The organism is Pseudomonas sp. 1L-C-7-B-C1, assembly GCF_057291635.1.
Window position 1 is genome coordinate 1 of sequence record NZ_JBXAWH010000012.1, and the last position, 229091, is coordinate 229091.

General features: G+C 61.3%; 199 protein-coding genes, 3 tRNA genes, 13 pseudogenes and 1 riboswitch (1 of these 216 running past the window's edge). Of the genes and pseudogenes, 90 read left to right on the forward strand and 125 right to left on the reverse strand.

Annotated elements, in window-relative coordinates; all coding sequences use genetic code 11:
* From AC0Z8Z_RS18315 to AC0Z8Z_RS18390, 16 genes and pseudogenes are all read left to right on the forward strand, one after another.
* Nucleotides 1–540: DcrB-related protein (locus AC0Z8Z_RS18315; protein WP_485620048.1), on the forward strand; the 540-nt coding region annotated here is incomplete at its 5' end.
* Complete coding sequence (locus AC0Z8Z_RS18320) at nt 537–1688, forward strand: PAAR domain-containing protein (RefSeq protein WP_485620049.1); 1152 nt, start codon at nt 537–539, stop codon at nt 1686–1688. The genes AC0Z8Z_RS18315 and AC0Z8Z_RS18320, both read left to right, overlap by 4 nt.
* Nucleotides 1689–2108 (forward strand): hypothetical protein, encoded by a 420-nt coding sequence (locus AC0Z8Z_RS18325; protein WP_485620050.1) that lies wholly within the window; start codon nt 1689–1691, stop codon nt 2106–2108.
* A gap of 263 nt (nt 2109–2371) precedes the next feature.
* A pseudogene (locus tag AC0Z8Z_RS18330) lies at nt 2372–2685 on the forward strand (DcrB-related protein); the annotation flags it as partial.
* A complete protein-coding gene (locus tag AC0Z8Z_RS18335; RefSeq protein ID WP_485620051.1) occupies nt 2682–3917 on the forward strand; it encodes a PAAR domain-containing protein in 1236 nt (411 codons plus the stop codon). The pseudogene AC0Z8Z_RS18330 and the gene AC0Z8Z_RS18335, both read left to right, overlap by 4 nt.
* Nucleotides 3917–4270, forward strand: coding sequence for a hypothetical protein (locus tag AC0Z8Z_RS18340; RefSeq protein WP_485620052.1), 354 nt, complete (start codon nt 3917–3919; stop codon nt 4268–4270). Before AC0Z8Z_RS18335 ends, AC0Z8Z_RS18340 begins: the two co-directional genes overlap by 1 nt.
* Nucleotides 4271–4697: 427 nt before the next feature.
* A pseudogene (locus AC0Z8Z_RS18345) lies at nt 4698–4985 on the forward strand (hypothetical protein); the annotation flags it as partial.
* A gap of 159 nt (nt 4986–5144) precedes the next feature.
* Entirely contained in the window at nt 5145–5864 is a 720-nt protein-coding gene (locus AC0Z8Z_RS18350) for a hypothetical protein (RefSeq protein WP_485620053.1), read from the forward strand.
* 259 nt (nt 5865–6123) lie between these two features.
* A pseudogene (gene tssI / locus AC0Z8Z_RS18355) lies at nt 6124–7532 on the forward strand (type VI secretion system tip protein TssI/VgrG); the annotation flags it as partial.
* A gap of 32 nt (nt 7533–7564) precedes the next feature.
* A complete protein-coding gene (locus AC0Z8Z_RS18360; protein ID WP_485620054.1) occupies nt 7565–8134 on the forward strand; it encodes a hypothetical protein in 570 nt (189 codons plus the stop codon).
* Nucleotides 8135–8169: 35 nt separating this feature from the next.
* The gene (locus tag AC0Z8Z_RS18365) at nt 8170–8637 is read left to right on the forward strand and encodes a DcrB-related protein (RefSeq protein WP_074887915.1); all 468 of its coding nucleotides are present in this window, start codon (nt 8170–8172) and stop codon (nt 8635–8637) included.
* A gap of 2 nt (nt 8638–8639) precedes the next feature.
* Nucleotides 8640–10543, forward strand: a pseudogene (locus AC0Z8Z_RS18370) (PAAR domain-containing protein); the annotation flags it as partial.
* 108 nt (nt 10544–10651) lie between these two features.
* Nucleotides 10652–11005: a hypothetical protein gene (locus AC0Z8Z_RS18375; protein WP_485620055.1), complete on the forward strand. Its 354-nt coding sequence runs from the start codon at nt 10652–10654 to the stop codon at nt 11003–11005.
* A 70-nt stretch (nt 11006–11075) separates the two neighbouring features.
* Nucleotides 11076–11378, forward strand: a complete 303-nt coding sequence (locus tag AC0Z8Z_RS18380) for a hypothetical protein (RefSeq protein ID WP_455914888.1) — start codon at nt 11076–11078, stop codon at nt 11376–11378.
* A gap of 89 nt (nt 11379–11467) precedes the next feature.
* Entirely contained in the window at nt 11468–12154 is a 687-nt protein-coding gene (locus AC0Z8Z_RS18385) for a hypothetical protein (protein ID WP_485620056.1), read from the forward strand.
* A gap of 121 nt (nt 12155–12275) precedes the next feature.
* A complete protein-coding gene (locus tag AC0Z8Z_RS18390; protein ID WP_485620057.1) occupies nt 12276–12995 on the forward strand; it encodes a hypothetical protein in 720 nt (239 codons plus the stop codon).
* Nucleotides 12996–13112: 117 nt separating this feature from the next.
* Here AC0Z8Z_RS18390 and AC0Z8Z_RS18395 read toward each other — a convergent pair whose 3' ends face one another.
* The 7 genes from AC0Z8Z_RS18395 to AC0Z8Z_RS18425 all read right to left on the reverse strand — a co-directional run bounded on the left by AC0Z8Z_RS18395 (nt 13113) and on the right by AC0Z8Z_RS18425 (nt 18246).
* A complete protein-coding gene (locus AC0Z8Z_RS18395; RefSeq protein ID WP_485620058.1) occupies nt 13113–13553 on the reverse strand; it encodes an SRPBCC family protein in 441 nt (146 codons plus the stop codon).
* Nucleotides 13554–13695: 142 nt separating this feature from the next.
* Nucleotides 13696–14082 carry a nuclear transport factor 2 family protein gene (locus tag AC0Z8Z_RS18400; RefSeq protein WP_485620059.1) on the reverse strand — a complete coding sequence of 129 codons (387 nt, stop codon included), beginning with the start codon at nt 14080–14082 and terminating at the stop codon, nt 13696–13698.
* Nucleotides 14083–14143: 61 nt separating this feature from the next.
* Nucleotides 14144–14887 carry an SDR family oxidoreductase gene (locus AC0Z8Z_RS18405; protein ID WP_485620060.1) on the reverse strand — a complete coding sequence of 248 codons (744 nt, stop codon included), beginning with the start codon at nt 14885–14887 and terminating at the stop codon, nt 14144–14146.
* A 116-nt stretch (nt 14888–15003) separates the two neighbouring features.
* Complete coding sequence (locus AC0Z8Z_RS18410) at nt 15004–16107, reverse strand: alkene reductase (RefSeq protein ID WP_485620062.1); 1104 nt, start codon at nt 16105–16107, stop codon at nt 15004–15006.
* A 58-nt stretch (nt 16108–16165) separates the two neighbouring features.
* Entirely contained in the window at nt 16166–16747 is a 582-nt protein-coding gene (locus AC0Z8Z_RS18415; protein ID WP_485620063.1) for a TetR/AcrR family transcriptional regulator, read from the reverse strand.
* Between the two features lie 70 nt (nt 16748–16817).
* On the reverse strand, nt 16818–17303 hold the full coding sequence (locus tag AC0Z8Z_RS18420) for a GNAT family N-acetyltransferase (RefSeq protein ID WP_485620064.1): 486 nt from the start codon (nt 17301–17303) through the stop codon (nt 16818–16820).
* Between the two features lie 7 nt (nt 17304–17310).
* Complete coding sequence (locus tag AC0Z8Z_RS18425) at nt 17311–18246, reverse strand: LysR family transcriptional regulator (protein ID WP_485620065.1); 936 nt, start codon at nt 18244–18246, stop codon at nt 17311–17313.
* Between the two features lie 129 nt (nt 18247–18375).
* Here AC0Z8Z_RS18425 and AC0Z8Z_RS18430 point away from each other — a divergent pair, with 129 nt between their 5' ends.
* Together AC0Z8Z_RS18430 and AC0Z8Z_RS18435 are read left to right on the forward strand one after the other, a co-directional pair.
* A complete protein-coding gene (locus AC0Z8Z_RS18430; protein ID WP_485620066.1) occupies nt 18376–18765 on the forward strand; it encodes a RidA family protein in 390 nt (129 codons plus the stop codon).
* A gap of 123 nt (nt 18766–18888) precedes the next feature.
* On the forward strand, nt 18889–19584 hold the full coding sequence (locus AC0Z8Z_RS18435) for a tRNA (adenine(22)-N(1))-methyltransferase (RefSeq protein ID WP_485620067.1): 696 nt from the start codon (nt 18889–18891) through the stop codon (nt 19582–19584).
* 12 nt (nt 19585–19596) lie between these two features.
* Here AC0Z8Z_RS18435 and AC0Z8Z_RS18440 read toward each other — a convergent pair whose 3' ends face one another.
* The 5 genes from AC0Z8Z_RS18440 to nosR all read right to left on the reverse strand — a co-directional run bounded on the left by AC0Z8Z_RS18440 (nt 19597) and on the right by nosR (nt 27726).
* Entirely contained in the window at nt 19597–21018 is a 1422-nt protein-coding gene (locus AC0Z8Z_RS18440; RefSeq protein ID WP_122534716.1) for a sugar porter family MFS transporter, read from the reverse strand.
* A gap of 196 nt (nt 21019–21214) precedes the next feature.
* Complete coding sequence (locus AC0Z8Z_RS18445; protein WP_485620068.1) at nt 21215–23911, reverse strand: ATP-binding protein; 2697 nt, start codon at nt 23909–23911, stop codon at nt 21215–21217.
* A 260-nt stretch (nt 23912–24171) separates the two neighbouring features.
* Complete coding sequence (locus AC0Z8Z_RS18450) at nt 24172–24480, reverse strand: winged helix-turn-helix domain-containing protein (RefSeq protein ID WP_485620070.1); 309 nt, start codon at nt 24478–24480, stop codon at nt 24172–24174.
* 324 nt (nt 24481–24804) lie between these two features.
* Complete coding sequence (locus tag AC0Z8Z_RS18455) at nt 24805–26199, reverse strand: UDP-glucose dehydrogenase family protein (RefSeq protein ID WP_485620071.1); 1395 nt, start codon at nt 26197–26199, stop codon at nt 24805–24807.
* Nucleotides 26200–26346: 147 nt separating this feature from the next.
* A complete protein-coding gene (nosR, locus tag AC0Z8Z_RS18460; RefSeq protein ID WP_205483728.1) occupies nt 26347–27726 on the reverse strand; it encodes a response regulator c-di-GMP phosphodiesterase, NosR family in 1380 nt (459 codons plus the stop codon).
* Between the two features lie 337 nt (nt 27727–28063).
* Here nosR and AC0Z8Z_RS18465 point away from each other — a divergent pair.
* A pseudogene (locus AC0Z8Z_RS18465) lies at nt 28064–28969 on the forward strand (ATP-binding protein); the annotation flags it as partial.
* 3 nt (nt 28970–28972) lie between these two features.
* On the opposite strand, the gene AC0Z8Z_RS18470 reads toward AC0Z8Z_RS18465, so the two are convergent.
* The 14 genes and pseudogenes from AC0Z8Z_RS18470 to AC0Z8Z_RS18535 all read right to left on the reverse strand — a co-directional run bounded on the left by AC0Z8Z_RS18470 (nt 28973) and on the right by AC0Z8Z_RS18535 (nt 42199).
* Nucleotides 28973–29788, reverse strand: a complete 816-nt coding sequence (locus AC0Z8Z_RS18470) for a DUF1206 domain-containing protein (protein WP_485620072.1) — start codon at nt 29786–29788, stop codon at nt 28973–28975.
* A gap of 707 nt (nt 29789–30495) precedes the next feature.
* Nucleotides 30496–31470 (reverse strand): alpha/beta hydrolase, encoded by a 975-nt coding sequence (locus AC0Z8Z_RS18475; protein ID WP_485620073.1) that lies wholly within the window; start codon nt 31468–31470, stop codon nt 30496–30498.
* 297 nt (nt 31471–31767) lie between these two features.
* Complete coding sequence (gene gspD, locus AC0Z8Z_RS18480; RefSeq protein WP_485620075.1) at nt 31768–34116, reverse strand: type II secretion system secretin GspD; 2349 nt, start codon at nt 34114–34116, stop codon at nt 31768–31770.
* Nucleotides 34113–34628, reverse strand: a complete 516-nt coding sequence (locus AC0Z8Z_RS18485; protein ID WP_485620076.1) for a hypothetical protein — start codon at nt 34626–34628, stop codon at nt 34113–34115. Before AC0Z8Z_RS18485 ends, gspD begins: the two co-directional genes overlap by 4 nt.
* Before the next feature lie 131 nt (nt 34629–34759).
* Nucleotides 34760–35350, reverse strand: a pseudogene (gspM, locus tag AC0Z8Z_RS18490) (type II secretion system protein GspM); the annotation flags it as partial.
* Nucleotides 35340–36371 carry a PilN domain-containing protein gene (locus AC0Z8Z_RS18495; RefSeq protein WP_485620077.1) on the reverse strand — a complete coding sequence of 344 codons (1032 nt, stop codon included), beginning with the start codon at nt 36369–36371 and terminating at the stop codon, nt 35340–35342. The gene AC0Z8Z_RS18495 and the pseudogene gspM, both read right to left, overlap by 11 nt.
* Nucleotides 36368–37096, reverse strand: a complete 729-nt coding sequence (locus AC0Z8Z_RS18500; protein ID WP_485620078.1) for a type II secretion system minor pseudopilin GspK — start codon at nt 37094–37096, stop codon at nt 36368–36370. The genes AC0Z8Z_RS18495 and AC0Z8Z_RS18500 overlap by 4 nt, the downstream gene beginning before the upstream one ends.
* A complete protein-coding gene (locus tag AC0Z8Z_RS18505) occupies nt 37093–37704 on the reverse strand; it encodes a prepilin-type N-terminal cleavage/methylation domain-containing protein (RefSeq protein ID WP_172611892.1) in 612 nt (203 codons plus the stop codon). Before AC0Z8Z_RS18505 ends, AC0Z8Z_RS18500 begins: the two co-directional genes overlap by 4 nt.
* Entirely contained in the window at nt 37701–38069 is a 369-nt protein-coding gene (locus AC0Z8Z_RS18510; protein ID WP_122534737.1) for a type II secretion system protein, read from the reverse strand. The genes AC0Z8Z_RS18505 and AC0Z8Z_RS18510 overlap by 4 nt, the downstream gene beginning before the upstream one ends.
* Nucleotides 38066–38503 (reverse strand): GspH/FimT family pseudopilin, encoded by a 438-nt coding sequence (locus AC0Z8Z_RS18515; protein ID WP_122534738.1) that lies wholly within the window; start codon nt 38501–38503, stop codon nt 38066–38068. Before AC0Z8Z_RS18515 ends, AC0Z8Z_RS18510 begins: the two co-directional genes overlap by 4 nt.
* 1 nt (nt 38504) lies before the next feature.
* The gene (gspG, locus tag AC0Z8Z_RS18520) at nt 38505–38930 is read right to left on the reverse strand and encodes a type II secretion system major pseudopilin GspG (RefSeq protein WP_065989019.1); all 426 of its coding nucleotides are present in this window, start codon (nt 38928–38930) and stop codon (nt 38505–38507) included.
* A 10-nt stretch (nt 38931–38940) separates the two neighbouring features.
* The gene (gene gspF / locus AC0Z8Z_RS18525) at nt 38941–40143 is read right to left on the reverse strand and encodes a type II secretion system inner membrane protein GspF (protein WP_485620080.1); all 1203 of its coding nucleotides are present in this window, start codon (nt 40141–40143) and stop codon (nt 38941–38943) included.
* Between the two features lie 2 nt (nt 40144–40145).
* Complete coding sequence (gene gspE / locus AC0Z8Z_RS18530) at nt 40146–41864, reverse strand: type II secretion system ATPase GspE (RefSeq protein WP_485620182.1); 1719 nt, start codon at nt 41862–41864, stop codon at nt 40146–40148.
* Nucleotides 41865–41971: 107 nt separating this feature from the next.
* Nucleotides 41972–42199, reverse strand: coding sequence for a hypothetical protein (locus tag AC0Z8Z_RS18535; RefSeq protein ID WP_122534740.1), 228 nt, complete (start codon nt 42197–42199; stop codon nt 41972–41974).
* A 469-nt stretch (nt 42200–42668) separates the two neighbouring features.
* Here AC0Z8Z_RS18535 and AC0Z8Z_RS18540 point away from each other — a divergent pair, with 469 nt between their 5' ends.
* Nucleotides 42669–45410, forward strand: a complete 2742-nt coding sequence (locus tag AC0Z8Z_RS18540; RefSeq protein ID WP_172611897.1) for a beta-glucosidase — start codon at nt 42669–42671, stop codon at nt 45408–45410.
* Between the two features lie 141 nt (nt 45411–45551).
* On the opposite strand, the gene AC0Z8Z_RS18545 is transcribed toward AC0Z8Z_RS18540, so the two are convergent.
* Entirely contained in the window at nt 45552–46178 is a 627-nt protein-coding gene (locus tag AC0Z8Z_RS18545) for a TetR/AcrR family transcriptional regulator (RefSeq protein ID WP_122534742.1), read from the reverse strand.
* 290 nt (nt 46179–46468) lie between these two features.
* On the opposite strand from AC0Z8Z_RS18545, the gene AC0Z8Z_RS18550 reads away from it, so the two are divergent.
* The gene (locus AC0Z8Z_RS18550; protein ID WP_172611899.1) at nt 46469–46690 is read left to right on the forward strand and encodes a hypothetical protein; all 222 of its coding nucleotides are present in this window, start codon (nt 46469–46471) and stop codon (nt 46688–46690) included.
* Nucleotides 46691–46737: 47 nt separating this feature from the next.
* Here AC0Z8Z_RS18550 and AC0Z8Z_RS18555 read toward each other — a convergent pair whose 3' ends face one another.
* From AC0Z8Z_RS18555 to AC0Z8Z_RS18580, 6 genes are all read right to left on the reverse strand, one after another.
* Nucleotides 46738–46878 carry a DUF2256 domain-containing protein gene (locus tag AC0Z8Z_RS18555; protein WP_122534744.1) on the reverse strand — a complete coding sequence of 47 codons (141 nt, stop codon included), beginning with the start codon at nt 46876–46878 and terminating at the stop codon, nt 46738–46740.
* A complete protein-coding gene (locus AC0Z8Z_RS18560) occupies nt 46875–48413 on the reverse strand; it encodes a cryptochrome/photolyase family protein (RefSeq protein WP_485620081.1) in 1539 nt (512 codons plus the stop codon). The genes AC0Z8Z_RS18555 and AC0Z8Z_RS18560 overlap by 4 nt, the downstream gene beginning before the upstream one ends.
* Nucleotides 48414–48559: 146 nt before the next feature.
* Nucleotides 48560–48865, reverse strand: coding sequence for a protealysin inhibitor emfourin (locus AC0Z8Z_RS18565; protein WP_485620082.1), 306 nt, complete (start codon nt 48863–48865; stop codon nt 48560–48562).
* A gap of 38 nt (nt 48866–48903) precedes the next feature.
* Nucleotides 48904–49968: a M4 family metallopeptidase gene (locus AC0Z8Z_RS18570; protein WP_485620083.1), complete on the reverse strand. Its 1065-nt coding sequence runs from the start codon at nt 49966–49968 to the stop codon at nt 48904–48906.
* 954 nt (nt 49969–50922) lie between these two features.
* Nucleotides 50923–51669 carry a response regulator transcription factor gene (locus AC0Z8Z_RS18575; RefSeq protein WP_172611903.1) on the reverse strand — a complete coding sequence of 249 codons (747 nt, stop codon included), beginning with the start codon at nt 51667–51669 and terminating at the stop codon, nt 50923–50925.
* Nucleotides 51654–52961: a GAF domain-containing sensor histidine kinase gene (locus tag AC0Z8Z_RS18580; RefSeq protein ID WP_485620084.1), complete on the reverse strand. Its 1308-nt coding sequence runs from the start codon at nt 52959–52961 to the stop codon at nt 51654–51656. The genes AC0Z8Z_RS18575 and AC0Z8Z_RS18580 overlap by 16 nt, the downstream gene beginning before the upstream one ends.
* Nucleotides 52962–53236: 275 nt before the next feature.
* Here AC0Z8Z_RS18580 and AC0Z8Z_RS18585 point away from each other — a divergent pair, with 275 nt between their 5' ends.
* The 5 genes from AC0Z8Z_RS18585 to AC0Z8Z_RS18605 are packed head-to-tail and all read left to right on the forward strand — an operon-like array spanning nt 53237 to nt 58661.
* Nucleotides 53237–54277: an ABC transporter substrate-binding protein gene (locus tag AC0Z8Z_RS18585; protein WP_122534750.1), complete on the forward strand. Its 1041-nt coding sequence runs from the start codon at nt 53237–53239 to the stop codon at nt 54275–54277.
* A 59-nt stretch (nt 54278–54336) separates the two neighbouring features.
* Nucleotides 54337–55794, forward strand: coding sequence for a sugar ABC transporter ATP-binding protein (locus AC0Z8Z_RS18590; RefSeq protein WP_485620085.1), 1458 nt, complete (start codon nt 54337–54339; stop codon nt 55792–55794).
* Nucleotides 55791–56780 carry an ABC transporter permease gene (locus AC0Z8Z_RS18595; protein ID WP_485620086.1) on the forward strand — a complete coding sequence of 330 codons (990 nt, stop codon included), beginning with the start codon at nt 55791–55793 and terminating at the stop codon, nt 56778–56780. Before AC0Z8Z_RS18590 ends, AC0Z8Z_RS18595 begins: the two co-directional genes overlap by 4 nt.
* The gene (locus AC0Z8Z_RS18600; RefSeq protein WP_122534753.1) at nt 56777–57733 is read left to right on the forward strand and encodes an ABC transporter permease; all 957 of its coding nucleotides are present in this window, start codon (nt 56777–56779) and stop codon (nt 57731–57733) included. The genes AC0Z8Z_RS18595 and AC0Z8Z_RS18600 overlap by 4 nt, the downstream gene beginning before the upstream one ends.
* Nucleotides 57734–57749: 16 nt before the next feature.
* The gene (locus tag AC0Z8Z_RS18605; RefSeq protein ID WP_485620087.1) at nt 57750–58661 is read left to right on the forward strand and encodes an SMP-30/gluconolactonase/LRE family protein; all 912 of its coding nucleotides are present in this window, start codon (nt 57750–57752) and stop codon (nt 58659–58661) included.
* Nucleotides 58662–58709: 48 nt separating this feature from the next.
* Here the strand turns inward: AC0Z8Z_RS18605 and AC0Z8Z_RS18610 are convergent, their stop codons facing one another.
* Entirely contained in the window at nt 58710–60734 is a 2025-nt protein-coding gene (locus AC0Z8Z_RS18610; protein WP_485620088.1) for a methyl-accepting chemotaxis protein, read from the reverse strand.
* 367 nt (nt 60735–61101) lie between these two features.
* On the opposite strand from AC0Z8Z_RS18610, the gene AC0Z8Z_RS18615 reads away from it, so the two are divergent.
* Nucleotides 61102–62910: a sensor domain-containing diguanylate cyclase gene (locus AC0Z8Z_RS18615; RefSeq protein WP_485620089.1), complete on the forward strand. Its 1809-nt coding sequence runs from the start codon at nt 61102–61104 to the stop codon at nt 62908–62910.
* Nucleotides 62911–63103: 193 nt separating this feature from the next.
* Here the strand turns inward: AC0Z8Z_RS18615 and gloA are convergent, their stop codons facing one another.
* Entirely contained in the window at nt 63104–63634 is a 531-nt protein-coding gene (gene gloA / locus AC0Z8Z_RS18620; RefSeq protein ID WP_485620090.1) for a lactoylglutathione lyase, read from the reverse strand.
* A 200-nt stretch (nt 63635–63834) separates the two neighbouring features.
* Here gloA and AC0Z8Z_RS18625 point away from each other — a divergent pair, with 200 nt between their 5' ends.
* Nucleotides 63835–64338 carry a DUF4946 domain-containing protein gene (locus AC0Z8Z_RS18625; RefSeq protein WP_485620183.1) on the forward strand — a complete coding sequence of 168 codons (504 nt, stop codon included), beginning with the start codon at nt 63835–63837 and terminating at the stop codon, nt 64336–64338.
* 494 nt (nt 64339–64832) lie between these two features.
* Here the strand turns inward: AC0Z8Z_RS18625 and AC0Z8Z_RS18630 are convergent, their stop codons facing one another.
* The 7 genes from AC0Z8Z_RS18630 to mexE form a co-directional block, all read right to left on the reverse strand.
* Nucleotides 64833–65198 (reverse strand): histone-like nucleoid-structuring protein, MvaT/MvaU family, encoded by a 366-nt coding sequence (locus AC0Z8Z_RS18630; RefSeq protein ID WP_122534759.1) that lies wholly within the window; start codon nt 65196–65198, stop codon nt 64833–64835.
* Nucleotides 65199–65696: 498 nt separating this feature from the next.
* Nucleotides 65697–66914 carry a chromate efflux transporter gene (gene chrA / locus AC0Z8Z_RS18635; RefSeq protein WP_485620091.1) on the reverse strand — a complete coding sequence of 406 codons (1218 nt, stop codon included), beginning with the start codon at nt 66912–66914 and terminating at the stop codon, nt 65697–65699.
* A 54-nt stretch (nt 66915–66968) separates the two neighbouring features.
* Nucleotides 66969–67670 carry a haloacid dehalogenase type II gene (locus AC0Z8Z_RS18640; protein ID WP_485620092.1) on the reverse strand — a complete coding sequence of 234 codons (702 nt, stop codon included), beginning with the start codon at nt 67668–67670 and terminating at the stop codon, nt 66969–66971.
* A 185-nt stretch (nt 67671–67855) separates the two neighbouring features.
* Nucleotides 67856–68953, reverse strand: coding sequence for a tetratricopeptide repeat protein (locus AC0Z8Z_RS18645; RefSeq protein ID WP_485620093.1), 1098 nt, complete (start codon nt 68951–68953; stop codon nt 67856–67858).
* A gap of 228 nt (nt 68954–69181) precedes the next feature.
* Entirely contained in the window at nt 69182–70579 is a 1398-nt protein-coding gene (locus tag AC0Z8Z_RS18650) for an efflux transporter outer membrane subunit (RefSeq protein ID WP_172611917.1), read from the reverse strand.
* On the reverse strand, nt 70579–73770 hold the full coding sequence (locus AC0Z8Z_RS18655) for an efflux RND transporter permease subunit (RefSeq protein WP_205483677.1): 3192 nt from the start codon (nt 73768–73770) through the stop codon (nt 70579–70581). Before AC0Z8Z_RS18655 ends, AC0Z8Z_RS18650 begins: the two co-directional genes overlap by 1 nt.
* A 12-nt stretch (nt 73771–73782) precedes the next feature.
* Nucleotides 73783–75024, reverse strand: coding sequence for a multidrug efflux RND transporter periplasmic adaptor subunit MexE (gene mexE / locus AC0Z8Z_RS18660; RefSeq protein WP_122534763.1), 1242 nt, complete (start codon nt 75022–75024; stop codon nt 73783–73785).
* Between the two features lie 436 nt (nt 75025–75460).
* Here mexE and AC0Z8Z_RS18665 point away from each other — a divergent pair, with 436 nt between their 5' ends.
* Nucleotides 75461–76501, forward strand: coding sequence for an alpha/beta fold hydrolase (locus tag AC0Z8Z_RS18665; RefSeq protein ID WP_485620094.1), 1041 nt, complete (start codon nt 75461–75463; stop codon nt 76499–76501).
* Between the two features lie 85 nt (nt 76502–76586).
* On the opposite strand, the gene dctA is transcribed toward AC0Z8Z_RS18665, so the two are convergent.
* Entirely contained in the window at nt 76587–77894 is a 1308-nt protein-coding gene (gene dctA / locus AC0Z8Z_RS18670; protein WP_485620095.1) for a C4-dicarboxylate transporter DctA, read from the reverse strand.
* 102 nt (nt 77895–77996) lie between these two features.
* The gene (locus AC0Z8Z_RS18675) at nt 77997–79166 is read right to left on the reverse strand and encodes a mandelate racemase/muconate lactonizing enzyme family protein (protein WP_485620097.1); all 1170 of its coding nucleotides are present in this window, start codon (nt 79164–79166) and stop codon (nt 77997–77999) included.
* A 100-nt stretch (nt 79167–79266) separates the two neighbouring features.
* Between AC0Z8Z_RS18675 and AC0Z8Z_RS18680 the strand changes: the two genes are divergently transcribed.
* A complete protein-coding gene (locus AC0Z8Z_RS18680) occupies nt 79267–80175 on the forward strand; it encodes a LysR family transcriptional regulator (RefSeq protein WP_485620098.1) in 909 nt (302 codons plus the stop codon).
* 5 nt (nt 80176–80180) lie between these two features.
* Here AC0Z8Z_RS18680 and AC0Z8Z_RS18685 read toward each other — a convergent pair.
* The 13 genes and pseudogenes from AC0Z8Z_RS18685 to AC0Z8Z_RS18745 all read right to left on the reverse strand — a co-directional run.
* A pseudogene (locus AC0Z8Z_RS18685) lies at nt 80181–80428 on the reverse strand (Fic family protein); the annotation flags it as partial.
* A gap of 34 nt (nt 80429–80462) precedes the next feature.
* Nucleotides 80463–81611, reverse strand: a complete 1149-nt coding sequence (argE, locus tag AC0Z8Z_RS18690) for an acetylornithine deacetylase (RefSeq protein ID WP_485620100.1) — start codon at nt 81609–81611, stop codon at nt 80463–80465.
* Entirely contained in the window at nt 81612–82286 is a 675-nt protein-coding gene (locus AC0Z8Z_RS18695; protein ID WP_485620102.1) for a DUF1028 domain-containing protein, read from the reverse strand.
* Between the two features lie 71 nt (nt 82287–82357).
* Entirely contained in the window at nt 82358–83176 is an 819-nt protein-coding gene (locus AC0Z8Z_RS18700) for an ABC transporter permease (RefSeq protein ID WP_485620103.1), read from the reverse strand.
* Between the two features lies 1 nt (nt 83177).
* Nucleotides 83178–84032 (reverse strand): ABC transporter permease, encoded by an 855-nt coding sequence (locus AC0Z8Z_RS18705; RefSeq protein ID WP_485620104.1) that lies wholly within the window; start codon nt 84030–84032, stop codon nt 83178–83180.
* Between the two features lie 71 nt (nt 84033–84103).
* A complete protein-coding gene (locus tag AC0Z8Z_RS18710; protein ID WP_485620105.1) occupies nt 84104–85132 on the reverse strand; it encodes an ABC transporter substrate-binding protein in 1029 nt (342 codons plus the stop codon).
* A 179-nt stretch (nt 85133–85311) separates the two neighbouring features.
* Nucleotides 85312–86244 carry a 2-hydroxyacid dehydrogenase gene (locus tag AC0Z8Z_RS18715; RefSeq protein ID WP_485620107.1) on the reverse strand — a complete coding sequence of 311 codons (933 nt, stop codon included), beginning with the start codon at nt 86242–86244 and terminating at the stop codon, nt 85312–85314.
* Nucleotides 86241–86717 carry a type II 3-dehydroquinate dehydratase gene (locus tag AC0Z8Z_RS18720; protein WP_485620108.1) on the reverse strand — a complete coding sequence of 159 codons (477 nt, stop codon included), beginning with the start codon at nt 86715–86717 and terminating at the stop codon, nt 86241–86243. The genes AC0Z8Z_RS18715 and AC0Z8Z_RS18720 overlap by 4 nt, the downstream gene beginning before the upstream one ends.
* A 16-nt stretch (nt 86718–86733) precedes the next feature.
* Nucleotides 86734–87348, reverse strand: coding sequence for a glutathione S-transferase (locus AC0Z8Z_RS18725; protein WP_485620109.1), 615 nt, complete (start codon nt 87346–87348; stop codon nt 86734–86736).
* A 52-nt stretch (nt 87349–87400) separates the two neighbouring features.
* Nucleotides 87401–88405, reverse strand: coding sequence for an NAD(P)H-quinone oxidoreductase (locus AC0Z8Z_RS18730; RefSeq protein WP_485620110.1), 1005 nt, complete (start codon nt 88403–88405; stop codon nt 87401–87403).
* Between the two features lie 78 nt (nt 88406–88483).
* A complete protein-coding gene (locus tag AC0Z8Z_RS18735) occupies nt 88484–89638 on the reverse strand; it encodes an ABC transporter ATP-binding protein (RefSeq protein WP_485620111.1) in 1155 nt (384 codons plus the stop codon).
* A 29-nt stretch (nt 89639–89667) separates the two neighbouring features.
* Nucleotides 89668–90093, reverse strand: a complete 426-nt coding sequence (locus AC0Z8Z_RS18740) for a RidA family protein (protein ID WP_172611932.1) — start codon at nt 90091–90093, stop codon at nt 89668–89670.
* Between the two features lie 245 nt (nt 90094–90338).
* Complete coding sequence (locus AC0Z8Z_RS18745) at nt 90339–91589, reverse strand: flavin-containing monooxygenase (protein WP_485620112.1); 1251 nt, start codon at nt 91587–91589, stop codon at nt 90339–90341.
* Nucleotides 91590–91920: 331 nt separating this feature from the next.
* On the opposite strand from AC0Z8Z_RS18745, the gene AC0Z8Z_RS18750 reads away from it, so the two are divergent.
* The 5 genes from AC0Z8Z_RS18750 (at nt 91921) to AC0Z8Z_RS18770 (ending at nt 97399) form a co-directional block, all read left to right on the forward strand.
* Nucleotides 91921–92895 carry a LysR family transcriptional regulator gene (locus AC0Z8Z_RS18750; protein ID WP_483838319.1) on the forward strand — a complete coding sequence of 325 codons (975 nt, stop codon included), beginning with the start codon at nt 91921–91923 and terminating at the stop codon, nt 92893–92895.
* 404 nt (nt 92896–93299) lie between these two features.
* Nucleotides 93300–94823: an amino acid ABC transporter permease/ATP-binding protein gene (locus tag AC0Z8Z_RS18755; protein ID WP_485620113.1), complete on the forward strand. Its 1524-nt coding sequence runs from the start codon at nt 93300–93302 to the stop codon at nt 94821–94823.
* A gap of 36 nt (nt 94824–94859) precedes the next feature.
* Entirely contained in the window at nt 94860–95732 is an 873-nt protein-coding gene (locus tag AC0Z8Z_RS18760) for a phytanoyl-CoA dioxygenase family protein (protein ID WP_485620114.1), read from the forward strand.
* A gap of 27 nt (nt 95733–95759) precedes the next feature.
* The gene (locus AC0Z8Z_RS18765; RefSeq protein ID WP_172611937.1) at nt 95760–96593 is read left to right on the forward strand and encodes an ABC transporter substrate-binding protein; all 834 of its coding nucleotides are present in this window, start codon (nt 95760–95762) and stop codon (nt 96591–96593) included.
* Nucleotides 96594–96652: 59 nt separating this feature from the next.
* Nucleotides 96653–97399 carry a class II aldolase and adducin N-terminal domain-containing protein gene (locus AC0Z8Z_RS18770; protein WP_485620115.1) on the forward strand — a complete coding sequence of 249 codons (747 nt, stop codon included), beginning with the start codon at nt 96653–96655 and terminating at the stop codon, nt 97397–97399.
* Nucleotides 97400–97481: 82 nt separating this feature from the next.
* Here the strand turns inward: AC0Z8Z_RS18770 and AC0Z8Z_RS18775 are convergent, their stop codons facing one another.
* Nucleotides 97482–98624, reverse strand: a complete 1143-nt coding sequence (locus AC0Z8Z_RS18775) for an alpha-hydroxy acid oxidase (RefSeq protein ID WP_485620116.1) — start codon at nt 98622–98624, stop codon at nt 97482–97484.
* A 321-nt stretch (nt 98625–98945) separates the two neighbouring features.
* Nucleotides 98946–99860, reverse strand: a complete 915-nt coding sequence (locus tag AC0Z8Z_RS18780; protein WP_065990323.1) for a LysR family transcriptional regulator — start codon at nt 99858–99860, stop codon at nt 98946–98948.
* 475 nt (nt 99861–100335) lie between these two features.
* Here AC0Z8Z_RS18780 and AC0Z8Z_RS18785 point away from each other — a divergent pair, with 475 nt between their 5' ends.
* The 5 genes from AC0Z8Z_RS18785 to pgm all read left to right on the forward strand — a co-directional run bounded on the left by AC0Z8Z_RS18785 (nt 100336) and on the right by pgm (nt 109674).
* Nucleotides 100336–101358, forward strand: a complete 1023-nt coding sequence (locus AC0Z8Z_RS18785) for a zinc-dependent alcohol dehydrogenase family protein (protein WP_485620117.1) — start codon at nt 100336–100338, stop codon at nt 101356–101358.
* Between the two features lie 529 nt (nt 101359–101887).
* Nucleotides 101888–103390: a hypothetical protein gene (locus tag AC0Z8Z_RS18790; RefSeq protein ID WP_485620118.1), complete on the forward strand. Its 1503-nt coding sequence runs from the start codon at nt 101888–101890 to the stop codon at nt 103388–103390.
* Nucleotides 103391–103492: 102 nt separating this feature from the next.
* The gene (locus tag AC0Z8Z_RS18795) at nt 103493–104890 is read left to right on the forward strand and encodes an aminotransferase-like domain-containing protein (protein WP_172611942.1); all 1398 of its coding nucleotides are present in this window, start codon (nt 103493–103495) and stop codon (nt 104888–104890) included.
* Between the two features lie 674 nt (nt 104891–105564).
* The gene (locus AC0Z8Z_RS18800) at nt 105565–107856 is read left to right on the forward strand and encodes an ATP-dependent DNA helicase (protein WP_485620184.1); all 2292 of its coding nucleotides are present in this window, start codon (nt 105565–105567) and stop codon (nt 107854–107856) included.
* Nucleotides 107857–108030: 174 nt separating this feature from the next.
* Nucleotides 108031–109674 carry a phosphoglucomutase (alpha-D-glucose-1,6-bisphosphate-dependent) gene (gene pgm / locus AC0Z8Z_RS18805; RefSeq protein WP_485620119.1) on the forward strand — a complete coding sequence of 548 codons (1644 nt, stop codon included), beginning with the start codon at nt 108031–108033 and terminating at the stop codon, nt 109672–109674.
* A 127-nt stretch (nt 109675–109801) separates the two neighbouring features.
* Here the strand turns inward: pgm and AC0Z8Z_RS18810 are convergent, their stop codons facing one another.
* Nucleotides 109802–110020, reverse strand: a complete 219-nt coding sequence (locus AC0Z8Z_RS18810; protein WP_485620120.1) for a hypothetical protein — start codon at nt 110018–110020, stop codon at nt 109802–109804.
* A gap of 522 nt (nt 110021–110542) precedes the next feature.
* The gene (locus AC0Z8Z_RS18815; protein WP_122534774.1) at nt 110543–111238 is read right to left on the reverse strand and encodes a pirin family protein; all 696 of its coding nucleotides are present in this window, start codon (nt 111236–111238) and stop codon (nt 110543–110545) included.
* A 337-nt stretch (nt 111239–111575) separates the two neighbouring features.
* Between AC0Z8Z_RS18815 and AC0Z8Z_RS18820 the strand changes: the two genes are divergently transcribed.
* Nucleotides 111576–114068, forward strand: coding sequence for a UvrD-helicase domain-containing protein (locus AC0Z8Z_RS18820; RefSeq protein ID WP_485620185.1), 2493 nt, complete (start codon nt 111576–111578; stop codon nt 114066–114068).
* Nucleotides 114069–114086: 18 nt separating this feature from the next.
* Here the strand turns inward: AC0Z8Z_RS18820 and AC0Z8Z_RS18825 are convergent, their stop codons facing one another.
* Nucleotides 114087–114350, reverse strand: coding sequence for a DUF1652 domain-containing protein (locus AC0Z8Z_RS18825; RefSeq protein WP_197983975.1), 264 nt, complete (start codon nt 114348–114350; stop codon nt 114087–114089).
* A 422-nt stretch (nt 114351–114772) separates the two neighbouring features.
* Here AC0Z8Z_RS18825 and AC0Z8Z_RS18830 point away from each other — a divergent pair.
* A pseudogene (locus tag AC0Z8Z_RS18830) lies at nt 114773–115246 on the forward strand (MCP four helix bundle domain-containing protein); the annotation flags it as partial.
* 15 nt (nt 115247–115261) lie between these two features.
* Nucleotides 115262–116383: a methyl-accepting chemotaxis protein gene (locus tag AC0Z8Z_RS18835; RefSeq protein ID WP_485620186.1), complete on the forward strand. Its 1122-nt coding sequence runs from the start codon at nt 115262–115264 to the stop codon at nt 116381–116383.
* A 243-nt stretch (nt 116384–116626) separates the two neighbouring features.
* Here the strand turns inward: AC0Z8Z_RS18835 and AC0Z8Z_RS18840 are convergent, their stop codons facing one another.
* From AC0Z8Z_RS18840 to AC0Z8Z_RS18870, 7 genes are all read right to left on the reverse strand, one after another.
* Entirely contained in the window at nt 116627–117607 is a 981-nt protein-coding gene (locus AC0Z8Z_RS18840; protein WP_485620121.1) for a 2-hydroxyacid dehydrogenase, read from the reverse strand.
* A gap of 15 nt (nt 117608–117622) precedes the next feature.
* Entirely contained in the window at nt 117623–118939 is a 1317-nt protein-coding gene (locus tag AC0Z8Z_RS18845) for an MFS transporter (protein WP_172611947.1), read from the reverse strand.
* A 71-nt stretch (nt 118940–119010) separates the two neighbouring features.
* Nucleotides 119011–119976 (reverse strand): sugar kinase, encoded by a 966-nt coding sequence (locus AC0Z8Z_RS18850; protein WP_205483659.1) that lies wholly within the window; start codon nt 119974–119976, stop codon nt 119011–119013.
* The gene (locus AC0Z8Z_RS18855; RefSeq protein WP_485620122.1) at nt 119969–120790 is read right to left on the reverse strand and encodes a sugar phosphate isomerase/epimerase family protein; all 822 of its coding nucleotides are present in this window, start codon (nt 120788–120790) and stop codon (nt 119969–119971) included. The genes AC0Z8Z_RS18850 and AC0Z8Z_RS18855 overlap by 8 nt, the downstream gene beginning before the upstream one ends.
* Before the next feature lie 104 nt (nt 120791–120894).
* Complete coding sequence (locus AC0Z8Z_RS18860) at nt 120895–121878, reverse strand: LacI family DNA-binding transcriptional regulator (RefSeq protein WP_485620187.1); 984 nt, start codon at nt 121876–121878, stop codon at nt 120895–120897.
* Nucleotides 121879–122807: 929 nt separating this feature from the next.
* Nucleotides 122808–123581, reverse strand: coding sequence for an ABC transporter permease (locus AC0Z8Z_RS18865; protein WP_485620188.1), 774 nt, complete (start codon nt 123579–123581; stop codon nt 122808–122810).
* Between the two features lie 101 nt (nt 123582–123682).
* Nucleotides 123683–124669 carry an aliphatic sulfonate ABC transporter substrate-binding protein gene (locus tag AC0Z8Z_RS18870; RefSeq protein ID WP_485620123.1) on the reverse strand — a complete coding sequence of 329 codons (987 nt, stop codon included), beginning with the start codon at nt 124667–124669 and terminating at the stop codon, nt 123683–123685.
* A 479-nt stretch (nt 124670–125148) separates the two neighbouring features.
* Here AC0Z8Z_RS18870 and AC0Z8Z_RS18875 point away from each other — a divergent pair, with 479 nt between their 5' ends.
* The 8 genes from AC0Z8Z_RS18875 to AC0Z8Z_RS18910 all read left to right on the forward strand — a co-directional run bounded on the left by AC0Z8Z_RS18875 (nt 125149) and on the right by AC0Z8Z_RS18910 (nt 134428).
* The gene (locus tag AC0Z8Z_RS18875) at nt 125149–125793 is read left to right on the forward strand and encodes a hypothetical protein (RefSeq protein WP_420793094.1); all 645 of its coding nucleotides are present in this window, start codon (nt 125149–125151) and stop codon (nt 125791–125793) included.
* A 286-nt stretch (nt 125794–126079) separates the two neighbouring features.
* Nucleotides 126080–127000, forward strand: coding sequence for a DNA-3-methyladenine glycosylase family protein (locus AC0Z8Z_RS18880; protein ID WP_485620124.1), 921 nt, complete (start codon nt 126080–126082; stop codon nt 126998–127000).
* A 140-nt stretch (nt 127001–127140) separates the two neighbouring features.
* The gene (locus tag AC0Z8Z_RS18885) at nt 127141–127680 is read left to right on the forward strand and encodes a methylated-DNA--[protein]-cysteine S-methyltransferase (RefSeq protein WP_485620125.1); all 540 of its coding nucleotides are present in this window, start codon (nt 127141–127143) and stop codon (nt 127678–127680) included.
* A 68-nt stretch (nt 127681–127748) separates the two neighbouring features.
* The gene (locus AC0Z8Z_RS18890; RefSeq protein ID WP_485620126.1) at nt 127749–128552 is read left to right on the forward strand and encodes an isocitrate lyase/PEP mutase family protein; all 804 of its coding nucleotides are present in this window, start codon (nt 127749–127751) and stop codon (nt 128550–128552) included.
* 108 nt (nt 128553–128660) lie between these two features.
* A complete protein-coding gene (lexA, locus tag AC0Z8Z_RS18895) occupies nt 128661–129278 on the forward strand; it encodes a transcriptional repressor LexA (RefSeq protein WP_122537244.1) in 618 nt (205 codons plus the stop codon).
* Nucleotides 129278–129895: a translesion DNA synthesis-associated protein ImuA gene (imuA, locus tag AC0Z8Z_RS18900; protein WP_485620189.1), complete on the forward strand. Its 618-nt coding sequence runs from the start codon at nt 129278–129280 to the stop codon at nt 129893–129895. The genes lexA and imuA overlap by 1 nt, the downstream gene beginning before the upstream one ends.
* 7 nt (nt 129896–129902) lie before the next feature.
* The gene (locus tag AC0Z8Z_RS18905; protein ID WP_485620127.1) at nt 129903–131330 is read left to right on the forward strand and encodes a Y-family DNA polymerase; all 1428 of its coding nucleotides are present in this window, start codon (nt 129903–129905) and stop codon (nt 131328–131330) included.
* On the forward strand, nt 131327–134428 hold the full coding sequence (locus AC0Z8Z_RS18910; RefSeq protein ID WP_485620128.1) for an error-prone DNA polymerase: 3102 nt from the start codon (nt 131327–131329) through the stop codon (nt 134426–134428). Before AC0Z8Z_RS18905 ends, AC0Z8Z_RS18910 begins: the two co-directional genes overlap by 4 nt.
* 251 nt (nt 134429–134679) lie before the next feature.
* On the opposite strand, the gene iolG is transcribed toward AC0Z8Z_RS18910, so the two are convergent.
* Nucleotides 134680–135678 carry an inositol 2-dehydrogenase gene (gene iolG, locus AC0Z8Z_RS18915; protein ID WP_485620129.1) on the reverse strand — a complete coding sequence of 333 codons (999 nt, stop codon included), beginning with the start codon at nt 135676–135678 and terminating at the stop codon, nt 134680–134682.
* Between the two features lie 57 nt (nt 135679–135735).
* Complete coding sequence (locus AC0Z8Z_RS18920; protein WP_485620130.1) at nt 135736–136761, reverse strand: LacI family DNA-binding transcriptional regulator; 1026 nt, start codon at nt 136759–136761, stop codon at nt 135736–135738.
* A gap of 217 nt (nt 136762–136978) precedes the next feature.
* On the opposite strand from AC0Z8Z_RS18920, the gene AC0Z8Z_RS18925 reads away from it, so the two are divergent.
* The gene (locus AC0Z8Z_RS18925; protein WP_485620131.1) at nt 136979–137830 is read left to right on the forward strand and encodes an urea carboxylase-associated family protein; all 852 of its coding nucleotides are present in this window, start codon (nt 136979–136981) and stop codon (nt 137828–137830) included.
* Between the two features lie 52 nt (nt 137831–137882).
* On the opposite strand, the gene AC0Z8Z_RS18930 is transcribed toward AC0Z8Z_RS18925, so the two are convergent.
* A complete protein-coding gene (locus AC0Z8Z_RS18930; RefSeq protein ID WP_485620132.1) occupies nt 137883–138284 on the reverse strand; it encodes a hypothetical protein in 402 nt (133 codons plus the stop codon).
* Nucleotides 138285–138572: 288 nt separating this feature from the next.
* Between AC0Z8Z_RS18930 and AC0Z8Z_RS18935 the strand changes: the two genes are divergently transcribed.
* The 3 genes from AC0Z8Z_RS18935 to AC0Z8Z_RS18945 all read left to right on the forward strand — a co-directional run bounded on the left by AC0Z8Z_RS18935 (nt 138573) and on the right by AC0Z8Z_RS18945 (nt 141651).
* Nucleotides 138573–139583 (forward strand): zinc-binding alcohol dehydrogenase family protein, encoded by a 1011-nt coding sequence (locus AC0Z8Z_RS18935; RefSeq protein ID WP_172611963.1) that lies wholly within the window; start codon nt 138573–138575, stop codon nt 139581–139583.
* Nucleotides 139584–139594: 11 nt separating this feature from the next.
* Nucleotides 139595–140725 carry a mannitol dehydrogenase family protein gene (locus AC0Z8Z_RS18940; RefSeq protein ID WP_485620133.1) on the forward strand — a complete coding sequence of 377 codons (1131 nt, stop codon included), beginning with the start codon at nt 139595–139597 and terminating at the stop codon, nt 140723–140725.
* 218 nt (nt 140726–140943) lie between these two features.
* Complete coding sequence (locus tag AC0Z8Z_RS18945; RefSeq protein ID WP_172611965.1) at nt 140944–141651, forward strand: FadR/GntR family transcriptional regulator; 708 nt, start codon at nt 140944–140946, stop codon at nt 141649–141651.
* A 43-nt stretch (nt 141652–141694) separates the two neighbouring features.
* Here AC0Z8Z_RS18945 and uxuA read toward each other — a convergent pair whose 3' ends face one another.
* Nucleotides 141695–142738: a mannonate dehydratase gene (gene uxuA / locus AC0Z8Z_RS18950; RefSeq protein WP_485620134.1), complete on the reverse strand. Its 1044-nt coding sequence runs from the start codon at nt 142736–142738 to the stop codon at nt 141695–141697.
* A gap of 338 nt (nt 142739–143076) precedes the next feature.
* Here uxuA and AC0Z8Z_RS18955 point away from each other — a divergent pair, with 338 nt between their 5' ends.
* Complete coding sequence (locus AC0Z8Z_RS18955; protein ID WP_485620135.1) at nt 143077–144366, forward strand: MFS transporter; 1290 nt, start codon at nt 143077–143079, stop codon at nt 144364–144366.
* A gap of 264 nt (nt 144367–144630) precedes the next feature.
* Here the strand turns inward: AC0Z8Z_RS18955 and AC0Z8Z_RS18960 are convergent, their stop codons facing one another.
* Nucleotides 144631–145530, reverse strand: coding sequence for a LysR family transcriptional regulator (locus AC0Z8Z_RS18960; RefSeq protein ID WP_272635313.1), 900 nt, complete (start codon nt 145528–145530; stop codon nt 144631–144633).
* 233 nt (nt 145531–145763) lie between these two features.
* Between AC0Z8Z_RS18960 and AC0Z8Z_RS18965 the strand changes: the two genes are divergently transcribed.
* Together AC0Z8Z_RS18965 and AC0Z8Z_RS18970 are read left to right on the forward strand one after the other, a co-directional pair.
* Nucleotides 145764–147050 (forward strand): MFS transporter, encoded by a 1287-nt coding sequence (locus AC0Z8Z_RS18965; RefSeq protein WP_485620190.1) that lies wholly within the window; start codon nt 145764–145766, stop codon nt 147048–147050.
* Between the two features lie 31 nt (nt 147051–147081).
* Nucleotides 147082–148356, forward strand: coding sequence for a glucarate dehydratase family protein (locus AC0Z8Z_RS18970; RefSeq protein ID WP_485620136.1), 1275 nt, complete (start codon nt 147082–147084; stop codon nt 148354–148356).
* A 450-nt stretch (nt 148357–148806) separates the two neighbouring features.
* On the opposite strand, the gene AC0Z8Z_RS18975 is transcribed toward AC0Z8Z_RS18970, so the two are convergent.
* The 5 genes from AC0Z8Z_RS18975 to AC0Z8Z_RS18995 form a co-directional block, all read right to left on the reverse strand.
* The gene (locus tag AC0Z8Z_RS18975; RefSeq protein ID WP_485620137.1) at nt 148807–149613 is read right to left on the reverse strand and encodes an ABC transporter ATP-binding protein; all 807 of its coding nucleotides are present in this window, start codon (nt 149611–149613) and stop codon (nt 148807–148809) included.
* The gene (locus AC0Z8Z_RS18980; protein WP_485620191.1) at nt 149610–150584 is read right to left on the reverse strand and encodes a FecCD family ABC transporter permease; all 975 of its coding nucleotides are present in this window, start codon (nt 150582–150584) and stop codon (nt 149610–149612) included. The genes AC0Z8Z_RS18975 and AC0Z8Z_RS18980 overlap by 4 nt, the downstream gene beginning before the upstream one ends.
* A 68-nt stretch (nt 150585–150652) precedes the next feature.
* A complete protein-coding gene (locus tag AC0Z8Z_RS18985; protein WP_485620138.1) occupies nt 150653–151654 on the reverse strand; it encodes an ABC transporter substrate-binding protein in 1002 nt (333 codons plus the stop codon).
* A 142-nt stretch (nt 151655–151796) separates the two neighbouring features.
* A riboswitch (cobalamin riboswitch) is annotated at nt 151797–151990 on the reverse strand.
* A 183-nt stretch (nt 151991–152173) separates the two neighbouring features.
* Entirely contained in the window at nt 152174–152896 is a 723-nt protein-coding gene (locus tag AC0Z8Z_RS18990) for an aspartate/glutamate racemase family protein (RefSeq protein ID WP_485620139.1), read from the reverse strand.
* A gap of 60 nt (nt 152897–152956) precedes the next feature.
* Nucleotides 152957–153952: an aldo/keto reductase gene (locus AC0Z8Z_RS18995; RefSeq protein WP_205483631.1), complete on the reverse strand. Its 996-nt coding sequence runs from the start codon at nt 153950–153952 to the stop codon at nt 152957–152959.
* Between the two features lie 413 nt (nt 153953–154365).
* On the opposite strand from AC0Z8Z_RS18995, the gene AC0Z8Z_RS19000 reads away from it, so the two are divergent.
* The gene (locus AC0Z8Z_RS19000; protein WP_122537224.1) at nt 154366–154923 is read left to right on the forward strand and encodes an ATP-dependent Clp protease proteolytic subunit; all 558 of its coding nucleotides are present in this window, start codon (nt 154366–154368) and stop codon (nt 154921–154923) included.
* 77 nt (nt 154924–155000) lie between these two features.
* Nucleotides 155001–155165 carry a hypothetical protein gene (locus tag AC0Z8Z_RS19005; protein WP_485620140.1) on the forward strand — a complete coding sequence of 55 codons (165 nt, stop codon included), beginning with the start codon at nt 155001–155003 and terminating at the stop codon, nt 155163–155165.
* A 119-nt stretch (nt 155166–155284) separates the two neighbouring features.
* Here AC0Z8Z_RS19005 and AC0Z8Z_RS19010 read toward each other — a convergent pair whose 3' ends face one another.
* The 8 genes and pseudogenes from AC0Z8Z_RS19010 to AC0Z8Z_RS19045 all read right to left on the reverse strand — a co-directional run bounded on the left by AC0Z8Z_RS19010 (nt 155285) and on the right by AC0Z8Z_RS19045 (nt 162669).
* A complete protein-coding gene (locus AC0Z8Z_RS19010) occupies nt 155285–155467 on the reverse strand; it encodes a con-10 family general stress protein (RefSeq protein WP_122537223.1) in 183 nt (60 codons plus the stop codon).
* A gap of 129 nt (nt 155468–155596) precedes the next feature.
* Nucleotides 155597–156346 carry an endonuclease/exonuclease/phosphatase family protein gene (locus AC0Z8Z_RS19015; protein WP_420793101.1) on the reverse strand — a complete coding sequence of 250 codons (750 nt, stop codon included), beginning with the start codon at nt 156344–156346 and terminating at the stop codon, nt 155597–155599.
* A gap of 264 nt (nt 156347–156610) precedes the next feature.
* Entirely contained in the window at nt 156611–157837 is a 1227-nt protein-coding gene (locus AC0Z8Z_RS19020) for an MFS transporter (protein ID WP_485620141.1), read from the reverse strand.
* A gap of 320 nt (nt 157838–158157) precedes the next feature.
* Nucleotides 158158–159744 (reverse strand): ABC-F family ATPase, encoded by a 1587-nt coding sequence (locus tag AC0Z8Z_RS19025; RefSeq protein WP_122537220.1) that lies wholly within the window; start codon nt 159742–159744, stop codon nt 158158–158160.
* A gap of 332 nt (nt 159745–160076) precedes the next feature.
* Complete coding sequence (locus tag AC0Z8Z_RS19030; RefSeq protein WP_122537219.1) at nt 160077–160607, reverse strand: GAF domain-containing protein; 531 nt, start codon at nt 160605–160607, stop codon at nt 160077–160079.
* Between the two features lie 150 nt (nt 160608–160757).
* Nucleotides 160758–161360, reverse strand: coding sequence for a methyl-accepting chemotaxis protein (locus tag AC0Z8Z_RS19035; protein WP_420793102.1), 603 nt, complete (start codon nt 161358–161360; stop codon nt 160758–160760).
* A pseudogene (locus AC0Z8Z_RS19040) lies at nt 161340–162092 on the reverse strand (PAS domain-containing protein); the annotation flags it as partial. The pseudogene AC0Z8Z_RS19040 and the gene AC0Z8Z_RS19035, both read right to left, overlap by 21 nt.
* Nucleotides 162093–162300: 208 nt before the next feature.
* A complete protein-coding gene (locus tag AC0Z8Z_RS19045; protein WP_122537217.1) occupies nt 162301–162669 on the reverse strand; it encodes an NUDIX hydrolase in 369 nt (122 codons plus the stop codon).
* Nucleotides 162670–163252: 583 nt separating this feature from the next.
* On the opposite strand from AC0Z8Z_RS19045, the gene AC0Z8Z_RS19050 reads away from it, so the two are divergent.
* The 8 genes from AC0Z8Z_RS19050 to kdgK all read left to right on the forward strand — a co-directional run bounded on the left by AC0Z8Z_RS19050 (nt 163253) and on the right by kdgK (nt 169800).
* Complete coding sequence (locus tag AC0Z8Z_RS19050; protein ID WP_122537216.1) at nt 163253–164101, forward strand: transporter substrate-binding protein; 849 nt, start codon at nt 163253–163255, stop codon at nt 164099–164101.
* Nucleotides 164102–164176: 75 nt separating this feature from the next.
* Nucleotides 164177–164839, forward strand: coding sequence for an amino acid ABC transporter permease (locus AC0Z8Z_RS19055; RefSeq protein ID WP_122537215.1), 663 nt, complete (start codon nt 164177–164179; stop codon nt 164837–164839).
* A 12-nt stretch (nt 164840–164851) separates the two neighbouring features.
* Nucleotides 164852–165514: an amino acid ABC transporter permease gene (locus AC0Z8Z_RS19060; RefSeq protein WP_369307480.1), complete on the forward strand. Its 663-nt coding sequence runs from the start codon at nt 164852–164854 to the stop codon at nt 165512–165514.
* The gene (locus AC0Z8Z_RS19065; protein ID WP_485620142.1) at nt 165511–166302 is read left to right on the forward strand and encodes an amino acid ABC transporter ATP-binding protein; all 792 of its coding nucleotides are present in this window, start codon (nt 165511–165513) and stop codon (nt 166300–166302) included. The genes AC0Z8Z_RS19060 and AC0Z8Z_RS19065 overlap by 4 nt, the downstream gene beginning before the upstream one ends.
* 24 nt (nt 166303–166326) lie before the next feature.
* The gene (locus AC0Z8Z_RS19070; RefSeq protein WP_485620143.1) at nt 166327–166713 is read left to right on the forward strand and encodes a RidA family protein; all 387 of its coding nucleotides are present in this window, start codon (nt 166327–166329) and stop codon (nt 166711–166713) included.
* Between the two features lie 110 nt (nt 166714–166823).
* Nucleotides 166824–167585 carry an IclR family transcriptional regulator gene (locus AC0Z8Z_RS19075; protein WP_485620144.1) on the forward strand — a complete coding sequence of 254 codons (762 nt, stop codon included), beginning with the start codon at nt 166824–166826 and terminating at the stop codon, nt 167583–167585.
* Between the two features lie 55 nt (nt 167586–167640).
* On the forward strand, nt 167641–168846 hold the full coding sequence (locus AC0Z8Z_RS19080; RefSeq protein WP_485620145.1) for an amino acid deaminase: 1206 nt from the start codon (nt 167641–167643) through the stop codon (nt 168844–168846).
* 12 nt (nt 168847–168858) lie between these two features.
* Nucleotides 168859–169800: a 2-dehydro-3-deoxygluconokinase gene (gene kdgK / locus AC0Z8Z_RS19085; protein ID WP_485620146.1), complete on the forward strand. Its 942-nt coding sequence runs from the start codon at nt 168859–168861 to the stop codon at nt 169798–169800.
* A 167-nt stretch (nt 169801–169967) separates the two neighbouring features.
* Here the strand turns inward: kdgK and AC0Z8Z_RS19090 are convergent, their stop codons facing one another.
* Entirely contained in the window at nt 169968–170243 is a 276-nt protein-coding gene (locus AC0Z8Z_RS19090) for a peptidylprolyl isomerase (RefSeq protein WP_037009819.1), read from the reverse strand.
* A 211-nt stretch (nt 170244–170454) separates the two neighbouring features.
* Between AC0Z8Z_RS19090 and AC0Z8Z_RS19095 the strand changes: the two genes are divergently transcribed.
* Nucleotides 170455–171621: a PilT/PilU family type 4a pilus ATPase gene (locus AC0Z8Z_RS19095; protein WP_485620147.1), complete on the forward strand. Its 1167-nt coding sequence runs from the start codon at nt 170455–170457 to the stop codon at nt 171619–171621.
* Between the two features lie 154 nt (nt 171622–171775).
* On the opposite strand, the gene AC0Z8Z_RS19100 is transcribed toward AC0Z8Z_RS19095, so the two are convergent.
* From AC0Z8Z_RS19100 to AC0Z8Z_RS19150, 11 genes are all read right to left on the reverse strand, one after another.
* Nucleotides 171776–172546 carry a 3-hydroxybutyrate dehydrogenase gene (locus tag AC0Z8Z_RS19100; protein ID WP_172611988.1) on the reverse strand — a complete coding sequence of 257 codons (771 nt, stop codon included), beginning with the start codon at nt 172544–172546 and terminating at the stop codon, nt 171776–171778.
* A 10-nt stretch (nt 172547–172556) separates the two neighbouring features.
* Complete coding sequence (locus tag AC0Z8Z_RS19105; RefSeq protein WP_205483614.1) at nt 172557–173948, reverse strand: GntP family permease; 1392 nt, start codon at nt 173946–173948, stop codon at nt 172557–172559.
* 255 nt (nt 173949–174203) lie between these two features.
* The gene (locus AC0Z8Z_RS19110) at nt 174204–175619 is read right to left on the reverse strand and encodes a sigma-54 interaction domain-containing protein (RefSeq protein WP_485620148.1); all 1416 of its coding nucleotides are present in this window, start codon (nt 175617–175619) and stop codon (nt 174204–174206) included.
* Between the two features lie 63 nt (nt 175620–175682).
* Nucleotides 175683–177266: an ABC transporter ATP-binding protein gene (locus AC0Z8Z_RS19115; protein WP_122624573.1), complete on the reverse strand. Its 1584-nt coding sequence runs from the start codon at nt 177264–177266 to the stop codon at nt 175683–175685.
* A gap of 1 nt (nt 177267) precedes the next feature.
* The gene (locus AC0Z8Z_RS19120; protein ID WP_485620149.1) at nt 177268–178290 is read right to left on the reverse strand and encodes an ABC transporter permease; all 1023 of its coding nucleotides are present in this window, start codon (nt 178288–178290) and stop codon (nt 177268–177270) included.
* Nucleotides 178290–179354, reverse strand: a complete 1065-nt coding sequence (locus AC0Z8Z_RS19125) for a microcin C ABC transporter permease YejB (RefSeq protein ID WP_122537204.1) — start codon at nt 179352–179354, stop codon at nt 178290–178292. The genes AC0Z8Z_RS19120 and AC0Z8Z_RS19125 overlap by 1 nt, the downstream gene beginning before the upstream one ends.
* Nucleotides 179354–181222 (reverse strand): extracellular solute-binding protein, encoded by a 1869-nt coding sequence (locus tag AC0Z8Z_RS19130; RefSeq protein WP_485620150.1) that lies wholly within the window; start codon nt 181220–181222, stop codon nt 179354–179356. Before AC0Z8Z_RS19130 ends, AC0Z8Z_RS19125 begins: the two co-directional genes overlap by 1 nt.
* Before the next feature lie 211 nt (nt 181223–181433).
* Complete coding sequence (locus AC0Z8Z_RS19135; protein ID WP_122624576.1) at nt 181434–181715, reverse strand: peptidylprolyl isomerase; 282 nt, start codon at nt 181713–181715, stop codon at nt 181434–181436.
* A gap of 107 nt (nt 181716–181822) precedes the next feature.
* A complete protein-coding gene (locus tag AC0Z8Z_RS19140; protein ID WP_485620151.1) occupies nt 181823–182704 on the reverse strand; it encodes an esterase/lipase family protein in 882 nt (293 codons plus the stop codon).
* Between the two features lie 337 nt (nt 182705–183041).
* Nucleotides 183042–184127: a 3-deoxy-7-phosphoheptulonate synthase gene (locus tag AC0Z8Z_RS19145; protein ID WP_485620152.1), complete on the reverse strand. Its 1086-nt coding sequence runs from the start codon at nt 184125–184127 to the stop codon at nt 183042–183044.
* Nucleotides 184128–184711: 584 nt separating this feature from the next.
* Complete coding sequence (locus AC0Z8Z_RS19150) at nt 184712–184942, reverse strand: DNA-binding protein (RefSeq protein ID WP_485620153.1); 231 nt, start codon at nt 184940–184942, stop codon at nt 184712–184714.
* Nucleotides 184943–185023: 81 nt separating this feature from the next.
* On the opposite strand from AC0Z8Z_RS19150, the gene AC0Z8Z_RS19155 reads away from it, so the two are divergent.
* From AC0Z8Z_RS19155 to AC0Z8Z_RS19180, 6 genes are all read left to right on the forward strand, one after another.
* The gene (locus AC0Z8Z_RS19155; RefSeq protein WP_122624578.1) at nt 185024–185374 is read left to right on the forward strand and encodes a helix-turn-helix domain-containing protein; all 351 of its coding nucleotides are present in this window, start codon (nt 185024–185026) and stop codon (nt 185372–185374) included.
* A gap of 192 nt (nt 185375–185566) precedes the next feature.
* On the forward strand, nt 185567–186211 hold the full coding sequence (gene gacA, locus AC0Z8Z_RS19160; RefSeq protein WP_065990451.1) for a response regulator transcription factor GacA: 645 nt from the start codon (nt 185567–185569) through the stop codon (nt 186209–186211).
* Nucleotides 186212–188035, forward strand: a complete 1824-nt coding sequence (gene uvrC, locus AC0Z8Z_RS19165; protein ID WP_122537198.1) for an excinuclease ABC subunit UvrC — start codon at nt 186212–186214, stop codon at nt 188033–188035.
* A 32-nt stretch (nt 188036–188067) separates the two neighbouring features.
* Entirely contained in the window at nt 188068–188628 is a 561-nt protein-coding gene (pgsA, locus tag AC0Z8Z_RS19170; protein WP_065990459.1) for a CDP-diacylglycerol--glycerol-3-phosphate 3-phosphatidyltransferase, read from the forward strand.
* Nucleotides 188629–188689: 61 nt separating this feature from the next.
* Nucleotides 188690–188765, forward strand: a tRNA-Gly gene (locus AC0Z8Z_RS19175).
* Between the two features lie 45 nt (nt 188766–188810).
* A tRNA-Cys gene (locus AC0Z8Z_RS19180) sits at nt 188811–188884 on the forward strand.
* Between the two features lie 174 nt (nt 188885–189058).
* On the opposite strand, the gene sodC is transcribed toward AC0Z8Z_RS19180, so the two are convergent.
* Nucleotides 189059–189577, reverse strand: a complete 519-nt coding sequence (sodC, locus tag AC0Z8Z_RS19185) for a superoxide dismutase [Cu-Zn] SodC (RefSeq protein ID WP_485620154.1) — start codon at nt 189575–189577, stop codon at nt 189059–189061.
* Between the two features lie 231 nt (nt 189578–189808).
* Between sodC and AC0Z8Z_RS19190 the strand changes: the two genes are divergently transcribed.
* Nucleotides 189809–189895, forward strand: a tRNA-Leu gene (locus AC0Z8Z_RS19190).
* Nucleotides 189896–190029: 134 nt separating this feature from the next.
* On the opposite strand, the pseudogene AC0Z8Z_RS19195 reads toward AC0Z8Z_RS19190, so the two are convergent.
* Nucleotides 190030–190242 (reverse strand): annotated as a pseudogene (locus tag AC0Z8Z_RS19195) (Heme peroxidase); the annotation flags it as partial.
* A 70-nt stretch (nt 190243–190312) separates the two neighbouring features.
* On the opposite strand from AC0Z8Z_RS19195, the gene AC0Z8Z_RS19200 reads away from it, so the two are divergent.
* On the forward strand, nt 190313–190861 hold the full coding sequence (locus AC0Z8Z_RS19200; RefSeq protein ID WP_485620155.1) for an ATP-binding protein: 549 nt from the start codon (nt 190313–190315) through the stop codon (nt 190859–190861).
* 44 nt (nt 190862–190905) lie between these two features.
* Nucleotides 190906–191325 (forward strand): hypothetical protein, encoded by a 420-nt coding sequence (locus tag AC0Z8Z_RS19205; RefSeq protein WP_485620156.1) that lies wholly within the window; start codon nt 190906–190908, stop codon nt 191323–191325.
* Between the two features lie 95 nt (nt 191326–191420).
* Here AC0Z8Z_RS19205 and AC0Z8Z_RS19210 read toward each other — a convergent pair whose 3' ends face one another.
* Nucleotides 191421–191807 carry a hypothetical protein gene (locus tag AC0Z8Z_RS19210; RefSeq protein WP_485620157.1) on the reverse strand — a complete coding sequence of 129 codons (387 nt, stop codon included), beginning with the start codon at nt 191805–191807 and terminating at the stop codon, nt 191421–191423.
* Nucleotides 191808–191931: 124 nt separating this feature from the next.
* On the opposite strand from AC0Z8Z_RS19210, the pseudogene AC0Z8Z_RS19215 reads away from it, so the two are divergent.
* The 4 genes and pseudogenes from AC0Z8Z_RS19215 (at nt 191932) to yidD (ending at nt 193284) form a co-directional block, all read left to right on the forward strand.
* A pseudogene (locus AC0Z8Z_RS19215) lies at nt 191932–192262 on the forward strand (MFS transporter).
* Nucleotides 192259–192618 (forward strand): hypothetical protein, encoded by a 360-nt coding sequence (locus AC0Z8Z_RS19220; RefSeq protein ID WP_485620158.1) that lies wholly within the window; start codon nt 192259–192261, stop codon nt 192616–192618. The pseudogene AC0Z8Z_RS19215 and the gene AC0Z8Z_RS19220 overlap by 4 nt, the downstream one beginning before the upstream one ends.
* A gap of 220 nt (nt 192619–192838) precedes the next feature.
* Nucleotides 192839–193081, forward strand: coding sequence for a DUF4177 domain-containing protein (locus AC0Z8Z_RS19225; protein ID WP_485620159.1), 243 nt, complete (start codon nt 192839–192841; stop codon nt 193079–193081).
* A complete protein-coding gene (gene yidD, locus AC0Z8Z_RS19230) occupies nt 193081–193284 on the forward strand; it encodes a membrane protein insertion efficiency factor YidD (RefSeq protein ID WP_485620160.1) in 204 nt (67 codons plus the stop codon). The genes AC0Z8Z_RS19225 and yidD overlap by 1 nt, the downstream gene beginning before the upstream one ends.
* 121 nt (nt 193285–193405) lie before the next feature.
* Here the strand turns inward: yidD and AC0Z8Z_RS19235 are convergent, their stop codons facing one another.
* The 7 genes from AC0Z8Z_RS19235 to AC0Z8Z_RS19265 all read right to left on the reverse strand — a co-directional run bounded on the left by AC0Z8Z_RS19235 (nt 193406) and on the right by AC0Z8Z_RS19265 (nt 201208).
* Nucleotides 193406–196072: an excinuclease ABC subunit UvrA gene (locus tag AC0Z8Z_RS19235; protein ID WP_485620161.1), complete on the reverse strand. Its 2667-nt coding sequence runs from the start codon at nt 196070–196072 to the stop codon at nt 193406–193408.
* A 37-nt stretch (nt 196073–196109) separates the two neighbouring features.
* Nucleotides 196110–196283 (reverse strand): hypothetical protein, encoded by a 174-nt coding sequence (locus AC0Z8Z_RS19240; protein WP_192173956.1) that lies wholly within the window; start codon nt 196281–196283, stop codon nt 196110–196112.
* Nucleotides 196280–197350, reverse strand: a complete 1071-nt coding sequence (locus AC0Z8Z_RS19245; RefSeq protein WP_122537195.1) for a DNA topoisomerase IB — start codon at nt 197348–197350, stop codon at nt 196280–196282. Before AC0Z8Z_RS19245 ends, AC0Z8Z_RS19240 begins: the two co-directional genes overlap by 4 nt.
* A gap of 103 nt (nt 197351–197453) precedes the next feature.
* Complete coding sequence (modC, locus tag AC0Z8Z_RS19250) at nt 197454–198533, reverse strand: molybdenum ABC transporter ATP-binding protein (protein WP_485620192.1); 1080 nt, start codon at nt 198531–198533, stop codon at nt 197454–197456.
* Between the two features lie 5 nt (nt 198534–198538).
* Nucleotides 198539–199225, reverse strand: a complete 687-nt coding sequence (gene modB, locus AC0Z8Z_RS19255) for a molybdate ABC transporter permease subunit (RefSeq protein WP_172612074.1) — start codon at nt 199223–199225, stop codon at nt 198539–198541.
* Nucleotides 199226–199993, reverse strand: coding sequence for a molybdate ABC transporter substrate-binding protein (modA, locus tag AC0Z8Z_RS19260; RefSeq protein WP_485620162.1), 768 nt, complete (start codon nt 199991–199993; stop codon nt 199226–199228).
* A gap of 138 nt (nt 199994–200131) precedes the next feature.
* Nucleotides 200132–201208: an NAD(P)H-dependent flavin oxidoreductase gene (locus AC0Z8Z_RS19265; protein ID WP_485620163.1), complete on the reverse strand. Its 1077-nt coding sequence runs from the start codon at nt 201206–201208 to the stop codon at nt 200132–200134.
* Nucleotides 201209–201300: 92 nt separating this feature from the next.
* Here AC0Z8Z_RS19265 and acuR point away from each other — a divergent pair, with 92 nt between their 5' ends.
* Nucleotides 201301–201939, forward strand: a complete 639-nt coding sequence (gene acuR / locus AC0Z8Z_RS19270) for an acrylate utilization transcriptional regulator AcuR (protein ID WP_485620164.1) — start codon at nt 201301–201303, stop codon at nt 201937–201939.
* 49 nt (nt 201940–201988) lie between these two features.
* Nucleotides 201989–202972, forward strand: a complete 984-nt coding sequence (gene acuI / locus AC0Z8Z_RS19275) for an acrylyl-CoA reductase (NADPH) (protein WP_485620165.1) — start codon at nt 201989–201991, stop codon at nt 202970–202972.
* Here the strand turns inward: acuI and AC0Z8Z_RS19280 are convergent, their stop codons facing one another.
* Entirely contained in the window at nt 202973–203416 is a 444-nt protein-coding gene (locus AC0Z8Z_RS19280) for an RES family NAD+ phosphorylase (protein WP_485620166.1), read from the reverse strand.
* Nucleotides 203416–203865: a type II RES/Xre toxin-antitoxin system antitoxin gene (gene parS / locus AC0Z8Z_RS19285; RefSeq protein ID WP_254074823.1), complete on the reverse strand. Its 450-nt coding sequence runs from the start codon at nt 203863–203865 to the stop codon at nt 203416–203418. Before parS ends, AC0Z8Z_RS19280 begins: the two co-directional genes overlap by 1 nt.
* A gap of 233 nt (nt 203866–204098) precedes the next feature.
* On the opposite strand from parS, the gene AC0Z8Z_RS19290 reads away from it, so the two are divergent.
* The gene (locus AC0Z8Z_RS19290; protein ID WP_272634622.1) at nt 204099–204371 is read left to right on the forward strand and encodes a CopG family ribbon-helix-helix protein; all 273 of its coding nucleotides are present in this window, start codon (nt 204099–204101) and stop codon (nt 204369–204371) included.
* Nucleotides 204371–204646: a type II toxin-antitoxin system RelE/ParE family toxin gene (locus AC0Z8Z_RS19295; protein ID WP_122537187.1), complete on the forward strand. Its 276-nt coding sequence runs from the start codon at nt 204371–204373 to the stop codon at nt 204644–204646. The genes AC0Z8Z_RS19290 and AC0Z8Z_RS19295 overlap by 1 nt, the downstream gene beginning before the upstream one ends.
* Nucleotides 204647–204702: 56 nt before the next feature.
* Here AC0Z8Z_RS19295 and ada read toward each other — a convergent pair whose 3' ends face one another.
* The 5 genes and pseudogenes from ada to AC0Z8Z_RS19320 form a co-directional block, all read right to left on the reverse strand.
* The gene (ada, locus tag AC0Z8Z_RS19300; protein WP_485620167.1) at nt 204703–205800 is read right to left on the reverse strand and encodes a bifunctional DNA-binding transcriptional regulator/O6-methylguanine-DNA methyltransferase Ada; all 1098 of its coding nucleotides are present in this window, start codon (nt 205798–205800) and stop codon (nt 204703–204705) included.
* Between the two features lie 96 nt (nt 205801–205896).
* A complete protein-coding gene (gene copD / locus AC0Z8Z_RS19305; RefSeq protein WP_485620168.1) occupies nt 205897–206760 on the reverse strand; it encodes a copper homeostasis membrane protein CopD in 864 nt (287 codons plus the stop codon).
* Between the two features lie 4 nt (nt 206761–206764).
* The gene (gene copC, locus AC0Z8Z_RS19310) at nt 206765–207151 is read right to left on the reverse strand and encodes a copper homeostasis periplasmic binding protein CopC (protein WP_485620169.1); all 387 of its coding nucleotides are present in this window, start codon (nt 207149–207151) and stop codon (nt 206765–206767) included.
* Between the two features lie 222 nt (nt 207152–207373).
* Entirely contained in the window at nt 207374–208429 is a 1056-nt protein-coding gene (locus AC0Z8Z_RS19315) for a methyl-accepting chemotaxis protein (protein WP_485620193.1), read from the reverse strand.
* A gap of 72 nt (nt 208430–208501) precedes the next feature.
* Nucleotides 208502–209011, reverse strand: a pseudogene (locus tag AC0Z8Z_RS19320) (MCP four helix bundle domain-containing protein); the annotation flags it as partial.
* Nucleotides 209012–209648: 637 nt separating this feature from the next.
* Here AC0Z8Z_RS19320 and AC0Z8Z_RS19325 point away from each other — a divergent pair.
* Nucleotides 209649–210971 (forward strand): OprD family porin, encoded by a 1323-nt coding sequence (locus tag AC0Z8Z_RS19325; protein WP_122625146.1) that lies wholly within the window; start codon nt 209649–209651, stop codon nt 210969–210971.
* Between the two features lie 113 nt (nt 210972–211084).
* On the opposite strand, the gene AC0Z8Z_RS19330 is transcribed toward AC0Z8Z_RS19325, so the two are convergent.
* The 3 genes from AC0Z8Z_RS19330 to gcl form a co-directional block, all read right to left on the reverse strand.
* A complete protein-coding gene (locus tag AC0Z8Z_RS19330) occupies nt 211085–211987 on the reverse strand; it encodes a 2-hydroxy-3-oxopropionate reductase (RefSeq protein WP_485620170.1) in 903 nt (300 codons plus the stop codon).
* Between the two features lie 123 nt (nt 211988–212110).
* A complete protein-coding gene (hyi, locus tag AC0Z8Z_RS19335) occupies nt 212111–212893 on the reverse strand; it encodes a hydroxypyruvate isomerase (RefSeq protein WP_485620171.1) in 783 nt (260 codons plus the stop codon).
* Nucleotides 212894–212943: 50 nt separating this feature from the next.
* Nucleotides 212944–214719 carry a glyoxylate carboligase gene (gene gcl / locus AC0Z8Z_RS19340; protein ID WP_485620172.1) on the reverse strand — a complete coding sequence of 592 codons (1776 nt, stop codon included), beginning with the start codon at nt 214717–214719 and terminating at the stop codon, nt 212944–212946.
* A gap of 108 nt (nt 214720–214827) precedes the next feature.
* Between gcl and AC0Z8Z_RS19345 the strand changes: the two genes are divergently transcribed.
* Nucleotides 214828–215736, forward strand: a complete 909-nt coding sequence (locus tag AC0Z8Z_RS19345) for a LysR family transcriptional regulator (protein ID WP_172612088.1) — start codon at nt 214828–214830, stop codon at nt 215734–215736.
* A 275-nt stretch (nt 215737–216011) separates the two neighbouring features.
* On the opposite strand, the gene AC0Z8Z_RS19350 is transcribed toward AC0Z8Z_RS19345, so the two are convergent.
* Together AC0Z8Z_RS19350 and AC0Z8Z_RS19355 are read right to left on the reverse strand one after the other, a co-directional pair.
* Nucleotides 216012–216776 carry a 2-keto-4-pentenoate hydratase gene (locus AC0Z8Z_RS19350; RefSeq protein WP_485620173.1) on the reverse strand — a complete coding sequence of 255 codons (765 nt, stop codon included), beginning with the start codon at nt 216774–216776 and terminating at the stop codon, nt 216012–216014.
* Nucleotides 216777–217053: 277 nt separating this feature from the next.
* Nucleotides 217054–217965 carry a LysR family transcriptional regulator gene (locus AC0Z8Z_RS19355; protein ID WP_485620174.1) on the reverse strand — a complete coding sequence of 304 codons (912 nt, stop codon included), beginning with the start codon at nt 217963–217965 and terminating at the stop codon, nt 217054–217056.
* Between the two features lie 223 nt (nt 217966–218188).
* Between AC0Z8Z_RS19355 and AC0Z8Z_RS19360 the strand changes: the two genes are divergently transcribed.
* Complete coding sequence (locus AC0Z8Z_RS19360) at nt 218189–219076, forward strand: DMT family transporter (protein WP_122537176.1); 888 nt, start codon at nt 218189–218191, stop codon at nt 219074–219076.
* A gap of 318 nt (nt 219077–219394) precedes the next feature.
* Here AC0Z8Z_RS19360 and AC0Z8Z_RS19365 read toward each other — a convergent pair whose 3' ends face one another.
* The 4 genes and pseudogenes from AC0Z8Z_RS19365 to AC0Z8Z_RS19380 all read right to left on the reverse strand — a co-directional run.
* Nucleotides 219395–225010, reverse strand: coding sequence for a putative Ig domain-containing protein (locus AC0Z8Z_RS19365; RefSeq protein ID WP_485620175.1), 5616 nt, complete (start codon nt 225008–225010; stop codon nt 219395–219397).
* A gap of 417 nt (nt 225011–225427) precedes the next feature.
* Complete coding sequence (locus AC0Z8Z_RS19370; RefSeq protein WP_485620176.1) at nt 225428–226639, reverse strand: GGDEF domain-containing protein; 1212 nt, start codon at nt 226637–226639, stop codon at nt 225428–225430.
* A 138-nt stretch (nt 226640–226777) separates the two neighbouring features.
* A complete protein-coding gene (locus AC0Z8Z_RS19375) occupies nt 226778–227617 on the reverse strand; it encodes a methyl-accepting chemotaxis protein (protein ID WP_485620194.1) in 840 nt (279 codons plus the stop codon).
* 15 nt (nt 227618–227632) lie between these two features.
* Nucleotides 227633–228667, reverse strand: a pseudogene (locus AC0Z8Z_RS19380) (HAMP domain-containing protein); the annotation flags it as partial.
* Between the two features lie 345 nt (nt 228668–229012).
* Between AC0Z8Z_RS19380 and AC0Z8Z_RS19385 the strand changes: the two are divergent.
* A protein-coding gene (locus AC0Z8Z_RS19385) for a VOC family protein (protein WP_122537172.1) crosses the window boundary here: on the forward strand, nt 229013–229091 show its 5' end (the start). 347 nt of this gene lie beyond the right edge of the window; the window shows 79 of its 426 coding nt (coding positions 1–79); the start codon lies at nt 229013–229015; the stop codon falls past the right edge of the window.

Genomic DNA, 229091 nt, shown 5'->3' on the forward strand with positions numbered 1-229091 from the left:
GCCGAACGCCTGGAACAGGAGCGTTTAGCCAACCTGATTCCCAAGCCCCATGAGCGTTTTCAGACCAACGAGCTGAGCTTCGTGCGGCCGGAGAGTTTCAAGGACAAGACCTTTCACGTGTTCACCTTGACGGATCTCGGGCCGAGCCCATTCTCGCTGGTGATTGGCCGCTCGGTCGTTGCAGCTGATACCGATTTAGAAACGGTGGCGCAGCAATTGCTGGCCGAGCTGGATAAAACCCTGGCCCATTTAGACTGGGTCGAGCCACTGTTCCCCACAACGGCCGCAGGCGCTGATGCCCGACAGGTTGAATTCAGATGGCGGCAGCAGGGACAACCTGTTCACCAATTGCAGCTGATCTTCCTGCACCGTGATGAGCATGAACAACCATTACTGATCCAGATCACCGGGACAAGTAACAACCCTGGGGGAATGATGCCGGCCGAGCGCGAGGCTTTCGCTTCCGTCGTCGAAACCCTCGAATTACGAATGCCGCCAAACCCTGATGACGAGCGCAGTGGAGAGGCCGCTGCGGTATGAGTGCGGCCGCCCGGGTCGGTGATCCGATTGAACATACGTCGGCGTTGGAAGGTTTGCTCCTGGGGATAGCCGTTGGCGCTGCGGCAGTGGTGGTCGGGTTGGCAGCGGGCGTCACCATCCTTGCCACGGGTGGGTTAGCAGCGGTGGCCGTCGTTGGCGCAGTTGTGGCGTTGTCGGCGGGAGTTGGAGAACTCATTGGCAGTCTGTCCTACTGCACCAATAAGGCGGGGCAGATCTTCAAAGGATCAGGAAACGTTTTCACCAACGGCAAGCCCGCAGCCCGAGCACACCTCGACACCGCAACGTGCGACAAACATGGCTCGGTGCCGCAAGTCATTGCGCAAGGAAGTCACACGGTTTACATCAATGGTCAACCTGCCGCTCGTGTGGGCGATCGCACCGTCTGTGACGGGAAAATCAGTGCTGGGTCAGGAAACGTTAACATTGGTGGCCCGACTGAAGAGACAGACGACATTAACCCTGAGGTGGAGCCATGGCTTCACTGGTTGGTCGGCGGGATTGGGTTTGCGAGTGCTGTGATCCTGACAACGCCCGCCATAGCGTTCGCGGGACTGGTAGGAAGCTTTGCAGGCGGGATTGGCGGCGGTATCTTGGGTGGCCGGTGGTTCGGGGAAGGCTCGAATAAACAGAAATATATGGCGTTTGGCGGTGCGTTACTGGGCGGTGGGTTGGCCGGTAAAGGGCGACAGTGGTTTGACGCGCGGTATGAGTTAAAGCAAGTAGGCTTAGGATCTAACCTTGCTAATATCTCCATGGTTAAACGTAGCAACCTTGCCAAGCCTGGCGAGGACCTCTATGTTGGTACATATAATCAGGTCCGCGGTGGGAATATCAAAGGAGGTCTCAACGCAACGCATACGCCTCACCACGCCATACAGGATGCTGTAAGTCCAACGACCCATGGTAGAGGCATAACTATAAATTTGCGAAAAGACCTTCACGAGGAAACCTGGACTTATAGGAAGCCATTGGTCAAGGGGCTTACAGATCGTCAGTATCTTGGAAGGGATGCGAAAGATATTCGGGGTATTTTACGGCGAGCAGGGTATAACCGTGAGACGATCAATAGGCAAGTGGGTGAGTTGATTCGTCAAAATAAAGAACTATGGAAAGGGTTGGGTCAGTAAATGATAAAAGATGAAGCCTTAGCGTTTTTGATGAGCCATCAGCCGATGCCTGCAGATGCTGGGCTTACCCAAGATTTGATTGATTCCTACGATGAAGTTAGAAAGTATTTTGAGAGTTATCCTGACTCAAGTGCGATCGAATTATTTTTAAGATCTTTTGGTGACGGTGATGGGTGGGGGGTCTACCAGTTGGTCGAGGGTGTTTTCTACAAATGCCCGCATTCTGATGTGGTGGTTGCTTTAAAAAAAGTACTTGAAGATGAATGTATTCCTGAAAGTATTCGCTATTGGTCTACACAGATTGCTGCAGCTTTTGCTGACGAAGATCTTCGTAAAGGCCTAAATATATCATTAAACTCGGAAAGCATTGATACAAGGGACGCGGCTGAGCTCGCCATCGACATGTTAGATACAAAGTGAGTTGAGCGTAGTTCGTTCCTATGTGTTTACCACGCGCGGGGCAGATTAGTCATATCGTTGACATGATGCCGGTAACCTGACCGGCCTGACGTATTCCGATGGCAATCAGCTAGCCTTCAAGTACGAAGAGTTCCTCCACATTATCGAGGGGTTTGAGCCGCTGGGGCGCAAGACCCTCTACAAGTAACACCGAGCGGTAAAACGGTGGTGACCGCAAGCAGCTTCCCAGACCGCAGCGTCTGGAAAGCTCGCTACGACGACACGATCTGGATAAAACACTCGCCCAGTTGGGCTGGGTCGAGCCGCTGTTCCCGACTTAGCTAGCAAGCGTTGATGCCGACAGGTTGAGCTCAGATGGCGGCAGCAGGGACAACCTGTTCACCAATTGCAGCTGATCTTCTTGCACCGTGATGAGCATGAGCAACCGTTGCTGATGCAGATCACCGGGACAAGCAACAACCCTGGGGGAATGATGCCGGCCGAGCGCGAGGCTTTCGCTTCCGTCGTCGAAACCCTCGAATTACGAATGCCGCCAAACCCTGATGACGAGCGCAGTGGAGAGGCCGCTGCGGTATGAGTGCGGCCGCCCGGGTCGGTGATCCGATTGAACATACGTCGGCGTTGGAAGGTTTGCTCCTGGGGATAGCCGTTGGCGCTGCGGCAGTGGTGGTCGGGTTGGCAGCGGGCGTCACCATCCTTGCCACGGGTGGGTTAGCAGCGGTGGCCGTCGTTGGCGCAGTTGTGGCGTTGTCGGCGGGAGTTGGAGAACTCATTGGCAGTCTGTCCTACTGCACCAATAAGGCGGGGCAGATCTTCAAAGGATCAGGAAACGTTTTCACCAACGGCAAGCCCGCAGCCCGAGCACACCTCGACACCGCAACGTGCGACAAACATGGCTCGGTGCCGCAAGTCATTGCGCAAGGAAGTCACACGGTTTACATCAATGGTCAACCTGCCGCTCGTGTGGGCGATCGCACCGTCTGTGACGGGAAAATCAGTGCTGGGTCAGGAAACGTTAACATCGGTGGCCCGACTGAAGAGACAGACGACATTAACCCTGAGGTCGAGCCATGGCTTCATTGGCTTGTGGGCGGCATCGGGTTCGGTAGCGCTGTAGTCCTGACGTCACCCCTCATAGCGATCACTGCATTTATAGACGGTGCAATAGGCGGGGTTATTGGCAGCGTCTTAGGTGGCCGATTGTTCGGGGAGGACTCGGATGAGCAGAAGGTCATGGCGTTCAGTGGCGCGCTTATAGGCGGCTGGTTTGGCGCGCGGTATGAGGTCAAAACTCAGGGTTTTGGGTCGAACTTAGCTAACGTAAAAATCCAACGTCGAGGAGCATCTGTTGGAGAACCAGAAAAAGTTCCGACCTATAAAGTTCCGCACTCTCCCGTTACCAAGGCACAAAGAGCAGATCTCAAGGCTAAGCTGGAAAATAGGACTTTGACCAGAGAGGAGTATAAGCGTCTTGATTGGGATCGAAGGTTCGCCAATAAACGGGCAAAAGGAGTGTCGAGGTTTTGGGCAGATGAGCGCGCTAAGCTTAAACTAGATGAGCCAGGCACTCGAAATTGGTCTGCAGACCAGCAAGCTGACATTCTAGCGAATAAAACGCCAAAATTTAATGGTGAGTCAATTCAAGGGCATCATAAATATAATGCACTCGATCACCCTCAACTTGCCAGTGACCCCAAAAATATCTATCCTGCTACTCGCACTGAGCACTTTGAGCGGTGGCATGGTGGAAGCTGGAGGAACGATTCTTTTGGCGAGCCGCTTAACTATTCATACCCTGAGGAGTTCTAATGTCAGTTATTGCAATCGTACTTAATGAAGCATCTGCCAGTGCTAAAGGGCTGCTAGAGCTTCATCGGATCTTGGGCGTGTCTTTGCAAGACATAAAAGAAAAGGCATCTAGTCGCGAGCCGATCGTAGAGGTTGAGATATTTGAAGGTGAATATCAGGCCCATGCTGAGTTAATACGAGCAGTAATTATCGCGCTTAAGAAACACAATATCAGTGCCAACTATTATGAAATTCCTTACGGTGAGCATTATTCGGGCAATCCCCGCCTCACTACTTGGCGTATTGATTCGGACAATGTTGAGGGCATTTTGACTGCCGCTGACGCTGAGATTGAGCGCCAGTTGAACGGCTAACATATTTTTCTGAATTCGCTTGAGTGATTTGGGTATAGTGCCAAGGTTAGTCGCGCCTGCGCCTAAGTAATTTACGCAAGGTTTCCGGTGAATACAATAATTCCACTATCATTCAGTCATGCAGCAAGCTCAGGTGTTAGCTAAGAAAGCATGCTGCAAGTAGGACGCATCAGCTAGATGGTTGGTGCCAGATCGTTCTTTACACAGAATGAGAAGTGTTTAGGGTTTCGCTCCATTACAATACGGGACAGTGCAGCAGTCCCCATGGAGTAGCTGCGTGTGTTCAAATTAATGATTGTTAAAGAAAGGTGGCTGGGCCGCTGAATTCATCATCGAAAAGTTGGATTAAAATCAAACAGCTCTCAGTTTCCTCTGGGCTGTTTACCAAGCGTAGGCAAGTTAGTCACGACCAAGAAGTGGAGCCGATAACCTGATCGGCATCACGCTACCCGATGGCAATAAGCTGGCGTTCAAGTACGACGACTTCTCCCGCCTGATCGAAGAGACCGATCCGCTGGGGCGCAAGATCCGCTACAAGCACCATCTGGGTACGACGCTGGTGACCGAAACCACGTTCCCCGATGGTAGTGTCTGGAAAGCCCGATACGACGATAAAGGTAACCTGATCGCTGAAATCGATGCACTCGGCCACAAGACGGAGTGCCTCAACAGCGACGACGGCCTGCCGCACACCATCATCGACGCCACACACGAATACGAAGCCAACGGGCAGCTGCACAGCCGCGACACTGGCCGTCTCGTAGGCAGCGAAGCGTTCAGATACGACGCTATAGCGCTGATGGAGCAAGAATGGCTGCCGAAGGTATTAGGTATCGCCAGGATGTAGGTCCTGACTTTAATAGGGGTTCTTGATATGTTTTCTAAGCAGGATTTGCTAGAGTCTTTTCCAGTAGTTGAGGAAAAAGACTCAGGATATTACTTCTTTCAACATAATCTGCCTAAGCTCGTGTATGAATATTGCCTAAAAAGCGCTGTGGACAAAGATCTCTTAACTGTTACGGAGGACACAGCCGATCGTGATTTCGCAATTAAGGTAGTGGATCAAGCGCCGCTTGATTTGTCACGTGAGAAGCCAACTTTATATAAGTTGAGTGGAAACGACTACGGATTTACCCATGCTTTGGCTGTTCCAAGTTCTTATCATTCGAGTCTGAAAGGAAGACTTGAGCCCAAACGTGGTAATCTATTTCTCTGTATTCCTATCTTTAGATGTGAGTTTGCTAGGGATGAGTCTGAAGCGGAATTCAGGGATATGATATCTCGAATGATTCCGGTTTTTAGATGGCAAAGACACGTGTTCCCTAAGCTTAGAGTATATTTTGCTAACCCGGCGACGGCGAGTGGCACTGCCGAGGATGGAGTGCTGATGAAAGTGCCAACATTGGTGTCGGAAATCGAAAATCTAAATGGCGTTGTTAACGGTTTCATTGAGATAACCAACTACGAAGCTAAGGTGGTCGAAATTCTGTCTCTGGAAGTTGATGTGTATACGTTAATTCGTGACCGGTCTACTGAGGTGACGCTCTCCGTTGATGAATTGAAGAAGGAGATCTTGGAATTTGCACAAGTGTGAAGGCAGCAGGCGAAAATCCTTGGAGTCAGTGGAAGTCCGCCTGAGAATGGTTTGAAAATATGTATCAATTGAACTCATGGTCGAGGCAAGCAGGGGTGGATGTATTCCGCTTCTGCGTGGCTGTTCATAAACTAACCTGATTTCCATCCCTGATTAACAGTTAGAGGGTTAAATGCTTTGCAGATTAGCGATACTTGAGTAGAACTTCCTATTCTTATCTTTGCGTGAGACGGTCGGTCCGGTTTTATTACGGATTGATCTCATACGGTCTCGCAAGCGCTACACCTACATCGCCCAGTACCGTGAAACTGACTTCAGCGTCTGCTTGAAGAAGAAGGGATGTTTTACTACTTCGAGCACACCGCCGAAGGCCACACCATGATCATCTGCGACGACTCCAGCATGCTGGAGCCGTTGCCCGAACAACCGCAGATCCGCTTCCACACCGCGTCCGTCACCGAGACCGCAGACTCCATCACCAAATGGAGCAGCAACCGCCAGTTGCAGGCGGGCAAGATGGCCGTGCAGACGTTCGACTACCGTCAGCCCAACAACCGTCTGCCCGTCGGGATGAACAGCCTGAACAAACAGGGCGACGTCGAGACGTTCGAGATCTACGACTTCCCCGGCCAGTACACCCACGGCACCTACGACGAGGGCGAAACCCTGTTGCGTCTGCGCATGGAAGCCCTGGAAATCCGCGGCAAGAAGTTCGAAGGCGCGAGCAACTGCCGCGCAATGAAGCCCGGTTACACCTTTGAGCTGGTGCAGCATTACGACCACGATCAAGGTTCCGCCGACGATCGCCAGTTCCTGCTGATGGGCGTCGAAAGCGAAGGCCACAACAACTACCTCAACGGCCATCAGGCGAGCTACTACAACACCTTCTCCTGCGTGCGCAAAAAGATTCCGTTTCGCCCGCAACTGTCCACGCCACGCCCGACCATCGCCGGGCCACAGACCGCCATCATCGTCGGCCCGCGGGGCGAAGAAATCTTCACCGACGAACTCGGTCGCGTGAAAGTCCAGTTCCACTGGGACCGCAACGGCAAGTACAACGACCACAGCTCCTGCTGGGTCCGCGTCGCCCAATCCGGCGCCAGCGGCGGCTTCGGCAGCATCCAGATTCCTCGTGTGGGCGATGAAGTTGTCGTAGTTTTCCTGGACGGCAATCCGGACCGCCCGTTGATCATGGGCAGCGTCTACAACAGCAAAAACACCCCGCCATGGTCATTGCCGGCGAACAAGACGCAGAGTGGTTTTCTGACGCGCTCGACCAAGGGCCATGGCGGTACGGCGAACTTCTTCCGTTTCGAGGACAAGTCCGGCGCGGAACAGATCATCATGCACGCCGAACGCAACATGGACACTGAGATCGAGCTGGATGAGACCCATAAAGTAGGTGGCAATCGCGAGATCGCCGTCAACGGCACTCACACAGAAGTGATCAAGAAAGACACGGTGATGAATGTTCAGGAAGGCTCGTTGACGATTCAGGTCGACAAGCAATTCGTTCAGATCAGTGCGCAGACGCACATCATCCTTCAGGTGGGATCCAGCAGCATCAAGATCACAGATGGCCGCATCGAGATCACCAGTGATTCGGTCGATATTTTCGGAAAGAACGACACCTTCGTTCACGGCAAACGGGTCGATATCAACAAATGAGAAATTCGTCGATTTCCGGAACTCGAACCAGTATGTACGACCGCATCTCGGAGAAGCGCCTGGCGGCCGAGGCGCTTGCTCGCGAGGAAGCCGAGCAGGCTGCAGCTGTGGCGGCGATTGCGATCACAAATGAGCCCGCGCCCGTGTTGCCGCTGCAACCCTCGCGCAATGAGCTGAAGATTGCCGGGCTTGCCTTGGTGATGCCCCACCTCCTGACATTTCGGGATTTCGACATGACGCTAGAGCGAGAAGGCCACCCGGTCACGTTCAGCGCCAAACGTCGACCTGCGCCGGAAGGGTTGACGTTGCAGCGATCCACCGAGCTCTACGTCGACAATCTTCGTAAGCACCACGCCGACGTAACTGTAGTCCGCCAGAATGATTGCCTGTTGGCGGGTAGCCCCGCAGTGTCACTGGACTACGCGTTCAAGGTAGGCCAGGAACGTCGGCACGGTCGGGCAACCAGCGCAATTGTTGCGCCTGCCGATGGGAACGAGCGTCAGTGGTTCAGCGTGTCGACGGTGATCAACCCCGACCAACCCGCATTTGCCAACTGGCTGATCGAGTTCGACGAAATGCTGGGCAGCATCGCCGCCTGCTGAAATCTTTTTCTTATTACTTATGGAACACGCCTCCAATGGACTATCAGCTTCAGGAAGGATCGATCGTATTGCCGGAAGGCTTTCAGGACCGCACGGTAAACATGTTCGTGCTTGGCACTACGATTCCCGCGCCGCTGAACGTCACCGTCTCCCGTGACAACATGCTCCCTGCGGAAGACCTGAATACCTACATCGATCGTCAGATCAAACTGATTGCTTCAAAACTGCGCGGCTACACCTCTCTGGGAAAGAAGCCCGCCACGTTGTCTGCACAACAGCCGTTGGCCGGTATCCAGATCGATGGCTACTACATGGATGCCGGTCGACCTTATTACCAGCGTCAGGCCGGATTTGAAATTCAGCCAGGTCGCATTCTGGTGTTTTCCACCACGAGCCAGACAGACTTCAGCGCCGCACAAACTGAAAGCTGGCTGCAACTGCTCGCCAGTTTCCAACCCCGCCAGACCCAGGATTCCCCTGCTGAAAACGCCGAGCAGGAATAACCATGTTCGAAGCCGCTCGATGGAACGACGAAATTGAACACACCGGCGCACTGGCCGGGTTTCTAGCAGGCGCGGTCGTCGGTTTGGCGATTGCCGCTTATGCCGCCACCATGGTGTGCTCGGGAGGCACCGCTGCTTTCCTGATGCCCATCGCTCTGGGGCTTCTTGCTAGTGCGCTGCCGGCTTTGGGGAATATTTCGGCAAGATGTTCAGCTCGCCGGCCGGGGAGATTCAGCTCCCCGGCTGCTCTACCGATGTGTACATCAACAACCGCAATGCCGCGCATGTCGAGCTCAGCCTCGGCCGGTGCGAAAAGCATCCTGCGCCTGTACAGGTCGCCGAGGGTTCATCCAACGTCTTCATCAACAGCGTGGCTGCAGCGCGCAAGGATGACAGGCTGACCTGTGGTGCACGGATTTCAGGCGGCTCGGACGATGTGTCCATCGGCGGCGGCACGGTTCAATACCTGCACATCGACGATGAAATTCCGGGTTGGCTTCGCGTCGTTGTCGACGTGCTGATGATCGTCGCATCGATGGGTAAAGCGCTGGTATCAGTCGCCAAGCTAGGGCTGACGCAAGGGTTGAAGGCCGCAGGACCGTGCGCGCTGCGCTTCGGCGCTACCGTTGCCGCCAGCTACCTCACGGGCACTTACATCATTGGCCCGGCAGTCGGGAAAGTCTTGGGCGGGATTATCGGCAATCCGGTCGACCTCACGACCGGCCGCAAGCTGTTGATGGACTCAGGCGAAACCGACTTCGTACTGCCCGGCCTGATGCCGATTGAATGGTCCCGCTTCTACGCCAGCGACCTGACCGTCGACAGCGTGCTGGGTCAAGGCTGGGTCTTGCCCTGGGAACAAAGCATGCGCCGCAGCGGCAGCTTTGTGTACCTCACCGACAACCAGGGCCGCAGCGTGCCCTTTGTCGACATCGAGCCCGGCGAACGCATCTACAACCCCTACGAGCAGATTCATCTGGTCCGTACCCTGGGCGGCCACTACCTGCTGCAAACCCTGGACAACGTGTTTTTCTACTTCGGCGAAGTGCCGGACGACAACACCTCGGTGCCGCTGCAGCGTCTGGAAAATGCCCTCGGCCATTACCTGCATTTCACCCGCACCGTCGAAGGCACGCTCACCGACATCAGCGCGCCGGGCGGCGTGCGGATCCACCTGCATTACGACAACCCGCTGGGCCGCCTGAGCGACGTCAAACGCATCGTCGACAATCAGGCCGTGGAAACCCTCGTCCAGTACCGCTACGACGACAACGGCCAGCTCATCGAAGTCATTAATCGCAACGGCGATTGCATGCGCCGGTTCAGCTACGCCGAAGGCGTGATGGTCAGCCACAGCAACGCATTGGGTTTGAGCTGCAACTACCGCTGGGAAACCATCGACGGCCAGCCGCGGGTCGTCGAGCACTGGACCAGCGATGGCGAACACTTTCATTTCCGCTACGACTTCAAGAACAGAATTTCGTGGGCGGTTGACGTCCTCGGTCGTGAGCTGGAAGTGGAGTACAACGAGGACAAACGGGTTATCGCCAGTCGGGACTTTGGCGGCGAGCGCTATGGCATCGATCTGGACGAAGCGGGCAACACGACCGGCATCAGTCTGCCGGACGGGAATCGTCTGACGTTCAAGTACGACGATTTTTCGCGGCTGATCGAAGAGACTGACCCGCTCGGTCGAAGCATTACCTACAGCTACCACCTCAGTACCACCTTGATCACGGAAACGGCCTTCCCGGACGGCAGCGTCTGGAAGGCGCGTTACGACGATAAGGGCAATCTGATCGCTGAAATTGATCCGCTGGGCCAGAAGACCGAGTACCTCAATAGCGAAGAGGGTCTGCCGCACACCATCATCGACGCGACCTACAAATCGAGATATCTCTGGTGGAAAAGAACTGGAGGAAGCGGATAAGTATTTTGATGTTTTTCGAGCGAAAAATATAGAAAATCGTTTTTTTGATATCTAATTGCTAACTCCCGAATGAGGGCTTTGAATATGGGCGAAAGTCAGGTGCTGAAAAAACTCAAAGAAATTGAAGTTGGTCTTGGGGGTAAGCTTGCCGAAAATTATAAAAAGTTCTCTGCTAAAATGATACAGGGGGATGATGTTTATGAGCTGAAGCTTGTGTCAGGAGGTCAGGTATATCTTTATGGTTGTGCAGAGTTGCTTGAAAGAAATGCAGCGTATGAAGTGCAGTTCTATGAGTCTGGCTATTTTCTAATCGGCCAGGATGGAGATTTAGGATATTTTTTAAGTTTAAAAGGAAAGGATGAAGTCTATAGCTTGGATTTGGGAGCTTTAGGGTCGTTAACTATGAATAAGGAAGCTGATAGTATTTATGGGTTGTAAATATTAGCGCCAGCAATTTGATCGGCACTAAACCGACCAATTACTGGTCAACGATGCGGTATAAAATTGATTGAGCTACAACGTCAACATTCTGATGTTGACCGATGGCGCCAAGGGTCTGGTAGGTATCTACAAGATTGGCATTATAGGTTTGAAGGTCGCCATTCTCTGCACTCCCTTCGTGGTTGGTGACGCCATCATGCGTTTCGCAATTTTGTCGATAGCCCCCAAAGTCACTGGCGGCCTGCTCGGCAATCCTGTCCGAATGACTACCGGACGTAAGCTTCTGCTGGAACAGCTTCCGCAGATCCTCAACCGCGTCGACAACAGTCTGCTGGTCGAACACGCCCAAAACTCGCACCCTCAGCAGTAGACTGCAGGCTTGAGGTGCCGGGCTCGGTTCTTCATCAGTGAGTGAATGGGTCGCCCAGTGACGCTCAAATAAACAGTAGGGAATAGCCGATGTTTGACACAGATCCACACCGTTTCATGTCCATCATCTTCAGCACCTGGCTGTTGTTCACGATGCAAGCGGTGTTTTCTGCAGGTATTTTGCCCAGCCTTTTATTGTTCCCCATGTGTGCGGCGGTTGTGTGGCTGAGTTGGTGGTGTTTCGATTGCGCTTACCGCACCGAAAAATTCACCCGATATGCCAATCTCAGGCTTTTTCTGAATCTCGGCTTCGCCCCAGGTTTTACATTTCTTCTGGTATTGATCGCAGCGTATAAACAGTTGAACTTAGGACCCGTCACATCACTTTCGTTGGCATGCATTCCACTGCTCATCGCATTCGTCATTTACCTAGCGCTGTATAGGTGGAGAAGCCGAACGACGGTAATGGTTGCCCGGGGAAATCGGGTCGAGGTGACCGCACCTCCTTTCCGAAACCAGTCGCTGCAGGGCGGAATAGGGGCGGCACTGTCGAGCATGATCTACCCTATGGTCCATTCCTACGACTCTCCCGCTTTATTGCTTGCCTTTATCTTTTTCGCAATCTCACTGTTTATGCTCTTTTACCATCGGGTCAGTATTTCGTCTCTTCGCCGTTTGAAAGAGCAGGAAATCAAGGAGCGGGTGAGCTACACATTCATGGAGGTGGAGAGGATACGCGCACGGCGTGCTGCCTCATTCATAGGCCGCTGGTCATGATGGCTCTGTGTATCCGCATCGAAGAAAAAAATCATTGGAGTGGGTGTGGGAAGGTTAGCCCGCCGCGCGATGTGCGATAGGTACACGCACACCGGTACCACATGCAAGGACTAGCGTCTAAATGTCCACTATCTACGATCCTGACGCACGAACCGTTAACGCCCTGACACGGACGCTTTTCATAGTTGCCATTGGCTTGGGTGTCGTTGGTCTCTGGCGCTCAGCCACAGACGGATGGGTGTACGGGCTGCTGTTTTTCTTGCTCTCAGGTTATACGCTGTACATGAGATATTGGTGTGAGCGTTATACGACATTCGCCCTGAGTTACTTCACTCTGATGATTTTTCTCTTGGCCCTTGCCCCCGCGTGGGTCAGTTACACCGTGGTCACGGATGACTTGGGAGGATCTCCGACTGAGGGACGTATAACCGCCGGGTTGATATTGGGTTTCATCGCGGCGCTGTACGCTGGCCTTTATCTAACGCCTCCTCGAGGGTTCGCGTTCGACGTATCCGATAACAGGGTTTCATTTTCCGTATCTTCCACATCCGCGGGAGCGGAAGGGTTGATTGCCGGTGTTGGGACCTTGGCCGCCTGTGCAGTGATTAAATCAGTCACTCCGTTCACCACGGGCATTTTGATCATTCTGATTTTCCTGTTTGCCACCGTTTGCATGCTGATCCACGCTCGCGACCGTATCAGGGGGTTACGCACACTGCGCAAGAGAGAAAAGAACAGGCTCACGCCTTACACGTTCATGCAGATTGATGAAATACGCGAAGCACGCAGCCGCTGGTGGCTGGGCAGGCTGTTCAATTGGCTTGCTTCCCTGCGCCATTAGTCGGGCGTCTGCCTGGCCAGTCTCACTTGATCTCCAATGGGCGTCGGAACCCGGCGCGTCTTGCCTCGATGGGGCGCTGGCGTGCCCATCGCCCAATTCACTCCCAGACGAGAACCATCACCCCCGAACTACCCCCTCCAAACCCTCATGCCCCTGCACAATCAATTCCCTGACCAATCCCTCAAATTCCGCCTCAGTCCCGGCTTCCCGCACTTCGAACCCAGCACTCCAGCGCACCACGCAACGATCGACCAACCCTGCAACCTCATCCACCCGAACCTGCGCCCGATACCCATCCACCGGCAACGGCGACTCCTCGAACACGTAGGCCAACGCCCTGCGCCCATCGTCAAACTCAGTCAAACGCTCACGCAACACGGCACCGTCCGCAAGCTCTAGCCGCCTGATCGCACCCACCCGCAAACCCCCAGCCTCACCCTCAAGACGACTCTTCACAATCGCCGGATGCCAGTCCGCAATCCCGCCAAACCCCCGCAGCACCTTCCACGCCTCATCCGCACTGCACGGCAAACCTGCGCTGTATTCAACTGAAATCATCTCTGCTGTCTCCCAAATAACTAACGCTGCGACTCAAAGAATCGATCAAAAAAAATCGCTCACTACCGAGCCGCTAGAACCCGGCCCGCAAGCCCCGAGATCGAAACCCCGAGGCCTACGTCCAAAACAATCGCTGTAAAACCTACCCCTCAAACTGGTGATAAACCTTGGCAATCACCTTCCAGTCGCCATTGATCTTGATCAACGTTAGGTAGTCGTTGTAATCCGCCCCAATGGCGTCCTTCTCCATGTCCACCCGCACCACAGCCGTAGTCGGCGTAATCGCCAGCACATCCAGCCGCGTCGTGATGTCCGCTGCTTTACCGTTGCTCTCGACAAAGTCATACAAGTTGCTGATGGGCCCGCCCAGCAATTGGCCGTTGGTGAAACCGTACATCACCGCCTCTTCATGAAAGGCCTGTTTAATCGTCGTAATACTGCCTTCGCGCAGGCCATCAACGTAGCGGCTGGCGGTAGTGATGACGGCGTTGTAGTCGTGTGTAGCAACGGCTTTGATGTTCTTGCTCATGTTGATGACTCCAGGGTTTGAGTTAGATAGGCGATGGCTTCAATGACCAACAGCCGCGCAATCACCAGTCCTGTCGGGTAGGTGAAATGATCAGGTCGTTGACGGTGACGTTGGCCGGCTGATTCAGCGCGTAGATGACGGCGCGGCTGATGTCTTCCGGTGCGATGGCAATTTCGTTGAGCGCTTGTGCCGCCTTGCGGCCAGCCGGGTCGGTGACTTTGTCCGCCCAGCCGGTGTTGATCACGCCCGGGCTGACGGTGTTGACGCGGATGCCGTGGTGAACGCCAAGTTCTTTGCGCATGGATTCGGTCATGGCCTGCACGAAGAATTTGGTCGCGCTGTAGACGCCGGCGCCGGGGCCGACTTGATGCCCGGCCACCGAATCCATGTTGAGGATCTGCCCGGATTTCTGCTCGAGCATGAAGGGCAGGGCGGCGGCGATGGTGTTCAGGTAGCCCTTGATGTTGACGTCGATCATGGCGTTCCAGTCCTGGGTCACGAGGTCAACCCAGTGGGATAACAGCATCAGGCCGGCGTTGTTGACCAGGATGTCGACCGAGCCATAGGTGTCTTTGGCGAACTGCGCCAAAGCGCGCGTCTGTTCAGCGTCGGTCACGTCGGTGACAAAGCTGGACGCCTCAAAGCCCGCTCCGCGGAGTTCGCTGACCAGCGCGGCAAGGCCTTTCTCATCCAGCGCCGCAGCCACGACATTGACCCCTTGGGCGGCCAATGCTCGGGCAGTTGCAGCACCGATCCCTGATGACGCGCCGGTGACGATGGCGGTTTTCTTGTCCAGATAATTCATGATGATGTTTCCTCAAATTCAAGGCGTGCGGGCAGCGTCGGCTTCCTTGGGGAGGCCTTGCCGTTCAGCCGTTAGTGAATGCGGTGTCTGAAAGCGGTGCGGTTTACCAGTGCTGCTTAGTAAGTGCCCAGCGGCCAGTCGGTGTAGCCCTTGGCGCCGCCGCCGTAATAGCTTTCGCGCGGGGCGATGGTCAGTTCGGCGCGGTGGCGCAGACGCGCGACCAGGTCCGGGTTGGAGATGAACAGGCGACCGAACGCGACGGCGTCGATCTTGCCCTCGGCGCGGCGTTCGACGGCCATGTCCAGGTCGTAGTTGTTGTTGCCAATGAACGGACCGTTGAACTGGGCACTCAGCGCATCCATGTCGACGCCTGCCGGCACTTCACGGGAGGTGGCGGTCGCGCCTTCGACAAAGTGCAGGTACGCCAGATTGAAACGGTTCAACTGCTGAATCAGGTAACCGTGCAACGCCATGACGCTGCTGTCCGGCGGCGTGTTACCCGCATCCGGCGTGACGGGCGACAGGCGAATCCCGACGCGGTCGTTGCCCCAGATGTCGACGATGGCCTGGGTGACTTCCAGCGTCAGTCGCGCGCGGTTTTCAATCGACCCGCCGTATTGATCGGTGCGCTGATTGGTGGAGTCGCGCAGGAACTGGTCGAGCAGGTAGCTGTTCGCCGAGTGGACCTCGACGCCGTCGAACCCTGCGCGCTTGGCGTTCTCGGCAGCGAGTTTGTACTGCTCGATGATGCCGGGGATCTCGTCGGTTTCCAGCGCGCGGGGCATCGACACCGGGACGAAGCCGTTGGCCGTGTAGGTGCTGCCCTCAGCCTGAATGGCGGACGGCGCGACCGGGGCTTCGCCGTTGGGCTGCAGGTCGACGCTGGAGAACCGGCCCACATGCCAGAGCTGGCTGACGATCTTGCCGCCGGCCGCGTGCACGGCGTCGGTGACTTTGCGCCAGCCGGCGACCTGCGCGTCGCTCCAGATCCCGGGCGTCGCTGCATAGCCGCGTCCCTGGGCCGAGATGTTGGTGGCTTCGGCCACGATCATCCCGGCGGTGGCGCGCTGGCCGTAGTAGGTGGCGTGCAGTTCACCGGGCACGCCGTCTTCTTCATAGCGGCTGCGGGTGACGGGGGCCATGACGATGCGGTTGGCCATTTCGATAGCGCCCATTTGCACGGGGGAAAACAAGTCGGTGCTGTTACTGATATCAATCATTGAGAACTCCTCGCATATTTGACCGGTCGTCTACCAATCTTTGAAAAAAAAGCGCCTGCTACCGGAGCAGGCGCTGGGTCAGGCTCATGGCCGTGTCGAAGGACGTGGTGGACTTGTTGACCTTCACCAGAAGGGAAGCGCCCAGCCACAGTTGGTACAGGGTTTCGGCGAAGGCTTCGCTGCCTTCTTCGATGTGCAGGCTGCCGTCTGCCAGGCCCATGTCCACGCAGGCGGTGATGCGCTGGATGATCTTCGCCGTGCCAGCCTCCAGCACCCTGCGCATGTCTTCGGACAGGTCGCAGACTTCCGGGCCCAGCTTGACCACCAGGCATTTGCCTTCCGGATGATCGGTGCCCTGGGTTTCGATCCAGTAGTCGAAGTAGGCCAGCAGCTTTTCAGCGCCGCTGCCTGATCGCGTCATGACGGTGTCGACGCGGCCCAGGTACTCGGAGAAGTACTCATCAAGCAACGCGGCGCCAAACTCTTCCTTCGATTTGAAGTAGTAGTAGAACGAGCCCTTGGGCACGCCCGCCGCGCTCACCACTTCAGCCAGGCCCACGGCGGTGTAGCCCTTATGGGTCATCAACGACTTGGCGACGTCGATGATGTGTTGGCGCATTTCCAGGTTGGGTTTCTTCATAATGCGCAGCACCTTAATAAAGAACTGACCGGTCGTCTACAAAGTGTCAGGTGCCCGCGATGAACGGTGCTCATGTCAGGCGCATCCCCATCTCAAACGCCCGCGTCTCAAACCCAAGCTCTTCATACAACCGCCGCGCGTGTGTATTGAAGCCCCACACCGACAGTCGAATATCCTGGGCGCCGCGTTCCAGCGCCCATGCTTGTACCTGCTCAATCAGCCCACGCCCCAAGCCTTTCCCCCAGTAAACCTGGGCCACGCACACCGAGCCGATCCGCGCGAACGCCATGGGCTGCATCAATGGCCCGCCGGCTGAAAACATTCCCGCGCTGACAAACCCTGCCGCCCGGTCCCCGACAAACGCCAGGAAAATAACCTGCTCCGGGTTATTCAAAAAGCTCAACCAGTGAGGGGCGTCGCGCGTGTAATCCAGTGTCTCAGCCGCATAAATATCGGGCCGCTCGGCGTGGTGAATGGCGTTGAGTAGCTGCCCCAATTCGCAGATCGTCGCCACATCCTCGACCGTGGCTTCTCGGTAGCTGATCACTTGGTCCATCGTGTCTTTATCCTTGTTTGATCGTCACGGGAGATGGGCTCTTGTACCCGTCACTCATCAACTCCACAACCCAGTCAATGAACACCCGCAGCTTGATGCTGATGTGCCGGTTGGGCGGGAAGGCCACGTACATCGGCATCGATTCCAGCTGCCAGTCTTTGAACAGCGACACTAATCCACCACTGCGCACGGACGGCTCGGCCATGTACTGCGGCAGCCAGAGGGCGCCCATGCCGGCGAGCCCTGCCGCGAGGTAAGCGTTGCCGTCGTCCACCGTGAGCAAATAGCGGCTTTGCACCTGAACCGTTTCGCCGTCCCGCTGCAGCACCATCGGGAACAGCTGCCCGGTGCGCGCCCAGCGGTAACCGACGATGCAGTGCTGCGGTTCTTCGAGGTCACGGGGGTGGTTTGGTGTGCCCGCGCGCTGCAGATACGTCGGCGCCGCGTAAACGCCCAGCTTCAGGTCGGTGATGTGCCGCGCCATCAGCGATTGATCGGTCAGCTCGCCGCCGCGGACCACGCAGTCGACGTTCTCGCCGATGAGGTCGATCATCCGGTCGCTCACGCCAAGGTCGATCTGGATGTCGGGGTAGCGTGCGTGGAAGTCTGGCAGCGCCGGGATCAGCACCATGCGTGCGAACGGGCTCGGCACGTCGACGCGCAACCGCCCTCGTGGCGCGGCGGAGGCGGCGGACAGACCGGTTTCGGCATCGTCCAGATCCGCCAGTACGCGCAATGCACGTTCATAGAACACCGCGCCGTCGGCCGTGACATTGACCTTGCGCGTTGTGCGGTTGAGCAGCTTGACCCGCAGCCGCGCTTCAAGCTGCTGCACCAGTTGCGTCACCGTGGTTTTGCTCATGTGTAACGTACCGGCGGCCTTGGTGAAACTGCCGGTTTCCACGACTCGGACGAACGCCTGCATCGCGTCGAAACGGTCCATCGCGTCACCTGATTGTTTGGGGAATTCAAACAGTCTTGATCAGTGCTGCTGGTTTATCCAGCGAATCCGTCGCCCTACAGTCTGCCCATCGAAACCTCGGAGCATCCCGCTCCGCTGAAGGAGAAGCACATGACTGTTCGTGACGTTGTATTCCCGCCCGGCCGCCACGCTTTGTATGAGCGCAATCGCTACTCGCCGGCGATCAAATCCGATGGCCTGCTGTTTGTCTCGGGCCAGGTCGGGAGCCGCGAAGACGGCTCGCCCGAGCCTGATCTGCGCGCCCAGGTCCGGCTGGCATTTACAAATCTGAATGCCATTCTCAACGCCGCCGGCTGCACCTTCGATGACGTGATTGACGTCACCGTGTTCATGGTCGATCCGCAGTCGACCTTCGAAACGGCCTGGGAAGTGGTGCCGGAGTTCTGGGGCGAAGCGCCGCACCCGACCATCACGGCCGTCGGCGTGACCTGGCTGTATGGCTTCGATTTCGAGATCAAGGTCATCGCCAAGCTGCCTTAGCACCCGACGCTCAATCCGCCGGCCACGCGTCAACGCAGTTGAAATCCTCGCCACAGCCCGACAGACTCACGCCCCGTTTCGGCAGGCCGTGCCGGGCGGTGGCGAGAGAAGGGGCTGCAAACGTTGAACGAACACACATTGTCCAGGCGTCTGGAGCGGGTGGCGGCGCGGGTGCCGGCCGACGCGCGACTGGCCGACATCGGCTCCGATCACGCCTACCTGCCGGTGGCATTGATGCGCCGTGGGCTCATTGCGATGGCAGTGGCGGGGGAGGTGGCGGCGACGCCGTTCAGGGCGGCGGAGCGTACCGTTCGCGAGAACGGGTTCGAGGCGCGCATCCGTGTGCGTCTGGCCGATGGCCTGGCGGCGATTGAGGCGGAAGACGGCATTAGCGCAATCAGTATCTGCGGCATGGGCGGCGAGACGATTCGCGACATCTTCGAGAAGGGCAAATCGCGTCTCAATGGAAGCGAGCGCCTGATCCTGCAGCCCAACGGCGGCGAGCCTGAGCTGCGCCAGTGGTTGATGGACAACGGTTACCGCATCGTCCATGAAGAAATCCTGCGGGAGAACCGCTTCGACTACGAAATCATCGTTGCCGAACACACTGGGCCGGTGGCATACAGCCTCGAAGCGCTGTACTTCGGGCCGTTGCTGATGCCGGCGCGCAGTCCGGCGTTTCTGGAAAAGTGGCGGCGCGTGCTGCCCTATAAACTGCGCACCCTGGCTGACTTGCAGCGGGCGCGGCAGGCGGTGCCGGAAGACAAGCTTCGCGACACCGCGCAGCAGGTGCGCTGGATCACCGAATTGCTCGGCTGAACGCTCGGGGCGTCAAAGCTCCTTCTTCATGTGCTTCTCGATCTGCTCAAGGGACTTGCCCTTGGTTTCCGGCAGGCACAGGAAGACGAAGATCAGCGAGCCGATGTTGATCGCCGCAAACACGAAGAAGGTCGGGTTGCCGAGGGTGTCCACCGCGATCGGAAAGAGGAACGCGACGGTCGCGTTGAACAGCCACTGCATCGACACCGCGGTGCCGGTCAGCAGCCCGCGCACCTGCATCGGGAACAGCTCGGACATCAGCAGCCAGTACACCGGCGAGATGCACATCTGCATGAACAGCAGGAACACCAGAATGCAGGCCAGTGCGGCATAGCTCTGGGTCAGGTTCTGCGGCATGAACATCAGCACGCTACCCAGCGCCGCCTGCATCATGATCACGATGACCAGACCGGTCATCAGCAGATGACGACGCCCGTAACGGCCGATGGCCCAGATCCCCAGCAAGGTCGCGATGACCGAGACGATGCCGTTGCCGATGGTCGCAGTCAGCGCAGCGTTGGTGCCCATGCCGGTGTGTTTGAGGATGATCGGCGTGTAGTACATGAACGCGTTGACGCCGGTGAACTGCGCGGTAAAGCCCAGCCCGACACCGATCAGCAACAGCTTCAACACCCATGGCTGGCGCAGCAACTCGCGAGCGGCGACGTGCTTGTGGGCCTGTTTTTCCTGGGTTTTCATTTCCTCGACTTCGCGCTTGGCGGCGTCTTTGGTGTCACGCAGTTGCTCGAGCACGTGCTGCGCTTCATCGAAGCGGCCTTTGGAGGCCAGCCATCGCGGCGACGGCGGCACGAAGAACGTACCGATCAGCAGCAACACGCCCGGCACCATGGCGATGGCCAGCATGTAGCGCCAGATGCCGGGGGTGTGCAGCAACGCAGCCAGCACGGCGCTCAGCACGTAAGCCAGCAACTGGCCGCTGACGATCATCAGCTCGTTGCGGCTGACCAGCCGCGCCCGGCGTGAAGGGCCTGCGATTTCGGCGATGAACACCGGCACCGTCGCCGAGCCACCGCCAACGGCGATACCCAGCAGAAAACGCGCGGCGACCATGAACGGCACCGAAGGCGCGGTTGCCGTACCGAGGGCGCCGACGATGAACAACAGCGACAGCATGCGTAGGGTCACGCGTCGGCCAAAACGGTCGGAGAGGTAACCGCTGGCCAGTGAGCCGAAGGCGGCGCCGACGATCAGCGATGCAGTGATCAGCCCTTCGCTGACCGGGTTCAGGCCTAGACCGCCCTGGTCTAGGGGCAAGGTCATGAAGGGCAGGGCGCCCGCGATGATCCCCGTGTCGTAACCGAAAGCGAGTGCGCCCATGGTGGCGACAAGGACCGAGATGAAAATCAGACGACGCGGCGACGTGCGCTGCTCGTCTGGTTGGCCTATGGCGGCGGATGGGGTGCTGGAAGACATGGAAACCTAAACCTCTCGTGGAACCGGCGTTTTGCCGGTTCGCTGACGTCGTGGTTAGGGGCATGCCGGCCCTGTGAGTTCCGTGACAGGGTGAAAAAAACTGACTGATTGGTCGAGGGCGGATACGCCGGACCAAAGCCCCCCATTCTCCGGGCGACGGACGCTATCGTATGACCTTGCCCGGGGCCGACCGGATTCAGCAGCCGTCCACGACATCGCAGGTGGCTTGGGTGGTGTCCCGGGGCGCCGCCGCTGCGAGGATTTCGCCGACCTTTTGCGCGAAGCTGTCCATCCCGAACGGCTTGAGCAACACGGCCATGCCGGACTCCAGTTGATCGCCGCCCACCGCCGAATTTTCCGCGTAACCGGTGACAAACAGCACATCGAGGGAAGGCAGCAGGGTGCGGGCCGCGTCGGCGACCTGTCGGCCATTCATGCCGCCGGGCAGGCCGACATCGGTCACCAGCAGATCAATCGATGCCATCGAACGGAGCATGTGCAAGCCCGATGGCCCGTCCATGGCTTCGCTGACCTGGTACCCGCGTTCGCGCAGGGCGTCGCACATCAACATGCGCACGTGTGGCTCGTCGTCAATGACCAGCACCGTTTCGCCGCGGCTGTGGGTCTGCGACGGGCAGCGCGCCGGCGTCTGCTGGCGGTCACCCAGGTAGCGCGGCAAGTAAAGCGAGATCGTCGTGCCGGCGCCTTGGGTCGAGCACACCTGAATGGTGCCACCGGACTGGTGAACGAAACCGTGGATCATCGACAGCCCCAGGCCTGTGCCCTGGCCGATGGATTTGGTGGTGAAGAACGGGTCGAAGATCCGGTCGAGGATGTTCGGGGCAATGCCGGTGCCAGTGTCGCTGACGCTGATTTCGACGAAGTCCCCTGCGGGCAGCTGCGCCGCCACCCCCGGAACGCTGTCAGCCGAAACGTTGCGGGTCTGCACGGTGAGTTCGCCGCCGCTGGGCATGGCGTCGCGGGCGTTGAGCGTCAGATTGACCAGCGCGCTTTCGAGCTGCGGTGCGTCGATCTTGCTGAGCCACAGGTCGCCGCTGGCGATGGTCCTTATGCTGATGGAAGGGCCGATGGTGGAGGCGATAAGCTGACCCATGCCTGCCACCAGCCGATTGACGTCGGTAGGCTTGGCATCAAGGGTCTGACGACGGGAGAACGCCAGCAGCCGTTGAGTGAGGGTGGCGGCGCGACTGGCCGAGTCGTGGGCGGCGTTGACGTAGCGGTCCAGGCCATCGACCCGGCCGCTGGCGATACGTCGTTCGATCATTTCGAGGCTGCCGATGATACCGGCGAGCAGGTTGTTGAAATCGTGGGCAATGCCGCCGGTGAGCTGCCCCACGGCTTCCATCTTGTGCGCCTGACGCAGGGCCAAATGGGCCTCGGACAATTCCTGGGAACGGGCCAGCACCCGCTGTTCGAGGGTTTCGTTGGCGCTCTGAACCTGTTGAAACAACGTAGCGTTATCGATGGCGATGGCAGCCTGCGCGGCCAGTGCCGACATCAATTTTTCATGGCGCGGGGTGAACTGGCCGGCCTCGGGATGGCCGTAAAAGAGGCCGCCCAGTACCTCGCCGGAGCGAGACACAACCGACACCGCCAGATAACTGCGCAGCGGCACATGCCCTGTCGGCAGGCCGAAATGCGGGGAAATTCGCCCATAACGCGGGTCCAACAGTAGGTCGTCGGAACGCATGACGCCTGCGGTCAGGAATGCCGGCGAGAACACCGGGCTGGCGCGCGGGCCTGGCAACCGCGTCAGTTCCCGTGACTGGGCACCAGACAGTGTGAACAGGTCAAAATGATCGCTCGCGGCGTTGTGAAAATACCCGCCGATCTCGGCGCCGGTCATCTCGCGGCCGGCATCGGTCACCGTTTGCACCAGCCGCTTGAGGTCCAGCTCCAGGGCCAGCTGCGCATTGACCCGGTTCAGCGTTTCCAGGGTGCGGGTTTCCTCGCGCAACGCGGCCTCGCTGGCTTCCAGTGCTGCACGGGAGAGATGCGGCTCGGTGACGTCGTAGCCTTCGCAGAAAATCCCCGTGACCTGGCCTGTCTCATCGAGCAGCGGCTCATAAATGAAATCCAGATAACGCACTTCGCACGGGGCGTCGGGATGACTGAGCTGGATCGGCGTGCTCTGATGCACTAGGCGCTCGCCGGTGGTAAAGACCGCATCGAGCCATTCGTAAAACCCCTGGCCGCCCAGCTCCGGGAACGCCTCGTAAATGGTTTTGCCGATGTAGTCACGTTCGCCGAACAGCCGAGTGTAGGACTGGTTGACGAATTCAAAGCGGTGCTCGGGGCCGGCGAGGATGGTGATGAAACCGGGCGCCTGTTCAAACATCTTGCGTTGGCGGACCAGCTCCTGCGCCTTGCGCTGCTCCGCGAGGACCCGTTCGGTGACTTCGTGACCCTGGTTGAGGATTCCCGCAATGCGCCCGTCTTCGCCTCGGATCGGCGTGAAACTGTAGTTCCACCAGGTCTCGTGCAGCTTTCCGCCGCGCTCCATCATCAACAGCTGGTCGAACGCCGAGAAGCCTTCTGCATTCCTGACCGCCGCTTCAAGTTGCGGCCCGACGACGTCCCAGATGGCAGACCAGACTTCCCGCGCCGGGCGGCCCAGCACGGCCGGATGTCGGTCTGCCGGAATCGGTGCCCAGGCGTCGTTGTACAGCAGGCAGAAATCCGCGCCCCAGTAGATGGCCGTCGGGAAACTCGAATGCAGGCAAATGCTGATGGCCGAACGCAACGACTGTGGCCAGGTTGCCGGATCGCCCAGCGATGTCGACGCCCAGTCGAAGTCCCGGATCAGCTGCCCCATTTCGCCCCCGCCAAGGAGGAAGTCCAAGGTCCAGATTTGTACGTTGTCCGACATCATGGGCGACTTCTCGACGCTGTAATTTCAAAAAAGTGGGACTGGAGGGAATGGAATAGATTTCCACAGAGGGATGAACGGCGCGTATCAGCAGGATAGCACCAAGCCACCATCAGGGTGCAGATCCCCAGTGTGACAGTCATGCTTGCCGATGTGTGGCAGACCGTTGGAGGCCGCGCGAATGAGGAGACACCTTGAATGGACAGGCTCAGGCAGGGTCAGTATCGCCCTCCCTGCGACACGCGGAAGCCGTCAGGCGACTTTCAGGGATTTATAACTTGCTTGCAGAGCTGATAGCCCACGCCATAGACCGTGTGGACCAGAGGAAAGGCGAAACCGTCGTCGACGACTTTTCTGATTTGATGCACGCGAGTACCGAGGCCGGTGCTTTTGTGGGGAGCTTGATCGCCCCAGAGCATCTCCGCAATTTCTTGTTTACTGACAATGGCGGGGCTTCTGAGCATCAACAGCGCCAGTATGTCGATATTGGTGGGGTTGAGTCTCAGGTGCTTGTCCGCGCGCAGGGCCCGGTATTTCGCCGTATCCAGCACCAGATCTTCAACAACCAGCATATAAACGATCCCACCCTCTCGACAGTCGCGCGATAGTAGGGCCGCCATTGTCAAAAATTGGTTTGGGGGGTGTGAAGAACTCGTGGGGCTGGCGCCGTCATTAATTCTGGAATGGCGCCGTACTCAATAGTGGGACAGGCACTGAACACCTTGTGGGACCGGCTTCAGCCGGGAAGGCGTCAGGTTTAGCACCGCGAAATCCATGGCGCACGCACCGGCCTCTTCCCGGCTGAAGCCGGTCCCACTAAAAGCGTCGCGTCCATTCAGGGGGACTGGCGCCGCAAGCAATCGTGGGACCGGCTTTAGCCGGGAAGGGGCCAGCGGCTACACCATCGAACCCCCTGCCACGCTTTTGTACGGCAGCCATTGTTTCTGCGGGATCGGCAGTTCGCAGGATTCTCCGCGCCCGATCGGGTAGTAATGAAACCCGCTGCGTCCCAGCCGCTCGGTGTCGTACAGGTTGCGGCCGTCGAAGATCACCGGCGCGGCGAGGCGTTGCTGGATCAGCTCGAAATCCGGAGCCTTGAACTGCTGCCATTCGGTGCAGATGATCAACGCGTCAGCGTCGTTCAACGCCGATTCGGGGGTCCCCATCAGAATCAAATCCTTCCGGTTGCCGTAAAGGCGCTGCGTCTCCTGCATGGCCTCCGGGTCGAACGCGCGCACGGTGGCGCCTGCCTCCCACAAGGCTTCCATCAGCACCCGACTCGGCGCGTCGCGCATGTCGTCGGTGTTCGGTTTGAACGCCAGGCCCCACAAGGCGAACGTCTTTCCGCGCAGATCCCCCTGGTAAAACGCATTCACCCGTTCGAAGAGTTTGTTCTTCTGCCGCTCGTTGATGGCCTCAACCACCGCTAACAGGTCGTTGGAGCAATGAGCCTCCCGGGCGCTGTGGATCAGGGCACGGATGTCCTTGCCGAAGCACGAGCCGCCATAGCCGCAGCCGGGGTAGATGAAGTCGTAGCCGATCCGCGAATCCGCGCCGATGCCCAGCCTGACGGACTCGACGTCTGCGCCCAGGTGCTCGGCCAGTTCGGCGATCTGGTTGATAAAGCTGATCTTGGTCGCCAGCATGCAGTTGGCCGCGTATTTGGTCAGCTCGGCACTGCGCAGGTCCATGAACATGATCCGGTCGTGGTTGCGGTTGAACGGCGCGTACAGCTCACGCATGACCTTGCGCACGGCGTCGTTATCGCAACCGATGACGATCCGGTCCGGGCGCCGGCAGTCGTTGACCGCCGAGCCTTCCTTGAGAAACTCCGGGTTGGAGACGATATCGAACTGCAACAAGCGCCCGGCCTGGCGCAGGGCTTTGTCGATGTGTGCACGCAGGGCGTCGCCGCTGCCGACGGGGACCGTGGACTTTTCGACGATGATCAGCGGTTCGGCGCGGTAGGTCGCAATCGCGTCGCCGACCGCAAAAAAGCCCTTCAGGTCCGCTGAGCCGTCATCGCGGGACGGGGTGCCGACGGCGATGAACAAGACCTCGGCGTGCTCGACGGCAAGCTGGGTGTCGGTGGTGAACTGCAGGCGCTTGTTCTCCAGGTTCTCGCGCACCAGGCCGGCCAGCCCCGGCTCGAAAATATGCACCTGGCCCTGGCGCAACTGCTCGACCTTGGCCTGATCGATATCCATGCAGACCACGTCGTGGCCCACTTCTGCAAGCACGGTGGCTTGCACCAGACCGACATAGCCGCTACCGAAAACGCTGATTTTCATTGGGGAAAAGCCCTGTGGAGGAGTGCTGAAAAGGCGCCGGAGCCTGAGGTTCGGCGCCCTCGTCACGACCAGCGTGACACCCACAGTTTTCGATCCCGTGAACGTTGCAAAAAAATAAAACGAGGGGCTGCCTTCAAACGGCAGCTTTCACCCGACCTGAGTCCAGTGGGTTTTCGGCGGCTCCGAACCGGGAACAGGCTCGGGCAGCCGCACGAAAATGCTGTAGTGGGCTTTGTTGTCGATGGCCTCGAAAGCCGCCAGCTTTTCGATCAGCGCGGCGTTGACCACTTTGCCCGCATTGAGCAGCAGCATGCCGTTGTCCGCGTTCAAGTTGCGCACCAGCGTCATGCCCGGCACCAGCTCTCGGGTGGTGACGGCCTTGACGGTCGGGTCGTTGAGCACCGCGTCGTCCAGGTACGCGGCGCAGGCCTTGGCGAAGTCTTCGATCAGCCCCGGGTCGTAGAGCTTCCCGGCGTAGCGGCGGATGAACAGCAACGCCTCGCCGCTGCTCAGGTGCCGTTCCAGGATCAGCCCGCGCTGCAGTTCGATGAAGTCCACCGCCAGCTTGAGCAAACGTGCGCCGAACGGAATTGCCTCGCCCTTGAGGTGCGCGGGAAAGCCGCTGCCGTCCCAGCGCTCCTGGTGATGAAGGATCAGGCTGGCGGCGTCCTGAATCGGTTCAAGGGTCATCAGCAAGGACTGGCTCTGCCGCGGGTAAGTGCGCCAGGTCTCGCGGTCGGCGTGGCTGACCATGTCCGACGGGGTATTGATCAGCGCGTCGCTCCAGCCCAGTTTGCCGATGTTGTACAGCGCGGCGGCCATGCACAGGTCGCGGCGGGTGGACTCGTCGAGATCGAGGTGGTTGCTGCACGCATTGATCAGGTCGATCACCTGGCGATTGGTCTGCTTGTCCGCAGGCAGGCGCTGGTTGACCAGCATCGAGAACACCTCGGTGCCGGTGGCGTAACTGTGCTTGAGCTCCTCGTAGGCCAGATCGAGCATGTCGGCGGTCTGCTGCAGCTCCGCGGTGCGCGCCAGCACGCGTTTTTCCAGGGTGGCGTTGAGGCTTTTCAGCTCATCGTTCTGCCGCTGGGTGAGCTGTTCGAGGCGCTGTCTTTCGCGTTCGGAGAACTGGAATGCCAGGGACTGACGCAGGGTCAGCAGCAGCTCTTCGTCGGTCCAGGGTTTGGCGATGTAGCGATGCACATGGCCTTGGTTGATGGCTTTGACGATGGTTTCGAGGTCGGCGTAACCGGTCAGCAGGATGCGCGTGGTGTCCGGGTACAGGCTGTAGACCCGCGCCAGCAGCGCCGCGCCGTCCATGCCCGGCATGCGCGCGTCGCTGACGATCAGATCGACCGGCCGCTGCGCCATGATCGCCAGGGCCTGTTCGCCGCTGGTGGCCAGCAACACATCGTAGGGTTGCTCGCGGAGCAGGCGGCGCAGGCTGTTGAGAATCGATTCTTCGTCGTCCACCAACAGGAGGGTGGGGCGTTGCTGCACTGAAACACTGGCTGAGGCTTCCATGATCGACCCTCGCTCGTACTGACATCGTGACCCGCGTCGTGACTGCCATGCCGACTGGCATGATTGCCGACAGGACAGCTGAATGCCGCAAGGTTAGTTGAGATATGACGAGACCTCGCGGCTTTTGCGCAATATAAATCCAGCCCTCAACTTCACCTCTGGCAGGCCGACATAGGGGCATGAGTCCACGGATCGAGGCGCTGGGTTGATCATGTTGCTTCTGCAGATATTCTCGATCCTTTCCGTCTGCCTGCTGGTGCTGCTGGGCCGTTGGCTGCTGCACAGTTATCAGGTCATCAACCGGGTCAACGAGGACCTGAAGGCGGCCAATGAAAGTCTCGAACAGCGTGTCGAGGAGCGCACCCGGGCCTTCAAGCAGGCCAGTCATGCGTTGCAGGTCGAGATCGACGAGCGCAAGCAGTTGGAGAGCCAGTTGATCGGCGCTGAAAAGCTCGCCTCACTGGGGCAGATGGCCGCTGGCATCGCCCACGAGATCAACAATCCCATCGGCTTCATTTCGTCGAACCTTGGCACGCTGGCGGTCTATTTCGCCAAGCTTCAAGCGCTATTGGAAGCCTACAGGGCGGCCGAGTGTCAGCTTGGATCGCCTGAGGTTCTTCTCTCGCTCAATGCCCTGAAAACCCGTCTGGACCTGGCCTTCGTCGAGACAGAAATCCCGTTGCTGATACAGGAGTCACGGGACGGGGTGGCCCGCGCCGCGCAGATCATCAAGGACCTCAAGGAGTTCTCCCGGGCCGACCCCAACCCGCAGTGGCAATGGGCAAGCCTGCAGCGAGGCATCGATTCGACGCTGAACATCGCGACCAATGCGGTCAAGTACAAGGCCGACATCGTTACGCATTACCAGCCACTGCCCGACATCGAATGCCTGCCGGCGCAGCTCAATCAGGTGATCATGAATCTGCTGGTCAATGCCGCACAGGCCATCGGCCCGGGGCGCGGCACCATTACGCTGCGCAACGGCGTGCAAGGGGACAGCGTGTGGCTTGAGATCAGCGACACCGGGGCCGGCATTGCCCCGGAGGTGCTGCCGAAGATTTTCGATCCGTTCTTCACCACCAAACCGGTGGGCCAAGGGACCGGGCTGGGGCTGTCGCTGTCGTACGGGATCGTGCAAAAGCATCGCGGTACGATCAGCGTGCGCAGCCTGGAAGGGGTGGGTACGACGTTTCGTGTGGAGCTGCCGATTCAGCAGCGCTCTGACCAGAGCGCCGTCTGTTGAGACTCAGGCGCGGGCCATGCCGGGTACGTCCATGTTGATCCGGCGCCACGCCGCCTCGGCGAAGCTGTACACCGAAAACGCGATCAGGCCGAGCGCCATGACCATCAGCACCACGCCGCCGGCGGGCAGGTTTTGCAGGGCGTTGAGCGCGTCTTTCAGACCGGGCGGGTGCATCGCCTGATAGCTCGAACCGCTGATGGCCAGCAGCACGCCCATTTCGACAAACGCCACGCCGCGCGCGATCAGGCCGAAGCGGGACACCGGGGTCACGTATCTCATGACCTCTTCGTCGGCCTCGAAATACTTCTCGAACGAGGCTTTCCAGCCCTTGAAGAAGTGCGCGATACCGACGCCGAGCGGCACCAGCGCAACGAGGTAGACGACCAGGTTGGAGTGTTTCCACGACAGCAGTTGCGCGAGCAGGTCTTGGGTCTGACCGCCGCCGGAGCCACCGGAACTGCTCAGGCCATCAATCAGCAGGCCCAGCGCAAAAAACGCCAGCGCACCGTTGACCAGCCCGCCCGACAGCAACCCGCCGCGAATGACCAGGCCTTTGAACTCGCTGCCGTGATGGTCGACGTCCCGCGTTGCCTGCAACACGCGCCAGGCGGCGAATGCAAGCAGGCCTGCGACCACCAGACCGACCAGAAAGTGGCCGAAGGGCTGGCTGAACAGGGCTTCGAGGCTGCTGTGGCTGTCTTTGGGGCGTGATGAATCACGGGCAGCCAGCAAGGCGAAAATGCCGATGATCAGGTACAGAACGCCACGGGCGGCATAACCCGAACGGGCGAGCAGGACAAGGGTGTGATGCGGCGACATCGAGTGTTCTCCGTTAAGCGATAGATCAGCAGACCCGAGACGACGCGCGGGGTTCGATCGGGTTCGCCAGTAGGGCCCTGCGATGCTTCATCGTTCCCACGCTCCGCGTGGTAATGCATCCTCCGATGCTCCGCGTCGCAGCGATGGACGCGGAGCGTCCGGGGCGGCATCCCCACGCGGAGCGTGGGAACGATCAGAGGCATGGCTGCGGGCGCCTTCCCGGCTAAAGCCGGTCCCACAGGTTCGCGCCACGGCCAGACTGCGCGGAATGCACGCGATTGCTTTTAGTGGGACCGGCTTCAGCCGGGAAGAGGCCTGCATGAACACCATCAATTTAGCGGTGTGGCATCCGACGCCTTCCCGGCTAAAGCCGGTCCCACTAGAGAACCGCATGCATTCAATGGGACCGTCGCCGATGTCATTGGACACACGCGATGCAGCTAGTGGGACCCGCTTCAGCCGGGAAGAGGCCTGCATGAACACCGTCAATTTAGCGGTGTGGCATCCGACGCCTTCCCGGCTAAAGCCGGTCCCACAGGTTCGCGTCACGGCCAGACTGCGCGGAATGCACGCGATTGCTTTTAGTGGGACCGGCTTCAGCCGGGAAGAGGCCTGCATGAACACCGTCAATTTGCGGTGTGGCTACCGACGCCTTCCCGGCTAAAGCCGGTCCCACTAGAGAGCCATGTGCAGTCAGTCGAATTCGGTCAACCCGCGGCAGATTGAATGCGCTGACGAATCCAGGCGCGGCTGTGCTCCAGCACACGGTCCGCCATCATGGTGGGGAAATGGATGAAGCCGTGGGGGGCCTCGGGCAACAGGTGCACTTCGACCCCGGCGGTCTTCGCCCAGCGATCGGCCAGTTGCAGCGTGTCGTCGCGCAGCGGGTCCAGCGCGCCTACCCACATCAGTGCCGGCGGGAAGCCTGTGAAATCGCCATACAGCGGTGACAGCGGCGGCGCCTGACGCTGTGCGTCGCTGATGTCCGGCGTCAGCATGCGCAGGGCGTCGACCATGCCCGGGCCGTCCAGTACTAGCGTATCGGACCCCGCTGCACGCACGCTCGGTGTGCCGGTCAGGTCGTAAACCCCGTAATAGAGGAGGGCGCCGCACACGCGCTTGAACAGCTCCGGCCAGGCCTTGAGCTGCAACAGCGTCGCCCCGGCCAGATGCCCGCCTGCCGATTCGCCGACGACGATCACCGGCAGCCCGGCAAACTCCGGGCAACCGTCACCCAGCAGCCAGCGCGCTGCAACCAGACAATCCTCCATCAGCCCTTGCACCGGCGTCGACCCGGCGAGCCGGTAATCCACCGAAACAACGGCCACCTCGCACGCCCGGACCATCGCCATGTTCAGGTCGTCGTTCATCTGCGCGTTGCCGATCACCCAGCCGCCGCCATGAATGTCCAGCACCACGCCTTTGGCCTTGCCCTTGGGCCGGATGATCCGCACCGGCACACGATGACCGTCGAGGTTCGCCATCGTGCTTTCAGCGTGCAGGCCATGGCGGGCCAGCCTGGCCGCGCCATTGAGCTGACCGACGCGCAACAGCGACTGAATCAAAAGAGGGGTGAAGCGGTTGCGGATACGAAATCGCGGCAGCCAGGCCAGCTTCTTGTTAAAGCGCCGCGCCTGCGCCAGCTCATCGTCATGAAAATGCAAACCGTCGTTGCTGTCCAATTGCGTGCTCTCTCTCGGGCTCACGCCCGCCAGTCAGGGGTACTGTCTTGGTGTGCGCGGGCGGCCCAGAGTTTCACGTGCGCGAGTAAAGCAATTTGAGGCCGGCCGTGGCGTAAGCAACCGCGCGATCGTGCATGCCCACTGTGTATCTGATCGTGCCCACGCTCTGCGTGGGCATGCATCCCGAGACGCTCCGCGTCGCCTTGCCCGCAATCCCGTTACCGAGTGAGGTCTGGGGACGCGGAGCGTCCGGGGCGGCATTCCCACGCGGAGCGCGGGAACGATCAAACAGCCGACTTAACGGTTGCTCATTGGCGGCGTCGGTTTGATCAACTGCAACTGCTGACGGTAGTCATCGGTCACTTGCCGCGCCTGGCTGTTGCTGGTGATGACCCGTGGGGTGATCAGCACGACCAGCTCGGTGCGTTTCTTGCTCTTGACGGTGTTGCCGAACAGCCAGCGCAGGCCGGGAATGCTGCCCAGATACGGCACGGCAGACACGGTGTCGGCGTTGTCCTGTTTGATCAGGCCGCCGAGCAACACGGTCTGGCCGCTTTGCACCGCCACTTGAGTCGACACCGAGCGCGTCGAGATGCGCGGATTGCCGTTGCTGTCCGTGCCGTTGGCATCGTTGGCATCGCTGACCTGCTGCTGGATGTCCATGTACACCAGGCCGCCCGGATTGATGCGCGGCACGACGTCGAGAATAACGCCGGTCTGCACGTATTCCACGCTGCTGAGGGTCGTGTTCGAGACGTTGGTGTTCACGGTGGTCTGGCTGATCGGGATGTTGTCACCGACCTGAATCTGCGCCTGCTGGTTGTTCATCACCACCAGCGACGGCGCCGACAGCACCTGGGTGCGGCCGCTGGTTTCCAGCGCATGCAGCGCGATCTGCAGGTTGTTGCTGACGAATGAGTAAAACAGTGAATCGGCACCAAGGCCTGCACCGCCGCCGCCCAGCGCGCCCTGGCTGCCAGGGGCATTGGCGACGGTGGTGCTGGTGGAATTGCCGGCCAGCCGGCCGAGGTACCACTGCACCCCAAGGTCCAGCTCGCCGGTCAGGTTCACTTCAAGAATCCGCGTCTCGATCTGCACCTGCATCGGTGCGTTGTCCAGACGCTTGATGGCCGATTCGATCTCGGCCCACTGGGCCGGGCGCGTGCGGATCAGCAACTGATTGCTGCTCTGCTGGGCGGTAATCCGCGTGCTGTCGTCCAGGCGCTTGCTGGCGCCCGAGCCGCTGGCTGCGGCATCCGAACTGTCGCCCTGAATGCTGCTGTCAGCGCTGTCCTCAGAGGATTCGCCGTCCTGCTCTTCTTCACCTTGCTGAGAGCCGTTCTGCAAACCGCCGTTGGCGCCGCCCATGCCCGAACCCAGGCCGCCGCCCATGCCGCCGCCCATGCCGGAGCTGCCGTTGAGGCCCTGGCCGCCCACGCCCATGCCGCCGCTGCTGCCGGTGCCACTGCCGTTGAGCGATGACAGCGAGCGCGTGCGCAGGCCCGGCGCGACCTTGGCCGCGCTGTCGTCCTTGATCTGGCCGTTGCCGTAAATCTGCCGCAGGTATTTGGCCAGGTCCGAGGCCTTCATGTTGCGCACGTCGTAGACGTACATCTGCGGTTCGTTGCCGCCGCCTTCGTCGATGGTGTGAATCCAGTCACCGACTTCGCTCAGGTAGCGCGGCTGGGAAGAAATCGCCACCACCGAATTGGTCCGCTCGATCGGCAGAAACTTGACCATGCCGGCCAACGGCATGCCGCTGTCCGGGCCGAACATTTTTTGCAGCTCGGGCATCAGCTCGCCGACGCTGGCGCGTTGCAGGCCATACACGGCGATGGACATGCCCTTGAGCCAGTCGACGTCGAAGGTGTCGATGGTGTCCTGGTAGTTGGCCAGTTCATCCGGCGTACCGGCCAGGCTCAACACGTTGCGCGCCGGATCGACGAGCAAGAACGCGTTGTCACGGGCGAAAGGCTTGAGCAGCTTCTGCATCTCGGTGGCCGAGATAAAGTGCAGCGGGAACAACCGCGCCGACAGCCCGGTGGCCGGTCGCGCCACCGGCATTTCCGGCACCAGTTTGCCAGCGACGGCCTGGTTGGCCGGGAGGATCACGTAGCGGTCGCCCTGACGGATCATCGCGTTGTCGGTCCACGACAGCAGCGTCTCCAGAATCGACAGCGCCTGCTGCTTGTTCACCGGCTGCGAGGTCGAGAAGCTGACATCGCCTTTCACGCCCTGGTTGATGCTGTAGTTCTCATGCAGCAAATCGCCCAGCACGGTGTTGATCACCGCTTCGATGGGCTGGTTGGCGAAGTTGAAGGTGATGTCACCGGCGGCGGCTGAAGCGCCTTTCGCACCAGCACCGACCTGCGCCGGTCCCGCACCGCGCACGAACGTCTGGTTGCCGCGAATGATCTGTTGGCGCGCAGGCGCAGGCCTGGCGCCAGTGTTGTTCGGGCTCGGCGTTTCGACCGGATCGCTGACCGGGCCGCGCTGCGAACCGGTGCCATTGAGTGCTTCCTGCATCAGGGCCGGATCGTTTTCAAAACGTTCCGGAGTGGACGCGCATCCGGCCAGGGCCACGGCGGTGGCCAGGCACAACAACGGGCTGCGTAAACGGAAAAACTCAGAGGTGCGATTGTTCATGGTGTGGGTACGTTTGGAAGAGTAATAGGGGGGACTTTCGACGGCGGCGGAAGGCGCAGCATGGGCAGTCGCAGTTCGCGGGTCTGGCCCTGATGGCTGAAAGTGGCGTTTTGCGGCGTGACCGAATCAAGGGTCCAGCCGTTGTCCAGCGTGCTGCCGACGGCCAGCTTGAGGCGACGCTTCTGCGGCAGTTGCAGCAGCACCCAGCGCGAAGCGCCGTCGATGATCACGCCGTTCAGGCTGATGCCATCCAGGGACGAGGCCTGGGATTTGCCAGTGACCAGGTCAGGCTTGCGGTCCGGGCTGAACATCGATTGCTGCCAGGTCAGCGTGAGCGCCTGAGCCGGCAGCGCCGGCAATGCGGCGGGCCTGGCGGTTGGCGCGGCTTCACGGGCTTCGCCGGGCGGCAACCAGTCGATGTCCTGACCGGCGCCCATGCTCAGGCTGACGGCGACGGCGGCGAGGGCAACCGTGGCCGCGCCGAGCGCGAGAGTGAGGGCGTCGAACTTCATGCGTCAGGCTCCTCGGACGGTGTCGGTGGTTCAGGTTGCTCATCCAGATCGGCTTGCTCGGCGGGATCAGGTGGCTGCCGGGATTCGGTCTCTGGCTCGGCGGCGGGGTTGGACGGCTGCTCTTTGTGCGGCGCGGCCTGTTGCAGATACCCGCGCAACAGCAGATGCACCTGCAAGCGCCCGGCGCCGCCAGTGGCGGGCGCCGAGGTGGCGCGGCGGATGCTCAGGTTGTCGATGAACAGGAACGGCTGGCCGTATTCCAGTTCGTGCAGCAAAGCCACCAGCGGCTCCATGGCGCAGTCCAGGGTCAGGCTGACTTTGACCTGACGATACGGCTCGGCGCTGTCGCGCTCGGGGGTGATCGGCATGCGCTGGGTGACCTGGCAGCCGGGGCCTTGATCGGCGTGGGCCTTGACCAGATCGAGGCTGCGTTGCATCAGGTCGGCGGCCACGGCACTGGGGTCTTCGCCGGGCAACAGGCTGCTGCGGCTCGACGGGTCGCGGCGCGCCGCCTGCAACTGCTGCTCAAGGCTCTCGCGCTGGGCGAGGGCGCCGGCATAGCGCTGCTCCTGGTGGCGCAAGGTATCGGCCTGATCTTGCAAGTCGCTCAACGGGTCGAGAAACCAACTTTGCACCAGCAGCCACCAGGCCGCCCACAGCACCAGGGCCAGGGCAATCAGCGCGGCGCCGCGACGTTCACGGGGTGTCAGTTCACGGCGCATCGGCGGCCTCCTTGCGCAACTGGGCCCGCAGGGAAAAGCGCTCTTTACCGGTTTGTGCGTCGGGCTGAATGATCCCCTGGAACTGCGCGTCGGTGAGGGTGCGGCAGTCTTTCATGCGGCTGATGAGGGCGCTGGCCTTGGCGCTCTGGCCAGTGATCGACACGCTGCCGCCCTCGGCAATCTCCAGCTGCTCGACCCAGGTGTCGGCGCCCAGGCAGCCGGTGAGGTCGGCGAGCACGCTGGAGGTGGTCGGCTGCGCGGCCTTTTGCTGGGCCAGGTAACGCGCGGCGCCCTGGGTATTGATCAGTTCGCGGCGCAGGTTCTGCACGGCCTGCACCTGGCTGCGTTGCTCGTCGACGTGCTGCTGCATCGCTTCAACCTGGGCCGTGCGTGCGTCCAGCCAGAGCACCATGCAGGTCAGCAGCAAGGCGCCGCAGATCACGGCAAGGAAACGCGGCAGGCGTGCGGAGCCTGCCACCGCTGGCTTCAGCTCGGCGGGCAGCAGATCGACATTCAGCCGCTCGCCCTTGGCGTTGCGCGCATCCACGGCGTACAGCGGCAGGCCGCGTGCCGTGCAGGTGTCGATGACCGGCTGCAAACGCTCGCGCAGCACCGCCACCAGCAGCACCTGCGCCTGGGTTTTGCCCTTGGCGGTGACGCGCGCGACGTAATGCATCTGCTCGCGGGGGTAGGGCGTGTACTTGTCGAGCTCGAAACCCACCACGCTGTGCAGATCGCGCAGCGCCGCCAGCGGCAACTGCAGCGGCTGCGCCAAGACCATGCCAGCGGGGAGCATCAGGATCAGCCGCTCGCCGGTCTCGTGGGCAATGTGCTCGGGCAAGGGCCAGTCGATCAGGCGCTCGCGCACCTGGGGCATCAGCCGTGCGCGGACGCCGGCGGGCAGTAGCGCCTGCAATTCGTCCAGCCAGGCCTGCCACAGAGGCTGCGCCGGGCTGTCGCGCCACTGACTGCGCACCCGGGCCTGCAACGGCGCCAGCTGCTGTAAAAGTGATTGCTTCATTCTTGCCAACGCAGAACGCGATACGGTCGCGCTCCCTCCTTCGATGGGTTCAATAACAACGTGACGTTGAGCGTCGTGGTGTAACCGCCGGGCAATGTCGCCTGGCTTCGAATACTGATGACCGGGCCTGCGTCCTTGGTCGCGGGGCCCGCTTGCGGCAGACCCAGCGCTCGCCGCAGCCAGAGCGAGGCCATGCGCGGATCGGGCGCGGTGAGGCCGCTCCATAACGTGACGTTTGGGCTGGCGCACTGGTAAAGCGGCTGGCCGATGCCCGGCAGTTCACGCACTTCCTCGACCATCCGCAGCGGTGCCCGGCCACCGCCGCGACGCTGTTCCAGGCCCTGGGCCACTTGCCGCGCCAGGTCCGGATTCGCCCCGCACGCCACCAGCAGGCGGGCGAAGGATCCCGCCGGCGCCGCGTTGAGGTCCAGCTTGCCGGTCTCGCTGCCCAGGCTCACCGCCAGCGCGGCCTCGTCGAAACGCAATCCGTGGGGCTGGTTGTCGGCTTTCCAGTGTTGCTGCGGGTCGCGATCCAGCTGCGCCAGCACCGCCATGCCGATCCCGGCTTCTGCCGCGAGCACCGCCTGGGTGTGCTGGCGTTGCCACAGGGCCTGGCGGTTCTGCAAATGCACCCAGCCCAGCAAACCGGCGAGCAGCGTGCTGAGTAATGCCAGCACCCACAACACCAGCAGCAACGCCACGCCTTTTTGCCGACGGCCGTTCATAACGTGTGCGCCTCGCCGGACAGGTCCAGGCGCAGGTTGATGCTCTGCAACGGCCAAGGCACGGGGCCGGCCAGCTGCGCGTCGATGCGCACACTGACGGGCAGGCGTCCCGGCCACGGCCAGTGATCAAGCCACGCGGTGGATTCACCGGTGGGCGACACCCCGCGGTAACTCAGTTGCAGCGAGCGCACCTGATGCAGCAGCACCTGGGGCTCCTCGGCCGGCAACAGCGCCTGACCGCGCAAGCGCTCCAGGCTGACCTGCAAACGCTGACCGGCCGCCAGCGTCACGCTGTGCCGGTACAAACCGCCGCCGAGTGTGGCGGGCAGCGGCGCATAAAAGCTCATGGCCTGGGCGTCGCCCTCGAACACCGGCGCCTGGCCGGGCTCGGCACCGCTGGCCGCCAGGGGCAGCGCCTGAGCGATGGCGCTGCGCAAAAAATTCTGCGTCGAACGTATTTCATCGAGCCGCGTGCTGTAGCGCTCGGCCTTGGCCATGGCGCGGTTGGCCCCGGTGATCGCCGCGCCGACCATGGTCAGCAGCACGCCGAGCAAACTCAGCACCACCAAAACTTCGAGCAGCGTGAAACCCTGGCTTCGGCGCGTCATTGCCCGGCTCCGGAGCCCGCGCTGCGCACTTGCAGGCTGCTGTAATGGGCGCGGCGCGCTCCGTCGCTCACCTCAAGGTCCAGCCGCCAGGCCGTGGCCGGCGCATTGCCGCGGGGCAGCGCGCTGACCTCCATCTGCCAGGTCACGCCGCTCCACTTGCCCTCGGTGCGACCCGGCTGCAAGCGGCCGGCGCTGGCTTCGTCGATCAGCGAACGCGCCGCCAGACTCAGCCGGTCACTGCGTTGCGCCTGCTGCAAGGCCCGCGCGCTCTGCCCGAACGCCACCACCAGCACGCTGCTGCACACCGCCAGCACGGCGAGAGCGGCCAGCATCTCCAGCAGTGTGAAACCGCGCTGACGCCTCAATTGAGCGTGCGCAACTGAACGTTGCCGGTCAGCCAGTTGATGTCCACGCGCCAGTGTTTGTCGCCCCGGGCCAGTAACAGATGGCCGCCGCTGGAACCGCCGTCCGGGTAGAACTCGAACGCCGGGCCCAGGCCGTCAGCGGTCTGCAGTTGCACGCGCATGTCGGTGGGCAGTTGCACCGGCTTCAGGTGCGGGCCTTGAAGCCGACCGTTGCGCAGATCAAAGCGCGTCTGCGCCGGTTGCCCGGTGACGATCGCCTGCACCCGCGCCGCCCGCAGCGACTGAACCACTTCGCTCAGCGCGCGACGTTCACTGGCCGCGTGCAAACCCCGACCCACGCCAAAGCTCACCAGGCCGACGCTGATGCCGATCAGAACGATCACCACCAGCAATTCGAACAGGGTGAAGCCGCGGGCGCGGGGCAGGGCGTGCATATTATTCCCAGTTACCGATGTCGGCCTTGTAGCCGTCACCGCCAGGCTGGCCGTCCTGACCGAAGAAGATCAGGTCAAAGCTGCCGTGCTCGCCCGGGTAGCGGTAGCCGAACGCGTGGCCGAACGGGTCTTTCAGGTCCGAAGGCTTGGCGTACGGGCCGGCCCAACCGGTCGCATTGGCCGGCTTGGTCACCAGCTGCTGCAGATTGGCCGGCGGCGTGCCGACGTCCAGGCCGTAGCTTTCGACCTTCATGCCGAGGCTGGCGAGCTGCGCCTTGCCTGCGCCGTATTTGCCCTTGTCGACGTTGCCGCCGACCTGACGCACGACGATGGTGGCGACGATGCCCAGCAGCACGATCACGGCGAGCATTTCCAGCAGGGTGAAACCGCCCTGGCGACGGCCTTGGGCAGCGTTGAATCGGGACATGTGTATTTCCTCAAATGTTACTGGTAAGACTCATCAGCGGCAGCATGATAGCGAGCATGATCACCGCCACCATCACCGCCATGACAACGGTCAGGCTCGGCACCAGCGCGGCGAGCAGACGGTCGATGCCGCGCTTGGCCTCGACGTCGAACACGTCGGCGACCTTGAGCAGCATGCCGTCCAGGTTGCCGGCCTGTTCGCCGACTTCGATCATCTGCAGCGCCAGCTCCGGCAGCAGCGGTTGCTCGCCGAACGCCTGGGCCAGCGTGCCGCCACCCTTGACCCACTCGGTGGCCTGCTCGACCTGGGCACGCAGGGCGTAGTTGCCGCAGACCTGACGGACGATGGTCATCGCTTGCAACAGCGCGACGCCGTTGCTCAGCAGGGTGCCGAGGGTCCGCGCCAGACGCGCGGCTTCGATCCGCTGCAACAGCGGGCCGATGACTTTGATAAACAGCAGGCGCCGGTCATGACGCTGGCGTCGTTGCGGATCCCGGCGCAGGACCGCGACGGTCCAGATCAGCCCGACGATGGCGCCGAGCAGCAGCAAGCCGTAGGCGCTGAGAAATTCCCCCAGCCACAGGATTGCCTGGGTGATGAAGGGAATCGGCACGCCCAGGTCACGAAAGATCGGCACGAACTGCGGCACCACGTACGCCAGCAGCAAGGCCAGCGAGCCGAGCACGCCGACCACCAGAAAGATCGGGTAGATCAGCGCATTAATGACTTCGCCGCGCAGCATCTGGCTGCGTTCCAGATACTCGCTGAGCTGGCGCAGGGTGTTTTCCAGGGACCCGCCGGCTTCGCCCGCGCGGACCATGCTGATGTACAGGCTGGAAAACTGGCCGTGCTCTTCTTCCAGCGCCTGACTCAACGGCTTACCGGCCTTGACCTGTTCACGAATCCGTTCAAGCAGCGCCTGGCGCTTGGGCTCGTGGGTCTGCTTGAGGAGGATGGTCAGGGCGCGTTCCAGCGGCTGGCCGGCACCGAGCAGGGTCGCCAGTTGCTGGGTGAAGCTCACCAGCGCCGCGCCGTTCATTGCGCCGCGACGCATGGCCGCGCGCAGGCCGCTGTTGGTGCTGGCTTCAAGGCTGAGCAGCAACAGGCCGCGCTTGTGCAGCGTCGCTGTCGCGGCGGTTTGATCGGCCGCTTCGAGGGTGCCGTGTTGGGCGACGCCATCGGCATCCAGTGCGCGGTATTTGAAATGGGCCATGGTCAGTCGCCACGCGTAACGCGCAGCACCTCTTCAAGGGAGGTCACGCCGGCCACCGCCTGGCGCAGGCCTTCTTCATATAAGGTGCGCAGGCCGCCGCGACGGGCCGCTTGCTCCAGCGTCGAGGCATCGGCCTGGCGCATCAGCAGGCCGCGCAGCTCTTCATTCATCACCAGCAATTCGGTGATGGCGCTACGGCCGTGATAACCGCCGCCGGGCAATTCGCTGGCGGGGCGATACAGGGTGATCGGGCGCTGATCGGTGAAGCGATCCAGCCCGTGTTCGGCAACCAGTTCCGGCGGTGCTTCAAAGGCGATGCGCGTGAGCGGATCGAGCCTGCGCACCAGCCGCTGGGCCAGAATGCCTTTAACGGTGGAGGCGATCAGGTAGCTTTCGACGCCCATGTCCAGCAACCGCGTGATACTCGCGGCGGCACTGTTGGTGTGCAGCGTCGACAGCACGAGGTGCCCGGTCAGGGACGATTGAATGGCGATGCGGCAGGTTTCCAGGTCGCGCATCTCGCCGATCATGATCACGTCAGGGTCTTGCCGGACGATGGAGCGCAAAGCGCCGGCGAAATCGAGACCGATGGCCGGCTTGACCTGAATCTGGTTGATGCCCTCGAGCTGGTACTCGACCGGGTCTTCAACCGTGATGATCTTGCGCTCGGCGGTGTTGAGCCGTGACAGTGCGGTGTACAGCGTGGTGGTTTTGCCGGAACCGGTGGGGCCGGTGACCAGCAAAATGCCGTGGGGGTTCTCCAGCACGTCGAGGAAGTTCTGCAGGCGCTCGCCGTCCATGCCCAGGCTGGGGAAGTCGAAGCTGACGGTCTGCCGATCGAGCAGACGCATCACCACCGACTCGCCGAAGCTGGTGGGCACCGTGCTCACCCGCAAGTCCAACTCTTTACCCTGAATGCGCAGCATGATGCGGCCATCCTGGGGCAGGCGACGCTCGGCGATGTCCAGCCGCGCCATGATCTTCAGTCGCGAAATGATCGCTGCCGATGAACTGGACGGCGGCGCTTCGGCTTCGTGGAGCACACCGTCGATGCGGTAACGCACTTTCAGCTGGCTTTCAAAAGGCTCTATATGAATGTCGGAGGCGCGTTGCTCGACGGCCCGTTGCAGAATCAGGTTGACCAGCCGGATCACCGGCGCCTCGGACGCGAGGTCTTTGAGGTGCTCGATGTCTTCTTCGGCGCCGCCGTGTTCGTCGAGGGTCTCGATCAGCGAGCCCATGGCCGAACGGCCCTGGCCGTAATAGCGCTCGATCAGCCCGTCGACCTCACTGCCAGCACCGACCGACACATACACCGGCGCCTGGCAGGCGTACGCCACGGCGTCCAGCCCATAGGCATTGCCCGGATTGGCCGCCAAGACATGCACGCCATCGGCATGGGTGCCGATGGGCAGCAGGCGATAGTGCCGCAGGAAGCGCTCGCTCAACTCCGGCAAAGGATCGCCGGACAGCGTCACGTTTTCCGCCAGCAGCAACGGCGCTTGCAGCGTCGAAGCCCATGCCTTTGCCAGGTCCAGTTCCGAGACCAGGCCCAGGCGGGTCAGCAATTCGGTGAGCGAACTGCCTTCCGATTCCTGGGCCAGTCGCTGTGCCCGCTCCAGATCACCTGTCTTCAGTCCGGCATTGGCCAACAGCCAGGCACACAGCGCTTCGGCCGAGTGCGCGGTGAGTTGTTGGCTATTGATAGGGGACAGATGAATGGACACAGCACCGGTTCAAATAAGAGAGGCCTCTGACGAGACCTCTGGGGTGAATACATAATGTGCAATAACAGTATGCTGCTTAACAGCAACTAAACGGCAGTGCGTTAGTTTGTCGCAGACGAAGTGTTTGCGGTTGGACGACCGCGCTTGTTTTCATCGGCCTGATTCTGTTTGGTGGCTTTCTTTACGGCTTTTGTATCTTGTGTCTGGGTCATGACAGTGGAATCTGCTGCGCCAGAAATAGTTTCCTGAGTGTCGGAGTCAGCGGCCATAGTTGCGGTTGCAAATGACAGAGTCAGTGCAGCGATGGCGCCCAGTGCTGGCAGTTTCATGTGATGTTTCTCCAATGTTTGTCATGTGTTTGAAATGATCCCGACGCCGGTGTCCAGCGCTGGCTCACCGCCTTCCCCATGACTGAAACCCTGTATTTGCGGGGTTTAAGGGGTCCAGCGGTGAAAATTGCTAAACCTACAGACCTGTAGGTTTAGCAAGAGTTCAGATGATGTATCAAAAAATGTCGAGTTTGTTCGAGATTGATTTTTTTGTTTGACATCACTTGAAAACAATTGCCTTAATTTAAACGTCTCGGGCAACGCTCGTGCAGTTCGGTGGCTCATCGCCATTAACGTTAGTTACAGAAGATCAAATTGCCCACACTCATCGTCACGTTGTAACGCCACTTTCCCGTTCACCGATGTTCTTTCGAGAACTTCGGTATAGGCCGAGTCATGCCTGAAACAAAGGCTTGTGGCGTGTCAACTGCGACAAATGAGCGCGGGTGATACTTGGAGAGCGTCCCCTATGCGAAACCGTAAAACTTTCGGTGCCCACTCGGCACTGGCTTTGTTGAGCCTGGCCATCTGCCACGCCAACGCAGCCGACACCACGACCCAAGAGCAACTGGCGGCCAAGGAACTGCGCGCTGATAAAGCGGCAGAAAAAACCCTGGCGAAGATGACTCAGGAAGAAAAGCTGGCCTACATCGGCGGCATCGGCGGCTGGGACGTCAAACCGCTTAGCCAGTACGGCGTGCCACAGATCCACGGCGCCGACGGTGGCGCGGGCATCCGTTACACCAGCGAAGGCAACGATCCGGGCGTGGTCTATCCGTCCGGCCCGAACCTGGCGGCCACCTTCAACCCGCGTCGCGCGATCGATTTCGGTCGCGCTCTGGGCTACGACACTGCCAGCGGCGGCTACCAGTTCGTCACCGGCCCCGGCATGAACCTGTACCGCATGCCGTGGAGCGGTCGTGCCTTCGAATACCTCTCCGGTGAAGACCCGTTCCTCGGTGCCAGCCTCGGCCCTGCGGTGATCAACGGTATCCAGCAGCGTCGCGTCTGGGCGGAAGCCAAGCACTACGCCGGTAACGATCAGGAAACCAACCGCTTCATCCTCAATCAGGTCATGCCTGAGCGCGTCCTGCGCGAGATGACCCTGCCGCCGTTCGAATCCGCCACCAAGAACAGCACCGTGGCGATGATGATGTGCTCGTTCCAGAAAGTGAACGGCGAGTACGCGTGCGAGAACAAGCACCTGATCGCTGACATCCTGAAGAAGGAATGGGGCTTCAAGGGCCTGGTACAGAGCGACTACAACGCCGTCGTCCACGGTCTGCCAGCAGCACAGGCCGGCACCGACCTGGACATGATGGGCGGCCAGATGAACAGTTCGGTGCTTAAGCCGTACCTGGACAGCGGCGAGCTGGACATGGCGACCATCGACGACAAGGTCCGCCGCATCCTGAAGAACATCTACCTGTACCAGTTCGACAAGTTTGCACCGCTGACCACGCACAACATGAACAGCGCCACCAGCAACAAGGTCGCCCTGAACATCGCTCGCGAAGGTATCGTGCTGCTGAAAAACCAGGGCGACGTGCTGCCACTGGACAAGAACAAGGTCAAGCGCATCGCCGTCGTTGGCGACCTGGCCAAGTACGCACCACCGACCGGTTTCGGCAGTGCTCACGTTGACGCTACCCGTTACATCAGCGAACTGAGCGGTCTGCGCCAGATCGCCCCGGGCGCTCAGGTCGAGTTCCTTGACACCCTGTCCCTCGACCCGACAGCCATGCACTGGACCACCACCGACAGCAAAGGCAACAGCGTCGCTGGCATGAAGACCGAGTACTTCAACAACGCCACCTGGTCCGGCGACCCGTCGGCCACCCAGATCGACACTTACGTCAACCTGGACTGGTCCAGCGACAAAGTGCCGAGCAACGGCGACACCGCCAACACCTCGATTCGCTGGAGCGGTCAGGTCACCCCGACCATCAGCGGCGACCAGGTCTTCAAAGTCCGTGCCGACGGCGCCGTACGTCTGTGGGTCAACGGCGAGAAGGTCATCGACAACGGCGACGGTGAGAACATCACCAACAAGAGCATTCCGCCGACCATTCCTGTTTCCGGCAAGATCAAGCTGGAAGCCGGCAAGGCTTACGACGTGAAGCTTGAGTACTCGCGCCGTGACGGTTATCTGTCGACCATGGGCGGCCTGGTGGGCGTGCAAATGTCGACCGCTTCGCTGACCGCACCGTCCGACCTGTCGCAATACGACGCGGTCGTGGTTGCCGTGGGTAACAGCGCTGAATACGAAGGTGAAGGTTTCGACCACAGCTTCGATCTGCCTGAGTACCAGAACGAGCTGATCCAGAACATCGCCAAGGCCAACCCGAACACCGTGGTGACCATGCATGGCGGTACCGCGCTGAAGATGAGCGACTGGATCGACCAGGTGCCGGCTGCGCTGCACGCCTTCTACCCGGGTCAGAACGGTGGTCAGGCCCTGGCCGAGATCCTGTTCGGCAAGGTCAACCCGTCGGGCAAGCTGCCGATCAGTATCGAGCGCAACATCGAAGACAATCCGCTGTACAAGGATTTCCCGAACTTCGATAACACACGCACCAAGGTCAAGGAAATCAGCTACGCCAACGACCTGACCATGCTCGGCTACCGTGGCTACGACAAGACCAACACCAAACCGCTGTTCGCGTTCGGTCACGGCCTGTCGTACACCCAGTTCACCTACAACAACATCTCGGTCACCCCGGGCGTTGCAGTGGGCAACACGCCGATCAAGGTTTCGTTCGACCTGACCAACAGCGGCAAGCGTGCCGGTTCCGAAGTCGCCGAGCTGTACGTCGGCCAGCAGAACCCGAAAGTCGAACGTGCCGTCAAAGAGCTGAAAGGCTACAAGAAGGTCTTCCTGCAACCGGGCGAAACCCGTCACGTCACCATCGAACTGAACGACCGTTCCCTGGCGTACTTCGACGAGGCAAGCAAGCAGTGGGTGATCGATGCCGACACCTTCAACATCAGCCTGGGCGCGGCCTCGGACGACATCCGTCTGAATGCCAAGCTGGTCAACCCGTTCCGTCAGGAACTGTCGACCACCACCAGCAACCCGCTGCCACGTTCGGCGCTGAACTCGGTCAAAGTGACCCTGCCAGCGGTGAAGACCGGCGGCGTGCTTGATCAGGCCAAAGACACCGACGCAGCCAATGGCAACACGGACTACGACGGCAACACCGAGTACTGATTGATCACAGCGGGAAAGGGCTGAGCAGTGGGCTGGCGTCGGGCGTTTCCCCGCCGCTGGCCAGGCCCGGACCCCGAGTGACAATCCGAGCTTGAGTAACAGAGAATGAGGCGATCCGGCCAGCCCGGATCGCCTCATTTTTTATGCGCGGATGTCGCGCTCGACCTGAGCCATGTAACTGTCGAAACGCTGCACCAGATCCACCGTCTCCGGGAAGCGCAGCCATTGCAGCTGCAGCCCGTCCATCATCGCCAGAATCTGGTGAACGATCGCGTCCAGATCCACATCCCCCCGCACTTCGCCGGTCACCACCAGATGGTCGAGCCGTGCGCGCATGCGCCCGTGAATCGTGACGTAGCGGGACTGAAACCACTCCCACCCCGGGTGACTGTCCACCAGGCTTTCGGCATTGAGCATGCTGAACGCGCGAATCACGCCGGGCGCTGTTGCGTTGGAACGGTTGATCTGCCGCAGCCCGCTGACGAAGCCCTGCAGCGTCGGCTCGCTGTGCAAGCTGCTGATCACTTTGTGATTGACCTCGTCGCGACGCGCGAGCACGCCCATCAGCAGGGCGACCTTGTTCGGGAAGTGATGCAGCACGCCCGCCACCGAGATGCCGACGATGTCGGCGATGCGGGCAATGGAGGCGCCGGTGTAGCCCTCCAGCGAAAACAGTTGCAGCGCGGCGTCGAGCAGTTCTTCGCGGCGCTTTTCACCCTTGGGTGCGCGACGGGTGCGGGGGAGTGTGTCTGACGTATTTCCTGTCATCGGGTTTACCTGGCGTCTCCATGCTTTGCAGGTGTCTGGGCGTTTCGGCAAGCCTGTTGCGACGCCGGATTGCGAGGACGCAATGGGCAGAAAACGCGTGGCAAGTCGTCGCAGGTGCTGAAACGGCACGCTCTGTTTAAGGGGGCAACCGGATTTTGGCAAGCGAAAACTGATATTCAGGCGCGCCGGCATAAGGGTTCCACCGTTCGGGGGGGGCCGGTCCAGAAAATGGGAACTCCCGCCGCGCCTGCCTCTCCTTTGAAGTAACTGACCTACAAGGAGGATCCATTGTGAACGAACAAGCCAGTCCCGGAGTTGCCTATCTGATCGAATGCGCGGAGGAGACGACGATTGATTCGCGGCTGTTTGCCATTTACGAAGCCTTGGCCGAAGCGGGCGGGCTTATTCCTCAGGAATATTTGATCAAGGTGGCCCGCGAGACCACGGCAGGCCCCAAGCAGCAGTTGTTGATCAGACTGATTGGCAGAGCCAGCCGCGCGCAGCTCCACTGATCAGTCGTCGCACCCCGTGTGTGCCCACCGATGCTGAATAAACCCTTTCACGACTCGGAGCCCTTGCCCCGTCGGCAACGCTCCGAGCAGTAACGCACCTCATCCCAGCAGCGCGCCCATTTCTTTCTCCAGGTGAACGGCAGCCCGCAGACGGCGCAGGTTTTCACCGGCAGTTCGCTCTTCTTCAAATCGCCTCTCCGGCGTCGAGCTTGCTCAGCAGCGACTCGCCCCTTTGCCACAGCGCGTCCTGTTTCGCCTCGGTCATCCGATCAAGATTCTTGTAGACCATGCCCATGCGTTGATTGGCGCGCAGCAGGTTGCTGTGGCGCATCACGAAATGCCAGTACAGCGAATTGAACGGGCAGGCATCCTCCGTCGTGCTTTCCTTGACCTTGTACGCGCAGCTGCCGCAGTAGTCGGACATGCGCTTGATGTACTGGCCGCTGGCGCAATAGGGCTTGGAACCGAGGTAGCCGCCGTCGGCGTGCATGACCATGCCGAGGGTGTTGGGCAGCTCAACCCACTCGAAGGCGTCCATGTAGATTGCCAGGTACCACTCGCAGATCTGCTTGGGCGCGATGCCGGCGAGCAGGGCGAAGTTGCCGGTGACCATCAGCCGCTGTATATGGTGGGCGTAGGCGTGCTCAAGGCTCTGGCCGATGGCCTGGCGCATGCAGTTCATGTTGGTTTGCCCGGTCCAGTAGAACTCCGGCAGAGCCCGGGTGTTGCCGAATGAATTGCCTTCGGCGTAGTCCGGCATCTTCAGCCAGTAGACGCCGCGCACGTATTCCCGCCAGCCGATCAGTTGGCGGATGAAGCCCTCGGCGGCGTTCAGCGCGACGCCGCCCGACCAGTAGGCTGACTCGACGTCGCTGCACAGCTGGCGCAGGTCCAGCAGCCCGATGTTCAACGCCGCACTGATCCGCGCATGGAAGAGGAAGGGCTCATCCATCGCCATGGCGTCCTGATAATCACCGAACGCGCCCAGCCCGTAATCGAGAAAGTACTGCCACAGGGCCTGGGCGTCGGCGTGGGTCACCGGGTAGTCAAAATTGTCCAGCGAACCGTAGTGACTGGCGAACCGCTCACCTACCAGCGCCAGCACATTGCGTGTGATGGCGTCCGGTGCGAAACGCGCCGGGTAGGGCGCCGAGACCTTTTTGGGCAGCGCCTTGCGGTTGTCGGCGTCGAAGTTCCAGGCACCACCCACGGGCGTGCCGTCGCAGTTGAGCAGCAGGCGTTGCTTGCGGCGCATCTCGCGGTAGAAGAATTCCATGCGCAGCTGAACCTTGCCGCTGGCCCACTGGGCGAACTCCTCCCGCGAGCAGAGAAACCGCGTGTCGCTGTGCCAGAACAGTGGCAGTCCGCACTGCCTGACGGAGTGCTCCAGACGCCAGTCGCCGCACTCGGTGGCGTGGACTTCTTCGGCCTGCAACGAGGCGTGCCAGCGCTGTAACTCGGTCGGCACCGAGCCGGTGTTCAGCGGGTCGTCCAGCGCTACGTACTGAACGATGATGCCGCGCGCCTGCAGCGCCTGGGCGAAATGGCGCATGGCGCTGAAGATCAGGGCGATTTTCTGCGGGTGATGGGCGACGTAGGTGGCTTCTTCCATGACCTCGACCATCAGCACGGCGTCGCGCTGGGGGTCGAGGTCGGCAAGGGAGGGCAGGTCGAAAGACAACTGGTCGCCCAGGACCAGGCACAGGCGGCGGACAGGCATCATCGATCGGCACCCTGTGACGCGTCGGCACTGCAGGCTGTTAGCGTGAAGTGACGGAGGACAGAAGAGAGAAGGTTGGTCACGGGATTCCTGATGAGCAGGGAGTGATGGCGCCGAGCTAGCGGTTTGCCCGGCGCGCGGTCATGGGTCTAGCCGGACACGTGGCGCCTGACGCATTGCATCAGGCCCTGCAGCGGGCCGGATTCCACCGGGGCGGGGACGCAGACCGTGCGCTCCCGGTCGCCTTCGCTGATGGTCAGCGTGTAATGCTGCATGCCGCGCAGCGCACGGGCCGGGCGCCGACCTTCAGGCAGCGCGAAGAATCTGGACGCGTCGACCAGTTGCCGCAGCTCTTGCTGATCGGGTTCGGGCAGGGCGTCCACTTCAATGGTGTTGGGCTTGCTCAGCCCGGGAAAATAGGCGACCCCGCCGCTTTCGCTGAATGAGATACGCATGTTCGTGGCTCCTTCTCTTGCCAGATGGCCATGGCGGATCATTGCGCGTTGATGCCCACGGCCGCCCAGCCTTCTTGTACCGCGATTTGAGCTGCTTCGCCTACACCGTACAGCCGGCCGGCCACATCGTGGGTGATCCGCGCGAAGCGAACGAAGCCGGCATTGGGGCGCAGGCGCGAGTCGCGTAGCGCGTCGTACCAGATGCGCCCGGCCTTTTCCCAGGCATGACCGCCGATGCGCGTCGCCACTTGATAGAACGCATGGTTGGGGATGCCCGAATTGATGTGCACGCCGCCGTTGTCGTCGTAAGTGTGAACGAAGTCGTCCATGTGACCGGGTTGCGGGTCCTTGCCCAGCACTTTGTCGTCGAAGGCGGTGCCGGGGGATTTCATCGAGCGCAGGGCGCTGCCAGTGATCTTATCGGTGAACAGCCCTTCACCGATCAGCCAGCTGGCCTGCTTGGCGGTTTGTTTCAGGGCGTACTGCTTGATCAGTGAGCCGAACACGTCGGACATTGATTCGTTCAGGGCGCCGGCCTGGTTGAAGTAAACGAGCCCGGCTTCGTCTTCGGTGACGCCGTGGGCCAGTTCGTGGCCGATCACGTCGAGGGCGATGGTGAAGCGGTTGAACAGTGACTGATCGCCGTCGCCAAAGACCATCTGGGCGGAGTTCCAGAAGGCGTTGTTGTAGCCCTTGCCGAAGTGCACGGTGGCGTCGAGGGCCATGCCTGCGTCGTCGATGGAGTTGCGGTCGAAGACGTCGAAGAAGAAGTCGAAGGTGGCGCCGAGGCCGTCGTAGGCTTCGTCGACAGCGATGTCGCCGCTGACGGGCTGGCCTTCGCCGCGGACGAGGGTGCCGGGCAGGGTTTCGCCACCGTCGGCGGTGTAGATCGAACGGCGTTTGCCGGTGGGTGCTGCAGCGGCCAGGTGCACGACGCGTCGGTCGGGTTGCGCGCTGAGGCGCAGGGAGCGAAAGGTGTTGTCTTTGGCCCGGGTGCGCAGGGCGGCTTCGCGCTGGGCCTTGTTGCCGTTGCGGGCGATTTGATCCAGCAGGTACGGCGGGATGAGGCAGAGGATGGGGTTACGCGTGTGGTTCCTGCACATAGGCAATACTCCAGGGTGGCGTCGTTTAGTTGAGCGACGCGTCGCGGTCTCGTTTTAATCGACAAGCCAGAGGGATCGTGCGTTCCCCAAGGTCAAAAGCGTCTGCCTGGGGGCAGACTGTTTCGCCTTCGGCGACTTACTTTTGAAAAGCACCAAAAGTAAGCAAAAGTGCCTGCTCTCGGTTCGGCCCCTCGTTCCTCGGGGTCCCTTCACTCCGGCCTCGCTCCGTGGGCCCGCCGCCATCCGCCATCCATGGCGGGGGGCGGCTCTCGCGGCATCCATGCCGCTCGGCCCACGGAGCGAGACCTGCGTTCAGCCTGCACCTAAGTCGCGATTGGCGGTGACTGAGCTTTCTGCGCATAAAGATCAAAAGCAGATCAAAAGCGCCTTTAAAGCACAGATCAAAGGCTTCCCGGCTGAAGCCGGTCCCACAGGATGTACGCGGTGCTTTTAGTGGGACCGGCTTTAGCCGGGAAGAGGCCAGCTCAGGCGCCGACATCTTTGCTGATAGCCCCCCTCTCTGTGGGAGCGAGCTTGCTCGCGAATACTTTATTCAAAACACCAGATATCCGATGGATGTACCGGCCCCTTCGTGAGCAAGCTCACTCCCACAAGTCCTCTGCGCTTGGCCCGCCCTTGATTTGCCGTTGATCTGCCTTTGATCTGCTTTTGATCTTCGTACACAAAAAGTCCAGTCACCGCAAAACGCGACCTTGGTGCAGGCTGAACGCAGGTTTCGCGGAGTGGGCCGAGCGGCATGGATGCCGCGAGAGCCGCCCCCCGCCATGGATGGCGGATGGCGGCGGGCCCACGGAGCGGGACCGGAGTGAAGGAACCCCGAGGTACGAGGGGCCCAACCAGGAGCAGGCACTTTTGCTTACTTTTGGTGCTTTTCAAAAGTAAGTCGCCGAAGGCGAAACAGTCTGCCCCCAGGCAGACGCTCTTGATCTTCTCTCAGTCCCGTCCAACCCGATGCCGCGCCGGGTTTTTCAGCCACAGTTGCAGTTCGGCTTCGGCCTGTTCCAGCGCGGTGCGGTTGAGCAGGCGGCGGAGCAGGGCGACGTTGACGGCGCGGGCGCGGAGGTTGAAGGCGGTGCTGCGCTCGCCGGCCGCATCGGGCTGGTAGACGCCGAGTTTTTCGTAAAGCTGCTGCAGCCGGTTCTGCACGCTGCGCAGCGACAGGTTGCGGCGGGTAGCGATGGTGCGGTCGGTGAGGCCGAGGGCGATGTCCTGCAGCACTTCGTATTCGCCGTCGCTCAGCCCGGACAACTGATCGTGGGCCTTCAGTTGCACGCCACGAATCTCGCGGTCGATCACGCACTGCTGCTCAATGAACAGCCCCCGCAAGGCCAGACGCAAGCGCTCTTCCGAGGCGGTTTTGAGGATGTAACCGTAAGCGGCCCCCTGGGGCACGATCCGCGCGATGCCGCGCACATAGGCCTCGTCCGAGTAATTCGACCAGAACAGAATCGACGTGTCGGGCTGCAACCGCCAAATCGTCTTGGCCGCCTCGACGCCGGTGCGGCAGGGCATCTGCAGGTCCATGACCACGGCATCCACCGGGCTCTCACTGAACAGCCGCTCGCCGATCTGGCCGTCTTCGGCCTCCAGCAAACGGGTGCATTCAGGCAGCGCCACTTCGATCACTTCGCGCAGGAACGCCCGGTGCACCGGGTCGTCTTCAATCAGCAGGACGTGCATGGCGTCTCCGTTAACAGCGCAGGCCCGGAAACACCCGCAACACCCGCCGCCTCCTTCACAACAGCGAGATCAGCCAGCGGCAGGCACACCCTGACCCGGGTGCCCCGCTCGTGTGGACCGCGTTCGATGGTCAGCTGCGCCGCCATCAGTTGCGCGCGCACCTGCATGTTCTGAATACCGCCGCTGTTGAACCGATGCCCCACGTCCAGCCCAAGGCCGTCATCGTCGATGGTCAGTTGCAAAAGACCGCAGGTGTGGCTGATGTGGATGACGATGCTGTCCGGCATGGCGTGCTTGATAGCGTTGTTCACCGCTTCCTGAATAATGCGGAACACCGCGACCTTCACCGACTCCGGTAAGCGATCACCCATGCCATCGGTGCTGTCCTGCAGGCGCGTTTCGATGCTCAGGCCGCTGTCGCGCACGCTGCGCCGCAACAGGTCTTCCACGCCTTCTTCGAAGCCGAACAACTGCAGCACCGTCGGCTTGACCGCATCAATGAGCTGACGCAACTCCTGCATGCTGTCCTTGAGGGCGCGGGCAATGCCGCGCAGGTCCTCGCCCGGCACGCTGGGCAGGGTTTGGAGGCGGGCGATGCGCCGGTGCAGGCGGGTCATGTCGGCGAGGGTCTGGTCATGCAGATCCATGCCGACCCGCTGACGTTCACGCTCCAGTTCCTCGGTCAGGCGCAGCGCACCCTGGCGCAGGCCTTCTTCTCGGGCACGCACTTGGGCTTCGGCGATTGCCAGTTGTTTGGCCTGTTCGGTCTGGCGCAGGGCGTACACGTACGAGGCCAGCAGGTCGGCGACGTGCTGGGTGTGGCGAACGTCATCCAGGGTGTAGAAATGCTCGGTGTGTTTGGAACAGCTCAGCGCACCGATGATTTCGCCCCGGGCGCGCAAGGGCACGTGCAGGCGGCTGCGCAAACGGGCGTCGAAAATCGGGTGGTTGATGGCGCCGGGGAAGGCGAAGCGGGCGTCGTTCATGGCGTCGTGGGTCAGCAGGAAAGGCTGCTCGCCCAGCAGCACCGTGCGAATGGGGCTGGTGTGCACCGGCATCGGCTGGGCCACGTCGCCCCATAGGGTGTGTACGCCGCTTTCATAGGTAATGTGCTCGCGTCTGTCGAGGACGAACAGGCACACGTCGAGGTGGTCGTGGGGCAAGATCGGGCTGATTTCCCGGGAGACGGCATCGATCATCGACTGGAAATCCAGCTGGCCGGCAAGGGCGCGGGAAATGCCGAGAAAGTGATGCAGCACGTCTTCGGCGAGGGTGTGCGGTCGCTGTGCCATGGGCTCCAACCTGTTTTTATTTTTGGGATCGAACACGTTCTCGAACGGAACACTTTTTGAAACTGCACGGATCAGTCGGGTCATTATGGCCCCTGCGTGGCAAAAAGAACGCACGTTCCAGCAGGTCGCTTGCGGGATCCCGCATCAGGTCTGCACGATTGACCACTGACGCTCCGCACCGGCCAGTGCAGACTCGCCGCGTACTGTTCGTAATAAGGTGCGACCGACGCCGTCGGCCACCCTGCAGCCCCCATAAAAATAACAAGGGTTCAACTATGAAAAGTCGTCGTCACCCGCTACGCCGTTCGTTGCTCTGTGCCGCACTGGCCGTGGCGCCCCTGATGGCTCTGCCCGTCGCTTCCCACGCCGATACGGCCGACAAGAAAATCGCACTCTCGAACAACTACGCCGGCAACTCCTGGCGCCAACTGATGCTCGCCAGCTGGCAGCAGACCACCGACAAAGCCGTAAAGGATGGCGTGATCGCGGCGGCCGACAGCTTCACCACGGCGGAAAACCAGGCCACCGAGCAAGCCGCGCAAATCCAGAACCTGATCCTTCAGGGTTATGACGCCATCGTCATCAACGCCTCATCGCCGACGGCGCTCAACGGTGCGGTGAAGCAGGCGTGCGATGCCGGCATCATCGTTGTCTCCTTCGACGGCACCGTCTCCGAACCCTGTGCCTATCGCATCTCCATGGACTTCAAACAGACCGGCATCGAGCAGATGGATTATCTGGCCGGGCGCTTCCCCCAGGGCGCCAATGTGCTGGAAGTCCGCGGCCTGGCCGGCGTGTCGGTGGACGAGCGCATCCACTCCGGCATCACCGCCGGCGCGCAGAAACACCCGAACCTGAAAGTGGTCGGCGAAGTGAACGGCAACTGGTCCCCGACCGTGGCGCAGAAAGCCGTTTCCGGTGTGTTGCCGAGCCTGCCGAAAGTCGACGCCGTGGTGACCCAGGGTGGTGAAGGCGTCGGTATTGCCCAGGCCTTTGTCGCGGCGGGCCGTCCGTTGCCGGCGATCATCTTCGGCAACCGCGAAGAAGAGCTGAGCTGGTGGAAAAAGCAAAGCGACACCCAGGGCTATCAGAGCTTCTCGATCAGCAGCGGGCCGAGCATTTCCAGCCTGGCATTCTATGTCGCGCAGCAGCTACTCGACGGCAAGCAGATGCCCCATGACCTGCTGTCGCCAGCGGTTACCGTCACCCAGCAGACCCTCGACGCCAGCCTGAAGGATCTGCCCAAGGGCGGGATCGTCAGCGAGACCTACAGCGTCGACGACGTCGCCAAGCTCAAGCCCGCCGCTTCCCTGTGAGCTTCTTCCAGTAAGCATCGCGGGCCGCACTGTCTGCGGCCCGCCAAGGAATTTCGACCATGAACGCAAATGGACCTGTGCGGGTGGCCTTCGCTGGCGCCGGCAAATCGTTCGGCGCCGTGCGTGCCCTGAGTGACGTCGACCTGAGCGTGCGCGCTGGCGAATGCCTTGGCCTGATCGGCCACAACGGCGCGGGCAAATCGACCCTGATGCAAGTGCTCGCCGGCACCCTGGCCGCCGACTGTGGCCAGTTGCTGATTGAGGGCCGCGACCTGCGTGAAGGCTATTCAGTGCAAGTGGCGCGGCAGCACGGCATTCGCTGCGTGTTTCAGGAGCTGTCGCTGTGCCCGAACTTGAACGTCGCGGAAAACACCCGGCTGATGTCTCCGGCTCTGCGCGGCTTCGGCTGGCGGCGTCGGGCCGGTGCGCTGATCGAAGCGATGCTGGAGCAGATTTTCCCCGGCCACGGCATCGACGCCGATGACATCGTCGCTGACTTGTCCATCGGCAAGCGGCAGATGGTGGAGATCGCCCGGGCGTTCATCAGCGTCGACGAGCGCCTTGACCTGATCATCCTCGACGAACCCACCTCATCCCTCGACGCCCGCGTCGCCGAGCAGTTGCTGCGGCATGTGCGGCGGTTCGTCGAGGGCGGCGGCAGCATCGTGCTGATCAGTCACATCCTTGGCGAAATGCTCGGTACGTGTGACCGCATCGCGGTAATGCGGGACGGCAAAATCGTTGAAACCCGCGCCGCGCGGGGCTTCACCCATGATTCGCTGGTGGAAGTCATGGGCGGCACGGCCCGCGAACAGCAACAGGCCACACAGGCTTTTGCTTCCCGCCGCGAGCAAGGCAGCCCTCGCGTGCAGCAGCGACCGGCGCGTCAGGCGGATGACCGCTCGGTGCAGGCCTTTGCCGGCGAGATCGTCGGGCTCTCCGGCTTGGCGGGCCATGGTCAAAGCCAACTGCTGACCCAGGTGCTGCGCGATTGCGTCAAGCACGGCACCGGCGCCAGTTTCGTGGCCGGTGACCGCCAGACCGACGGCGTGTTTGCGCTGTGGTCCATCGGCGAGAACATCACCATCGGCTCCCTCAACCAGCTCAAGCGCGGCCTGCTGCTGGACCCTGATGCCGAGCAAGCGATGGCCAATGACTGGATGAAGCGCATGAGCATCCGCACCCCGGACATGGGCAATCCGATCCTCTCTTTGTCCGGTGGCAATCAGCAAAAAGCCTTGTTTGCCCGGGCGCTGGCGTCCGACAGCCAGATCATCCTGATGGACGACCCCATGCGCGGCGTCGACGTCGGCACCAAGCGCGAGGTGTATTCGATTCTGATGGAGGAGGCCGCCCGCGGCCGCACCTTCATCTGGTACACCACGGAGCTTGAAGAGCTCACCTATTGCGATCACGTGTATGTCTTCCGCGACGGTCAGGCCGTGCTCGACATGCCGCGCAGTGAATTGAGCGAGGAGCGCATCCTGCGCAGCTCCTTCGCCGAGGAAACCCCATGAATGCCCCGCTGAATTCCATTGCCCGCGCACCCGTTGCGCCGCGCAACAACGCCGCGCGCCGTGCCCGCATGCTCCGCGCGGCCTTGCCGGCGGTGTCGCTGGTGGTCTTGCTGGCGACCATTTTCCTCATGCAACCCCGGGCCATGAGCTACATGGGCCTGAACCTGATGCTCAACCTGGCGGTGCCCATCGCCCTGGCGACCATCGCGCAGATGCTGATCATCAGCGTCAACGACCTCGATCTCTCGATGGGCAGTTTCATCAGCTTCGTCGCCTGCGTGGCCGTGACGCTGCTCGATCAACACCCGTTCCTCGGCTGGCTGGCACTGGCCGGATGCGTGGGCGTGTATGCGCTGCTCGGCGCGTTGATTCACAGCCGCAACCTGCCGTCGATTGTTGTCACCCTGGGCATGTCGTTCATCTGGGTCGGCGGCGCGATTCTGTTGCTGCCGTCGCCGGGCGGGACGGCGCCGCAGTGGCTGCAAGCGTTGGTGCGAATCAAGCCGCCGCTGATTCCGCTGGCGATCATCGTGTGCCTCGTGCTCGGGCTGGCGATGCACTTTTTCCTGATGCGCTCCACCGTCGGCGTGGTGTTGCGCGGCGCCGGCGGCAATCCGCTGGCGATCGCCAAGGCCGGCTGGTCGCTGCTGCGCATCAAGGTGGCAATGTACGCCATGGCCGGCAGTTTCGGCGTGCTGTCGGGGCTGTTTCTGGTGGGGCTGACCACCTCGGCCGACGCCAACGTGGCGCTGCGTTACACCCTGTTGTCCATCGCCGGGGTGATTCTCGGCGGCGGCGAATTCGTCGGCGGGCGCGTGTCACCCATGGGCGCAGTGCTCGGCGCGCTGACCCTGGTGCTGGCCGGTTCGCTGCTGTCGTTCATCCGCATCTCGCCTGACTGGCAGATCGGCGCCCAGGGCGCGATTCTGATTTTCGTGCTGGCGCTGCGTGCGGCGGTCAATCGTCTGGAGGTACGCCCGCTATGAGCACTTCGACCTTCGCAGCACTGCGCGGCAAGCCTTGGCTGTGGTCATTCCTCGCCGCCTTATTGATCTGGGTAGCGACCCTGGTGTTTACCGGCGGGCAGGGCGCAGGCGCTTTGCTGTCTGGCGCGCTGGCGTTCTCGACGTTTTTCGCGATTGTCGGCATCGGCCAGATGTTCGTGATCAGCACCGGGCCGGGCAACATCGACCTGTCGATCCCGGCCAACATTGCCCTGAGCGGCGCGCTGGGCATGAAGCTCATGGACGGTCAGGACGCGAACATCTGGCTGGGTGTGCTCGGCGTGCTGGGCATCGGCGTGCTGGTGGGCTGCGGCAATTTCGCGCTGATCCGCCTGCTGCGCATTCCGCCGATCATAGCCACGTTGTCGGCGAGTTTTATCCTGCAATCCCTGGCCATTGCTTATGGCCGCAGCGTGCGGGTGCCGCCGCCGGAGGGTTTCTACACCTTCGCCACCGGCCGCGTGTTCGGCGTGCCGTATCTGGCCCTCGTGGTGATCGCCGTGGCGGTGCTCATGGGTTATGTGCTGACCCGCACCCGCTACGGGCGCTCGGTGCTGGCCATCGGGCAAAACGCCCGCGCCGCCGAACTGGCCGGGATTCGTGTCGGGCGCATGCGTTTCGCCACCTACGTGCTCTGCGCGGTGTTCGGCAGCCTGTGCGGCCTGACCCTGGCCGGGTTTTCCGGCGGTGCGTCCCTGGGCATGGGCGAGGAATACCTGCTGGCGTCGATCGCCGTAGTGGTAATCGGCGGCACCTCGGTGGCCGGCGGGTTTTCCAACGTGCCGGGGATCTGGGGCGCGTCGCTGTTTCTCTACCTGCTGGTGAGCATGCTCAACACCTTCGGCGCCAGTGCCGGGGTGCGGCTGATCCTCACCGGCCTGATCATCATCGCGGTGATTACCGCTGTCAGCGGACGCAAAAATGCCCGCGCCTGAAGCAAGGATCGACCCCGTGTCCGACGACCTCTATGAATGCCATGACAAGCGTTTCCATCGCCTGATCCTGCCCAACACCCAGCTTGAGCGCCTGTACGATCAGTGCCGCTGGGCCGAAGGGCCGGTGTGGTTCAACGACGGCGGCTATCTGCTGTGGAGCGACATCCCCAATCAGCGCATGTTGCGCTGGACCCCGGAGCAGGGCGTGTCGACGTTCCGCACCCCGTCGAATTTCGCCAACGGCAACACCCGCGACCTCCTTGGCCGGCTGATCACCTGCGAGCACGGCACCCGCAGCGTCACCCGCACTGAACCGGACGGGTCGATCACCGTGTTGGCCGAGCGATTTGAAGGCAAGCGCCTGAATTCGCCGAATGATGTGGTGGTGCACCGCGACGGCGCGGTGTGGTTCACCGATCCGAGCTACGGCATCCTCACCGATTACGAGGGTTATCAGGCCGAAGAAGAGCAGGCGGGCCGCCATGTGTATCGCATCGACCCGGAAAGCGGCGAGGTCGCCTGCATGGCCAACGATTTCGTGCAGCCCAACGGCCTGGCGTTCTCCCCGGACGGGCAGACCTTGTACATCGCCGATTCCGGGCGCTCCCACGATCCTGACGGGCCCCACCACATCCGCGCGTTCGAGGTCATCAATGGACGTGAGTTGGCGCAGTCGCGGGTGTTTGCGGTGATCGAGCCGGGCGTGCCGGACGGCATGCGCGTGGACGTGCAGGGGAATGTATGGACCAGTGCCGGCGACGGCGTTCAGTGCTTCGCCGCCGACGGTACGTTACTGGGCAAGATTCGCCTGCCGGAGAAGGTCGCCAACCTGACTTTCGGCGGCCCGCGCCGCAACCGCTTGTTCATCACCGCCAACACGTCGTTGTACTCGGTGTATGTGGCGGTGGCGGGGGCCCAGGTGCCTTGAGCGATGCAGGGCAGGGCGCGTGTCGTTTTACGGAACGCGCCCCGGTGCTCAAAGCTTGAAACGACCGACCACAGTGCGCAGTTCGCCGGCCAGCAGCGACAGTTCGTCCGCCGTTACCGCGTTGTCCTCGATGCCTTCCATCAACATGAAAGTGCCATTGCGGATCTCGGTGACATTGCGGTTGATGTCTTCGGACACGGCGTGCTGCTGAACGGCAGCGCTGGCAATCTGGGTGTTCATGCCGACAATCGATTCCACACCTTCGTTGATCGCGTTCAGGCTTGAGGACGTCTGATCGGCCGACGTCAGGCAATCCTGCGCCCGGTCCTTGCCCGCTTTCATCTGCTCCACGGCAGCGGTAGTCGCCAGTTGCAATTGCTGGATGATCCGCTGGATTTCGGCGGTGGAGTTCTGCGTCCGTGAGGCCAGGGTCCTCACTTCGTCGGCGACCACGGCAAAGCCACGGCCTTGCTCACCGGCGCGGGCGGCTTCGATGGCGGCGTTGAGGGCGAGCAGGTTGGTCTGGTCGGCGATATTGCGGATCACTTCAATGACCCCGCCGATCTCCTGACTGTGCAGCGCGAGCGCCGCGACCTTTTGCGCGCTGAGGTCGACTTCGCCGGCCAGTGCCTCGATGGTCTGGCGGGTCTGCTGCATGACGCCCAGGCCTTTGCCGGACGCCTGACTGGCCTGTTCCGCCGCACGCGCCGCGCCTTCAGTGTTCTGGGCGACGTCGGCGACACTGGCGGTCATTTCGTTGATGGCGGTGGCGACCTGTTCGGTTTCGCCCTGCTGGGCGTTCATCGACATTTTGGCGCGGTCGATGGACGCAGTCAGGCGAGTCGCTGCGTCGGACACCGAACTCGAACTGCGCTCGACCTGAGCCAGGGACTCGCCAAAGGCCTGGACCATGTGATTCAAGCCGGTGCCGATGTCGGCCATTTCATCTTTGCCGACGACATTGACACGTGCAGTGAGATCGCCCTGGGCGATGCGGCGGGTGGCGCTCAACATGTCTTCCATGGCTCGACGCATGGCACTGTAGATCCCGCTGAAGGCGTAAATCAGCAACAGCCCGGCGATGGCGAACATGGCCAGCATGGCGGCGCGTTCGGCTGACTTCTCGCCCAGTCGTTTATCCAGTATCGCGGAGAGCTCGTCTTGCAACGCGTCCTGCGCCTTGTACAGCTCGGCGACCACCGCGTTGCCTTTGGCCGGCAGCCCCTGCATGCCGGTGATGGTGTTTTCCGGTGAGGTGACCAGGGTTTGCAGGTCGCTGCGAAAGCTGTCGAGGCTGGAGAGCCCGCTGCTTACGGGGGACTGAATGCGATCAGCAAGGGCCGGTTCCTGACGTCGCAGCAGGCTGAGACTCTGCAGCAGCTCCTGGCGAATCTGCGCTTCTTGCTTGAGCAGCGATTTGATCGTGCCACGGAGGGTGTCCGTGAGCGGCTGACCTTCGTGCAGACCACTCGCCAGGCCGCGCAACTGCCCGACCACGTTGATCTGGCGCGGCAGACGCAGGGTGCTTTGATCGATCAGGAACAGCGAGGCGTAGTCCTCGTCGAGCACCATCCCGGAGGTGGCGGAGACGAAGTAGATAAAATTCAGCGTCTGGGTCATCTGATCGCTCCATGCGTCAAACAGGGTCGCCTGATCGGCCCCGGTTTTGGTCTGGCTGATCAACCCTTCGGCCCCGGAACGCAAGCGCTGCACGCGATCACCGGTCTCGAGCTGTGCACCCAGCTGGCGGTCGGTGGTCTCAAGTTTGGTGAACGCTTCCAGCAGTTTGGCCTGGTTGGCGGCAAGATCAGGTTGGGCTGTCTGGTCGCCACTAAGGAGGCGATTGGTCAATGCCCGTTGCAGCATCGACAGGCGCAACACCGGGGTAACGTCCATCAGATAGCGCTGGCCGACTTGCTCGGAGTGGATATTATCGATGCTGGCGTTCAGCTGATGCAGCAGGCGCGTGCCCAGAAGGGCCAATGGGAGCAAAACGATGATGGCGAGCAGCGCGAACTTGGCAGGGAAGCGCAGGCGGTTGGTCAGGTACACGGCAGGGGCAAGAATATTCATGCTGTTCTCAAAGCCCCGGAGCGGGGCGCTTGGGTTGTTGTCGGTGAGAACGGTCCTTTTTCTCGGGATTCAGCGGTGTTGACGACGTTTTCGCAGGAAGCGTTATGGCTGGCTGCGGGTCGCTCTGATCCATCTGTCGGCGCTGATCGTATTAACTTTATTAAAACTTGTACAAAACTTTATTTATGTATAGTTTTGGAACTGAATCGATTAACTGATGTCTTTGTGATATCACTTTTCTCAACTCGGCCGAAGTCTGTTCTTAGGCTGTTATCACTGCTCTGCACCTTCCGTCATGTAGGAGTGTCGGCAGTAGTGGCCATGAGATATCATTCAATCCGTATTTTTAAAACCGAGGGCGCAGGCCATGAACTGTTCGCTGCAAATTGAGCAGAAGCGCCTGTCCGCGGTTCACGCTTTGCAATGGCTGGAAACGGCCCATAACGAGAACTTTGATCGGCTCTGCCGCCTGGCCGCTGCCCAGTTCGGCATGCCGACGGTGCTGGTCTCGCTGGTGGAGAAAGATCGCCAGTGGTTTCCCGGCCGGGTGGGCTTCGACGCGAGCCAGACGCCCATCGCACAGTCGTTCTGTCGTTACACCATCCAGAACGCCGGGATCATGGTGGTCGACGATGCCAGTCTCGACCCGCGCTTCGCCGACAACCCGCTGGTCACTGCCCCGGGCGGCATTCGCTTCTACGCCGGCGCGCCGCTGTGCAATCAGCACGGCGATGTGCTCGGCAGTTTCTGCCTGATCGACCAGGTGCCTCGTGAGTTGCAACCTGCGGAACTCGACGCCCTCCAGGATTTTGCGCAGTTGGTCATGGCGCAGGTGGAACAGTGCCAGTGGATGCGCTACCGCAACCCGGTCAGCCAGTTGCCCAATTTGCAGCAGTTCTTGCTGGATACCCAAGGCATCGCGTCGACCGACAGTCATGTGCGACTGATGGTGGTGATCCGTACCCACCCGGTCGCGAGCGCCGCGGATGTCAGCGTCACCAGTAATCTGGACGCCCAGCACAAGCGCCGGGACATGGCCCACTGCCTGCGTCGGCGTCTGGACGGCATCGCCGAGCTTTATCACGTCAGCGAGCTGGATTTCTGCCTGCAGATGAGCTGCGAGCGGCATCGTCGGGATGAGCTGGTTCGCCTGCTGCTGGCGCTGATCACCGAGCCCTTTACTCACCAGCAGGTGTCGGTGGGCCTGGCTTGCTGCGACAAGGGCGATCAGTCCGCTGCGGCGCTCATGGGCAAGGCGACCCACGCGGCGGGGATGGCGTTTTATCGACAGGTTCAGTGGGCCGCCTACGACGAGGCCGAAGACTGCGCCCAGCGTCGTGCGTTGACGCTGCTTAACGAACTCGCTGAGGCACTGGTCAGTGGCGACATCTATCTGGAGTACCAGCCACGTTTCAGCCTGCAGGATGGCGGTCTGCTCAGCGTCGAGGCGTTGATTCGCTGGACCCATCCGATGCTGGGCAAGATCTGGCCAAGCGAATTCATTCCGCTGATAGAGAGCGCCGGCAGGATCAGCACGGTGACCCGATGGGTCATCGACCGCGCCCTGACTGACCTCAGCGGCTGGATCGATGAGGATGTACGCCTGTCGCTCAACCTGTCGCCGCTGGACTTCGTCGATCTGGACATCGCCTTGACGCTGCAGAGCGCGTGCGACCAGCATGACGTGCATCCGTCACGGCTGGAAGTCGAGATCACCGAAGGCGAGTGGATTCGTGCCGACAAGCGCGTCATTGCCCAGCTCACTCGTATTCGCGAGTTGGGCGTTGACGTGGCCATCGACGATTTTGGGGCGGGGTACAGCAACTTTGCCTACTTGCACGAAATCCCGGCCAATATCCTCAAGCTGGACAAATCCCTGGTCACGGACCTCGAGAGCAACCCGCGCAACCGCATCATTGCCCGATCCGTGCTGCACCTGGCCAGCGAGCTGGGCTATCGCACCGTCGCAGAAGGCGTCGAAACGTTCCGTTGCATGAGCCTGGTGCGTGAGTTCGGCTGCGAGGAAGCGCAGGGGTATTTCCTCAGCCGGCCGCTGAAGCTGAAACAGCTCAGAGAGCAGTGCCAGAACATTGCGCTGACGTTCACCCCTGAGCCGTCGAACGCGCAGCTTTATGCGGATCTGGCTGATACGGATCAGGTGATAGAAGCAGCGTGACCCTTGCCGGGTTCCAGAGTGGGACCGGCTTCAGCCGGGAAGAGGCCGGTGTGAACACCCGCAATCCTGCGGTGTAACCCCCGACGCCTTCCCGGCTAAAGCCGGTCCTACAGAAGACGTCAAAGCCGGCCCCACGGTCGGGGTCAATGCCGGTCCTGTCCCGATCAAGGCAAGTCCTACTGATTGAGCGCGATTACTCGCCCGATACCGGCGTTGGCTGGATGATTTCGACCCAGTAGCCATCCGGGTCCTTGATGAAGGCCAGGCTTTTCATGCGGCCGTCAGTCAGGCGTTTCTGGAAGTCCACGCCCAATTCCTCAAAGCGCGCGCAGGCAGCCTTCACGTCGGGCACCGAAATGCAGATGTGGCCGAAGCCACGCGGGTCGGTGTTGCCGTTGTGGTAGGAAAACGCAGGGTCCTTCTCGGTGCCGTGGTTGTGGGTCAGTTCGAGCACGCCGGGGATACCTTTCATCCAGACGTTGCGCGCGGCGTCGTCCTGTGGAATCTGCGCCTTGTCCACCAGCGCCAGGAAGTAAAGGCTGAATTCGGCTTCCGGGAAGTCGCGTTTTTCCACCAGGCTGAAACCCAGCACGCGTGTGTAGAAATCCAGGGAAGCAGTGATGTCCTTGACCCGCAACATCGTGTGGTTGAAGACGAATTTTGCAGTCGATGCGTCCGGGGTGGCCGTGACGCCGGGGAAGGTGTTCAGGTCGTGCAGACTCATGGTTGTCTCCGGGTTAACGCTAAAATGTTGCGTAATGATACGGACTCATGAACGACTCGCCAAACCGAAGGCGCATAAAACGCGGCTTTCGGCTTGTGGGCAATGGATGACCGGCTCACACTTCGCGGCTCGACATCCAGGTACCGCCCATGCATCTCTCACTGCGCTCATGCGCCCGCGTTGCTTTCTATCTCGTGCTGATGATTCCGGGCGTCGCGTCTTCGGCGGACGCCATGATCATCTGGCCCGAAGGCTGGGAAGTGGAAGCGCTGCCCCAGCCACCGCCGAGCGAAGGTCAGCCCGCCGTGCAAATACGACAGCGTGCGGTTAAAAACGATCAGAACGGCGATCCGGCCATGGTGGTGGAGCTGACTCAGACGCAGCTGCAGCCCGGTCACTCGGTTAATGTGCAGAGCGTGCTGCTGGAGATGCGCAAGGCGGTGCAGGTCAATTTCGCCCGCGGCGGTTTTCAGAGCGTCTGCACGCGAATGAAAGACAGCACGCTGAGCGACATCCCGGCGATGGAGACCACGTGCACGATCACCCAGAACGGCAACCACGTCATGACACAGACACTGGTAGCAGCGGCGAGTCCGCAATTGGCGTGGTCGTTGTCGTATGCCGGTTCGGCACAGGGCTATGCGGCCCATAAAGACGAAGTGCTGCGAATCAGGGACAGCCTGCGCCTCGGATCGGAGCAGTAGGGTCGAGGCAGGATCTACACAAATCGCGGGCATAAAGAAGCCCGCCGAAGCGGGCATTGGGGCACTAATCCTTTAGTAGCCTCCATCCTCTACAACCCGGTGTGAAAAAAATGTGAAGCTCACGAGCCGTTCAGCCGTGGAGGGAAAATTAGTCTGTTGATGCATGAAGGCTCATGGCCAGCTTCAGCGCCCCTCACGTCCATATTTAACGTGATAAATAACGCGGGTGAAACTCGACGATCAAGCTTGCTATAAGCCAGCCGGGTATTGAAAGCGATATATCCCTTTAATACGAAGCTGTTCAGCTAATTGTCAGGTTTGATATTCAAACCGTGCCTGCGCCAGCTTGCATTATTTAAAATACCTCACCTTTGGCTGGCTGTTATCAGCGCTCAGAGCACATGTTTCATTGCCATGCCGACCTACTTGCAGAGAAGCCCCGCGAGCAGAGCTTCCTCTCAATGTTGCAGGCCAATGTTTAGGGGCGCAGCAGACTAGCGGCCGCGCAACCACGAATCAACGGTTTCGGCACCGTATTGTATTTTCCAGTTTTTCAAACCGCGATGATTGCCGCCTTTGGTCTCGATCACTTCGCCGGTGTGCGGATTTTGATAGACCTTGACGACCCGCGGACGGCGGCGTTTCGGAGCTGCTGGCGCGGAGGTGGAGGCGCCGGTGTGGGGGTCGAGGATGGCGATGATGTCGCGCAAGGTCTTGTCGTACTTGCTCATCAGGGCCTGCAACTGCTGCTCGAACTCGATTTCCTTCTTCAATCCGTCGTCGTTCTTCAGGTACTCCAGCTGGGCCAGCTGCTCCTGAAGGGCTTTTTCTGCTGCGCGATATTCGGCAAGTCTGGACAAGATGATACTCCGGCAATTAATGGCTGTTGTCAGCTCAATGCAAGCAACCTTGCACGCACTACGACGCGCATCGGGTTCTGCTGCTTTTGGTTTCACCACGTTCTACCGTGTCCTTGACATCAGGATCAGCCGTCGACACTAACTTCTGAGGTTGAGCGTTGGTATCAAGACGGGGTAGTTCAGTTGTGGCGCGAGTAAATAATGCACGTTTTTTACGCATTGTAAAATAGCGGATTTACTCATCGCTAAGTGAAACACCTCGGGGACGATAAGCGGGTCTGACAAAAAAACAATAATAGGCGCAAAGCGTTGTAAGTAATTTCTTATACTTTAGCGCTATTGGAAACTATCCCGTCTCAAGAGCGGCGGCGAACGGCCGCCTACTCGCACCGACGGACCACGTCCGAAACCCGGGCGGAGGGGCGCCACTGACACTGCATCTCCGTGCCACCGTGGTTCGGGCCGATACTCACAGCATCGAACGCGGACCGGCTCTCCTCACCACACCGGACTTAGCAACCATCCGATCAGGCCGATCCCCAAGACAACCAACCACGGAGGGACCTTCCAGAACATTAAGGCAACAAGGGCGATCAGGGCCAGCCCGAAGTCTTGGGGTTTTGAGATGGCGCTCGTCCAGACCGGGTTGTACAAAGCCGCCAAGAGAAGCCCGACCACTCCCGCGTTGATGCCTGCAAGTGCCGCCTGGGTACGAATGCCATGCCGCAGCTGCTCCCAGAATGGCAACACCCCGATCACGAGAAGAAATGAAGGTGCAAAGATGGCGGCAAGGCAAACCGATGCGCCGACCCAACCCGACGGCGGGACGCTCATGGACGCACCGAGAAAGGCGGCGAACGTAAAGAGTGGGCCGGGTACGGCCTGAGCTACGCCATACCCAGCGAGGAAGGTATCGTTGGCTACCCAGCCGTTGGGTACCGTTGCCGTTTGAAGTAACGGCAGCACCACATGCCCCCCTCCGAAGACTAATGAGCCGGCCCGGTAGAAGTCCTGCACCCGGGCCAGGGTTTGAGAGGGCAGAACCTGCATCAATAACGGAAGGCCAGCCAACAAGCTGAAAAACACCAGTAACGAGATCACACCTACTTTCCGGCTGATGGAAATCGGCAAAGATTCCACTGGCTGTCGTTGATCGGCTTTAAAACACACCAGACCTACCCCGGCGGTGCAGACGATTACACTAATCTGGCCCATTGCATTGGGCCACAGCAGTGCAGCGCAGGCAGAGAATGCGGCGATTGTCACGCGAGGCACATCGGTACAAAGCTGGCGGGCCATACCCCAGACAGCCTGAGCGACGACAGCGACCGCGACAATTTTAAGGCCATGCAACAGGCCGTGTGGGAAAGCGCTTCCCCACGTGGACAGACCCTTTGCGAACACAACCAGGATTATCGCCGATGGCAAGGTGAAACCTGCCCATGCTGCGACGGCTCCGGAAAATCCGGCACGCGACAGTCCCAATCCTATCCCGACCTGGCTACTCGCAGGCCCCGGCAGGAATTGGCACAGAGCGACCAAGTCGGCATAGCTGCGCTCGCTCAGCCATTGGCGTCGCGCAACGAACTCCTCGCGAAAGTACGCCAAGTGCGCAATCGGGCCTCCGAAAGACGTCAGTCCCAAGCGCAAAAATACAAGGAACACCCGCCATGCGGAGTCAGCCGCGACCACCTTTTTCCTGCTTGCTGGTACCACCTCGCATGCTCCCCTCAGTGCCTGATGCAGTTGGAATGCCAGGAAGACCTCGGGCTATGCCGGTCCGCCCCAGCGTTGAATGATCTGCTCGGTCAGGGCGCCTAGCTCGGAGGCCATCAGGTCGGGCGCTGGCATTTCGTCTATCAGGAGCGGTGCGTTGTACGGACGGGTCAGAAGGGCGCCAAGGCACCCCGCAGCCTGGGCACCCGCCGTGTCCCAATAATGACAAGCCACCAGAAGCAAGTTCGCCAGTTCGACATTCAACGCCTGGGAAACCATCTGATAGGTTTCCGGAGCAGGTTTGAATTTTTTAACGGCCTCAACGCTGAAACTACGCTCAAAGAACGTCGCCAACCCGGCGCGCTCAAGGGGCGATGGGGATGCACCGCTGGCCGAGTTACTGAGTGTCACCAGCCGAAAGCCGGCGTTACGTAAGCACTTGAGTGCCGGCAGGACATCGGGGTGCGCTGGCATGGTGCTCATCCGTGCCTGCAATTCATCGATATCGCTGGCGTCGAGTGCGACCTGATGGAGAGACGCGACCATACGCAACGTGCTTACGGCCAGTTCGCCAAACGGGGTGTATCGGCCGCACAGGGACATCGTTTGCGAATACAGGATCAGGTTGGCGAACCACTCGCGCAAACTGGCTCTGTCACCGAACACACGCTCAAACAGCGGCTCAAGGGTGGTGATGTCGAGCAAGGTCTCGTTCACGTCAAACACGATGATCGGCGCTGATTTCCGCACTGCCATGAATATTCTCTTCTAAGGAGTGCTCGCTGCTGCAAGCATGATTTTGTCGGTTGAAGCCCTGACGTCCCGGATCACGGATAAGGCTACCCCCGATCGAGCCGGCGCAGCGGACTCATCATTATGAATCGTTCCCGGACAGGAGGGGCAGACGTACTTCAGGCTGTTCGAGACGAATACTGAGTGTTCTAAAGCCCTTGCTGCAGGGCAGGATCATCGGCGTTGAGCTGCTCCAGTTCCGCGAGCAGCACCTGCACTTTCTGCAGCTGCCCGGTCTCGGTCCAGTAACGAATCAGCAAAATCCGCGCGCGGCGGTCGGCGGGTGCGCGCTGCAGGATGTCCTCCAGCTGACGCTGCGCGGCTTCAAGCTGGTCGAGGTCGTGAAGCGCCACGGCAAGGTCGTAACGGTAGCCGGTATTCTCCGGGTCCAGCTCAATGGCCCGAGTCAGCGGGAGCAGGGCGTATTCGTTCTGTTTGTGACGCAGCAGCCATTGGCCGAGTGCGTGTTGCGCCAGGGACGACTGGGGCTGTTTCTCCAGCCATTGGGCGAGCAACTGACGCGAACGATCGGCCTGACCCTGACCGTCGAGCAACTGCACCAGCGCCAGCCCGGTCTCGAGGTTGTCCGGCTCCAGTTTTGCGGCCACTTCCAGCGCCTCGATCGCCTTTTGCGGCGTGCCATTGTTGAGGTAAAGCTGCGCGAGCGCGAGCTGGCGTTGAGCGCTCGGCGGCTGGGCAGTCAGCGCCTGCTCATACTGCTGAGCGGCCTCTTGCAGCGCGACGTAATACAGGCCCAGTTCATCCGGGCTCAGCGGCAGCAAGGCGCGCACCGCGCTGAAGCGCACCTGATCATCGGCGTCGTCCAGCAGCGGGCCGATCAGCGTGCTGCGTTGATCTTCAGGAAGCATGGCGGTGACCGCCTGGATGGCCGCCTGCTGAACCAGCGGAGCGGGGCGCTTGAGATCGCCTCGCAGAATTTTCAGGGCCTGGGGGCCCGGGTAATTGACCAGCTCAGCCAGCAGGCCGGCGCGGCGAATGTCCGGCAGGTCAGTGCGGGTGAATTGCTGATAGAGCACGCGCGCGGCGCCGGGCTTGCCACCGTGGGCCTGCTCCAGTGCTTCGGCATAGCTGTGATTGACCTGCGGTGCGGCCGGCGGCGCGTGCCAGTTTCGCACCAGCATCGCCATGGCGATGATCAGCAGCAACAGCGCCAGCGCAATTGCCACCTGCCAGCGACGTCGAGCCTTGAGCTGGGCGGGTGTGCGCCGGGAAGACGACTCAGACATATCGGTTTCCGTGTGGGCGTGTGCAGCAGCTTCGGGGAGAGACCGCCGAGTGTCAAACGCTGTGGGGAGTGATGGCCCCCTCGGGCGCTCGCGGGTTGTTTATCAACGGTTCAGAAAAAAGCCCCGAACCTTGTGGGTCCGGGGCCTTGGAGAGCGGCGGAGGGTGGCCGCAGATCAGCGCTGCAGATCCGCCGCCGGTTGAGCGATCCCGCTGCTCAACCTATGACGTCAGGCGTTCGGCTGCCAGCCACCGCCAAGGGCTTTGTAGATGGCGACGATGCCGCGATACAGATCGATTTCGGCCAGGGCCTGGCTGTCTTCGGCGGCCAGACGCTCACGTTCGGCGTCTAGCAGGACGAGGAAGTCGGCCGTGCCTTCGCGGTACTGGATGTTCGCCAGATTCGCCGCCGAACGGCTGGCTTCACTCTGCCGCACCAGCGACACCAGACGCTGCTGACGCTTGTCGTAGTCGCTGAACGCATTTTCGGTTTCTTCCAGGGCCAGCAGCACTTGCTGCTCGTAATTGGCCAGCGCGCCTTCGGCATCGGCGTTGGCGCCGCGAATCCGCGCCCTGACGCTGCCCAGGTCAAAGGCCGCCCAGGTGATGCTCGGGCCGAGGCCCCACGCTTGTGCTGCGCCGGACCCGATCTGCGAACCACGGCTGGCGGTAAACCCGAGGAAACCGCTCAGGCTGACCCGTGGAAACAGGTCGGCGGTCTGCACGCCGATTCGCGCGGTTTGCGCCGCCAGTTGCCGCTCGGCGCTGCGCACGTCCGGACGGTTTTCCAGCAGTTTGGTCGGATCACCGATCGGCAGAGCCTTGGAGATCGCCGGCAGCTTGGCCGGAGCGAGGGTCACGGTCATGGCGTCCGGTCGCTCGCCGAGCAGGGTGGCGATGCGATTGCGTTGGCGCACCTGCTCGGCCTGAAGCTGCGGAATGGTGGCTTCCACCGCCGCCAGACGCGCGTCGGAACGCACGACATCAAGCTCATTGCCCACGCCTTCGTCACGCAACTGCGCGGTGACGCTGCGGGACTCCTGCTGATTTTTCAGGTTGTCCCGGGCGATGTTCTCGCGCAATTGCGCGCCGCGCAGCTGACCGTAGGCGTCGACCAGTTCGGCGATCATCGTCACCTGCAGCTGATAGAGGTTGGCTTCGGCAGCCTGCTGGTCGGCGTCGCTGGCCTCCAGCTCGCGCTGGATGCGGCCGAACAGGTCCAGTTCCCAGGCCATGTCCAGGCCGAGGTCGTAACGTTCCTGGTTGACCCTGTGTTCGGTTTCACCCGGTACCTGCGAGCGGCCGATCTGGCTGCTGGCGCGGCTGGTCACGACGGGCATCGCGTCGTTGCTGATGTCGTCACGAATCGCGCGGGACGCTTTCAGCCGGGCGAAGGCGACGCGCAACTCGCGGTTGCCCTGCAGCGATTCGGCGACCAGTTTGTTCAGGGTCGGGTCGTCGAACTGCTGCCACCAGACGGTCTCGATGTGGCTGCGGTCATAGGCCCGCTGGGTGGCGGCCTGGATGTTGGCCGCCGCGGTTTCCGGCTTCTTGTAGTCCGGGCCGACGGCGCAGGCCGCCAGCGCCAGCACCAGCAGGCTCGGCAGAAAGAGTTTTGCAGCTTTCATCAATGAGCCTCCGGGGCGGTGGTCTGAATGCGTTGAGCCTTGGCCGCCTTGCGTGCCTCTTTGCGTCCAACGTAGTTACGAATCAGTACATAGAAGACCGGCGTCAACAGCAGACCGAAGAAGGTCACACCGAGCATCCCGGAGAACACCGCCACGCCCATGGCATGACGCATTTCGGCACCGGCACCGCTGGACAGCACCAGTGGCACCACACCCATGATGAACGCGAAGGAGGTCATCAGGATCGGACGCAGACGCAGGCGGCAGGCTTCAAGCACAGCTTCCAGCGGGGTTTTGCCCTTGTCCTGCTCATCCTTGGCGAACTCGACGATCAGGATCGCGTTCTTGCACGCCAGGCCCACCAGTACGATCAGCCCGATCTGGGTGAAGATGTTGTTGTCGCTCCCGGCAATGATCACACCGGCAATGGCCGACAGCAGGGTCATGGGCACGATCAGGATGACTGCGAGTGGCAGGCTCCAGCTTTCATACAGCGCGGCCAGTACCAGGAAGGCCAGCAATACGCAGAGCGGGAAGACCAGCAAGGCGGTGTTGCCTGACAGAATCTGCTGGTAGGTCAGGTCGGTCCACTCGTAGGTCATGCCGTTGGGCAGTTCTTCCTTGAGCAGTTTCTCCATCGCTGTCTGCGCCTGACCCGAGCTGTAACCCGGTCCCGCGGCGCCGTTGATCTCGGCGGTGATGAAGCCGTTGTAGTGCATGACGCGGTCCGGGCCCGAGGTGTTGGTGACTTTCAACAGCGTCGCCAACGGGATCATTTCGCCGCGGTTGTTGCGCACTTTCAACTGACCGATCTGTTCAGCGTCCTGGCGGAACTGCTGCTCCGCCTGCACGTTGACCTGATAGGTCCGGCCGAAACGGTTGAAGTCGTTGGCGTACAGCGAGCCCAGGTAGACCTGCAGGGTGTCGAAGATGTCGCTGATCGGCACGCCAAGGGTCTTGGCCTTTTCACGGTCGATGGCGGCATCGACCTGGGGTACGTTCACCGTGTAGCTGGTGAACAGCGCCGCCAGTTCCGGCACGCTGCGGCTTTTGCCGATGACGTTCATCGTCTCTTTATAAAGCTCGTCATAACCCAGGTTGCCACGGTCTTCAATCTGCAGACGGAAACCGCCGATCGTGCCCAGGCCTTGTACCGGCGGGGGCGGGAAGATCGCCATGTAGGCTTCCTCAATCCCGGCATACTTGGCGTTGAGGGCGCCGGCGATGGCGCCCGCAGACTCACTGGCCTGCTTGCGCTCATCGAAGGACTTGAGGGCGACGAAGACGATGCCGGAGTTCGGGCTGTTGGTGAACCCGTTGATCGACAGGCCAGGGAAGGCGATGGCGTTTTCCACACCCGGTTGTTCCAAGGCCATGGCCGACATCTTCTTGATCACGTCCTCGGTGCGATCCAGGCTCGCGGCATCCGGCAGTTGCGCGAAGGCGACCAGATACTGTTTGTCCTGTGCCGGTACGAAGCCGGTCGGGGTGTTGGAGAAACCCAGCCAGGTCATCACGATCAGGCCGGCGTACACCACCAGTGCCACGCCGCTGACGCGGATCACTCGGCCAACCGTGCTCACATAGCCGTTACTGGCCTTGACGAAGAAACGGTTGAACGGGCGGAACAGCCAGGCGCCAAACAGCTTGTCGAGGAACCGCGAGAAGCCGTCCTTCGGTGCATCGTGGGCGCGCAGCAGCACAGCGGCCAGCGCAGGCGACAGCGTCAGCGAGTTGAAGGCCGAGATCACCGTCGAGATGGCGATGGTCAGCGCGAACTGTTTGTAGAACTGCCCGGTGAGGCCGGAGATGAACGCCGCCGGAATGAACACCGCACACAGCACCAGGGCCGTGGCGATGATCGGGCCGGTCACTTCTCGCATCGCAATTTGCGTGGCCTCCATCGGCGGATGGCCAAGCTCGATGTTTCGCTCGACGTTCTCCACCACCACGATGGCGTCGTCCACGACGATACCGATCGCCAGTACGAGCCCGAACAGCGACAGCGCGTTGAGAGAGAAGCCGAACAGGTGCATGACCGCAAACGTACCGATCAGCGACACCGGTACGGCGACCAGCGGGATGATCGAGGCGCGCCAGGTCTGCAGGAACAGAATCACCACGAGTACGACGAGGATCAGCGCTTCGAACAGGGTATGAACCACCGCTTCGATGGAGCCGCGCACGAAGATCGTCGGGTCATAGACGATGCTGTAGTCCATGCCTTCGGGGAAGTTTTTCTTCAGCAGTTCCATCTCGCCGCGCACTTCGTTGGAAATGTCGATGGCGTTGGAGCCTGGACGCTGGAAGATCGGAATCGCCACTGCCGGCTGGTTGTTCAGCAACGACCGCAAGGCATATTGGCTGGAGCCCAGTTCGACGCGAGCGATGTCCTTGACCCGGGTGATCTCGCCGTTGTCGCCGGCGCGAACGATGATGTTCTCGAACTCTTCCTCAGAAACCAGACGGCCCTGGGTGTTGATCGACATTTGGAAGCTGGTGGCGCTCGGGGAGGGCGGTGCGCCCAGTTGACCGGCGGCCACCTGACGGTTCTGCTCGCGAATGGCGTTGACCACGTCGGTCGCGGTGATGTTGCGCGACGCGGTTTTGTTCGGATCGAGCCAGACCCGCAGCGAGTAGTCGCCCATGCCGAACAGCTGCACATCGCCGACACCGCCCAGGCGTGCCAGCTCATCCTTGATGTTCAGCACCGCATAGTTGGACAGGTACAGCATGTCGTAACGCTGATCCGGCGAGGTCAAGTGGACCACCATCGTCAGGTCAGGCGAGGCCTTGTCCACGGTAATACCGATGCGCGTCACTTCTTCCGGCAGCTTCGGCTCGGTCCGGGTGACCCGGTTCTGTACCTGCACCTGCGCGGTGTCGAGGTTGGTCCCCAGCGCGAAGGTGATGGTCAGGGTCAGCTTGCCGTCGGCGGTCGCCTGAGAAGACATGTAGAGCATGTTCTCGACGCCCGTGATCGCCTGTTCCAGCGGCGCGGCGACGGTCTCGCCGATCACTTTCGGGTTGGCGCCGGGGAAGTTGGCGCGCACGACAACGGTCGGCGGCACGACTTCGGGGTATTCACTGATCGGCAGCTGGAACAGCGAGATCGCGCCGGCGATCAGGATCAGCAGCGAAAGCACCGCCGCGAAGATCGGTCGCGTGATAAAGAACTTGGAGAAATTCATCGAGTGTGTCCCTTAACCGCGTGGCGTGGCGGAAGCAGCCACCTTGGCGTCCAGCTTGGACTGCGCCTTGGGCTGGTTGCTGGCTTCGAGCGCCTGGCGTTGTTGTTGCAATGCGGAGAGTGTTTCGGGGCTGGCCATCGGCGTGTCCTGCGGGTCGACCGGTGAGCCCGGACGCACGCGTTGCAGGCCGGTGACGACGATGCGGTCGTCTTTGCTCAGGCCGCTGCGCACGATGCGCAAGCCTTCAAGCTTCGGTCCCAGATCGACGCTGCGGTAGATCGCCTTGTTGTCCTTGTCGACTACCAGCACGAATTTCTTGCCCAGATCGGTGCCCACCGCTTCGTCCTTGATCAGCATGGCCGAATAGGTACCGCTGCCCACCAGCTTCAGGCGTGCGTACAGGCCCGGGGTGTATTCGCCCTTGCTGTTGTCGAACACGGCGCGACCGCGGATGGTGCCGGTGCGCGGATTGACCTGGTTGTCGACGAAGTTCATCTGACCCAGGTGCGGGTTTTCCGCTTCGTTGGACAGGCCCATGTACACCGGCGTTGTCGCGCCGCGTTTGCCATCGCGAGCCAGCTGGTTGTACTTGAGGAACACGCGCTCGTCGGCGTCGAAGTAGGCGTAGACCTTATCGGTGGATACCAGGCTGGTGAGGATGGTCTGGTCGGCGGTGACGATGTTGCCGGCGGTGATTTCCGCACGGCTGACGCGGCCGGTGATCGGCGCCGTGACGCGGGTAAAGCTCAGGTTCAGGCGCGCCAGATCAAGCTGTGCCTGGATGGCGGCAACGGCAGCTTTGGATTCCTGGGCGGTGGTGGTGCGAGAGTCGGCGAGTTCGGCGGAGATCGCATTGTTGGTGCGCAGACGTTCGCCGCGCTGGGCTTCATTGGTGCTGCGCTGGGCAGCGGCCTTGGACTGCTGCAGTTGCGCTTCCAGACGGTGGACTTCGGCTTCGAACGGGCGCGGGTCGATCTGGAACAGCAGGTCGCCTTTTTTAACCAGCTCGCCGTCAGTGAACGCAACCGAGTCGATCTGGCCGGAAACACGCGGGCGAACCTGAACGGTTTCCGGCGATTCAAGGCGGGCGGTGACTTCGTCCCACTCGTTGACCGGTTGCTCGATCACCTTGGCCACGTTGACTTTCGCCGCCGCCGGCGCAACCGTCGCCTCAGGCGTCCGGCCGCACGCGCTGAGGACCACAAGGGTCAACGCGGCGAGGGGATAGCGCAAAGGAGTTAAAGACTGAAGCATGGGAGAATCCGCCGATGTTATTGAGATGGGCGGATAATGTTCTCGGGGGTGTTATTGCACGAATCGAATGACGCGAAGGTAACTATCAGTCGTAATGATGTTCGGCGTAATAAAAGGTCTGCAATCAATACCCTGCACCGTCATGTGGCATCTGTTCTTAAAACCACGTGGCTTTGAGCTATTGCGCAGAGACGTCCTTCAATCGACCCAAGCTTCCCGGTGTGACGTCTGGCGCTTTCCCGGCTAAAGCCAGTCCCACTGGGACGCAGGGTGCTTTTAGTGGGACCGGCTTCAGCCGGGAAGAGGCCGGTTCATACGCCTCAAGATCTTCAGCAACGTTGCACAATCAGAAATGGTGAGTTGAGTTTCCTGGTGATTCACGGCCTTCGCTGCGGCCAATAGCATTCAGCCTGAACCCACTCATGAAGGTCTCCCAATGACTCGTTCCGATTCGGTCAATTCATCGAACAGTAAGCCCGGCTTCAGCCGCCGCGGTATCTTGCAGGCGTCCGCGGTGGGAGCAGCGTCTGCCGTGGCCGGGTCATTTGCCAGCACGGCCTCAGCCAGCTCACCTCCTTCCGGCCGGCACAGCAGCGCCGAGTTCGACGATGCCTTCTGTGTCAGGTTCCACACGCAAAAGGTCGGCAACGTCGAGGTGTTCTACCGCGAAGTCGGTGCGAAGGATGCGCCAGTATTGTTGCTGCTCCACGGCTTCCCGAGCGCAAGCCACATGTTCCGCACCCTGATGCCGCTGCTGGCCAGCCAGTACCGCCTGATCGCGCCCGACTTGCCCGGTTTCGGCAACACCCTGGCGCCGCCGCGGGGCCAGTTCGATTACACCTTCGACAACCTCTACAAAGTGGTCGAGGGTTTCACCGAAGCATTGGGGCTGACCCGATACGCGCTGTACATCTTCGACTACGGGGCGCCCACCGGCCTGCGCCTCGCCGCCGCCAATCCGGAAAAGGTGACGGCCATCATTAGCCAGAACGGCAACGCCTACCTTGAAGGCTTCAGCGATCAGTGGGACCCGTGGCAGGCTTACTGGCGTGATCCTTCGGCGGCCAACCGCGAAGCCTGTCGCCCGTCGCTGTCGCCCAAGACCATCCGCGACTGGCAATACGGCACCGGTGCGGATCCCGAGAAACTCTCGCCCGACGGCTACAACCTCGACATTTTTTACATGGCCCGGCCCGGCGCGGAGGAAATACAGCTGGACCTGATTCTTGACTACCGCAGCAACGTCGCGGCCTATCCAGCGTTTCAGGCGTACTTGCGCAAGCATCAACCGCCCTTGCTCGCGGTCTGGGGCAAGCACGACCCGGCCTTCATTCCGCCGGGTGCGCAAGCGTTTCGCAAGGACATCCCGAACGCCGAGGTCCATCTTCTGGACGCCGGGCACTTTGCGCTGGAGACCCATGCCCCCGAGATTGCGCAGTACATCCGGGATTTCCTGTCGCGAAAGCTGCTTGGGTGAAGACGCCGGGTAACGGACGGGATGAGCCGGGAGCGGCTGCCGACGATGCCGTATCTCACGGGCAATCAACGGAGGGCCTGGAGGATTACTTCTGCGCCGCCAAGGCTTTCCTTTGGGATTTTTCAGTTTTCATCGCGGCGATCTCACGCTCGCAGGCCGCGACGTCGAAGGAGTTGTCCCACTTGGCGATAGCGATGGTGCCGATACCATTACCAATCAAATTGGTCACGGCCCGCGCTTCGTTCAGGAACCGATCAATGCCCAGCAGCAAAACAAGCCCGACCAGAGGAATGGAGTGGATGGTGGTCAGGGTCGCCGCCAGCGTCACAAACCCTGCGCCTGCCACACCTGCCGAGCCTTTGGACGTCAGCAGGAACACTCCGAGCAAAATCAACTGATCGGCAAAGGTCAGCGGGGTATTCGTCGCCTGGGCAATGAAGATGGCGGCCATGGTGAGGTAGATGCAGGTGCCGTCGGCGTTGAACGTGTAACCGGTCGGCAGCACCATGCCCACCACCGATTTTTTGCAGCCCAGTTTTTCCAGTTTTACCATCATGCGTGGCAGCACCGCTTCGGTCGAACAGGTGCCCAGCGTGATGAGAATTTCATCCTTGAAATAACGCAGAAACTGCATGAGCGGCATGCCCGACCACCGTGCCACGGAACCCAGCACGACGACGATGAAGATCAGCGTGGTGAGGTAAAGGGCGATCAGCAACTGACCAAGCGAGAGCAGGGTGCCGATGCCGTACTTGCCGATGGTGAAGGCCATCCCTGCACCCGCACCGATCGGCGCCAGTCGCATGACCATGGCAACGATCTTGAACAGGCCTTGCAGGAACAGATCAATGGTGTTGATCAGCGGTTTGCTGGTTTCGCCCATTTGCACCAACGCAATGCCCATCAATACAGAAAGCAGGATGACCTGAAGCATGACCCCGTTGGAAAAGGCGCCGAGGAACGTGTGAGGGATGATATTGAGAAAGAAATCAATGGTCCCGCCCTGTTCACTGGCGGCCTGGCTGTACTTGCTGATAGCACTGCCATCAAGGGCGCTGACGTTGATATTCATGCCGACGCCAGGCTTGACGATATTAACGACGACGAGGCCGATGACCAGCGCGATGGTGGACAGAATCTCGAAATAGAGCAGGGCCTTCACACCGATTCGGCCCACCTCTTTGATGCTGCCCATCTTCGCGATACCCACGACGACGGTCCCGAAAATGATCGGTGCCAACAGCATCTTGATCAGTTTGATGAAACCATCGGCGAAGGGCTGGAGCTTGGCACCGATGTCTGGCAAGAAGTAACCGATGGCGGCGCCGATCACGATGCCGATCAGCACTTGCACATACAGCTGGCTATACCAGCGTGATTGGGACGTTTCCACGAAAGCACCTCATTTTATTGTTGTGATGGGCATGTGGCGTGGCGTCAGGAATGACGCGTGTGTCTGCGGCCTCTTTCAAAAAGGGCCGCAGACGCGGTCTGATCAGCCTTCACCCAACTCGCGCATGACGGCGTATAAGGCGGACTTCGCTTCAAACCCGACACCTGGAATATCCGGTAATCCGACGTAGCTGTTTTCCACCTTGATCCCGTCGGCAAAACCGCCGAAGGGCTGGAACACGTCCGGGTAGGATTCGTTGCCGCCCAGGTGCAGGCCGGCGGCGATGTTCAAGGACATCTGGTGACCACCGTGGGGCACCACGCGGCGGGACGACCAGCCCATGTCTTCCATCACCTTCAGCGTGCGCATGTATTCCACCAGCCCGTAGGACAGCGCGCAGTCGAACTGCAGAAAGTCGCGATCAGGGCGCATGCCGCCGTGGCGCAGCAGGTTGCGGGCGTCCTGATGGGAAAACAGGTTTTCACCGGTGGCCATGGGCAGCTCGTAGTGATTGGCAAGCTCGGCTTGAAGCGCGTAGTCCAGCGGGTCCCCGACTTCTTCGTACCAGAAGAGGTTGTACTTCTTGATGGCTTCGGCGTAAGCAATGCCGGTTTCCAGATCGAAACGGCCGTTGGCATCCACCGCCAGACGACGTCCGTCCCCGACCACCTCAAGCACTGCCTCGATGCGGCGGATGTCTTCGTCCAGGGGCACGGCGCCGATCTTCATTTTGACCACGTCATAGCCGCGATCCAGGTAGCTCTGCATTTCCGCCTTGAGCTTGGTCTGGTCCTTGCCTGGGTAGTAATAGCCGCCCGCGGCATAGACCCAGACTTTGTCATCGGCCACGCCGTTGCGGTAACGATCAGCCAGCAGGCGATACAGCGGTTTGCCTTCGATCTTGGCGACCGCGTCCCAGACCGCCATGTCAATGGTGCCGACGGCGACCGAGCGCTCACCGTGACCGCCTGGCTTTTCGTTGGTCATCAGGGTTTTCCAGATGGCGAACGGGTCGAGGTTGTTGTTTTCATGATCGACAAGGGTGTCGGGGTCGGCTTCGGTGACGCGCGCCAGGAAGCGATCACGCATCAGCGCGCCCTGGCCGTAGCGACCGTTGGAGTTGAAGCCATAGCCGATAACAGGTTTGCCGTCGCGGATCACATCGGTGATCACCGCCACGACCGAGCAGGTCATTTTGGAAAAATCGATGTAGGCGTTGGCGATGGGCGAGGCAATGGAAACGGTTTTTTCACGGATGTCGACGATGCGCATGACGGGTTCCTCTTGTTGTTCGTGGCCCCACGTTAGGCTTTGCGACGACACCCGCCCAATGCTATTAATGCCGCACCCTATGCACAGGAGGCATGGCCCCTTGGAACTCGTCTGGCTTGAAGATCTCTCGGCGCTTGCGGAATACGGCAGCTTTGTCCGTGCCGCCGAGGCACGGCACGTTACCCAGCCGGCCTTTAGCCGCCGGGTTCGCTCGCTGGAGAACTGGATGGGCGTGGAGTTGTTCGTGCGCACGCCTCAGGGCGCCACGCTGACGGAGGCGGGAAGGCAAATTCTGCCGAGCGCTCAGGAGGCGGCCCGGCACCTGTACCGGATGCGCAACGAGGCCCAGGAAGTGGCCGGGATGGCGGCGCGCTCACTCAAGTTCGCGGCCACGCATTCCCTGTCGTTCACTTTCTTTCCCAAGTGGCTGCGAAGCTCGGAAAACGCCGCCCTCATCGAGGCCGTGCAGCTGCACTCCGACAGCATGGCGGTCTGCGAGCAGATGCTGATCCACGGCCAGGTGCAGTTCATGCTCTGCCATCGCCACCCCGACGTGCCGCCGCTGCTGGCACCTGATCAGTTCATCAGCAAGAAGGTCGGTGAGGACGTGCTGGTGCCCCTGGCGAGCACATCGACCCGTTTTGGCACCACGCCAGCGGCGTTGCCGTATCTGGCGTACACCCATGAATCGGGGCTGGGGCGCATCGTCGCCCACCGGCTGCGGGGCAAGGAAGATTACCTTCACCTCAAACCGCTCTTCAGCAGCCACCTTGCAGCCGTACTCATGTCCATGGCCCTGGAAAGCAAAGGCGTGGCGTGGCTGCCGAAAAGCCTGACCGAGCAGGAAGTGCTGGAAGGGCGGCTGGTCCGAGCGCTGGATGAAAGCTGGGACATTCCGCTGGAAATTCACCTGACCCGGCCGAAGGCGCAGCTGAGTCAGGCGGCGGAAGCGTTTTGGGGTGAGGCGGGCGGTGGTGGCGGGTTGGCTTTGGGCGGACGGGCTGGGTGAATCAATCACTCTTCGCTGCGACCCGATTTTCGTTCTTCGAATGCCAAGCGCACGGCTTCCACCACACGTTCGGCCCGATCAGTGTCGTCCAGGAGCGGATACGCTTTCTTCAATTTGCCGGAGACCTGCCAGCCGTTTTCCTTGAGAGAACGAATGTACGGTTCGCGTCCTGATCCGGCATTTCAAGCACCTCTTTGAGACGCTTCTGAGCACGCTGGAAAATAACCGGCACACGGGCGGTCTGGTTCAGCTCGCGGAGTGCCTCATCCAGGTCGGTCGTTCCAGTCTCAGGCGCGTAGTGCCTGAGTCAGGCGTTCGAGCATGCGATCGCAGCCATCCAGTTGCTCTACGCTGATGAATTCGTCGGGTTTGTGCCCTTGATCCATGCTCCCGGGCCCGCACACGACTGTCGCTATACCGATGGCATCGAATAATCCGCCCTCGGTGCCGAACGCCACAGTGGTGAAATCCCGGGAGCCACAGCATTCGGCAATCAGCTTGGCCGCTTCGCCACGGGCATCCGTCGCCAGCCCTGGATAGGCGGACAGCTCGGAGAAGCGGATATCGCTTGAAGCGTTGATTGCTTGCATTTCTGGTACCACGTGCTGACGCGCGTATTGCTCCAGTTGCCGGGCGACATCGTGGGCATTCTGATCGGGCAGGGTGCGTATCTCGAAGTCGAAGCTGCAGTCGGCAGGCACGATATTCAGCGCTTTGCCGCCACTGATCAGGCCGGTCTGTACGGTAGAGAAGGGCGGGTCGAAGCGGGCATCCTGCAATTCCACGGCACGCAATCGGGACCCGATGCGACCCAGCTCACCGATCAGCTCAGCGGCGCACTCAATGGCATTGACCCCCTGTGGAGCATAGGCGGAATGACAGGCCGCGCCGTGTACATCGCAGCGCATCGCGAGTTTGCCCTTGTGACCGAGCACTGGCTTGAGTTCAGTGGGCTCACCAATCAGGCACAGCGCAGGTTTGATCGCACGCTGTTCCAACTCGGCGAGCAGGCTGCGTACGCCCAGGCAGCCGACTTCTTCATCGTAGGACAAGGCGATATGCACCGGCATACGCAGTGGCTTAGCGAGAAGACCCGGTACGGCAGCAAGCACGCACGCAATAAAGCCTTTCATGTCGGCTGCGCCGCGACCGTAAAAGTTGCCGTCCTTTTCACTGAGTTCGAAGGGTGGCACGGTCCACGCTTGCCCATCCACCGGCACTACATCGGTATGGCCGGACAGCACCACCCCCGGCCGGTCGTCCGGACCGAGGGTGGCGAAGAGATTGGCCTTGCTGCCCTCATCATTGAAAATCAGTTCGCAGGGCACTTGATGCCCGGCGAGGTAATCGCGAACGAACTCGATCAGTTGCAGATTGGACTCGCGGCTGGTGGTGTCGAAGCCGATCAGTGCCGCCAGAATCTCTCGGCTGCTCATTCATTCGTCTCCCGGTACGCCGTAGCTCGGCGCCTGGGTCGGGTCAAGAGCGCGAGTCAGGTAGTCCTGCATTTGCGGGCGGTAGGCGGTCCACAACTGAGCCAACGTTGTAATTGGATCTTCCTCGGCCCAGTCGACGCGCAGGTCAATGATCGGCCAGCTCACGTCGCCCACCACTTTCAAGGCAGCTGAATGCACAGGGCCCGCTTCGCCACCGGCCGCCATCGCGGCTTGCATGGCGGCGATCAAGCGATCGGCCAATTGCCCGCCAGTGGTTTCGAAGGCCTTGACCATTGCATCGATGACGGCCGTATCGGCCAGCATGTTCCCGGCGCCGGCGCATTGTTCACCCGCTAGCGAGTGCACACAGCCCAGGGTTTCGGTGCCGTTGAAGATCGCGGTGTTGCCCTGATGATCGATGACAGTCACCTGACGAAACCGGCTGAACGCGTCGCAGGCCGGCACGGAGGCAGTCGCCTGTTCGGGTGACAGGCCAAGCTCCAGCTGATCAAGCACATGGCTGCCCAAAGCTGGCAGCGTGATGTTCTGGGTCGCGACCGCGCCTACGCCTGGACGTAACCAAGGGCAGCGCGCGCCGACGGCAATGCTTGAAGAGCTGATGGCGATGCCCAGCTGACCGGTTTCGGCGCAGCGGCCAATGATGGAAAACGTCATGGTGTCCGATCCTTCTGATACGTATTCGGCGCCCGTTCAACGGGCGATAGATGAACAATTCAGGGCCGCGTTCAGCGTGCCCCTTCGACATTCAGCACGCGGCCCAATCCCAGAAAACGATTGGCCAGCGTCAGTAATGTTGCGGTCACGGCGATGTACATCACCGACAGCGCAGCCAGGGTCGGGTCGGCGAATTCGCGCACGTAGTTATACATCGCTACCGGTAAGGTCTGGTTGGCCTGGGTGGTGACGAACAGCGAGGCGGTGAATTCGTTGAACGACAAAATGGCTGCGAACAGCCAGCCACCGAACAGCCCCGGAATCATCAGCGGCACAGTGATGGTCCACACCACCCGCAATGGCGAGGCCCCAAGACTGGCGGCGGCCAGCTCGATACGCTGTTCCAGATTGTGCAGAGACACATACAGGCTGCGCAGGACGAATGGCAGCACCAGCAGAATGTGGCAGAAGATCACCAGCGCATATCCGCGCCCCAGATTGAGCTGCGCCACCAGCATCAGCAGCCCCAGCCCGATGGTGAAATGCGGGATGAACAGCGGCGAAAGCAACACGCTTTCGAGCAGGCGCTTGAAGCGGAAATCGAAGCGATGGATGGCGATAGCGAGCATCGTCCCGATCACCACTGCGAGGCTTGAGGCCCAGGCAGTGACGATCAGCCCGGCGTAGAACCCCTTGCGAAAATCGTCGTAGGCAAGGGCTCGATCGAACCAGCGCAATGACCAGCCTTTGGGCGGAAAGAACAGCACTGAGGTGCTGCTGAACGAGGAGATGATCACCACGATCGTGGGCAGCAGCACGAACAGCAGAATCAGCCCCACCAGGAGGCGGCCCGCGTGGCCGAGCCATTTGTCGCGATTGGAACGCGTCATCTCAATGGCCTCCGACGGGGTGCAGGGAGCGCGTCATGCGCTTGAGCGCCGTCAGCAGCAAGATCGTCAGCACCAGGCCCGCGACGCTCAGTGCCGCAGCGAACGGGAAATTCAGAGACGAAAAGCCCAGTTGATAGACCAGCGTGGCGATGGTGCTGACCTTGCCACCGCCGATCAGCTGCGGCGTGGCAAAAGCGCTGAAGGTCCAGGCGAATGCGGTTGTCAGGCTGGCAACGATGCCCGGCAATGACAACGGAAGCGTCACCGTGAGAAACGCGCGAATTGGCCCGGCGCCCAGGCTGGTGGCGGCTTTCTCGTAGGCCGGGTCAATGTGCGACAGCCCGGTGGCGAGCATTAGCACCATGATCGGCATTGTCACGTGAACCAATGCCAGGACCACGCCGGTCTGGGTGAACATCAATTGCAGCGGTGTGTCGATCACGCCCATGGCCAGCAACAGGCTGTTCAGAAAACCGCTACTGCCCAACACAATGATCCAGGAGTAGGTGCGCACCACTTCGCCGAGGAACAGCGGGGTGATGGCGATAATCAGGATGCTCGACTTCAGCCAGCCAGTGCGGGTACGGACCAGCGCGTAGGCCAGCGGATAGCTGAGCAACAGGCCAAACAGGGCCGTTTTGAAACTCAAGGACACCGTGTTGAAGAACGCCTGGGCATACAGACTCTTGAGCAGATCCTGGAAGTTATCGAGCGTGAACCCGCCCACGTCCAGTGAGCCTGGAACGTAGGCGCGCACGCTGTATTGCAGCACGGTCAGCATCGCGATCGTCAGGCCGATGGCGGTCAACGCCGACGGCAGCACGAACCACAGGACAAACGCAGGTCTTCGAGTCATGGGGTCTTCCATGCAGGCATCCAATAAAGCGGGCGGCGGAAACAATACAAATCCTGGCGCTGTTCCAGCACTCAGTGCGCCATGATGTTTTCGGAGAACCACTTGCGCCATTCTGCCGATTTCCGGGCGCGCAGCTCAGGGTCGATGTTCAGGGTCGCGTCCCACTGAGCAGGGGTTGTGAGCATCCCCGGCAGCTTGGCGACTTCCGGATCGACATCGGCATTGGTCACCACCGGGCTGCCACGGTTGATCTTGGCGATCTTCGCTTGTACTTCTGGCGACAAGGCGATGTTCATGAAGGTATAAGCCAGGTCCGCGTGCTTGCTGCCGGTGTTTATGCCCATCGCATCAACGCCCAGTACCGCGCCTTCCTTGGGGATGGCGAGCTTGATGTTCACGCCTTCTTCCATCATGTGATAGGCGTTCATGGACAGCATGACCTGCACCGGCGTCTCGCCGGTGGCAATCAACTGCTGGCTGTTGGCGTCGTTGGTGTAGAACGACTTGATGTTGGGAATCAGCGCCTTGAGCTTGTCCTCGCCTTTTTCCCAGTGCTCGGCGTCGCTGCCCGAGAGCTTGGCCGAGACCGCGATGATGTGGCTCGGGTCCCAGTCGGGCAGGGCCAGCGTGCCTTTTAGTTCGGGTTTCCACAGGTCCGCCCAACTGTCGAAGGCCACGCCTTTGGGTACCAGATCCGGCCGATAGCCGATGGTGTAGACGTAGCCCCAAACGCCGATGTGCGACGGGCTCAATCTGGCCTGATGCACCAGGTTGGCGGCATTGGGAATCTTGCTCATGTCCAGGGTTTCGAACAGCTTGTCGTTGGTGTACAGCCAGCCTACATGGGACGTCGTGAAAGTCAGGTCCGACTCGGCGGTGCCAGCGAGCTTGGCCTTGTTGAGGCGGTCGATGGTGCCGCCGGTGATGTACTCAACTTCAACGCCGGTCTGCTTGGTGAACTCTTTGCCGATGGCTTCGTCGATCAAGTCTTTGAAGCTGCCGCCCCAAGTGCTGACTACCAGTTTGTCGGCGGCGTTGGCATTCGCGGCGGCCAGCAGGCTCGCGCTCAACAAGGTCAAGGCAATGACGTTACGCAGCATGTTCTATTCCTTCTGGCTGTACGGAAAGGAGGACGTCTCGCCAACGCGCGTGCACACCCTGCAGACGCGCGTTGGTTCGAGGGGACCATCATGGAGTGGCGCCACTGGATCGGTAAAACAGGCTTTGCTGTACTTGTGCATCGGAATTTGTGACGCAGTCACTCAAGCGTCCACGGGCATCAATAACCGCGGGCCGGATCAACCTGATTCAGCACAGGCTCGCCTCGGTTGAGTCGCTGAATGTTGTCGGCCACTTGCTGCGCGGCGGTGGCTGGTATGGCCACCGACGCCAGATGGGGTGTGATCAGCACGTTGTCCAGCGCCCAGAGCGGGTCCTCGGGCGGCAACGGCTCGCGATCGAACACGTCCAGCGTCGCCTCGCCGATCTGCCCGCTGGCGAGTGCAGCGGTCAACGCATGCTGATCGACGATGGCACCCCGGGAGACGTTGACGAAGCAACTGCCCTTGGGCAACAGAGCCAGCCGTTCGGCGTTGAGCAAGCCAAGGGTTTGCGGCGTCAGTGGCAGCATCACCACCAGAATGTCGCTGCTGGCAAGGAAGCCGTCCAGACGGGCCATCCCGTTCACGCAAGTGACGTTATCCAGCTGTTTTTCCGAACGTGACCAGCCGCGCACATCGAATCCCTGGCGCGCCAGCTCGAGCGCTGCATAGGCGCCCAGCTCTCCCAGGCCCAGCACCCCGACCCGCACGCTGGTAGGCAAGCGCGGGTGCAAGTAGTGCCAGCGCCGCTCGCGTTGGGCGCGTTCGAAGGCCGGGATGTCGCGGGCATAACGCAGCACCGCAAAGAGCACGTAGCTGGCCATCATGCGACCCATATCGGGATCGGAAATACGTGTGATCGGCACGGCCGGCAAGTCATCGCGACCCACCAGCGAATCGACTCCAGCCCCCAGGTTGACCAGCAATTTGAGCTGCTGATATTGCGCGAAGAAACCCTGCGGCGGTTTCCAGCCAAGCACCACGTGCACGCTATCCGGGTCTTCAACGTCCTTGGGCTGGCAGATGCGCACCCCAGGCAGCAGCGGGGTGAGCAGCGCGCTCCATTCTTCGAAACTGTCGTGCTCGCTGTAAAACACCAGGGTCGATGTCATGGTTGGGCCCCCAGTGACTGAGCTTCACCGGTCTGCACGTCCAATAGTTCCGCCACCGCCGTGAGCGCCAGTCGATAACCGAGGGCGCCGAGCCCGGCAATGACCCCGGTGGCGGCCTTGCACACGTAGGAGTGATGACGAAAACTCTCGCGCTTCCAGATGTTGCTCATGTGGGCTTCGATGATCGGGCCGTCGAACGCGAGCAGCGCGTCGAGAATCGGCACCGAACTATAGGTCAGGCCGGCGGCATTGATGATCACGGCGTCGGCGTGCAGGCGCGCTTCCTGAATCCAGTCCACCAGTACGCCTTCGTGATTGCTCTGGCGAAACTCCAGTTGCAAGCCCAGTTCGGCGGCGTGGCGCAGACAGCGGGTTTCGATGCTGGCAAAGCTTTCGCTGCCGTAGGTGCCTTTGGTGTCCAGCCCGTAGAGGTTGGCGTTGGGGCCGTTAAGGAAAAACACGGTACGGGGCATGATTCACTCCAGGGCGTTATTCAACAGGGCGAGTCGCAACCATCGCGGGGTGTTGGTCGAAGATGGCGAACCAAGCGGCAGTAGCGGGGTGGCAGGACCGCCAGTCGAGGTGGGCAAAGCGGAAATCCAGGTAACCGAGGCCGCAGCCGATGGCGATAAGGCCGATGTCATCGGGCACGACGCTGTACTGCGGCGCCTGGGTCTCGATGTCGACCAGCACGGCTCGAATCTTGGTCAGTTGCCCGTCGAGCCAACCATCCCATTGCTTGTCGACGGGCCGGGCAACGGTTTCGTAGCGGGCAAGCACGGCGGCGTCCAGCAGACCGTCCCCCAACGCCTGTCGGACCAGACTGACCCAGCGCTGCGTGCCTGCGCGCGGGAACAGCGAGCCGTCAGCATGGGTGTCGAGGTATTCGCAGATCACCCGGCTGTCGTACAGGTCCAGGCCATCAGCCGTCTGCATCGCCGGCACCTTCGCCAGCGGGTTGAAATGTGCAATGCGCTCATCGCGTTTGATCGGGTGGGCGGCGGACTCAAGTTTCTCGATCTGCCCCTCCAGTCCCAGGCAGTGGGCGGTAATCATCACCTTGCGCACGTAGGGCGAAGTCGCGGCGTAATACAGTTTGAACATGGGCTCTCCGGTGACGATGTCAGGTTGTCGGGCCTGCAGGCCGCCACGCGAGTCAGGAGGCATCGGCGATCAGCAGCACTTTGCCGATATTGGCGTTGCTCTCCAGCAGGCGGTGCGCTTGCGCGGCCTGTTCGAGGGGCATGCGGGTGTGGATCAGCGGCCGAACCTGACCCGAGACGATCCACGGCATCAGGTTGGCGCGAATGCAAGTCGCCAGACGCGTCTTCTCCGCGACAGATTTGGGCCGCAGTGTGGACGAGGTCAGGCTCAGGCCCTTGCGCATCAGTAGTTGCAGGTCCAGCTCGATCTTCGCCCCTTGCAGGAACGACAGGCTGACGTGGCGCCCGCCAGCGGCCATGGCCTCAAGATTGCGCGCCACGTACGGGCCGCCGACGTTATCGAGAACGACATCGACGCCGCGTCCTTCGGTGCATTCGGCGATCACCTGGACGAAGTCTTCGCGATGGCGATCAACTGCACGCCAGACGCCCAGCGCCTTCAGCATCAGCACCTTGTCGGCGCCGCCTGCGGTGGCGATAACCCGCGCGCCCGCCGCACGGGCGCATTGCACGGCGAAGCTGCCGACGCCGCTGGCGGCGCCATGAATCAACACGGTATCGCCTGCGCCCAGACGGCCCAGCTCGAACAGGTTATGCCACACGGTGAAGGCTGCTTCGGGCACGCCTGCGGCGTCTTCGAGGGGCAGTTCATCGGGTACTGGCAGGCAGTAGGCGGCCAGGGCGACGCAGTACTGCGCATAACCGCCACCGTTGAGCAATGCCATGACGCGGTCGCCGGGTTTGAAGTCTTGGACGCCGTCACCCACGGCCACCACCGTGCCCGCCGCCTCAAGCCCCAGCACGTCAGGGGTGCCGGGCGGCGTCGGCATGCCGCTGCGCTGCATCAGATCCGGACGGTTGACGCCCGCGGCTGCAACGCGGATCAGCAACTCACCGGGTTGTGGCGCGGGCATCGGGCGTTGCACGCTTTGCAGCACATCAGGGCCGCCTGGTTCACGGGCGATGATCGCGGTGATGGTGTTGGGAAGCGCACTCATAAGAGCTGCCCGCAGGCTTGAGGGCAGACGCTGAGGTGGCGGTTGATGTGGTGGCGTGTGGTCATGGAATGCTCGAATTCAGGAAAGGGGCGGGACGTCGGCGGCGAAAGCGCACACGCCTTCTTCATCGAAGCTCAGGCCCGCCGCCGCACCTATCGGCCAGCGAGTCAGAGCGTCGAGCCCGGACTGACGGACGAACAAAAGGGTCTGGCCCAGGGCAGGGACGTCCAGGTGGATATCGACGTGATCACCCTGAAAGACATGGGTGACCACGGTGGCACTCAGCAACGTACCGGCGCCGAGTGCGCCGAGGCGGATGTTCTCCGGGCGCACATAAATGTCCACTCGCGCGCCGACATCGGCATGAACCCGCTCAGGTGGCAAGCGCAGTACGCTGTCGCCAAAGGCCAGGGTCGCCAGCTCGTCGCGGCTCAGGTAGCGCCCCGGAAGTACGTTGACGTCGCCCACGAAACTGGCGACGAAGGGGTCTTCGGGATGACGATAGATCGCATCCGGCGTACCGATCTGGCGGACATGCCCGGCAGACATGACCACCACTCGGTCGCTCATGCTCAGCGCTTCGCTCTGGTCATGGGTGACAAACACTGTGGTGACGCCGAGCTTGCGCTGGATGTCCTTGAGCTCGATTTGCATCGACAGCCGCAGGTTCTTGTCCAGAGCTGAAAATGGCTCGTCCAGCAATAACACTTTGGGCCGGATCACCAACGCCCGGGCCAGCGCGACACGTTGCTGCTGCCCACCGGAGAGTTCGCGCGGCTTGCGCTCGCCGTAGCCTTGCAGCTTGACCAGCGCCAGCGCCTGCTCGACGCGCTCGGCAATTTCGCCCTTTGGCACGCCGCGCATTCGCAGCCCATAACCGATGTTCCTGGCCACGTTCATGTGCGGGAACAACGCGTAGTTCTGGAAGACGATGCCAATCTCACGCTGATAAGGCGGGGTTTCGGTGACCAACTGGCCGTCGATGAAGATTTCGCCTTTGTCGGCATCGACAAACCCGGCCATCAGATTGAGCAGCGTGGTCTTGCCGCAGCCCGACGGGCCGAGCAGGGTGACGAATTCACCTTCCCGGATCTTCAGCGAAACCTCATGGAGCGCAATCGAGTCACCAAAACGCTTGAGCACGTTGTCCAGTTGCACGGCGATGTTGATCTTCGCTGTTGCAGCCGTGCCCACTGTCGCAGGTTCAAAGGGCGCGATTTGTGCAGTTGCCATGGCGACTCCGTCAGCGAGGGGTTGGGGTTTCAGGCGGCGGTCCAGTCATCCGGAATGACCGCGATGACGTCGATTTCCATCAGCCATTCAGGTTGGCCAAGCCCGGAAATCACCAGGCCGGTGGAGATCGGGAAGACGCCCTTGAGCCATTTGCCGACCTCTTTGTAAACCGGCTCGCGGTAGCGGGGGTCGATGATGTAGGTGGTGGTCTTGACGATGTGGGAAAGGTCAGAACCCGCTTCTTCCAGCAATTGCTTGACGTTTTTCATGGCTTGCTCAGCCTGGGCCTGAGGGTTGCCCAGGCCAACGAGGTTGCCAGCGAAATCAGTGCCGATCTGTCCCCGGACGTAGACCGTGTTACCTGCGCGCACGGCTTGGCAGAGGTCGTTGTCAAGAGACTGATTGGGATAGGTTTCTTTTGTGTTGAACATGCGGATGCGAGTGTGAGTAGGCATGTCGGCGTCTCTTGGAAGTGATGGGTTAGAGCTTCACATCGAGGGTGATTTGACGAAACCAGCATTTGCGTGGGGTATTGGTTAGGCAAAACCGAAGGCGGGGCGAGACGGGCCTTTCTAGGCTGGAAACCGACGATTCGGGTGTCTCGCGCTCGAAAAGTCCCGTTCAAAACGGGGTGCCGGGTGGCGTCCCCCTTGGGCAGCGGATAGGCCCGGGCAACATCCGCTACGCCCAGGCGGCCACGTCAGGACCGCTCGTACGCCTTGTAGTCATTCTGCAAAACGATGTGATCGGCAATGTATTTCGCGTCATGCCAAACCCCGTAGATGAACGAGGACGCGCGGTTCACCAGGTTCGGCAGGCCGAGGAAGTAGATCCCGCTTTCTGCGCAGATCCCGCGTTTGTGGAACGGATCGCCTTTCTCATCGAACGCATTGACCTGCAGCCAGTTGAAATCGAACTTGAAGCCCGTTGCCCACAGGATCGTGGTAATGCCAGCTTCTTCGAGATCCAGACTCAACAGCGGATTCGTAAGGCAATCCGGGTCAGGCAACAGCTCCCAGGCCTCGGGCTCCGGCGGGAACGGCAAACCGTTCTCCTCGATATACGCATCCGCGTCACGCAGCACGTCGAAATACGCCCGGTCGCCCTCAGCCACGTTCGCTGCCAGACCAGGCTCGAACGTCATGAGTCCGTCCTCGCAGGCTTTGGTCAGGCCCACCAGCGTGATGCCCTGATGGGCGAGGCGACGGAAATCAACGGTTTTGCCGCCCTCATAGCCACTGACCGCGAAGGCCACGTGTTTTTTCTTTGGCGTGATACGCACTTCGTCCCAAAGGCCTAACGCACCCAGCCACCAGCAGTAATCACGGCCACGATACGAGCGAGGAGGGCGGTAGTGTTCGCCCACCGAGAGAAAGACTTTCTTCCCGGCTTTTTGCAATTCTTCAGCGATCTGCGAGCCCGACGCGCCCGCGCCGACCACCAGCACGGCACCCTCTGCCAATTGCGCTGGATTCTTGTAATCCGACGAATGAAGTTGCTGAACGCTGACTTGCGCGGAAACGATGTTTGGCACCGCTGGACGCTGGAAGGGACCGGTGGCCGCGACCACGTTTGACGCCTCGATCACGCCCTGCGACGTGGTGACCTTAAAGCCGGGCCGCCCCACGTGGCGCTCAACTTTCAGCACCTCAATGCCGGTTCGCACAGGCGCCTTCAACATGGCGACGTATTCTTCGAAGTAGTCCGCCATGCGTTCTTTCGGCGGGAAGGCCTCCGGCGAGATGTTGGTAAATTTCATGCTCGGGAAGCGGTCATGCCAGGCCGGGCCATTGGCAACGAGCGAGTCCCAGCGCTCCGAACGCCAGCGTTCGGCGATTCGGCTGCGCTCCAGGACAACGTGCTCCACGCCCATGAGGGAAAGATGTTCGCTCATCGCGACACCCGCCTGGCCTGCGCCGACCACCAAGGTGTTGATTTTTTCCACTGACATTTGAGTTTCCTAAAGAGAATCGACCTGGATCGGTTTCGCCGATGCCGCAGCAACGACAGCACGTCTAGAAAGCACAGCCGCTTTGCGAGCTTCATCCAGCCATGGGGCCAGTGTGATCAAGGGACCGTCTTTGAGAAATTCTGCTTTTTGAACGTATAGCTTAGGAAAAACCGAACCCCGCTCTCGCGTGTGCCAATGCTGTGGCACCGCGTCGCATGCAGGCGGCTGGGAGCCGGTCCGGCATGAACCGTGCAGCCGTGCCTGTGCAAAGTGATTCATTCAAAGGGTCGGCGCTGTCGTTCGCCCGCTCGTTATAGATGGGGAGGGCGTGATGCTCAGCCGTATTACTCAACGCCAGCTGGAATATTTCGTCGCGTCCGGGGAAGCTGGCAGTATCAGCGCGGCGTCGGAGCGCATTCATGTGTCATCACCGTCTATCTCGGCGGCGATCACTCACGTGGAGGCCGAACTGGGCATTCAGTTGTTTATTCGTCATCACGCGCAAGGCATCTCGCTCACGGCAGTGGGGCGGCAGGTCATGCAGGAGGCCAAACTCATCCTTGAACAGATGAGCAACCTTTATACGATCGCCTCAGAGTCACTGAACACGGTGCGCGGCCCCTTGCGGGTGGGGTGTCTGCATTCGCTCGCGCCGATGATCACGCCGGAGCTGGTGTTCGGTTTCGGGCGCGCGTTTCCCGGCGTGCGGATCACTCAGGTGGAGGGCGATCACGAGCAATTGCTGGAAAAACTGCGCAGCGCCGAGATTGATATCGCGCTGACCTACGACTTGGCGGCCAGCGCTGACATCGATTTCCAGCCGTTGGCCAAACTGCCGCCCTACGTCATGGTTGGGGATTACCACCCACTGGCCCATCTGCCCACGGTGAGTTTGCAGGACCTGGAATCCTTCCCGATGGTGCTGCTGGATATCCCGTGGAGTCGGGAATATTTCCTTAGCCTGTTCATTCAGGCAGGCACCACGCCGAACATCGTGATGCGTTCCAGCAACCTCGAAACCGTGCGCGCGATGGTCGGCAACGGTATCGGCTACACCATTGCCAATGCCCGACCCAAGGGCAATATGTCTCAAGACGGCAAGCGCTTGATCCGCATTCGTCTGGCGGGCGGATTGCACCCGTTGCAGTTGGGTTACGCGACGGCTACCAACGCGCAATTGTCCCGTGTGGTATCCGCATTTACCGAGCGCTGCCGGATGTTCGTTTCCGATCAATACATCCCTGGCATGGCCGCGCCCAGCTTCTTTGACCCTCACGCTGTACGCCCGGCACCTACGGCTGACTAAGCGGGTGCACCAGCGTTGGTCACCCCGGCGGGTGCGGCTGCTTCGGATTTACCCGCCCCAGCCGTAAACCAGAAACGAATTTAAGCAAAGACCCCGAGCCTGCAGACTGGAGGTATCAGACGAGCCCAATGATGGCTGCGCACCAAAGTGTTGCGACCGCCCGCCAATGGAATGGGTTGCGCGTCATTTTGACGCGACTTGCTCGCCCGCCGGTTATGCAGTCACGGACGGGCAACTCAACAGCGGGGCGCTGCATCGGTTCTGCCTACGCACTGCTCCAGTTAATCCTAATTGACCATGAGTGCCTCCCTCCACGAATCTCGTTTCATCGGTGCACACCGTGAGAGGCGTTGGAGCAGGGCGCCAGGTTGCACATCCAGATTTTTTTGTAGGGCGCAGCGACGATGACATTCGACTGGAATTACATGTTTGGTTTGCTGTTCGATGCCGAGTTCTGGCGAGCGACGTGGACCGTCATCAAGCTGAGCTTCGCGACCTGGGTATTGAGCATCGGCCTGGGATTCTTCGTGGCCTTGGCCAAACAATCCAAACGTCCACTGCTGAACGCACCAGCACGTGCCTACATCTGGCTGTTTCGCAGCATACCGCTGCTGGTGCTGCTGATTTTCGTCTACAACATCCCACAGGCCTTTCCCGCCGCGTCCGTGGTGCTGGGCGATCCGTTCTGGGCCGGTCTGCTGGCAATGGTGCTCTGTGAAACAGCCTATGTGGCGGAAATTCATCGCGGCGGTCTGCTGTCGATCCACAAGGGTCAGGCCGAAGCCGCGCGAGCCCTGGGCCTGAGGTTCTTCGGCACCCAATGGCGGGTTGTCATTCCTCAGGCGCTACGGGTTGCATTGCCCTCGCTGGCCAACGAATACATCTCGATCGTCAAGCTTAGCTCCCTGGTATCGGTCATTTCGCTGACCGAGATCCTCATGGTGGGCCAGCGTCTGTACTCGCAGAATTTTCTGGTGATGGAGACGATGGCGGCGGTCGCCTTTTATTACGTGCTGATCGTCACCGTGTTCGATTTCCTGCTCAAGCGGCTGGAGCAGTATCTGGACGTCAATCAGCGCAATGTCTCCCGCGTGCCGGACGCCGAGGTGCTGGCGCTGGCGACACAGCAGCGCGCCGTCATTCAGCGTGAAGCGGCCACCGAGCCACAGGTCCCGGCGTTGCAAGCCACCCGTCTGCACAAGGCCTACAACAACGTCGAGGTGCTGGGGGCCGTCAGCCTGAACGTTCAGCCTGGTGAGGTGGTGTCGGTGATCGGGCCGTCTGGTTCGGGCAAGACCACGCTGATCCGTTTGCTCAACGGTCTTGAGCAGATCGACAACGGTGACATCAAGATCAATGGTCAGCCTTTCATTCACCTGAACAAGCAGGGCGCCCAGAAACCTCTGTACGTCGAGCACGCCGAACACCGCCTGAACATCGGCATGGTGTTTCAAAGCTTCAATCTGTTTCCGCACTTGACGGTGCTTGACAACCTGCTGATGGCGCCGCGTTACCACCGCCTCGGCAGTCTGCCGGAGCTCAAGCAGCAGGCTTACGCACTGCTGCACAAGGTCGGCATGCTCGATCACACCTGGAAATACCCGCATCAGTTATCCGGCGGTCAGCAGCAACGTGTGGCGATTGCCCGTGCGCTGATGATGCGTCCACAGATCATGTTGTTTGACGAACCGACCTCGGCGCTGGACCCGGAGAAAGTGACCGAGGTGCTGCAAGTCATCGAAGCCCTTGCCCAGGAAGGCATCACCATGGTGATCGTCACGCATGAAATGAATTTCGCCTTCAAGGTCTCCGACCGGATCGTCTTCATGGAGAAAGGCCGCGTGGTGTGCGACGACAAGCCCCACGTGCTGCGCAGCGGCCAAAACCCACGCGTTGAATCGTTCCTCAAGGACGTTTCGCTGGCGTGACCACTTTTATCGTTCGAGTTTCAAGAAGGTAAGCGCATGATCGAGCAATCGCAGGTTGAGCAATTCCGCCGGGACGGTTTTCTGGTGGTGGAAGGGGTCCTGTCGGCAGACGAAGTGGCGGCGTTGCAGCACGACTTCGACCAGTGGGTTGAAGACAGTCGCGCTCATCAGCAAGGCTGGGGCGAAACCATTGACGGTCGTCTGCGTTTTGACCTCGAAGGCGATCATCGCGCCGATCACCCTTCGCTGCGTCGGGTGAGTTCGCCAACCGAGATTTCGCCGGTCTACAAGCGCGTTGCGTTGCAGTCGCGGATGGCGCAGATATCCGCGCAATTGATCGGGGGCGGTGGTACGCGCTTTCATCACAGCAAGATCAATTCCAAGCTGCCGAAAACTGCCACTCAGGTGAAGTGGCACCAGGATTTCCTGTTCACGCCCCACAGCAACGACGACATCGTCACCGCGCTGTTGATGGTCAGCGAAGTGACGCCGCAAAACGGCCCGCTGAACGTTATCCCCGGCAGCCATAAAGGACCGTTGTGGTCGCACTGGCACGATCAGCGCTTCACCGGCGCGGTGGATGACGAGGTCGTCCAGGCCCACTGCCAGTCACCCGTTGCCTGTTTCGGCCCGGCCGGTTCCGTGTGCTTCATGCACACCCGCCTGTTGCACGCTTCAAGCCCTAACGAGACCGAACTGCCGCGCACGCTGTTCATCGGCGTGTATGCCGCTGAAGACGCGCTGCCATTCGGCGACAACCCCCTGCCCAGCGAACACTCCGGCCTGATGGTGGCCGGTGAGGAAAGCGGCCTCGTGCGTTCCACGGCCAATCATATGCGTTTGCCGCAGAAGCCACGCGGCGCCTCTTTCTTTGTACAGCAAGCCGGGCAAGACCAAGTCACTGCCTGACTTCTTTTAACTTTGCGGGGATTCACCATGACAGCGTTTCACAAGGTTGTTCGTCCTATCGCCCTGAGCCTGGTCGGCGCAGCGGTTGCAGTGACTTCGTTGGCGGCTTCGGCCTTTCAACAAGACGGCAAGATCATTGCCGGTTCCGATGTCACGTTTTTCCCGTACGAATATATGGACAACAACCGTCCTGCCGGCTTCGATATCGAGTTTCTCGACGGTCTGGGCAAGGTAATGGGGCGCAAGGTCGAGACTGTCGACACGCGCTTTCCAAACCTGATCACCGGTCTGCAGGGCGGTCGTTTCGACCTCACCAACTCCTCGATGTACATCACCGCTGAACGGGTGAAAGTCATCGACATGATCCCGTATCTGAAAAGCGGTGAATCGATCCTGGCGCTCAAGGGTGCCGAGTACCAGCCCAAGCGTCCGGAAGATTTCTGCGGTCACAAGGTCGGCTCGATGGCCGCGACGGCCTGGTTGAAGCAAATGCACACACTGTCGGACGAATACTGCGTCAAGAATGGCCTGCAGCCCATCGCGATCAGTGAATACGCCACTGATCCACAAACCACTCAGGCGATGCTCGCCCACGCTGTCGACGCGCAGATCACCGATGCGGCTGTGGCCCGTGGTGTGGTTGAAAAACTGGGCACTCGCGTAGTGATTTCCTCCGACACCCTGATTTATCCGGTGCTCAACGGCTGGGGCGTGAAGAAGGGCAACGACGAGGTCAAGAACGCGCTGGTCGAGGCACTGAACAAGTATCGGGTGACCCCTGAATACGCCGCGCTGATGAAAAAGTACAACTTCCAGGCACCGACTGACGAAGACATCGCCACCCTGATGCCCAAGCCCTGATACCAGGTTATAGCGCGTGGCCACCGCTGGTTGTGGTCACACCCTGAGGAGAAAGATTGATGGCACTAACAGTGGAAGAACAGGCGGTCGAGAAGCAAGCGCGCATCGATCTGGCGGCGACCTTTCGGATCATCGCCCATCTGGGCATGCACGAAGCGGTGGCGAACCACTTCAGCGCTGCGGTCTCGGCTGATGGCAAAAAGTTTTTGATCAATCCGAAGTGGAAACACTTCTCGCGCATTCGCGCCAGTGACCTGCTGCTGCTGGACGCCGACGACCCGGCCAATGCCGGTCACCCGGACGTGGACTCGACCGCCTGGTCGATTCACGGGCAGATTCACCAGCGCTTGCCGCAAGCCCGCGCCGTGCTGCATTTACACCCGGTCTTTACCACGGCAGTAGCCTGTCTTGCCGATCCCCACGTTCCGCCGATCGATCAGAACACCGCGCGCTATTTCAATCGCGTGGCGGTCGACAGGATGTACGGTGGCATGGCCGACACAGAAGCCGAAGGCGAGCGTCTGGCTGGATTGCTAGATGGCAAGAGTCGCTTGCTGATGGGTAATCACGGGGTCATGGTAATTGCGCCGAATATCGGCGAGGCGTTCGACGACGTCTGGACCCTGGAGCGCGCGTGCCAGATTCTGGTGACGGCCTGGTCTACGGGCCAACCGTTGCGGGTGCTGGCAGACGATGTGGCGGAAAAAACGGCCAAGGGCTGGGAAGGGATCACCGATTTCTCCCGACGGCATTTCGAGGAAATGAAAGAGATGATGATCGCGGCTGATCCGTCGGTGCTCGACTGAGTTTGGTTTGACTGAATCGAACGCGGACCTGGCGCCACACCCCTCGGATGTGGCGCCTTAATCTGACTGCGGTGCGCAATGCTCAGTGATTTAGCAGAATCTTGCGATCGACATTGCGAATGTCGGTCCTGCCGCAGAACGCCATCGACAGGTCCAGTTCATTCCTGATGATCTCCAGCGCCGTACTCACCCCTCGTTCACCCTGGGCGCCCAGCCCATAGAGCATGGCGCGGCCGATGTAAGTTCCCCGGGCGCCCAGCGCGATGGCCTTGAGCACATCCTGTCCCGAGCGAATGCCGCCATCCAGATGCACCTCAGCGTAATGACCGACCGCCTCGACAATGCCCGGCAGCGCCGAAATCGACGAGCCAGCGCCGTCCAGTTGACGGCCTCCGTGGTTGGAAACGATGACCGCATCGGCGCCGTATTCCACCGCCAGACGCGCATCTTCAGGGTCCTGAATGCCCTTGACGATCAGCTTCCCGCCCCAACGCTGTTTGATCCACGCTACGTCCTGCCAGGACAACTGCGGATCGAACTGATCCCGTGTCCACTCGACCAATGAGCTGATGTTGTCCACTCCCTTGGCGTGGCCGACGATGTTGCCGAACTGCCGATTGCGGGTGCGCAGCATATCCAGACACCAGCGCGGTTTGCTCGCCATGTTGACGATATTGCGCAGGGTCGGTTTGGGGGGAATGGACAGTCCGTTTTTCTTGTCCTTGTGGCGCTGACCGAACACCTGCAGATCCATCGTCACCACCAATGCCGAGCAGTTGGCGTTGCGCGCGCGTTCGATCAAATCTTTCACGAACGTACGATCTCGCGTGACGTACAACTGGAACCAGAACGGGTGACGTTCGGTTGCCTGCGCCACCGCTTCAATCGAGCAGATGCTCATGGTCGACAGGGTGAAAGGAATGCCGAAGTTTTTGGCGGCACGGGCGGCCAGAATTTCCCCGTCGGCGTGCTGCATGCCGGTCAGCCCCGTAGGAGCAATTGCTACCGGCATACTCACCGGCATGTCCACCATGGTGGTGGACGTGCTGCGCCGGGTAATGTCGAACGCCACACGCTGGCGAAATTCCAGACGCTGAAAGTCCGCTTCATTGGCCCGGTAGGTGTATTCGGTCCAGGAGCCGCCGTCGACATAGTCATAAAACATGCGCGGCACTCGCTTGCGCGCAAGCCTGCGCAAATCTTCGATGCAAGTCATTTCAGCCATGGACGCCCTTGTCGCATTCGCGTGTTTGAGTGGGTGGAGCTTGAAGCTTCACACCGCGAAAGGGATCATGAAACCAGCATTTGAGCGGGGTAGTGCTTAGGTAAAAGCGATGCCCGGCTGAGCCGCCGGTGCCGCCGGTACATAGGCCTGCACCGCACAGGCTTGATCTCGCCATCGGCCTGTTCCCGATTTTTGGCGGTCTTGGCCCAGTTATGTCCCCAATGAGTCGTGGAATTCATTGGGCTTAGCCAGACGGCAGCGGACTTAAATCATCAATAACTCATTGTCATGAAATGATTTATGGAATCTGCTGGAATTCGATTACAGGCTATCCGGATCCCCAAAAAACATCTGAATCCGCGACCTTAACCATCTCTCCCCCGGGTCATTGTCCTGCGACCCGCGCCAGGCCATGTGCAGCTCGAACGTACGCGATTCAATCGGCAGCTCTTCCGAACGCACCCCTCCGGCAGCCGTCAGCACGGCGGCGGCGTAATCCGGCACGGTCGCGACGATGTCGGTCCCGGCAATCAGCGTGGCCAGACCGTTGAACTGCGGAACCGCCAGCACGACGTGGCGTTTGCGGCCGATTTTTTCCAGGTGTTCGTCGATGAAGCCGCCGAGGTCGCCGGCGAAGGACACCAGGGCGTGGGGGCGGGCGCAGAAGTCGTCCAGAGTGATCGGTCCCGGCATGGTGTCAGCGCGCAGCAGTTTGGGTTTGCTGCGGCGCAGCACTTTGCGCTTGGCGTTGGCGGGGAGGTCGTCGGTGTAGCTGACGCCGATGGAGATTTCCCCGGAGGAGAGCAGCGCCGGCATGAGGATGTAGTTGGTGCGGCGTACCACCAGCACAATGCCCGGTGCCTCCGAACGCAGGCGCTTGAGCAGTGACGGCAGCAGGGCGAATTCGACTTCGTCGGACAGGCCAATGCGGAACACCGCGGTGCTGGTGGCCGGGTCGAAGTCGGCGGCGCGGCTGACGGCGGTGGAGATGGAGTCCAGGGCAGGGGACAGCAGGCCAAAAATCTCGATGGCCCGCGCGGTGGGCTCCATGCTGCGTCCGGTGCGCACGAACAGCGGATCGTCGAACAGCCCGCGCAATCGCGACAACGCCGCACTGATCGCCGGTTGTCCGAGGAACAGCTTCTCCGCCGCGCGGGTGACGCTGCGTTCGTGCATCAGAGTTTCGAAAACGATGAGCAGATTGAGGTCGACGCGACGCAGGTCGTTGCGATTCATGACGGGGGTCTCGGGGGCATTGGTCGATGCATTATCAAAACAGCAGCGGCGGCCCAGACGCGCGCCACGTGTTCAGCTCAGGCAGGGATATTACGGGTAAATACCGGTTGTCTGCATTGTTGAATTTTCCTGCACTGCTGTAAATGTGCTCCGAGGCGCACCCACTGGTGGTAGCTGATGAAACCTTGACCGGTAAAAACACACCAATAGCAACGTACTGGCCCTTTGTAATCCGGTGCGTCGCAGCCTGCGCGGAGCACGGGATGCATCGATCTTCAGGCTTCGGGTTGCAATGTCGCGGTGAGCACCCAACAATGTGCGCCCAGCAGGCCCGGGACGGCCGCGCAAGATTCAGCATGTGCCTGCGCCATCAGAATCGATGGCAGGCATGTCGACTATTAATAGCCACTGATAGTGTTACCGGCGGCGCCCGGATAGAGTTCATGGCATCAAGGTTCATAAGGCGAGGTTCGAAATGTCCCGCACGATCCGTTTTCATCAGTTCGGTCCGGCCGAGGTGCTCAAAGTAGAAGAGCTGCCGGTCGCGTTGCCTGCACCCGGTGAGGTGCAAGTGCGCGTTCAGGCGATCGGCGTTACCTGGTACGACGTGCTGTGGCGACAAAATCTGGCTTCATCCCAGGCTCGCCTGCCGGCCGGTCTGGGCTCCGAAATGGCGGGCGTCATTACGGCCATCGGCGATGGCGTGACCGATCTGAAAGTGGGCGACAAGGTTGCCAGCTTCCCTTCGGCGGACGTCAATGTGTACCCGGTCTATGGCGAGCTGATTCTGCTGCCTCAGACTTCCGTGACCCGCTATCCAGACGTGCTCACGCCCAATGAGGCGGCCGTTCACTACACACCGATGCTGGTGGCGTACTTTGCGTTCGTTGAACTGGCGCGGGCAAAACCAGGGCAAACGGCACTGGTCACCGATGCAAGCCATTGCGCGGGCCCTGCGTTCCTGCAACTGGGCAAAGCGCTCGGCATCAAGGTGATTGCCGCGACCAAGACCGAAGGCTGCCGCGATTACCTGCTGAAAATGGGTGCGGACAAGGTGATCGTTACCGAAGAAGAGGATTTGCTTCTGACGATCAACCGTTACACCGACAACCGCGGCGTGGACATTGTCCTCGACGGTCTGGGTGGCCCGCAGATGTCGATTCTGGGTGATGTGTTGGCACCCCGTGGCAGTCTGATTCTTTATGGCCTGCAGGGTGGTAACCAGACGCCGTTCCCGGCGTGTGCAGCGTTTCAGAAGAACATCCAGTTCTTTGTGCACTGCGTGGGTAACTTCACCGGAAAGCCGGAGCTGGGCATCAAGCAGGACGAAGAGGCGATCAAGCGTGCCTTGCGCGACATCAACCAGATGACGGCAGATGGCATGCTGTTACCGCAGATTACTAAAGTGTTTCCGTTCGATCAGTTGGTCGAAGCCCACCGTTTGATGGACGGTTGCCCGGTAGGTGGTCGTGTAGTGGTTGAGGTTGATCCATCCTGAGCGCAGACCATCGCGCTCATTGAACGCTCGACGCTTTTGACCCGGCGTCGGGATTGAGGTGCCGGAGACCGATTTGAAAGTTATCCGTACTGTCAGTGACGAGTCACGTTGTACCACTCAAGCCTTCCAGGAAGTTCCGGAAGGCTTTTTTGTTTATGGGATGTTTAATTCATTGATCGACACGCTAAGTGAACGATGCTGATGAATCCCCTAAGTAATTGAATCAATGCACTGTTCGCTTTTAATAAACGCTGATTTAAACATCCTTGTTTAATTCCTGTCTTTATTTGTCGAAAGGAGAACCTTTACGTGTCGGCGATGGCTGGCTTGTAATTGTGCTTCAAGTGCCGATAATAGTTTCAATAATTAGAGACTCAAGGAACGAGAAGATGCTTGTTGATCTGCCGCCGTCTGCGTCGCCTGATAATCGATCCGGCACGTCCGTTATTGTTGGGCCTGCCGCGTGTCTATCCAATAAGCCTTTTACAGAGAACAGTGTTGTCAGGCTGATCAGTCAGGTATTGAAGCCATGAGTTCAATGCATGAACAAGCGATGAACTATGTCTACCAGCAAGTGCTGCAGCGGCTTTCGGGTTATTTGAATCGAAACGAACGAACAGCGTTGCAGTTATTGATCCAGCGCTTGATCGTTGCAGCGGGCGGGATTGAAAGGATCGGCGGCTACAAAGTGCTGGTCCCGTTCAGCGGCGGTAAGGACAGCGCCTATACGGTGGCCATGTTGCGTGCCGCTCAACTGAGTATCGCTGCACGGGGGCCGGCAACATTCAGACTACGGGTCGCGAATATGCGCCATGCGGGTATTACGTCGGCGGTGATGGGCAACATTGATCGCTGCTATTCGGCGCTGTTTCTGCACGACGACCCGAGGGTCGAACTGCTGGTGATCGATCATCAGTACGTACAGATTTTCGAGCCCGACTTACCGTTTTCGACGGCGGGTCGTGAGCAGAATCGCTCCGACGTGCTGCTGGGCGGGCATCTGACGGCTGGCGATGCGCGGACCACTTTCTGCAACAGCTGTTATCTGGGCATGGCGGATTTTCTGGTCCGTGCCGCCTGCTGGGGGGACGGCGTCAATGCCGTGATCAGCGGCGACTCGCTCAAGGAGCAGAAGCAGTACGCGACCTGGATCATGCGTCTTGCGCGGCACGGGGGGCAGAAAATCGAGCCCTGGCACGCCCTGGGTTTCAGTGGGGCATTGAGCGTCATCGACAGCCTCGGGCGCGCCTATTACGAAGAGCTGTACGGAGAATCCGCAGAACCGTCGGGCTACAGCCGGCCACTGGTGTACCCGAACCGAACCTTCGCCCCGACCTTGCTCACCGCCGCGGACCTCATCGGCTATCGCGCGGAGGAGCACTGGGGGCTGCTGACTGACTTTCTGGGCTTCCGGTTTGATGACCTGGCGTTCAGCTTCAGCGAATCAGACTGCGCCAATCCCTTACTGATGGCCCACCTGCGCGGGCTTAAAGCCGAATTCATCGAAGGTCGGACATACGCCGACGGCATCGCAGAGTACCTGGAACTGGCAGCCGCCATGATGCGCCGCAAACGCATGCCTGTACGCCTGATCAAGCAGGCGCTGGCAGCCTACGACAGCCCGGAGAAAATCGCCGATCGCCGTCAGCTTGCCGAGGGTTATGGCCAGGAGGCATTTGGCCTGAGCGAAACGCAGTGGGTTTGCCTGCTGTTCTCGCCGTTTGTCGACGCCGGCGCGCGGCTCGAGGATTTCCTGCGTCGCTTCCACCCCGGCATGCTGGTCGGGCTGAACGATCTGCACAAGACGCTTGCCGGGCAGTTGGCCCCGGACCTGGTGCCGCACTGGCTGGTGGAAGTCAGCGGTCTGAGCCTGAAGGGGCTGCAATCGCTTTACGCCAAGCGCCATGTGGACTTCAACGACGAGCGTTCGATCATCGCCCGGGTTCGCGCAAGCGACCCCGACAAACGCCGGGTGACGACGATCGATCCGCACACCGGCGCCCTGACGACGGAACTGATTTCGGGGCGTTGAACACCGTGAGGTGAACTGACACGCAGTGATGCGCTGAGCCTCGGGCGGTCCACGCGGCGCTTTCTCAATGACCCTGCGCCTGGCGCACGGATGGGGTATTCGATGAATAACAACAAAACTGATTTTGCCTACCAGATGGTGTATCGCTACCTGCTCAGGTTGACCAACGAACTGTCTGCCGGGCCCGCCGCGCGCATGCCCTCGTTGCGGCTCCTGGCACGACGGCTGCGGGTGTCGATTTCCACGGTGCAGAACGCCTATAGCCTTCTTGAGAAGGAAGGGCGAATCTGCTCAGTGCCCAAGTCCGGCTATTTCGCGCTGCCCAACCCTTGCAACGACATGCCCCTGGAAGGTGATGACGTGTTCACGCGTTTTCATGCCAGTGCCCGGCGTCCGGACATGTTTGTCTTCGGCGCCGATGAGCCCACCCTGCTGGTGTCTCTGCACGGCGCGTTGCTCAGCGTTGAACGCGACCTCATGCGTCACTATCCCTGTCAGCCCGATCCGCGCTTTGAACCCTTCGGCGATATCGAGTTGCGCACGGCGCTGGCCGGCCACTACACCTCATCGACCGAGCATTGCTGGCACCCGGACAATGTGTTCATCGGGCCGGACAAGACCGGCGTCTTGAAGACCGTCATCGAAGCGCTGCAGCTACGCGACTGTGCCGTGCTGGTGGAGTCGCCGTGTGGCTGGAGCATTCTGCGTACGCTGCAGACCTACGGAATCCGGGTGATTGAGGTCTGCACGGATGCGCAGGGCGGTATCAACCTTGATGAGCTGGGTGCGTTGATCCAGCGCGAGGATGTGAAACTGGCGATTGTGTCGTCGCGGATGGACCCCGTTCGCGGGCAGAGGATGCCTTCCGCCCAGCGTGCGCGGATGGCGGAGGTGCTGAACCTGCAGGGGGTGTGGGTGCTGGAGAACGATACCCATGGCGCTTTGTGTTTCGAGGACGACAGTTCGCCGTTCCGGGATTTGATTGATCCGGAGCGGCTGTTGGTGGTGGGTGCTTTTGACAAGATGATCGGGCTGGAGGCGCCATTCGGGTATTTGTTGAGTCGGCATTCACGGGCGCTGTTGCATCAGCAGTGGGTGTTGCGGTCGTTTCGCCTGCCGCCCGTCCGGCAGAAGGCGATTGCGCGGTTGTACGCTTCGGGGCAGTTCGATCGGCACTTGCGGGAGTTGCGTGGTTGTCTCGAGCAGCGGGTCGGTGAGTTGGCGAGCGGGGTGGAGCAGTATCTGGGGGATGAGGTGCAGTTTGAGCTGCCCCGAGGCGGGGCGTCGATCTGGCTGGAGAGTGTGCATCGGGTGGATACGGCGCGGGTGTTCAATCGGTTGCTGGAGCAGAGGATCGTGGTGGCGCCGGGGGAGTTGTTCAGTGTGCGGGGGTTGCATCAGCAGTGTTTGCGGATCAGCGGGTCGGTGGATTGGGGGCAGAATATTGAGTCGATGCTGGTGATTGTTCGGAATGCTTTGGTGCAGGAGCGGTTGGGGTAGGGTTCTTTCAGATCAAGATCAAGATCAAGATCAAGATCAAGATCAAGATCCTTAAGATCACAAGCGTCTGCCTGGGGGCAGACTGTTTCGCCTTCGGCGACTTACTTTTGAAAAGCACCAAAAGTAAGCAAAAGTGCCTGCTCTCGGTTTGGCCCGACTTCGTCGGGTTCCCTCACTCCGACGACGCTCCGTGGGCCCGCGCCGAACGGACATCCATGTCCTGACGGCGCTCTCGCCGCATCCATGCGGCTCGGCCCACTGCGCGTCGTCTACGTTCGGCCTGCACCAATGTCGCGATTGGTGGCGTCTGGGTTTTTTGCGTATGAAGATCAAGAGCAAATCAAGAGCTTCCCGGCTGAAGCCGGTCCTACAGTCGGCGCCAATCCCAATGGATGCATGCGATTCTTGTAGGACCGGCTTTAGCCGGGAAGGGGCCAGTAAATACCCCCTCAGTTCTGATCGTTAAAACCAGTTCGGGTCTGCACTCATTGATCGTTCCCACGCTCTGCGTGGAAATGCATCCCCGGGCGCTCTGCGCCGAAATCCGGCCGCCAATCCATTTCCGTTTGCCTCGACCGCATTGAGCTGCTATCTGTACGTCCGTCCAGTGTTCCGATTGACGGCCAGCCTTTTCAGTGACTTCCATTTCCACTATTTCCCCCGATACCCGCGCAGTGTCTGTCGAGCCTGTGGAGATTGCGGCTTTCGATCCCGAAACGGGTTATCGGGTCGCGGTGCGGGAGTTGTGTGAGTTCACGGCGAAGGCGGGTGATCTGGATTTGCGCTTTACCCCGTCGCCCACGGCGCAGGAGGGGATTGCCGGGCATCGGACGGTGGCGGCGCGGCGGGGGCCGCAGTATCAGGCTGAGGTGGCGTTGAGCGGGGTGTTTCATGAGCTGAGGATTCGGGGCAGGGCGGATGGCTACGATGCAGCGCTGAACCAGCTCGAGGAGATCAAGACCTATCGCGGCGACTTGAGCAGCCTGCCCGCCAACCATCGGCAGCTGCACTGGGCCCAGGCAAAGGTGTACGGCTGGTTGCTCTGCCAGCAAATGCAGCTGGCCGAGGTCAATCTGGCGCTGGTGTATTTCAACATCATCAGTGAGCAGGAAACCCTCATTCAACAGCGTTTCACGGCCATCGAGTTACAGGCGTTTTTCGAAATTCAGGCGGGAATTTTCCTGCAGTGGGCGCGGCAGGAACTGGCCCATCGCGACGCCCGAGACCGTGGGCTTAGCGCTCTGAAGTTTCCCCACGCCGGTTTTCGTACCGGGCAGCGGGTGTTGGCCGAGTCGGTGTATAAGGCGGTGAGCACCGGGCGCTGTTTGATGGCCCAGGCGCCCACCGGCATTGGCAAGACCATCGGCACGGTGTTCCCGATGCTCAAGGCCGCGCCGACGCGCAAGCTGGACAAGGTGTTTTTCCTCACTGCAAAGACCCCGGGGCGCAAGCTCGCGCTGGATGCGCTGAGCGTGATTGGGCGTAGTGCTCCGGAGCTGAGCCTTCGGGTGCTGGAGATGGTGGCGCGGGACAAGGCCTGCGAGTACCCGGACAAGGCGTGCAACGGCGATTCATGCCCGCTCGCCAAAGGTTTTTACGACCGGCTGCCGGCGGCGCGCAGTGAGGCAATGATCAAGCCGTGGCTCGATCAGGCAGGCGTGCGTGAGGTTGCGCTGGGCCATCAGGTTTGCCCGTACTATCTGAGCCAGGAGCTGGCGCGCTGGTCGGACGTGGTGATCGCCGACTACAACTACTATTTCGACCTCAGCGGCATGCTGTTCGGGCTCAGTCAGTTCAATCAGTGGCGCGTTGCGGTGCTGGTGGACGAGGCCCACAACATGGTCGAGCGGGCGCGGTCGATGTACAGCGCAACCCTCGATCAGTACAGCATGAATCAGGTGCGGCAGAGCGCGCCGGCGCCGGTGAAAAAAGCCTTGCAGCGGCTCAACCGCGACTGGAATGCCCTGCACAAGGAGCAAGTCGCGCCCTATCAGGCCTATGGCGCCACACCGGCGAAATTTCTGAACAGCCTCAATCTGTGCATCACGGCGTTCGGCGACTACTTCAACGAGCACCCCCATGCGGCCAACGGTGAGCTGCAGAGCTTCTATTTCGAGGCGATCCAGTTCGGTCGCATCGCGGAGTTGTTCGACGAGCATTTCCTGTTCGATATCAGCAAGCGGGACGTCGGCAGCAAGTCGCTGTCGCGCCTCTGCCTGCGCAATGTTGTGCCGGCGGGTTTTGTGCGTCCGCGACTGACCGCGGCGATCAGCGCGGTACTGTTTTCCGCGACCCTCAATCCACGGCATTTCTACCGCGACCTGCTGGGCCTGCCCGACACCACGGCGTGGGTCGACGTTGAGTCGCCGTTCCAACGCTCGCAGCTGGATGTGGAAATCGTCAGCCGCATTTCCACCCGCTACACCCATCGGCAGGCCTCGCTGGCGCCCATCGTCGAGCTGATGGCGCGGCAGTTCGAGGCGCGGCCGGGGAATTATCTGGCGTTCTTCAGCAGCTTCGATTACCTCCAGCAAGTGGCGGATCTAATGGAGCGCAGCCACCCGGCCGTGCCTGTCTGGAAGCAATCCCGGGGCATGGCCGAGGCGGAACGGCAAGCCTTTCTCGAGCGGTTTACGCCGGGCAGTCAGGGCATCGGTTTTGCGGTGCTGGGCGGAGCATTCGGCGAGGGCATTGACCTGCCGGGAGCGCGGTTGATCGGCGCGTTCATCGCCACCTTGGGGCTGGCGCAGATCAACCCGGTCAACGAGCAACTCAAGCAGCGCATGAGCCTGTTGTTCGGCGCCGGCTACGACTACACCTATCTCTACCCCGGCATGCAGAAAGTGGTGCAGGCGGCCGGCCGGGTGATTCGAGGCCTGGACGATCACGGGGTGGTGGTGCTGATCGACGATCGCTTTGCTGAGCGCAAGATTCAACAGCTGTTGCCGGCGTGGTGGCAGCTATGATGTGGTTCAGCTAATTGTCTCAGGACGTTACGGATCGATAGCCGAGCGGCACGGTCCAACTGCCAGTAAACTGCCGCGGCACTGTCATTTCAGGCGGCGTTTCAGGTTGTTTCCCGCTGGGTCGGGACCTTTTCTTTTTTGTCTTTTCCTATTTTTCATCCACGGAGGTTTCGCATGAGTATCAGTCCATTCGCGGGCAAACTGGCGCCTGCAGAATTGCTGGTCGATCTTCCTCGTCTGGTGACGGCCTATTACACCGGCCAGCCCGACGCGTCGGTGGCGACCCAGCGGGTTGCCTTCGGTACCTCCGGGCACCGCGGCAGCTCTTTCGAATTGAGCTTCAACGAGTGGCACGTGCTGGCCATCAGTCAGGCGATCTGCCTGTACCGCCAGGCCAACGGCATCGACGGCCCGCTGTTCCTCGGCGCCGACACCCACGCGTTGTCGACCCCGGCGGCCGCTTCAGCGCTGGAAGTGCTGGCAGCCAACGGCGTCAACGTGATGATTTCCGAGGGTGACGAATACACCCCGACGCCGGCGATCTCCCACGCCATCATCTGCTACAACCGCGGGCGCACCTCGGGCCTGGCCGACGGCATCGTCATCACGCCGTCCCACAACCCGCCGGAAAGCGGCGGCTTCAAGTACAACCCTACCAACGGCGGCCCGGCTGACTCGCACATCACCAAGTGGATCGAGAACAAAGCCAACGAATTGCTGGCCGAGCGCATCGTCAACGTCCAGCGCATCACCCACGAAAAAGCCCTGCGCGCCGACACCACCCATCGCCACGACTACATCAATACCTACGTGGCGGACCTGAAGAACGTCATCGACATGGACGCCATCCGTGGTGCCAGTCTGCATCTGGGCGTTGATCCGTTGGGCGGGGCAGGCGTGCGGTACTGGTCGGCCATCGGTGAGCACTACGGGCTGAATCTGGAAGTGGTGAACAAGTTCGTCGATCCGACCTTCCGCTTCATGAGCGTGGACTGGGACGGCAAGATCCGCATGGACCCGTCGTCCAATTTCGCGATGCAGAGCCTGATCGGTTTGAAGGACCGCTTCCAGGTGGCCTTCGCCTGCGACCCGGACCACGACCGTCACGGCATCGTGACGCCGACCGGTGGCTTGCTGGCGCCGAACAATTACCTGGCGGTCTCCATCGATTACCTGTTCCAGAACCGTCCGGATTGGCGCGCCGATGCGGCCGTCGGCAAGACCGTGGTGAGCAGCGGGATGATCGACCGCGTGACCCAGCGTCTGGGCCGCCGCCTGTACGAAGTGCCGGTAGGCTTCAAGTTCTTCGCCGAAGGCTTGTACGAGGGTTCGCTGGGCTTTGGTGGTGAGGAGAGTGCCGGTGCGTCGTTCCTGCGTCGCGACGGGACCGTCTGGACCACGGACAAGGATGGTTTGATTCCGGCATTGCTGGCAGCGGAAATCCGCGCACGCAAAGGCTGCGACCCGAGCGAGATGTACAAGGCGTTGACCGATGAGTTGGGCGAGCCGGTGTCGACCCGCGTCGAGGCAAAGGCTAACTTCGAGCAGAAGGCGCTCTTGAGCAAGCTGTCGCCGGAGCAGGTGACGTCGACGGAGCTGGCGGGGGAGAAGATCGAGAGCATCCTGAGCAAGGCGCCGGGCAATGATCAGGCGATTGGTGGTTTGAAGGTCATCACCGAGAACGGCTGGTTCGCGGCGCGGCCGTCGGGCACTGAGGATATTTACAAGATCTATGCCGAGAGCTTCAAGGGCGAGGATCACCTCAAGCGTCTGGTGGCTGAGGCACAAGTGCTTGTGGATGGCGCGATAGCGCCTTGAAGGTACGAAGATCAAGAGCGTCTGCCTAAGGGCAGACGTTTCGCCTTCGGCGACTTACTTTTGAAAAGCACCAAAAGTAAGCAAAAGTGCCTGCTCTCGGTTTGGCCCTTCCTTCGTCAGGGTTCCCTCACTCCGACGACGCTCCGTGGGCCCGCGCCGAACGGACATCCATGTCCTGACGGCGCTCTCGCCGCATCCATGCGGCTCGGCCCACTGCGCGTCGTCTGCGTTCGGCCTGCACCAAAGTCGCGATTTCCGGTGTCTGGACTACCGCGTAGAAGATCAAAAGCAACAGCAACAGCAACAGCAACAGCAACAGCAACAGCAACAGCAAAAGCAAAAGCAAAAGCTTCCCGGCTAAAGCTGGTCCTACAGTCAGCGCCAGTCCCACTAGCGACACGGTGCTTTTGTAGGACCGGCTTTAGCCGGGAAGGGGCCGGTTCATTCACCATCAATTCGCGGCGTGTCCACTAACGCTTTCCCGGCTAAAGCCGGTCCCACTGAAAGCACGCGGTGTCTTGTAGGACTGGCTTCAGCCGGGAAGCCCTTGATCTGCCTTTGATCTGCTGTTGATCTTTGTACACAGAGGGTCCAGTCACCGCGAAACGCGACTTGGGTGCAGGCTGAACGGAGGTCTCGCGTAGTGGGTCGAGCCGCATGGATGCGGCGAGAGCCGCCCCCCGCCATGGATGGCGGATGGCGGCGGGCCCACGGAGCGGGACCGGAGTGAAGGAACCCCGAGGAACGAGGGGCCTAACCAGGAGCAGGCACCCTTGGTTACTTGGGGTGCTTTTCCAAGTAACTCGCCGAAGGCGAAACGTCTGCCCCCAGGCAGACGCTCTTGATCTTGATCTTGATTTACGGCTTTTTAAGCCACATCCACCAGGACGATCTCGCTGTCTTCGATGGCCGTCACCCGCAACACACGCTCATCCTCAACCGCCACACCATCCCGTGCCTCGGCACGGAGACCGTTGATCTCGATGACACCAGTGGCAGGCACCAGATACGCACGGCGGCCAGCGTCCAGCACATATTCAGCCGTCTCACCGGCCTTCAGATTCGCCGCCACCAACCGGGCATTGGCCCGAATCCGCAGCTCGATATCATCGTCCGCCTTGCCGCTCGCCAGCGTCACGAAGCCCTCGCGGTCGCCTTTCGGAAACGGCTTGGCACCCCAGGACGGCGGAGCACCGACCTCGTCCGGCATGATCCAGATCTGGAAAATCCGCGTCTCCTTCGACTCCAGATTGTATTCACTGTGCGCCACACCCGTGCCGGCACTCATGACCTGCACATCGCCCGCTTCGGTACGGCCACGGTTACCCAGACTGTCCTCGTGAGTGATGGCGCCCTCACGCACATAGGTAATGATCTCCATGTCCCGGTGAGGGTGACGCGGGAAGCCCGTGCCGGCTTCGATCACGTCATCGTTCCAAACCCGGAGCTGGCCCCAGTTCATCCGGCGCTCGTCGTAGTAACTGGCGAACGAGAAATGGTGATGGGCATTCAGCCAGCCGTGGTCTGCGCCGCCAAGGGATTTGAAAGGTCGAAGTTGCAGCATGATCAGTTCCTCCGTAGCAGGGCCGGGCCTGTGGCAGGGCGCCGCTGGTGATGACTTGTCAGTCGATGGGGCAATGATCTATCAACTAATCATCGATAAAAAGCGTAAGTTCTGCATGAATGCAATCGGTTAATTCGATACTTGAATGTTTGTCCAGGCTACCAACCCTCTGCCCTTGATCGGCTAACTCCCTGACGGGAAAGCATTTCACTGGAGCTGAATGACGAATGGGGCGACCATAGGCGCCCTGTCGATAAAGCCGAAACCCGGAGCCCGCGTGCCGCACGATTTTTCCGCCGAGCTACCCCCTCAATCTTCCAGCCAGCCTTCCCACCAGATGCCGCCTGACCTGACCGTCCCCGAACGTCTGCCGTTCTTCAAACGGCTAATGGCTCGCATGATCGGCGGCGGCTTGTCGCGCATGCAGGCGCAGCACGTGCCGTCGTGGCAGCAGGGCCATGCCGATGGTTACCTCAACGGCCATGCCGAAGGCGTCAACGAGGGTTACAACGAAGGCCGCTTCGATGGCATCGAAGAAGGTCGGCAAGTGCTGGTGATCCGCGACACGCGGCCACTGGAGCACCGCGGCCCGAGGGTTGACGATCACCTGTTCGACGACTGGCGCCTGCCCCTCACCAACGAGCTGAAAAAGCGCATCAAGGCGGACGTCGCCGAGAAACTGCCTGCCCACGCGCAACCGACCGCCGCGCAATGGAAGATGATTTTCAGCGACACACCCTCGACCTACGTGATCGCCGGCGCCGGGGCGGGCAAGTCGACGTCGCTGGTTCTGCGCGTGCTGTTGATGAACCACTACCTGGGCTTCGAGCTGGACTCGATGACCGTAGTGACCTTCACCCGCGAGTCGCGCAAGGATTTCATCAACAAGCTGATCGAGATCATGGCGCTGTGGGGCCATGAGCTGACCCTGCGTCAGGCCCGCGAAGTGGTGCGCACCTTCCATTCGCGCATTCTGCCGCTGGTGCGCAGCCTGCCGGGTTTCGAGCAATTGCAGGCCTTCGAGAACCTCAGCAGCCAGTCGGGCCAGCTGTTCGACGACAGCGCCGACAGCAACCCTTTCGACCTGCGCATCAATGACGCTCAACGCCACCAGTTGAACCTCTGCTACCGGGATTTGTACGCCGCCAATCCGCGCTTTCGTGAAGTCATGGCGCCCCTGTACCGACAGTCCCTGCAATTGAAGGAGCTGGACCGCGATCACCCGGACGTGCAAAAACGCATCACCGTGATGGGCCTGTCGTCCAAGCGCGACGAGGAGCTGTGCGACATCATCGAAGACTTGTGGATTCGCGCCGGCGCATGGCCGATTCAGGGCGTCGAGCCGATGCGCCAGACCGTCGAAGTCAGCGGCCTGACCTTCCACGTCCACGGCTATGCCGCCGAGCTGGATGCCTGGATTGTCCTGGGTTTCGACCCGAGCGAAGACCAGCACCTGCGCCGCCCGGACGCCAAGCTGCCGGTGTGGGCTGAATGGGTGATCAAGCGCACCTTGTTTCAGGCGTTTTGCCGCAAGCCGGTCATCTGGCTGGAAAACTACCAGGCCTCGCGGGGCATGATGCAGTCATTGTCTGGCACGGCCGTGGCGGGGCCGGGCTTCGATTACAAGGTCAAAGGCGAGCTGAGCGCGGCGCCACTGCTGGATTGTTTCGTGGCAGCCGCCAGTTTCATCGAAAACCTCGGGCTGGATGTGCCGAGCGCCGTGGCGCAGATGAGCTTTACCGAGCAGGACCCTGACCGGTTTTTCTTCGAGGCGCTGAGCCTGTTCTGGAAAGCGTTTGAGAACCACCTGCTGGATCAATCGCCGCCGGTGATGACCTACAACCGGATGTTTTCGCTGTTTGGCGAAAACTCGCCGGAAAACCTCAAGCTGGTCAGCGATGCAGGGCTGCGCCCGTTGTCGCATTTAATGATCGACGAGTTTCAGGACGTCTCGCCGCAGATCGTCTCGTGGATCCGCGCCAGTCTGCGGGAGATCCGCAGTCGTGGCCCGGCGCTGCATGTGGGGCGCGGTGCCCAGCGTTCATCACTGCTCTGCGTCGGCGATGACTGGCAATCGATCTACGGCTGGCGCGGCAGTTCGCCAAAGTTCTTCATGGAGTTCCCCAAGGAGTTTTCGTCGCCCGCGACCACCAAGGTCATGCTCAGCGACAACTTCCGCAGCCATCAGCACATCATCGACGCCGCCGAACACATCGTCCGTGCCGCGCCGGCAATCAGCGGCAAGAAGGCCCGCGCCAGCGGCCCGGTGCAGGAGCTGCTGCCGGTGACCGTGCTCGACCGCGACGACGACCGGCTGCTGGCCAGCCTGACCGAGCACTACCACGCCGGCGACTCGGTGCTGCTGTTGTACCGCAAAGGCAGTGAACGCAGCCGCTTGCCGGAAGCCTTGCAGGCCCTCGCCGATGCCGACTTCAGGCTGCCACCCCAGGACCGTCGCCTCAAGCAACTGACCTATCACAGCGCCAAAGGCCTACAGGCCGACGCGGTGTTTCTGCTTGGGGATTGCCAGCATCTGACGCAATCGCCGTACAAGAATCAGGTCTATCAGTTGGCGGGGCTGGGCCGGGAAGGGGATCTGGAAGCGTTCGACAACGCGCAGAAAGATGAGGTCTTGCGTCTGGCGTACGTGGCCATCACTCGCGCCGTTCGCCACTGCTACTGGTTCATTGAGTCTGCTGGCAATGACGATGGGAACATCCCACGTGCGTCGGCCCGGGTAGCGGGGGACAAGGCGTTTTTCGATGATCGCCGAGGGGCCTCTTCCCCTGGCACTTCATCCGGCGAATCTCTCAGCACTTCAGTTGAATAAGTTGAAACGCACAGGCGCTCAGGCCCGATTGAGGTACAGCGAGCGCCTCGGAATGAAGGTTTCCACCTCAAGCTCAATGGCTTCGATGATGCGTTCGACGTCTGTGGCATTCATCACCGTGGCGCAGGGGATGGCGGCGATCGCGATCACTGTCTCGCCGCTGGCCCTGTCGAACAGGCGGGCCACCATGCTGCCGGGCGCATCCATGTTGGCTTCGAAGCCCACCGGATGAAAATGCCAGCGCATCAGCTGGCAGGCGTTCGGGAATGTCACTTTATTCATGGACCCACCTCGTTCAATCGAGCACTTCACAAGCTCCGCAGGGTAGGAAAACGGCAGGTCTGTTCAGGCTTCAGCGATCGACACGTCGCGTGATGAAGCCTGACCCGCAGACCACGAGTCAGGTAAAGGTAGCACCGAGTTCTGACAGTGTCGGGAAATAAATCCTACAGAACCGAGAATTTCATTTTTTGATGATCGTTGTCATGAATCGCTTATATACAGGGTCATCGTTCAACAAAGTGCTGAATCGTTATAGCGATCTAATACCTCTGTGTAAAAGCGGGTTGGCAGAAATATATATCTCAAAACGCTTAAAGCGCCCGCATGAAAGTTAACGTGCGGCCGATAGCAAGGCGAACGTCAATAATAAGACTCGGCGCAGCATGAGCCTTCCAGAGAGATCATCCATGTCGATAAGAAACATGAACATCGCGCCTCGCGCATTCCTCGGGTTCGCTTTTATTGCCGCACTGGTGATTGGTTTAAGCGTGTTCTCGGTCAACCGGATGGCGTTGATACGCCAGGCCACCATCGACATGGAATCCAGCCAGCTGCCCAGTATCGCCACGTTGAGTGTAATGCTGGAGAACAGTCTGCGCTTACGCATCACCTCGTTCCGAACCCTCGTTAACCGCGAACCGGCTTCGCTGCGCGAGACCGATGCGCGTATCGCCGAACTGATCGGCAAGTTGCAGAGCGCCAAAAAAGCTTACGCCGCTCTGCCGGCCGAGGCTGATGAGTTGGCGGTGTTCAAACAATTCGAAGCGACGCTTTCAACGTTCCTTGAAATCCAGGCCAAGGTGCTGGAACTGTCAGGTCAAGACAAGATTGAAGACATGCGCGTGTTGATCAACACCCGCATGAAAGAAGCCACTGATCTCATGGGCGCGCAGATCAATCAATTGATTCTCATGAACACCAAGAGCGCTACTGAAGCAGCGGCGCTATCCCGCCAGGAGTACGACAGTGCCAATCTGGGCATTATTGGTGTTTCCGTTGTCGCCGTGCTGCTGACGATCCTGCTGGCGTGGTTGTTGACGCGCAGTATCGTCAACCCGCTCTCACGGGCGGTGCGCGCGGCAGAAGAAATTGCCGCCGGTGATCTGACCCGTCCCATTGAAGTCGACGGCAAGGACGAAGCGGCGCAGCTCTTGCTCGCCCTGGTGACGATGCAGCGCAACTTGCGCCAGACCATCGAGCTGATTTCAGGCTCGTCCACGCAGCTGGCGTCGGCGGCCGAAGAGCTGAGCGCGGTCACAGAAGAGTCCTCCCGCGGTCTGCAGCAGCAGAACAACGAGATCGAGCAGGCGGCGACGGCAGTCAACGAGATGACCGCGGCGGTCAAGGAAGTCGCGCGTAACGCGGTGTCGACCTCCGAAGCGTCACAACAATCCAACCAGACTGCCCGTCAGGGCCGTGATCGGGTGGTCGACACGGTGAAGTCGATTCAGGACATGACCCAGCAGCTCCAGGCTACTTCCGGGTTGGTCGAAGGCCTGGCCGCCCAGGGACGTGACATCGGCAAGGTACTTGACGTGATTCGTTCGATTGCCGAGCAGACCAATCTGTTGGCACTCAACGCCGCCATCGAAGCCGCCCGTGCAGGAGAAGCCGGTCGCGGGTTCGCCGTGGTTGCGGACGAGGTTCGCGCGCTGGCTCATCGGACCGCGCAATCGACCACGGAAATCGAACAGATGGTTGCCGGCATTCAGACGCGCACCGGCGATGCCGTGCAATCCATGTCACGCAACACCGACAGCACCCGCACCACGCTGAGCCTGGCCAATTCGGCGGGCGATGCGCTGGAGCTGATCACCGAAGCCATTGCGCAGATCAACGAACGCAACCTGGTCATCGCCAGTGCATCGGAAGAACAGGCACAGGTGTCGAGGGAGGTGGATCGCAATCTGGTCAACATCCGCGACCTCGCCGCGCAAACGGCGGCCGGGGCGAACCAGACCAGCGCCGCCAGTCATGAGCTGTCGAGACTGGCGGTGGACCTGAAAGCGATGGTGGCGCGGTTTGTGATTTAAGCGGCGCGGTCTGTTCGGGGCGCGCAAGCCTGAAGGACCGGCGCAATCTTGTGGGAGCGAGCTTGCTCGCGAATAGAGTGGCAAAGCCGCTAGATCTCCAGCGGACGAACCTCAGTCTTCGCGAGCAAGCTCACTCCTACACGTCCTGCGGCGTGCCCAAGATCCTGAGTTCACCCCGGTCACCCCAGAGGTCCTGCGAACTGGGTGATATCGCAAGCATTCCCATATCCCACAGAGTATCTATCAGCCATTCCACGCAGCGGGGTTGACCAGATCCTTCGGTCGCTCCCCCGCCAGGGCCGCCAGCAGATTATCCACGGCACAGCGGGCCATCGCTTCGCGGGTCTCGTGGGTCGCCGAGCCCATGTGCGGCGTCGCCACCACGTTGTTCATCTTCAACAGCGGCGAGTCCGGGCTCACGGGCTCCTGTTCAAACACATCCAGCCCCGCCGCGCGAATCTGGCCGTTCTGCAGCGCGGCAATCAGTGCCCGCTCGTCCACCACCTTGCCCCGGGCGATGTTGATGAAGATCGTCTCGGGGCGCATCTGCGCGAACTGCTCGGCACCGATCAACCCCTCGGTTTCAGCGGTCAGCGGCACGGTCAGGCAGACGAAATCCGCCTCGCGCAGCAAGTTTTCCAGGCTGCGATAGCGGGCATCGAAGCGCGCTTCCACGGCCGGCTTCGGTGAGTGGCTGTGGTAGATCACCGGCATCCCGAAACCGAAATGGCCCCGCTGGGCGACCGCCTCGCCTATCCGGCCCATGCCGATGATGCCCAGGGTCTTCCCATGCACGTCGGAACCGAAATGCTTCGGCCCGATGTTCTGCTGCCACTGGCCGTTGCGGACCATAGTGGCCAGTTCCACCACCCGACGGGCCGTCGCCATGATCAGCGCGAAGCCGGTGTCGGCGGTGGTTTCGGTCAGCACATCCGGGGTGTTAGTGAGCAGAACGCCGCGCCGCGTCAGGTACTCGATGTCGTAGTTATCGACGCCTACCGAAACGCTGGACACCGCCTTGAGCTTCGGCGCCAGGTCCAGCAGTTCGGCGTCCAGCTTCACGCTCGCGCCCAGCAAGGCGTCGGCATGGGGCAGGGCGTCGCGCAGACGGGCGAGGCCGTCGCTGGATTTCGGATCATCGATCAGCGTGACCTCGGCCTGGGCTTGCAGGCGCTGCATCAGCGGCGCCGAGAGTTTCTTGTAGAGCACAACATGCTGAGTCATTAAAAGAGTTTCCGATCAAGAATGGGCAGGTGCAGAACCGACGCCGGGCTTGTCGCTCAGGGGCCGGGCCTTGCTGTCCGGTTTGAGCAGCAGCGTCAGCACCACCGACACCAGCAGCGCGCCGCTCATGAACAGGTATGAAGCGCTCAAGGTGCCGGTGACGCCGTTGAGATAACCGACCAGATAGGAGCCGGCGAACGAACCCAGCGCACCGAGGCTGTTGATCAATGCCATGGCACCGCCCGCAACGTTGGCGGGAAGGATCTCCGGGACGATGGCGAAAAATGGGCCGTAGGGCGCGTACATGCAGGCGCCGGCAATAACCAGCAGCGAGTACGACCACCAGAAGTGCTCGGTGCCCAGCGCATACGAGCCATAGAACGCGACGGCGGCCAGCAGCAGCGGCGGCCAGACAAAGGCTTTGCGCTTCTGGGTTTTATCCGACGCCCACGACACCAGCACCATGCCGATCACCGCGGCCAGATACGGCAGGGCCGAGAGCCAGCCGGCTTCGACCATGTCCATCTGCATGCCTTTCTTGATGATGGTCGGCAGCCACAGCACGAACCCGTAGACGCCGATGCTCCAGCAGAAATACTGCGCGGCCAGCAGCAGCACGCGCGGAGAACGGAAGGCTTCGGCGTAGTTTTTCACCGGCTTGATGCCGACCTGTTCGGCGTCGAGGCGCGATTGCAGTTCGGTCTTTTCTTCGACGGTCAGCCATTTGGCCTGGGCGGGACGCTCGTCCACCAGACGCCACCAGATAAACGCCCAGATCACCGCCGGCAGGCCTTCGACGATGAACATCCAGCGCCAGCTGAAGTGCGCCACCAGATAGCCGGACACCACCGACATCCACAACATCGTCACCGGGTTGCCGAGGATCAGCACGGTATTGGCGCGGGAGCGTTCGGCCTTGGTGAACCAGTAGCACAGGTACACCAGCATGGCCGGCATGACGGCCGCTTCGACCACGCCGAGCATGAAGCGGATACCGATCAGCATGTAGGCGTTGGAGACGATGCCGGTCAGGGTGGCCAGGCCGCCCCACAGAATCAGGCTGACGAAGATGAGTTTCTTGACACTCTTTTTCTGCGCATAGATGGCGCCGGGCACCTGAAAGAAGAAGTAGCCAAGGAAGAACAACGCACCGAGCAATGACGACATGCCCGGGGTGATATTCAAGTCTTCGGCCATCCCCGACGCAGCGGCAAAGCCGTAATTGGCGCGGTCCAGGTACGCCAGGCTGTAAGTGATGAAGACGATGGGCATGATCAATAGCCAGCGACGTTTAAGGCCGGCGTGTTTGACGGATTCGAGCAGCTTTTCCATTTCAGGCTCCCTGAGCATGTTGTTTTTGTCGCAGCAGGTGATGCAGGTTCGGTGTGTGTGAAAGCGAGCGTTCAGGCGCTCTGTCGTCGCACGCCTGCCGAAACGTCAGCGGCGTCGAGTGCGGCGCGGGTGGGCAGGCCCTCCATGTCGCCACGGCTTTGCACGGCCTGGCTGCCGACCCAGTTGCCCCGGGCAGTGGCCTGTTCGAAGCCGAGGTTTTCCAGCAGCGCGCTGATCACGCCTACCGCAAAACCGTCGCCTGCGCCTACCGTGTCCACCACCTCGGCCACCGGCACGCCGGGCAAGAACGCCTCATTGAGCTGGGTGCGGTAATACGCGCCCTTGGCGCCGAGTTTGATGATCACCGCCTCGACGCCCATGTCCAGATAAAAGCGGGCGATGTCCGCCGGGGTGTCGAAACCGGTGAGCAACTCACCTTCGGCCAGGCCTGGCATGACCCAGTGGGCGTGACTGGCGAGGTGATTCACTTCGCGGATCATCGTTGCCTGGCTCGACCACAGCGAAGGCCGCAGATTGGGGTCGAACGACACGCTGCGACCGGCCTCGCGCATCTGCGTCATCAGCACGTGGGAAAGCTCCCGGCAGGTGTCGGACAGCGCCGCCGGAATCCCCGTGGCGTGCAAGTGCCGCGCCTTGAGCAACTCCGGGACGATGTCGTTGACCGACAGGTGACTGGCCGCCGAGCCGCGACGGAAATACTCGACCACCGGGTCGGCGCCTTCCAGCTCCAGGGACTTGAACTGAAAACCGGTGGGGTGCGCGGCGTCCACGGTGACGTGAGCGCAATCGACGCCTTCCTGTTGCAGGCTGTCGGTGACGAAGCGGCCCATGGAGTCGTTGCCGACCCGGCTCAGCCACGCGACCTTGAAGCCCAGCCGCGACAGACCGATCGCCACGTTGCTGTCAGCGCCGGCGATGCGTTTCTCGAAGTGGCGGACCTGCGCCAGGTCCCCGGTTTGCTCGGCCACCAGCATGGTCATGGTTTCGCCGAACGAGAGAATATCGATCTCAGACATGGCTCAGCGCCTCCGTTTCCGTTGCGTTGGAGTGAGTGGGTCGCGACTGGCCAAGGTGGGCGAGCAGGGCAACCTGTTCGCGGGTCACCTCCAGCAAGTCGTCGCCTTGCAGCGGGTACTCGATGGCGCGGGGCAGGTTCACCGGCATGTGCTGGATGAGCAATTCCCACTGTTGCAGGTCGATTGAAGCAGGCGGCACGGCGATGAGCTTGCCTGACGCGCTCCGGGTGATTGCCTTGCAGTGCAGGTATTCGACGTAACGGCCCAACTGCTGCGCGGCGTCGCTGGCGGACTGTTCCTGCCAGCGCCAATTGCCGATGTCGAAAGTCATGCCGATGGGCATTTGCAGTGCGGTGATCTGCGCGAAGAACTGCACGAAGGGCTCGATGCGGCCGCCTTGCTCGGTCTGGTCGTTTTCTACCAGCACGTGAACGTCGTAGGGCGCAAGACGATCGGCGAGGGCGGCGACATTGCAATGTTCGCCAAAATGGCCCAGCGAGACCTTAAGCCAGAACGCACCGCACGCCGTGGCGCGCTCCAGGGTCGGTTTCAATTCGGGGTTCGGTTGCGTGTCGCCTTCTAGCCACAACTCAAGGGGCGCCGAGTACAGGCACTCCAGGCCTTGAGCCTGAATAGCCCGGGCGAGGGCAGGGAAGTCCTGAGCATCGACGCTGGGGCTGAACAGCTCTTCGCGCAGCTCGATGCGCTTGACGCCGGCATCGACGAGTAGAGGTATGAAACTGGCCTGGCCTTGCTCGCGTACAAGGTAAGCACCGAAGGCGCCGAGGCTGATGGCAACGGATGGTAGGGTCATTATTATTGTCCTCTGAAACCGGTTACATTTTTGTTCGAACGAGCGAACCGAGAAAAAGTTCGCGTCAGTGTGCAGGGCCTGACCTGCGGTATCTGTGTGGGATGTCAGGTCTGTCGTCGGGTCGAGCCCCGCGCGATCAATTGCGCAGGGAAGTCGTACAGCCGCACCGGCTCCAGATCGCCGCGCAGGCGATTGAGCAGGCACTCGAAAGCGGTGATGCCCATTTCATGGGTGGGTTGCGCGAGGGAGGTGATGCCGCTGCCGACCAGCGGGTACCAGTCCAGTTCGTCAAGGGCGATCAGGCCGACGTCGTTGAACAGATGGCAGCCCAACTCATGCAGCTGGCGGGTGGTGATCAGGGTCGCGACGCCGTTGGCAGTGAACAGCGCTTTGGGGCCGGGGCCTTGTTGAGCGAGGAAGTGGCGCAACCGATCGCGCAACGCCTCGCCGGTTTCGCAGACCTGGCCATGCATGTCGGCGCGCTGGGCAATCTGGTGTTTGAAAGCGTCGACCCGCTCGATCCGCGAACTGGTGCCGTCCTGGGGTTCGGTGACCATCAGCACATCGCGATAGCCGGCGTCATGCAGATGGTCCAGCGCTTGCCGGATCGCCGCGACGTTGTCGAGGCCGACGAGGTCGCTGTGCAGTTCATCGACCTTGCGGTCTACCAGCACCATCGGCAGCTCGCGGTGCAGTTCGCGCAGTTCGTCGAGGTGATGGCCGAGAGTGTTCACGATCAGGCCTTCGATGTTGTAGGAGCGCAGGGCCGCGAGGTGCAGGCGTTCCTGTTCGTCGTCGCGGTCGGTGTTGCAGACGACGAGGCTGTAGCCGTGCTTGCGGCAGGCGGTTTCGACGCCGTGCATGACGGCGATGGAGTAGGGGTTGCGGATGTCGGCGACGAGCATGCCGATCAGACGGGTGCGGCCGCGTTTGAGGCCGCGGGCCATTTGGTTGGGGCGATAGCCGAGGGTGTCGATGGCCTGTTCGATGCGTTTGGCGATGGCGTCGGACAGGAGTTGGCGGTCATCGCCGATGAAGCGCGAGACGCTGGCCTTGGAGACGCCGGCGAGGTCGGCAACGTCGTTCATGGTGACGCGGGTGCGCGGCGTCGGGGTGGAAATGCTGTTCACGGCCTGGACCTTATTGGATTTATCAGCAGGCTTATGGGGGGAGCTCTTTGGCTCTGAAACCGGTTTCAGGAGACACCAGATCTTTAAGGGCGTCAATATCGGTTTGAAGGCATCTGCCTAACGGCAGATATTTCGCCTTCGGCGACTTACTTTTGAAAAGCACCAAAAGTAAGCAAAAGTGCCTGCTCCTGGTTGGGCCCTTCCTTCGTCAGGGTACCTTCACTCCGGTCTCGCTCCGTGGGCCCGCGCCGAACGGACATCCATGTCCTGACGGCGCTCTCGCCGCATCCATGCGGCTCGGCCCACTCCACGAGACCTGCGTTCAGCCTGCACCCAAGTCGCGATTGGTGTCGTCTGGAATTCTTGTGTTTGAAGATCAAGATCAAGATCAAGATCAAGAGCAGATCAAAAGCTTCCCGGCTAAAGCCGGTCCCACAGTGTGTACGCGGTGCTTTTAGTGGGACCGGCTTTAGCCGGGAATGGACGCAGAGCGTCCCGGGATGCATACCCACGCGCAGCGTGGGCACGATCATCACGCGAGAGCATGCGGTCCAATCGTAGGATCGGCTTCAGCCGGGAAGCCTTTGATCTTGATCTTCAACCGAGATAGTTCAGACACCGCAAAACGCGACTTTGGTGCAGGCTGAACGGAGGTCTCGTGGAGTGGGCCGAGCCGCATGGATGCGGCGAGAGCTGCCCCCCGCCATGGATGGCGGATGGCAGCGTGCCCACGGAGCGGGACCGGAGTGAAGGAACCCTGAGGAACGAAGGGCCCAACCGAGAGCAAGCACCCTTGGTTACTTGGGGTGCTTTTCCAAGTAACTCGCCGAAGGCGAAACCGAGGCCGTTAGGCCGTTAGGCCGACGCTTTAGATTTTGATCTTGATCTTAGCCATTAAAGGAATCCCGCCAGGCCAAACACCGCCGGTCGAGCATCGCCAATACCCCATCGGTCAGCTTGCCCAACACCGCCAACACAATGATCGCCGTCAGCACAATATCGGGCCGCGACGTCTCGCGCCCATCACTGAGCAAATACCCCAACCCCTTCGTCGCGGCAATCAACTCCGCCGCCACCAGAAACATCCACGCCAGACTCAATCCCGATCGCAAGCCAGTGAAGATGCCGGGCAAGGCGGCGGGCCAAAACACATGCACCACCATCTGCCACCGACTGAAGCGATACATCTGGCCCACCTCCACCAGCTTGCGGTCGATGTTGCGGATGGCCGCGACACCGTTCAGGTACACCGGAAAGAAAGCCCCAATGGCAATCAGCACAATCTTGGACGTCTCCCCAATCCCCAGCCACAACAGCAACAGCGGCACCCAAGCCAGGCTCGGGATAGAGCGCAGGCCGGCGAATGTCGGCTCCAGATACGCTTCCGCCTCGCGGCTGAGTCCGACCCACGCCGCAAACACCACCGCCAGCCCCGCCCCAATGACGAACCCCGACAGCACCCGCGTCAGGCTGGCGCCGATGTGCTTCCACAGCGCGCCGTCGGCCAGGTCCATCAGCGTCGAGGCGATCTCACTGGGCGCCGGCATCTGGTAAGACTGCACCCAACCCACCCGCACGGCGATTTCCAGCAACAGTAAAATGACCACCGGCACGGCAAAACCCTTCAAGCGGGTCCGCCCATTCCCACGTGCTTGCCGCACACCCGGTTGGGCATCAGAGGCCTCGCGCTCCAACCTCTGCGCCTGGGGGCTGACGCTGCTTTCGGCACCGCTGCCACCGGCTTCGCTACCCCGCGCGCCGCTCATGGCTTGGCGATGACCGCGTTGCCGAAGCCTGGGTCGATCAAGCGGTCGATGACCTGGTCGACGTTCGTGCCTTTGCGCACCAGCTCTTCGGAAACCAGAATCGGCGCGGCGGCCTTCGAAGCGGTGATGTCCTTGTCGGTCAGCAGCGGGCTGCCAAGGTCAGTACGCGTCAATTGCAGTTTGGCGACATCCAGCGGCAGACCTGACTCGGTGGCGAGCAATTGCGCCAGCTCGTCCGGATTTTTCAGCGACCATTCCCGGGCTTTTTCGTACGCGCCCAGGACGGTTTTGATCGCTTCCGGGTGCTCGTTCGCATAGCGCTCGGTCACGCTGACCACGCCAAAGCTGCTGAAGTCCTTGTTGCGATAGAGCAAGCGCGAGCCGGCCTGTATTTCGCTCGCCGCCATGTGCGGATCGAGCCCGGCCCAAGCGTCGACGTCACCTTTTTCCAACGCAATACGGCCGTCCGGGTGTTGCAGATGCAGCAGTTCGACGTCGTCCTTGGTCAGCTTCGCCTGCTGCAAGGCGCGCAGGGTAAACAGGTAAGGGTCGGTGCCTTTGGTGGCGGCGATTTTCTTACCCTTGAGGTCGGCGACGTTTTGCAGGGACGAATCCTTGCGCACCACCAGCGCGGTCCATTCGGCGCGACTGTAGACGTAGATTGATTTGATCGGGCTGCCGTTGGCCCGCGCCAGCACCGCTGAGAGACTGGCAGAGGAGGCGAAGTCGACGCCGCCGCTGTTCAGGTATTCCAGCGAGCGGTTGCTGCCCTGGCTGAACACCCAGCTGATTTTGCTCGTTGGCAGCGCTTTTTCCAGCCAGCCAAAATGCTTGAGCACCAGACTGACCGGTGAATAGTAAGCGTAATCCAGATGTACCTCGGCGGGTGGCGCCTCGGCAGCCTGGGCCAGCGATTGCAAGGTCAGTGCAAGCGCGCCGGCGAGTACTTTTAACGAGGTCGGCAGGCGAGTAAAGGAGGTCATGGTAAGTGTCCAATCAAAGGGCGGAAGCTGCGTACGGCTGCTTGAGACAAAATCGACAGTCGGAGCGAATCGGTTAGCTTGATTGGAAGATTGCAGGCTTTGTGCCATGGACGTTGGGTCTGTGGAGGCCCGGATTTACGGGACTTCATGGCTTTCAATACTGCGCATGGCACAGCAGTCTGATGATCAGGTGTTGCTGGGCAAACAGTTGCGCCGAGCTATTTACGCTCTGGGTTAACTCCCTGCGAAACACACGGCCAGGCCCGTTGGGCGATTAATTCGGCAAATCAGGCGGTTGCGTGCAACCTCTTGAGCGTTTTCTGATCTGATGGGCATTCGTTATACGGAAATATTCGCTCGCCATACTGCACCGAGCCGCACGCTGACAAGGACGTTGCATCGGGCATCATGCCCATCACGAGCCATCAGAAATTCATGCCCATATGAGCTTTTCAACGCCACCACTGTTGTCCCGCGCGATGCAGCGCATGACCTATTTTCTATTGCCGACCCTGCTCATCGCTTCCGCCATTTTCTGGTTCGCAGCGGGCAAGGGTGTGCATGCCGAGCCCAAGAACGGCACCCAGACCCTGGTGTTTCTGCGCCACGCCGAGAAGCCCGAGACCGGCTTGGGCCAGCTGAACTGCCAGGGCCTGAACCGCGCCATCGACCTGTCCACCGTGCTGCCGAACACTTTCGGCAAGGCCGATTTCATCTTCGCCGCGAACCCCAGCCGCCATGTGGAAGAGGGCGAACACGATCATTCCTACAGCTATCTGCGCCCGCTCATGACCGTGGGACCCAGCGCGATCAAGCTTGGCCTGCCGGTCAATATCGACTTCGCCGCCAATGACACCGGCGATCTGGCCGATGAGCTGATGCGCGATAAATACCACGACGCCACCATTTACACCGCCTGGTCCCACGGTTATCTGCCGGAGCTGATCAACAAAGTTGCTCAGGAGGCATCGGGCGAGAAACTCAAACTGGTCGACGACTGGGTCGCCGAGGACTTCGACTCCGTCCTGGTCCTGACCCTCAAATGGAACGACGGCAAAGCCACCCTGCAGTATGAAAACTACAAGCAGAACCTTGATGGCGGGGCCGTGGGCTGCCCGAGCTGATGGGGATCCACCGGATCTCTTTGTGGGACCGGCTTCAGCCGGGAAGAGGCCAGTATGATCACCCTGGATTTTGTAGCGTGGCACCTGACGCTTTCCCGGCTAAAGCCGGTCCCACAGTCGAGGCGACATCCAGTTTTGCTGAGTGCACGCGATCTCTTAGTGGGACCGGCTTCAGCCGGGAATAGGCCGGTTTGCTCACCCTCGATCATGGGTTCCAGCCCGAAAAATTTGTGCCCTTCCATCGATTACGCTAGCGTCAGCCGACCCTGACTGCCGGCGCCTCCGCATGCTTCAAGCTCTCCAGCCCCAGGCCTCGCGCCTGATCGCTTTTAATCCGCCGTTCGACTGGCAGCGCATGCTCGATTTCTTCGCGGCGCGGATGACGGCGGGTGTGGAAGCGGTGGTCGGGGGCGTTTACCTGCGCAACATCGAGTTCAAGGGCAGCCAGGGTGCCTTGACGGTGGAACTGGCGCCGGGCGGGCAGCAACTGCTGGCGACCGCCCACGGCGAGGTGAGTCAGTACATTGATGAGCTGATCGTGCCGGTTTCACACATGTTCGATCTGTACGCCGAACCGCACATCATCGACCAATCCCTTTCGCAAGACCCGTGGCTGGCATCGCTGGTGCAGCGTCGTCCGGGGCTGCGCGTGCCTGGGGCGTTTTCCGGGTTCGAGCTGGCGGTGCGCACGATCGTCGGGCAGCAGGTCAGCGTGAAGGGGGCGACGACGATTGTCGGTCGACTGGTGCAGCGCGCCGGGGTTCAGGTCAACGAGGGGTTGCATCCACAATTGGCCTGGCGCTTCCCGACGCCTGAGGCCTTGGCGCAGGCCAACCTGGACAAGATCGGCATGCCCGGCAAGCGCGTCGATACCCTGCAGCGTCTCGCGGCAGCGGTGGCCAGTGGCGAGCTGTCCCTTGACGTTCGCCATGGCGACCTCGGCGATGTGCGGCGACAGCTGCTGGCCATGCCCGGCATCGGCCCCTGGACCGTGGAATACATCGCCATGCGCGCCTGGCGTGACCCGGATGCCTGGCCCGCCGCCGATCTGGTGCTGATGAACCTGATGACCCTGCAGGAGCCATCGCTGCTCCGTTTGCCGCAGCACAAGGCGCGGGCCGACGCCTGGAAACCCTGGCGCGCCTACGCCGCGATTCACATCTGGAATTCCGCAGCGGACGCGGCAGGCAAGCAGAAGGGCGGTTGACCGGGGAGTTCGAGCGCAAGAACCGGGTGGTTCGGGAGGGGCGCGCGAGTAGTATGACGGCGTACGGCCCATGCCCGGACGATTCCAGATTATCCCGGCGCGCCCGTATCGAGAGCAGAAATCAGAGCAGGAGCCAGACGATGACCTTCACCTACCGTTTCATCGAGTCCCCGGTCGGTCAGCTGAAACTGATCGCCAAAGGCCCGCGTCTGGCCGCCGTGCTGTGGGAAAACGACCGCCCGAATCGCGTGCTGCTGGGGGCGATGAGCGAAGACACCGGCAGCGATATCCTTGACCGGACTGAGCGCCAGCTCGCCGAATACTTCGCCGGGCAGCGTCAGCGCTTCGACCTTGAGCTCGAATTCCATGGCACAGCCTTTCAGCAGACAGTCTGGCAGGCCTTGTTGAGCATTCCCTTCGGTGAAACCCGCAGTTATCTCGACGTTGCCCTGCAGATCGGCAACCCGGCGGCCGTTCGCGCGGTCGGTGCCGCCAACGGCAAGAACCCCATTTCCATCATCGCTCCCTGCCACCGCGTGATCGGCAGCTCCGGAGCGCTCACCGGTTTTGCCGGTGGCCTCGACGCCAAGCACCTGCTGCTGACCCTGGAGGGTTATCAGCCCGCACTGCGGGAAAAGCGCGTCAAGGCAGTGGCTTCGACCCAGGCGTCACTGTTCTAGACTGGCCCACGCACACGCACAGCGTAAAAGTAAGCACCCGCCCCGAAACCGAATCAATGGAGATGATCATGCCCGGTTCCGCTCAGACGTTTCGCTCGCTCCATCACCAATCCACCGTTTTGCGCCTGCCCAATGCCTGGGATGCGGGCAGCGCTCGACTGTTCGAAAGCCTCGGCGCCACCGCCATCGCGACCACCAGCGCCGGGGTCGCCTGGGCCCACGGCTATGCCGATGGCCGTGTGTTTCCGGTCGACATTGCCGTAAGCGTAGCGGCCGGCATCGCCCGGCTGATCAAGGTGCCACTGTCGGTCGACATCGAAAACGGTTACGCGGACGACCCGCAAACCGTCGCGGAAAACGTCAAGCGGGTGCTGGACGTCGGCGCGGTCGGGATCAATATCGAAGATGGTTCCGACGCGCCGGCGCTTCTCGCCCGCAAGATCGAGGCGATTAAGAACATGGCGGCCCGCAACGGCCTAGACGTCTTTATCAATGCCCGCACGGACGTTTATCTGGCGAGTCTGGTCCCTGATGAGTTGCGCCTGCAGGAGACCCTGAAGCGAGGCCAGCTGTACAGGGAGGCGGGGGCGGATGGCCTGTTCGTCGCGGCCCTGGTGGATGTCGAGCCGATCAAAGCCGTCGTTGCAGGCATCGACTTGCCCATCAATCTGCTGGCGCGACAGGGGCTGCCCGCCGCGGATGCGTTGGCTGCATTGGGCGTACGCCGTTTGAGCGCCGGGTCGAGCATTGCCCAGACGCTGTGGGGACAGGCTGAGCAACTGGGGCGGGGTTTTCTGCAGGAGGGCCGCTCGGAGACAGTCACCGAGACCAGCCTCGCGTATCCGCAGATTCAGGCGCTGTTTGAGCGCTAGGCAGGGCTTTTGAGCAGGGTGGCAATTACCGGGATTCGCCGCTCTGTTACAAAAATGACAACCGGATCGACAAGAGGCGCTGGTCAGGGTTATTCGAAAAGAGTACAAATGTGCTCCATGACGACCCTATCCCCAAAACGCGCTGCCATCCTCACGTTCATTCGAGATCGCATCGCCCAGAATGGCCAGCCTCCCAGCCTGGCTGAAATTTCAGAAGCCTTCGGATTTGCGTCGCGCAGTGTGGCGCGCAAACATATCGTGGCCCTGACCGACGCCGGCTTGATCGAAGTCGTCGCCAATCAGGCCCGCGGTATCCGCCTGCTGGACACTCGCCCACGGCCGCAGATGCTCGACATACCCGTGCTCGGCCGAGTGGCCGCCGGTGCGCCCATCGGGCCCGATCTCGATCACCACGACACTTTCACGCTGGACAGCCGCACCTTCATGCGCGTCCCGGATTACCTGTTGCGGGTGAACGGTGACTCGATGATCGATGACGGCATCTTCGACGGCGATCTGGTGGGGATCCTGCAAAGCGCCGAGGCCCGCGACGGGCAGATCATCGTCGCCCGACTGGATGGCGAAGTGACCATCAAGCGCCTGGAGCGCGGCGATGATCAGTTGCGCCTGCTGCCGCGCAACCCTGCCTACCAACCGATCATCGTGCGGCCCGACCAGGACTTCGCCATCGAAGGCGTGTTCTGTGGCCTGGTGCGCCGGGAATGATGGGCGCGGTGGTCAGCCTCGACGCGCTGCTGGACGAGCGGCGCGTCTGGAAGGGGCGTCAGCAGGTTGCTTCGGTGGCCGCCCAGCCCACCGGCCATGCGGCCCTCGATGCAGCGTTGCCTTTGGGAGGCTGGCCACCTGCAGCGATGACCGAAGTGCTGGTCGCAGCCAACGGCACTGGCGAGCTGCGGCTGATGTGGCCAACCCTGGCGCGGCTGGCTGACAGCGGCGAGCGCATTGTGCTGGTTGCGCCTCCCTTTTTGCCCTATGCCCAGGCCTGGCAGATGGCGGGCATCGACTTGAGGCAGTTGTCGATCATTCATGCCAACGAGCGCGATGCCTTGTGGGCGGTAGAGCAATGCCTGCGTTCGGGCAGTTGCGGCGCTGTGTTGTGCTGGCCCACCAAAGTCGACGACCGCGCCTTGCGGCGGTTGCAGGTGGCCGCCGAAACCGGTGAAACCCTGGCCTTTGCCTGCCGCGGGCATGAGGCGGCGGCCAATCCGTCACCGGCTGCGCTGCGCATTGCCATCGATGCACGCCCCAGTCAGTTGAGGGTGCTGAAGTGTCGCGGCGGGCTGGCGCCGTCTTCCCCCGTTCCGTTCACTGCTGACGCTTGAGGTTGCCATGCTCTGGGCTTGTGTCCTCCTGCCGCAGCTGGCGCTGGACGGCGTCATGCGTCGTCGCGAAAACCCTGAAGAACCGCTGGCACTGATCAGCGGCACGGCCCAGCGCCGGGTGCTGCAGACGGTCAACCCGGCGGCCCGGGCCATAGGCCTGCGTGCCGGCCAGTCGTTGACCGCAGCCCATGCCATGACCCGTGAATTCGCCACGGTCGAATATGACCCCGACGAAACCGAGCGCTGGCATCGTTTGCTGGCGGCCTGGGCCTACCGTTTCAGTTCCCACGTCAGCCTCAAGTACCCGCGCGTGCTGTTGATGGAGGTCGAATCCAGCTTCGGCCTGTTCGGGCCATGGCCAGTGTTCGAAGCGCGTCTGCGTCAGGAACTGACCGAGCTGGGCTTCACCCACCGCATCGTTGCGGCGCCCAACCCGCTGGCGGCCCGCATGCTCGCCAACGCCCATGACGGGCTTGCCGTGACCGATGGCGACACGCTGCACGAGGTGCTGGCACAGATGCCGGTCAACCGTATCGGCCTGCCAACCGAAGTCGCCACTGCACTGGCGCGCATGGGGCTGCACCGCGTGCGACAGGTTGAGGCGTTGCCCCGCGACACCCTGGCCCGGCGTTTCCCGGCGGCCGTGCTGCAACACCTCGACACGCTGTTTGGGCGCAGGCCCATGGGGCTGGAGTGCTATGTGCCGCCGGACCGTTTTGATACCCGCATCGAGCTGAATTTCGACGTCGAATCCCATCAGGCGCTGCTGTTTCCGCTCAAGCGCATGATTGCCGATCTGGCGGTGTTTCTGGCCGGGCGCGACAGCGGTGTTCAGCGTTTCGTGATTCATCTGGAGCACGTGCCGAGCGTCGGCAGCGTTGCGCCGGACACGCAGATTCCCGTCGGCCTGCTCAGCGCCGAGCGCGAAGCCAACATGCTGTTCGAGCTGGCGCGTGGCCGTCTGGAACAAGTCGAAGTGCCTTCGCCAGTACGCGCCTTGAGATTGCAGGCCAAGGACCTGCCGGCGTTTGTGCCCACCCACCGCGAGCTGTTCGACGACCGCCCACAGCAGACCATGCCCTGGGAGCAGTTGCGCGAACGCCTGCGTGCCCGGCTTGGAGATGAAGCGGTCGCAGGGCTGGGTTTCAAAGCCGACCATCGCCCTGAACACGCCTCGCTGTCAGCATCCCCCAGCAAACCGCTGGCGCTGACCCATAAAGTGCCACGCCCCGGCTGGCTGTTGCCTGAGCCCGAGTTACTGACCGAGCCCGGCCTGCGCGTGTTGGCCGGGCCGGAGCGCATCGAGTCGGGCTGGTGGGACGGCGGCGACGTGCGCCGCGACTATTACCTCGTCGAAACCCGCAACGGCCAGCGCGGCTGGGCGTACCGCAGCGTCGGCGACAGCAACCTGTTGCTCCACGGCTGGTTCGCATGAGCGGGGGATACGCCGAGCTGCATTGCCTGTCGAACTTCAGCTTTCAGCGCGGAGCGTCGAGTGCGAAGGAGCTGTTCGAGCGGGCCAAACTTCATGGGTATCAAGCGCTGGCGATCACCGATGAATGCACCCTGGCGGGCATTGTGCGGGCGTGGCAGGCGGCGAAGGAATGTGAACTGCCGCTGATCATCGGCAGCGAAATCACTGTCGAGAACGGGCCGAAAATCGTGTTGCTGGTGGAGAATCTTGCCGGTTACCAAGCCTTGTGTCGCTTGATCACTCAGGGTCGGCGTCGAAGCAAGAAAGGCGAGTACCGCTTACTGCACGAGGACTTCCAGCCGCCGCTCTCGGGGCTTTTGGCGCTGTGGCTGCCGGATCTTGATCAGGACGTTCCGACGCGGCGGGAACAAGGCGAATGGTTGCGTGGGATTTTTCAGCAGAATCTGTGGCTGAGCGTCGAGTTGCATTGCGGCCCGGATGACCGAAAGCGTCTTAACACTCTGCTCGGTATGGCACGGGCCATGACGATTCCAGCCGTCGCAAGCGGCGACGTGCACATGCACGCTCGCGGTCGCCGGGCCTTGCAGGACACCATGAGCGCCGTTCGCCACCACACCACCGTGGCCGAGGCAGGGCATCGGCTGTTTGCCAACGGTGAGCGGCATCTGCGGCCGCTGTCGGTGCTCGGCGAGGTGTATCCGGCAAGCCTGCTGATTGAAACCGTGAACATCGCCCGGCGCTGCACCTTCGACCTCAGTGAATTGCGCTACGAATACCCCCATGAACTGGTACCACCTGACCAGTCCCCCAGCAGTTGGCTGCGGCATCTGACCGAGCAGGGCGCAAGCCGTCGCTGGCCTCAAGGCGTGCCGGAGGTCGCCCGCAGCAACATCGAAAAAGAGCTGAAGGTGATCGCGGCCAAGCGGTACGAGAGTTACTTCCTTACGGTGCATGACATCGTCAGCTTCGCCCGCGACCAGCACATTCTTTGCCAGGGCCGAGGCTCGGCGGCCAACTCCACAGTGTGTTTCGCCCTGGGCATCACCGAGCTGGACCCGTCAAAAAGCAATCTGCTGTTCGAGCGTTTCATCTCCGAAGAGCGCGACGAGCCCCCGGACATCGACGTCGATTTCGAGCACGAACGGCGCGAGGAAGTGCTGCAATACGTGTTCCGTCGATACGGACGGGGCAGGGCGGCGCTCACTGCCGTTGCCAGTACCTACCACGGTGCGGGAGCGGTTCGCGATGTGGCGCGCGTCCTCGGTTTGCCCCCCGATCAGATCAACGCTTTGGCCGACTGTTTCAGCCGCTGGAGCGACAGCATGCCGCCCGCCGAACGCCTGCGCGAATGCGGTTTCGAACCCGACAGTCCGATCCTGCGGCGGGTGCTGACGTTGACCGGCGAACTCATCGGCTTCCCGCGGCATTTGTCCCAGCACCCCGGCGGTTTCGTGATTTCCGAGCACCCGCTGGAAACCCTGGTGCCGGTGGAGAACGCCGCCATGGCGGACCGCACCATTATTCAATGGGACAAGGACGACCTCGATCTGGTGGGCCTGCTCAAGGTCGATATCCTGGCCTTGGGCATGCTCAGCGCGCTGCGCCGGACCTTCGATCTGGTCAGGGGCTATCGTGGTTACGACCTGACCATTGCGACCATTCCTTCCGAGGACAAACCGACCTACGACATGATCACCCGCGCCGACACCATCGGCGTCTTCCAGATCGAGTCGCGGGCGCAGATGTCCATGCTGCCACGCTTGAAGCCCAATACCTTCTATGACCTGGTGATCGAAGTCGCCATCGTCCGCCCAGGGCCCATTCAGGGCGGCATGGTGCATCCGTACCTGCGCCGCAAGAACGGCGAAGAGGCAGTGACGTATCCGTCCGAGGAACTGAAAGTGGTGTTCGAGCGCACGTTGGGCGTTCCGCTGTTTCAGGAGCAGGTCATGCAGCTGGCGATTGTGGCTGCCGATTACTCCCCCGGGGAGGCGGATCAACTGCGCCGTTCCATGGCGGCCTGGAAGCGCCATGGCGGTCTCGAGCCCCATCGCATTCGTCTCAGCGAGCGCATGAAGGAAAAGGGCTACCCCGACGAGTTCATCCAGCGGATTTTCGAACAGATCAAGGGCTTCGGCAGTTATGGCTTCCCGGAATCCCACGCCGCGAGTTTCGCCCTGTTGACCTACGCCAGTTGCTGGCTCAAGTGCCACGAGCCGGCGGCGTTTACCTGTGCGCTGATCAACAGCTGGCCGATGGGCTTTTACAGCCCTGATCAATTGCTGCAAGACGCCCGGCGCCACCACATCGACGTGCATCCGGTGGACGTGCGTTACAGCGACTGGGACTGTTCCCTCGAGCCGGTGGTCGGCCGGGAATACAACCAGAACCTGGCGATCCGCATGGGCCTGCGCATGATTCGCGGCTTCCGCGAGGAAGACGCCAGACGCATCGAGCAGGCGCGGGGCGTACGGGATTTCAAAGACGTAACCGACCTGTGTATTCGCGCCGAACTGGACAATCGGGCCCGTGCTGCGCTGGCGGATTCCGGTGCATTGCGAGGCCTGGTGGGGCATCGGCATCGGGCGCGCTGGGAAATCGCCGGCGTCGAGATGCAACGGCCGTTGTTCGGCGATGACTGTTTTGGCGAAGAGGCCCAGGTCGCGCTGCCGCTGCCCAGTGTCGCCCAGGACCTTGCTGCCGATTACGACACCCTCGGCACCACCCTCGGCCCACACCCGTTGGCCCTGCTGCGCCATAAACTCGCCGCGAAGCGTTTTCGCAGTTCTAAGGATTTGCTGGATGAAGAACACGGCCGAAGTTTCAGCGTCGCCGGTCTTGTCGTCGGTCGACAACGGCCCGGCACCGCCAGCGGCGTGACCTTTGTCACCCTGGAAGACGAACACGGAATGATCAACGTCGTGGTCTGGCGTGATCTGGCCGAGCGCCAACGCAAGGTGTTGGTCGGGTCGCAGTTGATGCAGGTGTTCGGCAAGTTCGAATTCCAGAAGGGCGTACGCCACGTCATCGCCCAGCGATTGTTCGACCTCACGCCGATGCTCACCGGGCTCGACGTGCGCAGTCGGGATTTCAAGTGATGGGCAGGGACACATCGAACATGACGTTATCGCCGAGCTACCGGGGATAAACACTGTGGGAGCGAGGTTGCTCGCGAAAAGGACAGTCCATCCGCAGAATCTTTAGCGACTGGAATGCTGTCTTCGTGAGCAAGCTCACGCCACATGGACCGCATCTGCTCCGCGATACCGTGGCGTCTTGACGACGGGCAATCCCCTACAGAATGTTCACCTGCCCGATCCTGAGTTCGGGCGACAAGTGCCTCCGCGACTCAGATTTCCACCTTCACCGCCCGCCCGGTCTTGATCGACTCAATGGCGCAATTCGCCAGATGCAAAGCTTTCAAGCCGTCGCGGGCGTTGGTCGGCAGGGGCTGGTTGCCGCGCACCGCGTCAATGAACTGGTTCAGTTCTATGCGGTAGGAAGCGGCATAACGCTCGAGGAAGAAGTTCTCCAGCGGCTCGCGCACTTCGGTTTGCGTGGCGCTGTAGCTGCGCACGGTGCTCGGGCGATGGTTTTCGTTGAGGATCATCCCCTTGGAGCCGAACACTTCCAGGCGCTGATCGTAGCCGTACACGGCCTCGCGGCAGCAATTGATGTGGCACTGTTTGCCGGAGGCGGTGCGCAGCAGGACCATCACGCTGTCGTAGTCGTCGATCTGGGCGAGGGCGGGCTCCACCAGTCGGCTGGCGATGGCGATCACTTCGATGGGTTCTTCGCCGAGGAGTGTGCGTGCGGTGTCGAAATCATGGATAGTCATGTCGCGGAAGATGCCGCCGGAGTGGGTCAGGTACTCCACCGGTGCCAGCCCCGGATCACGGCTGGTGATCACCACTTGGCGCACCTCGCCGATGTCCCCCCGTGTAATGGCTTTGCGCATCTGCAAGGTGTCCGGGTCGAAACGGCGGTTGAAACCCAGCATCACTTTGCCGTTCAGGCGCTCGATCTCTTCCACTGCGCGGGCGGCTTTGGCGAAATCCAGGTCAATGGGTTTCTCGCACAGCACCGGTTTGCCCAGCTTAACCGCCCGCAGCATCAGGTCGATGTGGGTGTCGGTCGGCGTGCCGATGACAATCGCGTCCACATCGTCCCGGGCGATGGCCTCGGCGCAATCGTAGGCTGCCGCGCAACCCAACCTCTTAGCCAGGGTGTCGACGCCTTCGCGCCATGGATCAGCGATCAGCACGAGTTGCACGTCGGGGTTGGCAGCCACGTTGGCCGCGTGAATGTTGGCGATACGGCCTGCGCCGAGGACAGCAATGCGTAGCATGGGTGGATCTCCGGGATTGTTGTTATGGGGTGATCGGCGTAAAGGCGCGACTGCGCGTCAGTGGGTCAAGTTGAACGGTGTCACCACCTGCACGTGGGACACGGGAATCGGCATCGCCTTCCACAGGCGATGAAACTGCAGGATGTGCAGAAACGCGTTGCGGGCGTCCACGTGCAGGTTGTGATCGATGATCGCGGCCATCTTTTCCTCCGCCAGCAGTTGCCGGTTTTCCTGATCGAGGTCGTGGCCGATGAACACATCCAGGGGCCGATCGAGTGCGGCAAAGGCTTCGACGATGGCGCGGTTGCCGCCGCCGACGCTGTAAATGGCCTTGATCGACGGATTGTCCTGGAGCGCGCGCGTCACTTTTTCAAAGGTCGGCTCATGCACCCCAAACCCACCGGTGACGTCGACCACGCGCAGATGGGCCGCACGGCTGCGCAGCCAGGTGCGAAAACCCATTTCCCGTTCTTCCTCGCCCCGAAACAGCTCACTGCTGATCACCACGGCCACGTCTTGCGCTTCCTCGGCCAGCCAGCGGGACATCAAGTACGCCGCCGTTTGCCCGGCGGTGCGATTGTCCATACCGATGTAACCGATGCGCTCACTCTGGGGCAGGTCGGAAACAAATGTCACCACCGGCACACCCGCCGCCGTGGCCTGATTCACTGCCTCGTTGATCGGTAACTCATCTGCGGCCTTGATGATCAGGCCCTGACTGCCTTTGCCGACGCAACGCAGGATCAGGTCGTGCATCTGCTGCGTGCCGATGGCCTGATACAGGTGAAAACGCGGAAAGACACGAAACGGCGCCAGACTGCCGAGCTGCGCCAGAATCGCCTCCTGCACCGCGTCGCTGAAGCGCTTGGGCGTGTGCAGGATGACGTCGATATGAAAGGTGCGGCCCACCGCAGGCCCGGATTTTTCCTGGGCTTCGAGTTCTTCGAGGGCTTGATGAATGCGGCGGTGGGTCTGGTAATGCACGCTGCCGCGCTGGTGCAGGACGCGATCGACCGTCGCTTTGCTCACGCCGGCCTGAGTCGCGATCTGCTTGATGGAAAAACGTCTGGCGCGGTCGAGCATGTGAATCCCCTGGCGCCTCTCGGTGAGGTCTTGTTGAGGTCGATTCGGGGCCTCGATGAGGCTGTCGCAATGCTAATCGCTGTTCTATTGCTTGTACAGATGGAAATTAAATTCCAAATAACAGGTTCTGGCTATGATTGTTGAATGCCACACATCCCTTGGCACGGGCTGTGCTCTGCTCAATGCATCAGACGAAACCCACCCGCCCGGAGCCCCCATGTACAAAGACTATCCCGCTGCTTATCAGGTCAGCAAAGGCTCGACCCTGCAGGTCGACACCGCCTTTTATCAACGCATTCGCGAGGCGCAGGACAGCCGCACCCTGGTCGAGCAATTCGAAGTGCCCATTCGCACCGGGCGGGCGTGGAAGGTCAAGGCCGGGCAGGTGTTCCGTGTGACCACCCCGGTGGGCCCGCAAGTGGGCGACTTCAATGTCTGGAGTGCCGACGACCCCCGCGAGCGCATGTGGGCGGCACGCACCCGGCAACTGCAGGGCGCCCATGTCACGACCCACGACCGTCTGTGGTCGAACCTGCCGTTCCTGCGGCCGATGGTCACCATCACCGACGACAGCCTCGCCAGCTATGGCATCGACGAGCACGGCGGGCGGCTGCATGACTTGCTCGGCACCCGCTGCGATCCCTATGTGAACAAAATGCTCACCGGCGAAGACTTTCACCATCACTGCCATTCGAACCTGACCCGGGCCGTGTTGCCCCACGGCCTGACCGAGTTTGACGTCCACGACGTGCTGAACATCTTCCAGTGCACCGGCTTGAATCACGACGACCTGTATTTTATGAAAGCCTGCCCGGCCAAACAGGGGGATTACCTGGAATTTTTCGCCGAGATCGACCTGCTGTGCGCGTTGTCAACGTGCCCCGGCGGTGATCTTTCACTGCCAATGTGGGGCCCGGATGCCCAGGACCCGCTGACCGTTTGCCGGCCGCTGGGTGTCGAGGTTTACGACCTTGATGCGGCGTTGCTGCAAGGCTGGGAGCAGCCCAAACGCGCGGCCTACAACGGTCTGCACGGGTTGAAGATCGCCAAGGCGGACTGGGAGAAGTAAGGCCGTAGATGCAGGTTCTGCAGTGAGAGAGCCTGCGGGCAGCTCACCGCGATCAGGCATCCCGCAACAAGTCGTGGGCGTTGAGCAGGCGCCAGGCGATTTCAGGGTTTCTTTCCAGGCCGCGGCGGATGGCGGCGGGGATGGCGGCGCGGGTCTTGCGGCACATGCCGGGCAGTGCGGCGATGTCGATGACCATGCCGCGCATGCTGCGCACCTCATTGAAGCCGGGAGCGATGTCCAGGCGGATGCCGAGTTGGTCGAACATTCGCGTTTGCAAGCGCTGCAGATCTTCCAGGCTGGCGATATTTTCCAGGCGATCGAGCAGGCGTTTCTCTTCCTGGCGGGTCAGGCGAAGGATGCGCACATCTGCTCCGTCCAGCGCCAACAGTTGGTCGCGGTCGCATTGACAGGCGCCGGGCGGGCAGGGCGAGCGGATCGGCAATGAGGAGGTCATGGGCTCCGATCATAACCATCGGCTGTAGGGATTTACAGCGGTAGCACGGGCGTTCGCGCCGGAACATCGAATCATGAATCTGGTAAGGCCAATAGCTTGATTCATTAATTGGTCTTGCCAATGGTCAGGCGGCTGTGTAGTTTTTTCCTGAGCTGCGGGGCGAGCCATTCAGCTGCGGCCCGCGCTTTCAGCATTCATCAGCCACCTCACAACAACAAGATCATTGCCCGGCAACAATCGGCTTCGGCCCTCCCAGTTGCGCCGGCGTGCCTGGTCTGGAGAAAGAAGATGCTCACCGTCGTCTGCGAAAAACCCGGATCCCTCCTGGCCCTTGACCGTCCGAAACCCGAACGCGCCCCTGGCGAAACCCTGGTCCGCATCAAGCGGGTTGGCGTCTGCGGCACCGACCTGCATATCTTCAACGGCAACCAGCCGTTCCTCGAATACCCCCGGGTCATGGGCCACGAGTTTTCCGGCATCGTCGAGCAAAGCGAGGCGGGCAGCGGGCTTGAGCCTGGCGACGTGGTGTATGTGATGCCGTATCTGTCCTGTGGCGACTGCATCGCCTGTCGCCAGGGCAAGACCAATTGCTGCGTGCGCATTCAAGTGCTCGGCGTCCACCGCGACGGCGCGTTCACTGAATACCTGAGCTTGCCCCACGGCTTCGTGCTCAAGGCCGACGGGGTCACGCTGGATCAGGCGGCCATGATCGAATTTCTGTCCATCGGCGCCCATGCGGTGCGTCGCTCGGACGTGCAATCCGGCCAGCGCGCGCTGGTGGTCGGCACCGGACCGATCGGCATGGCAGTGGCGATTTTCTCCCGCCTGCGCGGGGCAAAGGTCACCGTGCTCGACACCCGGGAGGACCGTCTGACCTTCTGCAAGCAGCACCTGCAGATCGACTCGGCCGTGCTGATCGGCGCGGACGACAAGCAGCAACTGGAGCAACTGACCCAGGGCGAATTCTTCGATGTGGTGTACGACGCCACCGGCAACGCCAAGGCCATGGAGCGCGGTTTCGAGTTCATCGCCCACGGCGGTAAATACGTGCTGGTATCCATCGTTCGCGACACCATCAGCTTCTCCGACCCTGAATTCCACAAGCGCGAAGCGACATTGATGGGCAGCCGCAACGCCACGGTCGAGGACTTCCGCTACGTCGAGCAATGCCTGCGCGACGGCCTGATCCCCGACGCTGCGCTCAACACTCATCGCATGGCCCTGAGCGAAGTGACCGAACGCTTCACCACGCTGCTCGACCCTGCGCAGCGGGTCGTCAAAGCCATCGTCGAATGCTAGGAGGCGCGGGCATGCGTGCAACCCCGTTTACCCCCATCCTGCAGTTTGGCACCAGCCGTTTTCTTCAGGCCCACGCCGATCTGTTTATTTCCGAGGCGCTTGAAAAGGGCGAAGCGCTGGGCAGAATCACCGTCGTGCAAACCACATCCAGCGCCGACAGTGCCCAGCGGGTGCAGGCGCTGGCCAGCGGCTTGGGGTATCCGGTGCGCATCCAGGGCACAGAAGACGGTCGCACCGTAGATGAAGAGTATTGGTCGACCTCGATTGCCGGGGCGCTGCACGCCGACCCCGATTGGTCGGTGATTCGTCAGGCGATGCGGCACGACGTGCAGGTGGTGATTTCCAACACCGGCGACAACGGTTTCGTGCTGGACGCGGCGGACACGGCGTCTTGCCTGGCCGCTGATGCCCCGACGCCCAGAAGTTTTCCGGCGAAACTGCTGGTGTTGCTCCATGACCGCTGGCAGGCGAACCCTGATGCGCCGTTGTCGCTGTTCCCCTGTGAGCTCGTGTCGCGCAATGGCGACGTGCTGCGCGACCTGATCAGTCAACTGGCGGCGCAGTGGGGCATCGACGCCGGCTTTGCCCACTATCTGCGAGGCACCTGCCGCTGGGCGAATTCCCTGGTTGATCGCATCGTCTCGCAGCCCATTCAACCGGTTGGCGCCATTGCCGAGCCGTACGCGATCTGGGCGATTGAGCGGCAGCCGGGGTTGGTGCTGCCGTGTACGCACTCCTGTGTGGTGGTGACGAATGAGCTGGAGCAGTACGAACAGTTCAAGTTGTTCATGCTCAATCTCGGGCACACTTGGCTGGCCGAGCGCTGGTTGAAAGATGGCCGGCCGGCGGACGAAACGGTGTTTCAGGCGATGAACGACCCGCTGCTGCGCGGGAGCCTGGAGGATCTGTGGGAGCGGGAGGTGCTGCCGGTGTTTGCGGCGAAGGGCCAAGGGGATCAGGCGCGGGACTATCTGGCCATCGTTCGCGATCGGTTTCTCAACCCGTTTCTGCAGCACCGGATTGCCGACATTGCGCAGAACCACGACGAAAAGAAACAGCGCAGGTTTTTGCCGGTGGTGGAGATGGGGCGGGGGATTGCGGGGTTTGAGCAGCCGCAGCTGGGCGGAGCGTTAGCCGATTGATCCCCAGCTGACACACCGAGAATCCATAGTGGGACCGGCTTTAGCCGGGAAGGCGTCAATTGGCACACCGCTAAATTGAGGGTGGACGCACTGGCCTCTTCCCGGCTGAAGCCGGTCCTACTGAAGATCGCATTCAGTCATGACCGCATCTCTGGCCACGGCACAAGGCGCCCCAACGCCTGTGATATCCTCCGGCGCATCTTGATGGAACGTGATTGATGACCGCGCCAAACCCAGCACCCGAACGCCGCCTGTACCAGATCACTGCCGACCGATTGCGCGAGCACATTCGCAAGCACGGCATCGCCCCCGGCGCGCGGTTGCCCCCCGAGCGTGATCTGGCCCAGTTGCTCGGCGTCTCTCGTCCGTCTCTGCGCGAAGCCCTCATCGCTCTCGAAATCGAAGGCAGCGTCGAAATCCGCATGGGCTCCGGGATCTACGTCTGTGAGCACCTGCTCGGCGTCAAAGGCAAAACCCGCACGTTGGGAGAAAGCCCGTCAGAGTTGATGCAGGCCCGGGCGTTGATCGAAGGTGAGAGCGTGATGCTGGCTTGCCTGCACGGCAGCAAGGCTGATTTTCGCTACCTGCAGGGGTGTATCGACAAGATGCGCGAGGGTGCGCTCAAAGGCGTGCCGGCGCTGGACGACGATCGCAAATTCCACCAGCGGCTGGCAAAAATGAGCGGCAACTCGACTTTGGTGCGCATCATCACCTCCCTCTTCGAAGAGCGTTACAGCCCGCTCACCGCCCACGTCAGCGAACACTCCGAAACCCGCGAAACCTGGGCCATGGCGGTGGCCGAGCACGAAGCCATCCTGCACGCCGTCCAGACACGCGACCTGATCGGCGCCCAGACCGCCATGCGCGAACACCTGCGACGTTCAGAAGCGCGGTGGCTGGACGGAATGGAAGCCGAGTTGCGTTAACAGTCGGCCGCCGCAAGACGGTGCTGTTCAAAGGTCCTCAGCCTCACGCCATCGTCTTTCGAATCCCTTCCCACAACCCGTTCAAATACACCGCCCCCAGCGCGCGGTCGTACAGGCCGTAGCCCGGTTTGCCGGTTTCGCCCCAGATCATGCGTCCGTGGTCGGGACGGTAATAGCCCTCGAAGCCGGTTTCGACGTAGGCCTTGACGATCTCGGCCATGTCCAGCGAACCGTCTTCGGAGCGGTGGGCGGTTTCGTAGAAGTCACCGGCCTCGTTGACCTTCACATTGCGCAGATGGGCGAAGTGAATGCGTCCCTGACCGCCGAATTCCCGGACCAGCGAAGGGATGTCATTGCCCAGGTCGGCGCCGAGGGAGCCTGAACACAGCGTCAGGCCATTGGCCGGGTCATCGACCATCGCCAGAATGTGCGCCAGGTCCTCGCGGTTCTTCACCACCCGTGGCATGCCGAACATTGAGCGCGGCGGGTCATCCGGGTGCAGGGCCATCTTGATGCCCGCATCCTTGGCCACCGGAATGATGCGCTCAAGAAAGTACGCCAGCCGTTCTCGCAGGGTGGCTTCATCGACCTGCGCGTATTCGTTGATCAGCGCGCGCAGGACTTCCGGCTCATAGCTGACGTCCCAGCCGGGCAGGCTGATGCCCTTATCGAGATTGGCCTGCTCGATCACCGCCACGTCGAACGCCAGGGTGGTCGAACCGTCGGGCAGCTCCATGGCCAGGGTCGAGCGGGTCCAGTCGAACACCGGCATGAAGTTGTAGCAGACCACCTTGATCCCGCAGGCCGCCAGGTTGCGCAGGGTCTGGCCGTAGTTATCGATCAGTTGATCGCGGGTCGGCAAGCCACGCTTGATGTCTTCGTGGACCGGCACGCTCTCGATGACCTCCAGCTCAAGCCCGTGGGCATTCACCGTAGCCTTGAGGGCGGCGATCTTCTCCAGCGGCCAGACCTCGCCCACCGGGATGTCGTAGATGGCCGAGACCACGCCGGTCATGCCGGGGATCTGGCGGATGTAGGGCAGGGTGACGGGATCGCTGTCGCCGTACCAACGGAAGGTCATTTTCATTGCTCAGTCCTTGTTGTTATGGGGAGCGGGCCGCTCAAGACCGACAGTGCTTCGTTGAAGCCGGGCGGAGCGTGGCGTGCGCAGCAGCATAGATTGGTCAGGCCAAATTATGCAAATCCCGACCGTCGAGCCGTAATTCAGCAAATAAATCGCCTTTTCGATTTCCCTAACCCGATTTGCGGGTCTAGTATCCGCTGCATTCGGATATTTGGTCAGGCCAATTCTGCGGTTTTTGACGGATGCTCAATCCATCAGTGAACAGCGCGCAGATCAGGGACTGGGCGCTAGACGAAGCTCTAACGACGTCTTACTCATAAAAATAATTAGGAGGACTCGCCATGCAGAAAGGGCGCTGGTTGGTAATTTTTCTGTGCTTCCTCGCGGTGGCCATCAACTACATCGACAGGGCCAACCTCGCGGTTGCCGCCCCCTACATCCAGAAAGAACTCGGTCTTGGCTCAGGGCAAATGGGCCTGCTGCTCAGCGGTTTCTTCTGGACCTACGCACTTATGCAAATGCCCTTTGGCTGGTTCGTCGACAAGGTCGGTGCACGCATCGCGCTGCCCCTCGCGGTCGCCTGGTGGTCGCTGTTTACGGCGGCCACGGCGGCGGCCAGCAGCCTGGCGTCGATGTTCGGTTGCCGGCTGATGCTCGGTGTGGGAGAGGCGGGGGCGTATCCGTCCTGCGCGAAAATCGTCAGCCAGTGGTTCGACATCAAAGAGCGCGGCTTTGCCACCAGCATCTTCGACAGCGGCTCGCGGGTGGGCTCGGCGCTGTCCATTCCGCTGGTGGCGCTGATCATCGAATTCTGGGGCTGGCGCGCATCGTTCATCATCACCGGCGCGGTGGGCCTGATCTGGGTCGTGGGGTGGTTCCTGATTTACAAAGAGCCTCAGGCCGTGGCCGCCATCGAGCAGCATGAAGCGGGCAAGGCAGCGACCCTGGCTGCGCGGCCGAAGGTCAGATGGGCGTCGCTGTTTCGCCACCGCACCCTGTGGGGAATGATGCTGGGCTTCTTCTGCCTGAACTTTGTGATTTATTTCTTCATCACCTGGTTTCCGACTTACCTGGTCACCGAACGCGGATTCTCGCTGAAATCACTGGGCACGCTGGGCACTATTCCGGCGGTGGCGTCCATCGTCGGCGGCTGGATCGGCGGGCTGACTTCCGACGCGCTGTATCGCCGGGGATGGAGCCTGACCGCCGCGCGCAAGACCTGCATCGTCGGCGGCATGCTGATGTCGTCGAGCATTTCCCTGTCGGTGTTTGTCGACAGTACCTGGGCGATGCTCGGCTTTTTCAGCCTGGCCTATGCCAGCCTGGCGTTCGCTGGCGCGAGCATCTGGTGCCTGCCGGCTGATGTGGCGCCGTCTCCAGCCCACGTCGCGTCGATCGGCGGGATACAGAACTTCGCGTCGAACACCGCCGGCATTTTCATCACCACCTTTACCGGCTTCATGCTGGTGATCGGCAACGGTTCGTTCACTGCGCCGCTCATGACGGCCGGGGCGTTCGCGCTGTTAGGGGCGTTCAGTTACCTGTTCATCGTCGGCAAGATCGAGCCGTTTTCGACCACGCCGGAGGATGCATCGCCGCTGGATGTGTCGGCAGCCGCCCACCGCACCTGAGTGCTGAGCCGGATGCGGACGTCACTTTTGCGGTGTAACCACTGACGCCTTCCCGGCTAAAGCCGGTCCCACAAGTCGGCGTTCCGGCCAGTCCCATTGAAGGCACACGGATGCTTTAGTGGGACCGGCTTTAGCCGGGAAGAGGCCAGTGCAGGCACCGTTAATCTTGCGGTGTAACCACTGACGCCTTCCCGGCTAAAGCCGGTCCCACAAGTCGGCGTTCCAGCCAGTCCCATTGATTATGGGGTTCCGGCCGCATCCGCTTCACACCCCTTCGGCTTTCACCGCCGCGCGAATCGCCTCCAGCAGCATCTGACACGCCGGGTTGTCGTTGTCCGAACGCCAGACCAGATGCAGCTCACTCTGCACCCCTTCACCCAGATCGATATCGCGGAACGTCACGCCCTTGAACACCACATTGGCGGCGCAGCGCGGCACCAGCGCCAGGCCCATGCCGGCATTCACCAGCGCCAGAATGGTCAGCGACGACCCCAGCCACTGCACGTACTCGGGCGCCACTTGCGCCGAGCGAAACATGCCGGTGAGCAGTTCGTTGAACGGCGGGTACGCCGAGTGCGAGTACATCAGGAAGGGCTGGGCGTCGAGGTCTTGCACGCTGATGTTCTGTGCGCTGGCCAGCGGGTGACTGCTGGGCACCGCCAGCACGAACGGCTCGCGGACCAGGCATTCGGTCTCATAACCGGGCTGCAGCAGCGGCGCCCGCACGATGCCCAGATCGATGCGCCGGGCGCGCAAGGCTTCGTGTTGCTGGTAGGTGTTGAGTTCAGTCAGGGATATTTTCACGTGGGGCTGGTTCTGCCGGGCTTCGGCGATGACCCGCGGCAAAAACTCGTACACCGCGCTGCCGACGAAACTGATGGTCACCGAGCCGATGTCACCCTCGGCAAAGCGCCGCGCCGCGATGGCCGCCTGATGCGCGCGCTCGAGCAGCGTCTGCGCTTCGATGAAAAACGCCCGACCTGCAGCGGTCAACGCGACGCTGCGGGTGTTGCGGTTGAACAGCTGAACGCCCAGCGAATGCTCAAGCAACTGGATCTGCCGACTGAGCGGCGGCTGGGTCATGTTCAGGCGTTCGGCGGCGCGGCGAAAGTTAAGTTCGGTGGCGACGGTGGTGAAGCAGCGCAGCTGGGCAAGCTCGAACATTGATCTATTCCGGGTATCAATCAACAGTCAATCTAGATTAGACGGGAACAATGCGCCGGTCCATGATCGGTTCATCACCTGCATTTCCCATCCCAAAAAAAATCACAAAGACCGGGAGTCGCACCTTGAACCGCACAGTTCCCCAGAGTGAACCCATCGGCGGCGCCGATCCCACCGTACTGGCCCGCGCGGCCGCGAAGGTGAAGCGTCATGTGTTGCCGTTGTTCGTCATCATGTTCATCGTCAACTACATCGACCGGGTCAACATCGGCTTCGTCCGCAGCCACATGGAAACCGACCTGGGCATCGGCGCCGCTGCCTACGGGCTCGGCGCCGGGCTGTTTTTCGTCGGCTACGCGCTGTTCGAAGTCCCGTCGAACATGCTCCTGCAACGCTTCGGCGCCCGCGCCTGGCTGACGCGCATCATGTTCACCTGGGGCGCAGCGGCGATGGCCATGGCCTTCGTGCGCGGCGAAACCAGTTTCTATGTGCTGCGCTTCATCCTCGGCGCGGCCGAAGCGGGGTTCTTCCCGGGCATCATTTATTACTTCACCCAGTGGCTGCCTTCGAGCGAACGCGGCAAGGCCATGGCCATCTTCCTCAGCGGCTCGGCCATTGCCTCGGTGATTTCCGGGCCGGTGTCCGGCGCGCTGCTCGGCGTCAGCGGCCTGAACCTGCACGGCTGGCAGTGGATGTTCATCATCGAAGGCTTTGCTTCCATCGCCCTGTGCGGATTCGTCTGGTTCTGGCTGCAGTCCCATCCCCGCGAAGCCAAATGGCTGAGCGAAGAAGAGAAGGGCGCACTGATCAGCGCGATCGACGCGGAACAACGCGCCCGTGAAGCGGCTCAGGTGGTCAAACCGTCCATCTTCAAGCTGCTCGCCGACCGGCAAATCATGCTCTTTTGCTTCATCTACTTTTCCGTGGCCCTGACCATCTACGGCGCGACGTTCTGGCTGCCGAGCATGATCAAGAAGATGGGCAGCCTCACCGATTTCGAAGTCGGCCTGTTCAACTCCATCCCGTGGATCATCTCGATCATCGCCATGTACGGCTTCGCCGCGCTGGCCGCTCGCTTCAAGCATCAACAGGCGTGGGTTGCGGTCACCCTGGTGATTGCCGCGTGCGGGATGTTCATGTCCACCGTCGGCGGGCCGATCTTTGCCTTCGTCGCCATCTGTTTTGCCGCCATCGGTTTCAAGGCAGCTTCGGCGCTGTTCTGGCCGATTCCCCAAGGCTATCTGGACGCGCGCATCGCCGCGGCTGTCATCGCGCTGATCAATTCCATCGGCAACCTCGGCGGCTTCGTGGCGCCCACGGCGTTCGGTTTTCTGGAGCAGAAAACCGGCTCCATTCAAGGCGGCATGTACGGCCTGGCGCTGACCTCGCTGGTGGCGGCCGTGGTGATCTTCTTCGCCCGCACCACGCCCAAAGGCGACCCGCACCGCCCCAAGCCTGAAGACGCTGCAACCCTTCGTACAGCGACCTCGCTCAGCTCAAAACCAAGCCTGAAACCCTAAGCTCACACCCTGATTGACCGGGAGAAGTCATTTGAAAATCACACGCGTCACCGTCACCCCGATTGCCTTCCGCGATCCGCCGTTGCTCAACGCCAGCGGCATCCACGAGCCCTTTGCCCTGCGCTCGATCATTGAAGTGGAAACCGACAACGGCTACCTCGGGCTGGGCGAAAGCTACGGCGATGCGCCTGCGCTGGCGATCCAGCAGCAGTTGCAGAGCCAGTTGATCGGCATGGACCCGTTCAACCTCAACCACCTGCGCGCGGTGGTCAAAGCGACCGTTGCTGCAAACAAGCCAGCGAGTATTGCCGGGGCTGAACTGGCGCCGGGCTCCCACGCCAGCAAGGCGGTGAGCAATGCCTATTCGGCGTTCGAAGTGGCGTTTCTGGATGTGCAGGCACGTTCCATGAACCTGCCACTGGTTGACCTGCTGGGCGGTGCCGTTCGCGACCGCGTGCCGTTCAGTGCGTACCTGTTCTTCAAATACGCCCAACACGCCGACTCGCCTTACGCGCCGGACAGCTGGGGAGAAGCGCTGAGCGAAGAACAAATCGTCGCCCAGGCGCGGCGCATGATCGAAGCCTACGGCTTCAAGAGCATCAAACTGAAAGCCGGCGCGCTGGACCCGGAGCACGAAGTGGCGTGCATCAAGGCGTTGAAAAAGGCATTCCCGGGCTATCCGCTGCGCATCGACCCCAACGGCAACTGGTCGCTGGAGACCTCGATCCGCATGGCCGAACTGCTCGGCGACGACCTGCAGTATTACGAAGACCCGACGCCCGGGCTGGAAGGCATGGCCGAACTGCACAAACGCACCGGCCTGCCGCTGGCGACCAACATGGTCGTCACCGACTTCGACGAATTCCGCCGCAGCGTCGCGCTGAACAGCGTGCAGATCGTCCTCGCCGACCACCATTACTGGGGCGGCCTGCGCGACACCCAGGCGCTGGCAAAAATGTGCGACACCTTCGGCCTCGGCGTCTCCATGCACTCCAATTCCCACCTGGGCATCAGCCTCATGGCCATGACCCACGTCGCCGCCGCCGTCCCCAACCTCGACTTCGCCTGCGACACCCACTACCCGTGGCAAGAACCGGACGAAGAAGTCATCAAAGGCGGCAAACTCCCCATCGTCGACGGCTGCGTCCACCTCACCCGCGAGCCGGGGCTGGGCCTTGAACTGGACTACGACCAGCTAGGCAAACTCAATGACCAATTCCTGACGTGCGGCATTCGCCAGCGGGACGATGTACGGCAGATGCAGAAATACAAACCGGAGTGGAAGGCGGTGAAGCCACGGTATTGAGGTTGGGGGTGGGGCTGCATGAACGGCGGCGTTTGGGATACCGCATTCGCGAGCAAGCTCGCTCCCACAAGGAGGGTCCAAACCGAAAAATCCGCCGGCGCCTGGACTGGCCTCTTCCCGGCTAAAGCCGGTCCCACTAATAGACCGCGCGCGCCTGTAGGACCGGCTTCAGCCGGGAAGCTTTTGATCTGCTCTTGATCTTCATACGCAAAAGGCCCAGACACCACCAATCGCGACTTTGGTGCAGGCCGAACGCAGACGACGCGCAGTGGGCCGAGCCGCATGGATGCGGCGAGAGCGCCGTCAGGACATGGATGTCCGTTCGGCGCGGGCCCACGGAGCGTCGTCGGAGTGAGGGAACCCGACGAAGTCGGGCCAAACCGAGAGCAAGCACCCTTGGTTACTTGGGGTGCTTTTCCAAGTAACTCGCCGAAGGCGAAAACGAGGCCGTTAGGCCGACGCCGTTGATCCTGGCGCCCTCAGCCTCAACATACGAGCCCCGTCAAACGGATCAACCAACCAATGCCCCCGCACCCCAAAAACGTCACCCAACAGCTCCGGCGACAACACCTCAAACGGCGAACCCAACGCCACCAACCGCCCGCCATCCATCACCGCCAGACGATCACAGCCCAACGCCTGATTCAAATCATGCAACGCCACCACCGTCGTCACCGGCAAATCCTGCACCAGCTGCAAAATCGACAACTGCTGCTGGATATCCAGATGATTCGTCGGCTCATCCAGCAACAACACCTGCGGCCGCTGCGCCAAAGCCCGCGCAATATGCCCGCGCTGCTGCTCCCCACCCGACAACGTATGCCACGACCGATGCACCAGAGGCTGCAAACTCACATCCGCAATGGCCTTCGCCACAATCCCGTCATCCATCTCGCCCCACGGCGCCAGCGCCGACAGCCACGGCGTACGCCCCAGCTCAACCGCCTGCAACAGACTGATCGAATCACCGGTCTGGGCATGCTGCTCCACCACCGCCACCTGCCGCGCAATGTCCCGCCGGCTCAGCGCCGACAAGCGCTTCCCGCCCAGGCGAACTTCGCCCTGAGACGGCGTCTGAATCCCTGCCAGCAACTTCAACAGCGTCGACTTGCCCGAGCCATTGGGCCCGACGATCCCCAGATTCTCCCCCGGCCGAATCGCCAGGCTCACGCCACTGAGCAGTGGCGCGCCCTTGACCGAATAACCCAGGTCACTGCCTTCGAGCATGGCGCCGGGCACCTCCTGACGGGCGTTCATCGAGGACGATTCCCGCGGACCAGCATCATGGCAAACACCGGCGCGCCCACCAGCGCAGTGATCACCCCGATCGGCAACACCTGACCCTTGATCAGCGTGCGCGACAGCACATCGGCGGCGATCATGAACAGCGCGCCGATCAGGGCGCTCAAGGGCAGCAACCGTGCATGGCGCACGCCGGCCACCAGGCGCACCGCATGGGGAATCACCAAACCGACGAAGCCGATGGAGCCGACAATCGACACCATCACCGCCGTCATCAGCGCGGCAGTGAGGATCAGCACGGCCTGCACCCGGCGCACCGGAATGCCCAGCGATGCGGCTGAATCGGTGCCAAACGTGAACGCATCCAGCGCGCGCCGATGCCACAGGCACACCAGCAAGCCGAGCAACACGACCGGCACTGACAGCGCCACCGACGACCAGCGCACGCCGCTGAGATTGCCCAGCAACCAGAACATGATCCCGCGCGCCTGTTCGGCATTGGCCGACTTGGTGATCAGGAAAGACGTCAGGGCGTTGAACAGCTGGGACCCGGCAATGCCCGCCAGAATGATCTGGCCGGCAGCGGTCTGACCACGGGAGGAGCGGGCGAGCAGGGCGACCAGCGCGAACGCGGCGATCGCACCGGCAAACGCGCCGGTCGAGAGAGAAATCGTACCGGCGCCGATGCCGATGATCGCCACCAACACTGCGCCGGTCGACGCGCCGGCGGAAATGCCCAGCAAGTAGGGATCGGCCAGCGGATTGCGCAGCAACGATTGCAAGACCACGCCCGACACCGCCAGCCCTGCGCCGCAGGTCGCGGCAACGATGGCCCGGGTCAGGCGGTAATTCCAGACGATGCCCTCGTCGATAGGGTCGAGAGGAAAACCCGCGGCCCACAGCTTGTTGGCCAGCACCTGAACGATCACCGGCAGGCTGATCGACGTCTCGCCAATCGCCACGCCCGCCAGCACCGCCAACGCCATCAACGCGAGGGCCCAGGCACCGTGGCCGAAGATTCGGACGACGCTCGACCGGGGCATGCTGAATGACGTCATTGCGCTTGAGTGGCCTGAGCCAGTTGCTCGATGCCGTCAAACAGCCGCACGCTGGACTCCATGGCGCTGGCGTCCATGATCACGATGCGATTGTTTTTCACCGCGTCCATGTTGCGGGTGACAGGGTCGGAGCGGAGAAACGCCAGCTTCTTCTCGTGATCGTCGGCCGGGAAGCGGCGACGGTCCATGCGTGCGATGACCAGCACGGTCGGGTTGGCCTTGGCGATGGTTTCCCAGCCCACGGTCGGCCATTCCTCATCGGAGTCGATGACGTTACGCATGCCGAGGGTGTCGAGCATGAAGTTGGGGATGCCCTTGCGCCCGGCCACGTAAGGGTCGACGTTGATGTCCGGGCTGGAAAACCAGAACACCGCCGAGACGGGTGGATTGTCATGGGCTTTCGCTTGCGTCACCGCCTGGGCCAGCCGGGTTTGGTAACCCGTGATCAATTGCTCGCCACGGTCCTGCACGTCGAAGATCTGCGCCAGCTGACGCAGGCTTTTGTACAGGGTGTCGATGCGGAAGGCTTCGAGGCGCGTGCCGTCAGCGCCAACCCGGTTGTTCTTGCCCTCGCAATCGGACGGCAGGATGTAGGTCGGGATGCCCAGATCGCGAAACTGCTCGCGGGTGCCGACCGCGCCCTGGGGCCCGACCATCCACTCAAACTGCACCGGCACGAAATCCGGGCGTTTGCCGATCACTGATTCAAAACTCGGCGCGTTGTCGGCCAGGCGCTCGATGCCGTCGTTGAGGGTTTGGTACTGGGGCAGCACGGGATTGAACCACAGCGAAGTGCCGATCACGTTGGGGCCCAGGCCGAGGGCGTAGAGCATCTCGGTGGCGGCCTGGCCGATGGTGACGGTTTTCTGCGGGGCATGGGTGAAGGTCAGCGGTTCGCCGCAGTTGTCCACGGTCAAAGGGTAGGCCGTCGACGCCGCGAAACCGGCGGTGGGCAAAGTCAGCGTGACGAGCAGGGCGGCGAGGCGGCGCAGCGGCATGAACAGCGATCTCCAGAAAGCCTGAGTGCTTGGCGAAGCAGGCGCTGGAAAGTCCACCCGACGGGCGCCCCTACGATGAGGGCGAGCACAGCGTGCGCGAGCGACGCGCGAACGGGAGTCCTTCCCCGGACACCCCGCCGGTGAATGAATATGCTGGCCGGCAGGTCTCCTGACTGGCGCATCATCGCTATGCTTCGGCCTTCCCGGGGTCACCCAGTGGCAAACAGGAAGCAGGGCTCAGCGCCTACAGTTGCGGGGACAGTTCCGTTTCAGCGCGCAGCGCGCCTGGGGATTCCCTATTAATTCCGAGTGGAAACCGGCGGCGGGGATACTAAACGATTCGGCGGGTGGAGGCGAATGCGGCGGCGGTGTGGCAGAGGCTAATACCTGTGGGAGTGAGCTTGCTCGCGAAGAGGCCGGCACATCCGCTAAATCTTCAGTGGCCAGGATGCAGTCTTCGCGAGCAAGCTCACTCCTACAAGGGTTCGTGCGCGCTCTTCGTAAGTCCAGAGGGGCTGCCTACAGCTTAAACGGCCAACCGACGATCTTCTTCGGCCGAGGCGTCGCATAGGTCCGCACTTTCGAGGTCTTCAACCCCAGACGCACCAGCGATTCGGCCAGCGCCACCGCTGCGGTGACGCCATCCACCACGGGCACGCCGGCGCGGTCGCGGATGAGTTGATCCAGCCCGGCCATGCCGCCGCAGCCCAGGCAGATCACTTCGGCCTTGTCGCGGGTCACCGCGTCGAGGGCCTGCTCAACGATGGCTTCGACCGCACGCTCGGGCGATTCTTCCAGCTCCAGTACGCTCATGCCACTGGCCCGCACCGACGCGCAGCGCTCGTACACGCCGGCCAGCTTCAAACGGTCTTCGATCAGCGGCACGGTGCGGTCCAGCGTCGTGACCACGGCGTATTTATGCCCCAGCAGCATCGCCAGGCTGGCCGCGGCTTCGGTGATGTCCACCACCGGCACATCGAGCAATTCCTGCAAGCCCTCGCGGCCGTGCTCGCCGTAGCCGGCTTGGATCACCGCGTCGTAAGGCCCTTCGTAGGACATCACCCGGTCCATCACCGCAATGGCCGCCAGGTAACTTTCGAAATTGCCTTCCACCGACTCGGCGCCGAAGCGCGGGGTCAGGCCGATGATCTCGGTGCCAAGCGAGGCCACGCTGCGGGCCTGCTCGGCGATGGTCTCGGTCATGGATTCGGTGGTGTTGACGTTGACGATCAGAATTCGCATGGACAGATCTCGCGCGGGAAACAAGGCCGGGCGTCTGGCCCGGCGTCGTTGCCCACGATATCAGTCTTTGCCCGGGACTGGCGCCTGCAGGGCAATGAAGCCCTGATCGCGCATGGCCTGCCAGAAACCATCCGGCACCTGGGCGTTGAGCGCGGTGACGTCTTCGATGATCCGTGATGGCCGGCTGGCACCCGGAATCACCGCTGCCACCAGCGGGTTGGCGAGGACGAACTGCAACGCCGCCGACTTGATGTCCACTTGATACTGCCGGGCGATCTCCTGAATGTGCGCCACCTTGTCGAGCATCGCCGGCGACGCTTCCTGATACTCGAAATGCTTGCCGCCCACCAACACGCCGGAGCTGTAAGGCCCGCCGACGACGAATTCGGCGTTGTGCTGACGGGCCTTGTCGAACAGCCGTTGCAGCGGCTGGTCATGGTCGAGCAGCGAATAACGGCCGGCGAGCAGGAAACCATCGGGCTGGGCTTCTTCCAGGTCCAGGGTCAGTTCGCACGGCTCGACGCGGTTGACGCCAAGGCCCCAGGCCTTGATCACGCCTTCTTCGCGCAGTCGGGTGAGGGCGCGGAAAGCGCCGGTGCGGGCGATGTTGAAATGCTCGATCCAGGCATCGCCGTGGGCGTCCTGGGCGACGTCGTGAACAAACACGATGTCCAGCCGATCGGTGTTCAGGCGTTTCAGGCTCGCTTCAATGGAACGCAGCGTGGCATCGGCGGAGTAATCAGTGACGATCTTGTTTTTCAGGCCTTCAGCGAACGGACCGCTGCGGGTCTCGGTGTCGATCTCGTCGGAAATCAGCCGGCCGACTTTGGTGCTCAGGGTGTACTGGTCGCGGGCAACGCCGGCGAGGGCCTTGCCCAGACGCTGTTCGGACAGCCCGGCGCCGTAGATCGGTGCGGTGTCGAAGTAGCGAATGCCCTGGTCCCAGGCCGATTGAACGGTGGCCGCCGCTTCCTCTTCGTCGATGGTGCGAAACATGTTGCCCAGCGGCGCGGAGCCGAAGCCGAGGCGGCCGATGATCTTGTCGTGCAGACTCATTTGAGGGTGTCCTGTGCGGTAGGGCGTGTTGGATGGCGCGCGGTTCATGACCTGGATCGAGCACGATAAAACCGGCGAAGCTTCTTTACTGACTGTTGATTGCCGCAGGGGTTCTTGGTCATGGGCGGTGTCTTACTTTCACATGCACGGCAAGCGGCTATCCTCAGCCCATGCAACGTTAGCCACGCGTGCGAATTTCAACATTTCAGATAGATACGTCGAGGGCACAGATTTGAGGGTTGCCCAGAGCCTGTATTTGCGGAGTGGCGTCCGACGCCTTCCCGGCTGAAGCCGGTCCTACGAAGGCGCCGGGGTTCTTGGTAGGGCCGGCTTCAGCCGGGAAGAGGCCCGAATATCCACCATTCATCTTCAGCGGCGCCAGGTTTCAGGGTGACTGCACAGCGAGGCCGCCGATGAGCGAGCACATCATTCATTTCCACTGCGGGGTCGATCAGGCCAGCACCGAGCATTTTCGTGATCGCTGCCTCGAAGCCCTTGGTAAAGGCGCGACCGGGTTGCTGCTGAATTTGTCGACCGCCGGCGGCAGCACCGCGCTGGGATTCACCCTGTACAACTTCCTGAAGTCCCTGAAAGTGCCGATCCGCGCACTGAACAGCGGCAACATCGAATCCATGGGCATCGTTATCTATTTGGCGGCTCAAGAGCGGATCGTCTGCCCCCACTCGCGTTTTCTGATCCATCCCATGAGCTGGTACTTCAACCAGAGCTCGGTGGATCACTCACGCATGCGCGAATACCTGCGCAGCCTGGACAACGACCTGCAGCGCTACGTGAATATTTACGAAAGCGAGACCGTGAGCGCCGTGCACCCGCTGGACATCGGGCGCTGCCTGTCGGCGGAGGAGAAAGTGATCCGTGCCGAAGATTCGCTGGCCTGCGGCATTGCCCACCGTGTCGAGCAACTTCAGTTCGCCGAGGATGCCGTGCACTGGACCGTCAGCGCCAGCTAAGCTCGATCCATTGAACCGGGCTGCTCTTGAGCCCTCTGATTCTATTGTTGGCCCCATTGAAACGAGAGGTAACAGCCATGCAATCCCATACGCCTGACGCTGCACCCGTTCCGCCGCGCCCCGCTCCTCAGCCGGGTGACGAAGAGACAGGATTCGACGCCGACCTGGATCCGGGCAATGAAGATCCCGGTTCCCAGTTTGATCGGGACGCAACGGTGACGCTGATCAATCCGGATAAATGAGGGGGAGGGTATCGCTGGCAACATGCGCCTGCAATGAGGCGCACGTCGCTTGTTTAACCGCTGATCAAACAAAAGAGCGAGAGCCCAGGCCCTCGCTCGCTTGACTCACCTGCACGCCACTACGACTTGCCGCCTGAGCCGCCTTTCTTGCCAGTGCCGCTTGCGCCTGCACCCGATTCTCTCTTCATATCGCTTCCGGCATTGCCACTGCCTGAAGCCTGTCCGCCTTTCTTGCCGGCTTCGGACGCTTTTTCTTTATCGTTCGCAAAATTGCCAGGGTTCGACTTTCCGGTGTTAGCCATGATCGCAGACCTCTTGTTATTGAGAAGGCGAAGCCTGTGCCTCGCCTTAAATGTGAGGGGTCGTTCACGCAATGGTTTAACCGAAAGGTCCGCTTGCAGACCAACGGCGGCGGTGATGAACGGCCGTTGCTACATATGCACTTCCACCGCCAGCGGCAGGTGATCGGACAAATGCGTCCACGGCCGCGTGCCGAGAATTTTCGGATGGTGGCTGGTGGCGTTGCGCAGGTAAATGCGGTCCAGGCGCAGCATCGGGAAGCGCGCCGGGTAGGTCTTGGCCAACCGCCCCTGACTGCGCTCGAAGGCCTCGTGCAGGTAGCCGCAGCGCTGAAGACGCTTGTTGCCCTGCAACTGCCAGTCGTTGAAGTCACCGGCAATGACCACCGGAGCGTCTTCGGGCAATGAGTCGAGCAGGTCGCACAGCAGATTCAGCTGCAACTGGCGGTGGCTTTCCAGCAGGCTGAGGTGCACGCAGATCGCGTGGACTTCCGCATGCCCTGGCACCTGCAGCACGCAATGCAGCAGGCCGCGGCGTTCTGGCCCGGTGATCGAAATGTCCAGATTGCGGTGATGCAGGATCGGGTATTTGGACAACAACGCGTTGCCGTGATGGCCGTCAGGGTAGACCGCGTTGCGCCCATAGGCGAAGTCCGTCCACATGCTGTCGGCGAGAAACTCGTAGTGCGGCGTGTCGGGCCAGTCTTCGTACTTGGCGGCGTGGCGGTCGTGGCCGCCGAGGACTTCCTGCAGAAACACCAGGTCGGCACCGGTGCTGCGCACGGCTTCACGCAACTCCGGCAGGATGAAACGCCGGTTCAGGGCGGTGAAGCCCTTGTGGGTGTTCACGGTCAGCACGCGCAGTTTGTGGACTTCGCGCAACGTGGCCGGGTCCGGAGGGGTAGCGTTCGAGCCAGCGGGATCGGGGGTCACGCCCTCACTCCTGTTCGGGGGATGTGCTATTCCGACCGGGAGGCGAGGCGGCAGTTCAGCTTTTAGGTGGGACGGGCTCTGGCCGGGGGATGTTCGAGCGTTGAGACCTGCTGCAGGATCGCCGGCCTCTTCCCGGCTGAAGCCGGTCCTACTGCCAACGCGGGCGCTCTGTAGGACCGGCTTCAGCCGGGAAGCTTTGAGACGCTGCGCTCGCTACACCCGCGTGTCGACCGGCGCCCTGCGCGACAGCACCACTGCCAGCGTCAACGCCGCCACCGACAACAACGCCGCGAAGAAGAAAATCCAGCCGTAGCCCATGCCCAGCGCCACCGCGCCCATCAGCGGTCCGGCAATGGCCAGGGCCAGGTCGAAGAACACCGCATAGGCACTGAGCCCGGCACCGCGACTGCTGTTGGGCACTTGCTTGATGGCTTCGACGCCCAGCGCCGGATAGACCAGCGACAGACCAAACCCGGTCAGGCCTGCGCCGATCAAGGCGAAGGTGGTGTCAGGCGCCAGCCACAGCAGCAACAGACCCAGGGTTTCGACCGTGATGCAGACGATCGCCGAGCGAAAGCCGCCAAAGCGGTTGATCGCGTTGATGAACAGCAGGCGCGCAACGATGAAGCAGATGCCGAATACCGTCAGGCACCAGGCCGCGCCTTCCCAGCCGCGGGCCACGTAAAACAACGTGATGAACGTCGTCAGCGTACCGTAGCCGATGGAGGACAGCGTCAGGCTCAGGCCAAACGGCGCCACTCGGCCAAACACCGAGAAGAAAGGCAGGCGCTCGCCGCGCACCACCGGGATCGCCGGTTTCTTGCGAATCAACAACAGGGCCCCGGCTGCCAGCACAAATAGCACCGCGCCCAGGCTGGCGAACCCCAGCGCACCGACCATTACCACCCCCAGCGGCGCGCCAATTGCGATGGCGCCGTAGGAGGCGATGCCATTCCAGGAAATCGAGCGGGCCGTGTGCTCCGAACCGACCTGGCCGATGCACCAACTGATGGTGCCCACGCCGATCAAGCCTTGGGACGCACCGAGGAACAGGCGAGCGATGATCAGAATCGTCAGGCTGACCCCGGCGAAGCGTTCCAGCAGGATGGCCGCCAGGGTCAGCACGCCGCTCAGCGCGATGCCGGACAGACCGTACACGATGGCGCGCTTGGTGCCGATGGTGTCGCAGATGCGTCCGGCCACCGGCCGGCTCAGCAGCGTCGCGAGGTACTGCGCGCCGATTACCAGCCCCGCGACCACCGCGCTGAAGCCCAACTGGTTGTGCACGTAGCCGGGCATCACTGCGATGGGCAAACCGATGCACAGGAAGGCGATGAAGGTATAGATGACGATGGAGACGATTTGCAGCGTGATCGCCATCGAACTGGCGTCGCTGACAGGCGTGTTGGCAGGCGTATCGGGCGGCAGGGCGGCAGACATGGGGACTCTTCGCTGGAGCGGTGGGAGTGCCGCATCATCGCCCGTGGTGTCAGGAAATGAAAGCTGGCTAACGGTTTTTATCCGGGATCAGATGGCGCCCGGACTTGCCCCTTCCCGGCTGAAGCCGGTCCCACTAACTGACCGCGTGATTCCAGTGGGACCGGCTTTAGCCGGGAAAGCGGCGGATGTCACACCGCAGGATTGGGGGCGCCTGCCTGGCGTTTTTTCGGCTAAAGCCGTTCCCACTGTCACAAAAAAGCCCCGTCACACTGGACGGGGCTCCTTGTTTTCCGCATCACTCTGTCAGCTCAGGGCCCTGATCAGAATGCAACGCCCTGGCTGCGCAGGTAATCGTCGTAGGTGCCGCTGAAGTCGGTCACGCCACTTGGGCTCAGCTCGATGATGCGAGTGGCCAGGGACGATACGAACTCGCGGTCGTGGCTGACGAAGATCAGCGTGCCCGGGTAGTTCTCCAGCGCCAGGTTCAGCGCCTCGATCGACTCCATGTCCAGGTGGTTGGTCGGTTCGTCCATGATCAGCACGTTCGGCTTCTGCAGGATCAGCTTGCCGAACAGCATGCGCCCTTGCTCACCACCGGAAATGACTTTGACCGATTTCAGGATCTCGTCGTTGGAAAACAGCATGCGGCCCAGGGTGCCACGAATGACCTGCTCACCTTGAGTCCATTGCCCCATCCAGTCGAACAGGGTGACATCGTCTTCGAAGTCGTGGGCGTGGTCCTGGGCGTAGTAACCCAGCTCTGCCGCATCGGTCCACTTGATGGTGCCGGCGTCCGGGGTCAGTTCATTGACCAGGGTGCGCAGCAGAGTGGTTTTACCGATACCGTTCGGGCCGATGATCGCAACGCGCTCGCCCGCTTCAACCTGGAAGCTGAAGTTCTTGAACAGCGGCTTGCCGTCGAAGCCTTTGGCCATTTGGTCAATGATGACCGCCTGGCGGTGCAGCTTCTTGTTCTGATCAAAGCGGATGAACGGGCTCACGCGGCTCGAAGGCTTGACCTCGGCCAGCTGAATCTTGTCGATCGCCTTGGCGCGGGAAGTGGCCTGCTTGGCTTTGGAAGCGTTGGCCGAAAAGCGGCTGACGAACGACTGCAGCTCGGAAATCTGGGCTTTCTTCTTGGCGTTGTCCGACAGCAACTGCTCGCGGGACTGGGTCGCCACGGTCATGTACTCGTCGTAGTTGCCCGGGAACAGGCGCAGCTCGCCGTAATCCAGGTCAGCCATGTGGGTGCACACGCTGTTGAGGAAGTGACGGTCGTGGGAAATGATGATCATCAGGCTGGAGCGCTGGGTCAGGATGTTTTCCAGCCAGCGAATGGTGTTGATGTCCAGGTGGTTGGTCGGTTCGTCGAGCAACAGCACTTCAGGATCGGAGAACAGCGCCTGGGCCAGCAAGACGCGCAGCTTCCAGCCAGGGGAGACCTCGCTCATCGGGCCGAAGTGCTGCTCGATGCCGATGCCCAGACCGAGCAACAGCTCGCCGGCACGGGACTCGGCGGTGTAGCCGTCCATTTCAGCGAATTCGGTTTCCAGCTCAGCCACAGCCATGCCGTCTTCTTCGGTCATTTCCGGCAGCGAGTAAATGCGATCGCGCTCGGCCTTGACCTTCCACAGCTCTTCGTGACCCATGATCACGGTGTCGATGACGGTGAAGTCTTCGTAGGCGAACTGGTCCTGGCGCAATTTACCCAGACGCACGTTCGGCTCGAGCATCACCTGGCCGCCGGACGGCTCCAGATCGCCGCCGAGGATCTTCATGAAGGTGGACTTGCCACAGCCATTGGCGCCGATGAGGCCGTAGCGATTGCCACCGCCGAATTTGACCGAAACGTTCTCGAACAGCGGCTTGGCGCCAAACTGCATGGTGATGTTAGCTGTGGAAATCAATTGCTTATCCTGGATTGTTTACAAAGGGCTGACTGGCGATGGCCTTCGACGCCTGGTGGCGATTGCTCGTGATCCAACCAGCAGCCTGCACGTCACCTGTGACGGGGACATGACCTGATGAAGATGGGTGAACGGGAGCAGCGTCCGATACGGCTTCAGCGGGTGACCGACATGCATCGGCCACGCTTGCTGTGCGCCGGAAGACGGAAAGGTCTGGCCGCGCGCCGCGACCCCACGAAAGGCTCAAGCAGCGCAGGCGAATTCAAGGCGCGGCAGTGTAACACCGTCTTGGTTTTCCACCTACCGCCGCTCGCCCGGTGAGCATGACCTGATCAGGCGTGCTCGACCTGAGTCCTGACTTTGTTCACCGTTGAATGATGGGAGAACACGATGCAGCCGATGAGGCGGGAGAACAGACCCAGTGTCTCGACGAGGTCCGGGTTGTCGAAAGAGCTGGCTTTGGAATCAAGCAGGCACAGCGCCCCGAACAGCTGGCCGTCCGGCAGGCTGATCGGCACGCCGATATAGCTTTCGATGGCGTATTTCTTGACCACCGGGCGACCTGCATAGCGCTCGCTTCTGCTGATGCTGGGGATGATCAGCGCCTGCGGGTTTTCGATCAGCTCGTTGCACAGGGTCGTTTCCAGCTCCAGAACTTCGCCTTCCTGGATACCGATGTGAATCTCGTCATAGACCGCGCAGGCGACCCATTCGGAGTCGGTGAACTTGGCGATGCCCGCAAAGCGCATGCCGGTCAGCCGCGTCACCAGCTTGAGGATGTTTGTGGTCGCTTCAACCTCGGCAATCGCCGAACGCTCTGCAATGGTCAGCAAATCCGGGCAGAGCAGGGAATCCAAAGCCATTGTCGGCTCCATGTCAACGTGGGGTGGCATACCGGATGGGGCCACATCTGTCGCGCAGATTAGCATTTTGTAGGGCAAGCGTATCTCCCGCTCAGCGCGCTGCGACCATTTGCCATGGGGCACCCGGGCACGAGGCGAGGGCGGCCGACGTCAGAGCTGGTGGCTAAATCGCTGTACCGCCCCTACGACCTGCCGCGCCCCTTCCTGAATTTCCACGATCACGCTACCGGCCTGGTTCGCCAGCGACAGGCCCTGTTCGGCCTGAGCCCGCGTGCTGCCCATGTCCTTGACCACCTCATCCACCAGTTTCTGGTTTTGCTGCACCACCGCTACGATCTCCTCGGTGGCCGTGCTGGTGCGCCCGGCCAGCTGACGCACTTCATCAGCCACAACGGCAAAGCCACGGCCTTGTTCACCGGCCCGGGCGGCTTCGATGGCGGCATTGAGGGCAAGGAGGTTGGTCTGTTGGGCGATGCCGCCGATGGTTTGCACGATGGTGCTGATCAGCAACGACTGTTTGCCCAGGGCTTCCATGCCGTGGGAGGCGGAGAGCATCTGATCGGCGATGCCGTTCATGGTTTCGACCGTGTTGTTGATCACCGCTGCCCCGCGCTGTGCCGAGACGTCAGTGCGCTGGGAAATCTCGAAGGCAGTGCCAGCCGCGACGTTGATCTCCGCCTCGCGGTGGACTTGATCCGTGATCACGGTGGCAAATTTGACCACCTTATAAAGCTCGCCCTGGGTGTCGTGCACCGGGTTGTAGGTCGCTTCGAGCCAAACCTCTTCGCCCCGGCTGTTGATGCGCTTGAACCGGTCGGCGACGAACTCGCCGTTGTTCAGGCGTTTCCAGAAGGTTTTGTACTCATCGGTGCCGGCAAACTTCGGGTCACAGAACAGGCTGTGGTGTTTGCCGAGGATCTGATCCTGGCTATAGCCCATTTCCTTGAGAAAGGATTGGTTGGCTTTAAGCACGTGGCCGCCGAGGTCGAATTCGATGACCGCGGTCGAGCGCAGCAGGGCATTGATGAACGACTCGTTTTCCCGCGCCTTGTTGATTTCGGTGGTGACGTTGGTTGCCAGGCATTTGAGGGCGACGAGGCGACCTTGCTCATCTTTCAACGGCGACCACGTGGCGTGAATCCAGATCAGCGAACCGCTTTTGCTGACGAAGCGGTAGTCGTCGGTCACTGCCGTGCCGCTGGTCGCTGCCGCCCTGAAGTTGCGAAAGCATGGCATGGTCGCCACATAGGAAGGGACGAACGCGGCCATGGGGTGGCCCACCAGTTCATCGTGGGAGTAACCGATGGCTGCGCAGAACTTGCTGTTCGCGTCCGTGATGCGCAGGTCAGAATCTACTGTCAGCGACAGCATCTCCTGCATGAGGGCGTCATGGAAATTTTTGAGCGTGACCAGCTCCGAGCTCAGAGTGGTCACCTGCTTTTTGATTTTGGAATTAAACATCTGCCGCTCCGTGAATAGGCCCATGACTTGATGTCGGCGTTTGGATCCCGAAATTAAGTCCGACCGTCAGAATTCTTTATAGATCACGTCGCGCAGAAAGAAGGGCAGATCGAGGAATTCTGGGCAAGAAAAAGCCCGCGATGGGGGGTGCGGGCTTAAAGTCAGTCTTGGAGGAGCAAGTGAAGACTACCGCCCCCGATGTGAAAAACCTGTGAACGCCTCTCAACAACACTTAATAAATAGCGTTGGTCAAAAACGCTTTCACGATCGACTTCGCTGACGGCCTGACTTTTTGGCCGCCCAACTCCTCAGTGGTAAACCATTTGCAGTCGGCGATTTCATTGTGCGGTGCGGGAGTGGCGATCATTGTCACTGAGACTTCGAAGACGTGATGCATCACCGCGCCGCCCTCAAACCGGCTGATGTATGCCAGGTCTTCCAGGATCAGCCCGGTTTCTTCACGTAGCTCGCGTGCCGCAGCTTGCGCAGGTGACTCGTCGGCCTCGACCTTGCCACCCGGCAGATTCCAGCGAGATTTGGGTTTGCGCACGTAGAGAATCTGGTTGTCTCTGCGGCAGATGACTGTGGCTCGTTCTTTCATTGGCGTTCCTCCACCCTACAACTCGTAAAAGCGCCTGCCGTCCGTGCATGTTCATACGGTTGTCACAAAACTTTCATAAAGACGTTTGAAGCAGTAACGGTGCCAATGTTCCCTTGACCCTAGATAAATCGGCCGGTCATAGGAAAACCATAGCGGGTATGGGTGGAGTTTCAGAGTAACCGGCCCAACGGCATGTCGCGTGACGCTGGGCGGGATCTCAGATAGGTCCAAAGTGCCACTACCGAGCTGATGCGGTGCTTAGGGTTGCTTTTAAGGGAATCGTGCCGTTGGCACGATGAACGGTCACGCGATGTAGACCGTAATGCGCGCTCTTGGCGCAGGGTGCCCGTTGATGGGGCCCAGTTCTCAATCCGTGGGGTGATCCGTAGCGGTGAATCCTGTTGGCTCGCGTGCGGCTTCATCCCGTACACACCTGCCTCGACGCCCATGTGGCTGAAAATACCGGGATTTTTTTCGCCTTCTTTTACCGCCTGACTCTGTGGCACACTTTCTGCTGTCTATTCCGGTGTGGCACACAGCGTTCCGCTATAGCGGAATAAACACAACCGGCGGAGTTTCTCTCATGCGGCGCGGATCCCTTTCTTTGAAAGCTTGTGCATTGGCCTTGATAACGGCAGCGACGTTTGCAACGACGGCTTACGCCGCTGACAGCAAACTCGACAGCGTACTGCAACGTGGTCATTTGATCGTGGGCACCGGGAGCACCAATGCGCCCTGGCACTTCCAGGGTGCAGACGGCAAGTTGCAGGGTTTTGATATCGACATCGGGCGCATCGTCGCCAAGGGCCTGTTCAACGACCCGAGCAAGGTCGAGTTCGTCGTGCAGTCCTCGGACGCGCGGATTCCGAACCTGCTCACCGACAAAGTCGACATGAGCTGCCAGTTCATCACCGTCACCGCCAGCCGCGCCCAGCAGGTGGCGTTCACGCTGCCTTACTACCGCGAAGGCGTGGCGCTGCTCCTGCCGACCAACAGCAAGTACAAGGAGATCGACGACCTGAAAGGCGCCGGCGACGGCGTCACTGTGGCGGTGCTGCAGAACGTCTACGCCGAAGAGCTGGTGCATCAGGCGCTGCCCAAGGCGAAAGTCGACCAGTACGACAGCGTCGATCTGATGTACCAGGCCATCAACTCCGGTCGTGCCGATGCGGCCGCCACCGATCAGTCATCGGTGAAATACCTGATGGTGCAGAACCCGGGTCGTTATCGTTCGCCCGCGTTCGCCTGGAGCCCGCAAACCTACGCGTGCGCCGTCAAACGTGGCGATCAGGACTGGCTGAACTTCGTCAACACCGCGCTCCATGAAGCCATGACCGGGGTTGAATTCCCGATGTATGCCGAGTCGTTCAAGAAGTGGTTCGGCGTGGACCTGCCGACCCCTGCGATCGGTTTCCCGATGGAATACAAATAATCCGCGCCGCGTGCGACGCTCACTGAAGGGGGCGAGGGCGGCCGTGGTGCCGTCCCGCCCCAGGTACTGCTGACCATGAATTATCAGCTGAATTTTGCAGCAGTCTGGCGGGATTTCCCCAGTCTGCTGGCAGGGCTGGGGCTCGGCTTGGAACTGGCTCTGATCTCCATCGCCATCGGTTGCGTCATCGGCATGCTGGCCGCATTCGCGATGCTGTCCCGCTACCGCGCCTTGCGTATCGTGGCGTCGATTTACGTCACCGTGGTGCGCAACACGCCGATTCTGGTGCTGATCCTGCTCATTTACTTCGCCTTGCCAGGGCTTGGCATTCGTCTGGACAAGATCCCGTCGTTCATCATCACCCTGTCGCTGTATGCAGGGGCGTACCTGACCGAAGTGTTCCGCGCAGGTCTGTTGAGCATTCACAAGGGCCAGCGCGAAGCAGGGCTGGCGATCGGCCTCGGCGAATGGCAGGTGCGTGCGTACATCGTCGTTCCGGTCATGTTGCGCAACGTGCTGCCGGCGCTGTCGAACAACTTCATTTCGCTGTTCAAGGACACGTCGCTGGCCGCCGCCATCGCGGTGCCGGAACTGACCTATTACGCGCGCAAGATCAACGTCGAGAGCTACCGGGTGATTGAAACCTGGCTGGTGACCACGGCGCTGTACGTCGCGGCCTGTTACCTCATTGCCATGCTGCTGCGTTACCTAGAGCAGCGTCTGGCGATTCGCCGCTAGGAGGCCCGGACCATGTACGAACAACCCAGTTGGTTGCATGAATTGTGGATTGCCCGGGAAGCGCTGTGGGCGGGGTTTCTCACCAGCGTGCAGTGCGCCGGCCTGGCGATCGTGTTCGGCACAGTGATCGGCGTGTTTGCCGGGTTGATCCTGACCTACGGCAAATGGTGGGCACGCCTGCCGTTTCGCGCCTACGTCGACCTGATTCGCGGCACCCCCGTGTTTGTCCTGGTGCTGGCCTGCTTCTATATGGCGCCAGCGCTGGGCTGGCAAATCGGCGCGTTCCAGGCCGGTGCGCTGGGGCTGACACTGTTTTGCGGTTCCCACGTCGCCGAGATCGTGCGCGGTGCCCTGCAGGCCATCCCGCGCGGGCAGCTTGAAGCCGGCAAGGCCATTGGCCTGACGTTCTCCCAGTCCCTCAGCTATGTGCTGTTGCCTCAAGCGCTGCGGCAGATATTGCCGACCTGGGTCAATTCGTCGACGGAGATCGTCAAGGCCTCGACGTTGCTCTCGGTGATCGGCGTGGCCGAGTTGCTGCTCAGCACCCAGCAGGTCATCGCGCGCAACTTCATGACCCTCGAGTTTTACCTGTTCGCCGGCTTTCTCTTCTTCGTCATCAACTACGCCATCGAGCTTCTTGGGCGGCAAATCGAAAAACGGGTGGCCTTGCCATGACACAGACTCAAACCTCACCTGCCGCCCCGGCTCTGTTGAGCATCGAAGGGCTGCACAAATCCTATGGCCCGGTTGAAGTCCTCAAGGGCGTCGACCTGAAGATGAACAAGGGCAACGTGGTCACGTTGATCGGCTCCAGCGGCTCGGGGAAGACCACGCTGCTGCGTTGCGTCAACCTGCTGGAAGAGTTTCAGGGCGGTCACATTCGTCTCGAAGGCCAGGACATTGGCTACAGCGACGTCAGTGGCAAGCGCGTGCGTCATCCGGAAAAGCTCATCGCCCAGCATCGGGCGATGACCGGGATGGCGTTTCAGCAGTTCAACCTGTTCCCGCACCTGACCGCGCTGCAGAACGTCACCCTCGGCTTGCTTAAAGTGAAGAAGCTGCCCAAGGATCAAGCCATCGCGCTGGCCGAAAAGTGGCTGGAGCGCGTCGGCCTGCTGGAGCGGCGCAATCACTTTCCCGGCCAGCTGTCCGGCGGCCAGCAGCAGCGCGTGGCGATTGCCCGCGCCATTGCCATGAACCCGAGCCTGATGCTGTTCGACGAAGTGACGTCGGCCCTGGACCCGGAGCTGGTCGGTGAGGTGCTCAGCGTGATCAAGGGCCTGGCCGAAGAGGGCATGACCATGTTGCTGGTGACCCACGAAATGCGCTTCGCCTACGAGGTGTCCGACCAGATTGTCTTCATGAACCAGGGGCGCATCGAAGAACAGGGTCCGCCCAAGGCATTATTCGAACAACCCAAGTCAGCGCGTCTGGCTGAATTCCTCAAGAACATTCGTTTTTAAGACGCTCAATCAAAGGAGATTTTCATGAGCATTACTCGTTACGGTGCCGGCAGTACCGCAGGTGGCGGTCAGCCACGTCCTTTCGCACGCGCCGTTGAAGCCGATGGCTGGCTGCATGTGTCGGGTCAGGTGCCGGCCGAAAACGGTGAGATCATCAACGGCGGGATCGTCGAGCAGACCCACAAGACCATGCAAAACCTGGTGGCGATCCTGACCGAAGCCGGCTACGGCCTGGAAGACGTCGTGCGCGTCGGCGTGTGGCTGGAAGACCCGCGTGATTTCTGGAGCTTCAACAAGGTCTTCGGCGAGTACTTTTCCCCGGAACACGCCCCGGCCCGCGCCTGTGTACAGGCCAAAATGATGGTCGACTGCAAGGTCGAGATCGATTGCATTGCCTATAAGCGCAAGTGAGGCGAGCGGTAAGCTTTAAGCTGCAAGCTGCAAGTCGATACAGCGGTGATCGAACGCTTGCCGCTTGAAGCTTGCCGCTTGAAACTTCCTTATAGCCTGGAGCCGCTCTTATGACCGAAGACATCAAACGCCGGGCCCGTGGTTTAGACCGAGCGTTCGATATTCTCGATTTTCTCAAGGAAACCGGCACGCCGATGCGGCCCAACGAGATCGCCAGCGGCATCGGCAGCCCGAAATCGACGGTGTACGAGTTGGTCAGTTCGCTGCTGGAACGACGCATCCTCGAGACCGTCGGCAAGGACGGCCACGTGTACCTGGGCCGGCAGTTGTATTTCCTCGGGCAGGCGCATCTGCGCCATTTCGATTTCACCCGCGAGGCCGAGGTCAGCCTGGGTGAAATCGTCGAGCAGACCCGGGAAACCGCGCAGATGTGCCTGCTCAACGGCCGCAAATACACCGTCGCGCTGATGAAAGAGGGCGCGCGGCATTTTCGTATTTCGTCCGACATCGGCGAGGACGCGCCGATTCCGTGGACGGCCTCCGGGCGTCTGCTGCTCGGGCACCTCACCGATCAGGCGATCATCGACCTGATCGACGACGAGGATTTCATCCTTCCAGATGGCAAGCGCCTGCCCATCGAGACGTTTCTCGCCGAGATCCGCAAGGCCCACGACGAAGGCTTCTTTTCCTTCGACAGCATCGCCGACACCTTCACCCACTGCTTCGCCGCGCCGGTGCGGGACAAACAGGGCATCTGCATCGCAACCCTGTGCATTGTCGCCCCGCGCGCCGATGCCACTGCCCATTACGATCATTACCGGCGCGTGTTGATCGACAGCGCCAGCGGCCTGGCCCAGCGCGTCATTGAATAGCATCGCCGAACGTGCACACGTGTCATGCACACGAACAAGAATTCAGGAGAACAACATGAGCATTGCCGCGATTGAAAAAGGCGCCACCCAACCCGGCCACCACCTGGTGCGCGACGTCAGCCTGCCCGCGCTGGTGATCCACGACACGGCGCTGGAGCACAACCTGCGCTGGATGCAGAAGTTCGTCAGTGATAGCGGCGCCGAACTGGCGCCCCATGGCAAGACCAGCATGGTCCCGGCGTTGTTTCTGCGGCAGTTGCAGCACGGCGCGTGGGGCATGACCCTGGCGACTGCCGTGCAGACCCGCGCGGCTTACGCCCACGGCGTGCGTCGGGTGCTGATGGCCAATCAACTGGTCGGCGCGCCGAACATGGCAATCATCGCCGAGATGCTCACTGACTCCATGTTCGACTTTCACTGCATGGTCGATCACCCAGACAACGTCAAGGCGCTGGGCGAGTTCTTCGCCGCCAAGGGCCTGAACCTGAATGTGATGATCGAGTACGGCGTGGTCGGTGGACGTTGCGGTTGCCGCAGCGAAGCCGAAGTTATGGCCCTGGCCGACGCCATCGCTGCACAACCGGCGCTGAAGCTGACCGGTATCGAGGGCTACGAAGGCGTGATCCACGGCGACCAGGCGGTGAGCGGCATTCGTGCGTTCGCCACGTCGCTGGTGCGGCTGGCCGTGACCCTGCAGGACAAGGGCGCGTTTGCCCTGGATCGCCCGATCGTCACCGCCTCGGGTTCGGCCTGGTACGACCTGATCGCCGAAGAATTCGACAAACAGCAGGTGCGCGAGCGTTTCCTGAGCGTGTTGCGCCCCGGCAGTTACGTGGTGCACGACCACGGCATCTACAAAGACGCGCAGTGCTGCGTGCTCGACCGACGCCACGACCTGAGCGAAGGTTTGCGTCCGGCCATGGAAGTCTGGGCCCACGTGCAATCGATGCCGGAGCCGGGCTTTGCAGTGATTGCCATGGGCAAGCGCGACGTGGCGTTCGATGCCGGCATGCCCAACCCCATCAAGCGTTATGCGCCCGGCGTGGTACCGGCGAGTGGCGAGGACGTCAGCGCTTGCACCGTCACAGCGGTAATGGACCAGCACGCGTTCATGACCGTGGCGCCGGGCTGCGAGTTGAAGGTCGGCGATATCATTTCGTTCGGCACCTCGCACCCGTGCCTGACCTTCGACAAATGGCGCACGGGGTGCCTGGTGAGTGATGATCTGTGCGTCATCGAATCCTTCGATACCTGCTTCTGACAGGAGTCTGCGATGAGTGAAATGGTCAGTCACAGCTACCCGCGCGTCGCCCTGATCGGCGAATGCATGATCGAGTTGCAACAGCACGCCAACGGCACGCTCAAGCAGAGCTTCGGCGGCGACACGCTGAATACGGCGGTGTACCTGTCGCGCCTATTGGGTTCGGCGGCGCAGGTGGATTACGTCACGGCGCTGGGCGACGACAGTTTCAGCGACGCCATGTGCCAGGTCTGGACCGATGAGGGCATTGGTCTGAGTCGGGTACAGCGTCTGCCGGGGCGGCTGCCGGGACTGTATTGCATTCAGACCGATGCCAGCGGCGAGCGGCGTTTCCTGTATTGGCGCAACGAGGCGGCGGTGCGCGAATGCTTCACCACGCCAGCGGCCGAGCCGGTGCTGGCCGCGTTGCCGGATTACGACGTCCTGTATTTCAGTGGCATCACCCTGGCGGTGCTGGGTGAAACGGGCAGGGCGCGGCTGCTCTCGACCCTCGGCGATGCCCGCGACCGTGGCGCCCGGGTGGTGTTTGACAACAACTACCGCCCGCGCTTGTGGCGCAGCGTCGAGCAGGCGCGCCAGGCGTATCGCGCGGTGATGCACGAAGTGGACCTGGCGTTGTTGACCGAGGAGGACGAGCAGGCACTGTTCGACTTCAGCGACGGCGAGCAGATTCTGCAGACCTATCGGGCCCTGGGCGTTAGCGAGGTGGTGGTCAAGCGCGGGGCGCAGAGCTGTCTCGTGAGTGTCGACGACCGGCGTTATGAGGTGCCTGCGCATACCGTGCAGAAAGTCATCGACACCACGGCGGCGGGGGATTCGTTCAGCGCGGCGTATCTAGCTCGGCGTTTGCGCGGCGGCAGTCCAAAAGATGCGGCCGACGCCGGGCATCAGTTGGCAAGCCTGGTGATTCAGCACCCGGGGGCGTTGATCCCGAGGAGTGTGATGCCGGTTTGAGTGGGACATTGATGGCGAGCCCACCGGCCTCTTCCCGGCTAAAGCCGGTCCCACTAAAGAATCGCGCGCGTTCAGTGGGATTGGCTGAGGGAATGCGGACCCTTGTAGGACCGGCTTTAGCCGGGAAGGGGACAGTGTGACCGCCACAAAATTCCAGCGAAGACTGATTAATCCCGATAAAACACCTGCACCAGGTGATACCCGAACTTGCTTTTGACCGGCCCGTGCACGGTCCGCAGCGGCTTTTTGAAGATCACCTGATCGATCGCGCCGACCATCTGGCCCGGGCGCACCTCACCCAGATCGCCGCCGCGCTTGCCGCTCGGGCAGGTCGAATACTTCTTCGCCAGCACGTCAAACGCCTCGCCCTTGGCAATGCGCTGCTTGAGTTGCTCGGCTTCTTCAGCGGTCTTGACCAGAATATGGCGGGCTTGGGCTTTCATGATGGTCCGGACGTCTCGATAAAAAAGCCGCGCATTATGCCTTTGCTGCGCGATTTCGGGTAATTTCTCACACCTTGGCCGGACGAACGTGTAAATCGGCACTGAGACACGCCCGACCCGGCCAGTCAAACAGCCCGAACGTTGAAACCGGCCGGAGGTCGACACACTGTAGGCCTGCAGTCTCCTCAAACCTCTTGTGCGGTGTTGCCTTATGGATTTTCCGGCGTTGTTGAAGGTGCTTGCCACCCAGGATGGATCGGACCTTTACCTGTCCACGGGCGCGCCCCCCTGCGCCAAGTTCAATGGCGTGCTCAAGCCGCTGGGCACCGAAGCGTTCAAGCCCGGTGACGTCGCGGTGATTGCCAACGGCATCATGGACGCCGAGCAGCGCGTGGATTTCGAACGCGAGCTGGAAATGAACCTGGCCTTTTCCCTGTCTGGCGTCGGGCGATTCCGGATCAACATCTTCAAGCAGCGCAACGAAGTGTCGATCGTGGCGCGCAACATCAAGCTCGACATTCCCAAATTCGAAGACCTGCACCTGCCGCCGATCCTGCTCGATGTGATCATGGAAAAGCACGGTCTGGTGCTGTTCGTTGGCGCCACCGGCTCAGGTAAGTCCACCTCGCTGGCGGCTTTGATCGATCATCGCAATCGCCACGCCAGCGGCCACATCATCACCATCGAAGACCCGGTGGAGTTCATCCATAAGCACAAGCGATCGATCATCAATCAGCGCGAAGTGGGCGTCGACACCCGGAGCTTTCACGCGGCCCTGAAGAACACCCTGCGTCAGGCGCCGGACGTGATTCTGATCGGCGAGATCCGCGACCGCGAGACCATGGAACACGCCCTGGCGTTTGCCGACACCGGCCACCTGGCGATCTCAACGCTGCACGCCAACAATGCCAACCAGGCGCTGGACCGCATCATCAATTTCTTCCCCGAAGAGCGCCGCCCGCAGTTGCTGCATGACCTGGGCAACAACCTCAGGGCGTTCGTCTCCCAGCGGCTGGTCAAGACCACCGACGGCAAGCGCCGTGCAGCGGTGGAGGTGATGCTCGGCACGCCGACCATTCGCGATTTGATCCACCGCAACGAGCTGACCGAGCTCAAGGGCATCATGGAGAAGTCCACCAACCTCGGCATGCAGACCTTCGACAACGCGCTGTATGACCTGGCGGTCGAAGGCGCGATCACCGAAGACGAAGCCCTGAAGAACGCCGACTCGGCCAACAACGTGCGCCTGCGTTTGAAATTGCACAGCGAGGACGGGCCGTCGACCATCGCTACGGCGCCGCGCGCGCCCCAGCCGGCCGCGCAGGTGGACGTCAAGGACTGGGGCCTGGTGGATGAGCGGGACGAGCCGGGGAGTTGAGGTTTCCGAGGCGATGATTTGCGGTGTCATCACCCACGCGTACCCATGTAGGACCGGCTTCAGCCGGGAAGAGGCCAGTTTGAGCACCACACATTTAGAGGTGTAGCCACCGACGCTTTCCCGGCTAAAGCCAGTCCTACTAGGCTTGCCCCGTCTACCGCGCCAACCATCCGCCGTCGATATTCCACGCCGCGCCACGCACCTGTGCCCCGGCTTCGCTGCATAGAAACAGGGTGAGTTCCCCTAGCTGCGAAGGCGTCACGAATTCCAGCGACGGCTGCTTCTCCGCCAGCAGGTCGTGCTTGGCCTGCTCCACATCACCCGTCTGCGCAGCCCGATCATCGATCTGCTTCTGCACAAGCGGCGTCAGCACCCACCCGGGGCAAATGGCGTTGCAGGTGACATTGCTGGCGACTGTCTCCAGGCCGACCACCTTGGTTAGACCAATGACGCCATGCTTGGCCGCCACGTAGGCCGCCTTGCCCGTCGAACCCACCAGGCCATGGACCGACGCAATGTTCACGATGCGCCCCCAGCCCTTGGCACGCATGCCCGGCAGGCACAACCGTGTGCTGTGGAACACCGACGACAGGTTGATGGCAATGATCTTGTCCCAGCTCTCGACGGGGAAATCCTCCACCGCATCGACGTGCTGAATCCCCGCGTTGTTGACCAGAATGTCGACGCCGCCAAACTCCCGCTCGGCGTAGGCAATCATGTCGGCGATCTGCGCGACATCGCTGACGTCCGCCGGGTGGTGGCCGACTTTGCCGCCGTACTGCTTGACTTGCTCGATCACCGCCGACGCATCGCCGAAACCGTTGAGCAGCAGATTTGCACCGGCCTTGGCCAGTGTCATCGCGATGCCCAGGCCGATGCCGCTGGTGGAGCCGGTGACCAGTGCGGTTTTGCCTTGCAGACTCATGTTCAATTCCTCATACGATGCCGGTTGCATAGAAAACCCCGATCACCACGAACACCGCCAGGGTCTTGATGATCGTGATGCCGAAGATGTCCTTGTAGGCCTCGCGGTGAGTCAGGCCAGTGACCGCCAGCAAGGTGATGACCGCGCCGTTGTGCGGCAGCGTGTCCATGCCGCCGCTGGCCATGGCCGCGACCCGGTGCAACACTTCCAGCGGGATGTTCGCCGCATGGGCCGCCGCGATGAAGCTGTCGGACATCGCCGCCAATGCAATGCTCATGCCTCCGGACGCCGATCCGGTGATGCCGGCCAGCAAGGTCACGGTAATCGCTTCGTTGACCAGCGGATTGGGAATGCTTTTCAGCCCGTCCGCCAGTACCAGAAATCCGGGCAACGAAGCAATCACAGCGCCAAAACCGTATTCCGACGCGGTGTTCATCGCCGCCAGCAGGGCACCGCTGACCGCACCTTTGCTACCCTCGGCCAGCTTCGATTTCACCGTGCGGAAGGCGAACAGCAGCACGAATAAAATGCCCACCAGCAACGCCGCCTCCACGGCCCAGATCGCGGTGATTTTGGCGATGTCGGTCTGCACCGGCGTCGCCATACCCGGCAGCGCGAGGGTGTGGGTCTTGCCGTACCACTGGGGAATCCACTGGGTGAACAGCAGGTTCATGATCCCGACCAGCAACAGCGGCGCCAACGCGATCCACGGGTTGGGCAGGGCGATATCGTCCGGAGTGTCCGGCTCGTTGCGCAATTCGGTGCCATAACCTTCGCCGGCACGCTGGGCCCGGTTGCGCTGGCGCTGCAGAAACAGCATGCCGACGCTGAACACGAACGCCGTGCCGATCAGCCCCAGCCACGGCGCCGCCCACGCCGTGGTGTTGAAGAAGGTCGACGGGATGATGTTCTGGATCTGCGGTGTGCCGGGCAGGGCGTCCATGGTGAACGAAAACGCGCCCAGGGCAATGGTCGCCGGAATCAGGCGTTTGGGAATGTTGCTCTGGCGGAACATCTCCGCGGCGAACGGGTAGACGGCAAACACGACCACGAACAGCGACACGCCGCCGTAGGTCAGCAGCGCGCAGACCAGCACGATCACCAGCATCGCCTGGCGGGTGCCAAGCAAGCGAATGGCAGCCGCCACGATGGAGCGCGAGAAGCCCGACAGCTCAATCAGCTTGCCGAACACGGCACCCAGCAGAAACACCGGAAAGTAGAGTTTGACGAAGCCGACCATCTTGTCCATGAACACGCCGGTGAAGGCGGGCGCCACGGCTGATGGGTCGGTGAGCAGCACGGCGCCGAGGGCGGCGATGGGGGCAAAGAGGATGACGCTGTAACCCCGGTAGGCAGCCAGCATCAGCAGCGTAAGCGCCGCTAAAGCGATGATCACACTCATCGAGTGTCTCCTGTTGTTTTTATTTTGGGTGCGGCGAGGCCGCGCAACAGGAGGTATAGCCAGTTTCATGCCATTACGCTAACTGGCTGATTCCTAACGCATTTGCTTGCTAGCGTGAAAACGAAGCGTCTGATCTGTCCAGAAAATGAGACCACTCCTGTGCAAGCGGCGTATGCCAAGCCAGTGTCCTGCCTCGCAACCGCTCTGGATCGGGATACCTGATGTTGATTCCAGATTCGTAGACGGACAGTCTCTCTATTGAGACTCGGCGATCCCCAATGCCGCCATCTTCTTGTACAGCGTCGAACGCCCCAGCCCCAATTGCCGGGCCGCGAGAATCACGTTACCCGCGCACTGCGCCAGCTTCGCCTGAATCAGTTCCCGGTCGAAATGCTGCCGAGCCTCGCTGTAGGTCTGATCATTGGATGCCAAGGGGCCGGTTGCCGGCGGGCTGGTCACCGGCACCAGCGTGCCGATGGCAGCGAGAATGTCGTTGGGGTTGAGTTGCAGATCGTCGCTCAGCAGCGCCGCGCGTTCGAGCACATTGCGCAGCTCGCGAATGTTACCCGGCCAGGCATGTTGCGCGAGGGCGGCCATGGCTGAAGGCGCCATTTCGTGCTGGCTGTGAAGGTCTTCGAGAATCGCCTCCGTCAGCGCCGGAATATCATCCAGCCGCTCGCGCAGCGGTGGTACACGGATCGGCAGCACGCTCAGTCGGTAATACAGGTCGGCGCGAAACTCGCCCCGCTTGATCGCCGCTTCGAGGTCCGTGGAAGTCGCCGCGATCAGCCGCACATCGCTTTTGATCATCTCGTTGGAGCCCACCGGCTCGTACTCTTTTTCCTGCAGCACCCGCAGCAACTTGCTCTGCAGCGGCAGGGGCATGTCGCCGATTTCGTCGAGAAACAGCGTGCCGCCCTCGGCCAGGTGCAATTTGCCGTTGCGGCCCTTGCGATCGGCGCCGGTGAACGCACCCGGGGCCGTGCCGAAGAACTCCGCCTCAAGCAACGCGTCGGGAATCGCTGCGCTGTTGATGCTGATGAAGGGTTTGTGGGCGCGGGGCGAGCTGTTGTGCACCGCGTGGGCGAGCAGCTCTTTGCCGGTGCCGGTCTCACCCAGCAGCAAAACCGGGGAATCGGTGCTGGCGCTACGGCGTGCGCGGCGTTTGACTTCCAGGCTGGCGGCACTGGTGCCGATGAAGTGGGCAAAGCTGTATTTGGCCTGGCGTGCGCGCAGCAGCGAGCGAGTCGAAGCCAGTTCCTGCTGCATGCTGGAATAGCGCTTGAGCAGCGGCGACAGGGCCTGCAGCTCGTCGAACAGTGCGAAACCGATGGCACCGATCACCGCGCCGCCGTCGTCGTGGATCGGCAGGCGCATGACCACCAGCGGGTCCTTCGCCGTGTCCATCATGTCCAGGAGAATAGGCTGGCCGTTGCTCGCCACCTGCCGCAGCAGGCTGCCGGGAATCACCTGCTCACAGGGCTGACCCACCGCTCGGCCCGGGTCTTCGAGGCCAAACCGGCGCGCGTAACGCTCGTTGATCCAGACGATGCGGGCATCCCGGTCGACGATAACCGTGCCTTCGCTGGACTGCTCGATGATCTCGAAGAGCGAACGGATCGCCAGTCGCCGAACGCGTCGGTAGTCCTTCAGGCTCTCACTGTCTTTCATGAGCGGTTCCATCCATCCTGTTCCTCGGCATCTGGCCGCACAGACTACTGGTTCGGACGAGCTTCAATTGAAACCGGGATGCGCCGCCGCCAGCAATTCCCGGGTGTAGGGGTGCTGCGGCGCATCGAATACGTCGTGGCTCGCGCCGCGCTCGACCACCTTGCCGTCCTTGACCACGATCAGGTCATGGGCCAGCGCCTTGACCACCGCCAGGTCGTGGCTGATGAACAGGTAAGTCAGGCCATGACGTTCCTGCAACTGACGCAGCAACGCGACAACCTGCTTCTGCACTGTGCGATCCAGTGCAGAGGTCGGTTCGTCGAGCAATATCAAGGCAGGTTTGAGCACAAGGGCGCGGGCAATGGCGATACGTTGACGCTGGCCACCGGAAAATTCGTGGGGATAGCGGTGCCGGCTCGACGGGTCGATGCCGACTTCCTCCAGCGCGCGAATCACTTCGGCCTCACAGCTGGCCTTGTCCAGGTCGCTGTGAACTTCCAGGCCCTCGCTGATGATCTGTGCCACCGACATGCGCGGGCTGAGGCTGCCGTAAGGGTCCTGAAAAACCACCTGCATCTGCTTGCGCCATGGGCGCATCTGCTTCTGATTGAGGCTGTCCAGCGCATGACCCTTGAAGCGGATACTGCCACGGGACTCCAGCAAGCGCAGGATGGCCTGACCAAGTGTCGACTTGCCCGAGCCGGATTCGCCGACGATTCCCAAAGTTTTGCCGCGCTCGATGCTCAGGCTGATGTCGTCGACGGCTTTCAGGTATTCGTGGTGCCGGTTGAAAATCCCGCCGCCGAGGGAGAACCAGACCCGCAGGTTATCGACCTCCAGCACCTTCTCGCGGGTGTCGCGGGGCAACGGTTCGCCCGCTGGTTCCGCGTCCAGCAGCAGGCGGCTGTAAGGGTGTTGCGGGTTCTTGAACAACAGCTGGCAATTGGACTGCTCGACGATTTCCCCGGCGCGCATGACGCACACCCGCTGGGCGATGCTGTGCACCAGATTCAGGTCGTGGCTGATCAGCAGCAGCGACATGTTCAACCGTTGCTGCAGCTGTTTGAGCAGCAGCAGGATCTTGCGCTGCACCGTCACGTCGAGCGCCGTGGTGGGCTCATCGGCAATCAGCAGTTCCGGCTCGCAGGCCAGGGCCATGGCGATCATCACCCGCTGGCGCTGACCGCCGGACAACTCGTGGGGGTAGGCCTTCAGGCGCTTTTTCGGGTGTTGAATGCCGACCAGCTCCAGCAGCTCGATGATCCGCGCCTGGGCCGCCTTGCCTGCCAGGCCCTTGTGCAGCAGCAAGGTCTCGCCGATTTGCCGGGACACTGTGTGCAGCGGGTTCAAAGAGGTCATCGGCTCCTGAAAGATCATCGCGATCTGATTGCCGCGCAGCTCGCGCATAACGTTGCCATCGGCTCCGAGCAGTTCCTTGCCGCGATAACGAATGCTGCCGGTGCTCAGCGTGCCGGCCTGGGGCAGCAGTTGCAGGATCGAGTGGGCGGTCACCGATTTGCCCGAGCCCGATTCGCCAACCAATGCCAGGCACTCGCCGGCCGGGATGTCCAGGCTCAGGTGCTTGACCACGGTGTGGCCGTTGAACGACACCGAGAGGTCGCGGATTTCGATCAGGTTTTCGGACATGTCAGGACCTCGGGTCGAAGGCATCCCGCAGGGCCTCGCCAATAAACACCAGCAGCGACAGGATCAGCGCCAGTGTGAAAAATGCCGTGAAGCCCAGCCATGGCGCCTGCAGGTTCTGCTTGCCCTGGGCAATCAGCTCGCCCAGTGAGGCGCTGCCGGCGGGCATGCCGAAGCCGAGGAAATCCAGCGCGGTCAGCGTGGAGATCGCCCCGGTCAGGATGAACGGCAGGTAACTCAGGGTGGCGTTCATCGCGTTGGGCAGGATGTGCCGCAGGATCACTTTGCGATCATCCAGCCCCAGCGCCCGCGCCGCTTTGACGTATTCCAGATTGCGCCCGCGCAGGAACTCGGCGCGCACCACGTCCACCAGCGCCAGCCATGAAAAGAGCGCCATGATCCCCAGCAGCCACCAGAAATTCGGCTCGACGAAGCCCGACAGAATGATCAGCAGGTACAGCACCGGCAGGCCGGACCAGACTTCCAGCAGGCGCTGGCCGAGCAAATCCACCCAGCCGCCGTAATAGCCCTGCAACGCGCCGGCGGCGATGCCGATCAGCGCACTGATGAAGGTCAGCGCCAGGGCAAACAGAATCGACACCCGCGCGCCGAAAATGACCCGGGCCAGCACGTCCCGAGCCTGATCGTCGGTGCCCAGCCAGTTGATCGAGGAGGGCGGGCTTGGTGCGGGTTTGTTCAGGTCATAGTTGGGCGTGTCATCGCTGAACGGGATCGGCGGAAACAGCATCCAGCCGTCGCCCTTGCTGATCAGCTGGCGCACGTAATCGCTGCGGTAATCCGGCTGAAACGGCAGCTGGCCGCCGAATTCCTGCTCGGTGTGGCGCTTGAAGGCGGGGAAGTACAGCTCGTGCTGATAACTCAGCACCAGGGGTTTGTCGTTGGCAATCAGCTCGCCGCACAGGCTGAGGACGAACAGTCCGCAGAACAACCACAACGACCACCAGCCACGGCGGTTATTACGAAAGCGCTCGAAGCGACGGCGTGCCACCGGAGACAGTCTGCGCATCACGCATTCCTCGCGCTGAAGTCGATTCGGGGGTCGACCAGGGTGTAGCAGATGTCCCCGACCAGCTTAATCAGCAACCCGAACAGCGTGAAGATGAACAGCGAACCGAACACCACCGGATAGTCCCGGGACACCGCGGCTTCGTAACTCATGCGGCCAAGGCCATCGAGGGAGAAGATCACTTCGATCATCAACGAACCGGCAAAGAACACGCTGATGAACGCCTGGGGAATGCCGGCCACGATCAGCAACATGGCATTGCGGAACACGTGGCCGTAAAGCACCCGTCGCTCACTCAATCCCTTGGCCCTGGCGGTCACCACGTACTGGCGGGTGACTTCGTTCAAGAAGGAGTTTTTGGTCAGAATGGTCAGCGTCGCGAAGCCGCCAATCACCAGGGACGTCACCGGCAACACCAGGTGCCAGAAGTAGTCGGCGATCTTGCCCAGGGTGCTCAGTTGATCGAAGTTCTCGGACACCAACCCGCGCACCGGGAACCAGCTCAGCGACGTGCCGCCGGCGAACAGCACCACCAACAGCATGGCGAACAGAAAAGCCGGCATCGCATAGCCGATGATGATGGCCGTGCTGCTCCAAATGTCGAAGTGGCTGCCGTGCTTGACCGCCTTGCGGATGCCCAAGGGGATCGACACCAGGTAGGTAATCAACGTTGCCCACAGCCCCAACGAAATGGAGACGGGCATCTTCTGCAGGATCAGGTCCGTGACCTTGGCGCCGCGAAAGAAGCTGTTGCCGAAATCCAGTTGCGCGTAGTTCTTCAGCATCAGCCACAAGCGCTCATGCAGGGGCTTGTCGAAGCCGTACTGGCGCTCGATTTCCTTGATCAGCTTGGGGTCGAGGCCGCGGCTGGCCCGGGACTGACCCGCATTCATGGTTTCGGTATGGCCGGCGCCGATGGTGCCGCCGGCCACGCCTTGCAGCTTGGCGATGGCTTGCTCGACCGGCCCGCCCGGCGCGGCCTGCACGATGAAGAAGTTGACCAGCAGAATGCACAGCAGCGTCGGAATGATCAGCAGCAGGCGCCTCATCAGGTAGCCGAGCATTACTTGACCTCCGAAGGAATGGCCGAAGCGCCCCGTTGCTGGGCGAACTCTTCATTGGTCAGGGCCTGGGGGCTGACTTCCCACCAGGTGTCTATGGCCTCGCTATTGCTGGCCTGTACCTTGGGAATACCGAAGCGGTTCCACCACACGGTGGACGAGCCCGGTGGGTAATAGTTGGGTATCCAGTAGAAGCCCCACTGCAGCACCCGGTCCAGGGCATGGGCGTAATCGACCATCGCGGGTTTGCTGTCGGCTTTGGCCAGGCCCTCGATCAGGGAGTCGACGGCCGGATCGCGCAGGACCATGTAGTTGCTGGAGCCGGAATCGGTAGCGACTTTCGAGCCGAAGTTGTTGTACAGCTCCATGCCGGGGGAGGTCGAGACGCCGTAACCGGTGACGATCATGTCGTAATCCCGGGCCATGACCCGGTTCAGGTACTGCGCCGAGTCGATGCGGCGAATTTCGAAATCGATGCCGATCTGCGCCAGATTGCGCTTGTACGGCAGCAGGATTTTCTCGAAGCCGCTCTGGCCGTTGAGAAAGGTAAAGCTCAACGGCTCGCCCTGGGCGTTGACCAGCTTGTCGCCCTGGGGCATCCAGCCTGCCTCTTCGAGCAGCGCCAGGGCCAGCAGCTGTTTGTCGCGAATGAAACCGCTGCCATCGGTTTTCGGGGTTTTGAATACGGTGGTGAAGACTTCGGGCGGCACCTGACCGCGCAGCGGTTCAAGGATCTTCAACTCGGACTCGGTCGGCAACGCCGTGGCCGCCAGATCACTGTTGGAGAAGTAGCTGTTCTGACGCACATAGACGTTGCGCATCATCTGTTTGTTGGTCCATTCGAAGTCCCACAGCATTGCCAGCGCCTGACGTACGCGACGGTCCTGAAACTTTGGACGGTCGAGATTGAAGATGAACCCCTGAGAGCTCTGCACCGCGCCCTTGGCCAGGTGCGCCCGCTGCAGGCGGCCCTCGGTCAAGGCCGGGCTGTCGTAACCGATGGAATAACCGGTGGCGGAATACTCGCGGTTGTAGTCGTAACCGCCACCGCGCAGCACCTGACGGGCGACGTCGGTGTCGCCGAAATACTCGACGCTGAAATGATCGAAGTTGTACTGGCCGCGATTGACCGGGAGGTCCTTGCCCCACCAGTCAGGGTTGCGTTCGAAAGTGATACTGCGACCGGGATCGACCTTGCCGATGCGATACGGGCCGCTGCCCACCGGGATCTCGAAGCCGCCGCCGTTGGCAAAGTCGCGGTCCTTCCACCAATGCTCGGGAAACACTGGCAGCGAGGCCAGGTCCAGCGGCAGGGTGCGGCTCTCGTTGCTCTTGAAATCAAACCGGATTTGCGTCGGCGACTCGACTTCGACGCCTTTGACGTCCTGAAACTCGGTGCGGTACGACAGGCTGCCCTGGGTCATCAGCAGGTTATAGGTGTAACGCACGTCTTCGGCGGTGATGGCCGAGCCGTCGGAGAATTTTGCTTTAGGGCTCAGGTAGAACCGCAATGACAGGCCGTCGGGGGCGCGCTCCATCTTTTCTGCGATCAAGCCGTAAACGGTGTACGGCTCGTCCAGCGACTTCACCGCCAGGGGCGAGTACAGCAAGCCGTTGACTTGAGCGACGCCGGTGCCTTTGTCGAGGTAGGGCATGATGTGATCGAACTGGCCGATCTCCTGCGCAGAGCGGCGCATGCTGCCGCCTTTCGGGGCGTCGGCATTGACGTAATCGAAGTGTCCGAAATTAGCCGGATAGCGCGGCGCCTCACCGTAAACGGTCAACGCGTGTTGCGGGGCGGCGGACAAAACCTGAAAACCAGAAACGAAGACGAGTGTTGCGACCATCAGCGATGACAAAACAAAACGCATTGCACGAATCCTGACTGACATTGGCGAGCAACATCAGGGTTGAAGGTCATGACGGCGCGGGTGGCCGGTCCGGTTTTTTATTGATTACCCCGGTGGCAAGGTACCGCAAAGCCGGAGTCTTTGTAACCGGACAATACAGCTCTGGAGCAAGGATCCGATAAACAAACGGCCCGCTTTCAAGGGCGGGCCGTTGGTGCAGCAGCGCGGAGGATCAGTCCTGGCGGCTGGTCACTTCCAGCAGGTGGTAACCGAACTGGGTTTTCACCGGGCCCTGGACCACGTTCACCGGTGCGCTGAACACCACGGTGTCGAATTCCTTGACCATTTGACCCGGGCCGAAGGAGCCCAGGTCGCCACCTTGACGGCTGGACGGGCAGCTGGAATTCTCTTTGGCGACTTCGGCGAAATCAGCGCCGCCTTCGATCTGCGCTTTGAGTTCGTTGCACTTCTCTTCGCTGGATACGAGGATGTGGCGGGCAGTGGCTTTGGCCATTTTGGGTGACTCCTGTGAAAAAAAGAAACGAGCGTACCGGAATAAGGGCCACGTTTCCCGAGAAAGTTCAGGCGCCGTTGTCCGGTCGTGACAGATGACATCGTCGATTAAAGCCCTTTGCTGAACAGCAGAGCGGCGTGGTCCACGTACAGCTTCACCGGATCGACCTGCCTGCGCACCAGGCCCGCGCTCTGGTTGATTGAGTCCACATGATCCATCGGGTAGTCGGAGCGGATCACCTTGCCAAAGTGGGAGCTGAAGCGGCCGACCAGACCGTCGTTGGATGCAGTCTCCTTCTCAAACAGCAGCGCGGAACTGCGCAACGCCAGGTGCAGCGGGTCTAAGGCATTGCGGCCTTCGGAAAACAGTGAGCCGTCGATGCAGCCGCTCCACGAGTAATAGTGAACGCCGTTGACCCGTTCAGCGCCTTCGCCGCCCCACGTCGATGGCAGCCCATGGGAATACTTGCGGTTGAACGCCGCGACGCCCTCGGTCGTCAGCGCATCCAGCGCCTGAACCGGGTCTTGGGGAAGGTCCGAGTTGCCGCTCAGCAGCGCAAGGAAGTGAGCGAAACCTGCGGTCATTCGCGAAGCCACTGCTTCAGGCATCTCCCCAGGCGTCAGCGCCCGGCGCACCCGGTCTGCTACCTCCGAGCCGTGATTGGGGCCGCTCACGGAAGTGACCGACGCCACGATGTCGGGGCGTAGCGCGGCAGCATAGCGTGAGGTCAACGCGCCCTGGCTATGTCCGATCAGGTTGACCTTTAGATAACCGGTGCGGCGCAGGAAGCGTTCGATCTGATCAATCAATTGCTCGCCGCGGGTTTCGTTGTCGTGGACGCCAGACAACGCCGGCACGTGAACCCTGCAGCCAGCTTTCTCCAATGCCTGAGGGATGGCATGGAACATTTCAGCGTTGCCGATCCGGTCAAAACCGAACAAACCGTGGACCAGCAAGAGGGGGTACTTGGTGGTGACTTCCTTGTGCATGTCGATCACTCCTTGGATATAAAAGAAGGATCGAGCTTAACCAGCGAAAGTCACGGGCGGAGCGGGTCGCGGGGTGTGGCCATGCGCCGGTTAGTGCAGGCTGTGGGGAGCGTCGCACCGCTCCAGGCCTTTTGTTCCGGAGAGGCTGGAAAAGGCGCTGGCGCTGCGGTGCAAATACACCCGGCGCGCGGGGCGCTTTCCCACGACGGGCGTCTTCACTGCCACGGGCCGCCGCTGATGGCGACGACGATTAGGCGGGAAGCCGGCGACATGGCCGGCACCGGCTTCCTGTTTGCAGACGTTACTGGAAAAGCGGCTGGACACGTAATTGCATGAGTTACCTGTAGCGCAGTTTGTTCACGGCATCGCGCAGCAGGTCCTCGGTGGACGCCCAACCCAGGCACGCGTCCGTCACCGACACACCGTATTTAAGGGAAGCACTCAGCGGCTGGCAGCCTTCGAACAGATGGCTCTCCAGCATCATGCCGATCAGTGTTCGGTCGCCGGCCAGTCGTTGCTGCAGCACGTCGTTGAACACGGCCGGCTGACGCAGCGGATCCTTGCCGCTGTTGGCGTGACTGCAATCGACCATGATGCGGGCGGCCATGCGGCGCTTCGCCAGGCTGGCATTCACCGCTGCAACGCTCGCCGCGTCGTAGTTGGGACCGCCGTGACCGCCCCGCAGCACGATGTGGGTGTCCGGATTGCCCGACGTCTCGACAATCGCCGGGTGCCCCTGGGAGTCCATGCCGAAATGGCGGTGGGCGTGGGCCGCCGAGCGAATGGCGTCGCAGGCCACGGAGATGCCGCCGTCGGTGCCGTTCTTGAAGCCCGTGGGCACGCCGAGGCCGCTGGCCATTTCCCGATGGATCTGCGATTCGGTTGTCCTTGCGCCAATCGCCACCCAACTCAGGACGTCATCGAAGTAACCCGCCGCCATTGGTTGCAGCAGCTCCGTAGCAATCGGCAAGCCGAGCCGGACCATTTCACGCATCAGCTGCCGCGACAGGGCCAGGCCCTCGGCCATGTCGTCACTGCCATCAAGGGCAGGGTCGTACGCGAGGCCTTTCCAGCCAACCGTGGTGCGGGGCTTCTCGACATAGGCGCGCATCACCAGCAGCATCTGGTCGCTGACTTCGGCGGCCAAGCGTGCCAGGCGTTCGGCGTATTCAAGGACGGCGTGGGGATCGTGGATCGAGCACGGGCCGACAACGACCAGCAGGCGCGAATCTTCACCATTGAGAATGGCGCGGATCGACTGGCGGTGGGCAGCGACCTGGGCGGTCTGGGCAGCATCCAGCGGCAGTTGGTGTTTCAGCGCGAACGGCGTGGGCAGGCGTTTCGGGGCAGGGCGGCTGTCATCCAGGATGACGGGGCCGGACGGCAGATCGATGAGGGTATTGCTGACAACGGGCGAATTCATGTGCTGGCTTCCTGGTCGGCGGTAGTCCCGCGCGGACCTACTGGGGTGTTCGACAATTGGCCGGATTGGCTGTGAGCAAGGCGATGCCACCTGTCAGTGACCGATCGGAGGCGGCAGGCTGTCCCGAACGGAGGTTGCTAAATCGCCAGGCGAAGTCGGTGGCGTTGCGGTAATAGTGGTTGCGGTTCATGTGTTGCTCCTCGAATCAATCAGTCAGAAATGTGTGGCCCAGAAAAACAAAACCCCCGGTCGGGAAGCCGACCGGGGGTGAGAGTTATCTCTGGTGGGCGTCCCGAAGTTCAGGGCGCCGTGTGGGTATCAGGCGCGCCAGTGGCTAAACCAATACCCATAAAAATAAGAAGCAGGAGCGTTAGACGTCGTCGCATTCCAGGCAGCCGCACGCTCAGCCAGACGTGAACCGTGGGCGGCGCTGAACAGCTGGGTGGAAAGGGAAGGCAACATGGTCTGTCTCCGTGGAATGCCGCCGAGCTTACTTCAGACCCGTCGGGTTCTTCAATTGGAAATTGCAATGGAAGTGATTGGGGCCCTATAAGGAGCAATGCTTAAAGCGGCAACAAGCCAATTCAGTCCTCGGGCACTTCCGAAGACCCGGCTTCATGGGGTATCACGCCGATCTTCATTCCCAACAGCACAGCGACTTTGTGCGACTCGCCCCGGCGCCCCTTCTTGCGCCCGGATAACACTTGATAGGTTGTCGCCGGGTCCACGCCGTGCTCCCTGGCAAACTCTTGAACTGATTTGCCTTGCTGTTCCAGCCATGCCTTGGCTTGTGCGGCGGTACGGATTCCGGGCATAGTTCAAAACCGTTCAAGTTCGTTCAAATTATTTCGATTCTATCACTCAAAAGAGTGGTGTCAACAAGGCTATGCATCCAAATGAGTGGAATAGGTGCCCGAATTAGGGAAGAGCGCGAGCGCTTGGGGCTTTCACAGCGCGCATTCGGTGAAATAGGTGGCGTGGAAGCCAACGCTCAGGGCAAGTACGAAAACGGTGAACGCACCCCCAAGGCTGATTATCTTGCCCGCGTTGCACCTCGCGGTGTTGACGTGTTGTACGTGCTGACGGGGTCTCGTACGCCGGTGCCCATCGTCGGTCTGAGCGAAAACGAGGAGTGGATGGTGGGCAGTTATCGCACGCTGGGCAAGGAAGAGCAGGATGCCATCTGCCGGTTGACTACCACCCTGGCGGAATACCAGAGCAGCTACGCCCCAGACAAGAAGCCATAGGGCATTTCGAGCGATGCAGCGGTCGGGCGTTTGAAGATTTTTATCAAGTTTTTGGGTCGATGATGATAGTTTGTCGGCATCGTTACAGATCATCTGGCACACATGCACAAGCAGTGCTCCAGAGCAGGTCGCTTACTTTCTTTTTGTTAACGTGGCGGGTAGTCGTCATGAATTGTTCGGTGAGGTGTCTGCTTGATTAGGGTGCTGGTTGTCGATGACCACGATCTGGTTCGGACAGGTATCACGCGCATGTTGGCCGACATTGAAGGCTTGCAGGTGGTGGGACAGGCCGAGTCCGGCGAAGAGTCGTTGCAGAAGGCCCGCGAGCTGAAACCCGATGTCGTGCTGATGGACGTCAAGATGCCCGGCATCGGCGGGCTGGAAGCCACGCGCAAACTCATCCGCAGCCACCCCGACATGAAGGTGGTGGCGGTCACGGTGTGCGAAGAAGACCCGTTTCCCACACGGCTGCTGCAAGCCGGCGCGGCGGGATACATGACCAAGGGCGCCGGTCTGACCGAAATGGTTCAGGCCATTCGCCTGGTGTTCGCGGGGCAACGCTACATCAGCCCGCAGATCGCCCAGCAACTGGCGCTCAAGTCGTTCCAGCCGCAGACCAGCAACTCGCCGTTCGATCTCTTGTCCGAGCGGGAAATCCAGATTGCCCTTATGATTGTCGGCTGCCAGAAAGTGCAGACAATATCCGACAAGCTCTGCCTGTCCCCCAAAACCGTGAATACCTACCGGTACCGCATATTCGAGAAGCTGTCGATTAGCAGTGACGTTGAGCTGGCCCTGCTGGCCGTTCGTCACGGCATGGTCGACGCCAGCGCATAAATGACCCAACCGTTTGATCCCAGTGCTTTTCTGTCCACCTGCAGTGGCCGCCCCGGCGTATATCGAATGTTCGATATCGACGGCAAGCTGCTGTACGTCGGCAAGGCCAAGAATTTAAAGAAACGCCTCGCCAGCTATTTCCGCAAGACCGGCCATGCCCCGAAAACCGGGGCGCTGGTCGCTCGGATCGCTCAGGTTGAAACCACCATCACCGCCAACGAAACCGAGGCGCTGCTGCTGGAACAAACCCTGATCAAGGAGTCGCGTCCGCCCTACAACATCCTGTTGCGCGACGACAAGTCCTACCCCTATGTGCACCTGTCCGACGGCGAATTTCCCCGGCTGAGCATTCATCGTGGTGCCAAAAAGGCCAAGGGCCGCTACTTCGGGCCTTACCCTAGCGCCGGTGCGATTCGCGAAAGCCTGAGCATTCTGCAGAAGACCTTCCATGTTCGTCAGTGCGAAGACAGCTTCTACAAGAACCGCACCCGGCCTTGCCTGCAGTATCAGATCAAGCGCTGCAAGGCGCCCTGCGTGAACCTCGTCGAGCCTCAGGTCTACAACGAGGACGTGCGTCACTCGGTGATGTTTCTCGAGGGGCGCAGCAATGCCCTCACTGACGAGCTCAACGCGCTGATGGAAAAGTCGGCGATGAATCTGGATTTCGAGCACGCCGCCGAGCTGCGTGACCAGATTGGTCTGCTGCGTCGCGTGCAGGACCAGCAGAGCATGGACGGCGGCACCGGCGACGTTGACGTGGTGGCGGCGTTCGTCAATCCGGGCGGCGCCTGCGTGCACTTGATCAGCGTGCGTGGCGGGCGGGTGCTGGGCAGCAAGAATTTCTTCCCCCAGGTCGGGATCGAGGAGGAGGTGGGCGAAGTCATGTCTGCCTTCCTGGCCCAATATTTCCTGGGCGGCGGCGAGCGCGAATTGCCGGGCGAAGTCATCGTCAACGTGGTCAGCGAGGATTTTCCGGCGCTGATCGACGCAATTGATGCTTCGCGCGGCCGCGAAATCATCATCAGCCATCGGGTGCGTGGCACCCGCGCGCGCTGGCAGCAACTGGCCGTGACCAACGCGGAGCAAGCGCTGATGGCGCGGCTCGCTAACCGTCAGCACGTCACTGCGCGGTTTGAAGCATTGGCTCAGGTGCTCAAGCTGGACGAGCCGCCGCAGCGCCTGGAATGCTATGACATCAGCCATTCCAGTGGCGAAGCCACGGTGGCGTCGTGCGTGGTGTTCGGTCCCGAGGGTCCGATCAAATCTGATTACCGCCGCTACAACATTGAAGGCGTTACGGCGGGAGATGACTACGCCGCCATGCACCAGGCGCTCACCCGTCGCTTCAGCAGAATCAAGGACGGCGAAGGCAAATTGCCGGACATCCTCCTGGTGGACGGCGGCAAGGGCCAGTTGAGCATGGCCCGTGACGTGATGAACGAGCTGGCCATACCCGATCTGATTTTATTGGGTGTTGCCAAGGGCGCTACGCGCAAAGCCGGTTTCGAAACGCTGTACTTGAATGACGCGGCCCATGAGTTCACCCTCAAGGGCGATTCCCCCGCGCTGCACCTGATCCAGCAAATCCGCGACGAGGCGCACCGGTTCGCGATCACCGGGCACCGTGCGCGGCGTGGCAAAACCCGTCGCACTTCAACCCTGGAAGGGGTGGCAGGCGTAGGCCCGACCCGTCGTCGCGATCTGCTCAAGCACTTCGGAGGCCTTCAGGAATTGTCCCGGGCCAGCATCGAAGAAATCGCCAAAGCGCCAGGAATCAGCAAAAAGCTCGCAGAGTCGATTTATGCAAACCTGCACAGCGAGTAGAATGCTCGCTCACCTCGTAGCCAGTTGTGCCGATGAATATCCCTAATCTGATCACCGTATTACGTGTCCTGCTGATTCCGATCTTCATTCTGTTGTTCTATCTGCCGTACCACTGGAGCTACATGGCTGCCAGTTCGGTGTTCGCACTGGCAGCCGCGACCGATTGGCTGGACGGATACCTGGCCCGACGCCTGGAGCAAAGCACGCCGTTCGGCGCCTTTCTCGATCCGGTGGCCGACAAACTGATGGTGGCCGTTGCGCTGGTATTGCTGGTGCAAGCTCACGCCAACCTCTGGCTGACCCTGCCAGCTGCCGTGATCATCGGACGCGAGATCGTCATCTCCGCTTTGCGCGAGTGGATGGCTGAACTGGGTGCTCGGGCACAGGTGGCCGTATCAAATCTGGGCAAATGGAAAACCGCTGCGCAGATGCTCGCGCTGGTCATTCTGCTGGCCAATCCCCCTGCGTTCACCTTTTGGGTTGTGTTGGGTTACGTGCTGTTGATGATCGCGGCGGGCCTGACGCTGTGGTCGATGGTGCAGTACCTGCGGGCCGCATGGCCGCATCTGCGCACGACCACCGATGAAAAATAAGTATTTTTAAATCAAGGGGTTGACGGGGTCATTTGAGTGTATAGAATGGCGCCCACACAAAGCGGGAATAGCTCAGTTGGTAGAGCACGACCTTGCCAAGGTCGGGGTCGCGAGTTCGAGTCTCGTTTCCCGCTCCAGTTTGTATGCGTTTAGCGGTAGTGGTTGGATCGTTGAGCGTTTGAGGCCGAGTAGCAAAATGGTTATGCCGCGGATTGCAAATCCGCTTACGCCGGTTCGATTCCGACCTCGGCCTCCACATTTAAAGCCCGTAAGATCAACGTCTTACGGGCTTTTTTGTGGGTGGCGTTTGGTGAATCACTTCCGCAACTCCAACTATCGTTTCCGCAACACGCCAAGAAACGATAGCCCACATCCCAAGCCACTCTTCTCCGTTACCGGTTTAGCTGACGCCAAGCACGCTCGAGCTCGATCAGATAACACCGCACGCCATGCGATCACCGCCACCGCCCAATGGCATCGGCATATCCGAATGGTTGTCGCCGCCGACATGGATCATGAGCGCGTGACCTTTGATCTCGGAAATCTTCTTCAGGCGGGGTGCGAGCACGGGATAGTTGGCCACCCCATCAGCGTTGACGTAGACCGCGGGCAGATCACCCAGGTGGCCATCGCCGTATGGCCCCAGATGCTTGCCGGTGCTGGGCGGGTCAAAATGGCCGCCCGCTGCAAGTGCCGCGACTTTTTTGCCGTCTTTCATGCCCGAATCGCAACTCGCCTTTTCGTGCACATGAAAACCATGAATCCCGGCGGGCAGCGATTTTAGCTCGGGGGTAAACACCAACCCGTAAGCGGTCTCGCTGATGGTCACCTCGCCAACAGGCTGTGGGGCGCCGTCAGCGCTCACCAGGTTCATCGGGACATTAAGCGACGCCGCTTGAGCGCTCACCGTAAATGCGCCAATCAGGCCAAGCCACAAAGCGGATTTCATAGACACCTCATTTAATTCTTCGAAGAAAGTAGCAAGACAGCCGCACATCGGGTTGCCCTGTGTGGGGAGCGAGCATAGACAAGCTATCGAGCTTGCGACGACAAACAAACGTAACCAATTGAATCCGAAAGCTTTGAACTTGCCTCCAGGGCCCGGGGTGTATATATTCCCCACTCTTGTCAGCTGGCCTCCCGACATAGCTCGCGAAGGTCAAAGTTGATATGTGCTACCGCCCTGATGGTGAAATTGGTAGACACACCGGACTTAAAATCCGTCGTCCGAAAGGATGTGCCGGTTCGACTCCGGCTCGGGGCACCAATTAGAATCAGGCGCTACGGAGCAATCCGAAGCGCCTTTTTTGTCTCCAAATTTCCGCAATCAAGAACTCTTTCCGCAATTCACTTTGTTGAAGTGACTTTCTTCCCCCTTCTCCTGCGTATGTAGTGCTCGGTCAGGCGATCTTCGACTTCGCCGCACCATTTCACGGTCTTCTCAGCGTCGGCGAAATGCTGGTCGGTCTGCAGATCCGTGTTGATGGCTGCGAACACGGCGAGCGAGTGAGCCTTGAACTGCTCCAGATTGCTGGCTGTCACCATGCCGGTGACTTCGATGCGAAGCGCCGGCAGCGCGTCCGGCGTTTTGCCTACTGCCTCGGGCGCTGCTTCGCTTGGCTCATAGCGCCGGGAACAGCAAAGCCTGATCCACGACAACTTGCGGCGATCGATCGAGGGTCTGGTGGGCCCTCCCTGCATTCCGCGGCATTTCTCAGACCGCTCCCTCGCTGGGTTCCGTGTTGACGGGGAAGGGCAAGCCTGTGCGCTGCGGATCTGCACGGATTACGCCGAGAACTTGCCCGCCCACGCTCGAATGGGCCGCTGCCTGATGCTGCTCGGTACCGTCGGCACTGTGGAAACTCACTTGGCGACGGCGATCGGCAACCACGTCATACGCCGAATGGGCATGACAGCGCTGTACCTGACCGCCAGCTCGGCCTTCCGCCACGTCAAGGCGTCCTTCGGCAGCGACAGCCCTCACACCGAGGTGCAGGCCTACGCGATGTTCGAGTCGCCGGACCTGCTGATTCTTGACGAGGTGGGCGTCCAGAACGTGACCGAGTTCGAGAGGACGGTGATGTTGGAGCTAATCAACTCACGCTACGAGGCCATGAAACCCACGATCGTGATTTCCAACCGCGGCAAGGTCGAGCTGCCGACCTACATGGACGCTTGCTATCGGTTTAATCCGAGGCGCCATTGGCCTGCTTCGAAGTCAAGATTCTGGTAAACATGCCGATAAATCCTGATATCCAATTCAGGGAAGACAGGATCATGTTCGGATTCCTCGCAGACAAAGCAAAAGCATTCGGTGGCGCCGTTGGAGAAAAGGTCGTGTCTGCTAAAGACGCCGTATTGGAAGGGGTGGGTGGAGGCGCGTCCGCGACGATCGGATACGTTGAACAGCACTGGACCGAGATTGAGCGGGTCGTCGTTGACGGGCTGCTGACCGTCACCCACGACCGACTTCAAGACGACGAGGTTTTTCTGATGGCGGTTGAAAAGATGTTTGAGTTGTTGCCAATGCCGATCCGATTGGTTTTACCTCGAACAGCCTTTCAGAAGCACAGCTTGCAGCACAGAGAATCCATCGTTCGCCAAATTGAGGCGAAGCGGGCGCAGCGGCTCAGTCTGTGCGGCCCCGCGAGCACGAGTTCCGATGCCGAAGAGACATTCGAAAAAAGCCCGGCGTAGTGCCGGGCTCCTTATTTTGTGACATTGAGTATTTTGCCTAAGGCAAGTTGCTCCAAAAGCCCGCCATTCGAGCGGGCTTTTTTGTGTCCAGCTCCTCAGAAATCGCTTTTCTTGAAGCTCGCCGGGTGCGCCTGATCATTGGTTATTCTCAGATTTACTCCGTCGACGCTGTAGGTGGTCATAGCGTCGCCTCCCGCGTAGTTCTCGCGCCAGCGACCCCACTCGCGAGTGTCGCTGAGGAACGTACGCCAGATCACTCGGTCGCCTTCAATCTTGCAGCGATATTTGAAGCTGTCGCCGTCAGGCCGCTTGTAGGAAATTTCAGGTGGATCTGCATTCACCGTCTTCATGGATTTTGTTTTGCGTCCCATCTCTACCGATATTGTGGCCTTGCATAATTCAGCAGGTGAGAAGTCGGCAGCGTGGGCAGATGCCGCAGCAATTGAAACCGCGGCTGTGGCAGCGATGAGAATGGCTTTCATGTATTTCGTCCGTGAGGCTTATTGCGGGAAGCGCATCCTATCGGGTGAACGGATTACACATCAAATTTGGGGTGCCAGAACAGAAATCTGATGCCGCTATGCATGCCTGTACGGAGTCGAGCGCATGGAGTTATTTCACCGCCTGCTCGACAAGCCCGACTGGCTTATTGCAGGTCTGATGGGGGGCAATCGTCGCCAGCTGGTGGCACAAGGATGACCTCAAGGATCTGTGGTCGTAGGTGATCTTTCTCGTCACTGGGATTGCCTGCGCGTTTTACCTCAACAGCATCGTGTGCGACCAGCTCAGCGTCGTCGACCCCAGCGATGTAGCAGGTGTTGCCTTTCTGCTCGGCGCGTTCGGCGGGTCTCTGATGGCCGCCACCAACCGGGCCATCAAAGCCGCTGACCTTTGGGCGCTGATCCGTCAGCGGTTTGGGGGAGGTAATCCACCATGAACCTCGAACTGATCAACTCTATCGCGTGCGGGCTAATCGCGCTGTGGGCTGCCTGGTGCGTGTTGAGCGGAAAGGTGCGCGACGGGATCATCGGCAAGATCATCTATTCGGCGATCGCCATCAGCGGATTCGTGGTGATGTCGCGCAACCAGACATTGTTCATCGGCGCGACGAATGCCGAGCTGACATTTCACGCGTCCCTCTGCCTGGCTGGAATGCGGCATATGTTCATGGTCACCTACTGGCCGCAGGTTAAGCGCTGGATCTGTGCGCGACTGAGTTGCGGAGGTTGCCTGGAGAGCGGTCAGTTGGGTTGTGGGTCTGACAAGGTCAGACCAAGCAGGCATCAGCGCTGACCGATTCGTGCGGTAATTTCAGATTACTCTCAGAAGTAAGCCGACATATGCTCAGCGGTCAGCGTCCTGAAGCACATGCGCTGGAGCGGCCCCATCGGGGGCCGTCGCTGGGCCGGCGCGATCATCAGCGCGAGCATTTACGCCGAAGACAAAGTTTAAGTGGCAGCAGATTTACACGCTGATAGGATTGCGCCTCCAAATCACTCGTAAGGATGCCGAAGTGTTCGTATATAAAATGGTGCAGGTTCCGCCAAACGTAGAAGTCCAGGCGAAGAATCAAAAAGGGAATGAGGCTGCTGCATATTTACAGAACGTGGTGAATCAGCATGCAGGGGACGGCTGGGAGTTTTATCGGATCGACACGATTGGGGTAGCGGTACAACCCGGATGTTTCGCAGGACTCTTCGGGCAAAAAGCTGAGCTTTCTCAATATTATGTCATTTCTTTCCGGCAGCCTGGTTGATGGCTCGGCTGTCTGTATCTGCAATTCACCTCTACCAGCGCTTTGCTCCACATCGCCTTAGATCCACCTGCCGATACGAGCCGTCCTGTTCTAACTACGCAATATTGGCAATTGAAAAATATGGCGCTAGAAAAGGGTGGAGACTGGCTCTAAATCGCATCTATCGGTGCAAAGCTCCCAACGAGGGAACTGACTATCCGTAAATTAAAACCCGCTCAGGCGGGTTTTTTCGCCCGGTTAAAACCATGGGCTTAGCTGAAAACCGACACCCGTGGCGCCAAGGGCAGCGATAGCCCAAAGCGCCTATCTCATCGGCCGACAGCCTTACCCCCTTAACACCTTCCGCAAAAACGGCGCCGTCCGGCTCTCTGCCACCTCGGCAACCACCTCAGGCGTCCCACACGCAACAACATTGCCACCCTTGTCCCCAGCGCCCGGGCCGATGTCGATCACCCAGTCACTCTGGGCAACCACGCGCATTTCATGCTCCACCACAATCACGCTGTGCCCCGCATCCACCAACGCATTCAGCTGCGTCAGCAGGCGATCCACATCGGTGGGATGCAGGCCCGTGGTCGGTTCGTCGAGCACGTATAAAGTGGCGCCGCGCTGACTGCGCTGCAGCTCCGTCGCCAGTTTGATGCGCTGGGCCTCGCCGCCGGACAGTTCTGTCGCAGGTTGCCCAAGGCGCAGATACCCCAGACCAATATCACGCAGCACCGTCAACGAGCGCAGCACGCCGGGTTGTTCGGCGAACACGTCTACCGCTTGTTCAACCGTCAGCTGCAGCACGTCGGCGATGCTTAAGCCATTCCACTTGATAGCCAGGGTGTCGGGGTTATAGCGCGCGCCATGGCAAGTCGGGCAGGGCGCGTAGACGCTGGGCATGAAGAGCAATTCCACGCTGACGAACCCTTCGCCTTCGCACACCGGGCAGCGGCCTTTGGCGACGTTGAACGAGAACTGCCCGGCGTCGTAGCCGGCCTTCTGCGCGTCGGGCGTCGCGGCGAACAGTTTACGCACGTTGTCGAAGAGCCCGGTGTAGGTCGCCAGGTTGGAGCGCGGGGTGCGGCCGATGGGCTTCTGGTCGACCTGCACCAGCCGCTTGACCGCGCTCATGCCTCCCGCAATGTGGCCGCCGGTGGGTTGCGGCGCGTCGTCTTCCAGGCTGGATTCTTCCGCTTCGACTTCCGCGACTGGGCGCCCTAACTCTGCGCCCACCAGCTCCAGCAATGCCTGGCTGACCAGGCTGGACTTGCCCGAGCCGGAGATGCCGGTCACCGAGGTGAAGCAGCCCAGCGGGAATTCAGCGCTCAGCTCATTGAGGTTGTTGCGGGTGATGCCTTCCAGGCGCAGCCAGTCGGTCGGCTGCCTTCTTGCAGAACTGAGTTCGGTGTGTTCAGCGAACAGATGACGGCCCGTTTGCGAGGCTTCGATTTCGGCCAGACCTGCGGGCGGGCCGCTGTACAGCACATGTCCGCCATGCTCGCCGGCGGCAGGGCCGACGTCGATCAGCCAGTCGGCGCGGCGCATGGTTTCCAGATCGTGCTCGACAACGAACAGCGAGTTACCGGACGCCTTGAGTTGCTGCAACGCCGTGAACAGCGCTTCGCTGTCCGCCGGGTGCAGGCCTGCAGAAGGCTCGTCCAGTACGTAGATCACACCAAACAGCTGCGAGCCCAATTGTGTCGCCAGGCGCAGACGCTGCAGTTCACCGGACGACAGCGACGGCGTGCTGCGATCCAGCGCCAGGTAGCCGAGCCCCAGTTCGGTGAGGGTGCTGACCCGCGCCAGTAAATCCTGAGCGATGCGCTGAGCGGCGAGGCGCTTCTCGACGGACAGGTTCGGCGTTGCACGCACGTCGGGCGCGGCATCGTGGGCCGAGCCGCCTTTGCTGACCCGCTTGTTTTTCGCTTTCGCTCGCTGTTCGCGATCCAGCACGGCGGTGTCGCGATCTTCATCCGCGAAGACCCCCGCAGCCACCGGGCGCAGCACTTCAGCCAGCCGCAGCAGCGGCATCTGCGCCAGCTCGCCGATATCGAGGCCAGCAAACGTCACCGACAGGGCTTCGCGCTTGAGACGCTTGCCGTCGCACAGCGGGCAGGGGCTGCCGCGCATGAACCGCGAGACGCGCTTTTTCATCAGCGCGCTTTGGGTAGTGGCAAAGGTGTGCTGCACGTAGCGACGGGCGCCGGTGAAGGTGCCCTGGTAGCTGGGTTCGAGCTTGCGCTTGATCGCCAGACGCGTCTCTTCAGGCGCCAGGCCGGCGTAGACCGGCACGTTCGGCTGTTCGTCGGTGAACAGAATCCAGTCCCGGTCTTTTTTCGGCAGGTCGCGCCAGGGCGTATCGACGTCGTAGCCCAGGGTCACGAGGATGTCGCGCTGGTTCTGGCCGCCCCATGCCGAGGGCCAGGCAGCAATGGCGCGCTGGCGGATGGTCAGGGAATCGTCGGGCACCATCAGCTCTTCCGGAATCTCATAGACCCGGCCCAGGCCGTGGCACTCGGGGCAGGCGCCCTGGGGCAGGTTGGGCGAGAAGTCTTCGGCGTAGAGCATTGGCTGGCCCGGCGGATAAGTGCCCGCGCGGGAATAGAGCATGCGGATCAGGCTGGACAGGGTCGTCACGCTGCCGACGGAGGAGCGCGTGCTCGGCGTGCCGCGTTGTTGCTGCAGCGCGACGGCGGGCGGCAGACCTTCGATCGAGTCGACGTCGGGCACGCCCACCTGATCGATGAGGCGTCGGGCGTAGGGCGCGACGGATTCGAAGTACCGGCGTTGGGCTTCGGCGTATAGGGTGGAAAACGCCAGCGAGGATTTACCGGACCCCGACACGCCGGTGAACACCACCAGTGCGTCGCGGGGGATGTCGACGTCCACGTCCTTGAGGTTGTGCTCACGGGCACCGCGCACCCGGACGAATCCGGGGCGGTCGGCATCTACGGTGAAGGAAGAAGGGCGGGCGTCGTCTGGCAGGTGCGGCGGTGTGGTCATGGGTGAGGCCTTTGAATCCTGAAATGCAAGAACGGGTTTACTCGGCGAGGGGCACCTTGGGGGTGTGCCCGGCGTCATCGTGGTCGCCGCCGGTCAGCGGCTCGTCTTCACGTACGTCGTCGGTGCGGTCGCGGTCGTCGGCCACGTCGGCAGGGCGCGCGTCCGGGTCGTTGAGTTTTTCGCCGGGGATATGAGCGTCGTGGGTGGTCATGCTGTTTCTCCTGTCAGTTCTTCGGATGCTTCACGAATGACCTCGGCGGCCTGCAGGCCCTGAAGGAAACCGGCCAGCGCCACTTCCTCCAGACGCAGACCCTTGCGCTGGCGGATGCGCGGCAGCTTGGCCAGTTCGCCCATCGCAAAGGCTTCCAGCACGGCCGGGTGGATGTAGCACTTGCGGCAGACGGCCGGCGTGTTGCCCAGCAATCGGGCGACTTCCTTGACCATGGACACGACGTGTTTCTTCGCGTCCGCTTCCGGTTCCCAGTGCAACTTGCGCAGGGTCGCCAGGGCCATCGCGCTGCCGGCCCAGGTCCGGTAATCCTTAGCGGTGAAGTCGGCGCCGGTCAGTGTGTGCAGGTACTGGTTAATGTCGTGGGAGGAAACGGTATGCCGTTGGCCGTCGTCGTCCAGATACTGAAAAAGATTCTGGCCGGGCAATTCCATGCAGCGCTTGATGATGTTCGCCAGGCGCCGGTCGGTGACGCTGAGCCGGTGCTCGACACCGCTCTTGCCGCGAAACTCGAAGAAGATCTTGCTGCCCTTTACGTCGACGTGCTTGTTACGCAGCGTGGTCAGACCGTAGGAGCGGTTGTCCCGCGCGTACTGGCTGTTGCCGATCCGGATCAGCGTCTGGTCCAGCAACGACAGCACCGCCGCCATGACCTTCTCGCGGCCCATGCCGGGTTTCGCCAGCTGGGTTTCCAGCTGTTTGCGCACTTTGGGCAGGGCCTTGCCGAAGGCGATCATCCGCGAGTATTTGTTCTCGTCGCGAATCTCGCGCCAGCGCGGGTGGTAGCGGTACTGCTTGCGCCCGCGCGCGTCGCGGCCAGTGGCTTGCAGATGACCCTGGCGGTCGGCACAGATCCACACGTCGGTGTACGCCGGCGGGATGACCAGCGCGTTGATGCGCTTGATCTCGTCTTCGTCGCGGATGCGCTGGCCGTCCGTGTCGAAGTAGGCGAACTTGCCGCGCAGGATCTTGCGGGTAAATCCGGGCTGGCTGTCGTCGACGTAATGCAGATCTTTGGGCAGGTCTTCGCTGTGAATTGTGTCCGGCATGAAAGGCAGTCCTGAATGCGGGTCTTTTTGCATTGACCGTTGCGCTGCGCAGTCGTGCCGAATAAATGTGTGCCTGATGGGTGCGATGGCTGGTGGACCGGGACTATGCCAGCAGCGCCACCGACTTGATCTGCGCCCAGAGCCGTTGCCCGGGCGCCAGTTGCAGCTGATCCCTTGAATACCGGGTAATCCGCGCCAGCAGCGGCGAGCCGTCGGCATCCAGGCGGACCAGCACATGAGCGGTGTTGTCGGCGGCGACCTCATCGATGACCGTCACCGGCAGGCGATTGAGAATGCTGCTTTGCGCGTCGGGTTGCAGGCTCAGGCTCACGTCCCGCGCCTGCACTTTAAGGCGCAGCGGCTTGCCGGGCAGCAATGCAGAGTGGGCGACGCGGATGCTCAGGTCGCTGCGCGGCAAACGGACGGTGATGAGTTGATAGGCCGCGTCGTAAGCCTGCACGCTTCCCTCGATCACCACGCCCGCGTCGTCGCCCATCGCCAGCGGCAGATCCAGCCGCGCCAGTGTTTCGCCGATGGGGCCGCTGGCCAGCGCTTTGCCGTCGCTGAGCAATACCAGATGGTCGGCCAGCCTGGCCACTTCATCCTGGGCGTGACTCACGTAGATCAGCGGAATATCCAGTTCGTCATGCAAACGTTCGAGGTACGGCAGGATTTCGCTTTTGCGCTGCGCGTCCAGCGCCGCCAGGGGTTCGTCCATCAGCAGCAGGCGCGGGCTGGTCAGCAACGCGCGGGCGATGCCCACCCGCTGACGCTCGCCGCCGGACAGTTTGTCGGGCGCGCGTTGGAGCAGATGATCGATGCCCAGCAGCGAGGTCGCCTGCTGCAACGTAATGCGCCTGTCCCGTTCAGGAATACGCTTGAGGCCGAAGCGCAGATTGGCCTCGACGTCGAGGTGCGGAAACAGGCTGGCTTCCTGGAACACGTATCCCAGGGAGCGTTTGTGTGGGGGGAGAAAGACGTTGTTGGCGCTGTCCTGCCAGACCTCGCCGTTGACGCGGATATACCCGTCGGCCGCCTTTTCCAGCCCTGCGATGCAACGCAGGCAGGTGGTCTTGCCGGAACCGGAATGGCCGTACAGCGCCGTGACCCCGCGACCGGGCAGGTTGAGGTCAACGTCGAGGGCGAACTCGGCGTAATCCACCTTCAGTCGGACATCGATCATCGAACTCATGCGCCGCTCCACGCTGACCGGGCCTTGCCGCTGGAGTACAGCGCCAGCAGCACCACAAAGGAAAACACCAGCATCGCCCCGGCGAGCCAGTGGGCCTGGGCGTATTCCATGGATTCCACATGGTTGTAGATCTGCGTGGACACGACGCGGGTTCTCTCCGGGATGTTGCCGCCGATCATCAGCACCACGCCAAATTCACCCACAGTGTGGGCGAAACCCAGGATCGCCCCGGTGATGAAGCCGGGGCGCGCCAGCGGCAGAATCACCGAGAAGAAGGTGTCCCACGGGCCTGCGCGCAGCGTCGCCGCCACTTCAAGGGGACGAGGGCCGATAGCGGCGAAGGCGTTCTGCAAGGGCTGCACCACGAACGGCAGGGAATACAGCACCGAGCCGATCACCAACCCTGTGAAACTGAAGGTCAGCGTGCCGAGCCCGAGGCTCTGGGTCAGCTGCCCGATCGCGCCGTTTGGCCCGAGTAACAGCAACAGATAAAAGCCGATCACCGTGGGCGGCAGCACCAGAGGCAGCGCCACGATCGCGCCGATAGGGCCTTTGAGCCATGAGCGGGTATGCGCCAGCCACAGCGCGATGGGCGTGCCGACGATCAGCAGAATCACCGTGGTCAGGGACGCCAGTTTCAGCGTCAGCCAGATGGCCGCGAGGTCGGCACTGCCCAGCAGCATTTAGAGCTGATACCCGAAGGACTTGATGATCGCGGCGGCTTTCGGGCCTTTGAGGTAGTCCATCAGCGCCTTGGCCGCGGCGTTGTCTTTGCCCTTGTTGAGCATCACGGCGTCCTGCTTGATGGGCTCATGCAGGTTGGCCGGCGCGATCCACGCCGAGCCACCGGTCAGCTTGCCGTCCTTGAACACTTGAGAGAGGGCGACGAAACCCAGTTCGGCATTGCCGGTCTGCACGAATTGGTAGGCCTGGGCGATGCTCTGGCCTTCGACGATCTTGGTGTGGGTCGCGTCGGTCAGGCCTAGTTTGTTCAGGGTCTGGGTGGCGGCGAGGCCATACGGAGCAGCTTTCGGGTTGGCAATGGACAAGTGTTCGAACTTACCGCTCTTAAGCACCTCGCCCTTGTCGTCGACATAGCCATCTTTGGCCGACCACAGCGCCAGGGTGCCCACCGCGTAGGTGAAGCGCGAGCCTTTCACGGTCTCGTTTTCACTTTCCAGTTCGGCCGGGGTGGTGTCATCAGCGGCGAGGAACACTTCGAACGGCGCGCCATTTTTGATCTGGGTGTAGAACTGGCCGGTGGCGCCGAACGAGGCCACGAGTTTATGGCCCGTATCCTTTTCAAAATCCGTGGCGATGGCCTGGATCGGCGCGGTGAAATTGGCGGCAACGGCCACCTGTACTTCATCGGCAAATGCAGCGCCCGACGACAGCGAAACGAAGGCGATGGCCAGCGAGGTGAGGGTGAAGCGGTTTGAAACGGCGCGCATGGAACGGCTCCGGGCTAGCGAACGGAATGAGGAAGAACGCCAACCGGACGCCGGTCAAACGCTATGCAGCGAAATATATAGCGACTCTTCTCCGTGCGATAGCCAGATCTTGCCGCGCCAGGGTTTTGAATCGCCAGATTAGCGCCCGGCCAGCCGCTCAAGGGCGCTGATGGCCAGCGTTCGGGTGAGTTCTTCGGCCGACAGCGCGTGCTTGATGCCCACCGCCTGACCCGCCCAAAGATTCATGAAACCGTCGTCACCCCGGGCTTCAGCCTTGCTGCGCAACGGCATCAGCGCGCCGCCCGCCGTGGGAAACGCTGGCGCGGTATCGGACATGGGCCCTATCTCCCGCATGATGCGGTTGACGATACCCCGGGCCGGGCGGCCGGTGAAAATATTGGTGATGGCGGTCTGGCTGTCCTGGGCGCGGCTCAGTGCCGCCTGATGCAGCACGGACGTCTTGGCTTCCGGAGTGAACAGGTAGGCGGTACCGATTTGAACCGCTGACGCGCCCAGCATGAACGCCGCGGCAATACCGCGACTGTCGGCAATGCCACCGGCGGCGATAACCGGCACCGTCACGGCATCGACGATCTGCGGCACCAGCGCCATCGTTCCGACCTGGGTGTGCAACTGATCGCTGAGGAACATGCCGCGATGGCCGCCGGCCTCGTAGCCCATGGCGATGATCGCATCGCACCCCCGTGCTTCGAGCCACACGGCTTCTTCCACGGTGGTCGCCGAGGAAAGTACCTTCGCGCCAGTAGCCTTCACTCGCGCCAGCAACGCGGCCTCCGGGAGGCCGAAATGAAAGCTGACCACTTCAGGGCGCAACTCTTCGATCAAGGCGCACGCCGTCTCATCAAACGGCGCGCGGTTGGAGGTGGGAGTGGGTGCATCGAAGTCGGCACCCCATTCGTCGTAGTAGGGCTTGAGCAGGGTTTTCCAGTCTGCATCCGCCTGCGGATCTACGGGCGGCGTTGAGTGACAGAAGAAATTCAGGTTAAGCGGCGCATGGGTGCCCGCGCGTATACGCGCCACTTCTTCTCGAATCTGCGCCCGGGTGAGCATGGCGCAGGGCAGCGAGGGCAGGCCGCCGGCTTTACCCACCGCGACGGCCATGGCCGAGCCGGACGCACCGGCCATGGGTGCTTGCAGGATGGGCAGTTCAATGTCCAGCAGTTTGAGCAGGCGGGTGTCGGGCCAGGCGATCATCGGCAGAGTCTCCATAGCGAAAAGGCTGCTGAATAGCAGCACTTGAAAAGTTGCGGTTGATTTAATAGACGCTCGGTCTAATATGCAACCCCATGAACGACATCATTGCAAAACCCAGACGCCCCGGCCGCCCACCCAAAGTGGCGCGCCCGGATGACTTCGACACCCGCGAAGCGCTGATCCGTTGTGGCGTCGAGGTGCTGACCGAGCAGGGCTTCATGGCCACGGGCATCGACGGCATCCTCAAGCGCGTCGGTGTGCCCAAAGGCTCTTTCTATCATTACTTCGCCAGCAAAGAGGTCTTCGGCCTCGCGGTGCTCGACAGCTACGCCGACTATTTCGCCCGGCGCCTGGATCGCTGGCTGCTGGATGAAACCTTGTCGCCGCTGGAACGGCTGGCCGGGTTCGTTCAGGAATCGAAGGTCAATATCGCCCGCCACGATTTCCGCCGCGGCTGCCTGGTCGGCAACATGGGCCAGGAAGTGAGCGTCCTGCCAGCGGGCTTCCGCGAGGCGCTGGAAAAGGTTTTCCTCGACTGGCAGGCGCGCCTGACGGTGTGCTTCAAGGCGGCCATCACTGCGGGCGAACTGCCTGCGCGCACTGATTGTTCAGAGCTGGCGGCGTATTTCTGGATCGGCTGGGAGGGCGCTGTGCTGCGGGCTCGACTGGTGCAGAACGAGCAACCGCTCAACACCTTCATTATCGGATTTCTGCGCGGCTTGCCGCGCTGATGTCTTCAGATCTGTTTATAGACGAGCGGTCTAAATAGGAGTGAGTGACATGTTCAAAGGCATCCTGATCAACAAAGACGACAATGGCTACCGGGCCGAGCTGACGGACATAGACGACGCTCAGTTGCCTGAAGGCAACGTCACGGTGCGCGTCAGCCATAGCACGTTGAATTACAAGGACGGCCTGGCGATCACCGGCAAAGGGCCGATCGTGCGACAGTTTCCGATGGTGCCCGGGGTGGACCTGGCCGGCACGGTCGAGGACAGCAGCGATCCGGACTTCAAGCCAGGCGATCAAGTAGTGCTTAACGGCTGGGGCGTTGGCGAGGGCCATTGGGGTGGCTTGGCGGAACGGGCGCGGGTGCAAGGCAAATGGTTGATCCCGCTGCCGAGCGCCTTTACGCCAGCGCAGGCCATGGCCATCGGCACGGCCGGGTACACCGCGATGCTGGCGATCATGGCGCTGGAAAAAAACGGCGTGACGCCGGACAAGGGCGATGTGCTGGTGACCGGCGCCAACGGCGGGGTCGGCAGCTTCGCCATTGCGCTGCTGGCAAAGCTTGGCTATCGCGTCGTGGCCTCCACCGGCCGGGTAAGCGAGAGCGAGTACCTGACCTCCCTCGGCGCCGCCGAGATCATCGACCGCGCGACCCTTGCCGAGCCCGGCCGCCCACTGGCCAAAGAGCGTTGGGCCGGGGCGATCGATTCGGCAGGCAGCCATACCCTGGCCAATATCTGCGCCAGCACCCGCTATTGGGGCACGGTGGCAACCTGCGGCCTGGCCCAAGGCATGGACTTTCCGGCATCGGTGGCACCCTTCATTCTGCGCGGCGTGACCCTTGCCGGCATCGACAGTGTCATGCGCCCTCGCCAGGACCGCATCGACGCCTGGGCGCGTCTGGCCCGGGATCTGGATGTCTCGCTGCTGCCGTTGATCAGCCGCGAGATCGGCTTGAGTGAAGTGATTGAAACCGCGCACCAGCTCATGGGTGGGCAGGTGCGCGGCAGAATCGTGGTCGACACCCGGCGCTGATCAGCCGCAGGTGAAAGGGCGCACGTCGAGCACCCTGACCTGCGCCATGGCAGGGTGACGGGGATTGAGCAGCAGGTTGCGCGTGTGGGTGATGATTGCAGAGGGCACGATCAAACCCAGTTGCTCACGCCGCTCCAGCCAGGCGCTACCGAAATCCATGCTGGGTCTGTCCGCCGGCGTGACGTCCCAGCCAGGCGGCAATTGGGCGAGGGCCGGCTGCCAATACAGCGCCGGGTCATCCGGCAACTGCAGGTGAACGAGCTGGAAACCCGGCTGCGGCAGGCTCGCGCACTGAATGAGCGTGTCCAGCGCGCAGCCTGATGCGCTCAGCGCCAGGTAGACGGCAGGCTGGTCGGCATGATTCCAGCGCCCGCCGAACTGCGCGGCACCCAGGCCGGACAGATCGTTCGCGGCACTGTCTTTGCTGATCCTCCAGGCCTGCATCAGACGACCCCGCCGTGCTGCAGGGCGCTGAGCACCCGGCGTGCCTGCCGCGCGCCGATTTCGGTTTCGCACAGGGCAATCGGCGTCTGCCCGTTGAGCGCGCGGTTTGACGCCACCATCCAGCGGCGGGCGGTGTTCTGGTCTTCGAAGAGTTCGGCGGCGTGGGTGGCCAGCGCGGCAACCCGATCGAGGCGTTCGGAGCCGACAATGTCCAGCGGCCGTTGCTGACGCTGGCGCCGTTCCAGGGTGGAGAGCGAGGTCGCCAGCAGCGCCTCAAGCTGGCTGTTGCTCAGGTGGAAGGCGTTACGCAGCACCTTGACCCAGCCGGGCGGGAAGCCCGAGCGGATGTAGTCCAGCCGTTCGGTTTCGTTGCGTGCGTTGAGCTGGTCGGCGATCAACCAGAATGAGGGGGCGGTGTCGGTTATCGCTGCTTGAAGAGTCGAAGGCACGTCCATGCTCCTTGTGAGGTCCGGTGCAGGGACCTTACGCCGCTGTCAGGGTTTCTCAAGCGCGAAGCTGTTACTGGCGTTTGCATGCTTTGCTTCTCTGGTGGGCCGGCTTTAGCCGGAAACGACTAACGGATGGCGTGCAGCGCAATCCGACAGCTGACCCTGTTCTTGACGATTTTTAATGACTCACTATGATTAACTTTAAATCACTCTCCAATCAGGACCTTCCTATCATGGCAACTTCCGCAAAGACCCGATCGGTGACGGCTCACGTTCCTGAGGCGTTGGCACAAAAAGTCGATTTGATGGCGGAGCGGCTGGAACGCTCCAAAAACTGGATCGTCAAACAGGCCCTGTCCGCCTGGATAGATCAGGAAGAAGAGCGCAGTCGCCTGACTCGGGAGGCATTGGCTGATGTTGATGCTGGTCACGTAATTGACCACCAGACCGTTCAGACCTGGGCCGATAGCCTGAGCACCGACACGCCGTTGCCGGTTCCACGCTGATGGAACTGAAGTGGACGAGCAAGGCGCTTTCCGACATTGCCCGGCTCTATGAGTTTCTGGCAGCGGCCAATCAGCCTGCCGCCGCACGAACCGTGCAGCAACTCACGGCGGCACCGACTACGCTGCTCGTCAATCCACGCATCGGCGAACGCCTTGAAGAATTTGAACCGAGGGATGTGCGCAGAATCCAGATCGGCCATTACGAGATGCGCTACGAGATAGCCAATTCCACAATCTATCTGCTGCGTCTGTGGCACACCCGTGAGGATCGATAGGATCGTGAAAGCAGCGGAACTGAAGTTTGAGCTGGGCTGAAACCGATCAAAATAGCTCAGCGTGAATGCTGTGGTTCCTTTTCTTGACCTTCACGCGTGAGCAACGCGCGCTTGCGCTCGACACCCCAGCGATAACCCGACAACGCGCCATCGCTGCGCACCACCCGATGACAGGGAATCGCCACGGCGATACGGTTTGCCCCGCAGGCCAGGGCGACCGCGCGGCTGGCGGTCGGCGCACCGATCCGTTGGGCGATTTGTGCGTAACTGGCGGTCGTGCCCGGCGGGATCTGCGCCAGGGCCTGCCACACCCGCTGCTGAAACGCCGTGCCCTGCAAATCCAGGGGCAGGTTCAGGCCCAGCTTCGGCGCCTCGATAAACCCCACCACCTCAGCCATCAGCCGCTCGAACTCGGCATCACCGCCAATCAGCGTGGCGCTGTGAAACTGATCCTGCAGGTCTTGCACCAACTGGTTGGGATCATCGCCGAGCAGAATGGCGCACACGCCGCGCGGACTCTGGGCCACCAGAATCGCACCGAGAAAGCACTCGCCGACGGCAAAACGAATCTTCAACGTGGCGCCGCCCTTGCGGTAATCCGTTGGCTTCATGCCCAGCAGTCCGGCACTGGCTTCGTAGAAACGGCTGTTGGAATTGAAACCGGCGTCATACAGGGCGTCGGTGATGCGTCCGCTGTCGGTCAGTTTGCTGCGCACCTTTCCAGCGCGGTGGGCGTTGGCGTAGCCCTTGGGTGTCAGGCCGGTGACGGCTTTGAAGACGCGGTGGAAATGCCAGGGGCTCATGCCGGCGTGGGCGGCCAACTCGGTGAGGGTCGGCAGCAACTCCGCTTCGGCGATGAGTCGGCAGGCCCCGGCGACCACGGCTGCATGCTGCTCGGCCAGACCGGTGCGATCGGCGGTGGCGCGCTTGCTCGGGCGGAACCCGGCGGCTTCGGCCTCGGTGGCGGTCGCAAAGAACACCACGTTTTCCGGGCGGGGCAAGCGTGCGCTGCTGCTCGGCCGGCAGTAAACGCCCGTGGTGCGAACGCCGTAGACGAACTCCCCGTCAGCGGTGGCGTCCCGTGACAACACGGCATTCCAGCGCGGATCGAGCTCGACATTTTCGGCGGACGGACGGCTCGGCTGACGGCTCATTTTCGGCGGCTCCCTGACGGTTCAATGGCCTGTAGGTTAGCGGCGTCGATGGCGGACGACACTCCGAGTCTTGCGCTCAAACTCTTGGTATCAACGTCAGCCCAGCATCGGCGGCAAGGTGCCGAGCAACGAGACCGCCGCCAGCGCACCTGCGCCGAGCAGGCCTTCCAGCAACACGCTCAGCCTCAGGCGCCGCACCGGAAGATTATCCGCCTGAGCCAATTGCCGGTTCAGTGCCGCCAGCACCAGCATGCCCAACACCATCGTTACTTTCACGGCTAGCACCAGGCCGAACCCGGCAAATGCCGGTTCAGGCCAGAATCCGCCGCTGAGGGCACGAACGTTGATAAGGCCCGTGGCGATGATGACCGCCACCAGCCCGTAGCCGATGCCGCTGAAACGCCGCAATACGGCTGCGAGGTCGACAGAATGATCATCCCTCAGCAGCAGGGTCAGCATCAGTAATCCGCCGAGCCAGGTGCCGACGCCGAGCAAATGCAGCATCTGGTTGAGGATCAACAGCTGGCCTTTCAGTCCATCGAACATTGCGCCGTGACCGACCGGCGCCAGGGTCAGCAGCAACAGCGTGTTGAGGACCGGCAGAATGCCTGGCTTGACCCGGAGGTGGAGGATGACCACCAGCGCGTTCAGCAGCAGATGAATAACCCACACGTGCCCGAACCAGGTGTTGCCCAGCACCCGCCCGACGGTGGACGGATTGATCGCGCCGTTCCAGTCGCTGCTCAGGTAAGCAGCCGTCAGCATCAGCCAGGCCAGCGCGCTCGCCAGCGCAATAGCGGCGAGCCAGACGAGCAGCCGACTCAGCCGAGGTCCCGCCGGGCTGGCCTCAAAAGGCAGCAGGTACGGGACGAACAACAGGCTGCGAAACGCGCCGACCCCGAACAGCAACAGCACTGCGCCGAAGTGGAGGAAGCGGCACAGGATCAGTCCTTCGTGCATGGGGTTATGGCGTCACCTGAAAGCGGTAGGTGCCTTCACTCTTGTGGGTGTCCACCGACACGGCGTGCCATTCCACCTTGTATTTGCCCGGGACCATCGGCACGGCCGGGGTCACGATCAGGACTTTCTTGTCGTTGGGATCAGTTTCGACGCTGCGCGTCTGGATGATTTCAGTCGGCGTATCAGGCGCGTCCAGGCTGATGACCACTTTGGTGAATGTGGCTTCGACGCCTTCGGAGAAGACCAGGCGCAGCTCTTTGGGCGCGCTCACTTCGCTGTCGGCAGCGGGCTGCTGGCTTTCAAGATGGGCGTGGGCGAGGGCAGCCGTTGAGGTCAGACAGGCCAATAGGGAAAGGCAGGAGAGGGCGTGCTTGAAACGTTGGGCAGACATCGGCGGGACCTTTGCTTGGGCGGCAGTTGCAGCGAATGGATGACGGCATCGACGAGGGTCGACTTGCGATGATCGGATCACTACTAGACCAGAAAGTGCAGAGGGACTCCAGCGATTAAGCCGGGTGCGGCGTCAAAATCAAGACGTCTTGAGCGCGGAAAACAAGGCGGGGGGTGATGGAGTAAAAGGGCCACGCCGCCTGCGCGACGCGGCCCTGCAGGGTCAGACCTTGAAGAAGCTCACACGGTCAGTGAGCACATCAGCCAGGGTCGACAGCTCGCGGCTCGAGCGCGCCACCTGATTGGAGCCGACGGCGGTTTCCAGCGCCGCGTCGTGGATGCGGTTGATGTTGACGCTGACGTCATCGGCCACCGCCCGTTGCTGCGCGGCGGCGCTGGCGATCTGCGCGTTCATGTCGTTGAGCGCGCCGACCTCGTGGCGGATTTTCACCAGCGCGGTTTGCGCTTCGTGGGTCTGCTCGACGGTGCGCTGGGCCATTTCACGGCTTTCCCGCATCAGGTCGGCAGTCTTCAACGCACCGGTCTGCAACTGACCGACCATGTCACGGATTTCCTGGGTCGACTCCTGGGTACGGTTGGCCAGGGAGCGAACCTCGTCGGCGACCACCGCGAAACCGCGGCCTGCTTCACCGGCACGGGCGGCTTCGATGGCAGCGTTGAGCGCCAGCAGGTTGGTGCGTTCCGCGATGGAGTTGATCACCGCTACAACGTTCTCGATGGCGCGGCTGTCGCTGGACACCTGGCCCACCGAGTCAGCGGCGCTTTCCAGCTTGCGCGCCAGTTGGTCCATCGCCTGGGCGGTGCCTTCAACCACGCGCTTGCCATTTTCAACTTCATTATCGGCCGTCTGGGTGGCATTCGCCGCCTGATCAGCGTAGCCCGCCACTTCTTTCACGGTGGTGGCCATCTGATTAATGGCGGTAGCCATTTGCTGGGTCTCGCTGGCCTGCAGGCGCATCTGTTCGCTGTTGCTGTCGGAACTGGACAACAGCTGGGCGGAGGAGTGGGTCAACGCCGCAGCAGCCGAGCGCACTTCGGTGATGGTGGCCGACAAATGCAGGTTGCTCGCTTTCAACGCGCCCATCACGCTGTCGGGGTAGGCCGTTTCGATCTTATCCGTCAGCTCACCGGCCGCCAGACGACGGATCGAGGCCGCAACCTGGTGAGGTTCGGCGCCGAGGGTCGACTTGAGGCTGCGGATGATCAGCAACGAGGCGATGATCCCCAACACCACGGCGATGCCGGTGGACAGCAACATCAGTGAAGCGAATTGCGCCGCGGTGACTCGCACCGAAGTGATGTGTCCGCTTATGGACGCTTCTTCAAGGTCGATCAGTGCGTTGATGCGGGCGAGCCAGTCTTTGTAGGCGCCGGACACCTGCTCCATCAGCAGCGTCTGGGCCTGATCGATCTCGCCTTGCTGGCGCAGCTTCAACAGTTTTTCGGTCGCGCTCAGCGCAGTGCGTTCGGCCGTCTTGATGTTGGCCAGCAGCTCTTGTTCACGGGGCGACGCACCCTTGGCCTGGTAGATGCGGTCCATGGGCGCGGCGGATGCCTGATACAGGCCGTCGAGGCGCTCGATGTCCCGCAAGTGCGTGGCGAGGCCGGCGTCGTTGCGCACCAGCACGGCATCGCGCAGGGCAATGGCCCTGTCGTGCACGCTGCCGCGGAAATTGATCGCGTAACGCTGTTTGACGGTGGCGTCCTCACTGACGTCGGTCAGGGCGGATTCCATCAAGTGAACCCGGTTAACGCCGACCAGTGTGACGAGAATCATCAGCGCGAGAACGAGCCCGAAGCCCAATCCCAGGCGCTTGGCAATTGATAGGTTTTTAAACATGGCGTGCACCTGAAATGAAAGCGTTCGTGATATTAGAACGCTATTACTTGGTGCGCTTTATATCGGAGTTTTGTTGGGACCGGTGAGTTATTTTTACTATGAAGGCAATAGCACCCGCCGGTACTTTTCGATGGAATTTTTACCCAATTGCGCGTTCACTCGAAGTCGGTGGACCCGCGCATGGTAAAGGGACGAAAAAAAGCCACCGCACTGACGTGAGGTGGCCAAAAGTCTTACCAAAGGAATGATGAAGCGGAGCATGATTCGATTGCCTGATGCTGCGGAGTCATCCGGCAATTGATTCGTGTTCTTCATCGCCGACGACGGTAACACTGGCCGAAAGTTTTCAACTATTACGAACATTGATAGTGACTATCAAGACTCGTTGGGAAACCCACTGTGCGGATAGTGCTACAAGATTTTCGGCCTGCAAATGCGTGGTCTAGCGCAGGTTGAACGGGCATCAACAACAATCAATGTGCTCCTTTGCCTGGAACAGCCGTCCAGTCATTGGCATGTGTGTTTCGTTTCCATCTGCCGCAACGCCGCTCCAGCGCTTAACCTTGATGTGAACTTCCAACAGTGCCCTGCATTCAGGGGCGCGCGCGCTGGGCCTTAATCGAGACAGGGGATAGCAATGACTTTCGTGAAATGGAATCTAATGACGCTGGCGGTTTCGCTGGGTGTCAGTCAATTGGCAACGGCAGGGGTTGTCAGTGATCAATCGGAGGCCAAGGGCTTCGTCGACGACAGCAGTCTGACCGTTCACCTGAAGAACTACTATTTCAACCGGGACAACAAGAACAGCAAGGACGACAGCAAGGACTGGACCCAGGGTGTGCTGGGTAATTTCAGCTCCGGCTTCACCCAGGGCACCGTGGGTTTTGGCGTTGATGCTTACGGCTATTGGGGCCTGAAGCTTGATGGCGGTGGCGGGACCACCGGCACTGGCAACCTGCCGGTGGACAGCCATGGCAATCCGCAGGATGAATACGGCACGGCCGGCGGGGCGCTGAAGATGCGCATCTCGAAAACCGAATTGCGTTACGGCAATCTGCAGCCCCAGGCGCCGGTGTTTGCTGCGGGCGGTTCGCGACTGTTTCCGCAAACCGCGACCGGCTTTAACCTGCTGAGCAGCGACATTGCCAATCTGGAACTCGACGGCGGCCACTTCACCGGCAGCAACGGCCCGGTCACCACCAACAATGATCACGGCATCTGGGCGGCGTATGCCAACGTCGAAGCCAGCAGCATTGACTACGCCGGCGGTAAATACGCACTCACCGATAATCTGTCGGTCAGCCTTTACGGCTCGGACCTCAAGGATGTCTGGCATCAGTACTACGGCAATGCCAACTACACCTTGCCGATCTCTGATCAGCAGTCGTTGAACTTCGATTTCAATATCTATCGCACCAATGACAGCGGCGCCGCCAAAGCGGGCGATATCAGCAACACGACCTGGTCGCTGGCCGCTGCGTATTCTTTCCTGACCGCCCACACAGTGACTTTGGCGTACCAAAAAGTGCATGGCGACACGCCGTTCGATTATGTGGCCTTCGGTAATAACGGCGCGGGTGACACCGGTGATTCGATACTGCTGGCCAACTCGGTTCAGTATTCCGACTTCAACGGTCCGGGCGAAAAATCATGGCAGGCACGCTATGACCTGAATATGGCGAGTTACGGTGCGCCGGGTTTGAGTTTCATGGTCCGTTATATCCACGGTGACGACATCGATGGATCCCATATCCCGTCGAACAGCACTTACACCGGTTATGGCGATGACGGCGACCATCACGAAACCAACCTTGAAGCGAAGTATGTGGTGCAGTCCGGCCCGGCCAAGGACTTGTCCCTGCGCATGCGTCAGGCCTGGCACACTGCCAACGGCGATCAGCCTGATGGCGACGTGAAGGAATTTCGTTTGATCGCGGATTATCCGATCAATATTTTCTGATCGGATGGCCTCTTCCCGGCTAAAGCCGGTCCTACAAACGTATCGCGTCCACGTGTAGGACCGGCTTCAGCCGGGAAGAGGCCAGCACAAGCAACACACTTCAACAGCGAACATCAATCAGGCCTGTGATCACCCCGAATTGAAAAATTCGCCATGTGTTCCAGCCCCTTGATCAGCCCCGAGTGATCCCAGCCACTCCCGCCCAATGCCCCGCAGGTGCTGAACACTTGCTGGACGTTGGCCGTGTTGGGCAGGTTCAACCCCAACTCCCGCGCGCCTTCGAGCGCCAAATTCAAATCCTTCTGATGCAGCGCGATCCGGAAGCCCGGGTTGAACGTCCCCTTGATCATCCGCTCGCCATGCACCTCGAGAATCTTCGACGAAGCAAACCCGCCCATCAATGCCTCTCGCACCTTGGCCGGGTCGGCGCCGTTTTTCGACGCAAACAGCAGGGCTTCAGCCACGGCCTGGATGTTCAGCGCGACGATGATCTGATTGGCGACCTTGGCGGTCTGGCCGTCACCGTTGCCGCCGACCAGAGTGATGTTCTTGCCCATGGTCTGGAACAGCGGCAGGGCGCGCTCGAAAGTGGCCTGTTCGCCGCCGACCATGATGCTCAGCGTAGCCGCCTTGGCGCCGACTTCACCGCCCGACACCGGTGCGTCGAGGTACTGCGCGCCGGTGGCGTTGATCTTCTCGGCGAAGGCTTTGGTTGCCGAAGGGGAGATCGAACTCATGTCGATGACCACTTTGCCGGCACCGGTGCCTTCGCTCAGACCGTTTTCGCCGAACAGCACGTCGTTGACCTGCGGGGTGTCCGGCAGCATGACGATGACGAATTCCGCTTCCTGTGCCACTTCCCGCGGGTTGGCCAGCACGGTCGCGCCGCCGTCCACCAGGGACGCGGGCGGGGCAATGAAGTGCCGGGAGAGAATCAGTTGATGACCTGCTTTCTGCAGGTTTTCTGCCATGGGCAGACCCATAATGCCGGTGCCGATGAATCCGATGTTAGCCATAGAAGATGCCTCTGGTTGTTGTTGGGGAGCAAGCGGCAAGCGGCAAGCTTCAAGCCGCAAGCTAGAAGCCTGACTGCGTTCGTCCGGCTGGCAATGCGTGAAGCTTGAAGCTTGCCGCTGACTTCAGATCAAATTATGGGTTTTCAGCCAGCCAAGCCCCGCTTCGGTGGTGGTCAGCGGCTTGTACTCACAGCCGACCCAACCGCGGTAACCCAGCCGGTCCAGGTGCTTGAACAGAAAGCCGTAGTTGATTTCACCCGTGCCGGGTTCGTGCCGACCGGGGTTGTCGGCCAGTTGCACGTGACGGATCGCCGGCAGGTGGTTTTCGAGGGTGCGGGCCAGGTCGCCTTCCATGATTTGCATGTGGTAGATGTCGTATTGCAGCGACAGATTGCGGCTGCCGACCTTCTCGCGAATCGCCAGCGCCTGGGCGGTGGTGTTCAGGTAGAACCCCGGAATGTCCAGGGTGTTGATCATCTCCATCACCAGATCGATGCCCTGGGCTTGCAGGCGGTCGGCGGCGTACTTGAGGTTGTCGACAAAGGTCTTCTCGATCAGCCCATCGTCGAACCCCTCGGGCTTGATGCCCGCCAGGCAGTTGATCTGGGTGTTGCCCAGGACCTTGGCGTAGGCGATGGCCAGGTCAACGCCGGCGTAGAACTCCTCGACCCGATCGGGGTGACAGGCGATGCCGCGCTCGCCCTTGGCCCAGTCCCCGGCTGGCAGGTTGAACAACACTTGAGTCAGCCGGTTGCGGTCCAGCTCGGCCTTGATCTGGGCGGAGCTGAAGTCATAGGGAAACAGGTACTCGACGCCACTGAACCCGGCGTCGGCGGCGGCTTCGAAACGCTGCAGAAATTCCACTTCAGTGAACAGCATCGACAGGTTGGCGCATAAACGTGGCATGACGTACTCCTTCTTGTTCTGGGCTCTTTTTCTTGGATAACCGGGGGCGATCAGTCCAACAGGCTGAGGGCGGTGGGAGCGTCGGCGCGGCTCTCGGCCAGGGACTCGAACTCGTTGATCGCATTGATTTCGGTGCCCATCGCAATGTTGGTGACGCGCTCGAGAATGATCTCCACCACCACCGGCACGCAGTACTGCTGCATCAGGCTGGTGGCTTCGGCGAAAGCGGCCTGCAGGTGCGCCGGGTCAAGCACGCGGATTGCCTTGCAGCCCAGGCCTTTGGCAACCGCGACGTGATCGACCCCATAGCCTTCCAGCTCAGGCGCATTGATGTTGTCGAACGCCAGCTGCACGCAGTAGTCGATGTCGAAATTGCGCTGGGCCTGACGAATAAGCCCGAGGTAGGAGTTGTTCACCACCACGTGGATGTACGGCAGCTTGAACTGCGCACCGACGGCAAGTTCTTCGATCATGAACTGGAAATCGTAATCCCCTGACAGCGCGACAACCTGGCGGCTCGGGTCCGCCTTGACCACGCCCAGTGCCGCCGGAATGGTCCAGCCCAGCGGGCCGGCCTGACCGCAATTGATCCAGTGCCGCGGCTTGTAGACGTGGAGGAATTGTGCGCCGGCAATCTGCGACAGGCCGATGGTGCTGATGTAGCAGGTGTCCTTGCCGAAGTACTGATTCATTTCTTCGTACACCCGCTGCGGCTTGACCGGGATGTTCTCGTAGTGGGTCTTGCGCTGCAGCGTGCGCTTGCGTTCCTGGCAGCTCGCAAGCCAGTGGCTGCGGTCCTTCAGCTTGCCAGCGGTGTGCCACTCGCGTGCCACTTCAATGAACATCGCCAGGGCTGCGCCGGCGTCGGAAACGATGCCCAGATCCGGCGTCAGCACACGGCCGATCTGCGTCGGTTCGATGTCGACGTGGATGAAGGTGCGGCCTTCGCTGTACACCGACACGGTGCCGGTGTGGCGGTTGGCCCAGCGGTTACCGATGCCGAGGACCAGATCGGACTCCAGCATTGTCGCGTTGCCGTAGCGGTGAGAGGTCTGCAGCCCGACCATGCCGGCCATTTGTGGGTGGTCATCGGGGATCGTGCCCCAGCCCATCAGCGTCGGAATCACCGGAATACCGGTCAGCTCGGCGAATTCAACCAGCGCGTCCGAGGCATCGGCATTGATGATGCCGCCACCGGCGACGATCAGCGGACGTTCCGAGGCGTTGAGCATCGCCAGGGCTTTTTCGATTTGCTTGCGGCTGGCCTGGGGCTTGACCACCGGCAGCGGTTCGTAGGCGTCGATGTCGAATTCGATCTCGGCCATCTGCACATCGAACGGCAGGTCGATCAATACCGGACCAGGCCGACCGCTGCGCATCAATTGAAAAGCTTTTTGGAACACATAGGGCACCTGGCCCGGCTCCATGACTGTGGTCGCCCACTTGGCCACCGGTGCGGCGATGCTGGCGATGTCCACGGCCTGGAAGTCTTCCTTGTGCATCCGTGCGCGCGGCGCCTGGCCGGTGATGCACAGAATCGGAATCGAGTCGGCGGAGGCTGAATAGAGACCAGTGATCATGTCGGTGCCGGCCGGGCCCGAGGTGCCGATGCACACGCCGATGTTGCCGGCGATGGCACGTGTGTAGCCCTCGGCCATGTGCGAAGCCCCTTCGACGTGGCGCGCCAGTACGTGGTCAACGCCGCCGAGTTTCTTGAAGGCGGCGTACAGCGGGTTGATCGCGGCACCCGGAATACCGAAGGCGGTGTCGACGCCTTCGCGACGCATCACCAGAACGGCGGCTTCGATGGCTCTCATGACGGTCATTTGTTAGTCTCCTGAACTCGATAGTTTTTGTACGTAAACAGCCTGATTTGAATCCGATGGTTTGTGAATGGCTGTTTTTATCCGTTCTATCGGTATCTGGAGTATCGAATGGATCGCTATACGGAATTGCGCAGCTACGTCCTGGTGGCCACCCGTGGCAGTTTTGCCGCCGCGGCGCTGGTGGAGGGCGTGACGCCGGTGATCATGGGCCGGCGACTGAGTGCGCTGGAGGATCGGCTGGGGGTGAAGCTGATACATCGCTCGACGCGGGGCCTGACCCTGACCGATGCGGGGGAGTCGTATCTGGAAAACGCCAAGCTGGTGCTGCAGTCATTTGAGGAACTGGACGCCAGCATCAGCGAGAACGAAACCAGCGTGCGTGGGCACTTGGTGGTGTCGGCACCGGCCGGGTTCGGCCGTCAGCACGTCGCGCCCCATGCGCCGGAATTCCAGGCGCGGTTCCCGGATCTGCAGCTCTCGTTCAACCTCACCGACAACGTGGTGGATCTGGTGCGCGAGGGCTATGACATGAGCATCCGCATTGGCGAGGTGCTGGACCCGAACTACGTCGCTATCAAGCTGTACGCCAACAAACGCGTGGTCTGTGGCTCGCCGGCGTATTTCGCCGAGCATGGATTTCCCCAGGTGCTTGAGGATCTGGCGCAGCACAATTGCCTGTCGTTCAACCTGCAGGGCGGCCAGCATCGCGGCTGGACGTTTCAGCGCGAGGGCAAGCCGGTGGCGATCAAGGTGGCGGGCAATCTGTACTGCAACGATGGCGAGCTGCTGTATGACTGGGCCAAGCGCGGGCTGGGCCTGAGCTGGCGTTCGACGTGGGAGATTCAGAACGAGGTTGAAAGCGGTGCGCTGCTCACCGTGCTGGATGAGTTCGCTTTGCCCAGTTACGACATCCAGGGCGTGTACCCGCAACAGCATTACCTGCCGGCGAAAGTCCGGTTCTTTATCGCGTTTCTGAAAGAGGTGTACAACCGGCCGGGGTACTGGCGGCAGGGGTGAGCCGTGATCCCTGCGCTTGATCCAAAAGCTTCCCGGCTAAAGCCGGTCCCACACGTCGTGCGCGGTCGGTAGGACCGGCTTCAGCCGGGAACAGCCCAGACAGCGCACGCTGCTTTAGGTAGGACCCGCGTCGGCGGGAATAGGGCAGAAAGCACACGATGCTTTTAGTGGGACCGGCTTTAGCCGGGAAGGGGCCGTAGCTGGCGCTGAAGGTAGGTTGGATGCACCGACGTCTTCCCGGCTAAAGCCGGTCCCACCAATGGTGAGCGAGAAACCTAAATCAACTCCACCGACACCGCCGGCAGTCCGCGAATCTGCCCGACCGCCAGGCCCGGCCCGCTGGTCTTGTACATCCCGGTGTAGGAACCGGTGGTGATCACCATCTCCGGCGTCACGTTCAAGCCATTCTGTGTGTGGTGATTGACCAGCCACGGCAGCAAACGCCGCGGGTCGCCGGCCGGATTTGCGCCGTCGCCCGGCACGATGTCTTCATCGCCATACGTGAAGCTCAGCGCCGGTTCAACGAAAGGGAAGTTGGCGTCGTATGGGATGAATTCGCTGATGACCAACGCCCCATGGTTGAGCAGGTCGCCCAAAGCCAGCAGCGGCTCGATCTTCGGCCAGGCCGCGAAACGACTCGACACCACTTCAATGGTCGCGCCCATCGTGGCGATGCTGCTCAGCACTTCTTCATCCGAATACGCCTCTTCGCGAGGGGCGAATTCGCGGCCAAGACGAAACGCGATTTCCAGCTCCAGAATCGGCGAAGGGTAGTCGACGCACTCGACCTGACTGCCGCTGGCGAAAATACCGTCGTCCGGCAGCAGCGCACCGTTGATGGGCCCGGTCGGCGATTTGGCGCCGACCTTCCACCCGCCCACAGTGGTGTCGCGCAGACGCAGAATCTCGCGCTGGAGCGCGTAGGCACTGGCCGCATCGGCGGGGACGTATTCAGGGAGAATGTCAGTGATTTTCTGACCGGCGCCCATGGCGGCGACGATCAGTTCGGCAATGTTCGCTGGGTGAGACGATGGATTCACGCGAGTCTTCCTTCAGGTCATTGATGGAAAGCGCCCCGTTCCTTGTGTTGCTGTGGCGAAGGATGACGGAGCCAGCGCGACCACTCTACCCCTATTTCAGTAGGTAGGGAGAGACTGGGGTGTCCGGTGGGAGTGACCGGGGTGGCGCTCCACCTTGCTCACGAAGAAGTCGATGCATTCAGCCACTTTTTTGGGACTGAGAGTAAGCCTTCGCGAGCAAGCTCGACTCCCACGGGATGGTGGGTTGACTCGATATTTGGGGTAGTCCGTCCCGCCCTCAGTTCGGCCCGGCGCTGTACTCCAGATCAGCGCGCAACCGCTGGACGCAGAAATCTACGAACGAGCGCACTTTGGATGACCCCCGTCGCCCTTCGACGTAGACCACGTACACCGGCATCGGCCTGACCTCGAAATCTTCGAGCACGGCGCACAACGTGCCGGCCTGCAAGTGTCGGCGGATCTGATAGGACGGCACCTGGGTCAGGCCCCAGCCATCGACCGCCGCATGAATGGAGGCGGTGAAAGACGTCATCGACAACCGCGACCTGACTTTCACTTCCTGATGCTGGCCTTCGATCCGGAAGGTCCAGTCGGGGCTGCGGCCGGTGATCATCACGGAAACGGTTTCGCGCTCAATGAGGTCGCCGGGATGCTGCGGCGAGCCATGGGCGGCGATATAGGCGGGGGAGGCGCAGACCATGCGGCGGACGGTGCCGACCTGAATGGCGGTCATCGACGAATCGGGTAGGTCGCCGATGCGCACGGACACGTCAATGCCTTCCTCCAGTTGCCCGGCAATCCGGTCCATCAACAGGCCCCGGATCTGCACTTGAGGGTGCTGAGTCAAGTAGTCGGTCATGATCGGCGTGACGTGCAGGTCGCCGAACACCTGCGGCGCGGTTACCGTCAGCAACCCGCGCGGCGTCCCATGAATGCCGGCGGCGGCGTTTTCGGCTTCGTGCAGATCGGCCAGCAGGCGGCGGCAATCGTCGGCGAAGCGCACGCCGGCTTCGGTCAGGCGCAACTGGCGGGTGGTGCGCACGATCAGCAAGGTGCCGAGCCGCGCCTCCAGCTGCGCGACGGCGCGGGTCACCGTCGCCGTGGACACGTTCAGGTTGCGCGACACTGCCGCGAAGCTGGGGCCTTCGGCGACGGCGGCGAAAAGGGTCATTTCCTGAATGCGGTCCACTGAGCGTCCGTTTCCGAGCCAACGAGAGCGGCAGTCTGCGGCAAATCCGGGCAAGCGGAAAGGCCTGACCCAGGCAGTCAGAAAAACACCTGCCTGGTCATGTTTGCTTGGTGCTCCGGCGACGGCTTCTATATTCTTGCTGAGGCTGGGCTCCTCGAACGAAAGCCGGCGCTCGACACGGCAAGGGACAGACCCGCATTCACGCAAGGCCAAAGGAACGCAGATGAGCACCACCAGCACGCCGCTCTCCGGCGTCAACCAGCCGTTGAAAGGCATCGCACTGATTCTGTTTGCGACCTTTCTGTTTTCCAGTCACGACACGCTGTCCAAGTACCTCTCCGGTATCTACCCGATCATGATGGTGGTCTGGGTGCGCTACGTGGTGCACACCGGGCTGATGGCGTGCATCTTCATGCCGTCATCGGGCCTGCGTGTGTTGCGCACCAAGCGCCCGGGTTTGCAGGCGTTGCGCGCGGTATGCCTGCTGGGCACGAGCCTGCTGTTCACCAGCGGCCTGATGTTCATTCCGATTGCCGAAGCAACGGCGGTCAACTTCCTCGCGCCGCTGCTGGTCACGGCGCTGTCGGTGCCACTGCTCAAGGAGACGGTCAGCCGCGGGCAATGGATCGCCGTGCTGGTGGGCTTCAGCGGGGTGCTGGTCATCGTCCATCCCGGGGGCGAGCTGTTCCGGCCGGCGGTGCTGCTGCCGTTGGGCTCGGCGTTCTGTTTCGCCTGCTATCAGTTGCTGACCCGTCTGGTCGCGGCCCACGACAGCCCGACCACCAGCAACTTTTTCGCCGGGCTGTTCAACAGCCTGTTGATGAGCGCGATCGTGCCGTTCTTCTGGCAGTCACCGGAGTGGAAGCACATTCCGTTCATGCTGGCGCTGGGCACCTGCGGCATGGTCGCGCACCTGATGCTGACCCAGGCGTTCCGCTTCGCCGCGCCGGCCATGCTGGCGCCGTTCGGCTACTGTCAGATCGTCTTCGCCGGGCTGTGGGGCTACATCGTCTTCAACCACTCGCCATCGCTTGCCGCCCAGGCCGGCATCGCAATCATCTGCCTCAGCGGGCTGGCAGCTGCCTGGCAACAGCGCAAAAAAGGCGGTTGATGCCCGCGATGCTGTGAGTGGGGCAGGGTTCAGCGAGTCATGTTGGATGCACGCGATGCCGTGAGTGGGACCGGCTTCAGCCGGGAAGAGGCCGGTGTGTATACCCTCCATTTTGCGGTGTGCGTGCTGACGCTTTCCTGGCTGAAGCCGGTCCTACACGGTAAATGCTGACCAAGCGTCCGAGTTTCAGCCAGTTAGGTTGGATGCACGCGATGCTTTCAGTGGGACCGGCTTTAGCCGGGAAGGGGCCACTGAGTACGCCATCCATCAAAAAAAACGGCCTCCATTGCGGAGGCCGTTTGGTTTTCAGGCGATCAATCAGGCAACGAAGTCAGTCACGTGCAGCTCCTTGACGCCGACCAGCTGGATTTCGAAGTCCGGGGTCGCATCGGCGTTGACGCTGCCGTAGAGGATCCCGTCGGCGAAGCGCAGTTGCCCGGTCGCGTCGTTGCTGTCAAAGGCGTTGCTGCCGATGAAGGTAAAGGCGTCGATGCCCGGTGTCTGCGGGTTGGCGTCCAGGGCGCTGAAGTCGAGCAGATCGCCCTCGGCACTCTTGAAGCCATTGATCACGTCGCGCAACGCGCCAACGCCCATGTCGGCAACGGAGTCGAAGACATAGGTGTCTGCGCCGGTGCCGCCGGTCAGCGAATCGGTGCCTGCACCGCCGATCAAACGGTCGTTGCCCGAACCGCCGATCAGCGTGTCGTTGCCCGCACCGCCGTTGAGCACGTTGGCGCCGCTGTTGCCGGTCAGGCTGTCGGCGAATGCGCTGCCGATCAGGTTTTCTACGCTCTTGAGCGTGTCCAGGCCCGAGCCGCCAGTGTTCTGTTGGGCCGAGGTCGACAGGGTGGCGGTGATACCGGCCTGCGCGCTGAAGTAGGACACCGTATCGTTGCCGTCGCGACCGTCCAGCACGTTGTTGCCGATGCCGGCGAACAGTACGTTGTCCAGCGCGTTACCGATGCCATTGGCCGCATCGGCACTGTCGATGTACAGGTTTTCGACGTTGGCGCCCAGGGTGAACGTCGCCAGGGTGCTGTGCACGCTGTCGATGCCGCCCGAGACGCGATCAGCGTTGGTTTCGATCACACTGTCGCCGCTGTTGTCGACGTAGTACGTGTCGCTGCCGTTGCCGCCGCTCATGCTGTCGGCACCGCCTGCGCCGTCGATGACGTTGGCCGCCGCGTTGCCGGTGATGAAGTTGCGCAGCTCGTTGCCGTTGCCGTCGATGGCTGAAACGCCGGTGAGCACCAGGTTTTCCAGATTCGCGCCGAGGGTCCAGCTGACCGACGCCTGCACGGTGTCGATCTGCGACGGCGAGTCGCTGCTTTCAGTGACGCTGTCGAAGGCGTTATCGACGATGTAAATGTCGTTGCCGTCGCCACCGCTCATGCTGTCGGCGCCGAGGTCGCCATCCAGCGTGTCATTGCCGGACGAGCCCACCAGGGTGTCGGCCTGGTCGGTGCCGAAGATCATGCCGCCTTCGTTCTGCGCACCGTCGAAGATCGCCTGTACGCTGTTGTTGTCGCTCGGGTCACCCTTGAAGCCCAGGTCGTCGGCGATGTAGTCGGCCAGACGCTGACCGACGATCTCGGCAGACTCTTCGTGCAGGTGCCAGACGTCATCGGGGTAGACCAGCGGGTCGACTTCGTGGCGCAGGGGCAGGTCGGTGTAATCCACCGCAATCTTCACGTCGTCACGCTGGGCGGCAATCGCTTCCTGGGTGGCACGGACATAGCCGACGCCCTCGACGATGCCGGCGATCTTCTCTTCCGAGAAGCCACGGGCGCGGGCTGCGTCCTGGTCGTAGTGACCGGTTTCCATCATGTACACGTTGAAGTTGCCGAACTGCGCGTGCAGGTAATCGAACACCGACAAAGTCGCCGCCTTGTACGCCGCCGCAGCCGCTTCCTTGTCCGAAGCGCGGGCGATTTCCTGCGCCGCTTCCTCGCCCTGGCCCCAGATGATGCCCATGGTCACGTTGTCGATCGACTTAAGCTCGGTGAGCTGGTCGTTCAACAGGGCCACGGCGCGCAACAGGGCCGGGCCCGGTTGGTCGATGTCGGTCAGCCACCAGCACAGCTTCAATTCTTCGGCGCCGAGGGTCGACATGCCGTTGACCGTGCTGCCGCCCACCGCGATGTCGATGCCATTGCCGTCCGCATCGTTGAACTGGCTGCGCACGTCGTACGTGGTGTACTTGCTCAGGCCGTCGACCAGCATGGTGGTGCCGGACTGGCTGTCGTCTTCGGTCATGCGCAGCAGACGTGCGTTGGATTGCCCGAGGGTCGGCAGGAACAGAATGTCCTGGTCAGCCCGCGAGCCGAACACGAAGTCGTCGGCCGTGAGGGTGTTCAGGTAGTTGCCGCTCAGGGCGATCTCGAAGCGGTGACCGTCAGCATCGGGCACGCTCGATTTGATGTACGTCTTGTCGCCGGCGGCATTCAGGCTCAGGTAAAGCGTGCCGTTGCTGCCGTCGCCCAAACCGAGGAAACCCAGGGTCGATACGTCGATCTTGTCCACGCCGTGGGTAAAGTCGTAGATCGTGTCGGTGGCCGTGACGCCGCCGGTGTTGTAGTCCCGGTAGCTGTCCTGCACGCTGGTGTAGCGGAAGGTGTCGGCACCATCGCCGCCGTACAGCGAGTCGCGTCCTGCGCCGCCGTCGATGATGTCCGGACCTGCGCCGGCGCGAATGGTGTCGTTGCCGCCCAGGCCGAGGATCAGGTCCGCGCCCACCGTGCCGGTGATGGTTTCTGCATTGTCAGTGCCGGTGATGGTGCTGGCCGGTGCGTCGGCCACGGCCAGGGCAAAGCTGTCACTGACCGACGCGCCGGACGGATCAGTGGCCTTGATCAGCAGCGTGTAGTTGCCCGAAGCGGTGCTGGTCGGCGTGCCGCTGAAGGTCAGGCGGGTGCTGTCGAAACTGAGCCACTCGGGCAGGGCACTGCCGTCGGCCAGGGTCGCGGTGTAGGTCAGCGCGTCGTTATTGCCGTCGGAGAAGCTGTTGCTGGTAACCGCGTAAGTGAACGGAGAGTTCTCCGTGGCGTTCTGGTCCAGCAGCGGAATCACTACCACCGGCGCGACGTTGCTGGGCACGTTCTGGTCGGCGAAGACGAAATGGCTGGCGTTGAGGCTGCCGGCCAGGTTGCCCGCAAGCGACAGCTCAAAACGGTTGCCGCTGGCGTCCGCCACGTTGTCTTTGACGTAGGTGCGGTTGGTGCTGGCGTTGTAGGTCACTTGCAGCGTGCCGTTGAGGCCGTTGCCCAGGCCTGTGTAACCCAGTCCCGAGAGGTCGATCTTGTCGGCGGCCACGTCGAAATCGAGGATCTGGTCGCTGGCGCTGGTGGTCGCCGTGCGATAGCTGTCCTGGGTGGAGGTGAAGCGGAACACGTCCGACCCTGCGCCGCCGGTGAGTTTGTCGGCACCGGCGCCACCGATGAGGATGTCGTTGCCGTCGCCGCCATTGAGGGTGTCATTGCCCGCGCCGCCGAAGAGCTGGTCGTTGCCGGTGGTGCCGGTCAGCGTGTCGTTGTTCGGCGTGCCGTTGATGACGCCCGGCGTCACAGGGACGTCCTGCACGGCGAGTGTGAAGCTGTCGCTGACAGTGGCGTTGCTCCCATCGCTTGCAGTGATTTTGATCGCGTAAGTGCCCGACGCGGTGTCGCCCGGGGTGCCGCTGAAAGTGCGGGTTGCGGCGTCGAAGGTCAGCCAGGCTGGCAGGGCCGTTCCGTCAGCCAGGGTCGCGGTGTAGCTGAGGGTGTCGTTGTCCGGGTCGGTGAAGCTGGTGCCTGGCACGACGTAGCTGAACGGCGTGTTTTCGGTGGCGTTCTGGTCCAGTAACGGATTGGCCACCACGGGCGCCTGATTCACCGTCGGCGCAGTGGCGAACACGAAGTTGGCGCTGGTCAGTTTGTCGAGGTAGTTGCCTACGAGCGCGACTTCAAAACGATTGCCCTCGGCATCGGCGGTCAACGACTTGATGTAGGTCTTGTCGCCGGCATCGTTGAGCACCGCGTACACGGTGTTGTTCATGCCGTCGGCAAGGCCGGTGAAGCCCAGCTTGGAGAGGTCGATCTTGTCGGCGGTGACGTCGAAATCGGTGATCACGTCGCCCAGATTCGCGCCGCCGGCGTTGTAGTTGCGGTAGCTGTCGGTGCGGCTGGAGAACACGAAGGTGTCAGCGCCCGCGCCACCACTCAGGGTGTCTTGCCCGGCGCCACCATCGAGACGATCGTCACCACCGCCGCCGGCCAGGCTGTCAGTGCCGGCAAGGCCCAGCAGTGTGTCGGCCCCGTCAGTGCCCTGCAGCGAATCATTGCCGGTCGTGCCCGTAAGGGTTCGGTTGAAGATGAAGTTGTCGGCGGTCAGGGCGCTGACCAGATTCCCGGCGAGGATCAGTTCGAAGCGATTGCCGTTGGCGTCGGCATCGTAATCCTTGATGTAGGTGCGGTCGTTACTGGCGCTGTAGCTGATCTGCAGGGTGCCGCCACGGCCGTTGCCCAGGCCGGTGAAGCCCAGGCCGGCCAGGTCGATCTTGTCCTGGCTCGGGTCGAAGTCGGTGATGGTGTCATCAAAGCTGGTGGTCGCGGTGCGGTAACTGTCGGTTTCGCTGGTGAAGCGGAAAATGTCCGCGCCTGCGCCGCCGGTCAGCTTGTCGATCCCGGCCCCGCCGATGAGGATGTCGCTGCCGCCACCGCCGTTGACGGTGTCATTACCCGCGCCGGCGTAAAAGATCTCGTTGGCGTCGCTGCCCAGCAGGGTGTCATTGCCGTCGGTGCCCTGAACCGCCACCACGGGCACGGTCGCGCTGACGTAGCTGCCATCGCCGTACAACAGGGTGTCGCCCTTGGTGGTGTGGCTGATGGTGTTGCCGATGATGGCGTTACGGTCGGTGCCGTCTTCGTTGCGCTCGGCCACGCCATAGGTCGACAGGGCGCTGCCGTTTATGGTGTTGCCCTGGATGGTGTTGTCGCTGCCGTTGAAATACTTGCCCGAAACGCCGTTGGTGTCGTCGTAGGATTGAATGATGATTTCCGGTACGCCGCCGCCCAGTGCGTTGTTGCTCAACGTGTTGTTGATCACGTCGACGTTGTTGCTGCCGTAGATGCGCACACCGGCGCTGGCGTTGTCGTGGATGTCGACGCCGGTCATGGTGACCTCGCTGGACAGCTTGATTAGCACGCCTTCGGCGCCATTGCCGTAGACCTCGCCGCCGGTGATGGTGATGTTGTTCGGCGAAGGGATGTTCTCGCTGCCGCGCTGCACCACGATGCCGCCACCGCCATTGCCATAGGCCACGTTGTTGCTCAGGGTGAAATCGTGGCTGCTGGTGACCACGTTGAAACCGTGGCGATCGTTGTCGTAGGCGATGTTGTTTTCGAAGGTGCTGTCGCTCAGGAAGTCAGCGACGAAGCCGTCCAGGCCGTTGCCATGGGACACGCTGTTCTTGATGACCATGTTGACGGTCTGTTCGTGGGGGTCGAAGCCGTAACCGGAGCAGTCCTTGATTTCCACGCCGTCAAGGGTGACGTTGGAGTCGTAGCCTTCTTTGCCGGGGATGTAGCCGTTGAACCAGCCGTCGATCTTTCCGGTGGTGTTGTCCCGGTTGCCGTCGAGGGTCAGGTTGCTCAGGCCGAAGTCGTGGGTTTCTTCGCCATAGGCGGAACGGATGATGCCGGTGATTTTGGTGTCCGAACCGTCGGCTACCTTGATGTTCGAGACGCCCATGCCGTCGCCGTACATGTAGACGTTGCTCTTGAGCATGAGGCAACCGTCGGAAGGTTCCTCACCGCCTGACACGATGTAGGTCCCGGGGGGTACATAAACCTGTCCTCCGCCGGCAGCCGCTGCGGCATCAATCGCTTGTTGAATGGCCGCGGTGTCGTCAGAAACGCCATCTCCTTTGGCGCCAAAATTTTGGACGTTAAAAATCATGTACTTATCTCCGGTCACAGGCTGGGGTCTCGCTGCGTGCCAATTTCCAATCGGCGTGCACGCAGGTATGACCTAGCGGAACGGAAAAGTTGTAGCCGTACGTCGGGAAACCGTCGTTTTGTGACGGTCGGCACATTTAGGTTGTTTGTTGTGTCACCTATTTGACGTTTGGAAGGTTGTGGTTTTCTGTCACTTGGGTGAGCAGGAGGGTGGATCTGGGTTCCCACAAAGTTCGCGTTCAGCCAGTGACTCTGGATGCACGCGATGCTTTTTAGTGGGACCGGCTTCAGCCGGGAAGAGGCCCGTGTGTGCCCCGCAGATTTAGCGACATGAATGTCGACGTCTTCCCGGCTAAAGCCGGTCCCACAGGGTGATCGCAGTCATTCAGTCGGGACCGCCGTTTGCTGGCAGGGCTCGTCAGGCTACTTCAGCAGGAGCGCAGCGCAGGCAGTCACGGCCTTCGCCTTTGGCGGCATAGAGCGCCTTGTCGGCCATGGCGATGAGCACTTCGGCGCTGGTGTGCGTTGCGCTGGCAATGGCGAGACCGAGGCTGATGGTGACCCTGGCTCCATCGCCCAGCACCGGGTGGGGAACGTTCAGCGCGGCGACTGCTGCACGGAGGTTTTCCGCCAGCGCCCTGGCCTGGGCCGGGTGGGCGTGGGTCATGAGCACGAGGATTTCTTCGCCGCCAAAGCGGAAGGTCAGGGCATCGGCCTTCTGCGCGGTGCGCTGGATTACGCCACTGAGCAGCCGCAGGCAAGTGTCGCCCTGCAGGTGTCCGTAGTTGTCGTTGTAGGATTTGAAGTGATCAATGTCCAGCAGGATGACCGCGACGTTCATGGGCGTCTGCGCGGCTCGGCTCCACAGTGACGCCAGCACCTCGCCCTGAAAACGCCGGTTGAATAACTGCGTCAGTGAATCGATGCGCGCCAGTTCCACCAGCTGCGCGCGCAGCAACCGCCCGCGCAATGCAAACAGGTAGCTCAACCGACTGCCGTGCTCCAGAAACCACGACGCCATCATCAGCAACGCGCCAGCAGAGAAGAAAAGCAGCGCGTTGGCCTGCCAGATCTTGTAGTCGGCGAAGTCTGCGACATAAGTCGTTACCAACTGGATGACCAGCATGCAGGCCATGGCCACTGCCGCGCAGCGTACCGGCACCTGCTGGATCACCGTGCAATACACCATGATCAGCAGCATCCCCAACTGGTAGTGCAAGCGGAACGGGCTTTCGCTGTAAATCATCGCCACCAGCGGCATCACCGAACACGTCACGGTGCCGATGGCTGCCGTTGTTTCGACGACCTGTCGGGTAGTGGCGCGCCGCGCGATGACTAACAGGATGACGAAGATCGGCGTCATCAGGCAGACACGGCCCAGCGCCACGTAGGTAAACATGTCGTTCAGGCTGAGCCAGTCGCTGACCATGAACAGGTTGTAGATGAGGATGCCGCCGATGCCCACTGCGGTCAGAAACTGCCGGCGTTGCTCGAGTGTCTCGACTTCGTAACGGCTTTCCAGCTCGGTACTGAACCGCAGGCTGCGAAAACGCGACAGGATGGTGCGATCGACCTCGGCGAGAAGTTGCGCGTCGTTTGGGCCGGGTCGATCAATGACAAAGGAAAGCATGTTGCACCAAAAGGGTGGGTTGACCGGACTATGACATCACCAGTGATGCCTTAGTGCCATCATTTCGTCGGAGCGCTGTTTTCGCAAGGACTGCCCGATCAAGCGTCGGATTTGCGATGAACTGCGCCCCGTCGCGCCTCATATACGGAAACTGCCCACCAACTGCGTCAAGCGCACCGACTGACGTTCCAGGTCGGAGCAGGCGCGCAAGGTGGCTTGCAGGTTTTCCACACCTTCCTGATTCAGCGTGTTGATTTCAGTGATATCCACATTGATCGCTTCGACCACCGAGGTCTGTTCCTCGGTGGCCGTGGCGACCGACTGGTTCATCGCGTCGATCTCGCCGATCCGCACCGTCACGCTTTCCAGGCTGGTGCCGGCCTGATTGGCAATGCTCACGCTTTCATGGCTCTCGCGCTGGCTGTCATTCATGATCGCCACCGCTTCCCGGGCGCCGTGCTGCAGCTCTTCGATCATTTTCTGAACCTGGCTCGCTGACTCCTGGGTGCGGTGCGCCAGACTGCGGACCTCGTCAGCCACCACGGCAAATCCGCGTCCGGCTTCCCCGGCGCGCGCCGCTTCGATGGCCGCGTTGAGCGCCAGCAGATTGGTCTGCTGTGAGATGCCGGTGATCACTTCAAGGATCTGGCCGATGTTGGCGGTCTTGGCGTTGAGCTGTTCGATCTGCTCGCTGGCGCCGCTGATGCGCGTCGACAAGCGATTCATGGCCTGAATGTTCTGACCGACCACGGCCTGACCGTTGGACGCCAGACTGCGCGCATCGCTGGAATGCCCGGAAGCCATGGCGGCGTTTTGCGCGATTTCCTGGGCCGCAGCACCCAGCTCATTGATGGCCGCCGCGACGCTGCTGGTGCGGTTGGCTTGCTGGTCAGAGTTGAGCATCGAAGAGTTCGACGCGCTGACCACGCGCAGCGCGACTTCGTTGAGCTGCACGGTGGAGGAGGCCACTTCGCGCATCGAGTCATGGATCCGCTCCACGAACAGGTTGAAGCCGTTGCCCAGGTAACCGAACTCGTCCTGGCTGAGAATTTCCAGGCGTTTGGTCAGATCGCCTTCGCCTGCCGCGATGTCATGCATGGCGCGGCCCATGGTGTTCAGCGGACGCATCAGCACGTTGAGCAGCACGCCCAGCAGCAGGATGATCAGGACCACGGCGATGATCGTGGCGACGATGGCCGAGTTACGGAAATCCCCCAGAGCAGCGTAGGCCTGGCTTTTGTCCACGGCGATGCCGACGTACCAGTTGACCGACGGCAGACCGTCAACGTGGGCAAAGGTAATGATTTCGGTCCTGCCGGCGTGCTCGCTTTCGCTGATGTCCCTGGACAAACGCGGGGTAGCGCTCGGGTAGACCTCGGCCAGGGTTTTCATCACCAGCGAGGTGTCCGGATGCACCAGAATGCGGCCATTGGCATCGACCAGGAAGGCATGGCCGTCGTTCTGCAGGCGCAGCGCGCCAATCATCTTCACCAACACGTCCAGACTCAGGTCGCCGCCCGCGACCCCGGCGATGCCGGAAGCGCCTTTGACCGGCGTGGCGATCGTCACGATCAGGCCCTTGGTCACGGCGTCCAGGTAGGGTTCGGTCAACGTGGTCTTGCCGGCTTTCAGCGCATCGGTGTACCACGGACGAGTGCGCGGGTCGTAATCGCCGGGCATGTCGTCGGGCGGCTGCGTCACGAACGAGCCATCGGCCTTGCCCAGATAGATGCTCATGAACGTCGAGATCAGCGTCGGCTGACCGAGCAGGCGGTTGAATACTTCAGGCGACGGCGAAACGGCGGCGCCCTCGGCGACGTTTTCCACCAGCAGGATGCGTCCCGACATCCAGTTCTGAATATTACCGGCCGTACTTTCGCCCATCTGGTTCAGACTTTCCCTTAACTGATCCCGGATGGCATTGCGTTGCAGATAATCGTTGTAGAGGGTGAACAAGGTAAATGCGGCGATTACCACCAGCGAGGCCGCTAGCAGAATCTTGTGGCTGAATTTCAGGGATTTTGTCATGCCGTACGGGCCTTCAAGCAATTGCGGGGAAAGGATTACGCTGTGTCTGCCGGTCTATCGGCGGGCGCTGCGATAGATGGATGCCTTCCCGGGCAAAAGAGGCCTTTTTAGGAATGGAATCAGACAATCGGTCGAGAAACTGCCCCCGGCACCCCACGTGAGCGTCAGAAGCGTCCCAATAAGTTGGGGACAGTTATCAAGGCCGAAGCGATGTGTCGGAAACGCTCGAGGGCGGACGCGATTGATCAAAATTCCCGAGGCTCAGCAGAGAAAATATGCGCTTTTGTGCCGGATGCTTTTAGGTCAACAATCCACGCATATTCATTCCGACCCAAGGACCCGTACATGAGCCTCTCGCCATTTCACCTCGCCATTCCTGTCTATGACCTCGCCGCCGCGCGCCACTTCTACGGCGACGTGTTTG

Bases quoted from the DNA above. Each gene is read 5' to 3' on its own strand.
- AC0Z8Z_RS18860 (WP_485620187.1), bottom strand. From the start codon at position 121,878: ATGAACGACGTTGCCGACCTCGCCGGCGTCTCCAAGGCCAGCGTCTCG.
- AC0Z8Z_RS19210 (WP_485620157.1), bottom strand. From the start codon at position 191,807: ATGAAAGCCATTCTCATCGCTGCCACAGCCGCGGTTTCAATTGCTGCG.
- AC0Z8Z_RS19120 (WP_485620149.1), bottom strand. From the start codon at position 178,290: ATGCGCAGACTGTCTCCGGTGGCACGCCGTCGCTTCGAGCGCTTTCGT.
- AC0Z8Z_RS18420 (WP_485620064.1), bottom strand. From the start codon at position 17,303: ATGGACCAAGTGATCAGCTACCGAGAAGCCACGGTCGAGGATGTGGCG.
- AC0Z8Z_RS18945 (WP_172611965.1), top strand. From the start codon at position 140,944: ATGACCGCGCCAAACCCAGCACCCGAACGCCGCCTGTACCAGATCACT.
- gcl (WP_485620172.1), bottom strand. From the start codon at position 214,719: ATGACCGTCATGAGAGCCATCGAAGCCGCCGTTCTGGTGATGCGTCGC.
- AC0Z8Z_RS18880 (WP_485620124.1), top strand. From the start codon at position 126,080: ATGCTTCAAGCTCTCCAGCCCCAGGCCTCGCGCCTGATCGCTTTTAAT.
- AC0Z8Z_RS19220 (WP_485620158.1), top strand. From the start codon at position 192,259: ATGAACCTCGAACTGATCAACTCTATCGCGTGCGGGCTAATCGCGCTG.
- AC0Z8Z_RS18615 (WP_485620089.1), top strand. From the start codon at position 61,102: ATGAACTGTTCGCTGCAAATTGAGCAGAAGCGCCTGTCCGCGGTTCAC.
- AC0Z8Z_RS19100 (WP_172611988.1), bottom strand. From the start codon at position 172,546: ATGAGTCTGCAAGGCAAAACCGCACTGGTCACCGGCTCCACCAGCGGC.
- AC0Z8Z_RS19295 (WP_122537187.1), top strand. From the start codon at position 204,371: ATGGAACTGAAGTGGACGAGCAAGGCGCTTTCCGACATTGCCCGGCTC.
- AC0Z8Z_RS18995 (WP_205483631.1), bottom strand. From the start codon at position 153,952: ATGAGTCTGCACGACAAGATCATCGGCCGCCTCGGCTTCGGCTCCGCG.
- AC0Z8Z_RS18545 (WP_122534742.1), bottom strand. From the start codon at position 46,178: ATGACAGGAAATACGTCAGACACACTCCCCCGCACCCGTCGCGCACCC.
- AC0Z8Z_RS19105 (WP_205483614.1), bottom strand. From the start codon at position 173,948: ATGAGTGTGATCATCGCTTTAGCGGCGCTTACGCTGCTGATGCTGGCT.
- AC0Z8Z_RS19065 (WP_485620142.1), top strand. From the start codon at position 165,511: ATGACACAGACTCAAACCTCACCTGCCGCCCCGGCTCTGTTGAGCATC.
- AC0Z8Z_RS18755 (WP_485620113.1), top strand. From the start codon at position 93,300: ATGACATTCGACTGGAATTACATGTTTGGTTTGCTGTTCGATGCCGAG.
- AC0Z8Z_RS18715 (WP_485620107.1), bottom strand. From the start codon at position 86,244: ATGACATCGACCCTGGTGTTTTACAGCGAGCACGACAGTTTCGAAGAA.
- AC0Z8Z_RS18415 (WP_485620063.1), bottom strand. From the start codon at position 16,747: ATGAAGAAACCCAACCTGGAAATGCGCCAACACATCATCGACGTCGCC.
- hyi (WP_485620171.1), bottom strand. From the start codon at position 212,893: ATGCCACGTTTATGCGCCAACCTGTCGATGCTGTTCACTGAAGTGGAA.
- AC0Z8Z_RS19315 (WP_485620193.1), bottom strand. From the start codon at position 208,429: ATGTTGCTGTCCACCGGCATCGCCGTGGTGTTGGGGATCATCGCCTCG.
- AC0Z8Z_RS18855 (WP_485620122.1), bottom strand. From the start codon at position 120,790: ATGACCCTACCATCCGTTGCCATCAGCCTCGGCGCCTTCGGTGCTTAC.
- AC0Z8Z_RS19280 (WP_485620166.1), bottom strand. From the start codon at position 203,416: ATGCAGGCCTGGAGGATCAGCAAAGACAGTGCCGCGAACGATCTGTCC.
- AC0Z8Z_RS19375 (WP_485620194.1), bottom strand. From the start codon at position 227,617: ATGCGCGAAGTGGCCTCCTCCACCGTGCAGCTCAACGAAGTCGCGCTG.
- AC0Z8Z_RS19240 (WP_192173956.1), bottom strand. From the start codon at position 196,283: ATGACCACCCACGACGCTCATATCCCCGGCGAAAAACTCAACGACCCG.
- AC0Z8Z_RS18580 (WP_485620084.1), bottom strand. From the start codon at position 52,961: ATGGCACAGCGACCGCACACCCTCGCCGAAGACGTGCTGCATCACTTT.
- AC0Z8Z_RS18445 (WP_485620068.1), bottom strand. From the start codon at position 23,911: ATGATGTCGGACAACGTACAAATCTGGACCTTGGACTTCCTCCTTGGC.
- AC0Z8Z_RS18340 (WP_485620052.1), top strand. From the start codon at position 3,917: ATGTCAGTTATTGCAATCGTACTTAATGAAGCATCTGCCAGTGCTAAA.
- AC0Z8Z_RS19060 (WP_369307480.1), top strand. From the start codon at position 164,852: ATGTACGAACAACCCAGTTGGTTGCATGAATTGTGGATTGCCCGGGAA.
- AC0Z8Z_RS18395 (WP_485620058.1), bottom strand. From the start codon at position 13,553: ATGATTTCAGTTGAATACAGCGCAGGTTTGCCGTGCAGTGCGGATGAG.
- AC0Z8Z_RS18590 (WP_485620085.1), top strand. From the start codon at position 54,337: ATGAACGCAAATGGACCTGTGCGGGTGGCCTTCGCTGGCGCCGGCAAA.
- AC0Z8Z_RS19050 (WP_122537216.1), top strand. From the start codon at position 163,253: ATGCGGCGCGGATCCCTTTCTTTGAAAGCTTGTGCATTGGCCTTGATA.
- AC0Z8Z_RS19205 (WP_485620156.1), top strand. From the start codon at position 190,906: ATGTTCGGATTCCTCGCAGACAAAGCAAAAGCATTCGGTGGCGCCGTT.
- AC0Z8Z_RS18990 (WP_485620139.1), bottom strand. From the start codon at position 152,896: ATGCGAATTCTGATCGTCAACGTCAACACCACCGAATCCATGACCGAG.
- AC0Z8Z_RS18700 (WP_485620103.1), bottom strand. From the start codon at position 83,176: ATGACGCGTTCCAATCGCGACAAATGGCTCGGCCACGCGGGCCGCCTC.
- iolG (WP_485620129.1), bottom strand. From the start codon at position 135,678: ATGCTACGCATTGCTGTCCTCGGCGCAGGCCGTATCGCCAACATTCAC.
- AC0Z8Z_RS18965 (WP_485620190.1), top strand. From the start codon at position 145,764: ATGTTCATCGTCAACTACATCGACCGGGTCAACATCGGCTTCGTCCGC.
- AC0Z8Z_RS19265 (WP_485620163.1), bottom strand. From the start codon at position 201,208: ATGATCGCCTGGCCCGACACCCGCCTGCTCAAACTGCTGGACATTGAA.
- AC0Z8Z_RS18540 (WP_172611897.1), top strand. From the start codon at position 42,669: ATGCGAAACCGTAAAACTTTCGGTGCCCACTCGGCACTGGCTTTGTTG.
- AC0Z8Z_RS18815 (WP_122534774.1), bottom strand. From the start codon at position 111,238: ATGCTGCAACTTCGACCTTTCAAATCCCTTGGCGGCGCAGACCACGGC.
- AC0Z8Z_RS18665 (WP_485620094.1), top strand. From the start codon at position 75,461: ATGACTCGTTCCGATTCGGTCAATTCATCGAACAGTAAGCCCGGCTTC.
- AC0Z8Z_RS18650 (WP_172611917.1), bottom strand. From the start codon at position 70,579: ATGAAAGCTGCAAAACTCTTTCTGCCGAGCCTGCTGGTGCTGGCGCTG.
- AC0Z8Z_RS18985 (WP_485620138.1), bottom strand. From the start codon at position 151,654: ATGCCGCTGCGCCGCCTCGCCGCCCTGCTCGTCACGCTGACTTTGCCC.
- AC0Z8Z_RS18910 (WP_485620128.1), top strand. From the start codon at position 131,327: ATGAGCGGGGGATACGCCGAGCTGCATTGCCTGTCGAACTTCAGCTTT.
- AC0Z8Z_RS19020 (WP_485620141.1), bottom strand. From the start codon at position 157,837: ATGTCTGCCGCCCTGCCGCCCGATACGCCTGCCAACACGCCTGTCAGC.
- AC0Z8Z_RS18760 (WP_485620114.1), top strand. From the start codon at position 94,860: ATGATCGAGCAATCGCAGGTTGAGCAATTCCGCCGGGACGGTTTTCTG.
- AC0Z8Z_RS18405 (WP_485620060.1), bottom strand. From the start codon at position 14,887: ATGAATTATCTGGACAAGAAAACCGCCATCGTCACCGGCGCGTCATCA.
- kdgK (WP_485620146.1), top strand. From the start codon at position 168,859: ATGAGTGAAATGGTCAGTCACAGCTACCCGCGCGTCGCCCTGATCGGC.
- AC0Z8Z_RS19235 (WP_485620161.1), bottom strand. From the start codon at position 196,072: ATGACCACACCGCCGCACCTGCCAGACGACGCCCGCCCTTCTTCCTTC.
- AC0Z8Z_RS18870 (WP_485620123.1), bottom strand. From the start codon at position 124,669: ATGACCTCCTTTACTCGCCTGCCGACCTCGTTAAAAGTACTCGCCGGC.
- gspF (WP_485620080.1), bottom strand. From the start codon at position 40,143: ATGGCCCATTTCAAATACCGCGCACTGGATGCCGATGGCGTCGCCCAA.
- AC0Z8Z_RS19125 (WP_122537204.1), bottom strand. From the start codon at position 179,354: ATGCTCGGCTACCTGATGAGGCGCCTGCTGCTGATCATTCCGACGCTG.
- mexE (WP_122534763.1), bottom strand. From the start codon at position 75,024: ATGCTTCAGTCTTTAACTCCTTTGCGCTATCCCCTCGCCGCGTTGACC.
- AC0Z8Z_RS18600 (WP_122534753.1), top strand. From the start codon at position 56,777: ATGAGCACTTCGACCTTCGCAGCACTGCGCGGCAAGCCTTGGCTGTGG.
- AC0Z8Z_RS18430 (WP_485620066.1), top strand. From the start codon at position 18,376: ATGACTGTTCGTGACGTTGTATTCCCGCCCGGCCGCCACGCTTTGTAT.
- AC0Z8Z_RS18385 (WP_485620056.1), top strand. From the start codon at position 11,468: ATGTTTGACACAGATCCACACCGTTTCATGTCCATCATCTTCAGCACC.
- AC0Z8Z_RS18325 (WP_485620050.1), top strand. From the start codon at position 1,689: ATGATAAAAGATGAAGCCTTAGCGTTTTTGATGAGCCATCAGCCGATG.
- imuA (WP_485620189.1), top strand. From the start codon at position 129,278: ATGGGCGCGGTGGTCAGCCTCGACGCGCTGCTGGACGAGCGGCGCGTC.
- gspG (WP_065989019.1), bottom strand. From the start codon at position 38,930: ATGTCCCGATTCAACGCTGCCCAAGGCCGTCGCCAGGGCGGTTTCACC.
- AC0Z8Z_RS19365 (WP_485620175.1), bottom strand. From the start codon at position 225,010: ATGATTTTTAACGTCCAAAATTTTGGCGCCAAAGGAGATGGCGTTTCT.
- AC0Z8Z_RS18595 (WP_485620086.1), top strand. From the start codon at position 55,791: ATGAATGCCCCGCTGAATTCCATTGCCCGCGCACCCGTTGCGCCGCGC.
- nosR (WP_205483728.1), bottom strand. From the start codon at position 27,726: ATGGAAGCCTCAGCCAGTGTTTCAGTGCAGCAACGCCCCACCCTCCTG.
- AC0Z8Z_RS18585 (WP_122534750.1), top strand. From the start codon at position 53,237: ATGAAAAGTCGTCGTCACCCGCTACGCCGTTCGTTGCTCTGTGCCGCA.
- AC0Z8Z_RS18890 (WP_485620126.1), top strand. From the start codon at position 127,749: ATGCCCGGTTCCGCTCAGACGTTTCGCTCGCTCCATCACCAATCCACC.
- AC0Z8Z_RS18645 (WP_485620093.1), bottom strand. From the start codon at position 68,953: ATGTCTGAGTCGTCTTCCCGGCGCACACCCGCCCAGCTCAAGGCTCGA.
- AC0Z8Z_RS19110 (WP_485620148.1), bottom strand. From the start codon at position 175,619: ATGAAAGACAGTGAGAGCCTGAAGGACTACCGACGCGTTCGGCGACTG.
- AC0Z8Z_RS18780 (WP_065990323.1), bottom strand. From the start codon at position 99,860: ATGAATCGCAACGACCTGCGTCGCGTCGACCTCAATCTGCTCATCGTT.
- AC0Z8Z_RS18570 (WP_485620083.1), bottom strand. From the start codon at position 49,968: ATGTGCAGGAACCACACGCGTAACCCCATCCTCTGCCTCATCCCGCCG.
- AC0Z8Z_RS18795 (WP_172611942.1), top strand. From the start codon at position 103,493: ATGAATAACAACAAAACTGATTTTGCCTACCAGATGGTGTATCGCTAC.
- AC0Z8Z_RS18735 (WP_485620111.1), bottom strand. From the start codon at position 89,638: ATGGCAACTGCACAAATCGCGCCCTTTGAACCTGCGACAGTGGGCACG.
- pgm (WP_485620119.1), top strand. From the start codon at position 108,031: ATGAGTATCAGTCCATTCGCGGGCAAACTGGCGCCTGCAGAATTGCTG.
- AC0Z8Z_RS19045 (WP_122537217.1), bottom strand. From the start codon at position 162,669: ATGAAAGAACGAGCCACAGTCATCTGCCGCAGAGACAACCAGATTCTC.
- AC0Z8Z_RS18940 (WP_485620133.1), top strand. From the start codon at position 139,595: ATGCGTGCAACCCCGTTTACCCCCATCCTGCAGTTTGGCACCAGCCGT.
- AC0Z8Z_RS19330 (WP_485620170.1), bottom strand. From the start codon at position 211,987: ATGGCTAACATCGGATTCATCGGCACCGGCATTATGGGTCTGCCCATG.
- AC0Z8Z_RS19030 (WP_122537219.1), bottom strand. From the start codon at position 160,607: ATGGCTTTGGATTCCCTGCTCTGCCCGGATTTGCTGACCATTGCAGAG.
- AC0Z8Z_RS18505 (WP_172611892.1), bottom strand. From the start codon at position 37,704: ATGACGCGCCGAAGCCAGGGTTTCACGCTGCTCGAAGTTTTGGTGGTG.
- AC0Z8Z_RS18790 (WP_485620118.1), top strand. From the start codon at position 101,888: ATGAGTTCAATGCATGAACAAGCGATGAACTATGTCTACCAGCAAGTG.
- AC0Z8Z_RS18425 (WP_485620065.1), bottom strand. From the start codon at position 18,246: ATGGACCGTTTCGACGCGATGCAGGCGTTCGTCCGAGTCGTGGAAACC.
- AC0Z8Z_RS18695 (WP_485620102.1), bottom strand. From the start codon at position 82,286: ATGACGTTTTCCATCATTGGCCGCTGCGCCGAAACCGGTCAGCTGGGC.
- AC0Z8Z_RS18925 (WP_485620131.1), top strand. From the start codon at position 136,979: ATGTACAAAGACTATCCCGCTGCTTATCAGGTCAGCAAAGGCTCGACC.
- AC0Z8Z_RS18375 (WP_485620055.1), top strand. From the start codon at position 10,652: ATGGGCGAAAGTCAGGTGCTGAAAAAACTCAAAGAAATTGAAGTTGGT.
- AC0Z8Z_RS18410 (WP_485620062.1), bottom strand. From the start codon at position 16,107: ATGATTGATATCAGTAACAGCACCGACTTGTTTTCCCCCGTGCAAATG.
- AC0Z8Z_RS19370 (WP_485620176.1), bottom strand. From the start codon at position 226,639: ATGCTTTCCTTTGTCATTGATCGACCCGGCCCAAACGACGCGCAACTT.
- AC0Z8Z_RS18575 (WP_172611903.1), bottom strand. From the start codon at position 51,669: ATGCACGTCCTGCTGATTGAAGACGACCCGGTGCACCGGGCGTTCCTG.
- AC0Z8Z_RS19055 (WP_122537215.1), top strand. From the start codon at position 164,177: ATGAATTATCAGCTGAATTTTGCAGCAGTCTGGCGGGATTTCCCCAGT.
- AC0Z8Z_RS18440 (WP_122534716.1), bottom strand. From the start codon at position 21,018: ATGTCTTCCAGCACCCCATCCGCCGCCATAGGCCAACCAGACGAGCAG.
- AC0Z8Z_RS18975 (WP_485620137.1), bottom strand. From the start codon at position 149,613: ATGAACGCCCGTCAGGAGGTGCCCGGCGCCATGCTCGAAGGCAGTGAC.
- yidD (WP_485620160.1), top strand. From the start codon at position 193,081: ATGGCTCGGCTGTCTGTATCTGCAATTCACCTCTACCAGCGCTTTGCT.
- AC0Z8Z_RS18675 (WP_485620097.1), bottom strand. From the start codon at position 79,166: ATGCGCATCGTCGACATCCGTGAAAAAACCGTTTCCATTGCCTCGCCC.
- AC0Z8Z_RS19140 (WP_485620151.1), bottom strand. From the start codon at position 182,704: ATGCACAAGGAAGTCACCACCAAGTACCCCCTCTTGCTGGTCCACGGT.
- AC0Z8Z_RS18565 (WP_485620082.1), bottom strand. From the start codon at position 48,865: ATGCGTATCTCATTCAGCGAAAGCGGCGGGGTCGCCTATTTTCCCGGG.
- uxuA (WP_485620134.1), bottom strand. From the start codon at position 142,738: ATGAAAATGACCTTCCGTTGGTACGGCGACAGCGATCCCGTCACCCTG.
- AC0Z8Z_RS19095 (WP_485620147.1), top strand. From the start codon at position 170,455: ATGGATTTTCCGGCGTTGTTGAAGGTGCTTGCCACCCAGGATGGATCG.
- AC0Z8Z_RS18750 (WP_483838319.1), top strand. From the start codon at position 91,921: ATGCTCAGCCGTATTACTCAACGCCAGCTGGAATATTTCGTCGCGTCC.
- AC0Z8Z_RS18720 (WP_485620108.1), bottom strand. From the start codon at position 86,717: ATGCCCCGTACCGTGTTTTTCCTTAACGGCCCCAACGCCAACCTCTAC.
- argE (WP_485620100.1), bottom strand. From the start codon at position 81,611: ATGAGCAGCCGAGAGATTCTGGCGGCACTGATCGGCTTCGACACCACC.
- modA (WP_485620162.1), bottom strand. From the start codon at position 199,993: ATGCGCGCCGTTTCAAACCGCTTCACCCTCACCTCGCTGGCCATCGCC.
- AC0Z8Z_RS18875 (WP_420793094.1), top strand. From the start codon at position 125,149: ATGCAGCGCATGACCTATTTTCTATTGCCGACCCTGCTCATCGCTTCC.
- AC0Z8Z_RS19345 (WP_172612088.1), top strand. From the start codon at position 214,828: ATGGATCGCTATACGGAATTGCGCAGCTACGTCCTGGTGGCCACCCGT.
- AC0Z8Z_RS18955 (WP_485620135.1), top strand. From the start codon at position 143,077: ATGCAGAAAGGGCGCTGGTTGGTAATTTTTCTGTGCTTCCTCGCGGTG.
- AC0Z8Z_RS18980 (WP_485620191.1), bottom strand. From the start codon at position 150,584: ATGGCGTTGGCGGTGCTGGCGGGCGTGGCGATTGGCGAGACGTCGATC.
- AC0Z8Z_RS18730 (WP_485620110.1), bottom strand. From the start codon at position 88,405: ATGAGTGCGCTTCCCAACACCATCACCGCGATCATCGCCCGTGAACCA.
- AC0Z8Z_RS19245 (WP_122537195.1), bottom strand. From the start codon at position 197,350: ATGCCGGACACAATTCACAGCGAAGACCTGCCCAAAGATCTGCATTAC.
- AC0Z8Z_RS18765 (WP_172611937.1), top strand. From the start codon at position 95,760: ATGACAGCGTTTCACAAGGTTGTTCGTCCTATCGCCCTGAGCCTGGTC.
- AC0Z8Z_RS18560 (WP_485620081.1), bottom strand. From the start codon at position 48,413: ATGATGCCTGTCCGCCGCCTGTGCCTGGTCCTGGGCGACCAGTTGTCT.
- AC0Z8Z_RS18705 (WP_485620104.1), bottom strand. From the start codon at position 84,032: ATGACTCGAAGACCTGCGTTTGTCCTGTGGTTCGTGCTGCCGTCGGCG.
- AC0Z8Z_RS18935 (WP_172611963.1), top strand. From the start codon at position 138,573: ATGCTCACCGTCGTCTGCGAAAAACCCGGATCCCTCCTGGCCCTTGAC.
- AC0Z8Z_RS19155 (WP_122624578.1), top strand. From the start codon at position 185,024: ATGAGTGGAATAGGTGCCCGAATTAGGGAAGAGCGCGAGCGCTTGGGG.
- AC0Z8Z_RS18500 (WP_485620078.1), bottom strand. From the start codon at position 37,096: ATGAACGGCCGTCGGCAAAAAGGCGTGGCGTTGCTGCTGGTGTTGTGG.
- gspD (WP_485620075.1), bottom strand. From the start codon at position 34,116: ATGAACAATCGCACCTCTGAGTTTTTCCGTTTACGCAGCCCGTTGTTG.
- AC0Z8Z_RS19150 (WP_485620153.1), bottom strand. From the start codon at position 184,942: ATGCCCGGAATCCGTACCGCCGCACAAGCCAAGGCATGGCTGGAACAG.
- AC0Z8Z_RS18960 (WP_272635313.1), bottom strand. From the start codon at position 145,530: ATGTTCGAGCTTGCCCAGCTGCGCTGCTTCACCACCGTCGCCACCGAA.
- AC0Z8Z_RS18450 (WP_485620070.1), bottom strand. From the start codon at position 24,480: ATGCTGGTTGTTGAAGATCTGGTGCTGGATACGGCGAAATACCGGGCC.
- AC0Z8Z_RS18920 (WP_485620130.1), bottom strand. From the start codon at position 136,761: ATGCTCGACCGCGCCAGACGTTTTTCCATCAAGCAGATCGCGACTCAG.
- sodC (WP_485620154.1), bottom strand. From the start codon at position 189,577: ATGAAATCCGCTTTGTGGCTTGGCCTGATTGGCGCATTTACGGTGAGC.
- AC0Z8Z_RS18785 (WP_485620117.1), top strand. From the start codon at position 100,336: ATGTCCCGCACGATCCGTTTTCATCAGTTCGGTCCGGCCGAGGTGCTC.
- AC0Z8Z_RS18390 (WP_485620057.1), top strand. From the start codon at position 12,276: ATGTCCACTATCTACGATCCTGACGCACGAACCGTTAACGCCCTGACA.
- AC0Z8Z_RS18335 (WP_485620051.1), top strand. From the start codon at position 2,682: ATGAGTGCGGCCGCCCGGGTCGGTGATCCGATTGAACATACGTCGGCG.
- AC0Z8Z_RS18745 (WP_485620112.1), bottom strand. From the start codon at position 91,589: ATGTCAGTGGAAAAAATCAACACCTTGGTGGTCGGCGCAGGCCAGGCG.
- modB (WP_172612074.1), bottom strand. From the start codon at position 199,225: ATGCTGCTGGGCAGTGCCGACCTCGCGGCCATCTGGCTGACGCTGAAA.
- AC0Z8Z_RS19290 (WP_272634622.1), top strand. From the start codon at position 204,099: ATGGCAACTTCCGCAAAGACCCGATCGGTGACGGCTCACGTTCCTGAG.
- AC0Z8Z_RS18845 (WP_172611947.1), bottom strand. From the start codon at position 118,939: ATGGAAAAGCTGCTCGAATCCGTCAAACACGCCGGCCTTAAACGTCGC.
- AC0Z8Z_RS19130 (WP_485620150.1), bottom strand. From the start codon at position 181,222: ATGCGTTTTGTTTTGTCATCGCTGATGGTCGCAACACTCGTCTTCGTT.
- AC0Z8Z_RS18470 (WP_485620072.1), bottom strand. From the start codon at position 29,788: ATGTCGCCGCATCACACCCTTGTCCTGCTCGCCCGTTCGGGTTATGCC.
- AC0Z8Z_RS18360 (WP_485620054.1), top strand. From the start codon at position 7,565: ATGTACGACCGCATCTCGGAGAAGCGCCTGGCGGCCGAGGCGCTTGCT.
- AC0Z8Z_RS18885 (WP_485620125.1), top strand. From the start codon at position 127,141: ATGACCTTCACCTACCGTTTCATCGAGTCCCCGGTCGGTCAGCTGAAA.
- lexA (WP_122537244.1), top strand. From the start codon at position 128,661: ATGTGCTCCATGACGACCCTATCCCCAAAACGCGCTGCCATCCTCACG.
- AC0Z8Z_RS18840 (WP_485620121.1), bottom strand. From the start codon at position 117,607: ATGACTCAGCATGTTGTGCTCTACAAGAAACTCTCGGCGCCGCTGATG.
- pgsA (WP_065990459.1), top strand. From the start codon at position 188,068: ATGAATATCCCTAATCTGATCACCGTATTACGTGTCCTGCTGATTCCG.
- AC0Z8Z_RS18350 (WP_485620053.1), top strand. From the start codon at position 5,145: ATGTTTTCTAAGCAGGATTTGCTAGAGTCTTTTCCAGTAGTTGAGGAA.
- AC0Z8Z_RS19115 (WP_122624573.1), bottom strand. From the start codon at position 177,266: ATGTCCGAAAACCTGATCGAAATCCGCGACCTCTCGGTGTCGTTCAAC.
- AC0Z8Z_RS19135 (WP_122624576.1), bottom strand. From the start codon at position 181,715: ATGGCCAAAGCCACTGCCCGCCACATCCTCGTATCCAGCGAAGAGAAG.
- AC0Z8Z_RS19145 (WP_485620152.1), bottom strand. From the start codon at position 184,127: ATGAATTCGCCCGTTGTCAGCAATACCCTCATCGATCTGCCGTCCGGC.
- AC0Z8Z_RS19325 (WP_122625146.1), top strand. From the start codon at position 209,649: ATGACTTTCGTGAAATGGAATCTAATGACGCTGGCGGTTTCGCTGGGT.
- copD (WP_485620168.1), bottom strand. From the start codon at position 206,760: ATGCACGAAGGACTGATCCTGTGCCGCTTCCTCCACTTCGGCGCAGTG.
- uvrC (WP_122537198.1), top strand. From the start codon at position 186,212: ATGACCCAACCGTTTGATCCCAGTGCTTTTCTGTCCACCTGCAGTGGC.
- AC0Z8Z_RS18455 (WP_485620071.1), bottom strand. From the start codon at position 26,199: ATGAAAATCAGCGTTTTCGGTAGCGGCTATGTCGGTCTGGTGCAAGCC.
- ada (WP_485620167.1), bottom strand. From the start codon at position 205,800: ATGAGCCGTCAGCCGAGCCGTCCGTCCGCCGAAAATGTCGAGCTCGAT.
- AC0Z8Z_RS19075 (WP_485620144.1), top strand. From the start codon at position 166,824: ATGACCGAAGACATCAAACGCCGGGCCCGTGGTTTAGACCGAGCGTTC.
- AC0Z8Z_RS18775 (WP_485620116.1), bottom strand. From the start codon at position 98,624: ATGGCTGAAATGACTTGCATCGAAGATTTGCGCAGGCTTGCGCGCAAG.
- AC0Z8Z_RS18930 (WP_485620132.1), bottom strand. From the start codon at position 138,284: ATGACCTCCTCATTGCCGATCCGCTCGCCCTGCCCGCCCGGCGCCTGT.
- AC0Z8Z_RS18640 (WP_485620092.1), bottom strand. From the start codon at position 67,670: ATGGCAGTGCGGAAATCAGCGCCGATCATCGTGTTTGACGTGAACGAG.
- AC0Z8Z_RS18610 (WP_485620088.1), bottom strand. From the start codon at position 60,734: ATGAATATTCTTGCCCCTGCCGTGTACCTGACCAACCGCCTGCGCTTC.
- AC0Z8Z_RS19090 (WP_037009819.1), bottom strand. From the start codon at position 170,243: ATGAAAGCCCAAGCCCGCCATATTCTGGTCAAGACCGCTGAAGAAGCC.
- AC0Z8Z_RS18320 (WP_485620049.1), top strand. From the start codon at position 537: ATGAGTGCGGCCGCCCGGGTCGGTGATCCGATTGAACATACGTCGGCG.
- AC0Z8Z_RS19000 (WP_122537224.1), top strand. From the start codon at position 154,366: ATGAGCGAGCACATCATTCATTTCCACTGCGGGGTCGATCAGGCCAGC.
- AC0Z8Z_RS19360 (WP_122537176.1), top strand. From the start codon at position 218,189: ATGAGCACCACCAGCACGCCGCTCTCCGGCGTCAACCAGCCGTTGAAA.
- AC0Z8Z_RS18710 (WP_485620105.1), bottom strand. From the start codon at position 85,132: ATGCTGCGTAACGTCATTGCCTTGACCTTGTTGAGCGCGAGCCTGCTG.
- modC (WP_485620192.1), bottom strand. From the start codon at position 198,533: ATGATCGATGTCCGACTGAAGGTGGATTACGCCGAGTTCGCCCTCGAC.
- copC (WP_485620169.1), bottom strand. From the start codon at position 207,151: ATGTCTGCCCAACGTTTCAAGCACGCCCTCTCCTGCCTTTCCCTATTG.
- AC0Z8Z_RS19080 (WP_485620145.1), top strand. From the start codon at position 167,641: ATGAGCATTGCCGCGATTGAAAAAGGCGCCACCCAACCCGGCCACCAC.
- AC0Z8Z_RS18725 (WP_485620109.1), bottom strand. From the start codon at position 87,348: ATGTTCAAACTGTATTACGCCGCGACTTCGCCCTACGTGCGCAAGGTG.
- acuR (WP_485620164.1), top strand. From the start codon at position 201,301: ATGAACGACATCATTGCAAAACCCAGACGCCCCGGCCGCCCACCCAAA.
- AC0Z8Z_RS19005 (WP_485620140.1), top strand. From the start codon at position 155,001: ATGCAATCCCATACGCCTGACGCTGCACCCGTTCCGCCGCGCCCCGCT.
- AC0Z8Z_RS19010 (WP_122537223.1), bottom strand. From the start codon at position 155,467: ATGGCTAACACCGGAAAGTCGAACCCTGGCAATTTTGCGAACGATAAA.
- AC0Z8Z_RS18365 (WP_074887915.1), top strand. From the start codon at position 8,170: ATGGACTATCAGCTTCAGGAAGGATCGATCGTATTGCCGGAAGGCTTT.
- AC0Z8Z_RS18770 (WP_485620115.1), top strand. From the start codon at position 96,653: ATGGCACTAACAGTGGAAGAACAGGCGGTCGAGAAGCAAGCGCGCATC.
- AC0Z8Z_RS18905 (WP_485620127.1), top strand. From the start codon at position 129,903: ATGCTCTGGGCTTGTGTCCTCCTGCCGCAGCTGGCGCTGGACGGCGTC.
- AC0Z8Z_RS18820 (WP_485620185.1), top strand. From the start codon at position 111,576: ATGCCGCCTGACCTGACCGTCCCCGAACGTCTGCCGTTCTTCAAACGG.
- AC0Z8Z_RS18495 (WP_485620077.1), bottom strand. From the start codon at position 36,371: ATGAAGCAATCACTTTTACAGCAGCTGGCGCCGTTGCAGGCCCGGGTG.
- acuI (WP_485620165.1), top strand. From the start codon at position 201,989: ATGTTCAAAGGCATCCTGATCAACAAAGACGACAATGGCTACCGGGCC.
- AC0Z8Z_RS18535 (WP_122534740.1), bottom strand. From the start codon at position 42,199: ATGAAACTGCCAGCACTGGGCGCCATCGCTGCACTGACTCTGTCATTT.
- gloA (WP_485620090.1), bottom strand. From the start codon at position 63,634: ATGAGTCTGCACGACCTGAACACCTTCCCCGGCGTCACGGCCACCCCG.
- AC0Z8Z_RS18515 (WP_122534738.1), bottom strand. From the start codon at position 38,503: ATGCACGCCCTGCCCCGCGCCCGCGGCTTCACCCTGTTCGAATTGCTG.
- AC0Z8Z_RS19070 (WP_485620143.1), top strand. From the start codon at position 166,327: ATGAGCATTACTCGTTACGGTGCCGGCAGTACCGCAGGTGGCGGTCAG.
- AC0Z8Z_RS18850 (WP_205483659.1), bottom strand. From the start codon at position 119,976: ATGTCTGAGATCGATATTCTCTCGTTCGGCGAAACCATGACCATGCTG.
- AC0Z8Z_RS18825 (WP_197983975.1), bottom strand. From the start codon at position 114,350: ATGAATAAAGTGACATTCCCGAACGCCTGCCAGCTGATGCGCTGGCAT.
- AC0Z8Z_RS18835 (WP_485620186.1), top strand. From the start codon at position 115,262: ATGAACACCAAGAGCGCTACTGAAGCAGCGGCGCTATCCCGCCAGGAG.
- AC0Z8Z_RS18625 (WP_485620183.1), top strand. From the start codon at position 63,835: ATGATTCCGGGCGTCGCGTCTTCGGCGGACGCCATGATCATCTGGCCC.
- AC0Z8Z_RS18655 (WP_205483677.1), bottom strand. From the start codon at position 73,770: ATGAATTTCTCCAAGTTCTTTATCACGCGACCGATCTTCGCGGCGGTG.
- AC0Z8Z_RS18485 (WP_485620076.1), bottom strand. From the start codon at position 34,628: ATGAAGTTCGACGCCCTCACTCTCGCGCTCGGCGCGGCCACGGTTGCC.
- AC0Z8Z_RS18400 (WP_485620059.1), bottom strand. From the start codon at position 14,082: ATGAGCAAGAACATCAAAGCCGTTGCTACACACGACTACAACGCCGTC.
- AC0Z8Z_RS18740 (WP_172611932.1), bottom strand. From the start codon at position 90,093: ATGCCTACTCACACTCGCATCCGCATGTTCAACACAAAAGAAACCTAT.